219 protein-coding genes, 3 tRNA genes, 1 other RNA gene, 3 pseudogenes and 1 riboswitch (1 of these 227 only partly in view) are annotated in these 228,168 nt (G+C 60.4%); of the genes and pseudogenes, 100 read left to right on the forward strand and 126 right to left on the reverse strand.

Annotated elements, in window-relative coordinates; all coding sequences use genetic code 11:
• Positions 1-38 precede the first annotated feature (38 nt).
• From KW062_RS23810 to cmoB, 4 genes are all read left to right on the forward strand, one after another.
• The gene (locus tag KW062_RS23810; RefSeq protein WP_105756111.1) at positions 39-431 is read left to right on the forward strand and encodes a protease inhibitor I42 family protein; all 393 of its coding nucleotides are present in this window, start codon (positions 39-41) and stop codon (positions 429-431) included.
• Positions 431-1,084: a lysoplasmalogenase gene (locus tag KW062_RS23815; RefSeq protein WP_027619683.1), complete on the forward strand. Its 654-nt coding sequence runs from the start codon at positions 431-433 to the stop codon at positions 1,082-1,084. The genes KW062_RS23810 and KW062_RS23815 overlap by 1 nt, the downstream gene beginning before the upstream one ends.
• A 92-nt stretch (positions 1,085-1,176) precedes the next feature.
• Positions 1,177-1,920, forward strand: a complete 744-nt coding sequence (gene cmoA, locus KW062_RS23820) for a carboxy-S-adenosyl-L-methionine synthase CmoA (protein WP_027619682.1) — start codon at positions 1,177-1,179, stop codon at positions 1,918-1,920.
• Positions 1,917-2,873 (forward strand): tRNA 5-methoxyuridine(34)/uridine 5-oxyacetic acid(34) synthase CmoB, encoded by a 957-nt coding sequence (gene cmoB, locus KW062_RS23825; RefSeq protein WP_105756110.1) that lies wholly within the window; start codon positions 1,917-1,919, stop codon positions 2,871-2,873. Before cmoA ends, cmoB begins: the two co-directional genes overlap by 4 nt.
• A gap of 122 nt (positions 2,874-2,995) precedes the next feature.
• Here cmoB and tadA read toward each other — a convergent pair whose 3' ends face one another.
• The 7 genes from tadA to KW062_RS23860 all read right to left on the reverse strand — a co-directional run bounded on the left by tadA (position 2,996) and on the right by KW062_RS23860 (position 10,511).
• On the reverse strand, positions 2,996-3,493 hold the full coding sequence (tadA, locus tag KW062_RS23830) for a tRNA adenosine(34) deaminase TadA (RefSeq protein WP_027619680.1): 498 nt from the start codon (positions 3,491-3,493) through the stop codon (positions 2,996-2,998).
• Positions 3,493-4,869 carry a multicopper oxidase family protein gene (locus KW062_RS23835; RefSeq protein WP_105755905.1) on the reverse strand — a complete coding sequence of 459 codons (1,377 nt, stop codon included), beginning with the start codon at positions 4,867-4,869 and terminating at the stop codon, positions 3,493-3,495. Before KW062_RS23835 ends, tadA begins: the two co-directional genes overlap by 1 nt.
• Before the next feature lie 151 nt (positions 4,870-5,020).
• Positions 5,021-5,578: a hypothetical protein gene (locus KW062_RS23840; protein ID WP_027619678.1), complete on the reverse strand. Its 558-nt coding sequence runs from the start codon at positions 5,576-5,578 to the stop codon at positions 5,021-5,023.
• A gap of 188 nt (positions 5,579-5,766) precedes the next feature.
• Positions 5,767-7,344, reverse strand: coding sequence for a glutamine-hydrolyzing GMP synthase (guaA, locus tag KW062_RS23845; protein WP_027619677.1), 1,578 nt, complete (start codon positions 7,342-7,344; stop codon positions 5,767-5,769).
• A 97-nt stretch (positions 7,345-7,441) separates the two neighbouring features.
• A complete protein-coding gene (gene guaB / locus KW062_RS23850) occupies positions 7,442-8,911 on the reverse strand; it encodes an IMP dehydrogenase (RefSeq protein ID WP_027619676.1) in 1,470 nt (489 codons plus the stop codon).
• A 230-nt stretch (positions 8,912-9,141) separates the two neighbouring features.
• A complete protein-coding gene (locus KW062_RS23855) occupies positions 9,142-9,690 on the reverse strand; it encodes a hypothetical protein (protein ID WP_027619675.1) in 549 nt (182 codons plus the stop codon).
• A 53-nt stretch (positions 9,691-9,743) separates the two neighbouring features.
• The gene (locus KW062_RS23860; protein ID WP_027619674.1) at positions 9,744-10,511 is read right to left on the reverse strand and encodes a sulfite exporter TauE/SafE family protein; all 768 of its coding nucleotides are present in this window, start codon (positions 10,509-10,511) and stop codon (positions 9,744-9,746) included.
• Between the two features lie 100 nt (positions 10,512-10,611).
• Here KW062_RS23860 and KW062_RS23865 point away from each other — a divergent pair, with 100 nt between their 5' ends.
• The 4 genes from KW062_RS23865 (at position 10,612) to leuA (ending at position 15,777) form a co-directional block, all read left to right on the forward strand.
• Positions 10,612-11,505, forward strand: a complete 894-nt coding sequence (locus KW062_RS23865; protein ID WP_105755906.1) for a LysR family transcriptional regulator — start codon at positions 10,612-10,614, stop codon at positions 11,503-11,505.
• Positions 11,506-11,558: 53 nt separating this feature from the next.
• Positions 11,559-12,938 carry an exodeoxyribonuclease VII large subunit gene (gene xseA / locus KW062_RS23870; protein WP_027619672.1) on the forward strand — a complete coding sequence of 460 codons (1,380 nt, stop codon included), beginning with the start codon at positions 11,559-11,561 and terminating at the stop codon, positions 12,936-12,938.
• A 3-nt stretch (positions 12,939-12,941) separates the two neighbouring features.
• The gene (locus KW062_RS23875) at positions 12,942-13,763 is read left to right on the forward strand and encodes a peptidoglycan DD-metalloendopeptidase family protein (protein ID WP_027619671.1); all 822 of its coding nucleotides are present in this window, start codon (positions 12,942-12,944) and stop codon (positions 13,761-13,763) included.
• Positions 13,764-14,097: 334 nt separating this feature from the next.
• Positions 14,098-15,777, forward strand: a complete 1,680-nt coding sequence (leuA, locus tag KW062_RS23880) for a 2-isopropylmalate synthase (protein WP_027619670.1) — start codon at positions 14,098-14,100, stop codon at positions 15,775-15,777.
• 154 nt (positions 15,778-15,931) lie between these two features.
• Here the strand turns inward: leuA and KW062_RS23885 are convergent, their stop codons facing one another.
• The 21 genes from KW062_RS23885 to trmJ all read right to left on the reverse strand — a co-directional run bounded on the left by KW062_RS23885 (position 15,932) and on the right by trmJ (position 34,787).
• On the reverse strand, positions 15,932-16,723 hold the full coding sequence (locus tag KW062_RS23885; protein WP_105755907.1) for an amidohydrolase: 792 nt from the start codon (positions 16,721-16,723) through the stop codon (positions 15,932-15,934).
• The gene (locus KW062_RS23890; RefSeq protein WP_027619668.1) at positions 16,711-17,859 is read right to left on the reverse strand and encodes a pyridoxal phosphate-dependent aminotransferase; all 1,149 of its coding nucleotides are present in this window, start codon (positions 17,857-17,859) and stop codon (positions 16,711-16,713) included. The genes KW062_RS23885 and KW062_RS23890 overlap by 13 nt, the downstream gene beginning before the upstream one ends.
• A gap of 122 nt (positions 17,860-17,981) precedes the next feature.
• The gene (der, locus tag KW062_RS23895) at positions 17,982-19,445 is read right to left on the reverse strand and encodes a ribosome biogenesis GTPase Der (protein ID WP_027619667.1); all 1,464 of its coding nucleotides are present in this window, start codon (positions 19,443-19,445) and stop codon (positions 17,982-17,984) included.
• 241 nt (positions 19,446-19,686) lie between these two features.
• The gene (gene bamB, locus KW062_RS23900; protein ID WP_105755908.1) at positions 19,687-20,838 is read right to left on the reverse strand and encodes an outer membrane protein assembly factor BamB; all 1,152 of its coding nucleotides are present in this window, start codon (positions 20,836-20,838) and stop codon (positions 19,687-19,689) included.
• Positions 20,831-21,472 carry a YfgM family protein gene (locus KW062_RS23905; RefSeq protein WP_027619665.1) on the reverse strand — a complete coding sequence of 214 codons (642 nt, stop codon included), beginning with the start codon at positions 21,470-21,472 and terminating at the stop codon, positions 20,831-20,833. Before KW062_RS23905 ends, bamB begins: the two co-directional genes overlap by 8 nt.
• 40 nt (positions 21,473-21,512) lie before the next feature.
• Positions 21,513-22,802 (reverse strand): histidine--tRNA ligase, encoded by a 1,290-nt coding sequence (gene hisS / locus KW062_RS23910; RefSeq protein WP_027619664.1) that lies wholly within the window; start codon positions 22,800-22,802, stop codon positions 21,513-21,515.
• Between the two features lie 22 nt (positions 22,803-22,824).
• Complete coding sequence (gene ispG, locus KW062_RS23915) at positions 22,825-23,934, reverse strand: flavodoxin-dependent (E)-4-hydroxy-3-methylbut-2-enyl-diphosphate synthase (protein ID WP_027619663.1); 1,110 nt, start codon at positions 23,932-23,934, stop codon at positions 22,825-22,827.
• 3 nt (positions 23,935-23,937) lie between these two features.
• Positions 23,938-24,942 carry a RodZ domain-containing protein gene (locus KW062_RS23920; RefSeq protein WP_027619662.1) on the reverse strand — a complete coding sequence of 335 codons (1,005 nt, stop codon included), beginning with the start codon at positions 24,940-24,942 and terminating at the stop codon, positions 23,938-23,940.
• Positions 24,942-25,700: a type IV pilus biogenesis/stability protein PilW gene (gene pilW, locus KW062_RS23925; protein WP_027619661.1), complete on the reverse strand. Its 759-nt coding sequence runs from the start codon at positions 25,698-25,700 to the stop codon at positions 24,942-24,944. The genes KW062_RS23920 and pilW overlap by 1 nt, the downstream gene beginning before the upstream one ends.
• Positions 25,701-25,712: 12 nt before the next feature.
• A complete protein-coding gene (gene rlmN, locus KW062_RS23930; RefSeq protein WP_027619660.1) occupies positions 25,713-26,861 on the reverse strand; it encodes a 23S rRNA (adenine(2503)-C(2))-methyltransferase RlmN in 1,149 nt (382 codons plus the stop codon).
• Between the two features lie 28 nt (positions 26,862-26,889).
• On the reverse strand, positions 26,890-27,315 hold the full coding sequence (gene ndk / locus KW062_RS23935; protein WP_003227894.1) for a nucleoside-diphosphate kinase: 426 nt from the start codon (positions 27,313-27,315) through the stop codon (positions 26,890-26,892).
• An 88-nt stretch (positions 27,316-27,403) separates the two neighbouring features.
• Positions 27,404-27,604: a Fe-S cluster assembly protein IscX gene (gene iscX, locus KW062_RS23940; RefSeq protein ID WP_027619659.1), complete on the reverse strand. Its 201-nt coding sequence runs from the start codon at positions 27,602-27,604 to the stop codon at positions 27,404-27,406.
• A 14-nt stretch (positions 27,605-27,618) separates the two neighbouring features.
• Complete coding sequence (fdx, locus tag KW062_RS23945) at positions 27,619-27,960, reverse strand: ISC system 2Fe-2S type ferredoxin (RefSeq protein ID WP_027619658.1); 342 nt, start codon at positions 27,958-27,960, stop codon at positions 27,619-27,621.
• 2 nt (positions 27,961-27,962) lie between these two features.
• A complete protein-coding gene (gene hscA / locus KW062_RS23950; protein WP_027619657.1) occupies positions 27,963-29,825 on the reverse strand; it encodes a Fe-S protein assembly chaperone HscA in 1,863 nt (620 codons plus the stop codon).
• A 51-nt stretch (positions 29,826-29,876) separates the two neighbouring features.
• The gene (gene hscB, locus KW062_RS23955) at positions 29,877-30,398 is read right to left on the reverse strand and encodes a co-chaperone HscB (protein ID WP_105755909.1); all 522 of its coding nucleotides are present in this window, start codon (positions 30,396-30,398) and stop codon (positions 29,877-29,879) included.
• An 8-nt stretch (positions 30,399-30,406) separates the two neighbouring features.
• On the reverse strand, positions 30,407-30,730 hold the full coding sequence (gene iscA, locus KW062_RS23960; RefSeq protein ID WP_003227904.1) for an iron-sulfur cluster assembly protein IscA: 324 nt from the start codon (positions 30,728-30,730) through the stop codon (positions 30,407-30,409).
• 34 nt (positions 30,731-30,764) lie between these two features.
• Entirely contained in the window at positions 30,765-31,151 is a 387-nt protein-coding gene (iscU, locus tag KW062_RS23965) for a Fe-S cluster assembly scaffold IscU (protein ID WP_027619655.1), read from the reverse strand.
• A gap of 89 nt (positions 31,152-31,240) precedes the next feature.
• Positions 31,241-32,455: an IscS subfamily cysteine desulfurase gene (locus tag KW062_RS23970; RefSeq protein WP_027619654.1), complete on the reverse strand. Its 1,215-nt coding sequence runs from the start codon at positions 32,453-32,455 to the stop codon at positions 31,241-31,243.
• A gap of 50 nt (positions 32,456-32,505) precedes the next feature.
• Complete coding sequence (gene iscR / locus KW062_RS23975; RefSeq protein WP_027619653.1) at positions 32,506-32,997, reverse strand: Fe-S cluster assembly transcriptional regulator IscR; 492 nt, start codon at positions 32,995-32,997, stop codon at positions 32,506-32,508.
• Positions 32,998-33,237: 240 nt separating this feature from the next.
• A complete protein-coding gene (gene cysE / locus KW062_RS23980; RefSeq protein ID WP_027619652.1) occupies positions 33,238-34,014 on the reverse strand; it encodes a serine O-acetyltransferase in 777 nt (258 codons plus the stop codon).
• A gap of 2 nt (positions 34,015-34,016) precedes the next feature.
• Positions 34,017-34,787, reverse strand: coding sequence for a tRNA (cytosine(32)/uridine(32)-2'-O)-methyltransferase TrmJ (gene trmJ / locus KW062_RS23985; protein ID WP_027619651.1), 771 nt, complete (start codon positions 34,785-34,787; stop codon positions 34,017-34,019).
• A 146-nt stretch (positions 34,788-34,933) separates the two neighbouring features.
• Here trmJ and suhB point away from each other — a divergent pair, with 146 nt between their 5' ends.
• A complete protein-coding gene (gene suhB, locus KW062_RS23990) occupies positions 34,934-35,752 on the forward strand; it encodes a type III secretion system regulator SuhB (RefSeq protein WP_003185165.1) in 819 nt (272 codons plus the stop codon).
• A 140-nt stretch (positions 35,753-35,892) separates the two neighbouring features.
• Here the strand turns inward: suhB and KW062_RS23995 are convergent, their stop codons facing one another.
• From KW062_RS23995 to queA, 6 genes are all read right to left on the reverse strand, one after another.
• Positions 35,893-36,441 carry a glycine zipper 2TM domain-containing protein gene (locus KW062_RS23995; protein WP_027619649.1) on the reverse strand — a complete coding sequence of 183 codons (549 nt, stop codon included), beginning with the start codon at positions 36,439-36,441 and terminating at the stop codon, positions 35,893-35,895.
• A gap of 118 nt (positions 36,442-36,559) precedes the next feature.
• Complete coding sequence (gene secF / locus KW062_RS24000; protein WP_027619648.1) at positions 36,560-37,474, reverse strand: protein translocase subunit SecF; 915 nt, start codon at positions 37,472-37,474, stop codon at positions 36,560-36,562.
• 9 nt (positions 37,475-37,483) lie between these two features.
• On the reverse strand, positions 37,484-39,352 hold the full coding sequence (secD, locus tag KW062_RS24005; RefSeq protein ID WP_105755910.1) for a protein translocase subunit SecD: 1,869 nt from the start codon (positions 39,350-39,352) through the stop codon (positions 37,484-37,486).
• 62 nt (positions 39,353-39,414) lie between these two features.
• The gene (gene yajC / locus KW062_RS24010) at positions 39,415-39,750 is read right to left on the reverse strand and encodes a preprotein translocase subunit YajC (protein WP_027619646.1); all 336 of its coding nucleotides are present in this window, start codon (positions 39,748-39,750) and stop codon (positions 39,415-39,417) included.
• A 43-nt stretch (positions 39,751-39,793) separates the two neighbouring features.
• Positions 39,794-40,909, reverse strand: coding sequence for a tRNA guanosine(34) transglycosylase Tgt (gene tgt, locus KW062_RS24015; protein ID WP_175645524.1), 1,116 nt, complete (start codon positions 40,907-40,909; stop codon positions 39,794-39,796).
• Positions 40,910-40,923: 14 nt separating this feature from the next.
• Positions 40,924-41,988, reverse strand: a complete 1,065-nt coding sequence (gene queA / locus KW062_RS24020) for a tRNA preQ1(34) S-adenosylmethionine ribosyltransferase-isomerase QueA (RefSeq protein WP_105755911.1) — start codon at positions 41,986-41,988, stop codon at positions 40,924-40,926.
• A gap of 106 nt (positions 41,989-42,094) precedes the next feature.
• On the opposite strand from queA, the gene KW062_RS24025 reads away from it, so the two are divergent.
• The 6 genes and pseudogenes from KW062_RS24025 to KW062_RS24050 all read left to right on the forward strand — a co-directional run bounded on the left by KW062_RS24025 (position 42,095) and on the right by KW062_RS24050 (position 48,414).
• A tRNA-Leu gene (locus KW062_RS24025) sits at positions 42,095-42,179 on the forward strand.
• 157 nt (positions 42,180-42,336) lie between these two features.
• A pseudogene (locus tag KW062_RS24030) lies at positions 42,337-42,664 on the forward strand (hypothetical protein).
• Between the two features lie 454 nt (positions 42,665-43,118).
• Positions 43,119-44,555 carry an ABC-three component system protein gene (locus KW062_RS24035; protein WP_105756112.1) on the forward strand — a complete coding sequence of 479 codons (1,437 nt, stop codon included), beginning with the start codon at positions 43,119-43,121 and terminating at the stop codon, positions 44,553-44,555.
• Complete coding sequence (locus tag KW062_RS24040; RefSeq protein ID WP_105756113.1) at positions 44,545-45,237, forward strand: ABC-three component system middle component 1; 693 nt, start codon at positions 44,545-44,547, stop codon at positions 45,235-45,237. Before KW062_RS24035 ends, KW062_RS24040 begins: the two co-directional genes overlap by 11 nt.
• On the forward strand, positions 45,237-47,597 hold the full coding sequence (locus tag KW062_RS24045; protein ID WP_105756114.1) for an AAA family ATPase: 2,361 nt from the start codon (positions 45,237-45,239) through the stop codon (positions 47,595-47,597). The genes KW062_RS24040 and KW062_RS24045 overlap by 1 nt, the downstream gene beginning before the upstream one ends.
• A gap of 547 nt (positions 47,598-48,144) precedes the next feature.
• Complete coding sequence (locus KW062_RS24050; protein ID WP_105756115.1) at positions 48,145-48,414, forward strand: DUF3077 domain-containing protein; 270 nt, start codon at positions 48,145-48,147, stop codon at positions 48,412-48,414.
• Between the two features lie 266 nt (positions 48,415-48,680).
• Here the strand turns inward: KW062_RS24050 and KW062_RS24055 are convergent, their stop codons facing one another.
• Positions 48,681-49,940: an IS256 family transposase gene (locus tag KW062_RS24055; protein ID WP_105756142.1), complete on the reverse strand. Its 1,260-nt coding sequence runs from the start codon at positions 49,938-49,940 to the stop codon at positions 48,681-48,683.
• A gap of 426 nt (positions 49,941-50,366) precedes the next feature.
• Here KW062_RS24055 and KW062_RS24060 point away from each other — a divergent pair, with 426 nt between their 5' ends.
• From KW062_RS24060 to KW062_RS24075, 4 genes are read left to right on the forward strand one after another with little or no spacing between them, the layout of a single operon-like run.
• Positions 50,367-50,843: a formate dehydrogenase subunit gamma gene (locus KW062_RS24060; RefSeq protein WP_027619627.1), complete on the forward strand. Its 477-nt coding sequence runs from the start codon at positions 50,367-50,369 to the stop codon at positions 50,841-50,843.
• The gene (locus tag KW062_RS24065) at positions 50,843-52,402 is read left to right on the forward strand and encodes a formate dehydrogenase beta subunit (RefSeq protein WP_105754769.1); all 1,560 of its coding nucleotides are present in this window, start codon (positions 50,843-50,845) and stop codon (positions 52,400-52,402) included. Before KW062_RS24060 ends, KW062_RS24065 begins: the two co-directional genes overlap by 1 nt.
• Positions 52,399-55,281 carry a formate dehydrogenase subunit alpha gene (gene fdhF, locus KW062_RS24070; protein WP_105754770.1) on the forward strand — a complete coding sequence of 961 codons (2,883 nt, stop codon included), beginning with the start codon at positions 52,399-52,401 and terminating at the stop codon, positions 55,279-55,281. The genes KW062_RS24065 and fdhF overlap by 4 nt, the downstream gene beginning before the upstream one ends.
• Positions 55,278-55,499, forward strand: a complete 222-nt coding sequence (locus tag KW062_RS24075) for a formate dehydrogenase subunit delta (protein ID WP_027619624.1) — start codon at positions 55,278-55,280, stop codon at positions 55,497-55,499. Before fdhF ends, KW062_RS24075 begins: the two co-directional genes overlap by 4 nt.
• A gap of 141 nt (positions 55,500-55,640) precedes the next feature.
• Here KW062_RS24075 and KW062_RS24080 read toward each other — a convergent pair whose 3' ends face one another.
• Positions 55,641-55,982, reverse strand: coding sequence for a potassium channel family protein (locus tag KW062_RS24080; RefSeq protein ID WP_027619623.1), 342 nt, complete (start codon positions 55,980-55,982; stop codon positions 55,641-55,643).
• 159 nt (positions 55,983-56,141) lie between these two features.
• Here KW062_RS24080 and KW062_RS24085 point away from each other — a divergent pair, with 159 nt between their 5' ends.
• Complete coding sequence (locus tag KW062_RS24085; protein WP_027619622.1) at positions 56,142-56,471, forward strand: hypothetical protein; 330 nt, start codon at positions 56,142-56,144, stop codon at positions 56,469-56,471.
• Here the strand turns inward: KW062_RS24085 and KW062_RS24090 are convergent.
• Positions 56,465-57,355, reverse strand: a complete 891-nt coding sequence (locus KW062_RS24090; protein ID WP_105754771.1) for an EamA family transporter — start codon at positions 57,353-57,355, stop codon at positions 56,465-56,467. The genes KW062_RS24085 and KW062_RS24090 overlap by 7 nt on opposite strands.
• 93 nt (positions 57,356-57,448) lie before the next feature.
• Between KW062_RS24090 and KW062_RS24095 the strand changes: the two genes are divergently transcribed.
• The 5 genes from KW062_RS24095 (at position 57,449) to KW062_RS24115 (ending at position 63,224) form a co-directional block, all read left to right on the forward strand.
• Complete coding sequence (locus KW062_RS24095) at positions 57,449-58,237, forward strand: AraC family transcriptional regulator (RefSeq protein WP_027619620.1); 789 nt, start codon at positions 57,449-57,451, stop codon at positions 58,235-58,237.
• Between the two features lie 11 nt (positions 58,238-58,248).
• Complete coding sequence (locus KW062_RS24100) at positions 58,249-59,115, forward strand: serine hydrolase domain-containing protein (protein ID WP_105754821.1); 867 nt, start codon at positions 58,249-58,251, stop codon at positions 59,113-59,115.
• Between the two features lie 82 nt (positions 59,116-59,197).
• Positions 59,198-59,731 (forward strand): RNA polymerase sigma factor, encoded by a 534-nt coding sequence (locus tag KW062_RS24105; protein WP_027619618.1) that lies wholly within the window; start codon positions 59,198-59,200, stop codon positions 59,729-59,731.
• Positions 59,724-60,689 (forward strand): FecR family protein, encoded by a 966-nt coding sequence (locus KW062_RS24110; RefSeq protein ID WP_027619617.1) that lies wholly within the window; start codon positions 59,724-59,726, stop codon positions 60,687-60,689. The genes KW062_RS24105 and KW062_RS24110 overlap by 8 nt, the downstream gene beginning before the upstream one ends.
• 93 nt (positions 60,690-60,782) lie before the next feature.
• Positions 60,783-63,224 (forward strand): TonB-dependent siderophore receptor, encoded by a 2,442-nt coding sequence (locus tag KW062_RS24115; RefSeq protein WP_177433263.1) that lies wholly within the window; start codon positions 60,783-60,785, stop codon positions 63,222-63,224.
• Positions 63,225-63,275: 51 nt separating this feature from the next.
• Here the strand turns inward: KW062_RS24115 and KW062_RS24120 are convergent, their stop codons facing one another.
• Together KW062_RS24120 and KW062_RS24125 are read right to left on the reverse strand one after the other, a co-directional pair.
• Entirely contained in the window at positions 63,276-64,613 is a 1,338-nt protein-coding gene (locus tag KW062_RS24120; protein WP_027619615.1) for an ATP-binding protein, read from the reverse strand.
• Positions 64,610-65,320, reverse strand: a complete 711-nt coding sequence (locus tag KW062_RS24125) for a response regulator (RefSeq protein WP_027619614.1) — start codon at positions 65,318-65,320, stop codon at positions 64,610-64,612. The genes KW062_RS24120 and KW062_RS24125 overlap by 4 nt, the downstream gene beginning before the upstream one ends.
• Before the next feature lie 167 nt (positions 65,321-65,487).
• Here KW062_RS24125 and KW062_RS24130 point away from each other — a divergent pair, with 167 nt between their 5' ends.
• The 5 genes from KW062_RS24130 to fnr all read left to right on the forward strand — a co-directional run bounded on the left by KW062_RS24130 (position 65,488) and on the right by fnr (position 69,572).
• Entirely contained in the window at positions 65,488-65,919 is a 432-nt protein-coding gene (locus KW062_RS24130; protein ID WP_051550557.1) for an MlaA family lipoprotein, read from the forward strand.
• Complete coding sequence (locus KW062_RS24135) at positions 65,909-66,187, forward strand: hypothetical protein (RefSeq protein WP_027619613.1); 279 nt, start codon at positions 65,909-65,911, stop codon at positions 66,185-66,187. The genes KW062_RS24130 and KW062_RS24135 overlap by 11 nt, the downstream gene beginning before the upstream one ends.
• A gap of 124 nt (positions 66,188-66,311) precedes the next feature.
• The gene (locus tag KW062_RS24140) at positions 66,312-68,225 is read left to right on the forward strand and encodes an alkaline phosphatase D family protein (protein WP_105754773.1); all 1,914 of its coding nucleotides are present in this window, start codon (positions 66,312-66,314) and stop codon (positions 68,223-68,225) included.
• 23 nt (positions 68,226-68,248) lie between these two features.
• Complete coding sequence (locus KW062_RS24145) at positions 68,249-68,674, forward strand: bleomycin resistance protein (protein WP_105754774.1); 426 nt, start codon at positions 68,249-68,251, stop codon at positions 68,672-68,674.
• A gap of 175 nt (positions 68,675-68,849) precedes the next feature.
• Positions 68,850-69,572 (forward strand): fumarate/nitrate reduction transcriptional regulator Fnr, encoded by a 723-nt coding sequence (fnr, locus tag KW062_RS24150; protein ID WP_105754775.1) that lies wholly within the window; start codon positions 68,850-68,852, stop codon positions 69,570-69,572.
• A 117-nt stretch (positions 69,573-69,689) separates the two neighbouring features.
• Here fnr and KW062_RS24155 read toward each other — a convergent pair whose 3' ends face one another.
• Entirely contained in the window at positions 69,690-70,865 is a 1,176-nt protein-coding gene (locus KW062_RS24155; RefSeq protein ID WP_105754776.1) for an aspartate aminotransferase family protein, read from the reverse strand.
• Between the two features lie 144 nt (positions 70,866-71,009).
• Between KW062_RS24155 and KW062_RS24160 the strand changes: the two genes are divergently transcribed.
• A complete protein-coding gene (locus KW062_RS24160) occupies positions 71,010-71,978 on the forward strand; it encodes a LysR family transcriptional regulator (RefSeq protein WP_081786383.1) in 969 nt (322 codons plus the stop codon).
• On the opposite strand, the gene msrA is transcribed toward KW062_RS24160, so the two are convergent.
• Positions 71,917-72,624, reverse strand: a complete 708-nt coding sequence (msrA, locus tag KW062_RS24165; RefSeq protein ID WP_027619608.1) for a peptide-methionine (S)-S-oxide reductase MsrA — start codon at positions 72,622-72,624, stop codon at positions 71,917-71,919. The two genes, KW062_RS24160 and msrA, sit on opposite strands and share 62 nt — an antisense overlap.
• Before the next feature lie 33 nt (positions 72,625-72,657).
• The gene (gene msrB / locus KW062_RS24170) at positions 72,658-73,167 is read right to left on the reverse strand and encodes a peptide-methionine (R)-S-oxide reductase MsrB (RefSeq protein ID WP_027619607.1); all 510 of its coding nucleotides are present in this window, start codon (positions 73,165-73,167) and stop codon (positions 72,658-72,660) included.
• A gap of 153 nt (positions 73,168-73,320) precedes the next feature.
• Here msrB and KW062_RS24175 point away from each other — a divergent pair, with 153 nt between their 5' ends.
• Both KW062_RS24175 and KW062_RS24180 read left to right on the forward strand, forming a co-directional pair.
• On the forward strand, positions 73,321-74,037 hold the full coding sequence (locus KW062_RS24175) for a response regulator transcription factor (RefSeq protein WP_105754777.1): 717 nt from the start codon (positions 73,321-73,323) through the stop codon (positions 74,035-74,037).
• Positions 74,034-75,554 (forward strand): sensor histidine kinase, encoded by a 1,521-nt coding sequence (locus KW062_RS24180; RefSeq protein WP_105754778.1) that lies wholly within the window; start codon positions 74,034-74,036, stop codon positions 75,552-75,554. The genes KW062_RS24175 and KW062_RS24180 overlap by 4 nt, the downstream gene beginning before the upstream one ends.
• A 134-nt stretch (positions 75,555-75,688) precedes the next feature.
• Here the strand turns inward: KW062_RS24180 and KW062_RS24185 are convergent, their stop codons facing one another.
• From KW062_RS24185 to KW062_RS24195, 3 genes are read right to left on the reverse strand one after another with little or no spacing between them, the layout of a single operon-like run.
• Positions 75,689-76,444 carry a class II aldolase/adducin family protein gene (locus tag KW062_RS24185; protein ID WP_051550556.1) on the reverse strand — a complete coding sequence of 252 codons (756 nt, stop codon included), beginning with the start codon at positions 76,442-76,444 and terminating at the stop codon, positions 75,689-75,691.
• Positions 76,441-77,379, reverse strand: coding sequence for a CobW family GTP-binding protein (locus KW062_RS24190; protein ID WP_105754779.1), 939 nt, complete (start codon positions 77,377-77,379; stop codon positions 76,441-76,443). The genes KW062_RS24185 and KW062_RS24190 overlap by 4 nt, the downstream gene beginning before the upstream one ends.
• The gene (locus KW062_RS24195; RefSeq protein WP_027619602.1) at positions 77,376-79,124 is read right to left on the reverse strand and encodes an amidohydrolase; all 1,749 of its coding nucleotides are present in this window, start codon (positions 79,122-79,124) and stop codon (positions 77,376-77,378) included. Before KW062_RS24195 ends, KW062_RS24190 begins: the two co-directional genes overlap by 4 nt.
• A gap of 223 nt (positions 79,125-79,347) precedes the next feature.
• Between KW062_RS24195 and KW062_RS24200 the strand changes: the two genes are divergently transcribed.
• The 7 genes and pseudogenes from KW062_RS24200 to KW062_RS24225 all read left to right on the forward strand — a co-directional run bounded on the left by KW062_RS24200 (position 79,348) and on the right by KW062_RS24225 (position 85,461).
• A complete protein-coding gene (locus KW062_RS24200; protein WP_105754780.1) occupies positions 79,348-80,253 on the forward strand; it encodes a LysR substrate-binding domain-containing protein in 906 nt (301 codons plus the stop codon).
• 161 nt (positions 80,254-80,414) lie between these two features.
• On the forward strand, positions 80,415-81,506 hold the full coding sequence (locus KW062_RS24205) for an ABC transporter ATP-binding protein (protein ID WP_027619600.1): 1,092 nt from the start codon (positions 80,415-80,417) through the stop codon (positions 81,504-81,506).
• Positions 81,507-81,581: 75 nt separating this feature from the next.
• The gene (locus tag KW062_RS24210) at positions 81,582-82,694 is read left to right on the forward strand and encodes an ABC transporter substrate-binding protein (protein WP_027619599.1); all 1,113 of its coding nucleotides are present in this window, start codon (positions 81,582-81,584) and stop codon (positions 82,692-82,694) included.
• 10 nt (positions 82,695-82,704) lie between these two features.
• Positions 82,705-83,571, forward strand: a complete 867-nt coding sequence (locus KW062_RS24215) for an ABC transporter permease (RefSeq protein ID WP_081786382.1) — start codon at positions 82,705-82,707, stop codon at positions 83,569-83,571.
• Between the two features lie 8 nt (positions 83,572-83,579).
• A complete protein-coding gene (locus KW062_RS24220; protein WP_027619597.1) occupies positions 83,580-84,407 on the forward strand; it encodes an ABC transporter permease in 828 nt (275 codons plus the stop codon).
• A gap of 97 nt (positions 84,408-84,504) precedes the next feature.
• Positions 84,505-84,582 (forward strand): annotated as a pseudogene (locus tag KW062_RS29070) (outer membrane lipoprotein carrier protein LolA); the annotation flags it as partial.
• A 174-nt stretch (positions 84,583-84,756) separates the two neighbouring features.
• On the forward strand, positions 84,757-85,461 hold the full coding sequence (locus KW062_RS24225) for a hypothetical protein (protein ID WP_105754781.1): 705 nt from the start codon (positions 84,757-84,759) through the stop codon (positions 85,459-85,461).
• A 200-nt stretch (positions 85,462-85,661) separates the two neighbouring features.
• Here KW062_RS24225 and cyoE read toward each other — a convergent pair whose 3' ends face one another.
• The 7 genes from cyoE to hmpA form a co-directional block, all read right to left on the reverse strand.
• Entirely contained in the window at positions 85,662-86,549 is an 888-nt protein-coding gene (gene cyoE, locus KW062_RS24230; protein WP_027619593.1) for a heme o synthase, read from the reverse strand.
• 11 nt (positions 86,550-86,560) lie between these two features.
• Positions 86,561-86,893, reverse strand: a complete 333-nt coding sequence (gene cyoD, locus KW062_RS24235; protein ID WP_027619592.1) for a cytochrome o ubiquinol oxidase subunit IV — start codon at positions 86,891-86,893, stop codon at positions 86,561-86,563.
• Positions 86,894-87,520: a cytochrome o ubiquinol oxidase subunit III gene (locus tag KW062_RS24240; RefSeq protein WP_027619591.1), complete on the reverse strand. Its 627-nt coding sequence runs from the start codon at positions 87,518-87,520 to the stop codon at positions 86,894-86,896.
• A 3-nt stretch (positions 87,521-87,523) separates the two neighbouring features.
• A complete protein-coding gene (gene cyoB / locus KW062_RS24245; protein ID WP_027619590.1) occupies positions 87,524-89,554 on the reverse strand; it encodes a cytochrome o ubiquinol oxidase subunit I in 2,031 nt (676 codons plus the stop codon).
• Positions 89,555-89,557: 3 nt separating this feature from the next.
• Positions 89,558-90,493: a ubiquinol oxidase subunit II gene (cyoA, locus tag KW062_RS24250; RefSeq protein ID WP_027619589.1), complete on the reverse strand. Its 936-nt coding sequence runs from the start codon at positions 90,491-90,493 to the stop codon at positions 89,558-89,560.
• 806 nt (positions 90,494-91,299) lie between these two features.
• Positions 91,300-91,818, reverse strand: coding sequence for a disulfide bond formation protein B (locus KW062_RS24255; RefSeq protein WP_027619588.1), 519 nt, complete (start codon positions 91,816-91,818; stop codon positions 91,300-91,302).
• A gap of 407 nt (positions 91,819-92,225) precedes the next feature.
• Entirely contained in the window at positions 92,226-93,407 is a 1,182-nt protein-coding gene (gene hmpA / locus KW062_RS24260; protein WP_105754783.1) for an NO-inducible flavohemoprotein, read from the reverse strand.
• A 156-nt stretch (positions 93,408-93,563) separates the two neighbouring features.
• Here hmpA and norR point away from each other — a divergent pair, with 156 nt between their 5' ends.
• The 4 genes from norR (at position 93,564) to KW062_RS24280 (ending at position 97,224) form a co-directional block, all read left to right on the forward strand.
• A complete protein-coding gene (norR, locus tag KW062_RS24265) occupies positions 93,564-95,114 on the forward strand; it encodes a nitric oxide reductase transcriptional regulator NorR (protein WP_105754784.1) in 1,551 nt (516 codons plus the stop codon).
• Between the two features lie 200 nt (positions 95,115-95,314).
• The gene (locus KW062_RS24270) at positions 95,315-96,217 is read left to right on the forward strand and encodes a chemotaxis protein CheV (RefSeq protein ID WP_027619585.1); all 903 of its coding nucleotides are present in this window, start codon (positions 95,315-95,317) and stop codon (positions 96,215-96,217) included.
• A gap of 3 nt (positions 96,218-96,220) precedes the next feature.
• Positions 96,221-96,703, forward strand: coding sequence for a GNAT family N-acetyltransferase (locus tag KW062_RS24275; RefSeq protein WP_027619584.1), 483 nt, complete (start codon positions 96,221-96,223; stop codon positions 96,701-96,703).
• 194 nt (positions 96,704-96,897) lie between these two features.
• The gene (locus KW062_RS24280; protein ID WP_105754823.1) at positions 96,898-97,224 is read left to right on the forward strand and encodes a hypothetical protein; all 327 of its coding nucleotides are present in this window, start codon (positions 96,898-96,900) and stop codon (positions 97,222-97,224) included.
• 72 nt (positions 97,225-97,296) lie between these two features.
• On the opposite strand, the gene KW062_RS24285 is transcribed toward KW062_RS24280, so the two are convergent.
• Positions 97,297-97,992 carry an ArsR/SmtB family transcription factor gene (locus KW062_RS24285; protein WP_105754785.1) on the reverse strand — a complete coding sequence of 232 codons (696 nt, stop codon included), beginning with the start codon at positions 97,990-97,992 and terminating at the stop codon, positions 97,297-97,299.
• 70 nt (positions 97,993-98,062) lie between these two features.
• Here KW062_RS24285 and KW062_RS24290 point away from each other — a divergent pair, with 70 nt between their 5' ends.
• Positions 98,063-99,313 carry an MFS transporter gene (locus KW062_RS24290; RefSeq protein ID WP_105754786.1) on the forward strand — a complete coding sequence of 417 codons (1,251 nt, stop codon included), beginning with the start codon at positions 98,063-98,065 and terminating at the stop codon, positions 99,311-99,313.
• A 96-nt stretch (positions 99,314-99,409) separates the two neighbouring features.
• Complete coding sequence (locus tag KW062_RS24295; RefSeq protein ID WP_027619580.1) at positions 99,410-100,159, forward strand: YkgJ family cysteine cluster protein; 750 nt, start codon at positions 99,410-99,412, stop codon at positions 100,157-100,159.
• Between the two features lie 86 nt (positions 100,160-100,245).
• Here the strand turns inward: KW062_RS24295 and KW062_RS24300 are convergent, their stop codons facing one another.
• Positions 100,246-100,491: a hypothetical protein gene (locus tag KW062_RS24300; protein WP_027619579.1), complete on the reverse strand. Its 246-nt coding sequence runs from the start codon at positions 100,489-100,491 to the stop codon at positions 100,246-100,248.
• A 222-nt stretch (positions 100,492-100,713) separates the two neighbouring features.
• Here KW062_RS24300 and KW062_RS24305 point away from each other — a divergent pair, with 222 nt between their 5' ends.
• The 6 genes from KW062_RS24305 to KW062_RS24330 all read left to right on the forward strand — a co-directional run bounded on the left by KW062_RS24305 (position 100,714) and on the right by KW062_RS24330 (position 109,257).
• The gene (locus KW062_RS24305; RefSeq protein WP_105754787.1) at positions 100,714-101,883 is read left to right on the forward strand and encodes an efflux RND transporter periplasmic adaptor subunit; all 1,170 of its coding nucleotides are present in this window, start codon (positions 100,714-100,716) and stop codon (positions 101,881-101,883) included.
• A complete protein-coding gene (locus KW062_RS24310; RefSeq protein WP_105754788.1) occupies positions 101,880-104,975 on the forward strand; it encodes a multidrug efflux RND transporter permease subunit in 3,096 nt (1,031 codons plus the stop codon). The genes KW062_RS24305 and KW062_RS24310 overlap by 4 nt, the downstream gene beginning before the upstream one ends.
• Before the next feature lie 8 nt (positions 104,976-104,983).
• Positions 104,984-105,661 (forward strand): heavy metal response regulator transcription factor, encoded by a 678-nt coding sequence (locus KW062_RS24315; protein WP_027619576.1) that lies wholly within the window; start codon positions 104,984-104,986, stop codon positions 105,659-105,661.
• Complete coding sequence (locus KW062_RS24320; protein WP_105754789.1) at positions 105,651-107,015, forward strand: heavy metal sensor histidine kinase; 1,365 nt, start codon at positions 105,651-105,653, stop codon at positions 107,013-107,015. The genes KW062_RS24315 and KW062_RS24320 overlap by 11 nt, the downstream gene beginning before the upstream one ends.
• Before the next feature lie 112 nt (positions 107,016-107,127).
• Positions 107,128-107,352, forward strand: coding sequence for a hypothetical protein (locus tag KW062_RS24325; RefSeq protein WP_027619574.1), 225 nt, complete (start codon positions 107,128-107,130; stop codon positions 107,350-107,352).
• A 411-nt stretch (positions 107,353-107,763) separates the two neighbouring features.
• A complete protein-coding gene (locus KW062_RS24330; RefSeq protein WP_256350841.1) occupies positions 107,764-109,257 on the forward strand; it encodes a sensor domain-containing diguanylate cyclase in 1,494 nt (497 codons plus the stop codon).
• Positions 109,258-109,390: 133 nt separating this feature from the next.
• On the opposite strand, the gene lpxC is transcribed toward KW062_RS24330, so the two are convergent.
• From lpxC to rsmI, 18 genes are all read right to left on the reverse strand, one after another.
• Positions 109,391-110,302, reverse strand: a complete 912-nt coding sequence (lpxC, locus tag KW062_RS24335) for a UDP-3-O-acyl-N-acetylglucosamine deacetylase (protein WP_027619572.1) — start codon at positions 110,300-110,302, stop codon at positions 109,391-109,393.
• A 112-nt stretch (positions 110,303-110,414) separates the two neighbouring features.
• Positions 110,415-111,611 carry a cell division protein FtsZ gene (gene ftsZ / locus KW062_RS24340; protein WP_027619571.1) on the reverse strand — a complete coding sequence of 399 codons (1,197 nt, stop codon included), beginning with the start codon at positions 111,609-111,611 and terminating at the stop codon, positions 110,415-110,417.
• 97 nt (positions 111,612-111,708) lie between these two features.
• A complete protein-coding gene (ftsA, locus tag KW062_RS24345; protein WP_027619570.1) occupies positions 111,709-112,971 on the reverse strand; it encodes a cell division protein FtsA in 1,263 nt (420 codons plus the stop codon).
• 14 nt (positions 112,972-112,985) lie between these two features.
• Positions 112,986-113,852, reverse strand: a complete 867-nt coding sequence (locus tag KW062_RS24350; protein WP_027619569.1) for a cell division protein FtsQ/DivIB — start codon at positions 113,850-113,852, stop codon at positions 112,986-112,988.
• A gap of 4 nt (positions 113,853-113,856) precedes the next feature.
• The gene (locus KW062_RS24355) at positions 113,857-114,813 is read right to left on the reverse strand and encodes a D-alanine--D-alanine ligase (protein ID WP_027619568.1); all 957 of its coding nucleotides are present in this window, start codon (positions 114,811-114,813) and stop codon (positions 113,857-113,859) included.
• A complete protein-coding gene (murC, locus tag KW062_RS24360; RefSeq protein WP_027619567.1) occupies positions 114,810-116,270 on the reverse strand; it encodes a UDP-N-acetylmuramate--L-alanine ligase in 1,461 nt (486 codons plus the stop codon). The genes KW062_RS24355 and murC overlap by 4 nt, the downstream gene beginning before the upstream one ends.
• Complete coding sequence (gene murG / locus KW062_RS24365) at positions 116,263-117,333, reverse strand: undecaprenyldiphospho-muramoylpentapeptide beta-N-acetylglucosaminyltransferase (protein ID WP_105754791.1); 1,071 nt, start codon at positions 117,331-117,333, stop codon at positions 116,263-116,265. The genes murC and murG overlap by 8 nt, the downstream gene beginning before the upstream one ends.
• The gene (gene ftsW / locus KW062_RS24370; protein WP_027619565.1) at positions 117,323-118,540 is read right to left on the reverse strand and encodes a putative lipid II flippase FtsW; all 1,218 of its coding nucleotides are present in this window, start codon (positions 118,538-118,540) and stop codon (positions 117,323-117,325) included. Before ftsW ends, murG begins: the two co-directional genes overlap by 11 nt.
• Positions 118,537-119,883 carry a UDP-N-acetylmuramoyl-L-alanine--D-glutamate ligase gene (gene murD / locus KW062_RS24375; protein WP_105754792.1) on the reverse strand — a complete coding sequence of 449 codons (1,347 nt, stop codon included), beginning with the start codon at positions 119,881-119,883 and terminating at the stop codon, positions 118,537-118,539. Before murD ends, ftsW begins: the two co-directional genes overlap by 4 nt.
• A 5-nt stretch (positions 119,884-119,888) precedes the next feature.
• Entirely contained in the window at positions 119,889-120,971 is a 1,083-nt protein-coding gene (mraY, locus tag KW062_RS24380) for a phospho-N-acetylmuramoyl-pentapeptide-transferase (RefSeq protein ID WP_027619563.1), read from the reverse strand.
• Positions 120,971-122,338, reverse strand: a complete 1,368-nt coding sequence (locus KW062_RS24385) for a UDP-N-acetylmuramoyl-tripeptide--D-alanyl-D-alanine ligase (RefSeq protein ID WP_105754793.1) — start codon at positions 122,336-122,338, stop codon at positions 120,971-120,973. Before KW062_RS24385 ends, mraY begins: the two co-directional genes overlap by 1 nt.
• Positions 122,331-123,794 carry a UDP-N-acetylmuramoyl-L-alanyl-D-glutamate--2,6-diaminopimelate ligase gene (locus KW062_RS24390; protein ID WP_027619561.1) on the reverse strand — a complete coding sequence of 488 codons (1,464 nt, stop codon included), beginning with the start codon at positions 123,792-123,794 and terminating at the stop codon, positions 122,331-122,333. Before KW062_RS24390 ends, KW062_RS24385 begins: the two co-directional genes overlap by 8 nt.
• Positions 123,794-125,533, reverse strand: a complete 1,740-nt coding sequence (locus tag KW062_RS24395; protein WP_177327268.1) for a peptidoglycan D,D-transpeptidase FtsI family protein — start codon at positions 125,531-125,533, stop codon at positions 123,794-123,796. The genes KW062_RS24390 and KW062_RS24395 overlap by 1 nt, the downstream gene beginning before the upstream one ends.
• Positions 125,533-125,826 carry a cell division protein FtsL gene (gene ftsL, locus KW062_RS24400; protein WP_027619559.1) on the reverse strand — a complete coding sequence of 98 codons (294 nt, stop codon included), beginning with the start codon at positions 125,824-125,826 and terminating at the stop codon, positions 125,533-125,535. The genes KW062_RS24395 and ftsL overlap by 1 nt, the downstream gene beginning before the upstream one ends.
• On the reverse strand, positions 125,823-126,770 hold the full coding sequence (gene rsmH / locus KW062_RS24405; RefSeq protein WP_027619558.1) for a 16S rRNA (cytosine(1402)-N(4))-methyltransferase RsmH: 948 nt from the start codon (positions 126,768-126,770) through the stop codon (positions 125,823-125,825). The genes ftsL and rsmH overlap by 4 nt, the downstream gene beginning before the upstream one ends.
• Positions 126,767-127,222: a division/cell wall cluster transcriptional repressor MraZ gene (mraZ, locus tag KW062_RS24410; protein ID WP_027619557.1), complete on the reverse strand. Its 456-nt coding sequence runs from the start codon at positions 127,220-127,222 to the stop codon at positions 126,767-126,769. The genes rsmH and mraZ overlap by 4 nt, the downstream gene beginning before the upstream one ends.
• Positions 127,223-127,678: 456 nt before the next feature.
• An RNA gene (rnpB, locus tag KW062_RS24415) (RNase P RNA component class A) lies at positions 127,679-128,032 on the reverse strand.
• Between the two features lie 75 nt (positions 128,033-128,107).
• The gene (gene rsmI / locus KW062_RS24420; RefSeq protein ID WP_027619556.1) at positions 128,108-128,980 is read right to left on the reverse strand and encodes a 16S rRNA (cytidine(1402)-2'-O)-methyltransferase; all 873 of its coding nucleotides are present in this window, start codon (positions 128,978-128,980) and stop codon (positions 128,108-128,110) included.
• Positions 128,981-129,189: 209 nt separating this feature from the next.
• On the opposite strand from rsmI, the gene KW062_RS24425 reads away from it, so the two are divergent.
• From KW062_RS24425 to KW062_RS24440, 4 genes are all read left to right on the forward strand, one after another.
• Positions 129,190-131,001: a penicillin-binding protein activator gene (locus KW062_RS24425; protein WP_105754794.1), complete on the forward strand. Its 1,812-nt coding sequence runs from the start codon at positions 129,190-129,192 to the stop codon at positions 130,999-131,001.
• Positions 131,001-131,363, forward strand: a complete 363-nt coding sequence (locus KW062_RS24430) for a YraN family protein (protein WP_081786380.1) — start codon at positions 131,001-131,003, stop codon at positions 131,361-131,363. Before KW062_RS24425 ends, KW062_RS24430 begins: the two co-directional genes overlap by 1 nt.
• 101 nt (positions 131,364-131,464) lie before the next feature.
• Positions 131,465-132,058 (forward strand): phosphoheptose isomerase, encoded by a 594-nt coding sequence (locus tag KW062_RS24435; RefSeq protein WP_027619553.1) that lies wholly within the window; start codon positions 131,465-131,467, stop codon positions 132,056-132,058.
• Positions 132,055-132,633, forward strand: coding sequence for a BON domain-containing protein (locus KW062_RS24440; RefSeq protein ID WP_027619552.1), 579 nt, complete (start codon positions 132,055-132,057; stop codon positions 132,631-132,633). Before KW062_RS24435 ends, KW062_RS24440 begins: the two co-directional genes overlap by 4 nt.
• Before the next feature lie 54 nt (positions 132,634-132,687).
• Here the strand turns inward: KW062_RS24440 and KW062_RS24445 are convergent, their stop codons facing one another.
• The 7 genes from KW062_RS24445 to rplM all read right to left on the reverse strand — a co-directional run bounded on the left by KW062_RS24445 (position 132,688) and on the right by rplM (position 137,558).
• Positions 132,688-133,098 carry a ClpXP protease specificity-enhancing factor gene (locus KW062_RS24445; protein ID WP_105754795.1) on the reverse strand — a complete coding sequence of 137 codons (411 nt, stop codon included), beginning with the start codon at positions 133,096-133,098 and terminating at the stop codon, positions 132,688-132,690.
• A gap of 16 nt (positions 133,099-133,114) precedes the next feature.
• Positions 133,115-133,732: a glutathione S-transferase N-terminal domain-containing protein gene (locus KW062_RS24450; RefSeq protein WP_027619550.1), complete on the reverse strand. Its 618-nt coding sequence runs from the start codon at positions 133,730-133,732 to the stop codon at positions 133,115-133,117.
• A gap of 150 nt (positions 133,733-133,882) precedes the next feature.
• Positions 133,883-134,665, reverse strand: coding sequence for a cytochrome c1 (locus tag KW062_RS24455; protein ID WP_027619549.1), 783 nt, complete (start codon positions 134,663-134,665; stop codon positions 133,883-133,885).
• Entirely contained in the window at positions 134,665-135,876 is a 1,212-nt protein-coding gene (locus tag KW062_RS24460; RefSeq protein ID WP_027619548.1) for a cytochrome b, read from the reverse strand. Before KW062_RS24460 ends, KW062_RS24455 begins: the two co-directional genes overlap by 1 nt.
• Complete coding sequence (gene petA / locus KW062_RS24465; protein WP_027619547.1) at positions 135,876-136,469, reverse strand: ubiquinol-cytochrome c reductase iron-sulfur subunit; 594 nt, start codon at positions 136,467-136,469, stop codon at positions 135,876-135,878. Before petA ends, KW062_RS24460 begins: the two co-directional genes overlap by 1 nt.
• A 253-nt stretch (positions 136,470-136,722) precedes the next feature.
• Positions 136,723-137,115: a 30S ribosomal protein S9 gene (rpsI, locus tag KW062_RS24470; protein WP_003228056.1), complete on the reverse strand. Its 393-nt coding sequence runs from the start codon at positions 137,113-137,115 to the stop codon at positions 136,723-136,725.
• Positions 137,116-137,129: 14 nt separating this feature from the next.
• Positions 137,130-137,558 (reverse strand): 50S ribosomal protein L13, encoded by a 429-nt coding sequence (gene rplM / locus KW062_RS24475; RefSeq protein ID WP_027619546.1) that lies wholly within the window; start codon positions 137,556-137,558, stop codon positions 137,130-137,132.
• Positions 137,559-137,803: 245 nt separating this feature from the next.
• Between rplM and KW062_RS24480 the strand changes: the two genes are divergently transcribed.
• The gene (locus tag KW062_RS24480; protein ID WP_105754796.1) at positions 137,804-138,844 is read left to right on the forward strand and encodes an NADP(H)-dependent aldo-keto reductase; all 1,041 of its coding nucleotides are present in this window, start codon (positions 137,804-137,806) and stop codon (positions 138,842-138,844) included.
• An 81-nt stretch (positions 138,845-138,925) separates the two neighbouring features.
• Here the strand turns inward: KW062_RS24480 and KW062_RS24485 are convergent, their stop codons facing one another.
• Positions 138,926-140,062, reverse strand: coding sequence for an acyl-CoA dehydrogenase family protein (locus tag KW062_RS24485; protein WP_027619544.1), 1,137 nt, complete (start codon positions 140,060-140,062; stop codon positions 138,926-138,928).
• A gap of 243 nt (positions 140,063-140,305) precedes the next feature.
• On the opposite strand from KW062_RS24485, the gene KW062_RS24490 reads away from it, so the two are divergent.
• Positions 140,306-141,202: a GlxA family transcriptional regulator gene (locus tag KW062_RS24490; protein ID WP_177433264.1), complete on the forward strand. Its 897-nt coding sequence runs from the start codon at positions 140,306-140,308 to the stop codon at positions 141,200-141,202.
• A 63-nt stretch (positions 141,203-141,265) separates the two neighbouring features.
• Here the strand turns inward: KW062_RS24490 and zapE are convergent, their stop codons facing one another.
• The 3 genes from zapE to KW062_RS24505 all read right to left on the reverse strand — a co-directional run bounded on the left by zapE (position 141,266) and on the right by KW062_RS24505 (position 144,460).
• The gene (gene zapE / locus KW062_RS24495) at positions 141,266-142,360 is read right to left on the reverse strand and encodes a cell division protein ZapE (protein WP_027619542.1); all 1,095 of its coding nucleotides are present in this window, start codon (positions 142,358-142,360) and stop codon (positions 141,266-141,268) included.
• A 90-nt stretch (positions 142,361-142,450) separates the two neighbouring features.
• Positions 142,451-143,806: a tryptophan--tRNA ligase gene (locus KW062_RS24500; RefSeq protein WP_027619541.1), complete on the reverse strand. Its 1,356-nt coding sequence runs from the start codon at positions 143,804-143,806 to the stop codon at positions 142,451-142,453.
• A gap of 24 nt (positions 143,807-143,830) precedes the next feature.
• A complete protein-coding gene (locus KW062_RS24505; RefSeq protein WP_105754798.1) occupies positions 143,831-144,460 on the reverse strand; it encodes an alpha/beta hydrolase in 630 nt (209 codons plus the stop codon).
• A gap of 146 nt (positions 144,461-144,606) precedes the next feature.
• Here KW062_RS24505 and KW062_RS24510 point away from each other — a divergent pair, with 146 nt between their 5' ends.
• On the forward strand, positions 144,607-145,041 hold the full coding sequence (locus tag KW062_RS24510) for a YhcB family protein (protein ID WP_027619539.1): 435 nt from the start codon (positions 144,607-144,609) through the stop codon (positions 145,039-145,041).
• Between the two features lie 86 nt (positions 145,042-145,127).
• Here the strand turns inward: KW062_RS24510 and KW062_RS24515 are convergent, their stop codons facing one another.
• Both KW062_RS24515 and KW062_RS24520 read right to left on the reverse strand, forming a co-directional pair.
• Positions 145,128-145,832, reverse strand: coding sequence for an OmpA family lipoprotein (locus KW062_RS24515; RefSeq protein ID WP_027619538.1), 705 nt, complete (start codon positions 145,830-145,832; stop codon positions 145,128-145,130).
• A gap of 115 nt (positions 145,833-145,947) precedes the next feature.
• Entirely contained in the window at positions 145,948-146,592 is a 645-nt protein-coding gene (locus tag KW062_RS24520; protein WP_027619537.1) for an MBL fold metallo-hydrolase, read from the reverse strand.
• Positions 146,593-146,690: 98 nt separating this feature from the next.
• Between KW062_RS24520 and KW062_RS24525 the strand changes: the two genes are divergently transcribed.
• A complete protein-coding gene (locus tag KW062_RS24525) occupies positions 146,691-146,906 on the forward strand; it encodes a DUF6434 domain-containing protein (protein ID WP_027619536.1) in 216 nt (71 codons plus the stop codon).
• On the opposite strand, the gene KW062_RS24530 is transcribed toward KW062_RS24525, so the two are convergent.
• From KW062_RS24530 to KW062_RS24555, 6 genes are all read right to left on the reverse strand, one after another.
• Positions 146,907-147,407: a methylated-DNA--[protein]-cysteine S-methyltransferase gene (locus KW062_RS24530; RefSeq protein ID WP_027619535.1), complete on the reverse strand. Its 501-nt coding sequence runs from the start codon at positions 147,405-147,407 to the stop codon at positions 146,907-146,909.
• A 90-nt stretch (positions 147,408-147,497) separates the two neighbouring features.
• Complete coding sequence (locus tag KW062_RS24535; RefSeq protein ID WP_027619534.1) at positions 147,498-148,334, reverse strand: ABC transporter ATP-binding protein; 837 nt, start codon at positions 148,332-148,334, stop codon at positions 147,498-147,500.
• Positions 148,322-149,125 carry an ABC transporter permease gene (locus KW062_RS24540; RefSeq protein WP_027619533.1) on the reverse strand — a complete coding sequence of 268 codons (804 nt, stop codon included), beginning with the start codon at positions 149,123-149,125 and terminating at the stop codon, positions 148,322-148,324. The genes KW062_RS24535 and KW062_RS24540 overlap by 13 nt, the downstream gene beginning before the upstream one ends.
• A 9-nt stretch (positions 149,126-149,134) precedes the next feature.
• On the reverse strand, positions 149,135-150,121 hold the full coding sequence (locus KW062_RS24545) for an ABC transporter substrate-binding protein (protein WP_105754799.1): 987 nt from the start codon (positions 150,119-150,121) through the stop codon (positions 149,135-149,137).
• A 429-nt stretch (positions 150,122-150,550) separates the two neighbouring features.
• Positions 150,551-151,921 (reverse strand): aspartate aminotransferase family protein, encoded by a 1,371-nt coding sequence (locus tag KW062_RS24550; protein WP_027619531.1) that lies wholly within the window; start codon positions 151,919-151,921, stop codon positions 150,551-150,553.
• A gap of 22 nt (positions 151,922-151,943) precedes the next feature.
• On the reverse strand, positions 151,944-153,434 hold the full coding sequence (locus KW062_RS24555; protein ID WP_105754825.1) for an aldehyde dehydrogenase: 1,491 nt from the start codon (positions 153,432-153,434) through the stop codon (positions 151,944-151,946).
• Between the two features lie 240 nt (positions 153,435-153,674).
• Here KW062_RS24555 and KW062_RS24560 point away from each other — a divergent pair, with 240 nt between their 5' ends.
• Positions 153,675-154,604 (forward strand): LysR family transcriptional regulator, encoded by a 930-nt coding sequence (locus KW062_RS24560; RefSeq protein ID WP_027619529.1) that lies wholly within the window; start codon positions 153,675-153,677, stop codon positions 154,602-154,604.
• On the opposite strand, the gene KW062_RS24565 is transcribed toward KW062_RS24560, so the two are convergent.
• The 5 genes from KW062_RS24565 to KW062_RS24585 all read right to left on the reverse strand — a co-directional run bounded on the left by KW062_RS24565 (position 154,601) and on the right by KW062_RS24585 (position 164,218).
• Positions 154,601-157,336: a LuxR C-terminal-related transcriptional regulator gene (locus KW062_RS24565; RefSeq protein WP_027619528.1), complete on the reverse strand. Its 2,736-nt coding sequence runs from the start codon at positions 157,334-157,336 to the stop codon at positions 154,601-154,603. The genes KW062_RS24560 and KW062_RS24565 overlap by 4 nt on opposite strands.
• A gap of 262 nt (positions 157,337-157,598) precedes the next feature.
• The gene (locus KW062_RS24570; protein ID WP_027619527.1) at positions 157,599-158,963 is read right to left on the reverse strand and encodes a DUF1329 domain-containing protein; all 1,365 of its coding nucleotides are present in this window, start codon (positions 158,961-158,963) and stop codon (positions 157,599-157,601) included.
• A gap of 27 nt (positions 158,964-158,990) precedes the next feature.
• Positions 158,991-160,865 carry a DUF1302 domain-containing protein gene (locus tag KW062_RS24575; RefSeq protein WP_027619526.1) on the reverse strand — a complete coding sequence of 625 codons (1,875 nt, stop codon included), beginning with the start codon at positions 160,863-160,865 and terminating at the stop codon, positions 158,991-158,993.
• Positions 160,866-161,202: 337 nt separating this feature from the next.
• Entirely contained in the window at positions 161,203-162,885 is a 1,683-nt protein-coding gene (locus KW062_RS24580; RefSeq protein WP_027619525.1) for a fatty acid--CoA ligase, read from the reverse strand.
• A gap of 148 nt (positions 162,886-163,033) precedes the next feature.
• A complete protein-coding gene (locus KW062_RS24585) occupies positions 163,034-164,218 on the reverse strand; it encodes an MFS transporter (RefSeq protein ID WP_105754800.1) in 1,185 nt (394 codons plus the stop codon).
• A gap of 85 nt (positions 164,219-164,303) precedes the next feature.
• Here KW062_RS24585 and KW062_RS24590 point away from each other — a divergent pair, with 85 nt between their 5' ends.
• Positions 164,304-165,077, forward strand: a complete 774-nt coding sequence (locus KW062_RS24590; protein ID WP_105754801.1) for an AraC family transcriptional regulator — start codon at positions 164,304-164,306, stop codon at positions 165,075-165,077.
• On the opposite strand, the gene KW062_RS24595 is transcribed toward KW062_RS24590, so the two are convergent.
• Positions 165,061-165,690, reverse strand: a complete 630-nt coding sequence (locus KW062_RS24595) for a LysE family translocator (protein ID WP_027619522.1) — start codon at positions 165,688-165,690, stop codon at positions 165,061-165,063. The two genes, KW062_RS24590 and KW062_RS24595, sit on opposite strands and share 17 nt — an antisense overlap.
• 91 nt (positions 165,691-165,781) lie before the next feature.
• Here KW062_RS24595 and KW062_RS24600 point away from each other — a divergent pair, with 91 nt between their 5' ends.
• The 3 genes from KW062_RS24600 to KW062_RS24610 all read left to right on the forward strand — a co-directional run bounded on the left by KW062_RS24600 (position 165,782) and on the right by KW062_RS24610 (position 168,628).
• Positions 165,782-166,747 carry a 2-hydroxyacid dehydrogenase gene (locus tag KW062_RS24600; RefSeq protein ID WP_105754802.1) on the forward strand — a complete coding sequence of 322 codons (966 nt, stop codon included), beginning with the start codon at positions 165,782-165,784 and terminating at the stop codon, positions 166,745-166,747.
• Positions 166,748-166,780: 33 nt separating this feature from the next.
• The gene (locus KW062_RS24605) at positions 166,781-167,779 is read left to right on the forward strand and encodes a class I SAM-dependent methyltransferase (protein WP_027619520.1); all 999 of its coding nucleotides are present in this window, start codon (positions 166,781-166,783) and stop codon (positions 167,777-167,779) included.
• Between the two features lie 51 nt (positions 167,780-167,830).
• A riboswitch (yybP-ykoY riboswitch) is annotated at positions 167,831-167,954 on the forward strand.
• A gap of 92 nt (positions 167,955-168,046) precedes the next feature.
• On the forward strand, positions 168,047-168,628 hold the full coding sequence (locus KW062_RS24610) for a TMEM165/GDT1 family protein (protein ID WP_177327266.1): 582 nt from the start codon (positions 168,047-168,049) through the stop codon (positions 168,626-168,628).
• 58 nt (positions 168,629-168,686) lie between these two features.
• Here KW062_RS24610 and KW062_RS24615 read toward each other — a convergent pair whose 3' ends face one another.
• The 4 genes from KW062_RS24615 to KW062_RS24630 form a co-directional block, all read right to left on the reverse strand.
• Entirely contained in the window at positions 168,687-169,502 is an 816-nt protein-coding gene (locus KW062_RS24615; protein ID WP_027619518.1) for a M48 family metallopeptidase, read from the reverse strand.
• Positions 169,503-169,611: 109 nt separating this feature from the next.
• Positions 169,612-170,232 (reverse strand): SOS response-associated peptidase, encoded by a 621-nt coding sequence (locus KW062_RS24620; RefSeq protein ID WP_027619517.1) that lies wholly within the window; start codon positions 170,230-170,232, stop codon positions 169,612-169,614.
• Positions 170,233-170,267: 35 nt separating this feature from the next.
• Positions 170,268-170,528: a putative signal transducing protein gene (locus KW062_RS24625; RefSeq protein WP_027619516.1), complete on the reverse strand. Its 261-nt coding sequence runs from the start codon at positions 170,526-170,528 to the stop codon at positions 170,268-170,270.
• A gap of 9 nt (positions 170,529-170,537) precedes the next feature.
• Positions 170,538-170,720 (reverse strand): CPXCG motif-containing cysteine-rich protein, encoded by a 183-nt coding sequence (locus KW062_RS24630; RefSeq protein ID WP_027619515.1) that lies wholly within the window; start codon positions 170,718-170,720, stop codon positions 170,538-170,540.
• Positions 170,721-170,860: 140 nt separating this feature from the next.
• Between KW062_RS24630 and KW062_RS24635 the strand changes: the two genes are divergently transcribed.
• Complete coding sequence (locus KW062_RS24635; protein WP_033866276.1) at positions 170,861-172,027, forward strand: 1-acyl-sn-glycerol-3-phosphate acyltransferase; 1,167 nt, start codon at positions 170,861-170,863, stop codon at positions 172,025-172,027.
• A 57-nt stretch (positions 172,028-172,084) separates the two neighbouring features.
• On the opposite strand, the gene KW062_RS24640 is transcribed toward KW062_RS24635, so the two are convergent.
• Entirely contained in the window at positions 172,085-172,369 is a 285-nt protein-coding gene (locus KW062_RS24640) for a hypothetical protein (protein ID WP_027619513.1), read from the reverse strand.
• 177 nt (positions 172,370-172,546) lie between these two features.
• Here KW062_RS24640 and KW062_RS24645 point away from each other — a divergent pair, with 177 nt between their 5' ends.
• Complete coding sequence (locus KW062_RS24645; protein ID WP_027619512.1) at positions 172,547-172,753, forward strand: hypothetical protein; 207 nt, start codon at positions 172,547-172,549, stop codon at positions 172,751-172,753.
• Positions 172,754-172,838: 85 nt separating this feature from the next.
• Here the strand turns inward: KW062_RS24645 and KW062_RS24650 are convergent, their stop codons facing one another.
• Positions 172,839-173,423, reverse strand: a complete 585-nt coding sequence (locus KW062_RS24650) for a YajG family lipoprotein (RefSeq protein ID WP_027619511.1) — start codon at positions 173,421-173,423, stop codon at positions 172,839-172,841.
• A gap of 182 nt (positions 173,424-173,605) precedes the next feature.
• On the opposite strand from KW062_RS24650, the gene KW062_RS24655 reads away from it, so the two are divergent.
• Together KW062_RS24655 and mqo are read left to right on the forward strand one after the other, a co-directional pair.
• Complete coding sequence (locus KW062_RS24655) at positions 173,606-173,839, forward strand: hypothetical protein (protein ID WP_027619510.1); 234 nt, start codon at positions 173,606-173,608, stop codon at positions 173,837-173,839.
• Between the two features lie 683 nt (positions 173,840-174,522).
• A complete protein-coding gene (mqo, locus tag KW062_RS24660) occupies positions 174,523-176,031 on the forward strand; it encodes a malate dehydrogenase (quinone) (protein ID WP_027619509.1) in 1,509 nt (502 codons plus the stop codon).
• A gap of 68 nt (positions 176,032-176,099) precedes the next feature.
• Here the strand turns inward: mqo and KW062_RS24665 are convergent, their stop codons facing one another.
• The 4 genes from KW062_RS24665 to KW062_RS24680 form a co-directional block, all read right to left on the reverse strand.
• Positions 176,100-176,387: a PA4642 family protein gene (locus KW062_RS24665; protein ID WP_027619508.1), complete on the reverse strand. Its 288-nt coding sequence runs from the start codon at positions 176,385-176,387 to the stop codon at positions 176,100-176,102.
• 76 nt (positions 176,388-176,463) lie between these two features.
• On the reverse strand, positions 176,464-176,949 hold the full coding sequence (locus tag KW062_RS24670) for a hypothetical protein (RefSeq protein WP_027619507.1): 486 nt from the start codon (positions 176,947-176,949) through the stop codon (positions 176,464-176,466).
• Positions 176,950-176,998: 49 nt separating this feature from the next.
• On the reverse strand, positions 176,999-177,472 hold the full coding sequence (locus KW062_RS24675) for a WbuC family cupin fold metalloprotein (protein ID WP_027619506.1): 474 nt from the start codon (positions 177,470-177,472) through the stop codon (positions 176,999-177,001).
• Between the two features lie 2 nt (positions 177,473-177,474).
• A complete protein-coding gene (locus KW062_RS24680) occupies positions 177,475-178,032 on the reverse strand; it encodes a hypoxanthine-guanine phosphoribosyltransferase (protein ID WP_027619505.1) in 558 nt (185 codons plus the stop codon).
• A 165-nt stretch (positions 178,033-178,197) separates the two neighbouring features.
• Here KW062_RS24680 and upp point away from each other — a divergent pair, with 165 nt between their 5' ends.
• Both upp and KW062_RS24690 read left to right on the forward strand, forming a co-directional pair.
• Complete coding sequence (gene upp, locus KW062_RS24685) at positions 178,198-178,836, forward strand: uracil phosphoribosyltransferase (RefSeq protein ID WP_027619504.1); 639 nt, start codon at positions 178,198-178,200, stop codon at positions 178,834-178,836.
• 2 nt (positions 178,837-178,838) lie between these two features.
• Positions 178,839-180,113 carry a uracil-xanthine permease family protein gene (locus KW062_RS24690; protein ID WP_027619503.1) on the forward strand — a complete coding sequence of 425 codons (1,275 nt, stop codon included), beginning with the start codon at positions 178,839-178,841 and terminating at the stop codon, positions 180,111-180,113.
• A gap of 113 nt (positions 180,114-180,226) precedes the next feature.
• Here the strand turns inward: KW062_RS24690 and hemH are convergent, their stop codons facing one another.
• Entirely contained in the window at positions 180,227-181,255 is a 1,029-nt protein-coding gene (gene hemH, locus KW062_RS24695; protein WP_027619502.1) for a ferrochelatase, read from the reverse strand.
• 13 nt (positions 181,256-181,268) lie between these two features.
• The gene (locus KW062_RS24700; protein WP_105754803.1) at positions 181,269-182,171 is read right to left on the reverse strand and encodes a TIGR01777 family oxidoreductase; all 903 of its coding nucleotides are present in this window, start codon (positions 182,169-182,171) and stop codon (positions 181,269-181,271) included.
• Positions 182,172-182,367: 196 nt separating this feature from the next.
• Between KW062_RS24700 and KW062_RS24705 the strand changes: the two genes are divergently transcribed.
• From KW062_RS24705 to KW062_RS24730, 6 genes are all read left to right on the forward strand, one after another.
• Positions 182,368-183,354, forward strand: a complete 987-nt coding sequence (locus tag KW062_RS24705) for an NAD(P)/FAD-dependent oxidoreductase (RefSeq protein ID WP_027619500.1) — start codon at positions 182,368-182,370, stop codon at positions 183,352-183,354.
• A gap of 147 nt (positions 183,355-183,501) precedes the next feature.
• Positions 183,502-184,464, forward strand: coding sequence for a YbgA family protein (locus KW062_RS24710; protein WP_105754804.1), 963 nt, complete (start codon positions 183,502-183,504; stop codon positions 184,462-184,464).
• The gene (locus KW062_RS24715) at positions 184,465-185,409 is read left to right on the forward strand and encodes a MerR family transcriptional regulator (RefSeq protein ID WP_105754805.1); all 945 of its coding nucleotides are present in this window, start codon (positions 184,465-184,467) and stop codon (positions 185,407-185,409) included.
• Between the two features lie 20 nt (positions 185,410-185,429).
• Complete coding sequence (gene phrB / locus KW062_RS24720) at positions 185,430-186,875, forward strand: deoxyribodipyrimidine photo-lyase (protein ID WP_027619497.1); 1,446 nt, start codon at positions 185,430-185,432, stop codon at positions 186,873-186,875.
• Between the two features lie 63 nt (positions 186,876-186,938).
• A complete protein-coding gene (locus KW062_RS24725; RefSeq protein WP_105754806.1) occupies positions 186,939-187,721 on the forward strand; it encodes an SDR family NAD(P)-dependent oxidoreductase in 783 nt (260 codons plus the stop codon).
• A gap of 95 nt (positions 187,722-187,816) precedes the next feature.
• Positions 187,817-188,122 carry a YkgJ family cysteine cluster protein gene (locus KW062_RS24730; protein WP_027619495.1) on the forward strand — a complete coding sequence of 102 codons (306 nt, stop codon included), beginning with the start codon at positions 187,817-187,819 and terminating at the stop codon, positions 188,120-188,122.
• A gap of 6 nt (positions 188,123-188,128) precedes the next feature.
• Here the strand turns inward: KW062_RS24730 and KW062_RS24735 are convergent, their stop codons facing one another.
• The 6 genes from KW062_RS24735 to hemA form a co-directional block, all read right to left on the reverse strand.
• Entirely contained in the window at positions 188,129-188,647 is a 519-nt protein-coding gene (locus KW062_RS24735) for an acyloxyacyl hydrolase (RefSeq protein WP_027619494.1), read from the reverse strand.
• A gap of 114 nt (positions 188,648-188,761) precedes the next feature.
• Positions 188,762-189,553, reverse strand: coding sequence for a glutamate racemase (gene murI, locus KW062_RS24740; protein ID WP_105754807.1), 792 nt, complete (start codon positions 189,551-189,553; stop codon positions 188,762-188,764).
• A complete protein-coding gene (locus KW062_RS24745) occupies positions 189,546-190,301 on the reverse strand; it encodes a molybdopterin-synthase adenylyltransferase MoeB (protein ID WP_105754808.1) in 756 nt (251 codons plus the stop codon). The genes murI and KW062_RS24745 overlap by 8 nt, the downstream gene beginning before the upstream one ends.
• Complete coding sequence (gene prmC / locus KW062_RS24750; RefSeq protein WP_027619491.1) at positions 190,295-191,125, reverse strand: peptide chain release factor N(5)-glutamine methyltransferase; 831 nt, start codon at positions 191,123-191,125, stop codon at positions 190,295-190,297. The genes KW062_RS24745 and prmC overlap by 7 nt, the downstream gene beginning before the upstream one ends.
• Positions 191,126-192,208 carry a peptide chain release factor 1 gene (prfA, locus tag KW062_RS24755; protein WP_105754809.1) on the reverse strand — a complete coding sequence of 361 codons (1,083 nt, stop codon included), beginning with the start codon at positions 192,206-192,208 and terminating at the stop codon, positions 191,126-191,128.
• On the reverse strand, positions 192,205-193,494 hold the full coding sequence (hemA, locus tag KW062_RS24760) for a glutamyl-tRNA reductase (protein ID WP_027619489.1): 1,290 nt from the start codon (positions 193,492-193,494) through the stop codon (positions 192,205-192,207). The genes prfA and hemA overlap by 4 nt, the downstream gene beginning before the upstream one ends.
• 191 nt (positions 193,495-193,685) lie before the next feature.
• On the opposite strand from hemA, the gene KW062_RS24765 reads away from it, so the two are divergent.
• The 9 genes from KW062_RS24765 (at position 193,686) to KW062_RS24805 (ending at position 201,134) form a co-directional block, all read left to right on the forward strand.
• Positions 193,686-195,410, forward strand: a complete 1,725-nt coding sequence (locus tag KW062_RS24765) for a tetratricopeptide repeat protein (protein WP_105754810.1) — start codon at positions 193,686-193,688, stop codon at positions 195,408-195,410.
• Between the two features lie 4 nt (positions 195,411-195,414).
• Positions 195,415-196,032 carry a lipoprotein insertase outer membrane protein LolB gene (gene lolB, locus KW062_RS24770; RefSeq protein ID WP_027619487.1) on the forward strand — a complete coding sequence of 206 codons (618 nt, stop codon included), beginning with the start codon at positions 195,415-195,417 and terminating at the stop codon, positions 196,030-196,032.
• A 1-nt stretch (position 196,033) separates the two neighbouring features.
• Positions 196,034-196,885 carry a 4-(cytidine 5'-diphospho)-2-C-methyl-D-erythritol kinase gene (gene ispE, locus KW062_RS24775; protein ID WP_105754811.1) on the forward strand — a complete coding sequence of 284 codons (852 nt, stop codon included), beginning with the start codon at positions 196,034-196,036 and terminating at the stop codon, positions 196,883-196,885.
• A 36-nt stretch (positions 196,886-196,921) separates the two neighbouring features.
• Positions 196,922-196,996, forward strand: a tRNA-Gln gene (locus tag KW062_RS24780).
• A gap of 46 nt (positions 196,997-197,042) precedes the next feature.
• Complete coding sequence (locus KW062_RS24785) at positions 197,043-197,984, forward strand: ribose-phosphate pyrophosphokinase (protein ID WP_003171603.1); 942 nt, start codon at positions 197,043-197,045, stop codon at positions 197,982-197,984.
• Between the two features lie 139 nt (positions 197,985-198,123).
• Positions 198,124-198,717 carry a 50S ribosomal protein L25/general stress protein Ctc gene (locus KW062_RS24790; RefSeq protein ID WP_027619485.1) on the forward strand — a complete coding sequence of 198 codons (594 nt, stop codon included), beginning with the start codon at positions 198,124-198,126 and terminating at the stop codon, positions 198,715-198,717.
• 169 nt (positions 198,718-198,886) lie between these two features.
• A complete protein-coding gene (gene pth, locus KW062_RS24795; RefSeq protein WP_027619484.1) occupies positions 198,887-199,471 on the forward strand; it encodes an aminoacyl-tRNA hydrolase in 585 nt (194 codons plus the stop codon).
• A gap of 22 nt (positions 199,472-199,493) precedes the next feature.
• Positions 199,494-200,594 carry a redox-regulated ATPase YchF gene (gene ychF / locus KW062_RS24800; RefSeq protein ID WP_027619483.1) on the forward strand — a complete coding sequence of 367 codons (1,101 nt, stop codon included), beginning with the start codon at positions 199,494-199,496 and terminating at the stop codon, positions 200,592-200,594.
• Between the two features lie 351 nt (positions 200,595-200,945).
• Entirely contained in the window at positions 200,946-201,134 is a 189-nt protein-coding gene (locus tag KW062_RS24805; protein ID WP_027619482.1) for a YhfL family protein, read from the forward strand.
• A 108-nt stretch (positions 201,135-201,242) separates the two neighbouring features.
• Here KW062_RS24805 and KW062_RS24810 read toward each other — a convergent pair whose 3' ends face one another.
• Positions 201,243-202,460 (reverse strand): MFS transporter, encoded by a 1,218-nt coding sequence (locus tag KW062_RS24810; protein ID WP_027619481.1) that lies wholly within the window; start codon positions 202,458-202,460, stop codon positions 201,243-201,245.
• A gap of 247 nt (positions 202,461-202,707) precedes the next feature.
• On the opposite strand from KW062_RS24810, the gene KW062_RS24815 reads away from it, so the two are divergent.
• The 4 genes from KW062_RS24815 (at position 202,708) to KW062_RS24830 (ending at position 207,036) form a co-directional block, all read left to right on the forward strand.
• Positions 202,708-202,784: transfer RNA gene (locus KW062_RS24815), tRNA-Met, on the forward strand.
• A 208-nt stretch (positions 202,785-202,992) separates the two neighbouring features.
• Positions 202,993-203,505, forward strand: a complete 513-nt coding sequence (locus tag KW062_RS24820; RefSeq protein ID WP_051550555.1) for a sigma-70 family RNA polymerase sigma factor — start codon at positions 202,993-202,995, stop codon at positions 203,503-203,505.
• Entirely contained in the window at positions 203,481-204,449 is a 969-nt protein-coding gene (locus KW062_RS24825; RefSeq protein ID WP_051550554.1) for a FecR domain-containing protein, read from the forward strand. The genes KW062_RS24820 and KW062_RS24825 overlap by 25 nt, the downstream gene beginning before the upstream one ends.
• 118 nt (positions 204,450-204,567) lie before the next feature.
• Positions 204,568-207,036: a TonB-dependent siderophore receptor gene (locus KW062_RS24830; RefSeq protein ID WP_105754812.1), complete on the forward strand. Its 2,469-nt coding sequence runs from the start codon at positions 204,568-204,570 to the stop codon at positions 207,034-207,036.
• Positions 207,037-207,130: 94 nt separating this feature from the next.
• On the opposite strand, the gene KW062_RS24835 is transcribed toward KW062_RS24830, so the two are convergent.
• On the reverse strand, positions 207,131-208,237 hold the full coding sequence (locus KW062_RS24835) for a DUF2817 domain-containing protein (RefSeq protein ID WP_027619477.1): 1,107 nt from the start codon (positions 208,235-208,237) through the stop codon (positions 207,131-207,133).
• Between the two features lie 177 nt (positions 208,238-208,414).
• On the opposite strand from KW062_RS24835, the gene KW062_RS24840 reads away from it, so the two are divergent.
• The gene (locus KW062_RS24840; protein WP_105754813.1) at positions 208,415-210,259 is read left to right on the forward strand and encodes a gamma-glutamyltransferase family protein; all 1,845 of its coding nucleotides are present in this window, start codon (positions 208,415-208,417) and stop codon (positions 210,257-210,259) included.
• Between the two features lie 6 nt (positions 210,260-210,265).
• Here KW062_RS24840 and KW062_RS24845 read toward each other — a convergent pair whose 3' ends face one another.
• A complete protein-coding gene (locus KW062_RS24845; RefSeq protein ID WP_027619475.1) occupies positions 210,266-210,742 on the reverse strand; it encodes a GNAT family N-acetyltransferase in 477 nt (158 codons plus the stop codon).
• A gap of 156 nt (positions 210,743-210,898) precedes the next feature.
• On the opposite strand from KW062_RS24845, the gene KW062_RS24850 reads away from it, so the two are divergent.
• Both KW062_RS24850 and KW062_RS24855 read left to right on the forward strand, forming a co-directional pair.
• Positions 210,899-211,708 (forward strand): AraC family transcriptional regulator, encoded by an 810-nt coding sequence (locus KW062_RS24850; RefSeq protein WP_027619474.1) that lies wholly within the window; start codon positions 210,899-210,901, stop codon positions 211,706-211,708.
• A gap of 77 nt (positions 211,709-211,785) precedes the next feature.
• Positions 211,786-212,154 (forward strand): cupin domain-containing protein, encoded by a 369-nt coding sequence (locus tag KW062_RS24855; RefSeq protein ID WP_105754814.1) that lies wholly within the window; start codon positions 211,786-211,788, stop codon positions 212,152-212,154.
• A 21-nt stretch (positions 212,155-212,175) separates the two neighbouring features.
• On the opposite strand, the gene KW062_RS24860 is transcribed toward KW062_RS24855, so the two are convergent.
• The 3 genes and pseudogenes from KW062_RS24860 to KW062_RS29355 form a co-directional block, all read right to left on the reverse strand.
• Complete coding sequence (locus tag KW062_RS24860; protein ID WP_027619472.1) at positions 212,176-212,760, reverse strand: flavin reductase family protein; 585 nt, start codon at positions 212,758-212,760, stop codon at positions 212,176-212,178.
• Positions 212,761-212,845: 85 nt separating this feature from the next.
• Positions 212,846-213,277, reverse strand: coding sequence for a methyl-accepting chemotaxis protein (locus KW062_RS29350; RefSeq protein WP_371321460.1), 432 nt, complete (start codon positions 213,275-213,277; stop codon positions 212,846-212,848).
• A gap of 156 nt (positions 213,278-213,433) precedes the next feature.
• Positions 213,434-214,162, reverse strand: a pseudogene (locus tag KW062_RS29355) (PAS domain-containing protein); the annotation flags it as partial.
• Positions 214,163-214,318: 156 nt separating this feature from the next.
• On the opposite strand from KW062_RS29355, the gene KW062_RS24870 reads away from it, so the two are divergent.
• Positions 214,319-214,804 (forward strand): RidA family protein, encoded by a 486-nt coding sequence (locus tag KW062_RS24870; RefSeq protein ID WP_105754816.1) that lies wholly within the window; start codon positions 214,319-214,321, stop codon positions 214,802-214,804.
• A 6-nt stretch (positions 214,805-214,810) separates the two neighbouring features.
• Here the strand turns inward: KW062_RS24870 and KW062_RS24875 are convergent, their stop codons facing one another.
• Positions 214,811-216,127 carry an MFS transporter gene (locus KW062_RS24875; RefSeq protein ID WP_105754826.1) on the reverse strand — a complete coding sequence of 439 codons (1,317 nt, stop codon included), beginning with the start codon at positions 216,125-216,127 and terminating at the stop codon, positions 214,811-214,813.
• A 200-nt stretch (positions 216,128-216,327) separates the two neighbouring features.
• On the opposite strand from KW062_RS24875, the gene KW062_RS24880 reads away from it, so the two are divergent.
• Together KW062_RS24880 and KW062_RS24885 are read left to right on the forward strand one after the other, a co-directional pair.
• On the forward strand, positions 216,328-217,746 hold the full coding sequence (locus KW062_RS24880) for a short-chain fatty acid transporter (protein WP_027619468.1): 1,419 nt from the start codon (positions 216,328-216,330) through the stop codon (positions 217,744-217,746).
• Between the two features lie 318 nt (positions 217,747-218,064).
• On the forward strand, positions 218,065-218,487 hold the full coding sequence (locus KW062_RS24885; RefSeq protein WP_327192014.1) for a hypothetical protein: 423 nt from the start codon (positions 218,065-218,067) through the stop codon (positions 218,485-218,487).
• On the opposite strand, the gene can is transcribed toward KW062_RS24885, so the two are convergent.
• Positions 218,429-219,073, reverse strand: coding sequence for a carbonate dehydratase (gene can, locus KW062_RS24890; protein ID WP_027619466.1), 645 nt, complete (start codon positions 219,071-219,073; stop codon positions 218,429-218,431). The two genes, KW062_RS24885 and can, sit on opposite strands and share 59 nt — an antisense overlap.
• A 150-nt stretch (positions 219,074-219,223) precedes the next feature.
• Between can and KW062_RS24895 the strand changes: the two genes are divergently transcribed.
• Positions 219,224-219,622 (forward strand): serine kinase/phosphatase, encoded by a 399-nt coding sequence (locus KW062_RS24895; protein ID WP_105754817.1) that lies wholly within the window; start codon positions 219,224-219,226, stop codon positions 219,620-219,622.
• 43 nt (positions 219,623-219,665) lie between these two features.
• Here the strand turns inward: KW062_RS24895 and rimI are convergent, their stop codons facing one another.
• Together rimI and KW062_RS24905 are read right to left on the reverse strand one after the other, a co-directional pair.
• Complete coding sequence (rimI, locus tag KW062_RS24900) at positions 219,666-220,118, reverse strand: ribosomal protein S18-alanine N-acetyltransferase (protein ID WP_105754818.1); 453 nt, start codon at positions 220,116-220,118, stop codon at positions 219,666-219,668.
• Positions 220,111-220,896 (reverse strand): energy transducer TonB, encoded by a 786-nt coding sequence (locus KW062_RS24905; protein WP_105754819.1) that lies wholly within the window; start codon positions 220,894-220,896, stop codon positions 220,111-220,113. The genes rimI and KW062_RS24905 overlap by 8 nt, the downstream gene beginning before the upstream one ends.
• Positions 220,897-221,074: 178 nt before the next feature.
• On the opposite strand from KW062_RS24905, the gene mksB reads away from it, so the two are divergent.
• The 3 genes from mksB to mksF are packed head-to-tail and all read left to right on the forward strand — an operon-like array spanning position 221,075 to position 225,880.
• Positions 221,075-222,352 carry an Mks condensin complex protein MksB gene (gene mksB, locus KW062_RS24910; RefSeq protein WP_033866329.1) on the forward strand — a complete coding sequence of 426 codons (1,278 nt, stop codon included), beginning with the start codon at positions 221,075-221,077 and terminating at the stop codon, positions 222,350-222,352.
• The gene (gene mksE / locus KW062_RS24915; protein ID WP_027619461.1) at positions 222,342-223,043 is read left to right on the forward strand and encodes an Mks condensin complex protein MksE; all 702 of its coding nucleotides are present in this window, start codon (positions 222,342-222,344) and stop codon (positions 223,041-223,043) included. The genes mksB and mksE overlap by 11 nt, the downstream gene beginning before the upstream one ends.
• The gene (gene mksF / locus KW062_RS24920; protein ID WP_105754820.1) at positions 223,040-225,880 is read left to right on the forward strand and encodes an Mks condensin complex protein MksF; all 2,841 of its coding nucleotides are present in this window, start codon (positions 223,040-223,042) and stop codon (positions 225,878-225,880) included. Before mksE ends, mksF begins: the two co-directional genes overlap by 4 nt.
• A 72-nt stretch (positions 225,881-225,952) precedes the next feature.
• Here mksF and KW062_RS24925 read toward each other — a convergent pair whose 3' ends face one another.
• A protein-coding gene (locus KW062_RS24925) for a PqiB family protein (protein ID WP_027619459.1) crosses the window boundary here: on the reverse strand, positions 225,953-228,168 show its 3' portion. The gene runs 88 nt beyond the window's last position; 2,216 of the gene's 2,304 nt are visible here — the last part of the coding sequence; its start codon lies beyond the right edge, outside the window — the gene reads right to left on this strand; the stop codon is at positions 225,953-225,955.

Below are 228,168 nucleotides of genomic sequence, written 5' to 3' on the forward strand. Positions count from 1 at the left end.
TCGCCGTTCGTCGCGAAATTCCGGAGCGCCTGATTTTGATGTCCCCCACCCGCCTGTTATTGCCCCTGAGCCTTGCCCTGCTGGCAGCCTGTGCCTCGCAACCCAAGCAAAACCTGACGGTTGAGAAGCAGAGCCAGTGCCCGGTGCAACTGCACACCGGGCAAAACCTGATCCTGACCCTGCCGAGCAACCCGACCACGGGCTATCGCTGGGCAATTCAGGATTCAGCCGGTGGCGTGCTGCGGGCGATCAGCCCCGAGGTGTATACCAACCCGGAGAACAGCGGCCTGGTGGGCAGCGCCGGTGTTTCTACCTGGCGCTTTCAGGCGTTCAGCAGCGGTAACGGCCGCCTGCGCCTGACCTCGCAGCAGCCTTGGGCGCCGGAAGTGGATCCGGTCGAGACCTTCGACTGCGCGATCACGGTGAACTGATGGGCTGGTTGATTCTGGCGCTGATGGGGGCGGTCACCTTCCTCTACGGGGTAAGCGTGCACGCCGAGTTGCTGTGCCTGCTGGTCAAGCCGCTGCCGGTCCTGGCATTGCTTGGCTGGCTGCACGATGCACCGCCGAGCGAATACCGTCGCTGGATCAGCCTGGGACTGATCTTTTCCCTGCTCGGCGACGTGCTGCTGGCCTGGCCGGGCGATCTGTTCGTGTTCGGCCTCGGGGCGTTCCTGGTGGCGCACCTGGCGTATCTGAAAGCCTATTTGAGCGATTGCCGGCGTCCGGCGCTGCCAGCGCTGATCATTGCTCTGGTAGTCGGTGCCGTGCTGCTGGGTATCCTGATTGCCCACGGCCTCGGCCCGCTGCTAATCCCCGTGATTGTCTACGGCACCGCCATCAGCGCCATGCTCTGGCGCGCCCTGGCCCGCCTCGGCAGCGATGTGCCCAAGCGCTCCGCCTTGTTGGCTGCCGCGGGTGCCCTGGCCTTTGTGTTTTCCGACAGCGTGATCGGTATCGACCGCTTTGCCGTGCCGTTTTCGGCCGCGCCTTATGTGATCATCATCAGTTACTGGCTGGGGCAATGGGGCATCGCGGCGTCAGCCTTTTCCCAAAGCCATCGCCCGGAACGCGAGCAGCCATAGCACGGCCCGGCGCGGTTTATCAGACAAGCCGCGCATCCCCTCGCCAACTTGGCTAAAATGCCGGCCTTTTCCATATCACCGCTGGAACCGCCGTGAGCAAAGAACCCGATCGCCTTTTCGCCCAGCCTTTGGCCCAGGTGCCTGACTTCGCCTTTAACGAGGATGTGGTGCGGGTGTTCCCGGACATGATCAAGCGCTCGGTGCCGGGTTATCCGACCATTGTCGAGAACCTCGGCGTGCTCGCCGCGCAGTTTGCCCAGCCCAACAGCGTGCTGTACGACCTCGGTTCGTCCCTCGGCGCGGTGACCCAGGCCCTGCGCCGTCACGTGCGCACCGACGGCTGCCGGGTAATCGCGGTGGATAACTCGGCGGCCATGGTCGAGCGCTGCCGCGAGTACCTGAATGGTCAGGATTCGATGTTCCAGGAGTTGTTGCCAGTAGAGGTGATCGAAGGCGACATCCTCGCCCTGGACTTCCAGCCGGCCTCGGTGGTGGCGCTGAACTTCACCCTGCAATTCATCGCGCCGTCGCAGCGCACTGAATTGCTCGCGCGGATCCGCCAGTCGCTACTGCCCGGCGGCGCCCTGATCCTTTCGGAAAAACTGCGCTTTGAAGACCTGCAGGAGCACGAGTTGCTCACCGATCTGCACATCGCCTTCAAGCGCGCCAACGGTTACAGCGAACTGGAAATTGCCCAGAAGCGCAGCGCCATCGAAAACGTCATGAAGCCCGACAGCCTCGAAGAACACCGCGAACGCCTGCTGGCCGCCGGATTCTCGAAAGTCGTGCCGTGGTTCCAGTGTCTTAACTTTGCCTCGTTGATTGCCTTGCCATGATTGATCTGTCCCCCCTCGCCCGCCGTCTGGCCGGTACACCGCTGGCTGAATGGGCCAAGACCCTGCAAGCGCAACTCGACGTCAAGATGGAGAAAGGCCACGGCGACCTTGAGCGCTGGCAAAGCGCGCTGGATGCCCTGCCAAAGATCCAGCCCACTGAAGTCGATCTACTCAATGGCCTGAAGCTCGACACCGATTGCGACGCCGAAACCCGGGCACAGATGCGCACCGCACTGATGGGCCTGTCACCATGGCGCAAGGGCCCGTTCGACCTGTTCGGCGTGCATGTCGACACCGAATGGCGTTCGGACTGGAAATGGTCGCGGGTTGCGCCTCACCTGGATCTCAAAGGAAAGCGCATCCTCGACGTCGGCTGCGGCAACGGCTATTACATGTGGCGCATGCTCGGAGCCGGGGCCGACAGCGTGATCGGCGTCGACCCGAACTGGCTGTTTTTCTGCCAGTTCCAGGCGGTTCAGCGCTACCTGTCCGAACCCAACGCCTGGCACCTGCCCTTCCCCTTCGAAGACCTGCCGCCTAACCTGGAAGGCTTCGACACCGTATTCTCCATGGGTGTGTTCTATCACCGCCGCTCGCCGATCGAGCATCTGCTGGCGCTCAAGGACTGCCTGGTCAAGGGTGGCGAACTGGTGCTGGAAACTCTGGTAATCGAAGGCGACGAGCAACAGGTACTGGTGCCGGAAGATCGTTATGCGCAGATGCGTAACGTCTGGTTCCTGCCGTCGGTGCCGGCGCTGATGCTATGGCTGCGCCGTGCCGGGTTCAGCGATGTGCGCTGTGTGGATGTGAGTACTACGACGGTCGAGGAACAGCGTGGCACCGAGTGGATGAAGTATCAGTCGCTGAGGGATTTTCTCGACCCCGAGGACCACAGCAAGACCATCGAAGGCCTGCCGGCGCCGATGCGGGCGGTGATTGTCGCCAGAAAATAATGCAGAAACCTGTAGGAGCGAGCCTGCTCGCGATGGACTTGAAAGCGCCGCATTCATTCAGAAAGCCCGCGTTATCGTTGTCCACCATCGCGAGCAGGCTCGCTCCTACAGGGGGTCGGTGTTTAGTCTGATGGTTTGGCGCGCCGAGCCTTGAAGAACTCGCTCAACACCGTCCCGCACTCCTCGGCCAGCACCCCACCCTCATACAGCACCCGGTGATTCAAGAAACCCTGGCTGAAGAACTGTCCCTGGCTCTGCACAATCCCCGCCTTGGGCTCCAGCGCGCCGTACACCACCCGGGCAATCCGCGAATGGACGATCAGCCCGGCGCACATGCTGCAGGGTTCCAGCGTCACATACAGCGTGCTGCCGGGCAGACGATAGTTATTCAGAGCCTGGGCGGCGGCGCGAATCGCGACCATCTCGGCGTGGGCACTGGGGTCGCTGCCGCTGATCGGGCAATTAAAGCCGCGACCGATGATTTCGCCGTTCTGCACCAGCACCGCGCCCACTGGCACCTCACCGAGGGCCGCACCTTGCGCGGCCAGGGCGAGCGCCTCGCGCATGAAATGCTGGTCGCGGCTGCGGTCGATAATGGCCGCTGGACGAATCTGGCGCATCACTTCACCTCGATCGCGGCCATCAGGCCGGTTTCCATGTGGTCGATCACATGGCAGTGGAACATCCACACCCCCGGGTTATCGGCCACCAGCGCCACTTGCGCGCGCTCGTTCTTGCCCAGCAGGTAAGTGTCGGTGAAGTACGGAATCACCTTGTGCCGGTTCGAGGCGAACACCTTGAAACTCATGCCGTGCAGGTGAATCGGGTGTTGGTACTGGGTCATGTTCTTCAATTCGAAAATATAGCTCTGCCCCAGCTTGAGGCTGGCAATCGGCCGGTCGGCGCAGGTCTTGTCGGTGATGTCCCAGGCCTGGCCGTTGATCTGCCACAGGCTCGGCGGCTTGCCGTTCTCGACATTCACCGAGACCGAACCGACCCATTCGAAATTGAAGTTGAGTTTCTCGGCGTTGGCCATGTCCGGTTCGGCAATCGGATTGGCCGGTAGTGCTGGCGGCCACTCGGTCGGCGCGTCGCTGTTGGCCACCGAGCGCAAGGTGCCCAAGCGCACCGGGCCGTTACGCAGAGACAATTCCTCACCCGCCGCCGGCGCCTTGATCGCCAGGCAAATGCGCATGCCCGGACCCAGCCAGTAATCCTTGCCCAACGGCCGCGGCTCGACCGGGTTGCCGTCCAGCGCATAAATCTGCGCTTCGACGCCCGGGATGTTGATGCGATAGGTCAGGGTATTGTCGAGATTAAGCAGACGCACGCGAGTAATCTGCCCGGCAGGCAAGTCGATGACGGGCAATGGCACGCCGTTGATGGTCGACAGGCGCCCCGCCGTACCGCCGCGCGCCGCTTCCCGGGGGATGCTGAATTCGACGAAATTGCCCACGTCATCGATATGCCAGTTCTTCAGGCTCAGGGTCTTTTCGTACTTGAACCCAGTGGGCTCGCGCTCCTCGACAATCAACGGCCCGACCAGGCCGCGACCCAGCTCTTCGCTGCTGCTGACATGGGGGTGGTACCAGTAGCTGCCGGCATCCGGCACACGGAACTTGTAGTCAAAGTACTCACCCGGCAGCACCGGCAGTTGCGAGACATAAGGCACGCCGTCCATCTCCAGCGGCAAGCGGATGCCGTGCCAGTGAATGGTGGTCGCCACTGGCAGATGGTTGATGAAACGCACCCGCAGCCACTCCCCCTGACGCACCCGCAACTCGGTCCCAGGCGCCGAAGGGCCAAACGCCCAGGCCTCGGTCTTGTGCCCGGGCACCAGCTCGACGTCCAGCGGCGCGGCAATCAGCTCATAGTCATGGCCGGCATTGGCCTCGGCCACTTTGCCCAGCCAGTAACGCGACGCACCACCCGCCCCTACACCCACCACTGCCAGGCCAGCCAGGCCACCGAGAATTTGCCGACGGGTAAAGGACATGGACTCAACTACCTCACGTATCTACCGCAGGCCCAGGGCCCGCAAAAGGCGAATACGATACACCCGCAATTGTGAAAGAAACAGCAAAGCGCACGTGACTACGGGACGCAGGGTGGCCAGGTTGGCGGCTACCCATGAGCTCCCTGCGCGGTCAGTTTGCGGCGCTATCGACTTTTCGAACGCCAATGGTTTTGCGTTCACCGGTTGCGCTGACTTCGTACACGTTCATGACCCACGTGTCGGCGATCACGGTTTCAACCAGGTAATTCTTCTTAGCTTGCGGCGTGAATTGCTGCGCAGCAGGCTGCTCCTTGTCGAACGGCGTAGGCATGGGAATACCGTTCAAGGTAAACGATTTGGCCTTGACCTTCCCTTCCACGTAGACGGTTTTGTCAGCCTCGACCAGCTGACTGATGCTGTCCGTACCACCGGCCATTTTCTTCAGATAAGCCGGTATGCGCTTGAAGTAAGCGGAGTCATAAACCCGATCACCCGCGCTCTCAAATCCCGCATTGTCATAGCCGTACGTGTAACTGACAGGATGATCACCCTCGCCGCCTATGGTTCGGAAAGTCATGCTGGCTTGATGGTCATTCATGGCCAGTGGAACTACCGGCTCTGAAGTAAGATCACCCGCCTGGCGGCTGCTGCAGCCGGTCATGACAAGCGCGAAAGTGATTGCTAATGGAAAAGCCAAAGAGGTTTTCATTCGATCCCTGAACAAGCTAGAAGTAGGCCTGTGTAGAGCCACTTGCACAGCTAAAGTTCCTGGAAGTGCCCTTTCTGCCGATGCGCATAGCTGCCAGATTCTGCCACCCCCAAAAAGCCAAAAGCCCGCATTTACGCGGGCTTCAGGGTGTTTCTTGCTAGTGGGTGCCGGTCAGTACCGGACGTCCATCATTCCCACTCAATCGTCGCTGGCGGCTTGCTCGACACGTCGTAAGTAACGCGGGAGATACCTTCGATTTCATTGATGATGCGGCCGCTGACGGTTTCCAGCAGTTCGTAAGGCAGGTGTGCCCAACGTGCGGTCATGAAGTCGATGGTTTCCACGGCACGCAAGGCCACGACCCAGGCGTAACGACGGCCATCGCCAACCACGCCTACCGATTTCACCGGTTGGAACACCACGAACGCCTGGCTGACCTTGTGGTACCAGTCGGCCTTGCGCAGTTCTTCGATGAAGATGTGGTCGGCGCGACGCAGCAGGTCGGCGTATTCCTTCTTCACTTCACCGAGGATCCGCACGCCCAGGCCCGGGCCCGGGAACGGATGACGGTAGACCATGTCGTACGGCAGGCCCAGTTCCAGGCCCAGACGACGGACTTCGTCCTTGAACAGTTCGCGCAGTGGCTCGACCAGTTTCAGGTTCATTTCTTCCGGCAAGCCGCCCACGTTGTGGTGCGACTTGATCACGTGGGCCTTGCCGCTTTTCGCGCCAGCCGACTCGATCACGTCCGGGTAGATGGTGCCCTGGGCCAGGTACTTGATGTTGTCCAGCTTGCAGGATTCGGCATCGAACACGTCGATGAACGTGCGACCGATGATCTTGCGCTTCTTCTCCGGGTCGGCTTCGCCGGCCAGGTTACCGAGGAACTGCTCTTCGGCGTTGGCACGGATCACCTTGACGCCCATGTTCTCGGCGAACATGGCCATCACTTGCTCGCCTTCATGCAAGCGCAGCAGACCGTTGTCGACGAAGACGCAGGTCAGTTGGTCGCCAATCGCCTTGTGCAGCAGCGCGGCGACTACCGAGGAGTCGACGCCACCGGACAAGCCCAGCAGGACGTTGTCGGTGCCGACCTGGGCACGGATGTTGGCGATCGCGTCTTCGGCGATCTTCGACGGCGTCCACAGCGCTTCGCAGCCGCAGATGTCGAGGATGAAGCGCGACAGGATGCGCCCGCCCTGCTTGGTGTGGGTCACTTCCGGGTGGAACTGCACGCCGTAGTAGCCGCGCTCGTCGTTGAACATGCCGGCGATCGGGCAGCTCGGGGTGCTGGCCAGGATGTGGAAGTCTTCCGGCATCTTGGTGACCTTGTCACCGTGGCTCATCCATACGTCGAGGCCGAACAGGCCGTCGGCGTCGATGTGGTCTTCGATGCCGTCGAGCAGGCGGCTCTTGCCGACCACGTCTACGCGGGCATAACCGAACTCACGCAGCTCGGAACCTTCGACCTTGCCGCCCAGTTGCTCGGCCATGGTCTGCATGCCGTAGCAGATACCGAAGACCGGCACGCCCAGGTCAAACACCGCTTGCGGGCAGCGTGGGCTGTCGGCGACGTGCACAGACTCGGGGCCGCCGGCGAGGATGACGCCTTTGGGAGCGAACTCGCGAATCGCTGCATCGTCCATGTCGAACGGGTGCAGTTCGCAGTACACGCCGATCTCACGCACGCGGCGGGCGATCAGTTGGGTGTACTGGGAACCGAAGTCGAGGATCAGGATTCGGTGAGCGTGAATGTCGAGGGCCATGATTCAGTCTCGTCTAGATAATTCAGAAACAGTCGTGATTCAGAAACAACTCGGGGCTGAATCAAACAGCCCCGGTCGTTAACTTTTTACTGAAGGCTCAACCTACGCGGTAGTTTGGCGCTTCTTTGGTGATCTGCACGTCGTGGACATGAGACTCGGCCATGCCGGCGCCGGTGATGCGCACGAACTCAGGCCGGGTGCGCATTTCCTCGATGTTGGCGCTACCGGTGTAGCCCATGGAGGAACGCAGGCCACCCATCAGTTGATGGATGATGGCGCTCAGAGTGCCCTTGTACGGAACACGCCCTTCGATGCCTTCCGGGACCAGCTTCTCGGCGCCTGCCGAGGAGTCCTGGAAGTAACGGTCGGAGGAACCCTGGGCCTGGGACATGGCGCCCAGCGAACCCATGCCACGGTAAGCCTTGTACGAACGGCCCTGGAACAGTTCGATCTCGCCCGGCGCTTCTTCGGTACCGGCGAACATCGAGCCCATCATCACGCAGGAAGCACCCGCTACGATGGCCTTGGACAGGTCACCGGAGAAACGGATACCGCCGTCGGCGATCAACGGCACGCCAGTGCCTTCGAGGGCAGCGGCAACGTTGGCGATGGCGCTGATTTGCGGCACGCCAACACCGGCAACGATACGGGTGGTGCAGATCGAGCCAGGGCCGATACCGACCTTGACCGCATCCGCGCCCGCTTCGGCCAGGGCCTTGGCAGCAGCGCCGGTGGCAATGTTGCCGCCGATCACTTGCACTTCAGGGAAATTCTCTTTGACCCAACGCACGCGGTCGATCACGCCTTTGGAGTGACCGTGGGCGGTGTCGACCACCACCACGTCAACGCCGGCAGCCACCAGGGCAGCAACGCGGTCGCCGGTGTCTTTACCGGTACCGACGGCAGCACCCACGCGCAAACGGCCCTGGTCGTCCTTGCTGGCCAGCGGGTAGGCCTTGGCTTTTTCGATGTCGTTGACGGTCATCATGCCCTTGAGGGCGAATTTGTCGTCGACGATCAGCACGCGTTCGATGCGGTGCTTGTGCAGCAGCTCACGCACGTCGTTCTTGTCGGCGCCTTCCTTGACCGTGACCAGACGCTCTTTAGGCGTCATCACTTCACGGACAGTGGCTTCCATACGGTTTTCGAAACGCACGTCACGGGAGGTGACGATGCCGACCAGGTCGCCGTTGTGCAGCACCGGCACACCGGAGATGTTGTGCATGCGGGTCAGTTCGAACAGTTCACGCACGGTAGCGTCAGCCACGATGGTGATCGGGTCCTTGACCACGCCGGCTTCATAACGCTTGACCTTGCGCACTTCGGCAGCTTGCTGCTCGATAGTCATGTTCTTGTGGATGATGCCGATGCCACCTTCCTGAGCCATGGCAATGGCCAGACGGGCTTCGGTAACGGTGTCCATGGCGGCAGAAACCAGTGGAATATTCAGCTCGATGCCACGGGTAAGACGGGTTTTGAGACTGACTTCGTTAGGAAGCACCTCGGAATAACCGGGCACTAAAAGAATGTCGTCGAAGGTCAGAGCTTCTTGGCTGATACGCAGCATCGCGGGGGCTCCCGAGCGGGAAAATGGAAGCGCGCCATTATACTCAGACACCCCCGCCGGCTCAATGTAAAAGTCTGTCTATTATTGATGCGGTGATCGACGGGGTATCTAGCGCCAAATAATCTGTAGGAGCGAGCCTGCTCGCGATGGACTCAAGAACACCGTGGGGAACCAGGCTCCCCGCGTAATCGTTCACGTCCATCGCGAGCAGGCTCGCTCCTACAAGGTCATCAGAGTTCGACTTTCACCCAGCTCACCGGCAAATCCAGCCAGTCGGCGAACTCATCGATAAAGCTCTGCTTGAACCCGGCCTCGGCCCAGTTGTTGAAAATGAAGCCCAGATTGGAAAACCCGCACTCCTGAAGGAACAGGAAGCCATTGATGTCATCTTCATGGCCGCACTCGGGGCAGGTGAAGTTATCGGTGCGCCCCGGCATCCAGTCTTCCAGGCTCTCGAACAGCGCTTCACCGACTTCCTGGCGGCATTCGGCACAGCCGGCTTCTTCGAGAAAGCCCTTGGCCGGGGTATAGATGCAGCGCTTGGTGATGATTTCCAGGCCATTGATCGGCTCGCCGAACGGCAACGCCTTCGGATGCAGCACCACCTCGCGGGCGCCGGGGGCGATGGCGTGGGCCATGCGGTTGCCGGTCCGGCCACAGGTGCTCAACGGCTCTTCAATGATGTTCTTGCGCACCAGCCAACGCACAATCGCCCGCGCCCTGGGCTCGTGCACCGGCAGGGTGGATATTTTCGGGACGAGGATACTTTGTGAGTTCATGCTGGGGGTCCTGCTGTATGAAGGCCGGCAGCTTAATCCCTGACAAAATCAGGTCAAGTACTCAAATAGCGACCAATCAACGCCAGCCCACTGGCCAGCACCAACCAGGTCACCAATCGCACAAACGCCTCGCGGGACAACTTCATGGCCAGGCGCCGGCCGATCCACAGCCCCAGGCCCATGGCCGGCAACAGGCACGCCGCCAGCATCAACAAGGGTAGCTCGGCATAGACCCCGGCGACCAGGAACAGGCTCAGGCGCACCAGGGTGCTGCAACTGATCAACGCGCTTTGGGTGGCGCGGGCCGCCTCCTTGGGCAGGCGACTGTTGAGATAGATCGCATATAAAAAGCCGCCGCTGCCAAACAGCGCGCCGAACAAACCGCCGATCGTGCCCATGGGAATTGCCCAGCCGGCGGATAATTGCGCGGGACGCACCTTCACCCACAGGCTGTAGACCGCATAGAGACTGATAAACAACCCCATTAATAGCAGCAACAGATCGGACTTCAGGTTCAGCAGGAAGATCACCCCCAGGGTGCAGCCAACCGCCATGCACGGCAGCAAGCGCAACAGTTCGGACTTGGCCACATCTCGCCGCGAGGGCAGCAGGTTGCCGAACGCAGCGACAAAATCCAGCAGCACCAGTAATGGCACGATTTTCGACAGGGGCATGAACAGGATCAGGATCGGCCCAGCCACCAGCGCCGTACCGAAGCCGGCAATGCCAAACACGATGTAGGCGAGACTGATGCCCAGCCCGACCAACAACCAATCCGTGGCCCCCAGCGGCCATTGCTGCAACAACTCGAGCACATTCATCGACAGGCGTTCCTTGAGTAATGTTGATGACTTTAGCCAGCACGGAGCATTGCGACTAATATCGTCTACGCCGCCAACCTATCTCTAAAAGGCATGACTTGTGCTATCGACCCGCCAATTGCGCTATTTCGTCGAAATCGCCGAATGCGGCAGTTTCAGCGCCGCTGCCGAACGCCTGTTCGTCGCTCAATCCGCCTTGAGCCGGCAGATCAAGGACATGGAGAACCGCCTGCAGACCCCGCTGTTCGAGCGCACCGCCCGCCAGCCGCGCCTGACCGCCGCTGGCGAGGCCTTCTTGCCGCGTGCCCGCAGTCTGCTCAATGAACTGGTCAAGGCCAGTGACATGGCCACCCAGGTCGGCAACGGCCAACTGGGCACCCTGCGCCTGAGCCACTCCAGCACGGTGCCCTTGTGCGGGCGGGTACTGACGGATATCAGCGCCTTTATCGAGCGCGAGCCCGGCGTGTCGCTGGACATCGGCAAACTGTCCTCCGAAGCGCAGCTTGAGGAATTGAGTGAGGGCCGTCTCGACCTTGGCCTGCTACGTCTGCCGGTGTTGCGCCAGCGTGAAGGCATCCAGATTGTGCCACTGTTCAGCGAGCGCTTGCTGCTGGCAGTGCCCACGGACCATCGACTGGCCGCCTCCAGCACGGTCGAGTTGGCGCAATTAAAGGACGAGGCGTTCATTTCCGTCCCCCATCCGCAACGCGGCGGCCTGAGCTATTTATGCGCCGAGTTGTGCATGGGCCAGGGATTTTTTCCTACAGCTGCACGGGTGGTGTCGCGCAAGACCACCCAATTGCAGTTGATCCAGGCCGGATTCGGCATCGCCTTGCTCCCCCAGTCCATGCAGGACATCGCCCCGTCCGGCGTGCGCTTTTTGACCTTGGCTGATGAGCATTGCCAAAGCACGGTCGCCCTCGCCTACCGACAGGACCCACCGCCGCTGATCCAGCACTTGATCCGAACCCTGACCCGTGACGAAGATCGCTGAGGCCCGGACATGGTCATGGAGATTCCCAAGCGAATGCCTTTAAACTGCGCCCCATGATTAAAGATCCCTTTGCAAGACTCGGCCTCGACCGGGAAGTCCTGACCGTCAGCCAGCTCAACGGCCGTGCGCGGGTGTTGCTCGAAGACGTGTTCAGCAACATCTGGGTCGAAGGCGAAATCTCCAACCTCGCCCGCCCGGCGTCCGGTCATGTCTATTTCACCCTCAAGGACAGCGGCGCCCAGGTGCGTTGCGCGCTGTTCCGGCAGAACGCGGCACGGGTGCGCCAGGCCTTGAAAGATGGTCTGGCAGTCAAGGTGCGCGGCAAAGTCTCGCTGTTCGAAGGCCGTGGCGACTATCAGCTGATCCTCGATACCGTCGAGCCTGCCGGCGACGGCGCTTTGCGCTTGGCGTTCGATGCGCTGAAGGAAAAGCTCAGCGCCGAGGGCCTGTTCAGCGCCGAGCGCAAAGTGCCGCTGCCGGCCCACCCGCAACGCATCGGCATCATCAGCTCGCCAACCGGCGCGGTGATTCGCGACATCATCAGCGTATTCCGCCGCCGCGCGCCGCAGGTGCAACTGACCCTGATCCCCACCGCTGTGCAGGGCCGCGAAGCCACGGCGCAGATCGTCCGCGCCCTCAAGCTGGCCGACTCCCGGGGCTTCGACGCCTTGATCCTGGCCCGTGGTGGCGGTTCGCTGGAAGACCTCTGGTGCTTTAACGAGGAGGCGGTGGCGCGTGCAGTGGATGCCTGCGTCACGCCGATTGTCAGCGCGGTCGGGCATGAGACCGACGTGTCGATCAGCGATTTCGTCGCCGACGTCCGCGCCCCTACCCCATCGGCCGCTGCCGAGCTGCTGGCGCCAGACTCCAGCGACCTGGTGCGCCGCATCGAAAGCCTGCACCGGCGACTGCTGATGCGCATGCGCGACCGTTTGCTGCGCGATCGCCTGCGCCTGGAAGGCATTTCCCGCCGCCTGCGTCATCCGGGCGAGCGTCTGCGCCAGCAGGCTCAGCGTCTGGATGACCTGGACATGCGAATGCGCCGCGCGTTCGAACGTCAGCTCAACAGTCGACGCGAGCTGTTGCTGCGCCTGGAAACCCGCCTTGCCGGCCAGCATCCCGGACGCCAACTGGCCCTGCTGCGCCAACGCCTCGACAGCCTCGGCGAACGCTTGCCGCGGGCCATGCGCGAAGGGCTCAAGGCTCGACGAATGCAACTGCAAAGCCAGGTGCAGACCCTGCAAGTGGTCAGCCCGCTGGCGACCCTGGCCCGTGGCTACAGCATCCTGCTGGATGAACGCGGCAACGCGATCCGCAGCGCCGCCCAGACCCACAACGGCCAACGCCTGAAAGCCCGGCTGGGCGAGGGCGAGCTGCAGGTACGTGTCGAGGACAACCACCTGACGCCTGTCACCCTTTCTCTACTGGATTGATCAATGCCGCGCTTTCTCGCTCCCCTGCTGTTGCTTTGCCTGACCTTCAATGCCCACGCCGACAGCTACATCACCCGCCTGCTGAACAAACCGGTGCCCGGCGGCGTTGCCGTGATCAGTCTCGGCGCCTCCCCTCAGGCGCCCAAGGCCAGCTACCAGGGCAAACCGGTGCTGGTGGTGAAAGAACAGGACAATTGGCTGGCGATTGTCGGCGTGCCCTTGACCGTCAAACCCGGCCAACAACAAATCAGCAGCGCCGGGCGCAACCTGAGTTTCACCGTGAGCATCAAGAAGTACCCGGAGCAGCGCATCACCCTGAAAAACACCCAGCAGGTCAATCCGAACCCGGCCAACCTCAAGCGCATCGAGACCGAACTGGCGGAACAGATCAAGGCCTACCGCACGTTCAGTCCGAATACCCCGAGCAATCTGCTGCTGGACAAGCCGGTCAATGGCCCGTTGTCGAGCAAGTTCGGGGTACGCCGCTTCTTTAACGGCGAAGAGCGCAACCCCCACTCCGGCCTGGATTTCGCAGTGCCGGCGGGAACGCCAATCAAGACCCCAGCCGCTGGCAAGGTGATCCTGATCGGTAACTACTTTTTCAATGGCAACACGGTGTTCGTCGATCATGGGCAGGGCTTTATCAGCATGTTCTGCCACATGTCGAAGATCGACGTGAAGGTCGGCCAAGCGCTGGCCCGAGGCGCGGTTGTCGGTAAAGTGGGCGCCACCGGGCGTGCAACCGGGCCACACATGCACTGGAACGTCAGCCTGAATGATGCCCGGGTCGACCCGGCGATCTTCATTGGTGCGTTCCAGCCGTAACCCCTGCCCTATGGATTGCGCACGACCAAAAGTCTGCGCAATTACCAGCAACAATTTCACCAATCTCGAAAATAAAATCTCGAGATTAGCGACATTACAGGTATTCCTCTCAAAGATTTTCGACTGCTTGCCATCCTTTCCCGGCGCGGTTAGGGTTGAGGGCATGAAAACCTCTCACACCCTCATTCAGCTTCGCCAGCACCGCAGCCTGTGCCTCGTCAGCGCACGACTGCCGGGCTGAATCGCAGCGCCTCGCCCCCTGCTTTATCCCACAAGAATTGATCCACCGGCAGGCCGCCTCTTTTCGGCCGATCACAGAACAAGGACTACCCAGATGAGCATGCTCAAAGACCCGTCTTCGAAATACCGCGCGTTCCCGACCATCGACATCCCTGACCGCACCTGGCCATCGAAGACCATCGATGTCGCGCCGATCTGGTGCAGCTCCGACTTGCGCGACGGCAACCAGTCGCTGATCGAACCGATGGACGCGGTGAAGAAGCTGCGCTTCTGGAAAACCCTGGTCTCGGTGGGCGTCAAGGAAATCGAAGCGTCGTTCCCGGCCGCTTCGCAAACCGACTTCGACTTCGTACGTACCCTGATCGAAGACGGCCACATCCCGGACGACACCACCATCCAGGTGTTGACCCAAGGCCGTGAAGACCTGATCGCGCGCACGTTCGAATCCCTGCGCGGGGCGAAAAAAGCCATCGTTCACCTGTACAACGCCACCTCGCCTTCGTTCCGACGCATCGTCTTCAACCAGGACAAGGACGGGATCAAGGAAATCGCGGTCAGCGCCGCCAAGCTGTTCGTCAAATACGCCGCCCAGCAGCCAGAGACCGAGTGGACCTTCGAGTACTCGCCAGAAACCTTCAGCGCCACTGAGCTGGAGTTCGCCAAGGAAGTCTGTGATGCGGTGATCGAGGTCTGGAACCCGAGCCCTGAACACAAGATGATCCTCAACCTGCCAGCGACCGTCGAGTGCGCTACGCCGAACATCTACGCCGACCAGATCGAGTGGTTTGGCCGTCACATCAACCGTCGTGACAGCGTGATCATCAGCCTGCACACCCACAACGACCGTGGCACTGGCGTGGCCGCCACCGAACTGGGCCTGATGGCCGGCGCCGATCGCGTCGAAGGCTGCCTGTTCGGCAACGGCGAGCGTACCGGTAACGTCGACCTGGTGACCGTGGCCTTGAACCTCTACACCCAAGGCGTCAACCCGGAACTGGACTTCTCCGACATCGACGGCGTGCGCAAAGTCGTCGAAGAGTGCAACCAGATCGCCGTACACCCGCGTCACCCGTACGTCGGCGACCTGGTCCACACCGCATTCTCCGGCTCGCACCAGGACGCCATCCGCAAGGGCTTCGCCCAGCAGCAACCGGATGCCTTGTGGGAAGTGCCGTATTTGCCGATCGACCCGGCCGATATCGGTCGCAGCTACGAGGCGGTGATTCGCGTCAACAGCCAGTCCGGCAAAGGCGGTATCGCTTACCTGCTGGAGCAGGAATACGGCATCAACTTGCCGCGCCGCATGCAGATCGAGTTCAGCCAGGTGGTGCAACGCGAAACCGACCGCTTGGGTCTGGAAATGACTGCACAGCAGATCCACGCTTTGCTGCACAGCGAGTACTTGCAGGCCAACACCCCGTACGCGCTGGTCAGCCACCGCCTGCAGGAAGAAAACGGTCATAGCGCGGTCGAAGTTGAAGTGTCGAGCAAGGGTCAGGGCGAAACTAACCTGAACTGGCGCGGCAAGGGCAACGGCGCCCTCGAAGCCCTGGTGGCCGGCTTGCCAATCCCGGTTGAAATCATGGACTACAACGAACACGCGATTGGCGCAGGCACCAATGCCAAGGCGGCGGCCTACATCGAACTGCGGGTCAACGGTGAACGTGCGGTACACGGTGTGGGTATCGATGAAAACATCACCACCGCCAGCTTCAAGGCCCTGTTCAGCGCGCTGAACCGCTCGCTGAGCCAGCCACAGGCCAAAGCGGCGTAATGCAATAGCTGCAATGCAAAAGGCCCCGAATTTCGGGGCCTTTTTTTTGTGACCTTAAAGGCCCCATCGCGAGCAGGCTCGCTCCTACAGTGAGAAACGCATTACCTGTAGGAGCGAGCCTGCTCGCGAAGCGATCTGTCAGGCAACAAAGAACTCAAGTGAACTCAAAGGTATCGGCATCCAGATTCGCCGGGAACCGCGCCCGGTAAGCCGCCAACTCGGCAGCATCGAGCACGACCTTGAACACCCCATCCGCCTCGCTGGCACTGAGCAAAGTCTCGCCCTGGAAGTCCAGGACCTGACTGTCGCCGGTATAAGCGAAGCCCTTGCCATCGGTGCCGACCCGGTTCACTGCAGCGACATAACAAAGGTTTTCAATGGCCCGCGCTGGCAGCAAGCGATTCCAGTGCAGGCGGCGCGCGCCGGGCCAGTTGGCGGTGTACAGCAACAGATCAGTGTCGTGTGGGTCACGGCTCCACACCGGAAAGCGCAGGTCGTAGCAAATCAGCGGTCGCACCCGCCACCCCTTCAGCTCGAACTGCACCTGACGCTCGCCGGGGGTGTAATGGTTGTGCTCACCGGCCATGCGGAACAGGTGGCGCTTGTCGTAATGCCACACCTCGCCATCGGGTCGCGCCCACAGCAAGCGATTGCGATGACTGCCATCCGCCGCCTGGACGATCACGCTGCCGGTGATTACCGCATCCAGCTTGGCCGCCTGAGTCCGCAACCATTTACTGGTCGGACCGTTTTCCGCCTCGGCAAGGGTTTGCGACTCCATGGAAAAGCCAGTAGTAAACATCTCGGGCAAGATCACCAGGTCAGCACCACGGGCCTGTTCCAGCAGCAGTTCGAAATGCTCGAGGTTGGCCTGACGGTCGTGCCAGGCCAACGTGGTCTGGATCAACGCCACGGTGAGATTCGGCAAGCTGCTCAGATCGCGCATAGTTTCACCGCTGCTTCACGCAGGGTCTCCTCTCGCTTGGCAAAGCACAGGCGCACCAAGCGCTGGCCTTGCGGTGGCGTCTGGTAGAACACGGAAATCGGAATACTCGCCACGCCATGCTCGCGGGTCATCCACAGGGCCATTTCGACATCATTGAGGTCGGGACGGATCTGCGAGTAATCGACGAGCTGGAAGTAAGTGCCAGTTGACCGGGTGAAACTGAAGCGCGATGGCGCCAGCAGGTCGCAGAACAGATCGCGCTTGGCCTGGTAGAAACCGGGCAGTTCTTCAATGTGTTCAGGATGCTCAGCCATGAAATCGGCCAGGGCGTATTGCAGCGGCGTCACCCCGCAAAAGTTCACGTACTGGTGCACCTTGCGCAATTCCGCCGTGAGGGCCGGCGGCGCGACCACATACCCGGTTTTCCAGCCGGTAACGTGGTAGGTCTTGCCGAACGAGCTGACCACGAATGCACGCTGGTACAGCTCTTCATGGGCCAGGACGCTGGCATGGGGCACGTTGTCATACACCAGGTGTTCGTAGACTTCGTCGCTGATCAGGTAGATATCGCGATCCCGGATCAACGCCGCCAACTGGTCGAGCTCGACACGGCTGATCAAGGCACCACTGGGGTTGTGCGGGCTGTTGAGGATGATCATCCGCGTGCGTGGGCTCAGTGCCCGGGCCAACTTTTCGAAGTCGATACGGAAATCGTCCAGGCCCAATTGCACATGCACACAACGACCGCCGGCCAGCTCTACCGAGGGCTCGTAGCTGTCGTACGCAGGGTCAAACACGATGACTTCGTCACCGCTGTGGATAACCGCCTGAATGGCACAGAAAATCGCCTCCGTGGCGCCGGGAGTCACGGTCACTTCCGCGTCCACATCGACTTGCACACCGTAACGGCGGGCGACCTTCGCGGCAATTTGCTCACGCAACACCGGCAGCCCGGTCATTGGCGAATACTGGTTATGGCCGTTGGCGATATGCCGGCCGACCGCATCGCACAGTGCCTGGGGGGCCGCGAAATCGGGGAATCCCTGGGACAGATTGAGCGCGCCGGTCTGCGCCGCGAGCTGAGACATTTGCGTGAAGATGGTGATGCCGACATTCGGCAGCTTGCTGGTGATCATCGGTGGTTCCCTGCTCTACACCCGACTCGAAAGCCCGAGGATAGCCCATCCGCCGCCGATAAAAAAAGGGCGCATAAGCGCCCTCTTTCGGCTCGGATCCAGGGATCAGAGCAGGCCAGCCATCAACGCTTGTCGCGGCGCTTCTTGTCGGCCTTCTTGTGGTGCGACATCAAACGACGCTTCTTATTGACCTGGCGGTCGGTCAGCGAGTTCTTGTTGGCTTCGTATGGGTTCTCGCCGCCCTTGAACTCGATGCGGATCGGCGTACCGACCAGCTTCAGCACACGACGGTAAGTGTTCTCCAGGTAACGAACATAGGAGTTCGGGACCTTCTCGATCTGGTTACCGTGGATCACGATCAGCGGCGGGTTGGCACCACCCAAGTGCGCATAACGCAGCTTGATCCGGCGGTTGTTGACCATCGGTGGCGCGTGCTCGCTGACCGCGTCTTCGAGAATCTGGGTCAGGCGGTTGGTTGGCCAGCGAGTGATCGCCGACTTGAAGGAGTTCTGTACCGACTGATACAGGTTACCCACACCAGTGCCGTGCAGCGCCGAAATGAAGTGGATGTCGGCGAAGTCGACGAAGAACAACCGGCGCTCCAGCTCGACCTTCACGTAATCACGCTCGGATGGCGTCATGCCGTCCCACTTGTTCAGCGCGATAACGATGGCGCGACCGGCTTCCAGGGCAAAGCCCAGCAGGTTCAGGTCGTGGTCTACCACGCCTTCGCGGGCATCCATCACAAAAATCACCACGTTGGCGTCTTTGATCGCCTGCAGGGTTTTGACCACCGAGAACTTTTCAACTTCCTCGTTGATCTTGCCGCGCTTGCGCACACCGGCGGTGTCGATCAGCGTGTACTTCTCGTCGTTACGCTCGAACGGGATGTAGATACTGTCGCGGGTGGTGCCTGGCTGATCGTAGACGATGACCCGGTCTTCACCGAGCATGCGGTTGACCAGGGTCGACTTGCCGACGTTCGGACGACCGATGATGGCGATCTTGATGCCATCTTTTTCGCTCGGACCGGGAATCCGCACCGCTTCTTCGCCTTCGGCGACGTTGGCGTTCAGATCCTCTTCTTCGGTGTCACGCGGGAATTCGCCCAGGGCGGCTTCCAGCAACGTATTGACACCGCGACCTTGCGCACCGGCAACACCGATGGCGTGGCCCATGCCCAGCGGGGCGAATTCGGCGCGGGCCATTTCAGGATCGATGTTGTCGATCTTGTTGGCCACCAGCAGGGAGCGTTTGTTGCGCTTGCGCAAGTGCTCGGCAATCATCTGGTCGGCGGCGGTGAAGCCCGCCTTGGCGTCTACCAGGAACAGAACGACATCGGCTTCTTCGATGGCCAGCAGCGACTGCTCGGCCATCTTTTCGTCCATGCCGTGTTCGTCACCGGAAATACCACCGGTGTCGACCAGGATATAGGAGCGCCCTTGCCACTTTGCCTCACCGTATTGGCGATCACGGGTCAGACCGGAAAGGTCGCCGACAATAGCGTCGCGGCTTTTGGTCAGGCGGTTGAACATGGTGGACTTGCCGACGTTCGGTCGGCCCACCAGGGCGATTACGGGAACCATGCGGCTCTCCACTTCGATAATTCAGAAAATACAAAAGCCGCTGCAAGGCAGCGGCTGGTGCTCGAGGGCTTCCCTGGACGCATCTCTGTAGGAGCGAGCCTGCTCGCGAAAAACGCCCAGACACCGCATTTATTCAGGACGCCAACGTCATCGTTGACGTCCATCGCGAGCAGGCTCGCTCCTACAGTTCAGTATTGCCGACAGGTATAGCCGCCTGGGGTATTACCCCCAAGCATAGTCCTTACTTGATGGTCAGGGCTTCCAGTTTGCCGCTGTTGCCATACACATAAATCGTGTCACCCACCACCAGCGGACGGGCGCGCAGGCCATCGCTGTCGATGCGTTCACGGCCGACGAAACGGCCATCCACCTGACTCAACAGGTGCAGGTAACCTTCCAGGTCACCGACTGCAACGTAGCTGGAGAACACTTCCGGAGCCGACAGTTGACGACGGGCCAGCGAATCGTTGCTCCACAATGCCGTGGTGGAACGCTCGTCGACGCCTTCAACAGTGCCCGAAGACAGGCTCACGTAGACGTTGCCGAAACCCTGGGCGACACCGGCGTAGCTGGACGCATCACGCTGCCACAGCTGACGACCGCTCTCCAGGTCCAGCGCCGCAACGCGACCCTGATAGCTGGCGACGTACAGGGTGCCGCCCGACAGCAGCAGGCCGCCGTCGATATCGACCACGCGGTCCAACTCGGAACGACCCTGAGGGATCGCAACACGAGTTTCCCACACTGGCACACCGTTGTTGATGTCCAGCGCCACGACCTTGCCAGTCGACAGACCGGCCAGCGCCAGGCGGTTGGTCACGATCGGTGCACTGGTACCGCGCAGGGTCAGAACGGCAGGCGTGCTGTCGTAGATCCAGCGCTGATTGCCGGTGGACGCATCCAGGCCGATCAGGCGATCGTCCTGGGTCTGAACCACCACCACGTCACCATTGTTCGCCGGCGGAGCCAGTACTTCACTGGTCACACGGGCGCGCCAGCGCTCGTCACCGGAGTTGGCATCCAGGGCAACCACTTCGCCGCGCAGGGTACCGACCATGACCAGCCCGTAACCCACGCCTACGGCGCCGGAGACTGGCAGTTCAAGGTCTTTCTTCCATTTGACGTCGCCGTTACCGCGATTCATGGCCACGACAATGCCGTTTACGTCGCCGGCATAGATGGTATCGCCATCGATCGCCGGGACCAGCATGTTATAGGTCTCGCCCTGACCGTCACCGATCGAACGACTCCACTGCTTCTGCAGGACCACTTCTTCTTTGAAGTCGACCAGTTCGGCCGGTGGCAATTCTTTTTTGCTGTTGCTGCTGCAACCCGCGGCCAGAACGGCCAGAGCCAGCAATGCTGCATGTTTCCAACGAATCACGTCACGCATCCCCTTTGGCCAGGTCATCCAGCTTGATTTGCAGGCCGCCGACTGCCGCTTCATCCGACAGTGCCGCCTTGGCTTTTTCGTACGCCGCGTGAGCCTCGTCGGTACGACCCAACTGCACCAGCAGGTCACCCTTGAGTTCTTCGCGAGTGGCCAAGAACGCCTTGTCGGCATCGCCGTCCAGCAGTTTCAGGGCATCTTCAGCTTTGTTCTGTGCAGCCAGGACCTGCGCCAGACGCTGACGCGCGATCTCGCCCAGGGCCGGATTGGCCGGCTTGTCGGCAACTGCTTTCAGCTCGGTGGCTGCGTCGTCGAGCTTGCCGCTGTCGACCGCGACCTTGGCCACGAACAGGCTGCCGTATTGGGCGTAGGCGGTGCCGCCGAACTCGCTGTTGAGCTTGTTCGCCAGGTCCGCTACACGGGCTGCGTCAGGCTTGCCGTCCGGGGTCAGGGTGGTTTCCAGCAATTGCTGATAGAGCATCGAGGCGCCTTGCGACTGATTGCTCTGATACTTCTGGAACGCCTGCCAGCCGAACACGATGACCAGCGCCAACAGGCCGCCAGTGACCAGGGGTTTACCGTTGCGCGTCCACCAGTCCTTCAAATCCGCCAGCTGTTCATCTTCGGTACTCGACACCCCAATACTCCTTATTCGCTAAATCGGCTGTTTGACAGCTTCAACCCTGCACGACGCAGGTGGCCAGGTGAGCGGCGAGCGCATCCCAGGCAATGCTTTGTTGTTCGCCCTGGCCACGCAGGGGTTTGAAACCTACCACTTGCTGGGCCATTTCGTCGTCACCCAGGATCAGTGCGTAGAGTGCACCGCTCTTGTCGGCTTTCTTGAACTGGCTCTTGAAGCTGCCACCGCCGGCATTCACTTGCAGGCGCAGGTTGGGCAACTGGTCGCGCACCCGCTCGCTCAACGCCAGCCCGGCCAGCTCGGCGGCTTCGCCGAACGCGCACAGGTAGACATCGACCTGACGGGAGATTTCTTCCGGGATCTGCTCCAGGGTTTCCAGCAGCAGCACCAGACGCTCGATCCCCATGGCGAAACCGACGCCAGTGGTCGGCTTGCCGCCCATCTGCTCGACCAGGCCGTCGTAACGACCGCCCGCGCACACGGTGCCCTGGGCACCGAGCTTGTCGGTGACCCATTCGAAAACGGTCTTGCTGTAGTAATCCAGCCCGCGCACCAGCTTCGGGTTGATCACATAAGGAATGCCCGCGGCATCCAGGCGCGCCTTGAGGCCTTCGAAGTGCGCGCGCGACTCGTCGTCCAGGTAGTCGGCCATCTTCGGCGCATCCACCAGGATCGCCTGGGTATCGGCGTTCTTGGTGTCGAGCACACGCAGCGGGTTGGTCTTCAGGCGGCGCTGGCTGTCTTCGTCGAGCTTGTCGAGGTGTTGCGAGAGGAACGCCACCAGCGCTTCACGGTAACGACCACGGGACTCACTGGTGCCCAGGCTGTTGAGCTCGAGCTTGACCGCATCGCGGATACCCAGCTCGCCCCACAGGCGCCAGGTCAGCACGATCAGCTCGGCATCGATGTCCGGACCGTCGAGGTTGAACACTTCGACGCCGATCTGGTGGAACTGGCGATAACGGCCTTTCTGCGGACGCTCGTGGCGGAACATCGGGCCGATGTACCAGAGCTTCTGCACCTGGCCACCACCGGTGATGCCGTGCTCCAGCACTGCACGTACGCAAGCGGCAGTGCCTTCCGGACGCAGGGTCAGGGAGTCGCCGTTGCGGTCATCGAAGGTGTACATCTCTTTTTCGACGATGTCGGTCACTTCACCAATCGAACGCTTGAACAGCTCGGTGAACTCGACGATCGGCATGCGGATCTGCTTGTAACCGTAGTTATCCAGCAGACGCGAAACGGTGCCTTCGAAGTGACGCCACAGCGGGGTCTGATCGGGCAGGATGTCGTTCATGCCACGAATGGCTTGCAGAGACTTGCTCACAAAAATTCCTTAATTCGTTTGATCAGCCGCGGGCGATCAGCGCTGCGTCAGCTTCGACCTTTTCGGCCGCTTTCTGGCGAATCAGCCGTTCCAGCTCATCCACCAGATTGTCATTCGTCAATTTCTGCGACGGCTTGCCGTCGATGTAAATCAGGTTCGGTGTGCCGCCCGTCAGGCCAATGTGCGCCTCTTTGGCTTCACCAGGACCGTTGACCACGCAACCGATTACCGCCACATCCAGCGGCACCAGCAGGTCTTCAAGGCGCCCTTCCAGCTCGTTCATGGTCTTGACCACATCGAAGTTCTGCCGCGAGCAGCTCGGGCAGGCGATGAAGTTGATGCCACGGGAACGCAGGTGCAGGGACTTGAGGATGTCGTAGCCGACTTTCACTTCCTCGACCGGGTCGGCCGCCAAAGAAATGCGAATAGTATCGCCAATCCCTTCGGCGAGCAGCATACCGAGGCCCACGGCGGATTTCACTGTGCCTGAGCGCAAACCGCCGGCTTCAGTGATCCCCAAATGCAGTGGCTGGACGATTTCCTTGGCCAGCAAGCGGTAGGCTTCGACCGCCATGAACACGTCAGAGGCCTTCACGCTGACCTTGAAGTCCTGGAAATTCAGGCGCTCAAGGTGCTCGACGTGACGCAAGGCCGACTCGACCAGCGCTGCCGGCGTCGGCTCGCCGTATTTCTTCTGCAGGTCTTTTTCCAGGGAACCGGCGTTCACGCCGATGCGGATCGGGATCCCGCGGTCACGTGCCGCATCGACCACAGCGCGAACCCGGTCTTCACGACCGATGTTGCCCGGGTTGATACGCAGGCAATCGACGCCCAGTTCGGCCACGCGCAGGGCGATGCGGTAGTCGAAGTGGATGTCGGCGACCAGCGGCACCTTGACCAGTTGCTTGATCTTGCCGAAGGCTTCGGCCGCGTCCATGTCTGGAACGGAAACCCGCACGATGTCGACGCCAGCCGCTTCCAGGCGGTTGATCTGGGCCACGGTGGCCGCGACATCGTTGGTATCGCTGTTGGTCATGCTCTGCACGGCGATGGGCGCATCACCGCCCACCGGTACCGAACCGACCCAGATCTTGCGGGATTCGCGACGTTTAATTGGAGATTCGCCGTGCATGACTTATTGACCCAACTTAAGGCGAGCAGTGGCGCCATTGGTGAACGGAGCGATATTGACCGCCTGCCCGTTGTAGGAAACTTCTGCGCCACGGGCAAAGCCCAGGAGGACAGCGAACGGCGGCTTGCCGCTGACATCAACAGTGTCGCCTTTACGTTTCAGACCGGCAAACAGCACTTTTCCGTTGCCGTCTGTCACTTGGGTCCAGCAATCGGCAACAAATTGAATGCGTACCTGGCCGGAACCGGCGACCGGAGTGGCCGGTGCGACGACTGTGGCGACCGGAGCTGCTGGCGTTGCTGGAGCGGCAACAGCAGGGGTCGGTGCAACTGGCGCTACCGGAGCAGCAGGCACGGCCGGTGCAGTCACCACCGGAGCCGCGGTAGCGACCGCAGCAGGATCGGCAGCAGTCGTTTCCGCTGCCGGCGCCGTGCTGGTGCCCTCTGGCAGAGCCAACGGCGTCGCCGCCTCGGTTTGCGCCTCGACCACGGCCTGATCTTCCGGCTCGTCGAGCGGGTGGATCTGCGTGGTGCCGTCGGCGCCCTCGACTTCAACGTGTTCCGGATTCAGACCGATCAGATCTTTGGTACGCAGCGAGGTTTGGTCCTGCCACCAGACAAAACCGCCACCCACGACGGCAATCAGCAGCAGCAGGCTGACGATGCGCAAAATGGTGTGGGAAATACGGCTTGGTTCTTCGATGCGGCCCAGGCTGTGCACGTTGCTGCCCTGGGCATCGGTGCCGGTGTGCTGGTCGAACTGCTGAACCAGAACGGCCTGGTCCATGCCGAGCAATTTGGCATAGGCACGGATATAGCCGCGGGCAAAGGTATGCCCTGGCAGCTTGTCGAACGCGCCAGCTTCCAGGTTACCCAAGGAAATCGTGGTGAGGTTGAGCTTTACTGCCACTTCCGCCAACGACCAGCCATTGCTTTCGCGGCCCTGACGCAAGGTCTCTCCGGGGTTTACGCGAGTCGCTGCTACAACTTCGGGATGCGCCGCTTTCATCATTGCTCCGACAGGTATTGCTGATATTCCGGGGTACCGGGATAGAGTCGTGTTAATTGCAGGCCCAGACTGGCGGCCTTGTCGCGATCTTCGAACACACTGGCCAACCGCACGCCGAGCCATAGACTACGTGCATTTTGCTCGGCGAGCTGGCTAAAACGGTCGTAATAGTCGCGCGCGGGCACATAATGCCTGTCTTCGAACGACAACTCAGCCATTTCCAGCAACGCCCGTGGCTGCTGGCGATTCAGGCGCAGGGCTTTTTCCAGGTATTCTCTGGCCAGATCACGCTCGCCGAGCTTCATGGCGGTCATGCCCAGGCTTTCGAAAACCCGTGAACGTTCAGGGTAGAGACTGTCGGCAGCCGCTTGTTCAAAGCGCTCGTAGGCGTCCTTGTAGCGCTGCTGCTGATAGAGAAAGCTGCCGTAGTTGTTCAGGATCCGCGCATCGCCGGGACGCACCGCCAGTGCCTTGCGAAAATGCTGGTCGGCCAGCGACGGCTCCATTTCCGCCTGGAACACCAAGCCCAGGGCAGCATTCGCATCGGCGTCCGCAGCATCGAGCTCCAGCGCTTTCTTGAGCGGCACCTTCGCTTGCTCGGTCATGCCCTTGTGCAGGTAGCCCATGCCCAATTGCACATAGGCGGCTCGCGCTTCGTCCCGCCCCTTGCCGGTCTGCAGCGGGTCGTTGCCGCCCGATGACACACAGCCAGCCGAAAGGCTGGCCAACAGCAGGAGCAGCGCCAAGCGCAGGGACATAGAGATCCTCTCTTAGTTACGGGTCGCAGCGTCTTGGGCCATATCGTTGTCGGCGCTCAATTCACGCACGGCGATATAACGTTCGCTGCGGCGGGTGCGATCCAGCACCTGCCCTACCAATTGACCACATGCGGCATCGATGTCTTCGCCGCGCGTGGTGCGCACGGTGACGTTGAAGCCAGCATGGTGCAGTTGATCCTGGAAACGGCGAATGGCGTTGTTGCTCGGCCGCTCGTAACCGGAATGCGGAAACGGGTTGAACGGGATCAGGTTGATCTTGCACGGTACGTTCTTGAGCAACTCGATCATTTCAACCGCGTGCTCAACTTTATCGTTGATGTCCTTGAGCAAGGTGTACTCGATGGTCAACACACGCTTCTCGCCCAGGGACGACATGTAGCGCTGACACGATTCGAGCAGCATCTTAAGCGGATACTTCTTGTTGATCGGCACCAATTGGTTACGCAATGCATCATTCGGTGCGTGCAGCGACAACGCCAGGGACACGTCGATGTGCTTGGACAGCTCATCGATCATCGGCACCACGCCGGAGGTCGACAGGGTCACGCGGCGCTTGGAGATGCCGTAGCCCAGGTCGTCCATCATCAGGTGCATGGCGGCAACGACGTTGTCGAAGTTCAGCAGCGGCTCGCCCATGCCCATCATCACCACGTTGGTGATGGCACGTTCGGCGGTAGCCGGAATGCTGCCAAACGATTTGTTGGCAATCCACACCTGTCCGATCACTTCGGCGGCGGTGAGGTTGCTATTGAATCCTTGCTTGCCGGTGGAGCAGAAGCTGCAGTCCAGGGCACAGCCTGCCTGGGACGAAACGCACAAAGTGCCGCGTTTGCCCTGGGGAATGTAGACGGTCTCGACGCAGCTGCCGGACGCCACGCGCACCACCCACTTACGGGTGCCGTCGCTGGAAATGTCCTCGCTGACCACTTCGGGGCCGCGAACTTCGGCAATGGCCTTGAGCTTGTCGCGCAGGGCCTTGCTGACGTTCGTCATGGCGTCGAAATCATCGACGCCAAGGTGGTGAATCCATTTCATTACCTGACCGGCACGGAAACGCTTCTCCCCGATTGAGTCGAAGAATTTTTCCATTTCCTGTTGAGTCAGACCCAGCAGGTTGGTTTTTACAGTCGATGTAGTCATGGATTCACCTTCACTCTTAAGCCAATGCTTAGCGAGTGGTTACTTCAGTAGCTGCGAAGAAGTACGAGATTTCGCGAGCAGCAGCGGCTTCGGAGTCCGAACCGTGTACAGCGTTGGCGTCGATCGATTCAGCGAAGTCAGCACGGATGGTGCCGGCAGCAGCTTCTTTAGGGTTGGTAGCGCCCATCAGCTCACGGTTGCGAGCGATAGCGTTTTCGCCTTCCAGAACCTGAACAACCACTGGACCGGAGATCATGAAAGCAACCAGGTCACCGAAGAAACCGCGCTCTTTGTGCTCAGCGTAGAAGCCTTCAGCTTCGGCTTTGGACAGCTGCTTCATTTTCGAAGCAACAACTTTCAGGCCTGCTTTTTCGAAACGAGTAACGATTTCACCAGCGGCGCCTTTGGCAACGGCGTCAGGCTTGATGATGGAGAAAGTGCGTTGAACAGCCATGATGTAACTCCAGAAACAGTAATGTGCGAAAAATTAAACCCGCGAATTATACGCGGGTTCTTGGGTATTGCCTAACCTGCGAGGACGATCAGTCGACTTCTTCAATCCAGAGCGCCTGGACCGCTTCCAACACCTTCTCGCCGACTCGGCCAGAAGTGTTGTCAAAGTCCGGCAGCTCCATGATCCATCGCTGCAGGTCGACGAAATTGACCGAAAGCGGATCTACATCCGGCTTGGCTTCAGCCAGTTCTTCTGCGATGCGTTGAACATCATTCCAACCGTAGCTCATGACAGTCTTACCAGTCAGTGCGGCGCTTCGGCCGCATGGTTAAGCGAATATTTCGGGATTTCGACGGTGATGTCTTCTTCACCGACGATGGCCTGGCAGGCCAGGCGCGACTGCGCTTCCAGACCCCAGGCACGATCGAGGAAATCTTCCTCCAGCTCGTCCGCTTCTTCCAGCGAATCAAAGCCTTCGCGAACGATGCAGTGACAGGTGGTGCAAGCACACACGCCGCCACAGGCACTTTCCATCTCGATGTGGTGCTCATGCGCCAGCTCGAGGATGGAGATGCCGGGGGCCGCGTCAACGACCAGGCCTTCCGGGCAGAACTTCTCGTGGGGCAGAAAAATGACCTGCGGCATCGTTATTCCTCAATCTCGTTCAGGTTGCGCCCCGCCAGCGCGGCTTTCACCGTCGAATCCAGTCGGCGGGCAGCAAAAGCGTCGGTCACTTGCGACAGACGCTTGGTCTGCTGCTCGATGGCGAAACCATCGGTGCCTTGCATCAATTCGGTCAGTTCCTGCACTTGCAACTCGATGACCATGCGCTCGTCGGCATCCAGCAAGCGCTCGCCGTCAGCTTCCAGTGCAGCCTGCACCGCTTCGATCAGGCGCTGGGCGTCGACTTGCTGCTCGCGCAACACGCGGGCCACCTTGTCATCGTTGGCGTGCTGGAACGAGTCCTTGAGCATGCGAGCGATTTCACCGTCGGTCAGGCCGTAGGACGGCTTGACCTGGATGCTCGCCTCGACACCCGAACCCAGTTCGCGGGCGGACACGCTGAGCAGGCCATCGGCGTCGACCTGGAAGGTCACGCGAATCTTCGCCGCACCTGCCACCATCGGCGGGATACCGCGCAATTCAAAGCGCGCCAGAGAGCGGCAATCGCTGATCAGCTCGCGCTCACCTTGGAGCACATGAATCATCATGGCCGACTGGCCATCTTTGTACGTGGTGAAATCCTGGGCGCGGGCAACCGGGATCGTGGTGTTGCGTGGAATCACCTTCTCCATCAGCCCGCCCATGGTTTCCAGGCCCAGGGACAACGGAATCACGTCGAGGAGAAGCAGTTCGCCACCATCGCGCTTGTTGCCGGCCAGGGTATCGGCCTGGATCGCAGCACCAATGGCGACCACTTGATCCGGATCGATTTCGGTCAGCGGCTGGCGACCGAAGGCTTCGGCGACCGCCTCGCGAACACGCGGAACACGGGTCGAACCGCCGACCATGACCACCGCATTGACTTCTTCCAGTTCGACACCGGAATCACGCACGGCACGCCGGCAAGCCTTGAGGCTGCGCGCGACCATCGGCTCAATCAGCGCATCAAAGGCTTCGCGAGTCAGCGCGGCCTTCCACTCGCCGTAGACCACTTCGACGCTGGCGGCGCTGGTCAACGCTTCCTTGGCCGCACAGGCGGTTTGCAACAGATGACGCTGCGCACCCGGATCGAGGTCAGCCGACAGGCCAGCGCTCTCGATGATCCAGCCGGCAATCGCATGATCGAAGTCATCGCCACCCAGGGCCGTATCGCCACCGGTGGCCAGCACCTCGAACACACCGCCAGTGAGGCGCAGGATCGAAATATCGAAGGTACCGCCGCCCAGGTCGTAGATCGCCACCAGCCCTTCAGCGTGCTGATCCAGGCCATAAGCCACCGCCGCAGCGGTCGGCTCATTGAGCAAGCGCAAAACGTTGAGACCGGCCAGCTTGGCCGCATCTTTGGTCGCCTGGCGCTGAGCGTCGTCGAAGTAGGCCGGAACGGTGATCACCGCGCCCACCAGTTCACCACCCAGAGTCGCTTCTGCGCGCTGGCGCAGGACCTTGAGGATATCAGCAGAGACTTCCACCGGGCTTTTCGGCCCCTGAATGGTGTCGATGAACGGCATGTGCGACTCGCCGTCGACGAAGCGATACGGCAGTTGCTCGCCCAATTGCTTGACGTCGGACAGACCACGACCCATCAAGCGCTTGACCGACAGCACGGTGTTCAGGGGATCGGCGGCCGCGGCCTGACGGGCGGACTCGCCGACCTCGACATGGTCGGCGTGGTAGCGCACTGCAGACGGCAGGATCACCTGCCCTGCAGCGTCGGCCAGCGGTTCGGAAAGACCACTGCGCAACGCAGCGACCAGCGAATTGGTAGTACCCAAGTCGATCCCCACAGCCAGGCGACGCTGGTGCGGTTGAGGACTTTGGCCGGGTTCGGCGATCTGCAGTAGGGCCATCGTTATCAGGACTTATCTGTATATCAGGCGTGCGACCGAGGCGGCACTGGGTTAATCGTCGAGGCGCTCTTCTAACTGGCGCACTTCGTAGGTGAGCTTGTCGAGGAACTGCATGCGCCGCATCAGGCGTTCGGCCTGTTCGCGTTGCACTGCATCGTTCCAGCAAGCTGCGAAGCTTTGGTTCAGCTCATCCTGGGCAGTTTTCAGGCGTCGCTTGAACACCGCGACACCGGCCAGATCGGCGCTGTCTTGCAGGTCTTCGAGCTCTTCACGCCATTGCATCTGCTGCAGGAGGAAGTCCGGATCGTGCACCGTGACTTCCAGCGGCAACTCGCCACCGCCGAGCGCGAGCAAGTATCGCGCACGCTTGGGCGGGCTCTTGAGCGTCTGATAAGCCTCGTTGAGGCTCGCCGACTGCTCCAGCGCCAAGCGCTGCTCACGCTCGGAAGCATCAGCAAAACGGTCCGGGTGAACGCCGCGCGCCAACTCACGGTAGCGCGTAGCCAGCTGATCGAGGTCCAGATTGAAGCTCGGTTGCAGCTCGAATAAAGCGAAATGACAAGGAGTTCCCACGAGCTGCCTCAGATGTTGAAGCTTTCGCCGCAGCCACATTCACCGCGTACGTTGGGATTGTTGAACTTGAAGCCTTCGTTCAACCCTTCCTTGACGAAATCGAGTTCGGTGCCGTCCAGGTAGGCCAGGCTTTTTGGGTCGATGATCACTTTCTCGCCGTGACTCTCGAACACCTGATCCTCTGCCACCACTTCGTCGACAAACTCCAGCACGTAGGCGAGACCGGAACAGCCTGTGGTGCGCACACCCAGACGAATCCCCTCACCTTTGCCGCGCCCGTCGAGGGAGCGTCGCACGTGCCGAGCGGCCGCTTCTGTCATGCTGATAGCCATCGTTGACTCCTTACTCGTCGCCAAAACCTGAAAGTCAGATCAAGCCTTTTTTCTGCTTGTAGTCGCGAACGGCGGCCTTGATGGCGTCTTCAGCGAGTACCGAGCAGTGGATTTTCACTGGCGGCAGGGCCAGTTCTTCAGCCAGCTGAGTGTTCTTGATGGTTTCGGCTTCATCCAGGGTCTTGCCCTTCATCCACTCGGTGGCGAGGGAGCTGGAGGCAATGGCGGAACCGCAACCGTAGGTCTTGAACTTGGCGTCTTCGATCACGCCCTGCTCGTTGACCTTGATTTGCAGGCGCATCACGTCGCCGCACGCCGGAGCGCCGACCATGCCGGTGCCGACGTCAGGATCTTCCGCGTCCATCTTGCCGACGTTGCGCGGGTTTTCGTAATGGTCGATGACCTTTTCGCTGTAAGCCATGATTCTCAATCCTCACTCATCAGAGAGTCGCTCTTTGGGTCCGGTGAAGCATTGATTCAAGGCCGGACCCGTGTGCGGCGACTTAAATATCAGTGTGCCGCCCACTCGATCTTCGAAATGTCGACGCCATCTTTGTACATATCCCACAGCGGCGACAGAGCGCGCAGCTTGGTAACGGCCTCGCAGACTTTCTGCGCGGCGTAATCGATTTCTTCTTCGGTGGTGAAGCGGCCGAAGGTGAAGCGGATCGAGCTGTGGGCCAGTTCGTCGTTGCGGCCCAGGGCGCGCAGCACGTACGAAGGCTCAAGCGAGGCCGAGGTGCAGGCCGAACCGGACGACACGGCCAGATCCTTGAGCGCCATGATCAGCGACTCGCCTTCAACGTAGTTGAAGCTCAGGTTCAGGTTGTGCGGAACGCGAGCGGTCAGGCTGCCGTTCACGTACAGCTCTTCGAGGTTTTCCACTTGTTTGTAGAAACGGTCGCTCAGGGCCTTGATGCGCACGTTCTCGGCCGCCATGTCTTCCTTGGCCACGCGGAACGCTTCACCCATGCCGACGATCTGGTGGGTCGCCAGGGTACCGGAACGCATGCCGCGCTCGTGACCGCCGCCGTGCATGGTCGCTTCGATGCGCACACGCGGCTTGCGGCTCACGTACAGTGCGCCGATGCCTTTAGGGCCGTAAGTTTTGTGAGCGGAGAACGACATCATGTCGACCTTCAGCTTCTGCAGGTCGATCTCGACCTTGCCAGTGGACTGAGCGGCGTCGACGTGGAACAGGATGCCCTTGGCGCGCAGCAACTCGCCGATAGCGGCGATGTCGTTGATGGTGCCGATTTCGTTGTTCACGTGCATGACCGAAACCAGAATGGTGTCGTCACGCAGTGCAGCCTCGATCATCTCAGGGGTAACCAGGCCATCTTCGCGCGGTTCGAGGTAGGTTACTTCGAAACCTTCACGCTCCAGTTGGCGCATGGTGTCCAGGACAGCCTTGTGCTCGATCTTGGTGGTGATCAGGTGCTTGCCCTTGGTGGCATAGAAATGTGCCGCACCCTTGATTGCCAGGTTGTCGGACTCGGTGGCACCGGAGGTCCAGACGATTTCACGCGGATCGGCGTTGACCAGGTCGGCGACCTGACGACGAGCGTTTTCCACCGACTCTTCGGCTTTCCAGCCGAACACGTGGGAACGGGACGCCGGGTTACCGAAGTTTCCGTCAACCAGCAGGCATTCACTCATCTTTTGCGCGACACGCGGATCAACAGGGGTGGTCGCAGAGTAATCAAGGTAAATCGGCAATTTCATGGACTATCTCCTAAATCAGGCTGGCTGGCGTGCCGCTAGCTCTTTGGCTGTCATTCGACGGCGGACGCTTCAATCTTGTCCAGACGCGGCGCCTTGCTGTTGCAACGACGCTGGTCCTGACGCTGGGCTACTTCTTGCACCTCACGGCGGGTGACAAGATCAGCCAAGCTGATACCGCTGAGAAATTCGTGGATTTGCAGGCTCAGATCACACCACAGGTGGTGGGTCAGGCAGGTATCGCCGCCATGGCAATCGCCTAGACCCTGGCACTTGGTAGCGTCAACCGATTCGTTAACCGCGTCGATCACCTGGGCGACCTGAATCCCCTGCATGTCACGCGACAGCTGGTAGCCGCCGCCAGGACCACGAACGCTGGACACCAGGTTGCTGCGGCGCAATTTGGCGAAGAGTTGTTCGAGGTAGGACAGGGAAATGCCTTGGCGCTCGGAGATGTCAGCCAGGGACACAGGGCCATGCTGCGCATGCAACGCCAGGTCAAGCATGGCGGTGACAGCGTATCGGCCTTTAGTAGTGAGTCGCATGGACAATTACCGCGGAGTTTCGAGATGGGGACGAGTATGCGATTCCCGAGTATTTAAGTCAACTATAAGACCTAGTACTTTAGTCAGGATTACCCGTAAAACAGCGCGCGAATTGTAGCAAAGACTGGTTGCAATCGGCCAGCGGTACCGCGTGATCGTTCTTCGCGAGCAGGCTCGCTCCCACAGAAGATTACATTTCAACTGTGGGAGCGAGCCCGCTCGCGATGCGGCCAACCCGATTTAACTGGCCTGACTCTGATCCTTGTCCTTCACACACGCAAAGTCTTCTTCACGCAGCTGCGGCAGGTCTTTGGCACAGTAATTACTGCCCAGATCCTTCAGCGCACCGCACATCCCCTCCAGGCGCCCATCCACTGCCTGCAGGTGATCGAGCAACTGACCGATGGCGCGCGCCACCGGGTCTGGCATGTCTTCGCTGACGCCGTAGGCATCGAAGCCGATCTTCTCGGCCATCGCCTTGCGCCGGGCGTCCAGCTCATGATCGGGCTTGATAATGATCCGCCCTGGGATACCGACGACGGTCGCACCCGGCGGAACTTCCTTGGTCACCACCGCGTTGGAGCCGACCTTGGCCCCGGCACCGACAGTGAACGGACCGAGCACTTTCGCACCGGCGCCAACCACCACGCCATCGCCGAGGGTCGGATGCCGCTTGCCCTTGTTCCAGCTGGTGCCGCCGAGGGTCACACCCTGGTAAAGGGTGACGTCGTCGCCGATCTCGGCGGTTTCACCAATGACGATGCCCATGCCGTGGTCAATGAAGAAGCGCCGGCCAACCTTGGCGCCCGGATGGATTTCGATCCCGGTCAGCCAGCGACCGAAGTTCGACACCAGCCGCGCCAGCCACTTCCAGTTCCGCCCCCACAGCGCCGCCGACAGGCGATGAATCCAGATCGCGTGCATGCCCGGGTAGCAGGTCAGCACCTCGAACGCATTACGTGCCGCCGGATCACGGTGGAAAACGCTCTGGATATCTTCACGCAAACGCTCGAACATCATTATTCCTTCCGTTTAGGGAGCTCGCCACGGGCCGCTTTCTGGGTTTCCGTGAGGATGCCACGCAAAATGTTCATTTCCGCCCGGCTGACCGAGCTTCGACCGTACAAGCGACGCAGGCGCGCCATCAAGTGCCGGGGCTGTTCCGGATTGAGGAACTCGATCGCCACCAGGGTCTGCTCGAGGTGCTCATAAAAGCGCTCCAGCTCATCCATGGTCGCCAGCTCGGCACTCTTGGTGGACGCCACCTCTTCCTTCTCGACCTTGCTCGGCTGGCCTTGTGCCGCCAACCAGGCCATGCGCACTTCATAGGCCAGCACCTGCACCGCGGCACCCAGGTTCAGCGAACTGAACTCAGGGTCCGAGGGAATGTGCACGTGATAATGACATCGCTGCAGCTCTTCATTGGTCAGGCCGGAATCTTCACGACCGAACACCAGGGCGATCTGCGCGTCCTGCGCGGCTTCTTCCACCACCTTGGTCCCGCATTCGCGCGGATCCAGCAGCGGCCAGGGGATGCGCCGGTCACGGGCGCTGGTGCCGAGCACCAGGTTGCAGCCCACCAGCGCATCTTCGAGGGTGGCCACCACTTGCGCGTTTTCGAGGATATCGCCCGCGCCCGAAGCCCGTGCGTCGGCTTCGTGATGAGGGAAAACCCGTGGTTCGACCAGCACCAGCCGCGACAGCCCCATGTTCTTCATGGCACGCGCAGCCCCACCGATATTGCCCGGATGACTGGTATTGACCAGGACGACACGAATGTTCTGCAGCAAGGGAGGCGCTCTCTGACAGGGAATTTAGGCGGCAAATCTTACAGTTCATCCTAAAGTTAAGCTACGAAAGCGAACGTCGTCGTTCATCTGTAGAAACTTTCTGCTAGAATGCTCGGCTTTCTTTAACAACCTTAGGTGACACATCCATGCAGCCCATGCTGAATATCGCGCTGCGCGCCGCCCGCAGCGCCAGTGAATTGATTTTCCGCTCCATCGAGCGCCTGGATACCATCAAGGTCGATGAAAAAGACGCCAAGGACTACGTGTCCGAAGTGGATCGTGCCGCCGAACAGAAAATCGTCGACGCCCTGCGTAAGGCTTACCCGAACCACTCGATCCTGGGTGAAGAGACTGGTATGCACGCTGGCACCGGCATCGAAGGCGAAGAGTACCTGTGGATCATCGACCCACTGGACGGTACCACCAACTTCCTGCGCGGCATCCCGCACTTTGCCGTCAGCATCGCCTGCAAATACCGTGGTCGCCTGGAACACGCCGTGGTCCTCGATCCGGTTCGCCAGGAAGAATTCACCGCCAGCCGTGGTCGCGGCGCCCAACTGAACGGCCGTCGCCTGCGCGTCAGCGGTCGCACCAGCCTGGACGGCGCCCTGCTGGGTACCGGCTTCCCGTTCCGTGACGACCAGATGGACAACCTCGACAACTACCTGGGCATGTTCCGCGCCCTGGTTGGCCAGACCGCCGGCATCCGCCGCGCCGGCGCCGCGAGCCTGGACCTGGCCTACGTCGCCGCCGGCCGTTTCGACGCCTTCTGGGAATCGGGTCTGTCCGAGTGGGACATGGCTGCTGGCGCCCTGCTAATTCAGGAAGCAGGCGGCCTGGTGAGCGACTTCACCGGCGGCCATGACTTCCTCGAAAAAGGCCACATCGTTGCCGGCAACACCAAATGCTTCAAGGCAGTCCTGACGGCCATCCAGCCGCACCTGCCAGCCTCGCTGAAGCGCTAAGCTTCCAACGACAGAGAAAGCACCCTGCGGGGTGCTTTTTTTATGCCCGTCATTCCCATCACTTGTGGGTCTTGCGGTGTTCTTGCGAACATAAAAAAGCACCCCGAAAGGTGCTTTTTTGACCATCGACGATCAGCGCATCACTGACGCTGCTGATTCTCCGACAGGATCAACCGACCCTCTTTATCCACCGGAATCTGGTTGCCCGGATCACGATCCATGCGCACCTTGCCTTCCTTGCCATCAAGCGAATAACGCACGTCGTAGCCTACGACCTTGTCGCTGATGTCATTGACCGTGTTGCAACGGGTCTGAGTGGTGGTGTAGGTGTCACGCTCCTGCATGCCTTCCTGCACCTTGTTACCGGCGTAACCGCCGCCTACCGCACCGGCCACGGTGGCAATTTTCTTGCCGGTGCCGCCGCCGATCTGGTTACCCAGCAGGCCACCCGCCAGTGCACCAACCACCGTACCGGCAATCTGATGCTGATCCTTGACCGGCGCCTGGCGGGTCACGGTCACGTCCTTGCACACCTCACGTGGCGTTTTGATCTGTGTCTTGACCGGCTCGACCGCCAGCACTTGCGCATACTCAGGGCCGCTTTTCACCAGGCTGTAGGTGGCAACAGCACCCCCGGCAGTCACACCGACAGCACCCAATACCGCACCAACCAGCAACGACTTGTTCACATGAACCTCCTGACCATCACATGCGGGCATGCCCGCGCTTCTCCCAGCCTTGGAGCATAAAAAAAGGCGCGAGTTCAATACTCGCGCCTTTTTGGGTACTACCAGGTGGGAAAACGTCTTAAGGACGGTCGTCCACTTCCTTCTCGGTATTGGCAGGAGGGATCAGGTCCTCGCTGCTCAGGTTCAGCCAGATCAGCACCACGTTGGCGATGTAGATCGACGAGTAAGTACCCGCCAATACACCCACCAGCAGCGCCACCGAGAAGCCCCACAGGTTGTCGCCACCGAAGATCAGCAGCGCAGCAATCGCCAGCAAGGTCGAAACCGAGGTCGCGATGGTCCGCAGCAGGGTCTGGGTGGTCGAGATATTGAGGTTCTCGATCAGCGTCGCCTTGCGCAACACGCGGAAGTTCTCACGCACCCGGTCGAATACCACGATTGTGTCGTTCAGCGAGTAACCGATGATCGCCAGTACCGCCGCCAACACCGTCAGGTCGAAGGTGATCTGGAAGAACGACAGGATACCGACGGTCACGATCACGTCGTGGACCAGCGACACAATGGCGCCGACCGCGAATTTCCACTGAAAGCGAAACGCCAGGTAGATCAGGATGCCCCCCAGCGCCATCAGCATGCCGAGGCCGCCCTGGTCGCGCAGCTCTTCACCGACCTGCGGACCAACGAACTCGACGCGCTTGACCACGGCCGGGTTGTCGCCGCCGACTTTCTGCAGCGCCTCTGCCACCTGGTGGCCCAGTTGCGGGTCTTCACCCGGCATCCGCACCAGCAGGTCGGTGGTCGCGCCGAAGCTCTGCACCACGGCTTCGTGATAACCCGAGCTCACCAGCTGCTCGCGCACCTTGGTCACATCGGCCGGACGCTCATAAGTCAGCTCGATCAGCGTACCGCCGGTGAAGTCCAGGCCGTAGTTCATGCCTTTGGTGGCAACGCTGAACATCGCCAGCAGGGTCAGCAGCAGTGTGATGCCGAACGCAACGTTGCGAACGCCCATGAAGTTGATTGTACGTAACATGGCAGCCCCTTAAATCCACAACTTCTTGAAGTCACGACCGCCGAAGATCAAGTTGACCATCGCGCGGGTAACCATGATGGCCGTGAACATCGAGGTCAGCACCCCGAGGGACATGGTCACGGCGAAGCCCTTGACCGGACCTGTACCCATGGCAAACAGAATCCCGCCCACCAGCAAGGTGGTCAGGTTGGCGTCGAGAATCGCAGTGAATGCGCGCCCGAAACCTTCGTTGATTGCCCGTTGTACGGTCATGCCGGCGGCGATTTCCTCACGAATCCGCGAGAAGATCAGCACGTTGGCGTCGACCGCCATACCCATGGTCAAGACGATACCGGCGATACCCGGCAGGGTCAGGGTAGCCCCCAGCAGCGACATCAGGGCCAGCAGCAGCACCATGTTCACGCCCAGCGCCACGGTGGCGATCAAGCCGAAGAAGCGGTAGATGGCGATGATGAACAGCGAGACGAACAGCATGCCCCACAGCGACGCATCGATACCCTTGGTGATGTTGTCAGCACCCAGGCTTGGACCAATGGTGCGCTCTTCAGCGAAGTACATCGGCGCCGCCAGACCACCGGCACGCAGCAGCAGGGCCAGTTCCGAGGACTCGCCTTGGCCGTTCAGGCCGGTGATGCGGAACTGCGCACCGAGCGGCGACTGAATGGTCGCCAGGCTGATGATTTTCTTCTCTTCCTTGAAGGTCTGCACCGCCACGTCTTTCTCGACACCGTCGACTACCTGCTTGACGTAGGTGGTCACCGGACGCTGCTCGATGAAGATTACCGCCATGCTGCGACCCACGTTGGAACGGGTCGCACGGTTCATCAGCTCGCCGCCATGACCGTCCAGGCGAATGTTCACCTCCGGCGTGCCGTGCTCACCGAAACCAGCCTTGGCGTCAGTCACCTGGTCGCCAGTGATGATCAGGCCACGCTCGATTTGCGCAGGAGGACGCTTGCCCTCGCGGAACTCGAACATCTCGGAAGTGGCTTTGGATGCGCCCGGCTCAGCGGCCAGACGGAACTCAAGGTTGGCCGTCTTGCCGAGGATACGCTTGGCTTCGGCAGTGTCCTGCACGCCTGGCAGCTCAACCACGATGCGGTTGGCACCCTGACGCTGAACGATAGGCTCGGCAACACCCAGCTCGTTGACGCGGTTACGGACCGTGGTCAAGTTCTGCTTGATGGAGTATTCACGGATTTCCGCCAGCTTGGCCGGGGTCATCGCCAGACGCAGTACCGGCTGACCATTGAGGTCGGCGGGAACAATGTCGAAATCGTTGAAGCTCTTGCGGATCAGGCTACGGGCTTGTTCGCGGGCCGCTTCATCAGTGAAGCCCAGCTGAATGGCACCGTTGAGTTGCGGCAGGCTGCGATAGCGCAGACGCTCTTTGCGCAACAGGCTCTTGACGTCGCCTTCGTAGACTTTCATGCGCGCGTCGATGGCTTTGTCCATGTCGACTTCGAGCAGGAAGTGCACGCCACCGGACAAGTCCAGACCCAGCTTCATCGGGTGCGCGCCGAGGCTGCGCAGCCATTGCGGAGTGGTTTGTGCCAGGTTCAGTGCAACGACATAGTCATCACCCAGAGCCTTGCGCACGACGTCCTTGGCCGGAAGTTGGTCTTCCTGCTTGGTCAGACGAATCAGGCCGCCCTTGCCGTTGGCTGCCAGGGTGGCCGCCTTGACGTTGATCCCGGCATCGTTGAGCGCTTTGCTCACACGATCCAGATCCGCCTGATTGACCTGCAGCGCAGTGCTTGCACCGCTGACCTGAATGGCCGGGTCATCAGGGTAAAGATTGGGAGCGGAATAAATCAGACCGATCGCCAGCACCGCCAGGATCAGTACGTATTTCCACAGAGGGTATTTGTTCAGCATCACGCCGCCCGCTTATGACGCGGGGCGCCTTGCGCGCCCCGTCGATTGGTAGAAGATGAAACTTAGATCGCTTTCAGCGTGCCTTTTGGCAGCGTGGCAGCGATGGCGCCTTTCTGGAACTTCAGCTCTACCGAGTCAGAAACTTCGAGAACCACGAAATCATCCGCTACTTTGGTGATCTTGCCGGCGATGCCGCCAGTAGTTACCACTTCGTCACCCTTCTGCAAGCTGCCCAGCAGATTCTTCTGCTCTTTGGCGCGCTTGGCCTGTGGACGCCAGATCATCAGATAGAAGATGACCAGGAAGCCAACCAGGAAAATCCACTCAAAACCAGTGCCAGCAGGGCCGGCAGCAGGTGCAGCGGCATCTGCCATCGCGTTCGAGATAAAAAAGCTCATTTAGCACTCCAGTTGCTGAATTAGGGTCTTAAACGTTTGAAACTCAGTCCAAGGGCGGAACAGGCAAGCCGCGCTTGGCATAGAAGGCATCGACAAAGGCGGCCAATGTACCCTGTTGAATAGCCTCGCGCAAACCAGCCATAAGCACTTGATAATGGCGCAAGTTATGGATGGTATTGAGCATGCTCCCCAGCATTTCGCCGCACTTGTCCAGGTGATGCAGATAAGCGCGGGAGAAGTTCTGGCAGGTATAGCAATCGCAGGTCGGATCGAGCGGCGAATCATCATGGCGATGGAACGCGTTACGGATCTTCAGCACACCAGTATCAATGAACAGGTGCCCATTGCGGGCATTACGGGTTGGCATCACGCAATCGAACATGTCCACCCCGCGGCGCACACCCTCAACCAAGTCTTCCGGCTTGCCAACACCCATAAGGTAACGAGGTTTGTCAGCCGGCATCTGGCCCGGCAGGTAATCCAGCACCTTGATCATCTCGTGCTTGGGCTCGCCCACCGACAAACCGCCAATGGCCAGGCCATCGAAGCCGATCTTGTCGAGGCCTTCCAGGGAGCGCATGCGCAGGTCCTGGTGCATGCCGCCCTGAACGATGCCGAACAGCGCCGCCGTGTTGTCGCCATGGGCGTTTTTCGAGCGCTGGGCCCAACGCAGGGACAACTCCATGGAAATCCGCGCGACGTCTTCATCCGCCGGGTACGGCGTGCATTCGTCGAAAATCATCACAATGTCGGAGCCGAGGTCGCGCTGCACCTGCATCGACTCTTCCGGGCCCATGAACACTTTCGCGCCATCGACTGGCGAGGCGAAGGTCACGCCCTCCTCCTTGATCTTGCGCATGGCGCCCAGGCTGAACACCTGGAAACCGCCGGAGTCGGTCAGGATCGGGCCTTTCCACTGCATGAAATCGTGCAGGTCGCCATGCTTCTTGATCACTTCCGTGCCCGGGCGCAGCCACAGGTGGAAGGTGTTGCCCAGAATGATCTCGGCGCCAGTGGCCTCGATATCCCGTGGCAGCATGCCCTTGACCGTGCCGTAGGTGCCCACCGGCATGAAGGCCGGGGTCTCGACGGTGCCACGGGGGAACGTCAGGCGACCGCGACGGGCCTTGCCGTCGGTGGCCAGCAATTCAAACGACATACGACATTCGCGACTCATACTGTTTCCTCTGGGCCCGCTTCTTTAGGGGCAGTCGGCGCAGGATTACGGGTAATGAACATCGCATCACCGTAGCTGAAAAAACGGTATCCGTTGTCGACCGCGGCTTTGTAGGCCGCCATGGTCTGCGGATAACCGGCAAACGCCGAAACCAGCATCAACAGCGTGGATTCGGGCAAATGGAAGTTGGTGACCAGGGCATCGACCACATGGAACGGCCGGCCCGGGTAGATAAAGATATCGGTGTCGCCACTGAACGGCTTGAGCACGCCATCGCGCGCGGCGCTTTCCAGGGAACGCACGCTGGTGGTGCCTACTGCGACCACACGACCGCCGCGCGCACGGCAGGCGGCAACCGCATCCACCACGTCCTGGCCGACTTCCAGCCATTCGCTGTGCATGTGGTGATCTTCGATCTTCTCCACGCGCACCGGCTGGAAGGTGCCCGCGCCGACGTGCAGGGTCACGAACGCGGTCTCGACGCCCTTGGCGGCAATCGCCTCGAGCAACGGCTGGTCGAAATGCAGCCCCGCCGTCGGCGCCGCCACCGCGCCCAGGCGCTCGGCATACACCGTCTGATAACGCTCGCGGTCCGAACCTTCGTCCGGGCGGTCTATATAAGGAGGCAGCGGCATGTGCCCAACGCGGTCGAGCAGCGGCAGCACTTCCTCGGCAAAGCCCAGTTCGAACAGCGCATCATGGCGCGCCAGCATCTCGGCCTCACCACCGCCATCGATGAGGATCTTCGACCCCGGCTTCGGCGACTTGCTGGAGCGCACATGGGCCAGCACGCGGTGACTGTCGAGCACCCGCTCCACCAGGATTTCCAGCTTGCCGCCGGAAGCCTTCTGGCCAAACAGCCGCGCCGGAATCACCCGGGTATTGTTGAACACCATCAAATCGCCCGGGCGCAAATGCTCGAGCAAATCAGTGAATTGACGGTGAGCCAGGGCGCCGCTGACTCCATCGAGAGTCAACAGGCGACTGCCGCGCCGCTCGGCCAACGGGTGGCGAGCGATCAGCGAATCAGGAAGGTCGAAAGTAAAGTCAGCAACGCGCATGATGGGGTGTCGTCTAGCAGGGCCGGGAAGTCTAGCGGAAATATCAAAAATTCTCTATGTACCTGATTGACCGACGGTAATCACCTCTCTATACTCCGCGGCCATTGCCCTGATGGCGGAATTGGTAGACGCGGCGGATTCAAAATCCGTTTTCGAAAGGAGTGGGAGTTCGAGTCTCCCTCGGGGCACCAAAATTGAAAAAGGTCTTGCGAAAGCAAGGCCTTTTTTTTCGCCCACAGAAAAGCCCCCCCCCCCTGTGGGAGCTGGCTTGCCAGCGATGCTCTTGATCTGCCCTTCAATGCCTCAACGCCACCCGCACCGCCGGAACGTTTCACAAGGATTCCCCCCATGGAATTGCACCTGGAAACCGCCGCCCTCTTCTCCCTCAAGCTGGCTTATGAGTCGGAAGGTTCAAGCCCGATTTTGCGGGATGACTTGGTGATGGGGGATTACCAGCGGGATGTGTTTGAGTTGCTGGTTCGGCGGGGGGATGTTGAGGGGATTCAGGTGAAGGTGGGTGAGTGGGGTTGGCGTTGGAGGCTGTTGGGGGGGGTGTGGGAAGCCGTTGGGGCGGGAGTTGGGGAGGTTGGCGGGGCATTTTGCCGGGATTCGGGCGATGGAACAGCTTCATGCCCCGCTCATCGCGCTCAAGGATTATCTGAAAGACATTCAATGAATAAGGCGGGTGGCTTAAAAAGCTGGTGCGTCTGATAGTGGAACGCCGCCGGCGCTACTGTCCATTTTTTCCAATATCAAATCCTGCCCCCTTTTCCGTTTTTCCGTCCCCTTTCGCCATAAATTTGTCCCCCTTTCCAGTCATGCAGGAAGCATTGATGTACTGCTACCCCGCGTCGTCGCTGAGGTGCGGCGTGATTGTTGACCCAACGGCAGCCCTGCCTACAAATTAGTATCAGTGATCAATATCGGTTATGGATAAGCCGGCGGTAGGCTATAAATGAGATATGAGGTGTTGGAGGATGCAGATTTCCAGCAGTCAGCCTCGCCAAAATATCTGCATGATGGCATTGTGCAACTCACCGCTCAGCCGCACGAACTTCTGGGCGTTTAGACAGAAAGAAATATTCACTGAAGAAAGCTGGACGCGGAATTCTTAAAAAGGAACTGCAAGCATGATCCACGACGCGACCCCCTCTTGGAGTGGATACAACTACCAAGGCAAGCTTGCGCTTCATCATGTACTTTGTCACATAAGTGAAAAGCTTAGAGCAGATGCTGCACACACATTCCACGGAGACTCAATTGTCTTGGAGAACAACGAGGACTTTGAATTATTTGTAAATGGTGAACTGGTGTCCTTTCACCAAGTTAAAGCCTACGAAAAACAAAGTTTTAGTTCATATGACGAGGCGCTCTTTGGGCTTGCACTAAACTTATACAATCAACCAGGCCCGCTAGGCTATATACACACCTGGAAGTCGATAAATCTTCCGACGGGTAAGAACCTGCAACAAGCCATCGAAGATTTTATCAGGGAACTGATAACTGAACATGACACTACTCCGGCGTCGAGCACGATTTTCAAAGCGGTTAACGTTGCGCCAGATAGAAATAAAACGGCGAAAATAATTAAGCAGGCATTTGATAGACTAACAGCGGAAAAAGTTTATGAGGCGCTACAAGCTATCGTGACTAATCCGTCTTTAGCATTATCCAGAATACAAAGCTATATGTATAACGGAAGAGCATACTGCAGCATTGATGATATAAACAACCTAATCAAGTCGAAACTTCAAGAAATTCTTACCATAAGAGGAGGAGTGAATACTACAAAGCAGATCGATAGCGGCTTTCACAACCTACTTGAAATGATAGATGTATACGTGACGAAACGACACCTGCAAAAGCAAGCATCTGAGCTTTTACATATCGACTTACCAGACATTGTCACGATTTTGGATTCAGACTATGCAGATGTAAGCAGTCAATATTTGGCTATCAAATTCAAAGAACGTTTTTTCCGCCTCTTTGATGAGTTTGTGAACAATCCCGACTACTACTCAACCCCCGAAGATTTAGAAGGGTTTGTGTGCAACCTCTCCCAGATCCGATATACGTTATTGAATGCCGATCCTGATAGCCTCTTCAGTTATTACAAAAACTTCTCGCCATCCGTTAAATTTGATTCACTAACAAATATCGAACAAGCTCTTGCGGTCAATGAAACCGGCGTAACAGACGTACTGCTAAGGATTTTTAATGCCATAGATTGTACGTACTGTGAAAATGATGCAGCCCGCAATAAGCTAGTGTATCGATCACTCACTAACCTTGCGAATTATTATCTGCCAACAACTATAAATGATCGGTCGCCTACCAACATTGCCAAGAAGCTCAGGGCCAACACTCGGATAGTCGAGGATCTATATGAAGTTAACCATATGATCTATGGCGGGCCCCAGAGGATGTCACTGTATGAACAAGCAGCCACGCATACCACGGCACCACCGTCGGCCAACATGGAAGAGGAAGAGCCACGCGACGATTATTTTAGTAATCTACGGCTAATACCAATTGAGCAAGCCATGGACGAACTTAATGCTGATTAATATTATCGATAAAGTTTTTTTGAATAACGGGTATGAGGCTGTACATTTCGAGCACAGCTATGGCGAATTGATAACAAAGCTTTTCAAGCCTAAAGAAGCCGAGAACAAGGCCGAATACTATCTGATTGTAGAACACCCGAATGCCATGAACCGTCATGCCGACGAATTGCTTTCCGAGTGGGCGGATGGCTTACATCTTAAAGTTCGAGAAAATCCGAAGGTAGACAGGGTGTTCTCTAAAAATTGTACAATGATAATCTGCTGGCCTGAGCTTGCCATCACCAACAAGCAAGTATTTCAGCTGGAAGAGGATCGATACAATTTCAAAAAAAATGTAATTTCCTATAGCTCGAAAGAACTCTCTGATCTACAGGCAAAAAACAGCGACTTTACACTTGCACAGTTAAATGAATTGGTCAGCCAAGGCGACGGGGCATATTTTCAAAGATTTAAAGAAAAATCCGCCGAACTTGAGAATTACTACTCACTTTTACTTAAGATATTTATAAAGATACCTTTTGTAACATATCTGCATGATCCAAAGCGACTATTTGACCTGGACTCGTCTTTAACTGCCAATCTGTCTGCAAGCGAATTGGATTTGTATGAGTTTTCGCTAAGGATTGATGAGAATCTTGATGATGAGGAATTAATGTCAGAATTCCTGAAGAGGACAACCTAATGATAAGGCTGTCGAGCATAGAATTTACCAACTTCAAAGTATTTGGCAGTGACATTTATCGGATCAACTTCAATGATAGTGATCTGATGCTTCTAGACGGACCCAATGGATATGGAAAAACGTCGGTTTTCGATGCCATTGAATTGGCTCTCTCCGGAACAATTAAACGTTTCATCAGTACGGATGGTCGTCAGACCCCTGATGATGTTGTTGTTGCTTTTGACCCTAGATCAGATGTCCTAATTGATGTAGTGCTTTCACGCTCACCAGAAGATCTATTATCGTTCAGGCGCAAACTTAAATCCCCAATACCTACAGGCGCACAAAAGATATCTCGCTTCCCCGAGCTTTGGGATGTATTTATCAGAGACGGAGCTGATTGGAGGCCTGCAAAGCAAACTGACGTAGACAGAATCCTTAAAAACAATAACTTCACCAGAGACTTTCATCTATTCCATTATGTTCAGCAAGAGGAAGCGGCTTCATTTTTGAAGTCAAATAGTGAAACTGCACGAGCTACTGAAATATCTCAGCTTTTTGGTGATACCGCCGCCGCAGAAGCTAAATACACACGCCTGAAAAATACTGAAAAGCGGCTTGCCTCCCAGCGTACAATACAGCTTCAAAAAGCCGAGCTATTAAAAAAGAGCCACAACATTGACAGCGCTAGGCATACAACCAAATTTGGTGAAGTCGAGCACCGGTACCTGTTACCTTGGTTGCTAGAGAGTTCTAAATCTCCAGAATGGGATTTGCCGGAATTTGAAGCATTCAATCAGTCAAAATTTTCATCTTTTTCCAGCGAGCTTGATGTGATGCTGGAATTTGTTAAGAATCGAGATTTTTATATTGGCTCTCTTCCCTACTTAAGAGCCTACCGATCACCTGACCTCACGTCAGACTATATTTGCTTTTACAACTCTCTAGATCACATCCAGAATCTTGAAGAAAAAAGATCGACAGATAAGGTGCTTGAAAGATGCCATGCCGCCTTGGTTGGTGGCGACATTCCGGATAACCTACTCCATATTTTCGATCTATTAGGGCGACAGGACTTTGAACAGTTTCAAAAAGATCAAGATACAATAAATGACCTTCACAGGACTAGCTCTGGACTCAAAGCAATTTACCGAAAAATCGTTGCACAGCATAAAGAACTGAGTAACTCCCTAGCCTCATTACCTGAAGAGTCTAGATGCCTGTTTTGTGGCAAGCCTCACCAAAACCACGATGAACTCGAGGCTGCAGCTTTAGTTCGTATCAGTGACTTTTCAAAGCTTTTATCTGATCAGGATGTGTCAATTCTGACACTGGCAAATAACATAAAAACTCGTTTTATTGACCCAGTAATTTCCCAGATTGTAGAGTTTCGCGTTAAGAATCCAGTTCTTCCAGATGACGTGATGGCTTCTTTGAAAAAAGCCGACCTCACCAGAGAACGTTTAAATAAATTTTATGCCTGGTTAAGCACTTGCGCCTTCAGGGTCGACGACATAATGCTTCCGCCATTGTCTCATCAGGTGGATGCTGAAAGGCTTGCCTCAAGTCTTGAGGAAATGATGCGTCGAATACATGAGAATACTCCGCTCGCTTCACTTGAGTACCAAGTCGCAAACGAAGGCGATGCCTTTGATCGGATGTTCAGAGAGTATTTTGTCAATCGCAACGACAACCTATTCTCAATAAATGAAGAAAGCGTTGAGCAAAAGAGGAAATATCTAGAGTCTTGCTTTCATTCTTCATTCCAGCTTGTACTAAAAGATATCGCAACTCATACCGATAACGCTAAAAGGCTGGAGGATGTAGAACAAAAACTAGCCGAAATTACTGTGAAATTGCTTAAAAAAATTCGTCAATACAAAAAGAAGCTGATTGGCGACATCGAAATTCCGTTTTATATCTACTCAGGGAAAATATTACAGTCACACCAATCCGGAATTGGGCAGGGCGTTTTCCTTAAAGACCCCACCGGCGGAGATGAACTTAAAAACGTCCGATTAGTGTCGAATTACCAGCGTGATCATGACGTACTGAACACCATGAGCTCAGGGCAAATATCGGCAGTAGTTATTTCATTAACTCTTGCCTTAAACAAGATCTACGCTAAAGAATTCTCTCCAATTCTGATCGACGATCCGGTGCAAACCATGGATGATATCAACATGTCGTCATTAGTCGAACTATTGCGCAATGAATTTCCCGATCGACAAATAGTGCTTTCCACACACGAAGACAAGGTGGCTAAATATTTTATTTATAAATATCTAAAATATGGTCGGAGGGTGCGTCAGCTCAATCTTATGACAGGAGACGAGTACGATTCATTAGATAATTACATATATGCCCCAGTGGTCGGCTAGGGCATAGTCAACAAATTACAATCTAGCTAATAGGCCAGGTCTCCCAAAACGGATTGGGAGCCAATGGCTGTATTAGTCTTCTACTTTTCAGTTGCGGAAGTTCGAAATGTGACCATCACTTCGCGCCCTAGGGCATTTTGGACATTTCACAATTTGGTCGAGTTTGTATCGGAGGTTGCGGGACAGAGATCCACACGATACTCTCCCCACCGTCGCTGCCAATTCAGCGACCGGGCGTGGAAACCCGTGTAATTCAAGGCGCAACAGCGCCCCCATCACGTCTGCCGGCGCTTTTTTTATGCCTGCGGCGTGAGTTATGGCGGCTGTGCGTGGGACGTCTTCGGACGTGCCGGTTTCCTTGATTCCCGGTTTTCCACCCTGCGCACAGCTGTCACCCATTCGTGTGGAAACGAACGTGGCAGCTCCTCATATCAAGGAGTTGGATAATGAGTAGCATCAGTTCGTCTGAAGTTTGGTTTTCGTCTCTACGAAGCACCCAATCGCACAACCCCCTCCCCCATTGCCTCTCCCTCCTCGGAGATGGCCAATGACTGAACACTCTGAACTCAAAACCATCGGCCTGACCCCGGCCCTCCACTATGCAGACCAAGCACTATTTCATGTCGCTCGCGACGTGCCGTTGAGCGATGCGTTATCCATGGCGTCGGATTTTCTGCATTTGGCGAAGTTGCTTTCGGAGGATGCGTCGTATGCCCGGGATTCGGATCGGCATGCCTGGGCGGCGCATTATTTGATGGGGATGGGGAAGGCGTTGGTGGATGATGCGGTGAAGGTGTTGGGGCAGGATCGGGGTTAAAGGCTGAGGGCTGTGGGGGTGGATGAGCTGGCGTCATCGCGGGCAAGCCCGCTCCCACAGTGAAGTGAACGACGGTGAGCTGTCGGGCATTTTTTGGCCCCGGCGGCATTCGCGACATTTGGGGTGGCTGGACCGGCCCATCGCCAGCAGGCTGGCTCCCACAAGGGAGCGTATGCAACCCGGGATCGGCGGATCTGATCCGTAGGGACTGTCAGATTTTTTGTGTGCGGGCCGGTAATGGCCTGCCGTCAGGCAGGCCCTGATTTTCACCAGGTCGGCCTGATGAACCGATCTCCGTAAAGAATCGCAAATTGATTCATCGCACTTTTCCAGTCATGGGCCGCTGAGCCCCAGTTTGCCGTGATGTTTCGTAGCCCCAACCAGATCAGTTTGGTCGCTGCATCGTCGTTCGGGAAGTGGCCACGGGTCTTTATGATCTTACGTAGCTGAGCATTGATGCTCTCAATCGCGTTGGTGGTATAGATCACCTTCCGGATGGCGGGCGGGAAAACAAAGAATGGAATCACTCGATCCCAAGCGCGTCTCCAGGCGGCCACGACCGTTGGATACTGTTTGCCCCAAGGCCCGTTTTCAAACTCATCCAAGGCCTGCTCAGCCGCTTCTGCGTTGATGGCCTGATAAATCGGCTTCAGCGCCTTGGCCAGTGCTCGACGCTTGTCCCAAGCCGCGTAGTCCAGGCTGTTGCGAATCAGATGCACAATGCATGTCTGCAGTGTTGTTTCTGGAAACACTGCGCTGAGGGCCTCTGGCATGCCCTTGAGGCCATCGGTCACGGCAATCAGCACGTCCTCGACGCCTCGCGTTTTGAGGTCGTTGAACACCTTCATCCAGAACTTCGCACCCTCGGTGTTCTCGATCCAGATGCCCAGGATATCGCGCGTCCCGTCGGGTAAAACACCCAACGCCAGGTAAATGGCCTTGTTGCGTACCAAGCCTTCTTCGCGGATCTTCACCCGTAGCGCATCAAAGAAAATGACCGGGTACATCGGCTCCAGCGGGCGCTGTTGCCACGCGCCAATCTCTTCCATGACCTCGTCGGTCACAGAGCTGATGAAATCGGGCGAGACGTCCGTGCTGTACTGCTCAGAAAGAAACGCACGAATCTCTCTGACCGTCATTCCACGGGCGTACATGGCGATGATCTTGTCATCGAAACCGGTATAACGGCGCTCATGCTTGGGGATCAGAATCGGCGAGAAACTGCCGTTGCGGTCGCGCGGAATATCCAGGCGTATCGGGCCATCGCCGGTGAGCACCGTCTTGCCGCTCTTGCCGTTGCGCTGGTTGGTTTCGTCCTCCGGGCGCTGCGCGCCCGATGGATAACCCAAATGGTGGCCAAGCTCGGCATTTAGGGCGCGTTCAATCAGCGCTTTCTTGAAGGCCGCAGAAGCCTCTTCGATCGCCTCAGCGGTCATCAGTGTTTGAGGGAGTTGATCCAGCAGTTCCTTTGGAAGCTTCGGCAGCTCCCGCACCGGTTGGCGCTCAGATTTCTTTTTGGTTGGCATACATGCACCTCTTACTCATGTTATGCCCGAACACAAAATTTCTGACACCCCCGGGATCGGCGGATCTGATCCGTAAAATTGCCCACTGTTCTGATGCTTCTTCTCACCCGTCAGGCTTGCTATATAGCCATCTGACCAATGCCTGACCACCCCTCCCACCACTCATCTAGACTTACCCCATAGTCGCAAGCAGAACCAAACACGTCGCTTTCATGCCGATGAATTAAAAGCCCCGTGGCAAGCTGCTTTTTATGCCCAACAGAGGCGCGGCGAAGACCGCGCCGGGCACAACAAGATGCCCGCTCAGGGTGCCCTGGCCAACGGCCTGAATTTGCCACGATGCCGTGACGTGGCGTGAGTGCCGCAGCCGACACTTTCGGACAACCGACGACCTTCTGGTGTGTCCGTGACCGTGAGGATTGCGCAATGCCTGATGAGAGTTTGCACCTGCCCGTGGTTAACAGTCTGCTGGAGCGCCATGCGGGCACTCCGGGGGCATTGTTGCCGCTGCTTCATGACATTCAAGAACGCATTGGCTATATCCCCGATGCCGCTGTCCCCGAGATTGCCCATGCGCTGAACCAGAGTCAGGCCGAGGTGCGCGGGGTGATCAGTTTTTACCATGACTTCCGTACCGCGCCGCCGGCCCGGCATATTCTGCGTTTGTGCCGCGCCGAGTCGTGCAAGAGCCGTGGCGCCGAGCAGTTGGCGGCGCAGTTGCGCGAGCGTCTGCAACTGGATGACCACGGCAGCAGTGCCGATGGCAGCATCAGTTTGCGCCCGGTGTATTGCCTGGGTGCCTGTGCCTGTTCGCCGGCGTTGGAGCTGGATGGCCGGGTACATGCGCGGTTGAGTGCCGAGCGCCTGGATGCCCTGCTTGATGCTTGCCGGGAGGACGCGTGATGCCGACTCTGTATTTGCCGACTGATTCCCTGGCCCGTGCCGTGGGTGCCGATGAGGTGGCTGTGGCGCTGATCACTCAGGCCAGAGCACGCAATCTGCCGCTGGAGCTGCAGCGCACCAGTTCCCGTGGTCTGTATTGGCTGGAGCCCTTGTTGGAGGTGGAAAGCCCGCAAGGTCGAATCGGCTTTGGCCCGCTGACCGCTGCCGATGTGCCGTCAGTGCTCGATGCGCTGCAAGATCCGTCTTCCCAGCATCCACTCGCCCTCGGCCTAGTAGAAGCATTGCCCTATCTGAAGACTCAACAACGCCTGCTGTTCGCCCGCGCCGGTATCACCCGGCCGCTGTCGCTGGACGATTACCGGGCCCACGGCGGTTTCGAAGGTTTAACCAGGGCCGTCAACCTCGGTGGTGAACAGACCGCCACCGAGGTGTTCGACTCCGGCCTGCGTGGCCGTGGCGGCGCGGCTTTCCCCGCCGGGATCAAATGGCGCACGGTGCGCGCTGCCCAGGCCGAACAGAAGTACATCGTTTGCAACGCCGACGAGGGCGACTCCGGCACCTTCGCCGACCGCATGTTGATGGAAGGCGACCCCTTCCTGCTGATCGAAGGCATGGCCATTGCCGGTCTCTGCACCGGCGCCACCTTCGGCTATATCTATGTGCGTTCGGAATACCCGGATGCCGTGGCCACGTTGCGTCAGGCGCTGAACCTGGCGCGTGAGGCCGGTTATCTGGGCGCGAATGTCGGCGGCAGCGGCCAGGCCTTCGATCTGGAAGTACGGGTCGGGGCCGGTGCCTATATTTGCGGCGAAGAAACCGCGCTGCTGGATTCGCTGGAGGGCAAGCGCGGCTATGTGCGCGCCAAGCCGCCGATTCCGGCACTCAAGGGCCTGTTCGGCCAGCCGACGCTGGTGCACAACGTGCTGACCCTGGCTTCGGTGCCGCTGATTCTGGCCAAGGGCGCGCCGTTTTATCGCGACTACGGAATGGGCCGTTCCCTGGGCACCATGCCGTTCCAGTTGGCGGGCAATGTGCGCCAAGGTGGTCTGGTGGAGCGCGCGTTTGGCCTGACCCTGCGCGAACTGGTGGAAGACTATGGCGGCGGCACCGCCAGTGGTCGGCCGCTGAAGGCCGCGCAAGTGGGCGGCCCGTTGGGTGCCTGGGTGCCGCCGTCGCAGTTCGACACGCCGCTGGATTACGAAGCCTTCGCCGCCATCGGCGCGATGCTCGGCCACGGCGGTGTGGTGGTGGCGGACGATAGCCTCGACATGGCGCAAATGGCGCGCTTTGCCATGCAGTTCTGCGCCGAGGAATCCTGCGGCAAATGCACCCCGTGCCGGATCGGCTCGACTCGTGGCGTCGAGGTCATCGACCGGCTGCTGGCCGCGCCTGAACAAAGCGCTCGCGATCAGCAGGTGGTCATCCTCAAGGACCTCTGCGACACCCTGCAATACGGTTCGCTCTGTGCCCTGGGCGGCATGGTGTCCTTCCCCGTCGCCAGCGCCCTCAAGCACTTCCCCGCCGACTTCGGTGTGCACGCCTCGGAGGCCGAGCAATGATCACTGTATTCGATCCGAAAACCGACATGGATCTAGGCACGCCGGCTCGCGACAGCCAGGTGCAGATCACCCTGAACATCGATGGCCGCAGCATCAGCGTGCCCGAAGGCACCTCGGTGATGCGCGCTGCGGCGCTGATGGGCACCACCATTCCCAAGCTCTGCGCCACCGACAGCCTGGAAGCCTTCGGCTCGTGCCGCATGTGCCTGGTGGAGATCGAGGGAATGCGCGGCTACCCGGCGTCCTGCACGACGCCGGTCACCGAAGGCATGACCGTACACACGCAGACGCCGAAGCTGGCGACCCTGCGCCGCAACGTGATGGAGTTGTACATCTCCGATCACCCGCTGGACTGCCTGACCTGCTCGGCCAACGGCAACTGCGAGCTGCAAACCGTGGCCGGCCAGGTCGGCCTGCGCGAGGTGCGTTACGGCTACGAAGGCGACAATCACCTGGCCGACGTCAAGGACACCTCCAACCCTTATTTCGATTACGACCCGAGCAAGTGCATCGTCTGCAACCGCTGCGTACGCGCTTGCGAAGAAACCCAGGGCACCTTCGCCCTGACCGTTACCGGGCGCGGTTTTGAATCGCGGATTTCGGCGGCCGGTGGCGAGGATTTCCTCGACTCCGAGTGCGTGTCCTGCGGCGCCTGCGTACAGGCCTGCCCGACCGCGACCCTGATGGAAAAAAGCGTGGTCGAACTCGGTCAGCCCGAGCGTTCGGTGATCACCACCTGCGCCTACTGCGGTGTCGGCTGCTCGTTCCGCGCCGAGATGAAGGGCGATCAACTGGTGCGCATGGTCCCGGACAAGAACGGCCAGGCCAACCACGGCCACTCTTGCGTCAAAGGACGCTTTGCCTGGGGCTACGCCACCCACCCGGATCGCATCACCAAACCGATGATTCGCAAGCACATCAGCGACCCGTGGCAGGAAGTCAGCTGGGACGAAGCGGTGACCTATGCCGCCAGCGAAATGCGCCGTTTGCAGCAGAAATACGGTCGCGACTCGATCGGCGGGATCACCTCCAGCCGCTGCACCAACGAAGAAACCTACCTGGTGCAAAAACTGGTGCGCGCCGCCTTCGGCAATAACAACGTCGACACCTGTGCGCGGGTCTGCCATTCACCCACCGGCTATGGCCTGAAACAGACCCTCGGCGAATCCGCCGGCACCCAGAGCTTCGACTCGGTGATGCAGGCCGACGTGGTGCTGGTGATGGGCGCCAACCCCAGCGACGCGCACCCGGTGTTCGCCTCGCAACTCAAACGCCGCCTGCGTGAAGGCGCGCGTCTGATCGTCATCGACCCACGGCGCATCGATCTGGTCGACGGCGTGCACGCCCGCGCCGAACTACACCTGGCCCTGCGTCCCGGGACCAACGTCGCCATGCTCAACGCCCTGGCCCACACCATCATCACCGAAGGCTTGCAGGACCAGGCCTTTATCGACGCCCGTTGCGAAGGCGATGACTTTGCGCGCTGGAGCGAATTTGTCAGCCGTGCGGAAAATTCCCCGGAAGTGATCGGCCCGATCTGCGGTGTGCCTGCGCCAGACATCCGCGCCGCTGCCCGGCTGTATGCCACCGGCGGCAACGCGGCGATCTACTACGGCCTGGGCGTCACCGAACACAGCCAGGGCAGCACCTCAGTGATGGGCATCGCCAACCTCGCCATGGCCACAGGCAACATCGGTCGCGAAGGTGTGGGCGTCAACCCGTTGCGTGGGCAAAACAACGTGCAGGGCTCGTGCGACATGGGCTCATTCCCGCACGAATTGCCCGGCTACCGGCACATCTCCAACGTCGCCGTGCGCACCGAGTTCGAACAGGCGTGGAACGTCACCCTGCAACCCGAGCCCGGCCTGCGCATCCCCAACATGTTCGAGTCGGCACTGGCTGGCAGCTTCAAAGGCCTGTACTGCCAGGGCGAGGACATCGCCCAGAGCGACCCGAATACCCAGCACGTCACCGCCGCCCTGTCGGCCATGGAATGCGTGGTGGTGCAGGATATTTTCCTCAACGAAACCGCGAAGTTCGCCCACGTGTTCCTGCCGGGCAGCTCATTCCTGGAAAAAGACGGCACCTTTACCAACGCCGAACGGCGTATCTCGCGGGTGCGCAAGGTGATGGAGCCGCTGGGCGGCAAAGCCGACTGGGAAGGCACCGTGGCCCTGGCCAACGCCCTGGGCTATCGGATGGATTACCAACATCCATCGGAAATCATGGATGAAATCGCCCGCCTGACGCCGACTTTCACCAACGTGAGTTACGCCGAACTGGAGCGTCACGGCAGCCTGCAATGGCCGTGCAACGCCGAGGCACCGGACGGCACGCCGACCATGCACATCGAGGAGTTCGTGCGTGGCAAGGGGCGCTTTATGCTCACCGGTTACGTGCCGACCGAAGAGAAGGTCAACGCCCGTTATCCACTGCTGCTGACCACCGGACGGATCCTCAGCCAGTACAACGTCGGCGCCCAAACCCGGCGCACCGACAACGTCGCCTGGCATAATGAGGACCGCCTGGAAATCCACCCGACCGACGCCGAGAGCCGTGGCATCAACGAGGGGGATTGGGTCGGCATAGGCAGCCGCGCCGGGCAGACCGTACTACGCGCGCGAGTCACCGAACGGGTGGCACCGGGGGTGGTGTACACCACCTTCCACTTCCCGGAATCGGGGGCCAACGTGATCACCACCGACAACTCCGACTGGGCCACCAACTGCCCGGAATACAAGGTCACGGCCGTGGAAGTCAGCCGCGTCTATCACCCTTCCGAGTGGCAAAAACGCTACCAGGCCTTCAGCGACGAACAGGATCGCCTGCTCAAGGACCGCCGACAGGCACGGGGCGATAAAGCGGAGGTACGCCGATGAGCACAGCCAATTTGATCAAGATGGCCAACCAGATCGCCCAGTACTTCGCCAGCCAACCGGACCAGGAACAGGCGGTGCTCAGTGTGCGCAATCATCTGCAGTTGTTCTGGGCACCGAGTATGCGCAGGGAATTGTTGGAGTGGCAGACCGAGCATAAGGGTGCGGAGTTGCATCCGCTGGTGCAGGCGGCGGTGATTGGGGCCGGGTGGGGGGCATGAAAACCTAAAACCAAAACACCACCCCTGTAGGAGCGAGCCTGCTCGCGATAGCGGTCTGACAGTCGACAAATAAGTTGAATGTAAGGCCGCCATCGCGAGCAGGCTCGCTCCTACAAAGGGAATCGGTATGGGTGTGGATTATCAGTTATCCCCACCCACCTTGCGCACCGCCTCTTCAATCGCCCGCACACTGATCGCTGCAAAAATCGCCGTCAACAACACCCCGTTAAACCCCAGCAAAATCGCCAACACCCGCGACAGCGGCTGTTTCGGCACCAGTTCGCCGTAGCCGATGGTCAGCCCTGTCACGAAGCCGAAGTAGATACCGTCGAACGGCTGCCAGCCTTCCACATAGGCAATGATCAGGCCGACCGTGACGATCACCACCAGCATGGTTGAGAAGATCGGCCAAGCCAATTTCAGGTAATAACCGACAGCTTTGTAGAACTCGCGGCGGATGTTCGACACGGGAGCGTTGTTCATGGCGGGGCTTTCCTGGGAGTGGTCGGGGCACTGCATCAGCTTGGCACAACCTGGGAAATTTGAACGGCAACCCGTCCCCGACCACAAGCACAGGTCTTTTTTTTCCTCGGCGAAACCGCGATCATCCTCGACCGCCAAGCCCATCTCAGGATTCACACCATGCAACTGCCGCTGGAATCGGTCGCCCTTTTCGCGCTCAAGCTCGTTCACGAAACGGATGGCGCGAGCCCGGTGTTGCGCGATGATCCGGTGATGGACGAGTACACACGGGAAGTCTTCGAGTTGCTGCTGCGCCGCGAGGATCTCGCGGCGATCCAACTCAAGATCGCCGCCTGCGTGGAGTTGGCTCTGGCGGCTGTCGGCGGTGTTGATAAACCGCTGGGGCGCGAGTTGCAGCGCCTGGCCGGCGATGTGGCCACGGCGCCGACCCTTGAGCAGTTGCAGGCGCCGCTGCTGGCGCTGCGGGATTATCTGAAAGACATTCAGTGACCCGATGAGGACCTGACTGATACCGGCATCGCCCGACGCTTGATCAGCCCCACCAGCAGCGCCGCCAGAATCAGCACGATCGACAGCCCTTCGCGGCCATCCACCCGATGGCCGAGGATCAGCATCGAGCCGCCTATGCCGAACAGCGGAATCAGCAACGACAGCGGCGCCACCCGCGAGACCGGGTACTCGCGCAGCAACAGGTTCCAGCCCCAGTAGCAGAAGTGCGTCGCCGCGTAGACCTGGAACAGCAACGAGAACAACGCCAGCCAGTGAAAGTCCGTGACCAGCCCGGTAAACGGCGCCGAACCGTGGGCGAGCCAGGTCAGCAACAGCAAGGGGATCGGCGGGAACAGGCTGGCCCACACCACAAAGGCGAACATCTCACGCACGTTCGATTGCTTGATGATCACGTTGCCGACGCTCCAACTGAAAGCGCTCACCAGTAACAGGGCATAGCCCAGCGTGGTGGCCTGACCGGGACTGCTGGCGATGATATTCACCAGTCCCACAGCCGCCAGGCCAATACCCACTACCTGCCCGAAACGCAGGCGTTCGCGAAACAGCAGCACGCCCCAGCCGAGGGTGAAAAAGGCGCTGAACTGAATCAACAACGCAGCGGTTCCGGCAGGGACGCCCATCTCGATACCGAGGTTGATCAGCGCCCACATCGCCACCCCGAAAATCAGCCCGTAAGCGGCCAGCCAGCCGAAGGCAATCGGTGGTCGGCGGATAAAAAACACCCAGGGCAACGCGGCCAGGGTGAAGCGCAGGGCGGTCAACAGCAGCGGATCAATGCTCGCCAGGCCCAATTGGGTGACCGGGAAATTCAGCCCCCAGACGGCCGTAACCAATACGGCGAGGATCAAGTGTTTGCTGTGCATGGTGCGCGGTTCCTCAGGACAGGACCCGCACTATGGGCAATACGGGTATCGGCCCGCTTGCGCTATCGGGTCTTTGATCAGTAAATTTGGGCCATGCCCAAAACCCAGATCGATCCCTACGAAACTATTCCCCGCGATGCCGTGGTCACCGCCAGCGACTATCACGACGGCCTGCACTTTGCGCGGCACAGCCATCAGCGCGGACAATTCGCCTACGCCGCCTGCGGGGTGATCACCGTGTTCAGCGACCAAGGCGACTGGGTCGTACCGCCGCAGCGGGCCATTTGGGTCCCGGCCGGCGTGCCCCACGCCATGTCCATGAATGGGCCGGTGACCATGCTCAACACCTACATCCGCCCCCTCGCCGCCACCCGCCTCGGCCTGCCGGCGCACTGCCAGGTGTTCGGCGTTTCGCCTTTGCTCCAGCAATTGCTGATGGGCGCCATCGACGTCGCACCGCTGTACGCCGAAGATCAGCGCGAAGGTCACTTGATGAGCCTGCTGCTGCACGAAATCGCCGCCATGCCGCCGCTCTCACTCAATGCCCCGCTGCCCCGTGAGCCGAGGCTGGCACTGGCCTGTCGCAAGTTGTTGGAGCAGCCGTCGCTGGAGGTGGGGATCGATACGATGTGCCGGCAGGTGAGCATGAGTCGGCGGACCTTTACCCGTCTGTTTCGCCAGGAAACCGGGATCAGCTTTGTCGAGTGGCGCCAGCAGGCGTGCCTGTTGAGTGCCGTGGTGAGGCTGGGCAATGGCGAGGCGGTGACGCGGGTGGCGATGGATCTGGGCTACAGCAGCCCAAGCGCATTCAGCAGCAGTTTCCGCCGTTTGTTGGGGGAAGTACCGAGTCGCTATTTTGCACAACAGGGAGTGAAGGAATGAGTGGAACCTTGATGATGTCTTGCACGGTCACTAACGGTCAGCTGCCAAGCACCGAAGCATCGTCGATCGACGTGCCCTGGTGGAGTTTCGGCAAAACCGTGATGGCGGCCACCGCCCTGACCCTGGTGTGCGATGGTCTGGTCGACCTCGACCAACCGCTGCCGGAAGGCCCCTTCACTTTGCGCCAATTGCTCCAGCATCAAGCCGGTTTGGCGGACTATGGCGAGTTGCCGGAGTACCACGCGGCAGTGGCCCGGCACGAGTCGGCGTGGTCGGTGGATGAACTGCTGCAGCGGCTCGACGCAACCCGGTTGCGCTATGCACCGGGTACGGGTTGGCGTTATTCGAATGTGGGCTATCTGTACGTCGCACGGCTGATCGAGCGCATCAGCGGTTTGTCCTTGGAGCAGGCTTTGCAACAACGCGCTTTGCTCCCATTAGGCATTTCTCACGTGCGCCTGGCCCGCAAGCGCAGCGATCTGCCAGGCACGGCCGCCAGCTACGATCCGAACTGGGTCTATCACGGCCTGTTGATCGGGCCGCTGCCACAGGCCGCGATTTTCCTCGATCGACTGCTGGCCGGGGACTTGCTGCCAGCCAACCTGCTCGAGGCCATGCAGAGCGTCTATCACCTCGGCGGTCCGATTCCCGGTCGGCCGTGGCAGTCACCCGGCTACGGCCTGGGCGTGATGCAAGGTCCGACGGCGGATGGCTTGCTGCTGTGCGGTCATACCGGTGGCGGTCCGGGCAGCGTGGTCGCGGTGTATCAAGCGAGCCGGGGCGACGACTCGGCCACCGCTGCGGTGTTCGTCGAAGGCGGCAGCGAAGGACAGGTCGAGAAGGCGGTCATCGAGGCGCTGTTATCTGCCCTGAATTGAAATAGCTTGGTAATGACACTTATTCTCATTAAAGTACGCCGATTCGCGTGGAGCCGCTTTTGGCGTGGCAGGGACGGTGGGCATGGACTCGGGAGACAACCAGCACAAACTCAGCGCGCTGTTCATCGGCCAGCGCGGGGCCTTGATCCGCATGCTCTCGCGGGTGGTCGGCTGCGCCAGCCTGGCTGAGGACCTGGCCCAGGAAACCTACGTCAAGGTCGCCAATGCCCTGAAGACCCGGCCCATCGAGCACTTGCACCCCTTCCTCTACCAGACCGCCCAGTACCTGGCCTTCGATCACCTGCGCAGCCAGCGCAGCAAACGCCGCTTCGAATGCCAGTGGGTCGACGACAGCGTGGTGGTGGAAGTGCCGACCAGCGTCCCCGGTCCGGACATTCAGGTGCAGGGCCAGCAACAGTTGCAGCAATTCCAGAAAGTCCTCGGCAGCCTACCCAAGCGCCAGCAACAAATCCTGGTTTTGCATAAACTGCAGGGCTTATCCCAGGGCGAGATTGCCCAGCGCCTGCAGGTGTCCTTGAGTACGGTGGAAAAAGATCTGCGAAATGCCCTCAATGCCTGCCTCAAAGCCACCGACTTGCAGGACCGCCATGACTGACCAGCCCACCCGACTGCCGCCTGGCGCAACCGCTCGGGAACAGGCAAGCGACTGGTTCGCCCAGCGTCAGGCCATCGCCGACAACCCACTGCTGCGCCAGCGTTTCGAGCAGTGGCGCGCGGCCGATTCGCACCATGCCGACGCCTACGCCGAGCTGGAGAACCTCTGGCAATCCCAGGCATTCGAACAGGCCCTGCAAGCGCTGGCGGTTGATCTCGGATTGCCGCCCGCCCCGCTCGAAAAGCCCCCGGTCCACCGCCGCTGGCTGGCCACCGCCGCGGCCCTGCTGCTGATGCTCGGCGTCGGCTGGATCGGCGATGTGCCGATGCGCCTGCAAGCCGACCACCTGACGGCGACCGCCGAGGTCCAGCGCCTGCAACTACCCGACGGTTCAAAGATCGTGCTCGGCAGTCACAGCGCCATCCGCACCGAGTTCGACGGCACTCAACGGCGCATTCGCCTGTTGCGTGGCGAGCTTTACGTCGAGGCCTTCCATGACAGCGCGCGGCCGATGGTGATCGACACCGGCGAGGCGCAGGTCACAGTGGTCGGCACCCGCTTCAGCGTCAGTAAAAACGCCAATGGGGTGACGGTGGCGGTACGCGAAGGCCGAGTGCGCCTGGCCAATCGCGAGGGTGCGGACAGCCTGTTGCAAGCCGGCAACTGGCAGCAACTCAAGCTGGGCCATTTGCAAGCCCTGCACACGGAAGGCAGTGAACGGCAACTGGCCTGGCTGAATGGCCGCTTGTCGTTCCAGGACCGGCCACTGGCGCAGGTGCTGGATGAGTTACAGCGTTATTACCCGGCGCCGATTGTGCTGCTCAACGAGCGTGCCGCGCAGCAGAACGTCAGTGGCAGCTACCAGTTGGATGATCCGCAAGCCGTGGTCCAGGCGCTGGCCAAGGTGACGGCCAGCCAACTGACCCGACTGCCCGGCGGCGCCCTTCTGATTCGCTGAATCACGACCTCGAAAAAAATTTTACGGCTTTTGCGCAGCCAACCCGTCAAGGAATTGCTTTTGCAAATAATTCCTATTCAGTACGGGACTCGCATGCTCTTTCCTACGCTCAATCCGACCCCCGCCCGCAGCCTGCTGGCACTCGCCATCTGCCTGGCCTGCAGCCACGCCGCCGCCGTCGAGCCCGTCGCCGAGACGACCGGCCACGAAATGCAAAGCACCCATCGCTTTGCCATTGCTCGCCAGCCACTGGCTAACGCGCTGGATCAATTGAGCGTGCAGAGCGGTCTGCAGATCGCCTACACCTCGGAGATGGCCCAGGGCATCGAGTCTCCCGGCGTCAACGGCCAGATGAGCATCCAGCAGGCCTTGAACCAACTGCTGGCCGGTAGCTCGTTGGACTTCCAGCAAAACGGTCCCAACGCGATCATCCTTGTGCAGCGCGCCAGCGCCGGTGACGCACTGGAGTTGGGCGCCACCAGCATCATCAGCAACCAGTTGGGCACCGTCACCGAAGGCAGCGACTCCTACACCCCCGGCACCATCGCCACCGCCACGCGACTGGTGCTGACGCCACGGGAAACCCCGCAGTCGATCACCGTGATCACCCGCCAGCACATGGACGACTTCGGCCTGAACAACGTCGACGACGTGATGCGCCACACCCCAGGCATCACCGTCTCGGCCTTCGACAGCGACCGCACCAACTACTACGCCCGCGGTTTTTCCATCAACAACTTCCAGTACGACGGCGTGCCCTCCACCGTGCGCAACGTCGCCTACTCGGCGGGCAACACCCTCAGCGACATGGCCATCTACGACCGCGTCGAAGTGCTCAAGGGCGCCACCGGCCTGCTGACCGGCGCCGGTTCGCTGGGCGCCACCATCAACCTGGTGCGCAAGAAACCCACCGCCGACTTCCAGGGCCACGCCAGCCTCGGCGTCGGTTCCTGGGACAACTACCGCAGCGAACTGGACGTCAGCGGCCCGCTGACCGAAACCGGTAACGTCCGTGGCCGCGCCGTGGCGGCCTACCAGGACAAGCATTCGTTCATGGACCACTACTCGCGCGACAGCTCGGTGTACTACGGCATCGTCGAATTCGACCTGACCCCGGACACCCTGCTGACCCTCGGCGGCGACTATCAGGACAACAATCCCAAGGGTTCCAGCTGGTCCGGCAGCTTCCCGCTGATCAACTCCGAAGGCGGGCATAACAGCGTTTCGCGCTCGTTCAACAACGGCACCGACTGGAGCGGCTGGGAGCAGTACACCCGCACCGTGTTCGCCACCCTTGAGCATGAACTGGGCAACGGCTGGGTGACCAAGCTGCAACTGGACCACAAGATCAACGGCTACCACGCCCCGCTCGGCTCGATTCAGTTCGACCAGCCGCAGCCCGACGGCACGGCGAAAATCAACACGCAGAAGTACACCGGCGAAACCACCAGCGACTCGGCAGACTTCTACCTCAGCGGGCCATTTACCTTCATGGGCCGTGAGCATGAACTGGTGATCGGCGGCTCGGCGGGCAACTCGCACTGGACCGGCAAGGGTTACTGGGACGTGACCCAGAACGCGCCAAACGTGGTCGACTTCAACAACTGGAACGGCAACTTCCCTGAGCCAAACTGGGGCCCGGTGTCGCAACGCACCGATGACACCGTGCGGCAGACCGGCACCTACATGACCACCCGCCTGAATGTCGCCGACGACCTGAAGGTGTTTCTCGGCGGCCGCGTGGTCAACTATCACCTGACCGGCCTGACCCCGTCTTACCGCGAGACCGGGCGCTTCGTACCCTACGTCGGCGCGGTCTACGACCTCGACGAGCAATACTCGGTGTACGCCAGCTACACCGACATCTTCATGCCCCAGGACAGTTGGAACAAAGACCGCAACAGCACCATCCTCGAACCGGACGAAGGCCAGAACTATGAGCTGGGTCTCAAGGGCGAGTTCTTCGACGGCCGCCTGAACAGCAGCCTGGCCTACTTCGAGGTGCACGAAAACAACCGCTCGATGCCGGACGACGACTACAACAACCAGCAACCGACGCCACCGAACTACGCGTTCAAGGGCACCAAGGCCACCACCAAGGGTTATGAACTGGAAATCTCCGGCGAACTGGCCCCCGGCTGGCAGGTGCAGGCCGGCTACACACACAAGATCGTGCGCGACGAAAACGACCAGAAGATCTCCACCTTCGAACCTGAAGACCAGGTCAGCCTGTACACCCGCTACAAATTGCGCGGTGACCTCGACAAGCTGACCGTCGGTGGCGGCCTGCGCTGGCAGAGTGTCGGCTGGCAATCGATCTACAACGCGCCGCTGGGTCACTACGAGGATATCGCCCAGGATGCCTATTGGCTGGTGGACCTGATGACCCGCTACCAGATCACCCAGAACCTTTCGACGACCCTCAACGTCAACAACATTTTCGACAAGTCGTATTACACCAACATCGGCTTCTATAACTCGGCGGCCTACGGCGAACCGCGTAACTTCATGCTCAACACGCGCTGGGATTTCTGAGTTGGCAGCTGCCTGTGCAGGGGGGGTTGCATAACCCTGCGCAGGCGGCCCCTACAACACCGGCAACACCACCCGCGCTTCCAGCCCGCCAATGCTGCGGTTTCTCACCGTCAGTTCGCCACCGTGTTCCAGCACGATGGCCCGCGCCGCCGACAACCCCAGGCCGACACCGCCGGTGCTTTTATTGCGCGAGCCTTCCAGGCGATGGAACGGCACGAACACCTGTTCATAACTGTCACTGGGGATTCCCGGCCCGCGATCCAGCACGCGAATAGTCACGTGTTCGGCATCGCTGCGCAGCTCGATGGCCGGTTCACTGGCATATTTGAGGGCGTTTTCCAGCAGGTTGGTGATCACCCGTTTCAGCCCCAGCGGACGACCGACATACGCCAGGCGCTGGGGGCCGCTGAAAGGGATTTCGATGGACTGGTCGCGGTAGTCGTCTATCAGGGTTTGCAGGAGTTCGGCGAGGTCGAACGGGGTGGCTTGTTCAAGGCGTGCGTTGTCGCGGAAGAACTCCAGGCTGGAATTGATCATGGCGTGCATTTCGTCGACGTCGCTGAAGAGCTTTTTCTGCAACTGCGGATCGTCGATGAATTCACCGCGCAAACGCATGCGCGTCAGCGGCGCGCGCAGGTCGTGGGAGATGGCGGCGAGCATTTGCGTGCGGTCCTTGATGAAGTGCTGCAACTGCGCCTGCATGGCATTGAACGCGAGGATCGCCTGGCGGATTTCGTGGGGGCCGACCGGCTTGATCGGCGGCGCACGGAAATCCACGCCAAAGCGTCGGGCGCCCTCGGCGAAAGTTTGCAGGGGGCGGGCCAGGCGGCGGGTGGCGATCAGCGCGACCAAGCCGGTGGAGAGCAATATCAGCACCACCACGATCAAATTGCGCGCCCAGTGCTCCAGGCCCCAGCTGCGTGACGGCATGCTGAACATCAGCCAGGAACCGTCCGCCAGTTGCATGGCCATGGCGTATTGGCCATTGTGCTGCGGCCAGTCCGAGGGTTGGTAGGCTTCCAGGCGCTCACTGTTGAACAGTTTGCGGGCGTTTGGTTTGTCGGCACGGCTGGCGGCGTCAGGTGCGGCGGGCAGCTCCAGCGCTTCGTGGCTGGCGCTCCAGCGGATCGTCAGGCTGCTGTCGCTTGCAGCGTCGGCCAGGCGTTGTCGTTGCGCCGGTTCGGAGGCGGCGATCACCCGACTGAGGGACGAAAGTTTTTCCAGCAGCCCGGTCTCGGTCAACGGCGGATAGGCCCAGACGCCTGCGACCTGGGTGAACAGCGCGTAGAAGCCCAGGGAGGTCAGCATCGCGAGGATGGTGGTCAGGGCGATCCAGCGCGACACGGTATCGCGTTTGCGCAGGCACCAGGCCGCCCGCCAACCTTTCACTGCCGGGTCACGCTGGGGGTGAACAGGTAACCGCCGTTACGCACGGTGCGAATCATTTCCGGGCGTTTGCTGTCGATTTCCAGCTTGCGCCGCAAACGGCTGACCTGCACGTCGATGCTGCGATCGAAGGCTTCGTGGGTGCGTCCGCGCGCCAGATCCAGCAGCAGTTCGCGGGTGAGGATGCGTTGCGGGTGCTCGACGAACACCAGCAGCAGGTCGAATTCACCGGCTGACAGTGGGATCATCACCTGATCCGGCGAGCGCAGTTCGCGGCGCGTCAGGTCCAGTTGCCAGTCGCAGAACTTGATCAGCGGATGGGGCACTTGGCCGGTCAGCGGACGCACTTCGCCGACCCGGCGCAACACCGCACGTACCCGTGCCAACAGCTCGCGAGCATCGAACGGCTTGCTGACGTAATCGTCGGCGCCCATTTCCAGGCCCACCACGCGGTCGCTCAGTTCGCCCATAGCGGTGAGCATGATCACCGGCATGCTGTGTTGCTGGCGCAGGCGCTGGCACAGCGTCAGGCCGTTTTCGCCGGGCATCATCAAGTCGAGGATGATCAGGTCGGGCATTTGTCGCTCAAGGGCGGCCCACAGCGCCACGCCGTCGGTGGCCACGTCGACGACATAACCTTGCTGGACAAAGAATTTACGCAGCAGATCGAGGACCTCAAGGTCGTCGTCCACGATCAACAGATGGCTCACCGGCGGGCACACTCAGCGATGGATAGTGCGGATATCTAAAACCATTCGGTGAGGTTCGTCATATATTTCAACTCGGTCACAAAGCATCAATCCGGTAAAAAAGCAGACATTTTTAAGCAAGGCACGGATGTCAGGATCCAGTTCCCTTATCCCGAAGACTGTTTGCCATGCCTTTGTTCAAGCGTTCCCATGCACTGTTCCGCAATGCTGCATTGCTGCTGACCTTGACCTACCTGTACGGCTGCGCCAGTCGTACTTCGGCCGACAGCGCCCAGGCCGGCTACCCGTTGCATGACCCGGCGGAACAGGTCAACCGCGGCAATTTCGCCTTCAACCAGGTGATCGACGAAGACGCCATCGAGCCGGTTGCCCGGGGTTATGGCTACACGCCGGAATTCTTCCAGTTGGGTCAGCACAACTTCACCACCCACTTCAACCAACCCACGGTGTTCCTCGACAGCCTGCCCCATGTCAACGGCAAACCCTCCTTTGAGCGCTCCGACACGCCGGGCATCGCCCTTCGTCGCTCCGCCTTCGGTCAGACCTTCGGTATCTGGGGCGTTATCAGCGGGCCGCTCGTGGCAACCGATGCCACGTAACAGCCCGCCGCTGGTGCTCGAACAGCGCCTGAACCGACGCGCCAACAGCGGCCTGCACTGCAGCGAAACCAGCCTGCGCCTGACCGACGACGAGCGCGAACTGGTGCTCAGCCGCTACATCGAACTGTACCGCCCCGAAGGCGTGGAATGGGTCGAGCGCAGCCACCGCATCTCGGTCAACGCCCTGCTGCGCTGGATCATCGCCAACGGCGAGGCGCAGGCGGTGGAGCAAGGCAGCGACCTGCCAGGGCGGGGGTCGATGAATTGATCCGCCTCCCCTGAATACCCTGCTCCCACAGAAGAGCCGCTCGGTGTTGCACTGCAGGGAATGTCCCGGCCCATCACCTGCGTTATCATCGCCGGCCTGTTTTTACCTGGAGCCCACCCCTCGGATGTCCACGCCTGCGCCGCACCTCGCTGATCAATCGCCCTTGCCCGCCGTGCTGGTCGGCCCGCTGTTGCGGCGTCTGGAACCGACGCGCCTGGTGCTATGGCTGGTGGGATCGCGGGAACTGGCGCTGACCCTGCGCCTGGCCGGCGTCGGCGACATCGCGCTGAAGCCCCAGGTCATCGCGGTCGGCCGCCAGGCCTTTGTCCACCTGATCGACGTTCAACTCGACCAGGCCCTGCCCCAGGACGTGAGCATCGACTACGACTTGCTGGTCAACGGCGACGATGGCCAGCAGTCGGGCATCGCCGACTGGGCGCCGCACCTGCTGTACGGCACGGCGCAATCGGCGAACTTTGTCCTGCGCAGCCGCATCGACCAACTGCTCCATGGCTCCTGCCGCAAGCCGCATTTTCCAGCCCGCGATGGCCTGCTCTGTGTCGATCAGTTGCTGGCGGACAACCCCGCCCCCGAACAACGCCCGGCGCTGTTGATGATGAGCGGCGATCAGGTCTACGCCGACGATGTCGCCGGCCCGATGCTGCGGGCGATCCACGCGCTGATCGAGCGCCTGGGCCTGTTCGGCGAGCACCTCGACGGCGCGGTGGTCGAGGACAGCGCCGCGCTCTACCAGCACCCGGCCAGTTACTACCATCGCGCCGACCTGCTGCCGGCGCTGGAGAGCAACGAGACCCTGCGCGAACGCTTCTTCGGCGGTGCGCGCAAACCGATTTTCACCAGCAGCAGCGCCGACAATCACTTGGTGACTTTCGCCGAAGTCATGGCCATGTATCTGCTGGTCTGGTCGCCCACCGCCTGGACCCTGATCGACCCGCAGCCGCCGGCGCTGACGCCAGAACGCCGCGAGCGTTATGCCCTCGAACAGACCCGCATCGACGCCTTCAAGCTCGGCCTCGATCAGGTGGCACGAGTGCTCGCCCATTTGCCGTGCCTGATGATTTTCGATGACCACGACATCACCGACGACTGGAACCTCAGCGCCCAATGGGAACAGACCGCCTACGGCCATCCGTTCTCCAAGCGCATCATCGGCAACGCGCTGATCGCCTACCTGCTGTGCCAAGGCTGGGGCAACAACCCGGATGCGTTCACCGGCCTTGTGGATAAAACCCGGGCCCTCGACCCGCAGCACGGCTACCTCGACAGCAGCGCCCAGGATGAGCTTATCGACGACCTGCTGAAGTTCCAGCACTGGCATTACGTGCTGCCGACCACTCCGGCGCTGGTGGTGCTCGACACCCGCACCCGGCGCTGGCGCAGCGAGTCCAATCTCAAGCAACCCTCGGGCTTGCTGGATTGGGAAGCCCTGTGCGAGTTGCAACAGGAACTGCTTGATCATCCGTCAGCGATCATCGTTTCGCCGGCGCCGGTGTTTGGCGTCAAGCTGATCGAGACCGTGCAGAAAGTCTTCAGCTGGTGTGGCTACCCGCTGCTGGTGGACGCGGAAAACTGGATGGCCCATCGCGGTGCGGCACAGGTGATCCTCAACATCTTTCGTCACTCGCGCACGCCGGGCAATTACGTGATCCTCTCCGGTGACGTGCATTACTCGTTCGTCTACGAAGTGCTGATCCGCCACCGCAGCGCCGGGCCGCGCATCTGGCAGATCACCAGCAGCGGCATCAAAAATGAATTCCCGCCCACCCTGCTGGAGTGGTTCGATCGCCTCAATCGCTGGCTATACTCGCCACGCTCGCCGCTGAACTGGCTGACCAAACGCCGGCGCATGCAGGTCGTGCCCCACGTACCGGAGCACGCGGAAGCCGGCGAGCGGTTGTGGAATTCGGCGGGGATTGGCCAGGTGTTTTTCAATCAACAGGGCCAGCCCCAGGCAATCTACCAGCACAACTCGAACGGCGCGGCGAAAACCCGGATGGTGCCACCCGCCACCGATTGATCTCTGAGAAACGAAGGATATGTATGCTCAAGCGCAACAAGATGGTGCCCGAACTGACGGTCAGCGACATCGCCAAAAGCCTGGACTTCTGGACTCGCTTGATCGGTTTCCAGGTCGCTTACGACCGTCCCGAGGAGGGCTTCGCCTACCTCGACTTCGACGGCGTGCAGGTGATGCTCGAACAGTATTTTCCCGACGACGGCCAGTGGCACACCGGGCCATTGCAGGCGCCCTTTGGTCGCGGGATCAATTTCCAGATGGAAGTGCAGCAGGTCGAACCGATCCTGGCTCGGCTGACGGCCGCCCAATGGCCGCTGTTTCGTCCCGTTGGCGAAGCCTGGTATCGCTCCGGCGAGATGGAAGTCGGCCAGCTTGAACTGATCGTCCAGGACCCTGACGGTTACTTGTTGCGCCTGGCACAGGCACTCGGTGAGCGGCCGATTCTCTGACCCCGGCCGCGCCAGCGCTCTATCACGCCCCCCCCCAAAAAACGCTGGCTCGTGCACTTATCAATAATGTTTATTTCCTCGCCGTGCGGTTTGACGCCCGCCCTGCCGCCCGGCGCTAATGACCTTCCATCGTCGCCGCTCGATGACGCCCCGACGATTTGCCCAAGGTCATGACATGCACACCCCAGCGTCCCTCAAGCACTCTGAATCGCCCCATTGCAAAAACTGCAAGCTGGCCTCGTTATGCCTGCCACTGGCGCTGGGCAGTGACGATGTCAGTGCCCTCAATGCCATCGTCAAACGCGAACGCCCGCTGCGCAAAGGCGACAGCCTGTTTCGCCAGGGCGATGCCTTTACGTCGATTTACGTGATCCGCTCCGGCGCCTTGAAGACCTCCAGCGTCAACCTCAATGGCGAGGAGCACATCATCGGGTTTCATCTGCCCGGCGAGCTGATCGGGTTGTCGGGGATGGATATCAACACCTACGCCTGCACCGCCCAGGCCCAGGAAACCACCACTGTCTGCGAAATCCCCTTCGATCAACTCGAAGCCCTGCTGGAGAAAATCCCCCAGCTACGGCGGCAACTGATCAACCTGATGAGCCGGGAAATTCGCGACGATCACAAAATGATGCGCATGCTCGCGCAGAAAAATGCCCATGAGCGCCTGGCGATGTTCCTGGTCGACCTGTCCGGGCGTTTCCACGCCAATGGCTATTCAGCCCGGCAATTTCGCCTGAACATGACCCGCGACGAAATCGCCAACTACCTGGGCATCGCCACCGAAACCACCTGCCGCAGCTTTACCTTGCTGCAACAGCAGGGCCTGATCGTGGCCCAGGGCAAATCGATCCAGATTCTGGATTCACCGTCGTTGTCGCAGCTTTCGGAGCGTTAGCCTGCCAATCCCTTGTAGGAGCGAGCCTGCTCGCGATGACGGTGTATCAGTCGATATTTGAGTCGGCTGACAGGGCGCTATCGCGAGCAGGCTCGCTCCTACATTAGTGGAGGGTGGTCATTCAGTTTTCAGAACGCCGTACACCCCCCGCACAATCATCTCCACCTCCCGCTCGTCCAATGTCAGGGGCGGCAGCAGGCGGATGATGTTGCCCCGGGTGACGTTGATCAGCAGCCCGTGATCGCGGGCGGCGGTCAGGCTCAGGTTGCGTATCGACTGTTTCAACTCGATGCCAATCATCAGGCCCAGGCCACGGATCGCCGCCACATTCGGCAGGCCCTCGAGTTCGGCGCGCAGCCGGCTCAACAGGCGTTCGCCCTGGCGCCGGGCGTTTTCCAGCAGGCCCTGCTCCTTGATGATTTCCAGCACCGTGCAACCGACCCGGCACGCCAGCGGATTACCGCCGAAGGTGCTGCCATGGCTGCCGGGGGTGAACAGTTCGGCAGCCTTGCCCCGGGCCAGGCAGGCGCCGATCGGCACGCCGTTGCCCAGGCCCTTGGCCAGGGTCATGACGTCGGGAACGACGCCTTCGTGTTGAAAGGCAAACCACTGCCCGGTGCGGCCGATGCCGGTCTGAATTTCATCGAGCATCAACAACCAGTTGTGCCGGTTGCACAGCCCACGCAACGCCCGCAAAAAGCCAACAGGCGCCGGCTGTACACCACTTTCACCCTGCACCGGCTCCATCAGCACCGCGACGATGCGCTGGCCATAGGTGGCCTGCGCCTGCTCCAGTGCGGCGAGGTCGCCAAACGGCACCTTGAGAAAATCCCCCGGCAATTGCGCAAAACCCAGGCGCACCGCCGGGCCGTCACTGGCCGACAGGGTGCCGAGGGTACGGCCGTGAAAGGCATTTTCCATGACCACCACCAGCGGCTGCTCGATCCCTTTTTGCCAACCGTACAGCCGCGCCAGTTTCAACGCCGTCTCATTGGCCTCGGCGCCGGAGTTGCTGAAAAACGCCCGATCCATTCCCGACAATTGCGTCAGCTTCTGCGCCAGCCGCTGTTGCCAATCGATGCTGTACAGGTTGGAGGTGTGCAGCAACAGCCCGGCTTGTTCGGTGATGGCGCTGACCACACGCGGGTGCGAGTGACCGACATTGGTCACCGCCACGCCCGCCACCGCGTCCAAGTATTCACGCCCGGCCTGATCCCACAGGCGAGTGCCCAGGCCCCGGGTAAAACTCAGGGCCAGGGGTTGGTAAGTGCTCATCAGGTGGGTGGCGGTCATGGGGGTCAGGCTCCTTGAGGTGGGATGAGGACACTCCTACAGGGGTTGCGTACAGTTAGCAGGACAGTGTTTTCGCAGTATCGTTAACCACCAGAGCTGGATAAACGCCTTAAAACTTCAATCATCTTAAAGCTGAGCTTGATAATGGATCTGTTCCTGGCAATGTCGGTGTACGTCAAAGTGGTCGAGACCGGCAGCATGACCGCCGCTGCTCGCCACTGCAGTCTGTCGACCACTATGGTCGGTAATCACCTGCGAGCGCTGGAGCAACGCCTGGGGGTCAGCCTGATCAACCGCACCACGCGGCGCCAGCGCCTGACCGAATTCGGCAGCGCCTACTACGAGCGCTGCCTGGAAGTGCTGGGGCTGGTCAACGAATCCGAGCGGCTCGCCGAGACGGTCCAGGGCGAGCCCAAGGGCACCCTGTGCATCACCGCGCCGCCGAGCTTTGGCTCCGAATGCCTGGCCCCGGCCATGCACCTGTTTACCCAGCAGTACCCGGACATCCGCGTCGATATTCTGCTCAACAACCAGGTGATGGACCTGATCGACAACAGCGTCCACGTTGCCTTTCGCCTCGGCAACCCCGAGCCGTCAGGCCTGATTGCCCGGCCTTTGGTCGACTACACCCTGAGCATCTGCGCCGCCCCGTCCTATCTGGAGCGACACGGGGTGCCGACCACCCCCAGCGAACTGAGCCAGCATGCCTGCCTGACGTATGCCTATCCGGCCGGTGACGAGTGGAGTTCAGTAGGCAAGCAATGGCCGCTGAGCGGGCCGGAGGGCGAAGTGCTGGTGCCGGTCAGCGGGCCGATGGTGATCAACAGCGTACCCGGCCTGCTACAGGCCGCGCGCGTCGGCATGGGCGTGGTGATGTTGCCTGACGTGCTGGTGCAACAGGATTTGCGCGAAGGCAAGCTGGTAGCCCTGCTGCAGGACTACCAACTGCCGCGCCGGGCGATGAATCTGGTCTACGCCCCTGACCGCTATCGCCTGCCGAAACTGCGCTGCTTTGTCGAATTCGCCCTGCAGATGTGGGGCAAGCCGGGGTTTACTGGCCAGCCCTCACCAACACCGGTTTATCCGCATAGCGCTGGGGATAAAGCTGTTTGAGTTGCGCCACTTTCGGCAGGTCGTTGATCACGATGTAAGGATGGCTCGGGTGCTCGGTGAGGAAGTTCTGATGATAGTCCTCGGCCGGGTAGAAGCCGTTGTAGGTTTCCAGCGTGGTCACGATCGGTTTGCTGAAGACCTGGGCGGCGTCCAGTTGTTTGATATAGGCCTGGGCGACGCGCTGTTGCTCAGGATTTTCGACGAATAGCGCCGAGCGATATTGGGGGCCACGGTCCGGTCCCTGACGGTTCAGTTCGGTGGGGTTATGGGCCACTGAAAAGTAGATTTGCAGCAAGCTGCCATAGCTGACCTGGGCCGGGTCGTAGGTCACTTGCACCGCTTCGGCGTGACCCGTATCGCCCTCGCCGACCCGCTCATATTGCGCCGTCTCGGCACGGCCACCGGCATAGCCGGACACCGCGTTCTTCACCCCTTTGACGTGCTGGAACACGCCCTGCACGCCCCAGAAGCAGCCGCCGGCGAACACTGCGGTTTCACTGCCCGTCTTGGGCGTTTCATCGAGCACCGGCGGGGCCAGCAGGACGGCCTCCTCGGCGCCTGCGACCGACATGGCCAGGCATTGTCCGACAACGCCGGCCAGCGCCAGACCAAGCAGGCTTCGACGCCAGGTCCATTGCATTTTCATCATCATTTTCCTCAGTCATGCACAGGTAAAGGCTCAGGCCGCTTGCGCGGTGAAGGTCATCGCCAGGCCGTTCATGCAGTAGCGCAGGCCGGTGGGTTGTGGACCGTCATCGAAGACATGGCCCAGGTGCCCGCCGCAACGACGGCAGTGCACGGATTCACGGAGCATGCCGAAGGAGCGGTCCTGGCGCGTGCCGACCGCATTCGCCAGCGGTGCCCAGAAGCTCGGCCAGCCGGTGTGGCTGTCGAACTTGCTGCTGGAAGAAAACAGCGCCAGCTCGCAGCCGGCGCAGGCGAAAGTGCCGGGCCGGTGTTCATTGTTCAGAGGGCTGCTGTAGGCGCGCTCGGTGCCTTCTTCACGCAGGATGTGGAACTGCTCGGCGCTCAATCGCTGGCGCCACTGTTCATCGCTGTAATTGACCTCGAAAGTCTCGGCGGCCTGCGCGGATTCGATCAACGTCACCCTCCGTGGCCAGGCACTCGCCACCAACGCCGCGATGCCCAGCCCGCCGCCTGCCAGAAGAACTTGTCGACGTGAGTACATGGCTGTCTCCGAAAAATCACTGTGAGGGGTATGCAACACAGCCTAGGCTTGTGCTGATCGCCAAATCCTCACGGGCAGTTAAACAATTCGTGATAACTCGGCGCCGGGAAAACCCGCACAATGGGTGTCATTACGTAACGAGATCGAAGCCCTATGGATCAGCCCAAACGCGTCCTGGTGGTCGAGGACGACACGCACATCGCCGACCTGATCTGTCTGCACCTGCGGGACGAGCATTTCGAGGTGGTGCACAGCGCCGACGGCAACCAGGGCCTGCGCCTGCTCGAACAAGGCAACTGGGACGCGCTGGTCCTCGACCTGATGCTGCCCGGGGTCGACGGCCTGGAAATCTGCCGCCGCGCGCGGGCCATGGCGCGCTACACGCCGATCATCATCACCAGCGCGCGCTCCAGCGAAATGCACCGCATCCTTGGCCTCGAACTGGGCGCCGACGATTACCTGGCCAAACCGTTCTCGATGCTCGAGCTGGTGGCGCGGGTCAAGGCCCTGCTGCGCCGGGTCGACGCCATGGCGCGCAACCTGAAGATGGATGCCGGCAGCCTGAATAGCGACGGCCTGTTCATCGATCCGATCACCCGCGAAGTGGCGCTGCGCGACAAGCGCCTCGACCTGACCCCGCGCGAGTTCGACCTGCTGTATTTCTTCGCCCGCCAGCCGGGCAAGGTGTTCTCGCGCATGGACCTGCTCAACGCCGTCTGGGGCTACAGCCACGAAGGCTACGAGCACACGGTCAATACCCACATCAATCGCCTGCGGGCGAAGATCGAAAGCGACCCGGCGCAACCGGTGCGCATCCTCACTGTCTGGGGTCGCGGCTATAAGTTCGCCTCGGCGCAGGAGTCGGCATGAGACTGACCCTGTCGCAACGCCTGTCCCTGGTGTTCGCCCTGTTGCTGCTGGTGTGCAGCGGCACCTCGGTGTGGATGCAGGTGCGCGCGAACAAGATGCACGAGCTGGAAGTGGTGCAAGGTCTGTCCCGCGACCTGGCCCAGCACATCGCCCGCGACACCCAGTTGATGGACGCCAACGGCCTGAAACCCGAAGCCCTGCGCGGCCTGTTCAGCCAGTTGATGCTGGTGAATCCGAGCGTCGAGGTGTACCTGCTCGACAACCAGGGCCGGATCATCGGCGACGCCGCGCCGGAAGGTCACCTGCGCCGTGAGCAAATCGACCTGGCGCCTGTACAGCGTCTGCTCAACGACGAAAGCCTGCCGATCCTCGGCGACGACCCGCGCAGTGTCGACGGCCGCAAGGTGTTCAGTGCCGCTCCGCTCAAGGTCGCCGGCAAGCAGGCGGGGTATCTGTATGTGGTGCTGCTCAGCGAAGAGCGTGACCGCCTCGCCGAGCGCGATGCCAACAGCGTTGCCCTCAATACCGCGCTGTGGTCGATTGGGTTGGTGGCGTTGCTGTGCCTGATCGCTGGTCTCACCGCTTTTACCCTGATCACCCGGCCGCTGCGGCGCCTGACCGACAGCGTGGCGCACTTCGATATCGATGGTGTGCCTGCGGCAGCGCCCGTTGCACCTGCGCCCGAGCCATCGGCCAGCCAGGACGAAATTGCCATACTCGATGCAGCCTTTCGGCAGATGCAAAACCGTCTCGGCGAACAATGGCGCTCCCTGACCCGCCAGGACCAGGAGCGCCGTGAGTTGGTGGCGAACATTTCCCATGACCTGCGCACGCCGCTGGCGTCGCTGCATGGTTACCTGGAAACCCTGTCGCTCAAGGACGCCAGCCTGACCCCGGAGGAGCGCCGGCGCTACCTGGGCATCGCCCTCGATCAGAGCCGCAAGGTTGGAGGGCTGGCGCAGTCGCTGCTGGAGCTGGTGCGCCTGGAACACGGATTCGTCCAGCCGGTGCTGGAGCGGTTTTCGGTGACGGATCTGGTGCAGGATATTTTCCAGAAATTCGAGCTGACCGCTGAAGCCCGGCAGGTGCAACTCAACGCCAGCTTTGCGCCGACGGTAGCGGCAGTATGCGCTGACCTGGGGCTGATCGAGCGGGTGCTGACCAATCTGTTCGACAACGCGTTGCGCTATACACCGGTCGGTGGCTCGATCGATATCCGCTTGGTGCCTCAGGGTAAATTCGTCGAAATCACCGTCAGCGACAGCGGCCCGGGGATCGCGGCCGAACTGCGCGAGGGCTTGTTCTTGCGTCCCTTCAACATCGGCGGCGCCCGCCGCGACGGCGGCCTTGGCTTGCGCATCGTGCAGCGGATCCTGCAACTGCATGGGCGGCAGATTCGCTTGCTGGATGTGCCGGGGCAGGGTGCGACTTTCAGCTTTTCCCTGCCGGTGGATGAAGAGACAGCCAGCGGGTTGGCGGTGCGCTCGATGAATCTGAATACGCCGGGGACTCATTGAGGCGCAGACGCCTGTCGGGCCGCCGCGATTGCTTTGGGTCAGGCATGCAGATGCAACTGATCCACCGCCATCGCGAGCAGGCTCGCTCCTACAGGGATCGGGGGCGGTCACAGGTGTGTCTGTGAATTCGCAGGTTAATCGCGGTAGTCAGGCGCCACCCGACCCAACAACCGCAACAACGCCTTCCACGCCAGGTCCAGTGCATCCGGGTCGTTCAATTCGCCCTCGGCCAATGGCCGGTCAGGCTGGTTGAACTGGCGCTCGGTGTGGGCGCAGACCTCGGGGGTGGGCAGCACCAGTTCGCCGCAGGCCTGAGCCGCGAGCTGGATGTCGCAGGCTTTTTCCAGGTAGTACATGCGCAGGAAGGCTTGGGCCACGCTGGCGCCGACGGTCAGCAGGCCGTGGTTGCGCAGCATCAGCACGCTCTTGTCGCCCATGTCCGCCACCAGCCGCTTCTGCTCTGCCAGATCGAGGGCGATGCCTTCGTAGTCGTGGTAGGCGACCCGTCCGTAGAACTCCATGGAAATCTGATTCACCGGCAGCAAGCCGCAGGCCAGCGCCGCCACCGCACAGCCGGCACGGGTGTGGGTATGCAGCACGCACTGAGCGTCTGCGCGGGCTGCATGCAAAGCGCTGTGGATAACAAAACCGGCCGGGTTGACCAGATGCGGACTGTCCTCCACCGCACGACCATCCAGGCCGATCTTGACCAGGCTCGACGCCGTGATTTCATCGAACATCAGCCCGTAAGGGTTGATCAGGAAATGATGCTCTGGCCCTGGCAAACGCACCGAGATGTGGGTGAAGATCAGGTCGGTCATGCGAAAGTGCGCGATCAGCCGGTAACAGGCGGCCAGCTCTTCGCGCAACCGCTGTTCGGTCGGATTCATGGACGCACCTGGCACTGCTCCAGGCCGTCGATCAAGGCCTGCCAATTGTCGAAGCCACGGCGCCCGATAAACACCAGGCGCGTACCGCTGGCGGTTGCTTCATCGATGGCCGGGAGGAACTGACTGCGGCTGCCGACGTGTTGCAACCAGTGCGCCTTGGCGCCCTGATCCAATACCACCAGACCTTTGACCCGGAACACATCATTGGGCAACGCCTGTAACCAGGCGCGCAGCCGTTCGACGTTGAGCGGCGCGGTGCCCTGCCACAGATGACTGCTGAACATCTCGCTGTGGTCTTCGCTGGCCACCCGCACCAGTGGCTTGAGTGCGCGCGGTTCCAGGTCCAGATCGGAATCTAGCCACAGCGCATCAGGCAACTGCGCCTGCACGCTTTCGTGAATCCGCGTACGCAACCCCAAGGCCTGACGCAGCGCCTGCAACTGTGTTTCGTCGACCAGATCGGTCTTGTTCAACAGCAGCAAGTCAGCCGCCCCGACCTGGGCCCGCGCCAGCCGCGCATACTCGCCTTCGAGCTGCAAATGGCGGGTGGCGTCGACCACGGTGATCACCATGTCCAGTTGCATCTGGCTGCGCAGTTGCGGATAGGCCAGGGTCTGCACGATGCGCTGCGGGTCGGAGACGCCGCTGCACTCGATGACGATGCGTTCCAGGCGCGGCTGCAATTGCGCCAGGCTGGTCAGTTGCGCCAGCAGGTCTTCCTGCACGGTGCAGCAGATGCAGCCATTCTGCAGGCTGTACACCGCATCGGTGACCTCGGAAACGATCGCCGCATCGATGTTCAGCTCACCAAAATCGTTGACGATGACCGCCAGCCGGCTGCCCTCGGCACGGCGCACCATGCGGTTGAGCAAGGTGGTTTTACCGGCGCCGAGAAACCCCGAGACGACGGTCACGGCGATGCGTGGGGAAGTCATTCTGCCTTGCCCTCCAGCACCGGTGGTTCACCCTGCCACACGGCCTTGAGGCCGATATCGCCGAGGGCGCCATGACGGTCGTAGACCAATTGCCCTTCGACGAAGGTCAGCAGCACCTGGGTCTGGTGGATGTAGTTGCGCGCCGGCTGGGCGAACAGGTCGCGGTCGATGACGATCAGGTCCGCCGATTTGCCGACTTCCAGGCTGCCGGTCGAATGCTCCAGGCCCATGGCCACGGCACCGTTGATGGTGATCACGTTGAGGGCTTGCTCGAGGCTGATCGGATCGCCGAAGCAGGACGGGTCGTCGTTCCACGGGTTCTGCCGGGTGACCATGGTTTCCAGCGCCAGCCACGGGTCGATCGACGCCACCGGCCAGTCGGTACCCATCACTGCCGTGCCGCCGGCTTCGAGCACGCCTTTGAAATCGTAGATACGCTTCAGGCGTTCCTGGCCATAGCCCGAGCGCGCACCGCTGGCGAACGGCGTCGGGTACCAGGCGGCCGGGGAAAACTCGGCGATCACGTTGAGTTCCTTGAAGCGCGGCAGGTTGCCCGGATGCAGCAGGGTGCTGTGGGCGCACTGGTGACGTACGCCGCTGAAACCGTTGCGGCGACGGGCTTCGGCCACGGCATCGAGGAACACGTCAGAGGCGCCGTCGCCGGTGCAGTGAGCAATCACGCGGATGCCCTTGCGGTCCATGTCCACCACCATATCGGTGATGTGTTCTGGGGTCAGGTTGAGCTTGCCGCGCCAGTTTGCCTCTTCCGGCCATGGGGTCAGCAGGTAGGAGGATTTCGGCTCGACCGTGCCGTCGAAGTGGAATTTCACCGCGTTGGCGCTCAAGCGCGAGCTGCGGTAGTAGTGACGCTCACCGGCCAGCAATTCCCAACGCCGACGCACCGGGAAAATATCGTCCTGCCAACTGATCGCCGCTTCGATGCGCACGGTCAGTTCGCCGCTGTCGTCCAGCTCCTTGAGCGCCTGCAGGCGTTGCTCGCAGACATGAACGTATTTACTCGCGGTGACGCCACGGGAGCTCTGGAAATGCACACCGTCACGGTAGGCACGGCGCAGCACGCTGACCGGAGTCGGCGGCATGGCCGCGTGGATCATCGCGTAGGCGCCGTCGATCATCAGGCCGTTGGGCTCGCCGGTCAGTTCGTCGCGCTCGAAATAGCCGTTGCGCGGGTCCGAGGTGTGGCGGTCGATGCCGGCCAGTTCCAGTGCCTTGGAGTTGACCATCATGGTCCCCCACATGCGGTCGAGCAGTGCCACCGGGCGGTCCGGCATGACGCTGTCGAGCCAGGCGCGACCCGGAGTCAGGCCGGCTTCGCGGAAGGTGTAGCGCACCCAGTACTGACCGTAGATCCAGCCGTCGCCGGGGTGGCTGTCGGCGTAGGCAAGGATGCTTTGGCGCAGTTGCTCGGGAGTCGGGTCTTCGATGCCGACATCCAGGTCATCGCTGTAGCGCGGTGCCAGGGCGAGGTCGGGGTGGGTGTGCATGTCGTGCAGGCCGGGCATGCAGAACGCGCCGTCGAGATCATGCATGCGGGTGTTCGGGCCCTTGAACTGTTGCAGCTCGTCGAGGCTGGCGACACCGATCAACTTGCCGTCGCGAATGGCCACGGCTTCGGCCCATGGCCGCGACGGGTCTTGGGTGTAGATACGGCCGTTCCCGAGGATCAGGTCGGCGTAAACGCCCCGCGCGGAATGGGTAGAAGAAAAGTTGTCGGACTCAGCCATGCAAGCCACCTATGGGTTCAATGCCAGTGAAAGGTCTACCGCGCTCAAAAAGGCTGCGTGGACCCAGACGAATGGCGCTAGTATTGTTGAATCAACCAATACAACAATCGATTTTTTTTGGCCTGATCGTTCAATTTAAGTCACCATAACTGGCGCTTTGCTCGCGGCTCGGAATCAGCAAAATACGCCGCCACCCTCACCCTCAACCCTGGCAGGACTTTCTATGCGCTTTCCTTCGATGACAGCCCTTCGGGCTCTGGACGCGGTCGCCCGATTGGGCAGCGTGTCGGTGGCCGCCCGCGAACTGAACCTGACGCGCAGCGCCATCAGCCATCAGATCAGCAAGCTCGAGGAGTGCGTGGGCTTTGCCCTGACCGAGCGCATTGGTCGCGGAATCGGCCTGACCTATCAGGGCGAGCGCTATGCCCGTGAGGTCCACGGCATCCTCCTGAACCTGCTGGACGCCGGGCAACCGGTGAACGACCAGGAAGTCTCCGGGCGCCTGTGCGTCAGTTGCGCCCCGGGCTTCGCCACCTACTGGCTGTGCCACCACATCGGCGCGTTCCTGCGCCAGTACCCGCAGGTGCAGTTGCAGTTGATTTCGCCGAAGTCGCCGGACGACACCCACAACAGCAACGTCGATCTGTTCATTGCCTACGGCATTGGCGACTGGCCGGAAATGGAGGTTGAGGAAATCGTCGCATTGCGCTTTTTCCCGGTGTGCAGCCCACGCCTGATCAACGCACTCGGCGGCCTGAAAAGTCCGCAAGAGCTGAGCGACTACCCGCTGCTGCACATGACCGATTATTCGGACTGGCGGATCTGGCTGACCGCCGCCGGGGCCACGGGGGTCAATGCCATGAGCGGCATTCTGTTCTCCGATGCGCACTGCGCGCAGTCGGCGTGCATAGCGGGGCAAGGGATCGCCATTGGCGACAACCTGATCAGCGGCGACGCATTGTCCAAGGGCCTGCTGGTGCGCCCTTTCGATATCACCATTGATCTGCACCGCGGCTACTACCTCGCCACCGACCCGCAAAAGGCTGAACGCCGCGTGGTGCGGGCCTTCAGCAGTTGGGTCAAGACGCAATTGCAGTCGTCCCATCAGACCTGGCAGGACACGCTGTAAGAAGGTCTGAAGCCACTGGGCAATTGAGTAATTTTTTTGACCAATACCCGCAAAATAATTCCATTGATGTAGCAATGCTTTTAACAATAATGAGGTCAAGCCCCTGTCGGATTAATCCCCGCCTCGCCTGTCGCAGTGGCAATAAAAAGAGGAATTCCATCGTGTCCAGCGGTTCAGCCATCCAGCTCAGCGCACAAGGTATCAGCCAGTATTACGGTCGTTTCGCCGCGCTGGATAATGTCGATCTCGACGTCCGCCAGGGCGAGTTCCTGACCCTGCTCGGCCCGTCCGGTTCGGGCAAGACCACCTTGCTGATGATCCTCGCCGGCTTCCTCAGCCCGACCTCCGGCAAGTTGATGGAACAGGGCGTCGACATCATCAAGCGCTCCGCCGAGAAGCGTAACTACGGCATGGTGTTCCAGGGCTATGCGCTGTTCCCGCACATGACCGTGGCGGAGAACGTCGCCTACCCGCTGCGCATCCGCAAAGTCGGCGCCGAGGAGCGCCAGCGTCGGGTCAAGCACATCCTGGAGGTGGTCGGCCTCGGTGCGCAGATGCACAAGAAGCCGGCCGAGATGTCCGGCGGCCAACAGCAACGGGTGGCGATTGCCCGGGCGCTGGTGTTCGAGCCGGAACTGTTGCTGCTCGACGAGCCGCTGTCGGCGCTGGACAAGAATTTGCGCGAACAGCTGCAAACTGAATTGCAGCGTATTCATCGTCAGGTCGGCACCAGCTTCGTGTTCGTCACCCACGACCAGAACGAAGCCCTGGCCTTGTCGTCGCGCATCGCGATTTTCAATCACGGCAAGCTGACTCAGGTCGACACCCCGGAGAACATCTACAACCGCCCGGAGAGCCGCTTCGTCGCCGAATTCCTCGGCAAAATGAACCTGTTCCCGCTGCACGACACCACGCGCAACGGCCCGACCGCCAGCGGACGCTGCGGCGACAGCGTGCTGCACGCCCAGGCGCCTTCGCCCCTGAGCAAGCAACCGATCGTGCTGGCGGTGCGCCCGGAACACATGGACCTGCACAGCGAGCGGCCGAACCGCGAAGGCTACAACGTGATCCCCGCGCAGCTCACCGACAAGGTCTACCAGGGTTCCAGCACCCATCTGGCGCTCAAGGTCGGCGGCGACAATCTGCCGATCAATCTCTCGGTCCCCGGCAATCACCCTGGCGCACAGATGCCCAGCGGCGCCCCGGTGTGGCTGAGCTGGCCGGTGCAGCAGAGTTTCCTGCTGCAAGCCTGATCGCCCGAACAATGCGTCACGAAGCTCTCTTTTAACCAATAACAACAGCGGACCACCGCCCACCGAGGACTTGCCATGCGCCAGGATCATCAACGCGACTGTATTGAAGTGCTTATCGAAAAGGCCCGTGGCGGCGAGATCAACCGACGCACCTTCATTCAGGCCATGGGCCTGTTGGCGGCGGTGCCGTTGGCGTTGCGCAGCGGCATCAGTTGGTCGGCGGACAAGCCGCTGGTGGTGGTCAACTGGGGTGGCGACGCCCTGACTGCCTTCCGTTCGGCCTGGACCGACACCTTCACCAAGAACACCGGGATCCAGGTGCGCATCGACGGCGCCGGACCAACCGAGGGCGCCATTCGCTCGCAGCTGGCCAGCGGTCAGCCGAGCTGGGACGTGGTCGACGTCGAGAGCTACAGCGCCATCGTCCTCGGCAAGGAAAAGATCCTGCAGCCGCTGGACTACAGCGTGATCAAGCGCGATCAGGTGGCCCCGGCACTGGCCTCGGACCACGGCATCGCCAGCTACCAGTTCAGCTACGTGATGGCCTGGGACAGCGAGAAGTTTGGCGACAACGGTCCGAAAACCTGGGCAGATTTCTGGGACGTGAAGAAATTCCCCGGCAAACGCACCCTGTACAAGTGGATGAACGGCATGCTCGAAGCAGCCTTGCTGGCTGACGGTGTTCCCGCTGATCAGCTGTATCCGCTGGACGTGGCACGCGCCTTGAACAAGATCGACGAGATCAAGCCACACGTGCTGTCGTTCTGGAGTTCGGGCGCCGAGAGCCAGCAGTTGATGGTCGACGGCGAAGTCTCGGTCGGTGCGATCTGGCACACCCGCGCCAAGCTGCTCAGTGAAGACACCGAAGGTCGGGTGCGCTGGAGCTTCGACAACGGCTTCATCAACTCCAGCAGTTGGGCGGTGTTGAACGGCAATCCGGCCGGCACGCCAGCGGCGATGCAGTTTATCCAGCACGCGCTGCAGCCGGAAGGTCAGCTGAAGTTGTTCGAACTGCTGGGCAATGGGCCGTCCAACAGCGCCACCGAGAAACTGATGTCGGCCGAGCAACTGGAGGCCAACTGCGCGTCCGAAGCGAACCTGAAAAAACAGATCGCGCTCAATGCCCAGTGGTACGCCGACAACTATTCAGCCGCCCTGGAACAGTACCTGACGCGACTGTCCAAGTGAGCCCTCGATCATGACCATGACCTTAACCCTGAGCAAACCCAAGCCCCGGTTCAGTTCGCCGGCGCTGGAGCGCAGCCTGCTGCTGTTGCCGCTGCCGGTGTTGCTGCTGATCTTCTACGTGCTGCCGTTTCTTGGCGTGGTCGGCTGGAGCTTTTCGTTGCCGACGCCGGGCATCGAGCAATATGAGCGGATTGCCACGGACCCGGCGATCCACGAAATGCTCTGGCGCACCTTGCGCCTGTGCCTGACGGTCAGTTGCCTGGCGCTGTTGATCGGCTACCTGCTGGCCTACTGCTGGGTGTTCAGCCCGCCGTTCTGGCAGCGCGTGGTGGAAATCTGCATCTTCATTCCGTTCTGGATCTCGGTACTGGTGCGGGCCTTCGGCTGGTTGATCGCGCTGCGCAGCAACGGCGTGCTGAACAATGGGCTGATGGGCATGGGCCTGATCGATCAACCGCTGCAGCTGAGTCGCAACGAAATCGGCGTGGTGATCGGCATGCTCCACGTGATGATTCCGTATGCGGTGTTCCCGCTGCTGTCGAGCATGCGCCAGTTGGACCAACGCATCCTGATGGCCTCCCGTGGTTTGGGTGCCGGGGCGTTGCGCACCTTCTGGCAAGTGTTGCTGCCACAGACCCTGCCGGGGGTGCTGGGTGCGTTCATCATGGTCTTCGTGTTCTGCCTGGGCTTCTTCATCACCCCGGTACTGCTGGGTGGCGGACAGACCGTCATGATCGCCGAATACGTGTTCCTGCAAATGTTCCAGACCAGTAACTGGGGCCTGGGTGCAGCGCTCAGCGTGGTGTTGCTGGCCCTGGTCAGCGCGCTGATCTGGGTCCTGCTGAAAATGACCCGCGTGAACCGCCTGGTAGGCTGAGGTTACTTATGAACACCCATCGCACAAGCCTGAGTACCCGGCTGCTGGCCGTAATTGCTATGGCCTTCATGCTGTTCCCGCTGCTGACGGTCATTCCGGTGTCCTTCACCAGCAAACGCTTCCTGTCGATGCCCGAGGGCAATTGGTCGATGCGGCACTACGAGGCACTGGTGAGCAATCCGGACTGGTTCCATGCCATCAGCCAGAGCCTGACCATCGCCCTCGCCACCAGTGTCATCGCGACCCTGCTGGCCGCCAGCTTCAGCCTCGGCATCTGGTACTCGCGCTCGAAACTGGCCACCGCGCTGATCGGTCTGGTACTGCTGCCGATGGCTATTCCGCCGGTGATCTCGGCGCTGGTGCTGTATTTCATGGAAACCAAACTCGGGCGTTTCGCCCCGGGCATGGGCTATGACACCTTGCCCGGTGTTGTGATTGCCCACGTGATCATGGTCGTGCCCTACGGTGTGGTGACCATGCTGGTTGCCCTCAGCCAGATCGACCGACGCATCGAACTGGCCTCGCGCAACCTCGGCGCCAGCTTGATGCAGACCACCTTTATGGTGATCCTGCCGAACCTGAAACTGGGCCTGGCCTCCACCGCGCTGCTGGGGTTTGCCCTGTCGTGGGAGGAAGTGGCGGTGACGCTGTTCATCACCAGCGTCAACGTCGACACCCTGCCCAAGCGGATCTGGAGCGGCTTGCGCGACAACGTAGACCCGAGCGTGGCGGCGATTTCGGTGTTGTTGATTTCGCTGACCCTGCTGGTGTTGATTGGCCGCCTGGTGGTCCAACACCTGGCCGACAAGCGTGCGCAGAAACTTCTGCATCCGTAACGCGCTTACCCCCCGAGAGAGCCCCGCGTTTGCCTGGCATGCGCGGGGCTTTTTTCGTTTACCCCCCGCCGCCCCTGTAGGAGCGAGCCTGCTCGCGATGGTCGTCAACGATGACGCGAACATCCTGAATGCACGCGGCGCCCTCAGGTTTTTCGCTAGCAGGCTCGCTCCCACAAGGAGTTTGCGGTGGACGCTGATCTCGTGATCAGCCACAAACATTGCAGGAACGAAAACATGACCAGTCACCCGTTCATCCGTGACAACGCCGCCCCGCTCCCATAAATTAGGCGGCCCGAAAAGCCCCCGGGCTTTCTCGCCCCGATCCAGTTAGAGAAGTAGTGAAATTTCAATGCCAGATTCCAACACCGCTGAATCCGTAGTCACCCTGTCGTCCAAAGCGGAATACGAAAACTCCATCAATCTTTCACAACACGTGCCCCAGGCCAAAACCATCAGCGAGATGGTGCTGGACGCCTTTCACAGCAACAAGGAAAGCGAGCAGATTCGCGAACTGCGCGCGGCCATCCGCGAGGCCCATGACCGTTTCGACGATGACCAGGCCTACGAACTGATGGGCCAGCTCAAGCAACTCAAGGACGCCGAGGCCGCCGACAGCGCCGCCCTCGAAGACCTCAGCAGCAAGTTTCCGATCAGCCGCATCCTGTCGAGCTTCAAGGATGACCCGAGCTTCCAGGAACTGGTCTACGGCCTGGCCCTGAAAGTGTTGAACCAGACCCATCAGGCCATCAGCAATCCGAGCGGCGGTAAAGGCAAAAGCGCCCGCGTGAAGAAAGAAGCCGAGGTGTTCAGCATCAGCAAGGACGGCGTCAGCGTCACCCTGCCCCTGCGCACCCCACGCTCGAAACCGAGCGTCGACCGCGAAGCCTTCGAATTCCTCGGCTTCAGCTTTGTCGGCGAAGGCGATGAGCAGGAACTGACCAGCGAGACCTTCCTCGACCACCAGGGCAACGAACAACCCGCCACGCGCAAAGCCATCATCACCGCCCTGCAACAGCAGACGGCGTTTGAGGGGTACAGCATTACTGCGCAGTAAATAGATGCCTGACACACCGCCTTCGCGAGCAGGCTCGCTCCTACAAGGTTTTGAACTGCGCCAAACGACACAACACCTGTAGGAGCGAGCCTGCTCGCGATGAGGCCATAAGCTACACCACTTGCACTTCATCGCTGGCTCGCTCCAACAAAAAGCCCCGCTCTTCTCTCGAAGGCGGGGCTTTTGTATTGCGGCAAAGCTTATGGCGCGTAGGTCAGCAACAGCTCGGTCGGTACCTTGAAGTCCAGCGACATCATCACGCTCAGGGCGGTGATGGTAAAGATCGAGAACACGAACAGCTTGCGTGCCCAGACCGTGTCATCCACTGCCTTGTAGCCGGTCCAGGCCATGTACAACCAGTACATGCCCATGGCCGCGGCGACGGCCAGGTAGCTCATGCCTGCGTAACCACTGAAGGTCAGCATCAAGGTCGCTACCAGGAACGCCAGGATGTAGAACAGGATGTGCTTCTTGGCCACCTGGATTCCGCGCTTGACCGGCAGCACCGGGATCGATGCGGCCAGGTAGTCGTTGAAGCGGAAGATCGCGATGGCGTAGGAATGCGGCATCTGCCACAGGCTGAACATCACCAGCAGGGTCAGCGCAGCCATGTCGAAGCTGTTGCTCACTGCCACGTAACCGATCACCGGCGGCATCGCACCCGACAGACTGCCCACCAACGTGCCGTGAACCGACTTGCGCTTGAGGTACAGGCTGTAGAAGCCGACATAGATGATGAAACCGATTACCGCGAACAGTGCGGCCAGCGGGTTGGCGACCTTGTACAGCAAGGCAACCCCGGCAACGCCCAGGACGGTCGCGTAGACCAGTGCCAGTTTCAGGGAAATCAGGCCCTGCACCAGCACGCGGTTCTTGGTGCGCTCCATCTTCAGGTCGATGTCACGGTCGATGCAGTTGTTGAACACGCAACCCGAGGCCACGACCAGGGACGTGCCGATCATCGCGGCCAGGAAAATGGCCAGATCGACATGCCCCTTCGAGGCCAGGAAAAATCCGCCTGCCACAGAAAGCACGTTACCGAAAATGATCCCCGGTTTGGTGATTTGGATAAAGTGCTTAAAGGACATCCGGACTTACCTCACTTCGCCATCATGAACGTGTGGATGCTGAACATGATCCACAGCGACAGGCCAACCAGCAGGACAATCACGATCGCAGCGAAAACAAACGCAATGACGTTGTTACGCTGGGCGGCCGAGCGGTCCATGTGCAGGAAGTACACCAGGTGCACCAGCACCTGGATGATCGCGAACGCCAGGACGATCCACAGGGTGATCGACTTCGGCAGCGATGGGTACATCACCAGGCCGAACGGGATCACGGTGAGGATCACCGACAGGATGAAGCCGATGGCGTACGACTTGACGCTGCCGTGACCGGCTTCGTCGTGGGAGTGTGATGCGTTAGCCATTTACAGAGTCCCCATCAGGTAAACAACGGTGAATACGCAGATCCACACAACGTCCAGGAAGTGCCAGAACAGGCTCAGGCAGCTTAGACGCGTCTTGTTGGTCGCCGTCAGGCCGTGTTTGTTGACCTGATACATCATGATCGCCATCCAGATCAGACCGCTGGTCACGTGCAGACCGTGGGTACCAACCAGGGTGAAGAAGCCGGACAGGAAGCCGGAACGGCTAGGGCCGTAGCCCTCGGAGATCAGAACGTGGAACTCGTTGATCTCCATGCCGATGAAGCCGGCACCGAACAGGAAGGTCATGGCCAACCAGCCCAGGACCTGCTTCTTGTTGCCCTTGAAGAAGGCCAGCATGGCGAAGCCGTAGGTGATCGAACTGAACAGCAGCAGAGCGGTTTCGCCCAGTACGTACGGCAGTTCGAAGATGTCGTGGCCCGACGGGCCACCCGCTACGTTGTTTACCAGTACCGCGTACACCGCGAAGATCGACGCAAACAGGATGCAGTCGGTCATCAGGTAGAGCCAGAAACCGTATACGGTCATCTCGCCCGAGTCGTGGTGGTGGTCATCGTGCCCATGTCCATCGACATGGGTGTGTCCAGCATTGGTCACTAAGTTCGACATGGTTTAAGCCTGTTCCAACGAGGTTTCAACACGGGTGGCAGTAGCAGGGACTTTCCCGGCGGCAACCAGACGCTTGTGCTGCTCGGCTTCGATGCGCTCGATCACGTCGACCGGCACCATATAGCCTTGATCATCACGGGCCGCGTGGATCGCGAAGTAGATCACGGTGCCCGCAAGGCTCGCGATTGCCAGCCACCAGATGTGCCAGATCATCGCGAAACCGAACACGGTCAACAGCGCGCCCATCACCACACCGGTCGCGGTGTTGTTCGGCATGTGGATCGGCTGGTACTTGGCCGGAGCCTGGTACGCAGTGCCGTTTTCCTTGGCTTCGGTGAACGGGTCGATGCAGTCTGCTTTTGGCAGCACGGCGAAGTTGTAGAACGGAGGTGGCGACGAGGTCGACCATTCCAGGGTATGGGCATTCCACGGGTCACCGTGTTCGCACATGTTTTCTGGCAGCTTGCGGTCACGCACGCTGACGTACAGCTGGATCAGCTGGCAGGCGATGCCGACAGCGATCATCACCGCACCGAACATGGCCACGTACAGGTACGGGACCCACTCAGGGTTGGTGGTGGCGTTCAGACGACGGGTCATGCCCATGAAGCCCAGTACATAGAGCGGCATGAACGCGACGAAGAAGCCGGTGATCCAGAACCAGAATGCAGCCTTGCCCCAACCTTCGTGCAGCTTGAAGCCGAACGCTTTAGGGAAGTAGAACGCGAAACCTGCGATGTAGCCGAATACCGCGCCGCCGATGATCACGTTGTGGAAGTGCGCGATCACGAACAGGCTGTTGTGCAGGACGAAGTCCGCACCCGGGATGGCCAGCAGTACGCCGGTCATGCCGCCGATGGCGAAGGTCACCATGAAGCCCAGGGTCCACAGAACCTGGCTGGTGAAACGCAAACGGCCCTGGTAGATGGTGAACAGCCAGTTGAATAGCTTCACACCCGTCGGGATCGAAATCAGCATCGTCGCCAGGCCGAAGAAGGCGTTGACGCTGGCACCCGAACCCATGGTGAAGAAGTGGTGCAGCCAAACCATGAAGCCCAGTACCGAGATCGCGCCCGAGGCGTAGATCATCGAGTGGTGGCCGAACAGTTTCTTGCCGGTGAACGCCGAGATCACTTCCGAGAAAATGCCGAATGCCGGCAGGATCAGGATGTATACCTCAGGGTGGCCCCACGCCCAGAACAGGTTGACGTACATCATTGGATTGCCACCAAGTTCATTGGTGAAAATGTGGAAATCCATGTAACGGTCAAGCGTCAGCAGTGCCAGGGTAGCGGTCAGGATCGGGAACGAAGCGACGATCAGGACGTTGGCCCAGGTGCAGGTCCAGGTGAAGATCGGCATGTCCATCAGTTTCATGCCAGGGGTACGCATTTTCAGTACGGTCGCGAGGAAGTTGACCCCCGTTAGCGTCGTACCTAACCCGGATAGCTGTAGCGCCCAGATGTAGTAATCCATCCCCACGCCCGGGCTGAATTGCAGGCCCGACAGCGGCGGATAGGCAACCCAACCGGTCTTGGCGAATTCGCCGACGCCCAGGGACAGGTTGATCAGTACCACGCCGGAAACCAGCAGCCAGAAGCTCAGGGAGTTCAGGAACGGGAAGGCAACGTCACGCGCGCCGATCTGCAGCGGCACTGCAAGGTTCATCAGGCCAGTGAAGAATGGCATCGCCATGAAGATGATCATGATCACACCGTGAGCGGTGAAGATCTGGTCATAGTGTTCAGGCGGCAGGTAGCCAGGCGAACCTTCGGTGGCCATGGCCAACTGGGTACGCATCATGATGGCGTCGGCAAAGCCGCGCAGCAGCATGACCATGGCGACGATGATGTACATCACGCCAATTTTCTTGTGGTCAACCGAAGTCAGCCACTCGGTCCAGAGATAGGTCCACTTCTTGAAGTAAGTGATACCCGCGAACAGTGCCAGACCACCCAGCGCGATCATGGCGATGGTCACCATCACGATCGGCTCGTGGAACGGGACCGCTTCCCAACTTAATTTACCAAACATCTTTTACTCCTCTGCCCCGGCAGCTGAATGCGAGTCCATGTCCGTAGCGGCCACTTCTTTTTCTTTCTTCTCGTGCTTGACCTTCGGACCCGGTTTCATGCCTTCGTACTTGTCGACGATGGTCTGGAACAGGTTCGGCGTCACCGACGAATAGAGTTCAACCGGGTTGTTCTGGCTTTGCTTGGCAAGAGCCGCGTATTCAGCTTGTTCAAGCTGTTTAGGTGACTTTTTGACTTCACTTACCCAGGCGTCGAATTCTTCCTGAGTGGTGGAAATAGCCTTGAATTTCATGCCGGTGAAGCCAGCGCCGCTGTAGTTGGCGGAGATACCGTCCATTTCAGCGTTGCGATCAGCGATCAGGTGCAATTTGGTCTGCATACCCGCCATCGCGTAGATCTGGCCGCCCAGGCCCGGGATGAAGAACGAGTTCATCACGGCGTCGGAGGTGATGCGGAAGTTGATCGGCGTGTGGGCCGGGAACACGATCTTGTTGACCGTGGCAATGCCTTGTTCCGGATAGATGAACAGCCACTTCCAGTCCAGCGCGACCACTTCGATGGTCACCGGCTTCACGTCGGATTCGATCGGACGGTACGGGTCCAGTTCGTGAGTCGACTTGTAGGTGATGTAACCCAGGGCAATGATGATCAGCACCGGAACAGTCCACACCGCGATTTCAATCTTGGTGGAGTGGTTCCATTTAGGCGTGTAGGTCGCCTTGGTGTTGGAGGCGCGGTATTTCCAGGCGAACAGGAACGTCATGACGATCACCGGAATAACCACCAACAGCATCAGCAGCGTGGCGGTGATGATCAGGTTTCGCTGTTCCAGGCCAACCTGGCCCGTGGGATTGAGCAAGGTCATGTTGCAACCTCCCAGCAACAACGTGCCGAGCAGCGGCACTAAGCCTAGTAGTCTGGGGTACCTGTTTTTACTCATCTCACGACCTCTAAAGCAGCTTGCGCAATGCAGTTGGGTTTTGATCGCCAACACTTCACCCTGCCAAGGGTTGGCATTTTTCTTGGATTGAATAAGGGCTTGCCCGTCATGCGTTAAACGCGCAGTGACATCACCTCGGCGAGCGCTGGTTTCTTATTCGAATTCGTGGTCAAAGGCCTTGTCACAGACCAATTCCATTTGGTGCGGAAAATTGGAAGGCACCGACACCTGGGGTCGCATGGAGCACTCAAACCGCCCCTCGACCACCCTTCGCTGCTCAGGGATGAGCAGTGCCGGAATTTCAGTGCGGGCGATTGTAGATATGTAGCGTTTTATAAACCATGTCTCATCCCGAAATAATTTTTATCGGATACAGCAACAATCATTAAATAAATTCGTAATGACCGCCTATCTTATCGCGATTAATTCTCAACAAGAACCCCAAAAAATGTAAGTCTACTGGGCGCATTTCAGACAGCTTCGTCTTTCAGCAGTCGCCGCCGCCCTCGCCAAAGCCCCCTTTTCACAAGGCCTCTGGCCATTTGCTGGCCGCTGTTAAAATTGCCTGGCTCCCGCGACGAATAGGTCCTGGCCCAATACGCTTCAGGCTCGATTTTCTGTATCAATCCATAACCAAAAGTGGAATTTGAAATGCACTGCGACACTTTCTCTGTGACAACATGTCGCACATGTGTCGCACCCGAACTTGCGTCACGTCATGGTCTTCCCATGCAGTGGCCAAAACGCAAAACGCCCCGGCCTCTGTCGAGGGCCGGGGCGTTGTTTTCAGCTGGGGAGGCCTGAGGTCAGCGACCCTGCTTCAGCTGTTTGCGGTTACGCGAAACCAGCAGCGGCACCAGCACCACGATCAGCACAAAGGCCACCAAGGCCCACTGCGCCAGCGACAGGCCGAGGATCGGCGGGTAAGGCGTGGAGCAGAAACCGTCGACCTGGAAACCCAGCGGGAAAATCTTCGCCAATGGCAGGTCATCGACAATTGGCTGGAGCACGTCGATGCCGCAGCTGACCGCAGGATAGAACTGGGTATAGACGTGGTGCCCGGCCGTCGCGGCTCCCGCCAGGGCGAAGATCACCACCAGCACTTCAAAGAAACTGATGCTGCGTCGGGTACTCATGGCCGCCCCGGCAAAGGCACTGATGGCAATCAGCAACAGCGCGTAACGTTGCAGGATGCACAACGGGCAAGGTGCCTCACCCAGAACGATCTGCATGTACAACGCCCCGCCGATCAACGCCAGGCAGATCAGCCCCAGCAACACCAGATAGCGCCGCTCACGGCCCAGGCGCATGGTTTCCTCGTTCATTCCGGTTTCCTTAGTCATCAATGCAGGTAGTGGCCTGGTGCAGATCCCTTGTGGAACTTAGATCTTTTGATTGATGCCGCCCCCTGTAGGAGCGAGCCTGCTCGCGATGGACTCAAAGACAGCGCATTTACTCAGGTATGACGCGTAATCGTTGACGACCATCGCGAGCAGGCTCGCTCCTACAAGGGATCTGCGTTCCAACATCAGGGAAAGGTTTTCCAGCGACAGGCAATGCCCGCCAGTGTACACGCCGCACGCAGGCATGCAGCACGCGCCGTGGTGTCGGACGTTTCGCCAGCGGCTCAACAGAAGGGAATTAACGGCAGGGGTATTAACAGCGGATTAAAGATAAGGGGCTGTGGCGCCAAGTACGCGCCAACAGCCCCTTGCGCATGTAGCAGCGCTGATTATTCCAGCGCAGCCGCCGGACCGAAGAACTCGTAGCGGCTCTGGCTTTCCGGTACGCCCAGCGCCTTGAGGTGACGCTTGACCGCCGCCATGAAGCCTTTAGGCCCGAGGAAGTAGGCATCCAGGTCGCGTTGCTCCGGCAGCCAGTGGGCCAGTTGTTCCTGACTCAGCAGCCCGACCTTGTGCGCCGCCGGGCTGACACCGTCGTCCTCGGCATAGCAGTAGAAGCGCGTGAGTTGCGGGTGACGCTCGGCCAGTGCGTCGATCCAGTCGCGGAAGGCATGCACGCCGCCGTTGCGCGCGCAGTGGATGAAATGCACCGGGCGCTCAGTGGCCAGCGCCGCTTCGAGCATCGCCAGGGTCGGGGTGATGCCGACACCACCACTGATCAGCACCAGCGGCTTGTCGCTGGCCGTCAGGGTGAAATCCCCGGCGGGCGGGAACAGTTGAATGCTGGCGCCGACATGGAACTGGTCGTGCAGGTAATTTGAGGCACGGCCGCCGGCTTCGCGCTTGACGCTGATGCGGTACTGGCCGTCAGTGCCCAGGGACGATAGCGAGTAGTTGCGACGGATCTCTTCACCGTCGAGGAACAGCTTCATGCCGATGTACTGCCCGGGCTCCGCCGCCAGGATCGGCCCCTTATCTGCCGGTTCGAAGTAGAACGAGGTAATTTCGCTGCTCTCTTCCACCCGTTTGGCCAGCTTGAACTCCCGCGCCCCGCGCCAGCCGCCGACGGCCTCGGCTTTCTGGTCATAGATTGCCGCCTCGGCACCGATCAGGATATCCGCCAGTTGGCCGTAGGCCGCGGCCCATGCGCTCATCACTTCTGGCGTGGCAATCTCGTCGCCGAGCACTTCGCTGATGGCGCGCAACAGGCAACTGCCGACAATCGGGTAGTGTTCCGGGAGGATTTGCAGGGCAACGTGCTTGTTGATGATCTTCGCCACCAGGTCACCGAGCCGGTCAAGCTGGTCGATGTGCCGGGCATACATCAGTACGCCATTGGCCAGGGCACGGGGCTGGTCGCCGCTGGCCTGATGGGCCTGGTTGAACAGCGGGCGCACTTCGGGGTACTCGGAGAGCATCATGCGGTAGAAATGGGTGATCAGGGCTTCTCCACCGCTTTCCAGCAAGGGCACGGTGGATTTGACGATGGCACGGTCTTGGGCACTAAGCATTAGGGTGACTCCTGCACGACGGCTTTTCTAATGAGTTGCCCTTCTCTAATCAGCTTTCGTGCCACCTTTAAAATCTTTATAAATCAATAGCTTAATTTTCAAGTAGTCATATCGACACGCCAGCATTTATAGTCATACAGACTACACGGAGTCATTATGACTGCAAAAGCCTTGCTCACTACCCTGCTGCCCCTGGTCTCCGACCTGTCCCGCGAATTGCCCGAAAGCGAGCGCTATCGACGCCTGCTCGAAGCGATGCGCGCCCTGCTGCCCTGCGACGCTGCCGCTCTGTTGCGCCTGGACGGTGAGTGGCTGGTACCACTGGCCGTCGACGGCCTGAGCACCGACACCCTGGGCCGCCGCTTCAAGGTCAGCGAACACCCACGCTTAGAGGCCCTGCTGAGCAGTCCCGGGCCCACCCGCTTTGCCGCCGACAGCGACCTTCCGGACCCCTACGACGGTCTGGTGGATGGCCTGCACGAGCATCTGGAAGTCCACGACTGCATGGGTTGCCCGCTGTTTATCGATGAGCGCCCCTGGGGCCTGCTGACTCTCGATGCGCTGGACCCGGAACGCTTCGAGTCGATCGAGCTGGACGCCCTGCACGCCTTTGCCAGCCTCGCCGCCGCCACGGTCAACGCCGCCGAGCGCATCGAACGCCTGGCCAACCGGGTCGAGGACGAGCATCAGCGCGCCGAGGTCTATCGCCAGGCCAGCGGCCAGTTGCAGCGCGAAATGATCGGCCAGAGCAAAGCCCACAAACGCCTGGTGGAAGAGATCGACCTGGTCGGTGGCAGCGACCTGACGGTGTTGATTACCGGCGAAACCGGGGTCGGCAAGGAGTTGGTCGCCCAGGCTATTCATGCCGCCTCAAAGCGTGCCGACAAGCCGATCATCAGCCTCAACTGCGCGGCGCTGCCCGATACCCTGGTCGAAAGCGAGCTGTTCGGCCATGTCCGTGGCGCCTTCACCGGCGCCACCAGCGAGCGGCGCGGCAAATTCGAACTGGCCAATGGCGGCACGCTGTTTCTGGATGAGGTCGGCGAGCTGTCGCTGACGGTCCAGGCCAAGTTGCTGCGGGTGCTGCAGAGCGGCCAATTGCAACGCCTGGGTTCGGACCGCGAGCATCAGGTCGACGTGCGCCTGATCGCCGCCACCAACCGCGACCTGGCCGAAGAAGTGCGCAGTGGCCGTTACCGCGCCGACTTCTACCACCGTCTCAGCGTCTACCCGTTGCGAGTGCCGGCGCTGCGTGATCGAGGGCGCGACGTGCTGCTGCTCAGCGGCTACTTTCTCGAGCAGAACCGCTCGCGCATGGGCCTCAACAGCCTGCGGCTGACCAGCGATGCCCAGGCGGCGCTGCTGGCCTATGGCTGGCCGGGCAATGTCCGCGAGCTGGAACACCTGATCGGCCGCAGCGCGCTGAAAGCCTTGGGCAATGCTCGCGAACGGCCAAAGATTCTCAGCCTCAGTACCGCTGACCTGGATCTGCCCCATGACACATTGCCGGCGTCGCCGTTGTCCGAAGCGCCCGCTCCGGTGAATAAGGTCACCGGCGATTTACGCCAGGCCACCGAGCATTATCAACGGCAATTGATCAGCGCCTGCCTGGAGCGCCACCAGCACAACTGGGCCAGCGCCGCCCGAGAACTGGGCCTGGACCGGGCGAACCTGGGGCGCATGGCCAAGCGGTTGGGGTTGAAATGATTTTCCGACCTGTAGGAGCCAGCTCCCGCTTGCGGCTGGCCGGCGAAGGCGACGGACCTGCCACACCGTGGTGACTGGTTCGCGGCGTTGCGGCGTGCCGAAAAGCCAGCGCCTACAGGGGATGGATGTGCCGAGTTATTGGCTAAAGCCAGCCCCTCACAGGTCGATAACCTGATACCAGCGTTCCACAGAAGGTTTTTATGTCCACAACCAAAGCCCGCGCAGATTCCCTATCGCTTCTGCTGTTTACCTTGCGCAGCGGCAAGCTAATGGCGATCAACCTGCTGAAAGTCAGTGAAATCATCCCCTGCCCGCCCCTCACCCGGTTGCCGGATTCCCACCCGCACGTCAAAGGCATCGCCACCTTGCGCGGCAACTCGCTGTCGGTGATTGATCTGAGCCGGGCGATTGGCGAGCGTCCGTTGGTGGACCCCGACGGCGGCTGCCTGATCGTCACCGAAGTCAGCCGCTCCAGGCAGGGCCTGCATGTGCAGGCGGTGAGCAAGATCGTGCACTGCCTGACGTCGGACATTCGCCCGCCGCCCTACGGCTCCGGCGGCGTGCGTTCGTACATCACTGGCGTGACCTCGGTCGACGGTACCCTGGTGCAAGTCCTCGATATCGAAAAAGTCATCCATGGCATCGCTCCGGCGCCGCTGGAAAACGCGCCTACCGAATTGAGCATGGAAGAGGCCGAATTGCTCGGTAACGCGCGGATTCTGGTGGTCGATGACAGCCAGGTGGCGCTGCAACAATCGGTGCACACCCTGCGCAACCTCGGCCTGGAGTGCCATACCGCGCGCAGCGCCCGGGAAGCCATCGACTGCCTGCTGGACCTGCAGGGCACTGCGCAGCAAATCAACCTGATTGTCTCGGACATCGAGATGTCCGAGATGGACGGCTACGCCTTCACCCGCACCCTGCGCGAAACCCCGGATTTCGCCCATCTCTACGTGTTGCTGCACACCTCACTGGACAGCGCGATGAACAGTGAGAAGGCTCGCTTGTCCGGCGCCAACGCACTGCTGACCAAATTCTCCTCGCCTGAACTCACTCAGTGCCTGATCACCGCCGCCAAAGCGGTGGCACAGCAGGGCGCTTGAGCCATGGGCGAGGCCTGGTGCCTGCTGCTGCGACGTGATTTGCGCAATGTTCTGCCGAACGCTGAGTGGCCGGTGGGCATCAACCTGAGCACTTATCAACCGGCCCAGGCGGCGGCTGTCCATCAGTTACTGAAAGCCGGCTACCAAAATGGCGGCGGCAGCGTGCCGGCCCTGGACGACTGGCGCGAGCGCTTCGAGCGTGACGCCGAATACGATCCGCAGTTGTGCTTTATCGCGGCGGACAGTCAGGGCATCGTCGGGGCGATCCAGTGCTGGACCAGCGCCTTCATCCACCACCTAGTGGTGCATCCACGCGCCCAGGGCCGGGGCCTGGGGTGGGCATTGCTGCTACACGGGTTCGATGTATTTCAACAAAGGCGCGAAGGTTATGTCGACCTGAAGGTCATGGAAGACAACCATCGGGCACGGCGGTTGTACGAAAAGGCTGGCATGTATGTAGTCCACCGAGAATTGCTGGTGGATTGAAGGTGTTCGGTAAAACCGTCGCGAAGTATCCGGCATACTCCGGTACCTCTTTTTGTAGGAGCGAGCCTGCTCGCGAAAAGCCAAAGGGCGCCGCGTACATTCAGGATTTTCGCGTGATCGTTGGCGTTTTTCGCGAGCAGTCGAGCCTCGACCGGCTGCTCCTACCAGAACAAACACAACTGCGGAGCCACACCATGAAAAACCCCGCCCTGCTCTTCCTCACCCTGACCAGCCTCGCCACCCAGGCCCACGCCTCCAGCCCCGATGCCTGGGCCGCCTTCGACAAAGCCGTGCTCGCCAGTTGCACCAAGGCCAGCCAACTGAGCCACGTCAAACCGGTAGGCAACGCCGCGCAGTTCGATGATCGAGTCGGCTATACCGCGATGCTGCTGCAAGGCCAGTACCCGCAGAAACACATGAAGGGCCAGACCGGAACCGAGCTGTGCCTGTATCACAAGAAAAGCAAAACCGCCTACGTGACTGAGTGGGACTCGGTGCGGGCGACCGGCAAAGGTCAGTGACTGACGCGTTTTTCGATAGGCCGGGTCAGGTGAGCCTTGCCACGTCTTGAGCAGGCTCTCCAGTCGGCCTCGTCAGACCTCCAACTGGATATCGAACGCACTCGCCAGACGCTTGCGTCCTTTGGCTGTGACGGTCAATGCACGAGAGTCCAGGGCGCGCACAACCCATTTTTCCCGCACCATATGGCCCAGCAGCGCCGCGCCTAACGTGCCGCCGACATGGGCGCAGCGCTGGCTCCAATCCAGACAGGGATAAGCAAACCGGCGCCGCGTCGGGGTATCGGCAGAAAGGTCCATCCCCATTCGGGTCAGGCGCTCGATGCCCTTGGGGGTCAGGCCATAGTCACCTTGCTCCTGGTACATCCACTCGCCCGCCAACAAGGCATCATGCAACAGGACCCCGACCTCCCCGGCCAAATGGTCATAACAGGTACGGGCGTGGCGCAGATGACACGGCGTGGAGGGTTTGAATACTGGCGACTCGAACGAAGTGAGCGACAGCAGTCCTTCCAACGCCTTGGCAACATCGGCGCTCGCCAGTTGGAAGTACCGATGTTTTCCCTGGGAAACCAGCGTCACCAGCCCTTGCTCCAACAACTTCTGAAAATGACTGGATGCCGTGGAAGGACTCTTCTGCGCGACTACTGCCAGTTCGGTGGCCGTACGGGCCCGACCATCCAGCAAGCAGCACAACATTCGCGCCCTGGCCGGATCGGCAATCGCCGCCGCGACGTTGGCCAGACGCAACTCGGATTGCTCGACATCCATTATTCGATACTCCTCGAAGTGAGACGTTATCCGCCAGCATAACCTATGGCTCAACATGGAGGAGATGGCGATGAAGAACTCGGCTTTTTTTGGACAAACCGTACTGAGGTGTACGTTCATCCTGGCATTGGTCGGCTGGGGCGTGGGGTTTTACGGGCCGCCTATTTACATGCAGGCCGTGATGGACCGTACAGGCTGGCCAATCACACTGGTATCGACTGCCGTCACCCTGCACTTTCTCAGCGGCACAGTGGTCATCGCCAACCTGCCGCGGATGTATGCCCGTTTCGGAGTGCCTGTCGTTACGTTGCTGGGCAGTATCACTCTGGGCGTCGGGGTGAATCTCTGGGCTCAGGCCAACCAACCGTGGGTGCTGAATGCCGGCGCACTCTATTCGGGCATTGGCTGGGTGACACTGGGAGCCACCGCCGTTAATACCTTGATCGCCCCGTGGTACATCAAGGAGCGTCCCAAGGCCTTGGGCAAGGCGTACAACGGTGCCAGCCTGGGCGGGGTGATTTTCTCGCCCTTGTGGGTGTTCCTGATTGAACGCTTCGGCTTTGGCATGGCGGCGTTGGTGATCAGCCTGATGGCAGTGGTGCTGATGGGCACCCTCGCCTTTCTGGTCTTCAACAAAACCCCGCAAAGCCTGGGGCAACATCCCGACAACGCAGTATCACTGGAACCCAGCGCAACCACCGCCAACGCCGCGCCCTGGACTGCCGCACAGACGCTCAAGTCAGCGAAGTTTCGCTCCCTGGCGGCCGGTATGTCGCTGGGCCTGTTCGCGCAGATAGGCTTGATCGCTCACCTGTATTCGATCCTGGCGGGACGCATGGGTGCCCAGGACGCCTCCTTCGCCATGGGTCTTGCCACCGCCAGCGCAATGGGCGGTCGATTCATTGCTGCTCGCCTGATGAGCCGGGGCGTCGACCGTCGTCAATTGGCCTGCCTCGGCTACGCGATCCAGATGAGCGGAACGCTGATGCTGCTTGGCCTGGACAGTCACCCGGCGGTAGCCTGGGTGGCGGTGCTGCTGATTGGCTCAGGCATCGGCAACGCCACCTCCCTGCCACCGCTGATCGCACAGACCGAGTTCAGCCGCGAACAAACCGCCAAGGTGATCGCGCTAATGGTGGCAATCAGTCAAGCCACTTACGCCTTCGCCCCGGCGTCCTTCGGACTCATACGTGCAAGCCTCTCCAACCCCGGCGAGGCAATCGTCGCCCTCGTTATGGCCGCCGTAATAGTCCAAACACTGGCCATCCTGTCGTTCTATCTCGGTTCGACCACGCGCCCACTGGGCAAAGCGCTCTATTAACCTATCGGCAGCCTGCTGGAAAATGGCGCACTCCTTGCTTCGTGGCCGTCCCCTGCGATGGTTTTCCGTCATCGCTGATACGTGGCCGGCTTTTCCATGAACACGAAGTTTTCCTGTGTAGGTTGCGGTAAGTGCTGCAGTGACCACCATGTACCCCTGACCCTCGCCGAAGCGCGGATGTGGGCCGCAGACGGCGGTGCCGTGATCGTGCTGGTGGAGGGTTTTCTGAGTAATGGCCTGGGCTTGCCAACCGAACAGCGCGAGCATGCGCAACGGCGCTCGGTGGCGGTGCCCAGTGGCGCAGCCAAGGCCTACGTGACGATCACCTTTGCCGCGTTCAACCCTGGACGCTGCCGGAATCTTGACGAGGAAAACCTTTGTCGGATTTATGAGCGGCGACCGCTGGTGTGTCGGATCTATCCGATGGAAATCAATCCGCATATTCCGCTGAACCCCGGCGCCAAGGACTGTCCACCGGAGTCGTGGGAGCGGGGTCCTGAATTGATTGTCGGTGGTCAATTGGCTGATCTGGAGTTGGCGAGCCTAATCGAACAGTCGCGCCAGGCCGACCGTGATGACATTCGAATCAAGGAAGCACTCTGCCGGCGATTGGGGATTCGCACCAGTGCGCTCAAAGGCGACGGTTTTACCGCGTACTTACCGGACATGACGGCATTTGCCCAGGCGCTGGAACAGGCTCAGGCAGATGCGTCAGTGGATGCGGTCGAGGAGTGGCAGTTTCATGTCTCGGGCGACAGTGTCGCCGAACAGATGCAGGCCGCCGGGGCGTGGTGGACCGTGGAACAACCGCAGACTTACGCGTTTATTTCATTGCGTGCGGCGTGATCCTTATGGCCGCCTACGGCGGATCGTCGGAACGCCGCCCGGAGTGAGCCTGCTCCCACAGGGCGTCAGCGGAGTTTCAGCAGGACTCAGCGTTTGCCCATCGAACGGCGGGTGCCCGGGGGCGCGGCGCCTGGCACTTTGGTATGGCCATTTTTCGCGCCATTCTTGTACCACGGCTGATTGCCCTGCTTGGCCGCGGCCAGTTCGCCCGGCTTGAACGGAAACTTGAAGGCCGGGATCGCGGCTTTGCTGTCGCTGTCGGCGCTGGAGTCGACGCTGTCTGGCAGGTCAGCCTGGTCGTCAGCCGCAGGCGTTTGTGTCGGGGAAGTCATGAATGCTCCGGTGTTGCATTGAGTCGGACCCGGAGGGTGGGCCACGAAAGACCGGCAGTATAGCGGGAAGCGCAGCGGCAAGCTTCTGGCTTGAGACGACAAGTCCTACCGCTCGAAACTGTCACGTCTGTCAGTCAGCGGTCACGCTACTGACCGGATCTACGGCCTATAACAGAGGCATACTGCTACCTATCCTACCCACTGGCCCTGGCGATTGACCTGATGCCCATACGCAAACGACCCCTGCTGCTTGTCGGCGCCCTGATTGTGCTGGTCGCCGCTGGCGCCTGGATGCTGCTGCGTCCGACCTCGAGCAAACTGACGGCGCCGACGGCGATTCCCGTGCGGGTGGTCAGCGTCGCCGAACGCGATGTGCCGCGTTACGTCAGCGGGATCGGCTCGGTGCTGTCACTGCACAGCGTGGTGATTCGTCCGCAGATCGACGGCATCCTTACCAAGCTGCTGGTCAAGGAAGGCCAATTGGTCAAGGCCGGAGATCTGCTGGCCAGTATCGACGACCGTTCGATTCGCGCCAGTCTCGATCAGGCCAAAGCGCAATTAGGCGAAAGCCAGGCGCAACTTCAGGTGGCACAGGTCAATCTCAAACGCTACAAGCTGCTCAGCGTCGACGACGGCGTGTCCAAGCAGACCTACGATCAACAGCAAGCGCTGGTCAAGCAGTTGCAAGCCACCCTGCTGGGTAATCAAGCCGCCATCGATGCCGCGCAGGTACAGCTTTCCTACACGCAGATCCGTTCACCGGTCAGCGGTCGGGTCGGCATTCGCACCGTGGACGAAGGCAACTTCCTGCGCATGAGCGACACCCAGGGCTTGTTCTCAGTGACCCAGATCGACCCCATTGCCGTCGAGTTCTCCCTGCCTCAGCAAATGCTGCCAACCTTGCAGGGGTTGATCGACGCTACGCCGGCAGCGGCGGTCAACGCTTATCTGGGGGCCGACACAGACGGCCAGACTGGTGACCTGCTAGGTGAAGGCCATCTGACTCTGATCGACAACCAGATCAACGCCAACACCGGGACCATCCGCGCCAAGGCCGAATTCGACAACGCCAGGCAAAAGCTCTGGCCCGGGCAACTGGTGACCATCAAGATCCAGACTGCGCTGAACAAGGACGCGTTGGTGGTGCCGCCGACCGTGGTCCAGCGCGGCCTCGACCAGCATTTCGTGTACCGGGTCAAGGACGGCAAGGTCGAATCGGTGCCGGTGCAAATGGTCTACCAGAACAGCGAGCTGAACATCATCAAGGGCGTGCAGGCCGGTGACGTGCTGGTCAGCGACGGCCAATCGCGACTCAAGCCGGGGGCCAGCGTGCAGGTTCTCGACGAACCACCGGAGCTGACCCAAGCCACCGCCCCGCAGGCCCAGCCATGAAGGCCCGTGGCGGAATCAGCGCCTGGTGCATCGATCATCCGGTGGCTACGGTACTGTTGACCTTTGCCTTGGTGCTGCTCGGCCTGATCGCCTTCCCCAAGCTGCCTATCGCACCGCTGCCGGAAGCCGAATTCCCGACCATCCAGGTCAACGCCCTGCTGCCCGGCGCCAGCCCGGACACCATGGCCTCGTCGGTGGCGACGCCACTGGAAGTGCAGTTCAGCGCGATTCCCGGCGTGACCCAGATGACCTCCAGCAGTGCTCTGGGCTCGACCAATCTGACCCTGCAATTCACCCTCGACAAAAGCATCGACACCGCCGCCCAGGAAGTCCAGGCGGCGATCAACACCGCCGCCGGCAAGCTGCCCAAGGACATGCCGACCCTGCCGACCTGGCGCAAGGTCAACCCGGCCGACAGCCCGGTACTGATCCTCAGCGTCAGCTCGCTGCAAATGCCCGGCACCCAACTGAGCGACTACGCCGAAACCCTGCTCGGCCGCCAGTTGAGCCAGGTCGACGGTGTCGGCCAGGTCAATATCACCGGGCAGCAACGCCCGGCGATTCGCGTCCAGGCCTCGGCCGACAAACTCGCCGCCATCGGCCTGACCCTGGCCGACATTCGCCTGGCGATCCAGCAGACCAGCCTCAACCTGGCCAAGGGCGCGCTGTATGGCGAGTCGAGCATCTCGACGCTTTCGACCAACGATCAGTTATTCCACCCTGAGGAATACGGCCAGCTGATCGTTTCCTACAAGGACGGTGCGCCCGTACATCTGCGCGATGTGGCCAAGGTGGTCAACGGTGCGGAAGATGCCTACGTGCAGGCTTGGTCCGGCACGCAACCCGGAGTCAACCTGGTGATTTTCCGCCAGCCGGGCGCCAATATCGTCGAGACCGTCGACCGCATTCAGGCCGCCTTGCCGAGCCTGCAGGCGATGCTGCCGGCGTCGGTCGAGGTCAAGGTGCTGATTGACCGCACCCAGACCATCCGCGCCTCGTTGCATGAAGTGGAGCTGACCCTGCTGATCGCGGTGCTGCTGGTGGTTGCGGTGATGGCGCTGTTCCTGCGCCAGCTGTCGGCGACCTTGATTGTCTCCAGCGTGCTGGCGGTGTCGTTGATCGCCAGTTTCGCCCTGATGTACGTGATGGGCTTCAGCCTGAACAACCTGACCCTGGTGGCGATCGTGATTTCCGTCGGCTTCGTGGTCGACGATGCGATTGTCGTGGTGGAGAACATCCACCGCCACCTGGAAGCCGGCGATGGCATGCGCGAAGCTGCAATCAAGGGCGCCGGCGAGATCGGCTTCACGGTGGTGTCGATCAGCTTCTCGCTGGTGGCGGCGTTCATTCCGCTGCTGTTCATGGGCGGTGTGGTCGGGCGGCTGTTCAAGGAATTCGCCCTGACCGCCACCTCGACCATCATGATTTCGGTGGTGGTATCCCTGACCCTGGCCCCAACCCTGGCCGCGCTGTTCATGCGTGCGCCGAAACACCACGCCCAGTCCAGGCCGGGCTTTGGCGAGCGGCTGCTGGCCTGGTACGAGCATGGCCTGCGCCGCGCCCTGGCTCACCAGAAGCTGATGCTCGGGGTGTTCCTGGTGACACTGGGGATGGCGGTGGCCGGTTACGTATATATCCCCAAAGGCTTCTTCCCGGTGCAGGACACCGGTTTCGTCCTCGGCACCACCGAAGCCGCTGCCGATATTTCCTACGGCGACATGGTGAAAAAACACCTGGCGATGGCGAAAATCGTCGCTGCCGATCCCGCCGTTCAGGCGTTCTCCCACTCGGTCGGCGTCTCGGGCAGCAACCAGACCATCGCCAACGGCCGGTTCTGGATCGCCCTGAAAAAACGTGGCGATCGCGATGTCTCGGCGAGTGAGTTCATCGACCGGATCCGCCCGCAATTGATGAAGGTCCCGGGCATCGTCCTCTACCTGCGCGCCGGCCAGGACATCAACCTCAGTTCCGGCCCGAGCCGCGCCCAGTACCAGTACGTGCTCAAGAGCAATGACGGCCCGACCCTCAACCTGTGGACCCAGCGCCTGACCGAAAAACTGCGCACTATCCCGGCCTTCCGCGACCTGTCCAACGACCTGCAACTGGGCGGCAGCATCACCCACATCAGCATCGATCGGGCCGCCGCCGCGCGTTTCGGGCTGACCGCCAGTGACGTCGACGAGGCACTCTACGACGCCTTCGGCCAGCGTCAGGTCAATGAGTTTCAGACCCAGATCAACCAGTACAACGTGATCCTCGAACTCGACACCCGCCAGCGCGGCAAGGCCGAAAGCCTGGCCTACTTCTACCTGCGTTCGCCCTTGAGCGGCGAGATGGTGCCGTTGTCAGCGCTCGCGCGTTTTGAAGCGCCGACGGTCGGCCCGCTGTCCATCGCCCACGACGGCATGTTCCCGGCCGCCAACCTGTCCTTCAACCTGGCCCCCGGCGTGGCCTTGGGCGATGCGGTGATCCTGCTCAATCAGGCGAAAGCCGAGATCGGCATGCCGACTTCAGTCAACGGTAACTTCCAGGGCGCCGCCCAGGCGTTCCAGAGCTCGTTGGCCAGTCAGCCGTGGCTGATCCTCGCCGCGCTGGTGGCGGTGTACATCATCCTCGGCGTGCTCTACGAGAGTTTCGTACATCCGCTGACGATCATTTCCACACTGCCGTCGGCCGGCCTGGGCGCGCTGATCATGCTCTGGCTGCTGGGCCAGGACTTTTCGATCATGGCCCTGATCGGGCTGGTGCTGCTGATCGGCATCGTCAAGAAGAACGGCATCCTGATGATCGACTTCGCCCTCGATGCCCAGCGCAATGGCGGCCTGTCGCCCGAGGAGGCGATCTATAAAGCCTGTATCACCCGTTTCCGGCCGATCATCATGACCACCCTCGCCGCCCTGCTCGGCGCCCTGCCGTTGATGCTCGGCCACGGCACCGGCGCCGAGTTGCGCCAGCCGCTGGGCATCGCCGTGGTCGGCGGGTTGCTGGTCAGCCAGGCGCTGACGCTGTTCACCACGCCGGTCATATACTTGTGGCTTGAGCGGCTATTCCATCGGCCCACGTCAGCGCCCGCGCTGGCGACCACACACTGAGGCGGGTCATGCGCGTCCTGATTGTCGAAGACGAAGAAAAAACCGCGGACTACTTGTATCGCGGCCTGACCGAACAAGGCTACACCGTGGACGTGGCGCCGGACGGTATCGAAGGCCTGCACCTGGCCCTGGAAGGCGACTACGCGGTGATCGTCCTCGACGTCATGTTGCCCGGCCTCGACGGTTTTGGTGTGCTGCGGGCCCTGCGCGCGCGCAAGCAGACGCCGGTGATCATGCTCACTGCCCGGGAACGAGTCGAAGACCGTATCCGCGGCTTGCGCGACGGCGCCGACGACTACCTCGGCAAGCCGTTCTCGTTCCTCGAATTGGTCGCTCGCCTGCAAGCCCTGACCCGGCGCAGCGGCGGCCACGAACCGGTGCAGGTCAGCGTCGCCGACTTGTGGATCGACCTGATCAGCCGCAAGGCTACCCGCGCCGGCACGCGCCTGGACCTGACCGCCAAGGAATTCTCGCTGCTCAGCGTATTAGCCCGCCGCCAGGGGGAAATCCTCTCGAAAACCTCGATTGCGGAGATGGTCTGGGACATCAATTTCGATAGCGATGCCAACGTCGTCGAGGTCGCAATCAAGCGCCTGCGGGCGAAGATCGACGGCCCATTCGAAGAGAAACTGCTGCACACCATCCGTGGCATGGGCTACGTGCTGGAGAGCCGTCGTGCCCCGTAACTCCATCGCCCTGCGCCTGAGCGCGATGTTCAGCCTGGTGGCGGCGCTGGTGTTCCTGCTGATCGGCTGGGCCTTGTATCAACAGGTCGACAAGGGCCTGGGCCTGCTGCCGGAAGCCGAGCTGGACGCGCGCTACAGCGTGCTCGAATCCACGGTCGGGCGCTTCGGTACACCGGAGCATTGGGTGAAGATCAACAACAAGCTCAAGCTGCTGGGTGAAGAAGACAAACGCATCAGCTTCTGGATCATCAGCGGCGACCGCCAATACGAGTACGGCACCATCACCCCGCAGATTCGTGCCTTTGCCGAAGGCCCGCTGGGCATGCGCGACATGCAGTTGCCGCAGCAACCCTACCCGCTCAAGGTGCTGGTCAGCCAGTTCCCGGCCAAGGATCAGCGCCCGCCCCTGCGCTTCATGATCGGCATCGACACCCAGACGGTTTATGAAACCCAGCACCACTTGCTGATCGCCTTGATCGGCCTGGCGATCATCGGTGTGCTGCTGTCGTGCGCCTTGAGTTATTGGGTCGCGCGCATTGGTCTCAAACCGCTGATCAAGTTGTCCCACGAGGCGCAACGCCTAGCGCCGCCGCTGTTGTCGGCACGCCTGCAACTGTCACCCCTACCGCCGGAACTCGATCAGTTCGTCACCTCATTCAACTCGACCCTGGAACGGGTCGAGCAAGCCTATACGCGCCTCGAGTCGTTCAACGCCGACGTCGCCCATGAACTGCGTTCGCCGCTGACCAACCTGATCGGCCAGACCCAGGTGGCCCTCACCCGCGGGCGATCGGCGGAGCATTACTTCGAGGTGCTGCAATCGAACCTCGAGGAGCTGGAACGCCTGCGCTCGATCATCAACGACATGCTGTTTCTCGCCAGCGCCGACCAGGGCAGCAAGGCCACCAAACTCACCACAACCTCGCTGGCTGATGAAGTGGCGACCACCCTTGACTACCTGGACTTCATCCTCGAAGACGCCCAGGTCCGCGTGCACGTCAGCGGCGATGCCAAGGTGCAGATCGAGATCGCCCACCTGCGCCGGGCATTGATCAACCTGCTGAACAACGCCGTGCAGCACACCGCCCCCGGCCAGGTGATCGAGGTGCATATCGCCACCGAAGAACACCAGGTGCGCCTTGGCGTGGCCAACCCGGGCGAGCCCATCGCCGGTGAGCACCTGGGCCGGCTGTTCGAGCGCTTCTATCGGGTCGACGCCTCGCGCAGCAACAGCGGCGCCAACCATGGCCTGGGCCTGGCCATCGTCAAGGCGATTGCGTTGATGCACGGCGGCGACGTGTTTGTGCGCAGCGATGATGGGGTCAATACCTTCGGCATCTGTTTGCCGGTATGACTGTTGCCTCTGGCGCAATAGTCCTTTCTGTAAATCGCACTGTTTCCTTTTGCCCAAGCGCCTTATCTTTGCCCGCACCAAACAGCACTTGCCAAGCAAGAAGGTTTTAAAGATGTCCAACAGTATGGGTATTGCCAGCGCTTTCGTTTTGTCGTCCCTGTTCCTTTCGCCTTTGGCCATGGCCGAAGAGTCGCCAGCCTTTGTCGCGCAGAATGCTGCACGCGCTGCCGCCTTCGACCAGGCCCAGGCCGAACTGACCGCCAAGACCCAAAACCCTGAGCACGCCCCGCAAGCATCGACTATCAAGGCTCAACCACAGGTTGAAAAAGATAGCTGATTCGCACTATGTAACTGTTTCCCTCGACACTTTTCCGGGCTCTTTCCCAGGTTGAGTTGTCTTAAAAGCCGCTGCTATCAGCGGCTTTTTTTTGTTGTGCTTTTAAACTTGCACGCCTCTTCATTTCCGCTCGCAAAGATTGGATTTTCAAACAATAACCCTGTTGGCTATAGGTCCAAGAAGATGTATTCCCGTGAGCATCACCGTTAGACGCAAAACCCTGTTCGTTGCAGTCGCTGCAACGATCGCCGCACGCTGGATCTGAGCAACGTCGATCCGGACGGTTATCCGCTGATTGTTTTCCAGCCAAGCAGTAGCCGCTTGGTGCAGTTTACTCAGGCAAATGAAATACTTTGTCGGAGCGAGCAAGCTCGCTCCTACAGTTTATTTATTTGTCAGAGCATGAGCCGTATGCACCTTCACTTGACGGGCAACACCCGGCGCCCGGAATTCATGCTGATTCTGGGCAGCTCGCTGACAGTCATTGCGATTATCGCCATCGTCACCTTCCTGCTCATCCGCGAGCACGCTAACGCTTTGCAGGCCGCGACCCGCAGTGCGACCAACATCGTGCAGTTGATCGACGCCGATGTGCTGCGTAATGTCGAACTCTATGACCTGTCGCTGCAGGGCCTGATCGCCGCCTCCCAGCGCAAGGACCTGCAACAGGTGTCACCGCAGGTGCGCCATCTGGTGCTGTTCGACCGTTCCAGCGCCGCACGCTTCAAAGGCGATCTGCTGTTGTTGGACAAGTACGGCAACGTCACCGCGGACTCCTCGCTGATCGAACCCAAGCCGGGCAATTTCGCCGACCGCGACTACTTCCTCGCCCATGCCTTCAATCACGACACCGAGATGTTTATCAGCCGCCCGTTCAAGGCTCGCTGTGACTGTGCCGACAGCGGCCAGTGGCAGATCAGCTTCAGCCGCCGCATCTCCTCCACCAGTGGCGAGTTCCTTGGCGTCGCCGTGGCGTCGATGCGCCTCGAGTACTTCGACGAACTGTTCAAGGGTCTGGACATCGGCAACGACAGCACCCTCAACGTGCTCGACAATGACGGTATCCTGCTCGCGCAAAAACCCATGCTGCTCAATAACAGCATCGGCCAGAGCTTCGGCGCCCGTCCCAACGTAGTGCGCATCATGCGCGAGGGCAACGGCAGCTTTACCAGCGTGTCGAGCATTGACCATCGCGACCGGTTGTACACCTTCTCCCGCGTCGGCAACCTGCCGCTGACAGTGAGCGTGGCGCTATCGGTGGATGAAATTTTCGCGACCTGGCGGCGCACCGCCTACGTCATCAGCGGCGCCACCGGGGTGCTGTGCACTGGCCTGCTGTGGCTGACCCTGCTGCTGTGCCGCGAGCTGCGCCTGCGGCATCACGCCGAGCGGGAGCTGGCGCAGCAGGCGGCCATCGATGCGTTGACCGGCGTCGCTAACCGACGCACCCTGGATGCGGTATTGAGCCGCGAGTGGTCGCGAGCCCAGCGTACGGGCACGCCGCTGTCGATGCTGATGATCGACGCCGATCACTTCAAGGCCTTCAATGATCGCCATGGCCATCAGGGCGGTGACGATGCCCTGCGCGAACTGGCCCGGGTCATCACCGAAAACATCCGACGCCCCGGTGACCTGGCGGCCCGTTATGGCGGCGAAGAATTTGCCGTGGTGCTGCCAGAGACAGACAACGCCGGAGCCCTGCGGATTGCCGAGAACATTCGCGCAGCGGTCGAGCAGATGCCGCTGTTGGCCGGTGACCAAGCGCCGATGACTGTGAGCGTCGGGCTTGCTACTTCCAGTGGACTGCCGAGCGAGAGCCTGGAGAATCTGATGTTCAGGGCGGACAAGGCGCTGTATCAGGCCAAGGGCGAGGGGCGGAATCGGGTGGTGAGCGCGTTGGGGTAGGTTTGAGGTGTGCGTTGTCGTTCTTCGCGAGCAGGCTCGCCCCCACAAAAGAAGGACAGTGAGCGGGAGTAAAATCCGGGATAAAAAAAGGCCACCCGAAGGCAGCCTTTAAAAAACTAGAGAGGTTTTTTACTTACACTGCCGCAACCGGGCGCATGTAAGAGATCGGAGCAGTGCTGGCGTCTTCAAAGGTCACGACTTCCCAAGCGTCTGTCTGCTCAATCAACTTGCGCAGCAGCTGGTTGTTCAGTGCATGGCCGGACTTGAAGCCCTTGAACTCACCGATCAGGCTATTGCCCAGCAGGTAGAGATCGCCAATTGCATCGAGAATCTTGTGCTTCACGAATTCGTCTTCATAGCGAAGGCCGTCTTCGTTCAGTACACCATCGGCGTCGACCACAATGGCGTTTTCGACGCTGCCGCCGAGTGCGAGGTTGTGCTTGCGCAGGTACTCGATATCACTCATGAAACCAAAGGTCCGGGCGCGGCTGACTTCTTTTACGAACGAAGTGCTGGAAAAATCCACGCTGGCGCTTTGTGTGCGGTCGCGAAACACCGGGTGATCGAAATCGATCTCGAAGCTCACCTTGAAACCTTCGAAAGGCACGAAAGTGGCGCGCTTGTCGCCGTCTTCCACTGTCACTTCACGCAGGATGCGGATGAACTTCTTGGCAGCGTCCTGTTCTTCCAGGCCTGCCGATTGAATCAGGAATACGAAAGGTCCAGCGCTACCATCCATGATTGGCACTTCGGACGCGGAGAGCTCGACGTAGGCGTTATCGATGCCCAGGCCAGCCATGGCCGAGAGCAAATGCTCAACCGTGTCCACTTTCACGTCGCCATTGACCAGCGTCGTCGACATGGTTGTCTCGCCGACATTGGCCGCACGCGCCGGGATCTCGACCACAGGATCGAGGTCGGCACGGCGAAAGACGATTCCGGTGTCGATCGGTGCAGGCTTGAGGGTCAGGTATACCTTCTCCCCGGAGTGCAGACCTACACCTGTGGCACGGATAATATTTTTCAGTGTGCGTTGTTTAATCATGGCTTGGGCCGCTTCAGCGCAAATTGCGAACTGGTATCAACAAAGGCTGGCGATGATAGCAGACCACGCCTTTGCTGAACACCAATCACCTTCATAGCCCTAATACATTCCATCAATCGGCCTGACGACGCAGAAATGCCGGGATGTCCAGGTAGTCCAGATCATCTTGCGGATTCAGCTTCGCCGCCGCTGCTGCGCCGGCCTGGGCCTGGTTGCGCATCACGGTTGGACGATCGAGGTCGCGGTAGTTCACCGACGGCAGTTCCTGACGTGCGGCAGCGGCAACAGGAGCCGGGGCGCTGGTCATGGAGGTGTGAACGGTATTGTCGATAACCTTGACCGGCTTCTCGATTTTCGCGCCCAGACCGGTAGCAACCACGGTCACGTGCAGCTCGTCGCGCATGTCCGGATCGATAACGGTACCGACCTTGACCATGGCGTGCTCGGAAGCGAAGGCTTCGATGATACTACCCACGTCGGAGTACTCACCCAGAGACAGGTCAGGACCGGCGGTGATGTTCACCAGGATGCCACGCGCACCTTGCAGGTTGACGTCTTCGAGCAGCGGGTTGCGGATGGCCGCTTCAGTCGCTTCACGCGCACGGTTCGGACCGCTGGCGCAGCCAGTGCCCATCATCGCCATGCCCATTTCGCTCATCACGGTACGTACGTCGGCGAAGTCGACGTTGATCATGCCCGGACGCTTGATGATGTCGGAGATACCGCGAACGGCACCGGCCAGCACGTCGTCGGCCTTGGCGAAAGCCGACAGCAGGCTGGCGTCTTTGCCGAGGATGGTCAGCAGCTTCTCGTTAGGGATGGTGATCAACGAGTCGACGCTTTCCGACAGCAGGCGGATGCCTTCGTCGGCCAGTTGCATGCGCTTGCGACCTTCGAACGGGAACGGACGGGTCACCACAGCAACGGTGAGGATCCCCATTTCCTTGGCCACTTCGGCAATGATCGGCGCTGCACCGGTACCGGTACCGCCGCCCATGCCGGTGGTGATGAATACCATGTTGGTGCCGGCCAGCACTTCAGCGATGCGCTCGCGGTCTTCCAGGGCCGCCTGACGGCCAACCTCAGGATTCGCGCCGGCACCCAGGCCTTTGGTCACGCCGGTACCCAGTTGCAGGATGGTCCGCGCGCTGATGCTTTTCAGCGCCTGGGCATCAGTGTTGGCGCAGATGAACTCAACGCCTTCAATGTTGCTCTTGACCATGTGGTTGACGGCGTTGCCGCCGCCTCCGCCAACACCGATGACTTTAATGACCGGGCTTGCGGGGATGTTGTCTACGAGTTCGAACATTTTCCCTCTCCTTCAATTCTCTAGTTTTTTTCGCCTACTGCGCCTACAGCGTTTGCACTGCCTTTGCTGCTTGAAGCTTGTTGCTTGCATCTACTGCTTAAAAATTGCCCTGGACCCAGCTCTTGATGCGATCGATCAACGGGCTCTTGGCTTCCTCGTTGCTGTAGCTATCGCGGTTGCTGCTGATCCCCGAGAAGGAAATGCCATCGGACTGCTTCTGCAGGCCGTACATCAGCAAACCCACGCCGGTGGAATAAATCGGGTTGCGTACGACATCGTCCAGACCCTTGACGCCATGGGGCACGCCCAGGCGAACCGGCATGTGGAAAATCTCTTCGGCCAGTTCGGTCGCGCCTTCCATCTTCGCCGTACCGCCGGTCAACACGATGCCGGCCGGGATCAGGTCTTCGTAGCCGCTGCGACGCAGTTCGGCCTGGATCAGGGTGAACAGCTCGTCGTAGCGCGGCTCGACCACTTCGGCCAAGGCCTGGCGCGACAGTTCGCGCGGCGGACGGTCGCCGACACTTGGCACCTTGATGGTTTCACCGGCACCGGCCAGCTTGGCCAAGGCGCAGGCATAACGAATCTTGATTTCTTCGGCGTACTGGGTCGGAGTGCGCAACGCCATGGCGATGTCGTTGGTCACCTGGTCGCCGGCAATCGGGATCACCGCGGTGTGACGGATCGCACCTTCGGTGAAGATCGCGATGTCGGTGGTGCCGCCGCCGATGTCCACCAGGCACACGCCCAGTTCTTTTTCGTCGTCGGTCAACACCGAGTAGGCCGAGGCCAGTTGCTCGAGGATGATGTCGTCGATTTCCAGGCCGCAGCGACGCACGCACTTCTCGATGTTTTGTGCGGCATTGACTGCACAGGTGACCACGTGGACCTTGGCTTCCAGACGCACACCGGACATGCCCAGTGGTTCACGCACGCCTTCCTGGTTATCAATCACGTAGTCCTGCGGCAGGGTGTGCAGGACGCGCTGATCAGCCGGGATCGCCACTGCCTGCGCAGCATCGAGAACGCGCTCGAGGTCGGCGGAGCTGACTTCGCGATCACGAATCGCCACGATGCCGTGGGAGTTCAGGCTGCGAATGTGGTTGCCGGCGACGCCGACGAATGCCGAGTGAATCCGGCAACCAGCCATCAGTTGCGCTTCTTCGATGGCGCGCTGGATCGACTGCACGGTGGATTCAATGTTGACCACCACGCCCTTCTTCAGGCCTCGGGAAGGATGGGTACCGATCCCGACGATTTCCAGCTGGCCATCGGCCGCGACCTCGCCTACCAGTGCCACCACCTTGGAGGTACCGATATCCAGACCGACGATCATTTTGCCGCTTTGCACGTTTGCCATGGTCCTGCCTCTTCTCAATTCTTCGCGACGGCGGGTTGGGCCGTCGTGGGCGCTACAGGTTCCCGCCAGCCTACGGCGAGGCCGTTGGCGTAACGCAGGTCGATGCGCGCAATGTTCGTAATCTGTTCTTTAAGCGTCTTGTCGTAGATGGCAAAGAAGCGGCGCATCTTTTCCACCAGGTTGCCGCGGCCCAACAACAACTCGATCCCCGGCCCCGCACTGCCGGCGCCAGTGGTCAGGAACCAACTGCCGCGTTCACGCAACTCCAGCCGGGCGATGGAGAAGCCCATTGGCCGAAGCATCTGGCTCAACACCTGATACTGCTGCATCACTTGCTGCTGGGCCCGCTGCGGACCGAACAACTGTGGCAAATGTTCGTAGTTGGCCAGCTCTCGCGGGGTAAACGCCTGGCCCTGGTTGTTCAGCAATGCCTCGTCGCCCCAACGGGCCACCGGCAGTTGTTCTTCCAGGCGAATCACCACCTGGTCCGGCCAGACCCGACGCACTTCGGCATGGGCGATCCAGGGCATGGTTTCCAGCTCGGTGCGCATGCTCGCCAGGTCGATGGTGAAGAAGCTCGCCGCGACGAAAGGCGCGATCCGCTGCTGCACTGCTTGCTGGCTGATGTAGCTGAGGTCGCCCTGCACGTTGATCTTGGTGATCGGGCGGTCGGCGTACGGCATCAGGCGCTGCGCACCTTCATAGGTACCGAAACCCAGCGCCACCAGCAGCACTGGCCAGAACAAAGCCTTTAGAAAGCCGAAATTGGCTTTGGGCAGGCGCACCGACATCGGCTCTTTAGCCACCATTCGACTGGCACCCCGTGGCACCGGCTTACGGCCGGGTGCAGGGGACTGATGACGAAGCTGGGCGCCTTGCATGGACTTAACCTCGCGACTCAATACTGGCCGCCAGGATCGCCAACACCAACTGTTGGAAATCCAGGCCTGCCGCCCGTGCCGCCATCGGCACCAGGCTGTGATCGGTCATGCCCGGTGCGGTGTTGACTTCGAGAAACCAGAACTGCCCTTCGGCGTCCTGCATCACGTCAGCCCGTCCCCAACCGGCAATACCCAGCGTCTCACAGGCCTTGGCCGTGAGATCCATGAGCTCTTGTTCCTTGGCACTGTCGAGGCCACACGGAATCCGATACTGGGTATCGGACGCGATGTACTTGGCGTCGTAGTCGTAGAAAGTGTGTGGCGTACCCAGGGCGATCGGCGGCAATACCTGGCCACGCAGCATGGCGATGGTGAACTCCGGACCCTGGATCCATTGCTCAACCAAAACTTGCGAATCGTAGGTGCTGGCCGCTTTCCAGGCGTCGGTCAATTCAGACGCAGATGTCACTTTGGCCATACCGATACTTGAACCTTCATGCGCCGGTTTGACGATCAAAGGGAAGCCCAGTTCCGTCGCCGCCAAAATACAATCGGCTTCGCTGCTCAATACCGCGTGACGGGGCGTCGGAATACCCACGGTGTGCCAGACCTGCTTGGTGCGCAGTTTGTCCATGGCCAGGGCCGAGGCAAGGATGCCGCTGCCGGTGTAGGGAATGCCAGCGACTTCCAGCAGCCCCTGCATGCTGCCGTCTTCACCGCCGCGACCGTGGAGAATGATGAACGCACGGTCGATTTTTTCGCTGAGCAGGCGCTGCAGCAAGTCGTCACCGACGTCGATGCCGAAGGCGTCCACGCCGGCACTTTGCAGGGCGTCGAGCACGGCGTTGCCGGATTTCAGCGACACTTCGCGTTCGGCGCTCTTGCCACCGAACAGCACGGCGACGCGGCCGAAATCTTTCGGGGCAATGGTCGAGGACAGGTTGGCGTAGTCAGCAGTCATTTCAGCTTCCCTTCACTGGGCGCGACAACGGCGCCCGCAAACAACGGACTTTTCAAGAGTTTCGGCGCGAGGCCGCCGATATCACCGGCGCCCTGGCATAGCAGAATGTCACCGGCACGCAGCAGCGGCTTGACCAGCGGCGCGAGGTCGACACCGCGCTCGATGTAGATCGGGTCAAGCTGGCCACGCTGGCGAATGCTGTTGCACAGCTTGCGGCTGTCGGCACCCGGGATCGGCTCTTCGCCGGCCGGATAGACTTCCATCAGCAGCAGCACGTTGGCATCGGCCAGGACATTGACGAAATCGTCGTACAGGTCGCGCGTACGGCTGTAGCGGTGCGGCTGGTAGACCATCACCAAGCGGCGCTCCGGCCAGCCACCGCGTACGGCTTTGATCACTGCCGCGACTTCGGTCGGGTGGTGACCGTAGTCATCCACCAACATCACGTGGCCGTTTTCGACCGGCAGTTCGCCGTAGACCTGGAAGCGTCGGCCCACGCCCTGGAAGCCCGACAGGCCCTGGACAATGGCCTCGTCGCTGACACCTTCGTCGGTGGCGATGCAGATGGTCGCCAGCGAGTTGAGCACGTTGTGGTTGCCCGGCATGTTCACCGACACGTCAAGCGGCTCGCGGTCAGGGCGCAGCACGGTAAAGAAGGTCTGCATGCCGGTCTGGCGCACGTTGATTGCACGTACGTCGGCGTCTTCGCTGAAACCGTAGGTGACGGTCGGACGCTTGACCTGCGGGAGGATTTCGCGAACCACCGGATCGTCCAGGCACACCACGGCCAGACCGTAGAACGGCAGGTTGTGGAGGAACTCAACGAAGGTTTTCTTCAGTTTGTTGAAGTCACCGTCGTAGGTCGCCATGTGGTCGGCGTCAATGTTGGTGACCACGGCCACCAAGGGCTGCAGATGCAGGAAGCTGGCGTCGCTCTCATCGGCTTCGGCGATCAGGTAGCGGCTGGTGCCCAACTGCGCGTTGGTGCCGGCTGCATTCAGGCGGCCACCGATGACGAACGTCGGGTCCAGGCCGCCGGCAGCGAACACCGAAGCAATCAGGCTGGTGGTGGTGGTTTTGCCGTGGGTACCGGCGACGGCAATGCCGTGGCGGTAGCGCATCAGCTCGGCCAGCATCTCGGCGCGCGGGACTACCGGAATGCGGCGCTCCAGGGCAGTTGCCACTTCCGGGTTGGAGGTGTTGACCGCACTCGAGACCACCAGCACATCGGCGGTCGCGGCGTTCTCGGCGCGATGGCCGAGGAAAATCTGCGCACCAAAGGATTCCAGGCGCTCGGTCACCGGGGAAGCCTTGAGGTCGGAGCCCGACACTTCATAACCCAGGTTGAGCAACACTTCGGCAATCCCACACATGCCCACGCCGCCGATGCCGACGAAGTGGATACGACGGATGCGGCGCATTTCCGGCTGTGGCATGGCTTTCTGATTCTCAACCATGAACCACCTCCAGGCAGATATCGACCACGTTGCGGGTGGCATCAGGTTTGGCCAGGCGACGAGCAGCGCCAGCCATGTCGTTGAGTCGTTGTGGTTGCATCAGCACCTCTGTCAGGCGCGCGGCAAGATCCGCGGCGCCAGTCGTTCTTTGCGGCATCAGGAAGGCAGCGCCTTCACGGGCCAAATAATCGGCGTTGCGGGTCTGGTGATCGTCGATCGCGTGGGGCAAAGGCACCAGCATCGAGGGCAGACCGGCGGCAGCCAGCTCACTGACAGTCAGCGCACCCGCGCGGCAGACCACCAGGTCGGCCCAGCCATAGGCTTGGGCCATGTCTTTGATGAACGGCTGCACTTGCGCCTCGACGCCGGCAGCGCGATAGCGCTCGGCAGTCACTTCATCGTGGTTCTTGCCAGCCTGGTGAAACACCTCCGGACGCAGTTCCACAGGCACCTGCGACAGGGCTTCCGGTAGCAACTTGTTCAAGGGCTCCGCCCCCAGGCTGCCGCCGAGAATCAGCAGCCGTGCCTTGCGTCCGGCCAGCGCCGGGCGCGGTGTTTCGAGGAACAGTTCAGTACGCACCGGGTTACCGGTGGTCCGCCGACTGTCGCGGGCAGCAAAGGTATCCGGGAAAGCTTCGCAGACTCGGGCGGCCAGCGGCACCAGCAACCGATTGGCGGTACCGGCCACGGCATTTTGTTCGTGGACGATCACCGGTACGCCAGCAAGTCGGGCCGCAACACCGCCAGGGCCGGTGACATAGCCGCCAAAGCCGAGAACGCAGACCGGTTTGAGTTGGCCAATGATTTTGCGCGCCTGCAGTACCGCCTTGAGCAGGACAAACGGCGCCTTGAGCAGCGCCAGCTTGCTCTTGCCACGCAGTCCGCTGACGTTGATCAGGTGCAAAGGCAGTCCGGCATTCGGTACCAGCTCGTTTTCGATGCCACGGGGCGTGCCAAGCCAGTGCACGGTGTAGCCGCGTGCCTGGAACTCGCGTGCGCAGGCCAGCGCCGGGAACACGTGGCCACCGGTGCCGCCCGCCATGATCAGCACGTTAGCGCCCATGGGTTGGCTCCTCGGCAAAATCACTCTCCTTGAATTCCATTTCCTCGCTGCCCAAGTGGGTCCGACTCTCCCACTCGATGCGCAGCAACAGACCCAGGCAGGCACAGCAGATCACCAGCGAGCTGCCGCCGTAGCTGAGGAACGGCAGGGTCAGGCCTTTGGTCGGCAGCAGACCGACGTTCACGCCGATATTGATCAGGAATTGACCAATCCACAGGAAGGACAGGCCGTAGGCGATATAGGCTGCAAAATACTGCTTGGCGCGCTCGGCCCAGAAACCAATGTACATGCCGCGAATACAAACGAAGGTGAACAGCGCCACGGTGCAAAGCGATCCGATCGCACCCAGCTCTTCGGCCAATACCGAGAACACGAAGTCGGTGTGGGCTTCCGGCAGGTAGAACTGCTTCTGCACGCTGTTACCCAGGCCAACGCCAAACCATTCGCCACGACCAAAGGCGATCAACGCCTGGGACAGCTGGTAACCGGCGCCGAACTGGTCAGCCCATGGGTCGGCAAAGTTGGTCAAACGCGCCATTCGGTACGGCTGCACCTGGATCAGCAACACCACAGCCGCCACCGCCAACACCACCATCAGCGAGAAGCGAAACAGCCCAACCCCACCGAGGAACAGCATGGCCGCCGCCGCGCCCATCATGACTACCGTGGCCCCGAAGTCAGGCTCCATCAGCAGCAGGCCGGCCATTGGCAGCAGCACAATGAACGGCTTGAAGAAACCCATCCAGCTCTCGCGCACTTCTTTCTGACGCCGCACCAGATAACCGGCGAGGTAGATCACCACGAACACCTTGGCGATTTCGGAGGGCTGGACGTTGAAGAAGCTGAAGCCGATCCAGCGCATCGAACCGTTCACTTCACGGCCGATCCCCGGAATGATCACCATCACCAGCAAGCCGAACGCACCAATCAGCATCAGCCAGCCGAGACGCTGCCAGGTGGCAATCGGGATCATCATGGTGACGATGCAGGCACCCAGGCCCAGCACCACATAGATCAGGTGGCGAATCATGTAGTACAGGGCGCTGCCCGACTGCACGGCTGCCACTTCAGTGGATGCCGAGGCGATCATCACCAACCCCAGGCCGATCAGTGCCAGGCAACCGGCGAGCATCGGGAAGTCGAGGTCGATTCCGCGTCCGGTAATGATCGGCGAAGGATAAGGCTTGATGATGTCGCGCAGACTCATGCCAAGCCCTCCACAGCCCGGGCGAACAAGTGCCCACGCTCTTCGTAGTGCTTGAACATGTCGAAACTGGCGCAGGCCGGGGACAACAGCACCGCATCACCCGGCTGGGCCAGGGCACGGCATTGCGCGACCGCTTCGTCCAGCGAGTTGACGCGAATCAGAGGTACGCCGTCGCCGATGGCCTCGCCGATCAGCTCGCGGTCGCGGCCCATCAGCACCACGGCGCGGCAGTGGGCCAGGACCGGGTCACGCAGGTCCTTGAACTCGGCGCCCTTGCCATCGCCACCGGCGATCAGCACCAGTTTGCCGGCGATGTCTGCGCCCAGGCCTTCGATGGCCGCCAGAGCGGCGCCGACGTTGGTCGCCTTGGAGTCGTTGTAGTAGCTGACGCCATCGAGATCACGCACCCACTGGCAGCGATGCTCGAGACCGGCGAAGCTGCGCAGGGCCGTCAACATCGCATCGAACGGCAGACCGACTGCATGGCCGAGCGCCAGGGCCGCCAGGGCGTTGGACTGGTTGTGCGCGCCACGGATTTTCAGCTCACGCACCGGCATCAGGTTCTGGAATTCGAACGCCAGGTACTTCTCGCCGTCCTCTTCGCGGATCCCGAACGCCTTGAAATCCGGTTTGCTCAGACCGAAGGTCCAGCATGGCTGGCCCTCACCCATGAGCGGCCGGCTCAGCGCGTCCTGACGGTTGACCACGAACTGCTTCGCACCACGGAAAATCCGGTGCTTGGCCAGGTGGTAGGCCGGCAGACCGCTGTAGCGGTCCATATGGTCTTCGCTGATGTTCAGAACGGTGGCCACTTCGGCGTTGAGCTGGTCAGTGGTTTCCAACTGGAAGCTCGACAGCTCCATCACGTACAGCTCGACGTCGTCGCTCAGCAGATCCAGCGCCGGGGTGCCGAGGTTGCCGCCCACGGCCACGCGCTTGCCGGCCGCAGCCGCCATGTCGCCAACCAGGGTGGTCACGGTGCTTTTCGCGTTGGAGCCGCTGATGGCGACGATCGGCGCCTTCGCGTTACGCGCGAACAGCTCGATGTCACCGGACAGTTTCACCCCACGGGCAGCGGCCGCCTGCAAAGCCGGAGTCGCCAGCGCCAGGCCGGGGCTCACGTAGAGCTCATCGGCACGGCAGAGGAATTCGACATCCAGCTCGCCACAACGCACCTCCACGTGCGGATAGTCACGGCGCAGCGTGACCAGCTCCGGTGGATTCTCCCGCGTATCGGCCACGGCAAACGCCACGCCCCGGTTCGCCAGGAAGCGAACCAGGGACATGCCGCTCTTGCCGAGGCCGACAACGATGCGGAAGTGGTCAGAAGCGATCAGGGACACTCGTTCTACCTCAGTTTCAGGGTGGCAAGGCCAAACAGCACGAGAATCACGGTGATGATCCAGAAACGAACGATCACACGTGGCTCGGGCCAGCCCTTGAGTTCAAAGTGGTGGTGAATCGGCGCCATGCGGAACACCCGGCGACCGGTCAGTTTGAAAGAGGCAACCTGGATGACCACCGACAGGGTTTCCATCACGAACACGCCGCCCATGATGAACAGAACGATTTCCTGGCGCACGATCACCGCGATGGTGCCCAGCGCAGCGCCGAGTGCCAGCGCGCCGACGTCGCCCATGAACACTTGGGCCGGATAGGTGTTGAACCACAGGAAGCCCAAACCCGCGCCGATCAGTGCGCCGCAGAACACGATCAACTCACCGGCGCCCGGTACATAAGGAATCAGCAGGTATTCGGCGAACTTCACGTTACCCGACAGGTAGCAGAAGATCCCCAGTGCGCCGCCAACCATCACTGTTGGCATGATCGCCAGGCCGTCGAGACCATCGGTCAGGTTGACCGCGTTGCTCGAACCGACGATCACGAAGTAGGTGAGGACGATAAAGCCGGCACCCAGCGCAATGCTGTAGTCCTTGAGCATCGGCAGGATCAGCGTGGTTTCCACCGGGGTCGCTGCGGTCATATAAAGGAAGATCGCCGCGCCGAGACCGAACACCGATTGCCAGAAATACTTCCAGCGGCTCGGCAGGCCACGGGAGTTCTTCTCGATGACTTTGCGGTAGTCGTCGACCCAGCCAATGGCACCGAACAGCAGGGTCACCAGCAGTACCACCCAGACATAGCGGTTGGTCAGGTCAGCCCAGAGCAAGGTGCTGACACCGATGGCAGACAGAATCAGCGCGCCACCCATGGTTGGGGTGCCGGATTTCGACAGGTGCGATTGCGGGCCATCGTTACGTACGGCCTGGCCAATCTGACGGTTCTGCAGGGTACGGATCATCCACGGGCCAAAGCACAGCGACAATGACAACGCGGTCAGTACACCGAGAATCCCGCGCAGGGTCAGGTACTGGAAGACCGCGAAGCCCTTGTAGAACTGTTGCAGATACTCCGCTAGCAGCAGCAGCATTAATGTTTCTCCCCGCTCGAACCGCACAACGCCGCCACGATGTTTTCCATCGCCGCGCTGCGCGAGCCCTTGATCAAAATGGTGGTGTTTGAATCGTGTTCGGCGCCGAGCGCCGCAATCAGCTCGGCCTGATTGGCAAAATGACGGGCCTGCTCACCGAAAGCCGCGACGGCATGCGCCATCATCGGTCCCACGGCGTACAACGCAGACACCTTGCCGCGGGCATAAGCGCCCACATCACGGTGCCCCTGCTCCGCCCACTCGCCCAACTCGCCGATATCCCCGAGCACCAGAACGGTGCGTCCGGAAAAGCCGGCGAGTATATCAACGGCGGCGCACATCGAGGTGGGGTTTGCGTTGTAAGAATCATCAATCACGCGCATGCCGTTGCTAGCCAATTGCGCGACCGCACGGCCCTTGACCGGTTGCACCGCATTCAGCCCGGTGGCGATGCCAAACAGCGACACCCCGAGGGCATGGGCAGCGGCCGCAGCGGCCAGGGCGTTGGCCACGTTGTGAGTGCCCAGCAAGTTCAACTGGACGGGTTCGACACCCATCGGGCTGTACAATGTGAAGGACGGGCAACCCCGGGCATCACGGCCCAGGTCACTGGCGTAGAAGTCGGCCTGGCTGTTTTCCAAGGCAAAGGTCAGCACCTGGCGACCGGCAGCACGGGCCTTCCAGATGGCGAAAGCCTTGTCGTCCAGATTCAGCACCGCAATGCCGTCGGCATCGAGGCCTTCGATAATTTCGCCCTTGGCCTCTACGATCTTGTCCGGCCCGCCAAATTCGCCGACGTGAGCGGTCCCGGCATTGTTGAGCACGGCGACATGGGGCTTGGTCATGGCCACGGTGTAGGCAATTTCACCGATACGCGAGGCGCCGAGTTCGATGACCGCTGCGCTGTGCTCCGGGGCCAGTTCGAGCAGGGTCAGGGGCACGCCCAGGTCGTTATTCAGGTTGCCACGGGTCGCCAACACCGGACCGCGGGTGCGCAGGATGCTCGCGAGCATCTCCTTGACCGTGGTCTTGCCGCTGGAACCGGTGATCGCCGCGACCGGGTTGCTGTAAGCCGCGCGATTCAGGGCGCCGAGTTGCCCCAGAGCCTGACGAGTGTCTTTTACCAGCAGTTGCGGCAGCGTCGAGTTCGACACTTCACGCTCGACCAGCGCGGCAACCGCGCCTTTGGCTGCGACTTCGTTGAGGTAATCGTGGCCGTCGAAACGCGGGCCGGTCAAGGCCACAAACAACTGGCCCGGCTGGATCGCCCGGCTGTCGATGCTGACGCCCTCGAAACGGCTGTCGCTACCGATGACTTGGCCGGCCAATGGCGCAGCCACTTCACTCAAGGTCAGAGGCTTAAGCATGGGCCACCTCCCAAGCGGTCAGGGCGTGATCGGCCTCGACCAGATCAGAGAACGCATGGCGCTGGCCATTGATTTCCTGGTAGTCCTCGTGCCCTTTGCCGGCCAGGACAATCACGTCATCAGCGCTGGCGCTGGCAATGATTTCGGCAATCGCCGGGCCACGGCCCGGGACAAAACGCACCTTATCCACAGCGGCAAAACCAGCGCGGATATCGTCGAAAATCTGTGCCGGGTCTTCTGTGCGTGGATTGTCATCGGTGACCAGCACGCCATCGGCCAGGCGCTCGACCACTTCGGCCATCAGCGGGCGCTTGCCGCGATCGCGATCACCACCGCAACCGAACAGGCACAGCAACTGGCCCTTGGCATGCGGGCGCAAAGCGGTCAGGACTTTTTCCAGGGCATCCGGGGTATGGGCGTAATCGACTACCACCAGAGGCTGGCTGCCACCACCAAGGCGCTGCATGCGACCGACCGGACCCTCGAGCTTTGGCAGCACGCGCAGGATCTCGTCCAGTGCGTAATCCAGCCCCAGCAAAGCGCCGACCGCTGCCAGCACGTTGCTCAAATTGAAACGACCGAGCAAGGTGCTGCGCAAATGGTGCTCACCCTGCGGCGTCACCAACGTGGCACGCACACCTTCGTCGTCGAACTGGGCTTCGCGGCAGTACAGGTAGGCGCTGGAATCTTCCAGGCTGTAGCTCATCAGCCTCGACTCACGTTTTTCTGCGGCCAACTGCCGGCCGAATTCATCGTCAAGGTTGACCACCCGGCATTTCAGGTCATTCCAGGCAAACAGCTTGGCCTTGGCCTCGCTGTAGGCCTGCATGGTGCCGTGGTAATCCAGGTGATCGCGGGACAGGTTGGTCATCACTGCCACGTCGAACGCCAGCGCACTGACACGCCCCTGATCCAGGCCATGGGAAGACACTTCCATGGCCACGGCCTTGGCCCCGGCCTTCTTCAGGTCGGTCAGGGTCGCCTGCATGGCAATCGGGTTCGGCGTGGTGTGCAGGCCGCTTTGCAGCGCGCCATAAAAGCCGCTGCCCAGAGTGCCGACGATGCCGCAATGCTGGCCCAATAGGTCGAGAGCCTGCGCCACCAGTTGGGTCACGCTGGTCTTGCCATTGGTCCCGGTCACGCCGACCAGATTGAGGTGGTGGCTCGGCTCGCCGTAAAAGCGCCCGGCGATGTCCGACAACTGCGCTGCCAGGCCCTTGACCGGAATCAGCGGAACATCGGTAATCGGCAGGACGGTAGCCCCTTCCACTTCATAGGCCACGGCGGCCGCACCGCGTTGCAGAGCATCAGCGATGTGCGCGCGGCCATCGAACTTGCCACCCGGCACGGCCAGGAACAGGTCGCCAGCGCGCACATTGCGGCTGTCCAGGGTCAGTTCGCGAATCAGCAGATCGTGGCCAGCGTGGGCGAAAATCTTGTTCAGGCTCAGAGACATCAGCCGCGCCCTCCATTGGCTTTAAGCGGGACTACCGGGGTGGCGTTGGCCTGTTGGGTCGGCGGCAGATTGTCCGGGGAAATATTCATCAGGCGCAGGGTGCCCGACATGACTTTGGAGAACACCGGCGCCGATACCAGGCCACCGAAGTAACCGGCCTTGCTCGGCTCATCGATCACCACCACGATGGCAAAACGCGGATCGCTCATCGGGCCGAAGCCGGCGAACAGCGAACGGTAAGAGTTCTCGGCGTAGCCCTTGGTGCCGACCGACGTCTTGCGCGCGGTACCGGACTTGCCTGCCACGTGATACGCCGGCACTTGCGCCCGGAATACCCCGCGCGGAGCCTCGATCACCTGCTGCAGCATGCCTTGCATGGTTTTCGCGACCTTCTCCGGAATCACCTGAGTGGTCTGTGGCGGCTTATCGGTCTTGATCAGGGTCAACGGCGCGATACGACCATTGTTGGCCAGCGCCGAGAAGGCGTGGACCAACTGGATGGCGGTCACCGAGATGCCATAGCCATAGGACAGCGTGGCCGTCTCGGCCTTGCGCCACTCGCGATAGTTGGGCAGGTTGCCGACCCGTTCGCCCGGGAAGCCGAGGCCGGTGTCCTGGCCCAGGCCGATGCGCTGGGCCAGACGGAAAATCGCTTCGCCACCGATATCGAAGGCGATCTTGCTCATGCCAACGTTACTGGAGTTGATCAGGATGCCGGTCAGGTCGAGCACCGGGCCTTCGCTCTTGGAAACGTCCTTGATGGTGTATTTGCCGATCTGCAGGGAGCCCGGGTACACCTCGACGGTGTCGCTCGGCTTCCAGCGCCCGGTTTCCAGGGCGGCGCTCATGGAGATGGCTTTCATGGTCGAACCCGGTTCGAACACGTCGATCATCGCGCGGTTACGCATCATCGCCGGCTGCAGGTTGCGACGGTTGTTCGGGTTGTAGGTCGGCTGGTTGACCATGGCCAGGATCTCGCCGGACTTCACGTCCATGATCACCAGGCTGCCGGCCTTGGCGCCATTCTCGATGATCGCGTTACGCAGTTCGCGGTTGGCCAGGTATTGCAGGCGCAGGTCAATCGACAACGCCAAGGGCTTGCCGGCCTTGGCGTTTTTGGTGACCTGGACGTCTTTGATCAGTCTGCCGCGCCGGTCCTTGATGACCTGACGCTTGCCCGGTACGCCGGCCAGCCACTCGTCGTAGGCCAGTTCGACCCCCTCACGACCATGGTCATCAATGTCGGTAAATCCGACCATGTGCGCGGTGACTTCACCGGCCGGATAGAAGCGCCGGAACTCTTCGATGCCATAGACGCCAGGCACCTTGAGGTCGAGCACGACCTGGCCCTGCTCAGGGGTCAGGCCGCGCACCAGATAGATGAATTCTTTATTGGCCTGCGCTTCGAGGCGCTCAGCCAGGGCTTTCGGGTTCTGCCCCAGGGCAGCCGCGAGCGCCGGCCACTTGTCCTTGGCCGTTTGCATTTCCTTGGCGTTGGCCCACAGGGTGGTCACCGGCGTGCTCACTGCCAGCGGTTCGCCGTTGCGATCGGTGATCAGGCCACGGTGCGCTGGAATAGGGATGTGACGAACACTCCGGGCATCGCCCTGGCCCTTGAGGAAGTCACGGTCGACTACCTGCAGGTCGATGATGCGCCAGGCGATCGCAGCCACCATGATCCCGAGCAACCCCAGGACCAGGCGAAAGCGCCAGGGGAACAGGCCGCCTTCGAGCTTCATCATGGCGCCACCATCTGCACTTCCGCGGCGCCAGGAATGCGCATCTTCAGTTGCTCGGTGGCCAGTACTTCGATCCGGCTGTGAGCGGTCCAGGTACTCTGCTCGAGAATCAGCCGACCCCACTCAGCCTGCGCCTTGTCGCGCACACTCAGTTCGTTGTACAGCGAATTGAGCAATTGCCGATTCCAGTGGGCGCTGTAGGACACCGCGATCGCCGAAACGAGCACGCTGACAAACAGCAGGAACATGAAAAAGCTTCCGCCGGGAAGTGGCTTGGCGAAAAGCTTGCTCACCGAAGTTTCTCCGCTACGCGCATGACTGCGCTGCGGGAACGAGGGTTGGCCTTGAGTTCAGCTTCTCCGGCGAACTGCGCTTTGCCATGGACCTTGATTTTCGGTGAGAAGGCTTCAAAACGCACCGGCAAGTTGCGCGGCAGGTTATCGCTTTCGCCCTTGACCAGTTTGCGCATGAACAGTTTGACGATGCGGTCTTCCAGCGAGTGAAAGCTGATGACGACCAGACGGCCACCGATTTCCAGCGCTTCGAGCGCAGCATCGAGGCCGGCTTCGAGGTCGCCCAGTTCGTTGTTGACGTGAATACGCAGGCCCTGGAAGGCGCGAGTCGCCGGGTTCTTGCCCTTTTCCCACGCCGGATTGGCGACTTTCAGGACTTCGGCCAGGTCGCCAGTGCGCTCGAATGGCTTGATGTCACGCCGCTCCACAACTGCACGCGCCATGCGGCCGGAGAAACGTTCTTCGCCGTACTCTTTGAATACGCGGGCAATTTCTTCGACAGGTGCGGTATTGACGAATTCGGCGGCGCTGATTCCGCGAGACGGATCCATGCGCATGTCCAGCGGGCCATCATTGAGGAAACTGAAGCCACGCTCGGGGTCGTCGAGTTGCGGCGAGGACACGCCCAGGTCGAGCAGTACACCGCTGACTTTGCCAGCCAGGCCTCGCTCGGCCACTTCCGAGCCCAGCTCGGCAAAGCTGCGCTGCACAACGACAAAGCGGCCGTCTTCGGCCGCTAGCGTTTGCCCGGTGGCAATCGCCTGTGGATCCTTGTCGAATCCCAGGAGCCGGCCATCGGGACCGAGCTGGCTGAGAATAAGGCGGCTATGGCCGCCACGCCCGAACGTGCCATCGAGATAGCAGCCATCAGGGCGTACAGCGAGAGCCTCGACGGCTTCGTCAAGCAGTACGGTGATGTGGTTAAAGCCGCTATTAATAGTCACAGAATCAAATCACGCAGTTCATCAGGCATGGCGCCCGGTTGTTGAATAGCAGCCAGGTCAGCAGCAGACACTGCATCCCAGGCATCCTCGTCCCACAATTGGAACTTGTTCAGTTGGCCGACCAACATTGCGCGCTTATCCAACTTGGCATATTCACGCAACCGCGGCGGTACCAGAAAACGACCACTGCCATCGAGCTCGAGGTCGACGGCATTACCAATCAGCAAACGTTGCAGGCGACGGTTCTCTTCGCGAAGCGAAGGCAGTGCGCGCAGTTTGGTTTCAATCAGCTCCCACTCATCGAGGGGGTAAACACATAAACAGGGATCAACGGCATCGATCGTCACAATCAATTGCCCGGAACTTCGCGAAATCAGCTCGTCACGGTACCGGCTCGGCATGGCGAGACGGCCCTTTGCATCGAGACTGATAGCGTTGGCTCCGCGAAACACGTCAGCGTTTCTCCAAATTTTAGCGTTTTGCGCTCAAAAAACCCACTTCATGCCACTTTTCGCCACTTGCGCACACTATAGGAATGCGCCCACCGCACCGTCAAGGCGCGCAGTAAAGGAAAATCCTTACAAATCGGCGATTTAACTGGGTAAAAGAAGGGGTTACGGATATTTGGAGAATGAGTACGCCCAGCAACTTCAAGCAGCACAGGCGGCTACGTTGAGAAGTTAAAGTAATTTATTAAGAGTAAGATTTTTTCGGTATTACAAAAGCGCTTCTGCTAGTGATTCAGCAGGGGTGGGTAATTGCTACTACACGCGCGCCTCTACAAGGGGGGTCAAGCGGGGAATGATGTCATAGCAACATCAACTTGCACTGCCAGTCACTGTTACTGACATGACGCTGATAATACCAAGCTTTCGTGCCCGTTATTCAAGCACAAGAGCGTAAAAAAGGTGGAGAGTCGATCTGTAAGCCGGGTTCTGTCTTGAACAGTCATTCGTCTACGATGGCCATCACTGGACACCTTTAGCAACCTACCCGGTCCCAGCGCGGGCCACGCCTTGGGACCCTATTTGGTCTTGCTCCAAGTGGGGTTTACCTAGCCACGAACTGTTGCCAGTCGTGCGGTGCGCTCTTACCGCACCTTTTCACCCTTACCGGCGCCGAAGCGCTTAGGCGGTTGTTTTCTGTGGCACTTTCCGTAGGCTCACGCCTCCCAGGCATTACCTGGCACTTCGCCCTATGGAGCCCGGACTTTCCTCCCCCCCCTAATTTTCATAGAGGGCAGCGACTGTCCGATCGACTCTCCGGCGCGAATGCTAACGGCACATGGCCCGAAGAACAAGTAATAAAAGCCTTTTCCTGCTCTGCAGGCCCCGCTGTTACTCGCCCTTCTGTTTTTCCAGGGCAATCTGGTAAAGCACGTTCTTGCGCTCCCCGGTAATTTGCGCCGCCAATGCCGCTGCACGCTTGAGCGGCATTTCCTCCAGCAACAGATTCAGCACCCGCATCGCCTCACTGCTGACTGCATCCTCACTCTCCGGCGCCGTCCAGCCAGCGACCAGCACCACGCACTCGCCGCGCTGCTGATTGCTGTCGCTCTCGACAAACTGACGAAGCTCGGCCAGCGGGAGCCCCTTGAGGGTTTCGAAGGTCTTGGTCAACTCGCGCGCCAACAACGCCGGCCGCTCGGGACCGAATACCAGCTCCATGTCCTGCAGGCATTCGAGAATTCGGTGCGGCGCCTCATAAAAAATCAGCGTACGCGGCTCTTCCTTTATAGACTCCAGACGCGCGCGACGACCCACGGCCTTGGCCGGCAGGAAACCTTCAAAGATAAACCGGTCGGAAGGCAGACCCGCTGCCGACAAGGCGGCGATCAGCGCGCAAGCACCAGGAACCGGCACCACCTTAATACCCGCTGCCCGCGCCTGGCGCACCAGGTGATAGCCTGGATCCGATATCAGTGGGGTGCCGGCATCGGAAATCAGCGCGACATTGTCGCCGGCCAGCAGACGGGTTATGAAGCGACTGCCTTCATCGCGCTCATTGTGCTCATGGCAGGCGGCCAGCGGCGTGGCGATACCGAAATGCTGGAGCAAACGCAGGGAATGACGCGTGTCTTCAGCAGCAATCAATGCCACTTCACGCAAGATTTTCAGGGCCCGCGCACTGATGTCATCCAGGTTGCCGATGGGCGTCGCCACCACAAAAAGCGAGCCAGCAGCGGAATTCAAAGCACCTGGAGCAGTCAAAGCGCACACCTCATGATCGATAAAGCTGCCATTGTAGCGCGTCGAAGGGTGACAGATGCGCCCCACTGTCATGCTCGCGCACTACCCTTTAGTGACCTCGGCAACATTTACACGACCTAAATCGAACGTTTCACGCCAGTAACATCGCGCCCCGGCCAGTGCTTGGGTACAATTCCACGCTAATTTGATCGAGTATCAGGAACACTTACATGATCGCTTGCCTGCGGCTGTTCACTGCCCTCTGCCTCGCTGCCCTGTTGGCGGCTTGCGCCAGCTCGCCCTCGTCCAGCCTTGGCGACCTTCCACGGACGGCCGATGCCAGTATCGAGCAACTGCTCGAACAGGCTGCCACCAGCACCAATCCGGAGAAGGCTGCCCTGCTGCGCCTGAGCGCAGCCGACCTGGCTTATCGCCAGGGCAATGCCGGACAATCCGCGCAAATCCTGCAACAGGTCCCGGTGGACCAACTCAAGCCGGGCCAGCAGGTATTTGCCAGCACCCTGGCCGCTGAACTGGCAATGACCCGGAACCAGCCCAAGGCTGCGCTGACCGCCCTGAGCCACCCGAGCCTGCAACGCCTCAGCGAGCTGCCGGACGAGCAACAGGTACGTACCGGTATTGTCCGCGCACGCGCCCTTGAAGCCGATGGCCAGACCCTCGCCGCAGCACGCGAGCGGATCGCCATCGCCCCACTGATGAAGGGCGACGCCGCCGGCAAGAACCACGAAGCCATCTGGACCCTGATCGCTTCGCTGCCCACCGACCAACTGCAACCCATCACCGACGACGTGCTGGGTGGCTGGATGAGCCTGGCGGTCGCGGTGAAAACGGCCGGCACCCTGGAGTCGCAGCAGACCGCCATCGACACCTGGAAAGCCCAGCACCCGAAACACCCGGCCGCGCTGCAACTGCCGCTGCCACTGACCCAACTCAAGCAACTGGCCAGCCAGCCATTGGCCAAGATTGGCCTGCTGCTGCCCCAGGAAGGCCCGCTCGCGTCCGTCGCCAAAGCGCTGCGAGAGGGCTTCATGGCCGCGCACTACCAGGCACAGCAGGCCGGACAGAATCCGCCCGCCATCGAGTTTTACGACAGCTCGCGCCTGACGTCGCTGGATGACTTCTATCGCAAGGCGCAAGCCGATGGCGTGCAACTGGTGGTCGGCCCTCTGGAAAAACCCCTGGTCAAACAACTCAGCGCCCGCCCACAACTGCCCATCACCACCCTGGCGCTGAACTACAGCGAGGGTGAACAAGGTCCGGCGCAACTGTTCCAATTTGGCCTGGCCGCTGAAGACGAAGCACGCGAAGTATCGCGCCGCGCTCGCGCCGACGGCCTGCATCGCGCCGCAGTGCTGGTGCCGAAAGGCGAATGGGGCGATCGCGTATTGAAGGCTTTCAGCCAGGATTGGCAGGCCAACGGCGGCAGCATTATCGGTATCGAGCGTGTCGACCAACCCGTGCAACTGGCCCAGCAGATCGCCGATCTGTTTCAACTGCGCCAGAGCGAAGGTCGCGCCAAGAGCCTGCAAAGCACGGTAGGCACTGCGGTCGCTGCACAACCTTCGCGCCGCCAGGACATCGAGTTCATCTTCCTCGCCTCGACGCCGCAACAGGCTCAGCAGATCAAGCCAACGCTGAACTTCCAGTACGCAGGCGATGTACCGGTCTATGCCACTTCCCACGTCTATAGCGCCAGTGGTGACCAGAACCAGTACAACGACATGAACGGCATTCGCTTCTGCGAAACCCCATGGCTGCTCAGCACCAGCGACCCACTGCGCCAGCAAGTGGCCGCACAATGGCCGCAAGCCAACAGCAGCCTGGGCCGCCTGTACGCCATGGGCGTCGACGCCTATCGCTTGGCACCCCGCCTGGGTCAGCTCAAGGCCCTGCCGAACAGCACCATCGAAGGCCAGTCGGGCAACCTGAGCATGAGCCCGACCCAGCGCGTGCAGCGCCAGTTGCCGTGGGCACAATTCGTCAGCGGCCAGGTTCAGCGCCTGCCTGACACGCCGCGCTGATGCCCGACAGGTCACGCCAACAAAGCGGTCGAGATGCCGAGCGCCAGGCGCTCGAGCATCTCCAGCAACAGGGTCTGCGCCTGCTGGCGCAGAACTGGTTGTGTAAACGCGGCGAGCTTGATCTGGTCATGCTTGACGGCGATACAGTAGTATTCGTCGAAGTCCGCTACAGACAACACACCCAATGGGGTGGCGCGCTCGATAGTATCGATGCGCGAAAGCGCGAAAAACTGATTCTCGCCGCGCAGTATTTTCTGCAGAGCGAGGCACGCTGGGCCGAATCTCCCTGCCGTTTTGATGTAGTTGCCATAGACAGCACTGCAGCGCACCTGAACTGGCTAAGGAATGCCTTTGACAGCTGAACGCTCTCGGGCTCGGCCGTTTTTTACCCACTATTCTTGCTCTTTGCTTTGCGGGCCGCACATTGCGGTGCCACCAGGCCGCGCCACTTAAGGTCACACAGATGGACATGCAATCCCGAATTCGCCAGCTTTTTCAGGCCAGCATCGACACCAAGCAACAGGCGATGGACGTACTTGCACCACACATCGAGCAAGCCAGCCAAGTGATGGTCAACGCCCTGCTCAACGACGGCAAAATGCTTTCTTGCGGCAATGGCGGCTCAGCAGGTGATGCCCAGCACTTTTCCTCCGAGCTACTCAATCGCTTCGAGCGTGAGCGCCCGAGCCTGCCAGCCATCGCGCTGACCACCGACAGCTCGACCATCACCTCGATCGCCAACGACTACAGCTACAACGAAATCTTCTCCAAGCAGATTCGCGCTCTGGGCCAACCCGGCGACGTACTGCTGGCGATTTCCACCAGCGGCAACTCGGCCAACATAATTCAAGCGATCCAGGCCGCACATGATCGCGAAATGATTGTCGTAGCAATGACCGGACGCGATGGCGGCGGCATGGCCTCGCTGCTGTTGCCGGAAGACGTCGAGATTCGCGTACCGGCCAATGTCACCGCACGCATCCAGGAAGTCCACTTGCTGGCGATCCACTGCCTCTGCGACTTGATCGATAGCCAACTGTTCGGGAGTGAAGAATGACCCCTAATCGCCTAGGCCTTCTGGCCCTGACCCTATGCCTCGGCATCAGCGGTTGCACCTCGGTGGTTAATGCCAGCCGTGAAAGCCCCATTCAAGATGACCGTGGCACCCGCACCTTCGGCAGCAAGATCGACGACTCCCTGATCGAAACCAAGGTCGGCGTCAACGTTGCCAAGGCCAACCCGGATCTGGACAACAAATCCCACATCGTCGTCTCCAGCTTCAACGGCGTGGTTCTGCTGGCCGGGCAAACGCCCCGCGCCGACCTCAAGGCCCAGGCCGAACAGGCAGCGGCAGCCGTACAACGCGTCAAGACGGTACACAACGAACTGCAGGTGATGCAGCCATCGTCGCTGCTGGCGCGCAATAACGACGCCTGGTTGACCACCAAGATCAAGACCCAGATGCTGGCCGATGCCAACATTCCCGGTTCGCGCATCAAAGTCATCACCGAAAACGGCATCGTCTATCTGCTGGGCCTGCTGACCAAACAGGAAGCCGCCCAGGCCACCAATCTGGTTCAGGGCGTTTCCGGGGTGCAGAAAATCGTCAAACTGTTCGAGTACATCGACTGATGTAATCCGAACGGCAGGCACAAAAAAGGCGATCCATCCGGATCGCCTTTTTTATTACTTCACCACTTTCAGACTTGGCCGCCCGCTTGGGCGCGGCGGCTCGTCGTCCGGTGGCAAATCGTCTTCCGGCTCGAGCTCATCCTCGTCACCTACCGGCGACTCCAGATCGAACACCATGCCCTGCCCATTCTCCCGGGCGTAAATCCCCAGGATCGCCGCGACAGGCACGTACAGAGTGTGCGGCACACCGCCGAAGCGACCCTCGAAACTCACCGCATCGTTGTCCATGTGCAGATGGTGTACAGCTGCAGGCGATACGTTGAGGACAATCTGTCCGTCACTGGCAAATCCCTGCGGCACCTGCACCGACGGAAACTCGGAGTTGACCAGCATGTGCGGGGTGCAATCGTTATCCACAATCCACTCATAGAGCGCACGGACCAGATAAGGTCGACTGGAGTTCATAGCGGCTCCTTAAGCCTTAGCGCATATCGCGTTCGACAGCAGACAGGCTCGCCTGGAATGTCTCACGCGCAAACTGGCGCTCCATATAATCAAGCAGCGGCTTGGCCGGCCGCGGCAGTTCAATACCCAGAATCGGCAAACGCCAGAGTATGGGCAATAGGCAGCAATCCACCAGACTTTGTTCCTCACTGAGGAAAAACGGTTTGTCGGCGAACAGCGGCGAAACGCCCGTGAGGCTTTCACGCAGCTCTTTGCGCGCCTGCGCACGCGCGGGCTCTTTGGTGCGCGAATCCAGGATCAGATCCACCAAGCCACACCAGTCGCGCTGGATGCGGTGCATCAGCAGCCGGCTATTGGCCCGCGCCACAGGATAAACCGGCAATAGCGGCGGATGCGGGTAACGCTCATCCAGATATTCCATCACCACCGTCGACTCCCACAACGCCAGGTCGCGATCGACCAGGGTGGGCAAGCTGCCGTACGGGTTCACTTCGATCAGTTTAGGCGGCTGACGCCCCGCCTCAACGCTGATGATCTCGGCGCTGACACCCTTCTCTGCCAGTACGATGCGCACTCGGTGGGAATAGTGGTCGGCGGGGTCGGAGTAACAGGCCAACCGATTGGTCACGCCCATGGCGGTCCTCCTCGCTTGTTGAAATATTCGTAAGCGGAAAAACGCGCGCGCCCAGAGGGCGCCTCCCGTAACACCTGTTTGACCAGGCCTGTTACGTTTTCAGAGACACCCTTGGGCGCGCGCGGTTAACAGCAATTGCTTGAAGCTTTATCAGTGAACATCTTTCCAGTATTCGCGCTTGAGCAAGTAGGCGAATACGAAGAAGAACGCCAGGTACAGCAATACATAGGTACCAATGCGTTGATGCTCTAGCTTAACCGGGTTAGCCGAGTAAGCGAGGAAGGTTACCAGATTCTTGACCTTCTCATCGAACTGCTCTTCGGTGAGAGCACCGGACTTCGGCACGATGGTCAACTGATCGCACGCTTCATGAGTCAGCGGCGTACCGGTCAGCGGATCATATTGCTTCTTGCCGTCTTCGACGATCTGCACCTGTTTGCAGCCTACGACCTGGCGACCTTGCAGGCCGACCAGCACGTTGGGCATGCCGACGTTCGGGAAGACCTTGTTGTTCACACCCCAAGGGCGTGCAGGATCTTCGTAGAACGATTTCAGGTAACCGTACAGCCAGTCAGTACCACGCACACGGGCGACCAGGGTCAGGTCAGGCGGCGCAGCGCCAAACCATGCCTTGGCGTCCGCCGGCTGCATGCCGATGCTCATGTGGTCGCCGATTTTGGCGCCGGTGAACACCAGGTTCTTGAGCATCAGATCGTGAGGAATACCCAGATCGTCGGCAACGCGCTCGTAGCGCTGGAACTTGGCACTGTGGCAGCCCATGCAGTAGTTGGCGAACGTGCGTGCGCCATCCTGCATAGCCGCTTTATCGGAGACGTCGATATCGACTTTCTCAAGCTCGGGGCCACCGTGTTCAGCCGCAAAGGAGAAGACAGGCAGAGCAGCAAGAATCAGTACAGCAAATAGCTTTTTCATCAGCCAGTCACCCTTTCCGGAACCGGTTTTGTCTTCTCGAGCCGGGTGTAGAACGGCATCAGAATGAAGTAGGCGAAGTACAGGAAGGTGCATACCTGCGACAGCAGCGTACGACCCGGCGTTGGCGCCAGAACCCCCAGTACACCCAGGATCACGAACGAAATGCAGAATACCCACAGCCAGATCTTGCTCATCCAGCCCTTGTAGCGCATGGATTTGACCGGACTGCGGTCAAGCCATGGCAGGACGAACAGCACGGCAATCGCGGCACCCATGGCGATAACGCCCAGGAGTTTGTCCGGCACCGCACGCAAGATCGCGTAGAACGGGGTGAAGTACCAGACCGGAGCGATGTGCTCTGGGGTCTTGAAGGCGTTTGCCACTTCAAAGTTCGGTTTCTCCAGGAAGTAACCGCCCATTTCCGGGAAGAAGAACACGATCGAGCAGAAGATGAACAGGAACACCACCACGCCGACGATATCTTTCACGGTGTAGTACGGGTGGAAAGCAATGCCATCCAGCGGTACGCCGTTCTCGTCTTTGTATTTCTTGATGTCCACGCCATCCGGGTTGTTCGAGCCGACTTCGTGCAGTGCCAGGACGTGCAGTACCACCAGGCCAAGGATAACGATTGGCAAGGCGACCACGTGCAAGGCAAAGAAGCGGTTCAGGGTGATGCCCGAGATCAGGTAGTCACCACGGATCCACTGGGTCAGGTCGTCACCGATAACCGGGATCGCACCGAACAGCGAGATGATCACCTGGGCACCCCAGTAGGACATCTGGCCCCACGGCAGCAGGTAGCCCATGAAGGCTTCCGCCATCAGTGCCAGGTAGATCAGCATACCGAACACCCAGACCAGCTCACGCGGCTTCTGGTACGAACCGTAGAGCAGGCCACGGAACATGTGCAGGTAGACCACGATGAAGAACGCCGAGGCGCCGGTGGAGTGCAGCAAGCGCAGGATCGAGCCGTACTCGACGTCGCGCATGATGTATTCGACGGAGGCAAAGGCCTCTTCCGCCGACGGGGTGTAGCTCATGGTCAGCCAGACACCGGTAACGATCTGGTTAACCAGAACCAGCAGTGCCAGGGAGCCAAAGAAGTAGAAGAAGTTGAAGTTCTTCGGGGCGTAATACTTGCTGAGATGGTCTTCCCACATCTTGGTCGCGGGGAAGCGCGCATCAACCCAATCCATGAACTTGCTCATCACGCTTTCTCCGTGTCGACGCCGACGACGATGATCTCGTCCGACTCATAGGAATGCGGGGGAACTGGCAGGTTCAAAGGCGCAGGCTGCGACTTGTAGACACGGCCAGCCAGGTCGTAGTGGGAGCCGTGGCAAGGACAGAAATAGCCACCTACCCACTTCGGCCCGAGATCGGCGGGCGCCACTTCTGGACGGAAGGTCGGCGAGCAGCCCAGGTGCGTGCAGATACCGATCAGCAGCAGGACCTCTGGCTTGATCGAACGCGTCTTGGGGTCAACGTAGGCCGGCTGTACCGAAGCCTTGGACTCCGGATCGGAGAGGTCACCCTCGATCTTCGTGAGATTGCCGAGAATTTCCGGGGTACGGCGGACAATGAATACCGGCTGGCCGCGCCATTCAGCAATCAATTGCTGGCCTGGCTCGATCTTGCTGACATTCACTTTCACCGGTGCACCTGCGGCTTTCGCCTTGGCACTGGGAAACCATGAACCCACGAACGGGACCGCAGCCCCCACCGCTCCTGCAGCACCCACCACGGATGTGGCTGCTACCAAGAAGCGACGCCGGCCTGTATTCACGCCGTCATTGCTCATCCAGTCCTCTCCCATCAGCTTTGTGGCCTGTTAAATCAGGCATCTACTAAGTAAAAATCTGTACTTATAAAAATTTTGCAGAATGGTAATGAAAAGCCCCAATTCTGACAAGGTAATTACCACCCGTCAGAACCCCAGAGCCTTGTAGTATAGGGGCTCTGTGGCTGTGGCAAGTTGTCACACCAAAAAAACATCGCCCAAAAAAAACGCCCAGCTCCGTGAGGAGACTGGGCGCTTTGAACGCGAAAGCGAATTAACGCTTCGAGTACTGCGGACGCTTACGCGCTTTACGCAGACCAACTTTCTTACGTTCAACTTCACGCGCGTCACGGGTTACGAAGCCCGCTTTACGCAGAGCGCTGCGCAGAGTTTCGTCGTAGTCCATCAGGGCACGAGTGATACCGTGGCGGATTGCGCCAGCTTGACCACTTACACCACCGCCGATAACGGTGACGTAGATGTCGAACTTCTCGACGGTCTCGGTCAGTTCCAGCGGCTGACGAACTACCATGCGGGCAGTTTCGCGACCGAAGAAGTTATCCAGGGAGCGGTTGTTGATGGAGATGTTACCAGTGCCCGGACGCAGGAAAACGCGTGCGGTTGCGGTCTTGCGACGGCCAGTGCCGTAATTTTGAGTCGCCGACATAATGAACTATTCCGTTAAATCTTCAGTTCTTGGGGCTGCTGAGCAGTATGAGGGTGTACAGCGCCCGCATAGACTTTCAGCTTACGGTACATGTCACGACCCAGCGGGTTCTTAGGCAGCATGCCTTTAACCGCGGTCTCGATCACGCGCTCAGGGGCCTTGGCGATCAGCTTTTCAAAGTTGATCGACTTGATGCCGCCCGGGAAACCGGAGTGGGAGTAGTACATTTTATCAGTGGTTTTAGCACCGGTAACACGGATCTGCTCAGCGTTGATTACGACGATGTAGTCGCCGGTATCTACGTGAGGAGTGTACTCAGGCTTGTGCTTGCCACGCAGACGGCTCGCGATTTCGGTGGCCAGACGACCCAGGGTCTGACCAGCAGCGTCGACGACGAACCAGTCGCGCTGTACTGTTTCCGGTTTAGCAGTAAAAGTTTTCATTCTTTATAGCCTCAGGGGCCGCCTGTAAATTTAGACGGCGGATCTTACTGAATAGTGCGTACTTTGACAAGTCAAAGGCAGCCGGATACAGACGCTTTCGGGGGCTCGGGTCGGCGCGTCCGTTCAACGGCAAGATTCTTCGGCGGCGGCGCATCACTTCCACTGCAGAAAGAGGTGCGCAATTATGCAGATTGCGAAAAATATTTCAACCTGCTTTTATGATTGTTTTGCCAAGGGAGCACCCGATGGACTATCGCCAGCTAGGCCGCACCGATCTCAAAGTGAGTGCCATCTGCCTCGGAACCATGACCTGGGGTGAGCAGAACAGCGAGGCCGAGGCCTTCGCCCAGATCGAAAGAGCCAAGGGCGCCGGGATCAATTTCCTCGATACGGCCGAGATGTATCCGGTGCCACCAAAAGCCGAGACCTACGCCAGCACCGAGCGTTATATCGGCAACTATTTCAAGAGCCGTGGCGATCGCGCCGACTGGATCCTCGCCAGCAAGATCGCCGGTCCGGGCAACACCATCGACTACATCCGTGACGGCCACCTCAAGCACAACCGCGAACACATCGTCCAGGCTCTGGATGCCAGCCTCAAGCGCCTGCAGACCGACTGGATCGACCTCTACCAGTTGCACTGGCCGGAGCGCAGCACTAACTTTTTCGGCCAACTGGGCTACAAGCACAAGAGCGAGGTCAACCTGACGCCGCTCGAAGACACCCTTGAAGCGCTGGATGAACAGGTCAAGGCCGGGAAGATCCGCCACATTGGCCTGTCCAACGAAACCCCGTGGGGCACCATGCGCTTCCTCGCCCTGGCCGAGGCCCGTGGCTGGCCACGCGCGGTAACGATCCAGAACCCCTACAACCTGCTCAACCGCAGCTTCGAAGTCGGCCTGGCAGAAATTGCCATCCGCGAACAATGCGGCCTGCTCGCCTATTCGCCCCTGGCGTTCGGTTTCCTGTCGGGCAAATACGAAGGTGGCGCACGTCCGCCAAAAGGCCGCCTGAGCCTCTACAGCCGCTTCAGTCGCTATTTCAACCCACAGTCGGAAGCGGCGTGCAGCCGTTATGTCGCACTGGCCCGCGAACACGGCATGGACCCGGCGCAAATGGCCCTGGCCTTCGTCACCCAGCAGCCGTTCGTCACCAGCAACATCATCGGCGCGACCACCCTTGAGCAACTGGACAGCAACATTGCCAGTTTTGATTTGACGTTGTCGGATGAGGTGCTGGAGGGGATTGAGGCGATTCACCGGGATCACCCGAATCCGGCGCCTTGATCGACCGCTAAAAGCTTCGCGGGCAAGCCCGTTCCTACAGGAGCGAGCCTGCTCGCGAAACGATCTGTCGTCAGCCGCAGATCAAAGCGCCCGCGCAATAATCTCCTTCATGATTTCATTGGTCCCGGCATAGATCCGCTGCACCCGCGCATCCGCCCAGGCCCGGGCGATCGGGTATTCCCACATGAAGCCGTAGCCGCCATGCAGTTGCACGCACTCGTCGAGCACCTGGCATTGCAGGTCGGTCCCCCAATACTTCGCCATCGCGGCCGTCGGCACGTCGAGTTTGCCTTGCAGGTGCAGTTCCAGGCAGCGATCGACAAATACCCGGCCAATCTGAATCTGTGTGGCCATTTCCGCCAGCTTGAAGCGGGTGTTCTGGAAATCCGCGATCGACTTGCCGAACGCCTTGCGCTCACGGGTGTATTCCAAGGTCCACTGCAACGCCGCTTCCGCCGAGGCCAGACCACCGATCGCCACCGTCAACCGCTCCTGGGGCAACTCCTGCATCAAGTAGGCAAAACCCATCCCGGCCTGCCCCAGCAAGTTCTCCTTGGGCACCCGCACGTCCTGGAAGAACAGTTCGGAAGTGTCCTGGGCCTTCATCCCCACCTTCTCCAGACGCTTGCCCTTATCGAAACCCGGCGTGCTTGCCTCCACCAGGAACAGGCTGGTGCCCTTGGCGCCCGCCTTTGGATCGGTCTTGGCCACCACGATCACCAGGTCCGCCAGAAAGCCGTTGGTGATAAAGGTTTTTGAGCCATTGATCACGTACTCGTCGCCATCCAGCACCGCGGTGGTCTTCACCCCTTGCAGATCGGAACCGGCGCCAGGCTCGGTCATGGCGATGGCGGTGACCATTTCCCCGGAGACCAACTTGGGCAGGTATTTGTGTTTCAGGGCTTCACTGCCGTAATGCAGGATGTACGGCGCGACGATATCCGAATGCAGGGAAAACCCAATCCCGGTCAAACCGAGGCGCCCTACCTCCTCGATCACCACCGCGCTGTAAAGGAAGTCCGCCCCCAGACCGCCGTATTGCTCCGGCAAATGAGAGCACAGCATCCCCGCCTCCCCCGCCTTGTTCCACAGCGTACGATCGATGAAACCCTGTTTTTCCCACTGCGCATGGAACGGCACCGCCTCTTTTTCGAGGAAAGTTCGGACGCTGTCACGGAACAGTTCGTGCTCGGAGCTAAACAGGGTTCTAGGGATCATCGGGGCACCTGTAATTATTGTTGGCCGAAAATGAATCCAGAGACTAAGCCGACCACCTGCAACAGGACACTGGACACATCCGCCAAAAAATAAGACGATCCAGCCGCTTGGTGACCACTTTCCCCTATAAGAATAAATTGAATTATGTCTACCCAATCCTCTGCGCCATTGCGGCGCGTCAGCATCCTGGCGATCGACCGGGTTTTTGCCTATACCCTCATGCAGGCCAAGGATTTCTTCCATCTGGCCAGCCTGCGCTACGGTAAACAACAGGGCCAGGGCCTCACTCCCGGCTTTGAAACCCGCGTTGTCAGTCCCGACGGCAACCCCGTCAACAGTTTCAGTGATGTGCTCATGCCGGTGGACGGCGGCCTGGAAAATACCGACGTGATCATCCTCCCGGCCTTCTGGGACGATTTCGAGACCATTTGCCAGCGTTATCCACAGGTGTTGCCGTGGCTGCGTGAACAGCATGCACGAGGCGCGGTGCTCTGCGGTGAAGCGACCGGCGTGTTCTGGCTCGCCGAAGCCGGCCTGCTCGATGGCAAGGAAGCGACCACCTACTGGCGTTTCTTCAATGCCTTTGAGGAGCGCTTTCCCAACGTCCAACTGAATAAAGACAAGCACCTCACGGATGCCGACAACCTGTTCTGCGCCGGCGGCACCACGTCGGCCTGCGATCTTTACATCTACCTGATCGAGCGTTTCTGTGGCGCCAACGTCGCCCAGGCCGTTGCCCGCGACATCCTCTACGAAGTGCAGCGCAACTACTCTCCCGGACGCATCGGTTTTGGCGGGCAGAAGCTGCACCAGGATGTAATCATCCTGCAGATCCAGCACTGGCTCGAAGAGCATTTCGCCGACAAGTTCCGTTTCGAGGATGTCGCCCGCGAACACGGCATGAGCATCCGCAATTTCATGCGCCGCTTCCAGACGGCCACCGGCGACAAGCCGCTGCACTACCTGCAAAGGCTGCGCATCGAAACCGCCAAAGGCCTGCTGTCAGGCAGTCGCAAAAGTATCAAGACCATCAGCTACGAAGTCGGCTACGACGATGCGAGCTTCTTCGCACGGCTGTTCCGCCAACACACCGAACTGTCGCCGAACCAGTATCGCCAGCAGTTCCAGCAAGCCGCCTGATTACAGGTGCAGCACACAAAAAAAGGGCCTGCATTGCAGGCCCTTTTTTGCATCCGTGTCCGCTTAAGGCTTGTGCGCCCGCGACAGGAATTCGTGGGATTGCATCTCCAGCAGACGGCTCAGGGTGCGCTGGAACTCGAAGTTCAGGCGACCGCCGGTGTATAGATCCTTGAGCTCGACTTCAGCAGAAATGATCAGCTTGACGTTACGATCATAGAACTCGTCGACCATGTTGATGAAGCGACGGGCGATGTCGTCGGTGGTCACGCTCATCTGCTCCACGCCACTGAGTAACACGGCGTGGAAGATCTTGCCGAGTTCGATGTAGTCGTTCTGGCTCCGTGGGCCGTCGCACAGTTCGCGGAAGTCGAACCAGGCCACGTCGTCGCAGGTGCGCAGGGCACGGATCTCGCGGTTCTCGATGATCAATACGTCATTTTCAACGGCTGCCGTGCATTCCGGAGTGAGTGCGCGGAAGCTTTTGCGCAGGCTCTCGTGGGACGCTTCGTCGAGCGGGAAGTGAAACAACTCCGCTTGCTCAAGATGGCGAAGACGGTAATCGACGCCGCTGTCGACGTTGACGATGTCGGTGTTCTGCTTGATCAACGCAATCGCGGGCAGGAAGCGCGCACGTTGCAGACCGTCCTTGTACAGGCCATCCGGCACGATGTTCGAGGTCGCGACCAGGGTCACGCCGTTCTTGAACAACTCTTCCATCAGAGTGCCGAGAATCATCGCGTCGGTGATGTCGGACACGAAGAATTCATCGAAGCAGATCACCCGCGCTTCGGCGGCAAAGCGCTTGGCGATGATGGTCAGCGGGTTCTTCTCGCCGCCCAGGGTTTTCATCTCTTCGTGCACGCGCTTCATGAAGCGGTGGAAGTGCGTCCGGGATTTCTCCTTGAACGGCAACGCTTCGAAGAAGGTATCGACCAGGTAGGTCTTGCCGCGACCCACGCCGCCCCAGAAATACAGGCCCTTGACTGGCGCCTGGTCCTTCTTGCCGAACAGTTTGCCGAGCAGGCCCGGCTTGTTTTGCGAGGCCGCGATCAGGTCGTCGTACAGGCGCTGCAAATGACGCACAGCAGTTTCCTGGGCGGCGTCATGGAAGAATTCCGGACGTTTGAGATCAGCTTGATATCGTTCTAGGGGCGTCATAATTCGTTAGCAAGGCAACAAAAACGGGCCGACACTGTAGCGACGGCCCTGAAGAATGGCAATCGGCCCTTGGTCGGGCCGGGCCGTTGTTTATTCCTGAACGGGGGTCAGCGCGACGCGCAAGGCCTCGATGGCCAGGTCCCGCGCTGCGCCGTCGGCGAACGCCGGGCTGTCGCCGACGCACTCGCCTTCCAGCCAGACACTGAAGCTCGACCCTTCGCTGCGTACGTCCAGCGCCTGGCCGGATTGCAGTTGTTTGGTCACCTGACCGGCGGTCTTGCCGTCGGCGAAATTGCGCGACAACAGCAATTGCTCGCCATCCGCCGCCAGCAGACGGAAACGGAAACTGCCGTCGTCTTCACGGAAACTGACGAAACGCGCAGCTTTGGCCGCCTTCTTCTTGGTGCTGGCAGCGACCTGGGTCTGAGTGACGAACGAACGCAGGCCGACCGCTTCACGCAACTGCTGCAGGAATGGTGTCGCCACCGCACGGGCTTTTTTCGCGCCCATTTGCAGGATGTCTTCCAGGTCCGCCGGACGAGCGATCAACTGGTGATAACGCTCGCGGGACTCACCCAGCTCGGCATCGAGCAACTGGAACAGACGGTTCTTCGCCTCACCCCAGCCCAGGCCCTGCACCAGCTCACCGTGGAACTCGGCGGCTTGCGCCGGTGTGGCGAAGGCCTGGTACAAGGTGAACAGGTGCGAGTTGTCCGGGTCCTTGGCTTCGCCCGGGGCGCGCGAGTCGGTGACGATGCGCGAGATCGCGTCCTTCATCTCCTTGGCGCTGCTGAACAACGGAATGGTGTTGTCGTAGCTCTTGGACATCTTGCGACCGTCGAGGCCTGGCAAGGTGGCGACGCTTTCCTCGATCAGCGCTTCGGGCAGGGTGAAGAACTCCTGGCCCTGACCAAACAGGTGGTTGAAGCGTTGGCCGATGTCGCGGGCCATTTCCACGTGCTGGATCTGATCTCGACCGACCGGCACTTTGTGCGCGTTGAACATCAGGATGTCCGCCGCCATCAGCACCGGGTAGCTGTACAGGCCCATAGTGATGCCGGCATCCGGGTCTTCACCGGTCTCCAGATTTTTATCCACCGAGGCCTTGTAAGCGTGGGCACGGTTGAGCAGGCCCTTGGCCGCAACGCACGTCAGCAACCAGGTCAACTCGGGGATTTCCGGGATGTCGGACTGGCGATAAAAGGTTGCTCGCTCGACATCGAGGCCACCGGCCAGCCAGGTCGCGGCGATTTCCAGACGCGAGCGCTGGATGCGCAGCGGGTCATCGCATTTGATCAGCGCGTGGTAATCCGCCAGGAAGTAGAAGGAATCGGCATTGCTGTCACGGCTGGCGACGATCGCCGGGCGAATCGCGCCCGCGTAGTTGCCCAGGTGCGGGGTGCCAGTGGTGGTGATGCCGGTAAGGATGCGCGTACGAGTCGTCATGGGTAATCGCTTGTCTGACTGCATTCAATTCGAAAGGCGCGGCAGGAGCAGATCCTTGAGATCGGTCAGCTTGCCGTGAAAAAAGTGTCCGCATTCTGCCACTTTCAGCAGCTCATGGGGGCGATCAAGGTTTTCGGACCAGTCGTAAACCAGCTGTGGGTCGATGACTTCGTCGGTTTCCGGCTGGATCAGGGTCAAGGTGCAGTGCTGTGGCAACTGATCCTGGCTGCCCAAGCGCATCACCGCTGGCGCCACCATGAACAATCGGGTGAGACTTTCGCCCTCGGCCTCCAGGCGTCCGCCGAGGCTGGCAGCAACGAAACCGCCGAAGGAAAAACCCATAAGGGTCATCGGCAACTCGGGGTGCTTTGCGCGCAACCAACGGGCGGCAGCCTGGGCGTCATCGACTTCTCCGGTGCCCATGTCATGGCTGCCGGCACTCGCGCCGACGCCACGGTAGTTGAAGCGCAAGGTGATAAACCCGGCGTCACGGGCGGTGCGCTGCAAGGTCGAAACGACTTTATTGAGCATGGTGCCGCCTTGCACCGGATTGGGGTGACAAATCAGCGCCAGGCCCCGTGGTTCGGGGGAATCCAGGTACAAGGCTTCCATTTGACCCACCGGGCCATCAATCACTACAGGGGTTTCACGCATAAGCAAGGAAGGAACTCCGTGACCTCTCGAAGGGTCGACTCGTCTAGCTAAAAGTCTGTGCCTGGCATAATTGCGATCTCATCGCGGTATACAGCGCAGGTCCGAGCCGTTAACGTAAAGCAAAGCCGTTTATAGAGGAAGGACTCGTGGAACACTCGCTCTTAGTTTGGTTGTTGCCGACTCTTGCCCTGGTTGCCGGTGTCGCCATTGGATTCCTGGTTGCTCGCCTGCTGCCCAATGCCGTGCCCAACAGCACGCAACGTCAGCTGGATGACATTCAGGAACGTTTTGACAGCTATCAGAATGAAGTGGTTACCCACTTCAACAGCACCGCAACGCTGGTGAAGAAACTCACTCAGAGCTACCAGGAAGTGCAGGATCACCTGGCCGAGGGCGCCAATCGTCTGGCCCTGGACGAGCAGACTCGCCAACGCCTGCTGGCTGCCCTGCATGCCGACGCCGGGCATGCACCACGGGAACGCCTGACGCCACCGCGCGACCAGGAACCGCCTCGCGACTACGCGCCAAAGACGCCTAACGCTCCGGGCATGCTCGACGAGCACTACGGCCTGAAAAAGTAATACGCCTTCAGCGCCAATAAAAAGCCCTCGGCCAATGACTTGACCGAGGGCTTTTTCATGCCCGCCGATTACTCAGGCATTCAGCATTACTGCTGACCACCATACTGCTGACCAGGGATCGCCTTGAGGTTGACCTCGACACGGCGGTTCTGAGCACGGCCGTTGACGTCGCTGTTGCTCGCGATCGGATTGTCCGGACCGGCGCCACGGGCGCTCAGGTTGGCACCGCTCACGCCTTGCGAAGTCAGGTAGGTCGCTACGCTCTGCGCCCGACGCTGGGACAGGTCCATGTTGTGCTGGCGGCTGCCGGTGCTGTCGGTGTAGCCGACGATTTCGATCTGGTTCTGGCTGAACTCTTTCAGCGAACCGGCCAGGTTGTTCAGCGGCTGGTAGAAGCTCGGAGCGATGTTCGCCGAATCGGTGGCGAAAGTGATGTTGCCCGGCATGATCAGCTTGATCTGATCGCCCTGACGCTGCACTTCAACCCCGGTATTGGCCATACTGGCGCGCAGTTTCTTTTCCTGCTGGTCGGCGTAGTAGCCATAGCCGGCGGCGGAAGCACCGACCACCGCAGCGCCAATCAGCGCGCCCTTGCCACGGTTATCGTGGTTGATCGCGGCACCGGCGAGGGCACCGGCCAGCGCACCCAGGCCACCGTACTTGGCAGTTTTGCTCATGCCCGTGGAGCCGCCGTCGGCCTGACCCTGGTTGTCATACGGGTTGGGCGATGCACAGCCAGACAACAAGGCCACGGCGGTAGCGACAATAATCAAACGACGCGAGGTGAACATGGAGAGCTCCTACTTTTTCATTCTGTGGTGCAACGGACGTTAGCAAAAGACCCCTGCGGGCGTTGGAACACGGCAACCGGCAAAAATTCCGTGAGCGGCCCCGACGTCGGGAAAATCAGGCCCGTACGAACGGGTTTTCACGCATTTCATCGCCAAGACGGGTATCTGGACCATGTCCGGCGACCACGGTGGCCTCTTCATCAAGGGTATACAGGCGCTGCTTGATCGAGCGCACGATGGTGGCCTGATCGCCGCCCCACAGGTCGGTCCGCCCTACCCCGCGCCGAAACAAGGTGTCACCGGCAATCAGCAGCTTAGCCTCTGCAAACCAGAAGCTCATGGAACCCGGCGTATGCCCGGGCGTGTGCAACGCCACCCCGCAACCGCAGGCCAACTCTTCATCGTCCTCCAGCCAGCGGTCCGGCGACGGCACCGGGACGTAAGGCACGCGAAACATCTGGCATTGCATCTCCAGATTGTCCCAGAGGAACTGGTCTTCCTTGTGCAGGTGCAGGGTGGCGCCGGTTTTTTCCTTCAATTGGCCCGAGGCGAGGAAGTGATCCAGATGCGCGTGGGTATGAATGATGCTCACCAGCTTCAGGCCCAGGGCCTCGAGACGCGCCAGAATCAACTCATGATTGCCACCCGGGTCGACGACGATGGCCTTTTTGGTGATCGGATCGCCAATGATCGTGCAGTTGCACTGCAACGGGCCGACGGGGAAGGTTTCGCGGATCAGCGCGGGTTTGGCAGCGTCCATGAGTGTTCCTGGAGAGAGTTAATCGACTATTCTGGCACAGCCGCTGGGCGTCGCCGATGGCGCGAGCGTTACAAAATCATCGCAAGGAAGCCGCATTCATGACATTCAACTGGCACAGCGACACGCTGACCGTCACCACCCCCATCGACCTAACCTACAAGAACACCCAGAACGTGCGCCGCTTCATGCACGAGCACTGCGGCGCCGAGTTCAAGTTTGACCGCGACTTCATGGCTTGGATCCGCAGCGGAATCCCGGCCACCCTGGGCGATGTGGTCGATGAATACCGTCGGCGACAGACGGCAAAGTGCTGATCAGAACCCCAGTGGCAGGGTCTCCCGGCCTTCCAGCCCCAACAGATACTGCTTGGCTTCCAGCCCGCCGGCGAACCCGGTCAGGCTGCCCGATGCACCAATCACCCGGTGGCAGGGTGCGACGATCGACAGCGGGTTCTTGCCGTTGGCCGCGCCCACCGCGCGAACCGCCTTGGGGCTGCCGATTTGCTGGGCAATCTGGCTGTAGCTGCGGGTTTCGCCGAAGGGGATGGTGAGCAAGGCCTGCCAGACTTTTTGCTGGAACTCGGTGCCGGCAAAGTCCAGTGGCAGCTCGAAGCGGTCGCGCTCACCGACGAAATACTGCTTGAGCTGGCGCTCGGTTTCCTGCAGCAGCGGGTTGTGGATATCTTCCTGCAGCGGGCCGATGCGCACCCGATTGAGTTTTTCGTTTTCCCAGAGGATGGCGCACAGTTTGTCGCCCCGGGCGATCAGGGTCAGGGTGCCAACGGGCGAAGGCAGCCGCTTGAATACGTAGGACATGGGAGGCTCCTGGGTCAGAGAACGTATTCAGGGTAATTCGGGATTCAAACGCAAGAACTACGTTTCTTGCGTTTGAATTTGCCCCATCGATCAGTGCGCCTCCTCCAGCTCATCATGCAGCAGGCCGAAGATCTCGCGTTTCATCTCGATGAACGAGCGCTCCATGACCATATCCAGCGTGCGCGGGCGCTCGATGGGCACGTCGAGGATCTGCTTGATCCGCCCCGGGCGAGCGCCCATGACGTAGACCCGGTCGCCGAGCAGGATGGCTTCATCGATATCGTGGGTGACGAACAGCACGGTTTTTTTGCTGTTGCCCCAGACCCGCAACAGCAGTTGCTGCATTTGCAGGCGTGTCTGGCTGTCGAGGGCGCCGAAAGGTTCGTCCATCAACAGGATCTGCGGGTCGTTGGCCAGGGCGCGGGCGATGGCCACGCGCTGCATCATGCCGCCGGAGAGCTGCTTGGCGTAGTTGTCGGCGAAAGCGCTCAAGCCGACTTCGTTGACGTAGTAATCAACAATTTCCTTGCGCTTGGCGGCCGGCATCCCGCGCCGCTTGAGACCAAATTCAACGTTCTGCCGCACAGTCAGCCACGGAAACAGGGTGTAGCTCTGAAACACCATGCCGCGATCGGCACCGGGGCCCTCGACTTGCTGGCCGCCGACGTAGATCTCGCCTTCGGTGGGCTCCGCCAGGCCAGCGGTCAGGTACAGCAAGCTGGATTTGCCGCAGCCTGAAGGGCCGACCAATACCGCAAACTGCTGGTCCGGCACCTCGAACGAGACCTTTTCCAGCGCGCTGAAAACGCCGCCATCAGGTTTCTGATAACGCAGGCTGACCTTGTCGACCTGCAGGCGCGGGGCGGCGCTGATGGCAGCCGCTCGGGGAGTATCAAAACGGTGAGTGGCAGCGCTTACTGAGCCCATGCGGCGATCCTCAGGCGAAGGAAACGGAACAGTTGGTCGGTGATCAGGCCCAGCAGGCCGATGATCGCGATGGCGAGGAAAATCACGTCAACCTGGAAGCCACGCATGGCCTTGAGGCTCAGGTAACCCAGGCCGCTGGAGGCGGCCACCAGTTCGGCGACCACCAGGTAGGTCCAGGCCCAGCCCATGGTCACGCGTAAGGTGTCGAGTACGCCGGGCAAGGACGCCGGGGCGATCACATGCAGCACCGCATCACGCCGGCTGGAACCGAGGGTGTAGGACGCGTTGATCAGATCCTTGGAAATGCCCTTGGAGACGTCGGCAATCATCACCAGTTGCTGAAAGAACACGCCGAAGATAATCACCGACACCCGTTGCTCCAGACCGATGCCGATCCACAGGATGAACAACGGCACGAACGAGGTGACCGGCAGGTAGCGGATGAAGTTGACCATCGGCTCGAGGAACGCCTGAACGATACGGAAGCTGCCCATCAGCAGGCCCAGCGGCACTGCCACCAGCGACGACACGATGAAACCCACCATCACCACTTCCAGGCTCGCCCACACATGCTGGCCGAGGGTGCCATCGCGGCTCAGTCGCGCAGCCGCTTCCACCACCGCACCCGGGGTCGGCAGGAACATCCCCGGCACCACGCCGCCGTACGACAACCCCGCCCACAGGCCCACCAACAGCACCCAGGCCAGGCCACTGGCGCTCCAGATGACCTTGACCGGCAAAGCCGTCTTGGGCGTGACACAGCGGCTCAACCATGAATTGCGCTTGAACATGACAGTCTCCTAGAGCGGGCTGACGAAGCGGTTGTCGACCAGTTCGTCGTGGCTGACGTTGTAGGGTTTGCCTTGCAGTTCGCTGGCGGTTTCGTTGGCCAGCTTGATCAGCGCGGCGCTGTCGCCCGGTTTGCCCGGGGAGCCGAGGAGTTTTTCGCTCATGGCCTGGTCGTAGAAGCGCACGCCTTTGGCCGCGGCCGCCAGTTCCTTCGGATCGGAGAGATAGCCACCGACACCCTTGGCCATGATCTCGTAGGCTTTTTCCGGATGATCCTGGGTGTACTTCACGGCCTTGTACAAGCCCGAGACCAGCGCCTTGACGTCGTCCGGTTGTTTCTCGATGACGTCGCAGTTAAGCGCCACCACGTCGACGATCACCCCCGGCGTGGTGCTGCTGTCGATCAGCACTTTGCCTTGCTGCTTGTCACGGACCATCGACAGGTGCGGCTCCCAGGTCACCGCGGCCGGCACGCGCCCGGCGATGAAGGCGGTGGCGGCATCGTCGGCGGTCATGTTCTGCACGGTGATGTCACTCATGCTCATGCCGTTCTTTTTCAGCAGGTAGGACAACCAGAACTGCGAGGTCGACCCCTCGTTCACCGCCACGGCCTTGCCCTTGAGTTCCTGCAGGCTCTTGACCTCCTTGCCGACCAGCACACCGTCGCCACCGTGGCTGTCATCCAGGGCCGCCACGGCCTTGAAGCAGAACTGCGGACGGTATTTCAGCACTTCGTCGATGGTCGACGCCGAACCGGACAGTTGACCCGATGCCTGGGCGGCCATGTACATCGCCGCTTCTTCCACCACCGGCAGTTCGACCGTCAGGCCGTTTTCCTTGAAGTAACCCAGGTCCTGGGCCAGATACAAGGTGCCGTAGCCGACCCAAGTGGTATGGCCGATGGACAGTGTCCCGGCCTGGGCGCTGCTGGCGGCTGTGGCGGCGATAGCGGTGACCGCCAGCGGATGGGCAAAACGCGTTAGCAAGGACTTGATCATGGAGCACTCCCACAGCTGTTGATTTGATTGTGTGTTGCGGGGCAGTACGGCCAGCGGCCTCGAACAGGTGGTGCAGGCGGTCTCTGACTGGACCTTGAAGGGTCAGCGTTGGGCTGACTGGCCAGACGAATGTTGGCCCATGGGCGCGGTGAGGAAAATGAGGAAATATGTGGATGCGAATGAGCAAAAAACTCGCTAGAGCGCCCTGAAAATGGGCGCACTGGGCAGGGTTGCCCGGGCTGGGTGCACGGCCCGGAAAATGACTGGAACTGGCAAAAAGCAATCGCGGCGGTGCGACAACTCGACAAGCCCGCTCCCACAGGTCAGGTGTCGAGCCCAAAACTTGCAGCCGACACCGATTCAACTGTGGAAGCGGGCTTGTCGAAACGTCGTACCGCCGCGATTAGCCTTCAAGACCTTGCTAAAAAATCAAAGCCGACCAAATTCCCGCGCCGTGCGATCCACCGCCTTCAAGGTCTTGCCTATCAGCTCATCAACTTCCTCACGACTGGCAATCAACGCCGGCGCCATGATCATCCGGCCCAGCGTCGAGCGAATAATCACCCCCTCCTCAAAGCCGATCGTGCGGCAGCGCCAGGCGATGTCGTTTTCATTGGCAAAGCGCTTGCGCGTGTCCCGATCCTCGGCCAGTTGCAGTGCCGCGACCATGCCCGTGCCCTGGATATCGCCCACCAGCGGGTGCTGGCCGAACACCTCGCGCAGGCATTGCTGCAGGTAAGGCCCGATATCGTCCTTGACCCGACTGACCACCCCTTCGTCGCGCAGCGCCTTGAGGTTGGCAATGGCCACGGCGGCCGCCACCGGATGCCCGGAGTACGTCAGGCCGTGGGCAAAGACACCGCCCTGCTCCACCAGCACCTGAGCCATTTTTTTCGACAGCACCAAGCCGCCCATGGGGATATAGCCAGAGGTCAAGCCCTTGGCGATGGACAGGGTGTCCGGCTCGAAACCGAAGTACTCGTGGGCAAACCATTCACCGGTACGCCCGAAGCCGCCAATCACTTCATCGGCGCACAACAGCACGTCGTATTGGCGGCAGATACGCTGAATCTCCGGCCAATAACTCGCCGGCGGGAAGATCATGCCTCCCGCGCCCTGGAAGGGTTCGGCGATAAAGCCGGCGACTTTGTCCGCACCCAGCTCGATGATTTTTTCCTCCAGTTGTCGCGCCGCCCGCAGACCGAATTCCTCTGGCGTGAGGTCGCCTTCGTGGGCGAAGAAATAAGGTTCGTCGATGTGCGCGATGTCCGGGATCATCCCGCCCATTTCGTGCATGAACTTCATGCCGCCCAGCGCCGTGGCGGCCAGGGTCGAGCCGTGATAACCGTTCCAGCGCCCGATCATCACCTTCTTCTCGGGCTTGCCCAGCACTTGCCAGTAACGGCGCACGGTGCGGATCAGCACTTCGTTGGCCTCGGAGCCGGAGTTGGTGTAGATCGCGTGGCTGTAGTGCCCCGGCAGCAGACTGAACAGCAGTTCAGACAGCTCGATCACTTGCGGGTGGGTGGTGTGGAAAAACATGTTGTAGTAGGGCAACTGCTCCAGTTGCTGGCTGGCGGCAGCGGCCAGGTCCTTGCGCCCGTAGCCAAGGTTGGTGCACCACAGCCCCGACATGCCGTCCAGGTAGCGCCGACCATCGTTGTCCCACAGGTACAGGCGTTCGCCACGGACCATCACGCGCGGCCCTTCGTCGTTGAGGGCTTTCTGATCGACAAAGGCGTGGATGTGGTGTGCAGCATCGGCGGCCTGGTAGTCGCGGGTTTCACGTGGGGTGGTCATCGCCAGTTCTCCGTTGTGGTGATCAGCGCAGTTGAAACCAAGTGGTTTTCAACTGGGTGTATTTATCGAATGAGTGCAGCGACAGGTCGCGACCGAAGCCGGATTGCTTGCCGCCGCCGAACGGCACGGTCACATCGAGGGCATCGACGCTGTTGACCGAAACGGTGCCGGCACGCAATTGCCGCGCCACGCGGTGCGCGCGGTTGAGGTCGTCAGTCCACAGCGATGCGGCAAGGCCGTAGACGCTGTCGTTGGCCAATCGCAGGGCGTGGGCTTCGTCGTCGAACGCCGTGACCGCCAGCACCGGACCAAAGACTTCATCGCGAAACAGCGGCATGTCAGGACTGACGCCGGTGAAAATCGTCGGCTGGATAAAGTTGTCGCAACCCTTGAAACTGACCTGCTCACCGCCAAACACACGTCGGGCGCCCTGGCGTTGAGCCTGATCGATAAAGCCCAGGATGCGCCGGGTTTGCCGACTGTCGACGATGGCTCCAGCCGGACTGCATGGGTCGAGTGGATCGCCGGGCTGCCAGCGCGCAGCCTGCACTTTCAGGCGTTCGACGAATTCATCGTGGATCGAGCGCTGCACCAGCAAGCGTGAGTTGGCCGAGCAGACTTCGCCCTGATTGAAGAAGATCCCGAACGCGGCTTTCTGCGCGGCCAGGTCCAGGTCCTGGCAATCGGCGAACACCAGGTTCGCGCTCTTGCCGCCACACTCCAGCCACACCTGCTTGAGGTTGGACTGCGCCGAGTACTGCATAAAGTACTTGCCGACTTCGGTGGAGCCGGTGAACACCAGGCAATCGATATCCGGATGCAGGCCCAGCGCCTTGCCAGCCTGTTCGCCAAGGCCCGGCAGCACGTTGAGCACGCCCGGTGGTATGCCTGCCTCCAGCGCCAGCTCACCCAGGCGCAGGGCGGAAAACGGCGACTGCTCGGCGGGCTTGAGGATCACCGAGTTGCCCGCAGCCAGGGCCGGTGCCAGTTTCCAGGCCGCCATGTCCAACGGAAAATTCCACGGCACCACGGCAGCGACCACGCCCAGGGCTTCGCGGGTGATGGTTGCCAGCACGTTATTGGCGCTGGGGGCTACCTGGTCATACAGCTTGTCGAGACTTTCCGCGTACCAGCGAAACACCCCGGCGGCGCCTGGTACGTCGATGTTGTAGGCGTCCATCACCGGCTTGCCCATGTTCAGCGAGTCGAGCAGCGCCAGCGCTTCGCGATGGGCCATAAGCAGATCGGCCAGGCGCAGCAAGACTTGCTTGCGCTCGCCAGGAGAACGCTGCGCCCAGACACCCGCATCAAATGCCTGACGGGCACTGCGCACGGCCGCATCGACGTCCTCACTGCCGCAGGCCGAAACCTCGGCCAGCACACCGCCGGTGGCCGGATTGATCGCGGTAAAGGTCTGCCCGGACAGCGCCGGACGCCATTGCCCGCCGATCAAAGCCTGGGTAGGAAACTGCAACTCAGCCGCCTGGCCTTGCCAATATTCAAGCTCGAACACGTTCGGATGCTCCATGGGCTTCTTGTGTAGTGGATAGTGACCCAGGCGGCTGCGGCGCAAAAATAGTAAAAATGTCTTCGCAGGCGATGAAAAAACTGTGCAGCCATTCTCCCCACCCGAGCGCGAGGTGGTTATTGTTCAGGCACGACAAAAGCACCGCCACGCGGATCGGGGCGGTGCGCAAATTGCTTGGTTTCAGGGATCGAGAGTTACGCTGAGTCCATCATCCCGAGGTCTGCTGTGGCTGCCTACAATCTGCGTCAACTGAAGTACTTCATCACCACCGTCGAATGCGGCAGCGTCGCCGAGGCGTCGCGCAAGTTGTATATCGCCCAGCCGTCGATCTCCACCGCGATCAAAGGCCTGGAGGACAGTTTCGGCGTGCAATTGCTGATCCGCCACCACGCTCAGGGCGTGTCCCTGACACCCAGCGGCGCGCGCTTTTTTCGCAAGGCCCAGGAACTGCTGCGCATGGCCCGGGAGTTCGAACAGAACGCCCTGGCCGACAACGACGTGGTGTCCGGACAGATCGACATTGGCTGCTTTGAAACGGTCGCGCCGTTGTACTTGCCGCAACTGATGGCCGGATTCTCGGCCTTGTATCCGGGCGTGGAAATTCGCATCCGCGATGGCGAGCAACAGGAGTTGGTGCAGGGGCTGACGTCGGGAGCGTTTGACTTGGCGATCCTCTATGAACACGACCTTGATGGCACCATCCAGACCGAACCGCTGATGCCGGCGCAGCGACCCTATGCGTTGCTGCCTGCCGATCACCGCTTTGCCCAACAAGCGCAGGTCTCGCTGCGCGACCTGTGCCTGGAACCGATGATTCTGTTGGACGTGCAACCGAGCCGCACCTACTTCGTCAGCCTGTTCGACGAGCTGGGACTGACCCCGAATATCGCCTTCAGCTCACCCTCGATCGAGATGGTACGGGGCATGGTCGGCCAAGGTTTCGGCTTTTCGATTTTGGTCACCCGCCCCCACTCCGAATGCACCTACGACGGGCAAAAAGTGGTGTGCGTGGACATCGTTGAAGAGGTGACCGGTTCCGGCCTAGTGGCGGCTTGGCTGAAGCGCGGACAGTTGACTAAACCGGCGCAACTGTTCGCCGACTACTGCCGCGAGCATCTGACCGCCAAGGCCAGGCGGCCAGTACCGGCTGACTAAACCAACAAGCCCAGCTCCTTGGCCCGGGCCACTGCCTGGGTGCGACGCTCAACGCCCAGCTTGCTGTTGATATGGCTGGCGTGGGTTTTTACTGTGTGTAGCGAAATGAACAGCTGGTCGCTGATTTCCTGGTTGGAACAGCCACGCGCGATCAGTTGCAGTACCGCCCGCTCCCGTGCGCTGAGGGTTTCGTTGCCCGCTGCCGATTCGATGGCACGACTCGCGCCCGCCGGCAGACGCTCCAGCAGACTCTGCCGCAGTGCAGCATTGGGGCAGTGCGCCAACTGCTCGCGCAGCCAGTCCGGGCGCTCGCGCAGCAACCATTCGAATGGCTGTAACACGCCGCCATTGGCTGCCTCGAAGGCTTGGGCCAAAGCTTGGCGCGCCTCGGCTTCGCGAGCCGTGCCGAGCAGCAGCGAGACCTTCTGATTCAAGGCCATGACGCTGAGCATCTGCCGCCCGCTGTTCTGCCCCAGCTCGTGCAAGACATTGAGGCGCCCCTCCGCGAGCATCGGCTGGCCCTGGATGACATCCAGCAAGGCTTGCTGCAATTCAATGTGCAGGGCCATCTGAGGATGAAATTCCGGCGGTGAAGCCGGCTGCTCACCGTTGTAAGTCTGTCCGAGCCGGGACAACCAGGCACCCGCCAGGTCGGTGCGCCCCTGGGCCAGCCACAGCTCGCATTTGATCAGCGTAATCATCGCCAGGTAGTAGATCGGCGGGACATCCCAGATATGCATCAGGCGCTCGGCTTCCGCCAGTTCGGCAAAGGCCCTGGCGAACTCGCCCTTGCTGCCTTCGTAGCGGGCGATCACGCTGTGGCCGATCAACACGCTGATGTCGCGGCAGGCCCGAGCTTCCAGCAGGCCAGCCTGCAGGCGTACCAGCCCGAGTTCCGGTTGCAGGCGCAGGACCAGCAGGAAACCCTCGTACAGGGTCAGACGGGCACGCACCGCATACAGCCGCTGTGGCGACAAGCCCTGCAAGCGCTGCTGGCCCTGGCGTACTTCATCGAGGGCGCGAAGAATTTCCCCACGCGCCTGTAGCACCCGGGCCCGATCGTAATGGGCCAGCGCTTCGAACAGCGGGTTGCCGACGCGCTGGGCGAGTTCCAGGGATTCACGGTTCAAGCCTCGCGCGCGCCACAGGTCGGCATCGGCAATGGCCAGGTTGGACAAGGTCGACAGGCACATCAGGCGCTGGCCATAACGTTTGTGCGGCAGGCTTTCGAGAGCTTCGCTGCAGTACCGCAGGGTCTGCTCACGCTGGCCGCGCCCGCGGGCGATGATCCCACTCAACGCCAGCCACTGCGCGAGCATGGATTTCTGCGCCGTGGCCGAAGGCGCCGGCAGGAAGCGGCTCAAATGGCTGGCCAGTTCTTCGGCGGCGTCCAGCTGGCAAGCTAGCCCCAAGGCCCAGCTGTACAGCACGATCAGGCGCGGCGTGCTGACCAGCAGGCTGTCGGGCAAGTCCATTTTCCAGCGCAGCAGCATGCCGACGTTCTGCTCGGCCAGCAGTTGCTCTTCCGACAGGTTCTGTACCAGGTTCGCCGCCACATCCAGGTGGCCGGCACGCAGCGCTTGCTCCACCGCCTCGTCGAGCAGGCCCTGGGCATTGAACCAGCGACAAGCACGCAAATGCAGGGTCGCGGCCGGCACTATGGCATTGGCCGGTGGCCGGCTGCGCAGCAGATCGGAAAACAAATGGTGATAACGGTACCAATGCCCCTGTTCGTCGAGGGGCACCAGAAACACCTGGTGGGACAACAGGAAGCGCAGGATTTCGCCACTGTCATGGGCTTCACGCACGGCGTCGCACAGCTCGCTGCAAAAACGTTCCTGGGGGGCGGTGTCGTAGAGAAAGGCCTGCACCTCGGCGGGCAGGCAATCGATGACTTCCTCCAGCAGGTAGTCGCGGATCAGCCCTTCGCCGCCATGCAGCGGTGGTGGCAACAGTGCACTGCTGCCCGCCTCGGAGGCGGCCAGCAGCCAGAACCGCAGGCCTGCGACCCAACCCTCGCTACGCTGAATCAGATTCTCCAGCGCCTCGCCACGCAATGAGCTGCTGTGCCGGTCAAGCAAGGCCAGGGATTCGTCATGGGTCAACCGCAGGTCCTGCTCATGCAGTTCGAGCAATTGCCGTGACAGGCGCAAGCGTGCCAGATGCCAGTCCGGACGCTGGCGACTGGTCACCAGCACCAGCAAGCCGTCCGGCAAATGATTGAGGAAAAACTGCAGGCAACGGTCCAACACCGGCCCCTGAGCCAGATGGTAATCATCCAGTACCAGCAGTAACGGCTCGCTGGGAGACAGATGCACGGCCAACTCGTCGAGCAGCCCGTCGAGCCATTCTTCAAAGGCGAAAGGTTGGTGCCGCTGGCGCATCTTCAGCAGGCCAAGGGCCTGGCTGCCAAGGTCGGGAAAATAGTGTTGCAGGCCTTCGAGCAGCCGTTCGAGAAACCGCCCGGGATCGCTATCCCGTGAGCTGAGCCCCAGCCACAGGCTTTGCCAATGGGGCGCCAGGCTCTGGCAAAACTCCACTGCCAACGAGCTTTTACCGAATCCGGCCGGCGCACTGACCAGCAGTAATCGTCCCTGCAAGCCAGCACTCAGCCGCTCGCACAGGCGCGGCCGCACGACATGGCCATCGGGCAATGGCGGACGATAAAAACGTCCCTCCAACACTGGCACCGCAGCGTTAGGAGAGTTCTGGATTCGGAACAGGTCAGTCATAGCCAACTCTTTTTGGAGTGCTGTTGTCGGCATTGCAGATGTCCGCAGACTAGCGGTAAAGCGGAAGGGTTTGAAGGCAATTGCTACAAATGGCTACAAAAAGTACACAGGAATACCGCACAAGAGGCATCTCGCTGTCATATGGCCCGCTGAATGTAACGCTTGGGTAATGCAGGAAAATGGCGACGGTTTCCCAAGCACAAAAAAAACGCCCCGAATCAGTCGGGGCGTTTTTCGAGGATGCGGCCTCTGTTACAGCGGGTTAGCGAATACCATCCTGGCGTAGCGCAGCCGGGGTGAAATCGCTGGTGGTGGCGGTGAAGCCGAAGTCATAGGCCTGCTTCTCTTCGTTCTTCATGCCCAGCGCCAGGTAGCGGCCGGACTGCAGGTCGTAGAGGGTTTCCAGGGCGTACCACGGCACTTGCTTGTCGTAGTAGTTTTCGGCGTGCGCTTCAGCCACGCGCCACAGTTGACCACGACCGTCGTAGTGATCGATCACTGCCGCTTGCCAGGTGTCTTCGTCGATGTAGAAGTCACGCTTGGCGTAGATGTGGCGCTGGCCTTCCTTCAAGGTCGCGACCACATGCCACACGCGGCGCAGCTCGTAGCGAGCCAGGTCTTGGTTGATGTGGCCGGCCTTGATGATGTCGGCGTATTTGAGCTTCGGATCGTCGAGCTTGTAGGCGTCGGAGGCGATGTACATCTCTTTCTTGCCTTCAAGCTTCCAGTCATAGCGATCCGGCGCACCGTTGTACATGTCAAGGTTGTCGGAAGTCCGCAGGCCGTCCGCGGCAGTACCTGGGCCGTCATAGGACACTTGTGGTGCACGTCGCACACGACGCTGACCGGCGTTGTAGACCCACGCCAGACGCGGCTCCTTGACCTGATCGAGCGTCTCGTGCACCAGCAGCACACCACCGGCCAGACGCGCTGGCGCGGTGACTTTCTGCTTGAAGTAGAAGAGGATGTTGCCCGGATTTTTCGGGTCGTAATCCTTCATCTTGTCACGGAACACGAACTGGTCCTGGAAGTACACCAGGCTGTACGAGCCGTTGGCCTGCGGCGTGGCCTGGGTTACCAGGCGGGTCACGCTGCCACCACGGTAGCGGGTAATGTGGTTCCAGATGACTTCGACACCGCTTTTCGGAATCGGGAACGGCACGGCCGTTTCGAAGTTTTCCAGGCCGTTGCCGCCGGAGACCAGATTGGTGTTGGTGGCGTTTCTCTTGATTGCCGCGAACACATCATCCGGCACGGTGGCACCACGATGAGAGGTGTACACCGGCATTTTGAAGGTATCGGGGTATCGCTTGAACATCGCGTACTGACCCGGCGCCAACTTGTCCTTGTACTTGTCGACGTTCTGCGCGGTGATGGTGAACAGCGGTTGCTCGCTGGCATAAGGGTTGGACAGGAAACCACGGCTGTCCACGCTGCCGGCATTCTTCGGCAGCGGCTTCCAGCTCGGGATCGAGCCGTCGGCATTGCCGGCCATTTCCGCCCCCATGGGTGTCAGGCTCTTGCCCAGCTTGTCGGCTTCGGCAGCCGGTACGGCGGCGATCACGCTGGTCGCCAGCAATGACAGCCCCAGGCCCGCGACGTACATCAGATTCTTGGCTATTTTCATTTCGTGTTCGTCCTGAAGAAGCAGTGCTTAGAAGTTCACGCCGACGCTGAGCGCGACGAAGTCACGGTCATCCACGGTGGTGTACTTGCCGTCGAAGAAGTTGGTGTAGGCCAGGCTGGCGGTGTAGGTGTTCTGGTATTCGGCATCCAGGCCCAGGCTGATGGCTTTACGGCCTTCCTCGAAGTTGCCGCCAGGACCCGGCGAGTAGCCGCTGACGTCGTGGGACCAGGCCACGTTCGGCTTGAGGTTGACCCCGGCGAACACGTCGTTGTAGTCCCAGATCGCACGGCCACGGTAGCCCCAGGAAGTCGGGGTGGTGAAACCTTCGTCGTCGCAATTGCGTGTGGCGTTGTTGGTCGCAGCACCCGGACCTGCACCGGCGATGGTTCGGCCGTTGAGGAATTCGCAGCTACCGCCAGGCAACTCGCCCGGACCGTAGACCGGATCGCGGCCATAACGCACGTCCGATGTACTTTCCAGCCCGCCTACGTGGGTCACGCCGACTTCACCCACCAGGGTCAGGCGGCTGGCGCCCATGACCTGATCGAAGAAGTGCGTCAGGGTGGTCTGGAACTGGGTCACTTCCTTGCGGCGATAGCCGTGCAAGTCGGTACCCGGCGCCGCCGACAGCAAGGAAGCGTTGGCCAGGGCACCGCCCAGAGGCCGCACGCCGGCGAACAGGATGTCGGTGGAGTTCAGTTGCACCGGCGCGTTCGGACGGTAGCTGATCTCACCCTGCCACGCCGTGCCGGTAGGCAGGGTGGTGGAGAAGCTCAGGCCATACAGGCGGATGTCTTCCGGGTATTCGACGAAGTATTGCGAGTTACCCGCCACCAACAGCGGCGCGAGTGCCGCGAATGGCCCCGGCAAGGCACCTGCGGTGTTGTAGATCGATTGCGAGGCACCGGTGGCGCTGAAGATGGGTGCCCGGCTGTGGTAGTTCATGAAGTAAGCACCGAACTCGGTGTCCAGCGGGTCGAACATGTACTTGAAGGAGGCGCCCCACTGGCCACTGTCCCGTGCATCGCGGTCCGGACCGCGACGTACGAGCACGCCTTCCTCGTTGACGTCGACACCCAGTGCAGCTGCCGGGCCCAGGGCTGCAGCCGGCAAGGTCGAGCGCTTGTTCAATACGCGCAGGTTGTTGTCGCAACCGTCGGCAATAATGTCTGGCTGGGAGAAAAAGGTGCCGCAGTTGTCGACGACCGTCTGGTCCCACTCAAGTTGGTAGAAGGCTTCGGCCGACAGGTTTTCGGTCAGGCTCTGGGACACGTAGAACATGTTGACCGGGATCAGGCCTTCCTTGATCTCGGCGCCTGGACGACGAAACGCTGACACGTCGATCGGGTTGATCGAGTTGATGCCACCGCCGATGAAGGTACTTTCACCCCAGCTGACGACTTGTTTACCCAGGCGCACGGAGCCTGGCTGATCGGCAATCGCGTAGTTGTGGTAAATAAAGGCGTCGAGAATTTGCCCACCGGAGGACTTGGCGCCTTCCTTGCGGTTGTCGTTGCTGACGTTCTTGAACTCCAGGTCTTCGTTTTGCAGCGCGAAGTCGTACCAGTATTTGCCCCGGACGAATACGCCGGTGTCACCGTATTTCAGTTCGAGGTCATGGATGCCTTTGAAGATCTTCGAGAACGCTTGTCCGCTCTTGAAGTTCAGGTGGCCGTCGTCAGAGGTCTGGGACAGACCGTGCCCACCGTTGTTGACGCCGATGAGGTTCTTGTTCGGTGACTGGGTCGACACACTCATGCCCAACGAGAGGGATGAGTCGAACTGACCTTCGATTTCACCAACGTTGAAACTGACGCCGAATGCAGGCCCGGCGAGCGTAGAGGCGAGACTGACCGCCAGGGGCAATTTCGCCCGGCGCCAGAACTGGTTTACTGATGTCATCGACGCTACTCCATGTGCTTTTATTGTTATGGCAGTGAGCACTTTTAAAAACGCTCTGGAAGACGGAGAGCCATGCGCTCGCGAAGTCATCCAAAGTTGCATCGCCCCTGTTCGTGCGTGCGCCACGTTCCTAAAAATCCTTGAACGGACTATATCCAGCAGGTTGTACTGCTTGATCCCTCTAAAGTGTGATTTGCAGTCCTCGACCACTCTGGAACGGTCCTTTCGCCAGTCCGGCAGATGCCGGCTCGGCAAGGATGGCTGAAAATTCCGATTTGACAAGCCAAGCGCTTGCTTGGTGGGCGTGCCGTGCCCTTTTGGACACGGCAAGGGAGAGTTAAAGCGTCGAAAGGAAGGTGCTGTTGTTGGCCTGCCATTCGCTGATGTCGAGGCGAATGCGCTTCTTGTCGAGCTTGCCGACACTGGTCTTGGGAATTTCAGTAACAAGCGCGATCTGACTCGGGATCGCCCATTTGCTCAGGTGGCCCAGTTCGACAAATGGCTTGAGGTGTTCCTTGAGTTCCTTGGCCCCAATCTCATGGCCTTCGCGGATCACCAGCAAGGCAAACGGGCGTTCTCCCCATTGCGGATCGGGGATGCCCACCACTGCTACTTCACGTACCGCAAGGTGACGACTGATCAGGTCTTCGAGGTCCAGCGAGGAGACCCATTCGCCACCGGTCTTGATCACATCCTTGATCCGGTCACGGATGTCGATCACGCCCATGCTGTCGAGCGTCGCCACATCGCCGGTATGCAGCCAGCCGCCGGCCCACAGCTCGGCGCCCTTCTGCGGTTCGTTGAAATAACCTTCGGTAAGCCACGGCGCGCGGAGTACCAGTTCACCCTGAGATTCGCCATCGGCGGGCAGGAAGTTACCTTCGGCGTCAACGATCGCCGCTTCCACCAATGGCCCCGGAACCCCGGCCTTGATCCGGTACGTTGTGCGTTCATCCTCGGTGCCGGCCATCAGCTCATCGTTGAGGTGAGCGCAGGACACCAGCGGCCCGGTTTCCGACATGCCATAGGCGGCGGTCAACTGGATGCCCTTGGCCTTCGCCGCTTCGTACAGCGCACGGTTCAGCGCGCTGCCGCCAATGACGATTTTCCAGCCGGCGAAATCGGTGCCCTGCGCACCTTTGGCGTTGAGCAGCATTTGCAGGATGGTCGGCACGCAGTGGGAGAAGCTGACCTTTTCCTTGCGCCACAACTCCACCAGGAATTCCGGATCGTAGCGCCCCGGGTAGACCTGCTTGAGCCCGAGCATGGTCGCCACGTACGGTAAGCCCCAGGCATGGACGTGAAACATCGGAGTGATCGGCATGTAGACGTCGTTGGTGCCGAGCAGACGCACACTGTCGATGCTGCCCATGATCGTCGACACGCCCATGGTGTGCAGCACCAGTTGCCGGTGAGTGAAGTACACACCCTTGGGATTGCCGGTGGTGCCGGTGGTGTAGAACGTGGTCGCCACCGAGTTTTCGTCGAAGTCTTCGAACTGATAGTGCGGACTCGCGGCCGCCAGCAGTTGCTCGTACTCGCCCACCAGGTTCGGCAGGTCAGCGGTTTTTTCCGGCAGGTCAGTCAGCAGCAGGGTTTTCTCGACGGTGGTCAGGTGCCCGGCAATCGCCTGGTACAAGCCGACGAACTCACTGTTGACCAGCACAAAGCGGTCTTCAGCGTGGTTCATGGTGTAGAGAATCTGCTCGGGCGACAGACGTACGTTGATGGTGTGGATCACCGCGCCAATCATCGGGATCGCGAACATGCATTCCAGGTAGCGATGGCTGTCCCAGTCCATCACCGCCACGGTATCCCCGGCCTTGACCCCTGCCGCCGTCAGCACGTTGGCCAGCCGCGCGACTCGCTCGATCAGCGTTGGATAGCTGTAGCGCAACTGGTCACGGTAGACAATCTCGCGGGTTTTCTCGTAGCGGCTGCCGGACATGAGCAGGCGCTTGATCAACAGCGGGTATTGATACGCACCTTCAGCGGGTGGAATAACGCGAGTCTGCAACATAATGATCCCTTTAATCTGACTGCACGGTCGTGGCATAAAGACTGCACTTTAGTCAGCCTTGGCGGGCACCAAATCAGCCAAAGGAATGATTTGCAGAGCCAGGCAAATACTGGCTCCGAGCCAGCATTTGCCGGAAAAACTACAGCTATCAGGCTACTTGTCCTACAGCCGCTTCAGACGGAGTGCGTGGGAATACCAGCGCAGCGACGAAGGTCAGTGCCGCAAACCCGGCAAGGATCAGGTAAAGGCCGACAAAACCCTGTCGCGGTTCGACATACGCAATCAGAGGAATCGCCGTAGCACTGGCACCGAACGACAGGCAATAGCGCAAGGCGAAGACCCGCGATTGCCACTGTGGCGAAACGAAATTGGCAACCATCGCATCGTTTACCGTCACCTGCCCGAATACCACGAACATGAACGTGGCCCCCAGTGCGATCACTCCCCAGCCGTCGACGTAAGCGAGGCCCAACAGCAATGGCGCCTGGCACAGGGTCAGCAGGATAAATGGCCATTTCAGGCTGAAGCGATGCAGCACCCGACCGATACTCAACTGCGCCACGGCGCCGAAGGCATACGCCAGGCTCACCACCACACCGAGGGTTTGCGGCGAGGCGAACAGCGCGTGCAGGCGCTCCTCGAACAATTTGGGATAGGTCATGGTCGTGGCATTGAACACCACGCCACCGGTGGCCGTGGCCAGCGCCAGCACACTGAACACCATGAGCATGGAAATCCGCTGGCCCGAAGCGCCCTTGAGTGGAGCATGTGCGCGCACCGGGATCGGTTCCTCGCGGACCTGCAAGGCAAAACCGATGCCCAGCACGATGGAAACGACACCTGGCAGGATGAACGCCGAACGCCAGCCGAACTGCGCCACCAACAAACCGGTCACCAGCGCCGAGAATGCCACGCCGAGGTTACCCCACATGCCATTGATGCCGATCTCGCGGCCACGGTTTTGCGCGTACGCCACCAGCATCGCGGTGCCGACCGGGTGGTAAATCGCCGCAAATACCCCGGTCAGTGTCAAGCCCAGCACCAGCATCGCCGGCGTACTGCTCAAGCCGGTGAAGATTGCCGAGGCACCGATGCCGAAGAAAAACAGCAGCATCATCTGCCGTCGGCTCCAGCGGTCGCCGAGCCAGCCCGCCGGTAGCGAGCAAGCGCCAAAGGCGATAAAGCCGCCCAGGGACAGGCCAATCATCGCCGCGTAGTCCAGGGCAAACACCTGAGTCATGCCGAGCACGGCAGCGGGGAAAATCAGCATGAACATGTGATCGATCACATGAGCAGCATTGATGTAGCGGATGACATTTCGCGATTGATTCATGACGACACGCTATTCGTTGTGGTTGTGCCGTTATGCTAAGTTGGCAATAAATCGCATTCTTGCCATATAACTCATCGATTCAGACATGTTAGTCAGCCACTTCCTCCACGGACCGGTCAGCGCCTACCCACGCAACTATCAGGATGGCGCGCACCAGGTCCTGCACCAGCATCGTGAGGCGCAGTTTCTGTATGCGGTGTGCGGCACCATGCGCGTGGTCACCCGGCAAGGCGCCTGGGTGATTCCGCCGACCCGCGCGGTGTGGATTCCGCCCTGGGTCGAGCACGAGATTTTCATGTCAGGCGAGGTGCACATGCGCTCGCTGTTCATCGCTCCCGAACTGTGCCCGGCCAACCTCGGGCAATGCTGCGTACTGGCGGTCACGCCGCTGCTGCGCGAACTGATTGTGCGCGCAGTACAGGGCCGCGCTCAGGCGGAAAACCCGTTGATTCAACAGTTGATGCTGGAAGAAATTGCCAACCTGGAAAACCTGCCGCTGCACATCCCGATGCCCGAAGACCGGCGCTTGCGCAGCATCTGCCTGGCGTTACTGGAAGCGCCAAACCATGCCCATACTCTGGAAGACTGGGCGCAACAGGTCGGCGCCAGCTCACGCACCCTGGCCCGACTGTTTCAGCAGCAATTGCAGATGAATTTCAACGCCTGGCGCCAACAACTGCGCCTGATGGAAGCCCTGCCCCGCCTACTCGCCGGGGAAAGCGTGCAGCAGGTGGCGCATGAGCTGGGATATGGCAGTGGCCGGGCGTTCAGCGCGATGTTCCGGCGATTGCTCGGCGACAATCCTCGGGAGTACCTCAACGCGCTGAATCAGCTCGGCAGTCTCAATGCATCTCGGTAAAGGCCAGTTTCACCCCGATCGCCACCAGCACCACGCCCATAGTGCGGTCGAACCAGTGGCCCATGCGCGCAAAGCCGGCGCGCACCCGCTGCTGGCTGAACAGCATCGCCACCAGGCAGAACCAGAACGCCGTGGCTGCGGCCAGGTAGACGCCATAGCCGGCCTGGATCGCCAATGGCGTATGCGGATTGATCACCACGGTAAACAGCGAGAGGAAAAACAGTGTCGCCTTGGGGTTCAGGCCGTTGGTCACGAAGCCCGAGGTAAAGGCGCCACGGGCAGTGCGCTCGCCAGCTTCCTTGTGCAGGTCATCGGTCGCCGGTTTTGCCGGTTGCGCACGCAGCGCCTTGAAGCCGATGTACAGCAAGTAGGCCGCCGCCAGCCACTTGAGGGCGTTGAACAGCACGATCGATTGCGAAACGATCAGACCGATCCCCAGCAGCGAATAACCGACATGCAGGAAGATCGCGCAACCTACCCCCAGGGCGGTCCAGGTGCCGGCGCGGCGACCGTGGGTCACCGCTTCGCGCACCACTACGGCAAAGTCCGGACCAGGACTGGCGACGGCCAGCAGGTGGATCAGGGCGACGGTCAAGAATTCTGTCCAGTACATGTAGGCTCCTTCAGGCCAAGCGTAACTATTTATTTCATCTGTTAGGCTCGGCAGATTACGCCTTCAGACCCATGCGCAAAAGGTACAGTTAATGACAAACAATCGCCGCGCGGTATTCCTCGACCATAACTCGCTGGACCTCGGTGACCTCGACCTCAGCGCTTTGCAGCAGTGCTTCAGCGAACTGCAACTGCGCTCCGTGACCACCGCGCAGAACATCATCGAACGACTGCAGGGCGCCGAAGTGGCGATCAGCAACAAGGTGCTGCTCAATGCCGAAACACTCAAGGCTTGCCCGGACCTGAAGCTGATCCTGATCGCCGCCACCGGCACCAACAACGTCGACCTCGCCGCTGCCCGCGCCCTGGGCATTACCGTGAGCAACTGCCAGGGGTACGGCACGCCGTCCGTGGCGCAACACACTCTGATGCTGCTGCTCAACCTGGCCACACGACTGAGCGACTATCAGAAAGCCGTTGGCGAAGGACGCTGGCAACAGGCCCAGCAGTTCTGCCTGCTCGACTACCCGATCATCGAATTGCAAGGCAAAACCCTCGGTCTGCTGGGTCATGGCGAGTTGGGCGGAGCCGTGGCGCGGCTGGCCGAAGCCTTTGGCATGCGGGTTATTTCGGGGCAGGTCCCCGGCCGCCCGGCACGCACTGAACGCATGCCGCTGGACGAACTGCTGCCGCAAGTCGACGCCCTGACCCTGCACTGTCCGCTCAACGAACATACCCGGCACTTTATCGGCGCACGGGAGCTGGCCTTGCTCAAGCCCGGCGCGCTGGTGGTCAACACCGCACGCGGCGGCTTGATCGATGAACAGGCCCTGGCCGACGCCTTGCGCAGCGGTCAGCTCGGTGGCGCGGCGACCGATGTGCTGAGCGTCGAACCACCGACTGCCGGCAATCCGTTGCTGGCGAATGACATCCCGCGCTTGATCGTCACTCCGCACAACGCCTGGGGCAGCCGCGAAGCACGGCAGCGAATCGTCGGCCAGTTGACGGAAAACGCCCTTGGATTTTTCAGCGGTACAGCACTGCGGGTCGTCAATTGATAAACTGCCGCACTTTTTTTCAAGGAGCAGAGTATGGATCCGCGCAGTGAAGTACTGCTTCGCCAGGCCGAATTGTTTCAAGGCAACGTGCTGCTGGCCGGTTTGCCCGCCGACGACCTGTTTGGCAAATTGCCCGAGGCCCACGGCTGGTGCTGGCATGCCGGTGATCAGGCGGCGCTGGATACACGCTTCGCCGAACGCAGCCACTTCGGGGTCGAGGCACCAGCGCGCGGGTTCGACGCTGCGGTGTTGTTCCTGCCCAAGTCCAAGGACCTGACTGATTACATCCTCAACGCCCTCGCCTCGCGCCTGGCCGGTCGAGAACTGTTCCTGGTGGGAGAAAAGCGCAGCGGCATCGAAGGCGCCGCCAAGCAACTCAATCCCTTTGGCAAACCGCGCAAACTCGACAGCGCCCGGCACTGCCAATTGTGGCAAGTCACCGTGGCCAACGCGCCGGCGGCCAAAACCCTGGAAAGCCTGGCCCAGGAATACGAGTTGCCGTTGGCTGAGGGTCCGCTGAAAGTCATCAGTCTGCCCGGGGTATTCAGCCACGGTCGCCTGGATCGCGGCAGCGCCCTGCTGCTTGAACACCTGGATAAATTGCCCAGTGGTCACTTGCTGGACTTCGGCTGCGGCGCCGGCGTGCTGGGTGCAGCAGTCAAACGCCGCTACCCCCACAATACGGTGACCCTGCTTGATGTCGACGCATTTGCCGCTGCCAGCAGCCGCCTGACATTGGCCGCCAACGGCCTGGAAGCCGAGGTCCTGACGGGCGATGGCATCGACGCCGCGCCCATGGGATTGAACGCGATCCTGAGCAATCCACCGTTCCACGTCGGGGTGCATACCGACTACTTCGCCACTGAGAACTTGCTGCGAAAAGCGGCAAAACATCTGAAAAACGGCGGCGAACTGCGCTTGGTTGCCAACAGCTTCCTGAAGTATCAGCCACTGATCGAAGAGCACCTGGGGCCCTGCTCGATCAAGGCCGAGGGCCAGGGTTTTCGTATCTACCGGGCCAAGCGTGGTTGACACCCGGAATGGAAAAGAACGCTTGCCGAAAGGATTTTGTCTAGGCAGAATCCGCTCCGTCCTAGGGGAGTAGTCTCCCACGAGCGCCACGCTCGTCCGGCATGCGTCAACATACTTGGTCAGAAGACCATGGCGCATGCGACCCAAGAGTCCGCATAGACGGACCGCAGGGTTTGACAAGACCTATGACACGCACACCTTACCCGGGGCGGGAAGGCTGTACGTGTCATAGCCGTGTCGACCCGCCCCTTGGGAAAAAACCTGATGTTGGACTCATTACTCGTTCCTACCGCAATCGTTGCCTTGGCCGAAATCGGCGACAAGACGCAACTCCTCGCGCTCATTCTCGCCGCTCGCTTCCGCAAACCCTGGCCAATCATCGCCGGTATCGTTGCCGCGACCCTGGCCAACCACGCTGCGGCCGGTGCGGTCGGCGCCTGGTTCAGTACGTTCTTCTCCGATTCGGTGCTGCACTGGATTCTCGCCGCCAGCTTCGCCGCCACGGCGCTGTGGACCCTGGTGCCGGACAAGATGGATGACGACGAGAGCAGCAGCGCGCGCAAGTACGGACCGTTCCTGACGACGCTGATCGCCTTCTTCCTCGCCGAGATGGGGGACAAGACCCAGGTCGCCACGGTCATGCTCGCAGCGCAGTACCCGGAACTGTGGCTGGTGATCATCGGCACCACCCTCGGCATGCTGATTGCCAACGTGCCGGTGGTATTGGCGGGCAACTTCGCCGCCGACAAACTGCCGCTGACCCTGATCCGTCGCCTGGCAGCGTCGGCGTTCCTGGTCCTGGCGTTGATTGCGGTTTACAAGGCAATGCAAACCAGTGGGTGGATTTGAAAGCAACTGCTAGCGGCAAGCTGCAAGTGTCACCCACTTGCAGCTTGTAGCTTGCGGCTTACTTTTTAGCGCTGTTGTAGAGCGGCATAACCTTCGGAATGGCCGCCTGCAGCGACGCGATACGGCTGCTGGAGGCCGGGTGGGTGCTCATGAACTCCGGTGGAGCACCTTCGGAAACCTTGCTCATCTTGTTCCACAAGGTGATCGCTGCGTTCGGGTCATACCCGGCGCGGGCCGACAGTTCGAGGCCGATCAGGTCGGCTTCGTTCTCGTTGGCACGGCTATTGGGCAGGGTCATGCCGTAGTTGGCCACGGTATCGGCCAGCGCCAGGGTGTCCTGACCAAGGCCGAGCAAGGCGCCTGCACCCTGCTTGGCCATTTCGATGCCATAGGCCTTGGACATCGCTTCTCGCCCGTGCTCGCGCAGGGCGTGGGCGATTTCATGGCCCATGATCGCGGCGATTTCGTCGTCGGTGAGTTTCAGCTTGTCGATCAGTCCGGTGTAAAAAATGATCTTGCCGCCAGGCCCGCAGTTGGCATTGAGCTCGTCACTCTTGATCAAATTGACTTCCCAATTCCATTGCGCCGCATCCGGGCGGAACACCGGTGCCTGGGCAATCAACCGCGTGGCAATCGCCTGGACGCGTTTGGCATCGCTGCTGGTCTTGTCCAGCACACCTTTGCTGCCCGCCTCGCCGACGGTCTTCTGGTACGACTGGGCGTACATCTGGTTGACCTCATCGGTCGAAAGCATGCTGAACATCCACTGCGAGCGCTCCACGCCCACCGCACCGCTCTTGGTGGTATTGACCGACTGGCAACCACTCAGCAACAGGCTGGCGCCCAGTGCACCCACAAGCCAAATCTTGTTCATTGAATTACTCCCTGAAAACATGGCGGTATCCTAGGCGGTGGCGAATCCGCGCGCCAGATGTAACAGACGCATAACGCGGCATTTCGCCGGAGAAAACCGCTGTTCGCGCTCAACCCGGGGTCAGGCACTCAGGGGCATTGAGTTTGGGATCATTAACCAGATTGGCCAGCACCCGCTCACGCAGGACGGCAGGCTCACTGGCGAGCAGTGCCTGAAGGGTGTGCAGCGGGGTGTCGGGATTAAGCCAGGCCTCCTGGCCTGCCGCATCGAGAATCAACGGTCGACGCTGACTGGCCGCCGGCTGGGTGATCACTGCCACACTCAGCCACACCTGCTCCTGCACCGGATAGGCTTCCCAGATCGCCGCAAAAAACAGCGACGAACCTTCGCCCGGCGTCAGCCAATAAGGTCGCTTGCGCGTGGTTCCACGCCACTCGTAGAAGCCGTTGGCTGGCAACAGGCAACGACGCTGGCGAAACGCCTCGCGGAACATCGGTTGCTCGGCGACGGTTTCCGCTCGGGCGTGAGCCGGCGTCTTCGACATATCCGTCAGCCACGGCGGGGTCAGCCCCCAACGCGCACGAGCCAAGGTGCGCTGGCCGGCCTCGGCGCGCAGGATGAGTACCGAATCATTGGGCGAAATATTCCACTGCGCCCGCTGATCAGCCGGAAATCCGGGCAAGGCCGCAAACGCGGGATTCCAGCGAAACAGGGCAAAACGTCCACACATGGGTTAACACGACTCTTGATCAAACGAGCGTCAGCCTAACAGACCAGCACACCCGGGAAGCTATCCGGTTCGTCGCCGGGCAGCGGCAAGGCGGCATTGTAGGCGGCGATCAGCTCGCGGGCGTACTGCGCCTGGTCATTTTCCACCGCCAGGCCCAATAGCCCGTATATCGGCAGCTCACCTGTCGCGCCGAGCAAATCACGCCCCACCAGATGCGCCTCAACGCCTTCGCTGGCGAGCATCCCCTGAAGCAACTCACCTTCCATCAGGTTTTCCGGCTCGTAAATGCGCTGCATGGCGCCCCCTCACTCGTTTTCGCTGTGAACTTCGAGCATCCACTCCACACCATCAGTCTGCAGAACGAAGGTAATCGGCCGGCAACAGACCGGACAGTCCTCAATATAGGTCTGATCACCTGCGGACAAATCCAGCGTGGCGTCGACGTCTTCACCACAATAAGGACATTCGTAGCGCTCGGTTTCCAGCATCGCGGTCTCCCAAGTGACTTGTGCGTATAATCGCCGGTCTATTTGCAGGGCTATTTTTGTTTGAGCTGATTTTTCAGACCGTACCCTGTGTGGATTTGATCCAATCCATTACTTACCCTAGCCGTTTCCAACAAGAGAGCATGATGGGCGAATTCGATGCCATCCGACCTTACGACGACAGCGAAGTCCCAGCCGTGCTGGCACGGCTGCTGAGCGACAAGGCATTTCTAGATATCCTCACGCACTTTCGCTTCCCGCGTTTTGCCGGGGCCCTGGGCTGGATGCTCAAACCTCTTATAGCTCATCGGCTGCGCCGTGAGTTTGCCGGTGTCACGTCGGTAGCCACACTGCAGGACAAGGTCGAGCACTATGTCGACCACACCATCGAGCGCGCGACCGATGGCGTGACTTACACCGGCGTCGAGCAGTTCAAATCCGGCAGTGCCTACCTGTTCCTGGCCAACCACCGCGACATCGTCATGGATCCAGCGTTCGTCAACTATGCGGTGTACCACGCCGGCCTGCCGACGCCGCGCATCGCGATTGGCGATAACTTGCTGCAAAAGCCTTTCGTCAGCGACCTGATGCGCCTGAACAAGAGCTTTATCGTGCACCGCTCGATCACCGGGCGACGCGAGAAGATGGCGGCCTATCAGTTGCTCTCGGCCTACATCAATCACTCGATCCGCAACGATTGCCAGTCGATCTGGATTGCCCAGGCCGAAGGCCGTGCCAAGGACGGTGACGACCGTACCGAATCGGCGATCCTCAAGATGTTCCACATGAGCCGCAAGGACGAGCCGTTCGCCGACGTCATCCAGTCGCTAAACCTGACGCCGGTCTCGATCAGCTACGAGTACGACCCGTGCGACCAGGACAAGGCACGCGAACTGTTCATCCGCGCCACGACCGGCAGCTACACCAAGGCGCCCGGTGAGGACGACGTGAGCATCGCCAAGGGCATTACCGGCTACAAGGGCCGGGTCCACGTGAACTTTGCTGCGCCGATCAGCGAGCGCTTTGAGGACACCAAGCAACTGGCAACCGAAATGGATCGGCAGATCCTCGGCGGCTATCGGCTGTTCCCGGTCCATTACCTGGCGTATGCCCAGTGGACAGACGCCGATCCGCAACTGCAGGTGCCACGCGCGGCCGAGTTGTTCCCGGCCGAAGAGCTGGTCAAGGCCCAGCAAGAATGGCAGGGCCGCCTGGACGCCTGCCCCGCGGAACACCGTCCGTTCCTGGTGCTGCAGTACGCCACACCCGTGCGCAATCAGTATCGGGTCAAGGCGGGGTTGCCGCTGTGAGGCAAGGTTCGCGATAAAAAAACGGCGCTGAATAAGCGCCGTTTTTTTTCGCCTGGATCATAGCCGGGTGCTGAGCCACGACACCATCAATGCAACGCCGAGACAGGAAAAGCCAAAGGCATAGAAAAAACGGTTCATGCGCAGGGTGGCGATGCTCGACAGGTGCAGTCGCGTATCACCTTCTTCGCGTCCGGCCTGAGCGGCGAGCGTGGCGCGCGCCTGCTGCTCCCGGCGGCGCGTCACATGCAGCAACCAGCTGCCAGGGCAGGCAAACAGCAGGGCGAGCAGGTTGATCAGCTTGGCGGGATGAGCGGAAAACAGTGACCAGAGATGCAGTGACATCGGGAACCTCAAATGAAACAGGACAAGCGCGGCGCGAATTCTACCCAAACCCGCACGTCCTGCCCGGGCTTTCCGACAAAAAACGAAACATTCGCCGGACTAATGTCCTGCGTCACAGCTTCGTCATCTAATTAGGTCAGTCTGTCGCCCCTCGAAACCGCTGACATGGAGCCTGTCATGCTGCACGCTGAAAACCAGGATCGCCTCTACCTCATCACGCCGTCCGACGAACAGCAAATCCTTGTCGGCAGCCTGGCCTTCAACGTTCAGGATCGCCATTGGCTGGTCTATTGCGCCCTTGGCGGCCACCAGCACGCCGACCTGCCGGAAACCGACCTGCTGACCGGCGTCAGCGTTCTGGACTTTTACTCCCAAGCGGCGTGAACGCCTTAAGCGCATCCAAATCACCTGTGCATGAAAAAGCCCGGTGCCATTTCTGGCCACCGGGCTTTTTCATGACTGACCGCGATTATTCGGCGAGGATCTGACCGATGGTCGGGTCCTTGAACAGGCGCGTCAGTGCATCGCTCAACACATCGCTGACCAACTTGGTGTTGGTTTCCTGGTTCGGGGCCATGCCGAAACGTTGATCCAGCGAGGCACCGTAGCGACCGCTGTAGCGGCGGTTGGCGTTCTGCACATCGGAGCGGAAGGTCGCGCCGATGGTCGCTTCAGTCACATACAGGCCTTCTTTGGGCGACTGATACTTCAGTTCCGCCAGGGTCACGGTCAACTGCGGTGCATTCATTGCGCTGGAAGTCGGGGTGAAGCCCAGCAGGCGAACGGCCGCTTCGGCCTGGGCCTGCAACTTCGGCAGGATCTGCGCGCCCTGCACGGTGATAGCGCTGGTTTCCGGGTACATGCCACCACGGGTACCCAGGGTCGGCGACGGACGCCCGTCCACTACCCGTACTACTACAGGCTGACCGTGGCCGACAGGCGCCAATTGGGTCGTCAGCTTCGGCTCGGGAGCCAGTTGCTGCGGACTATGGGCGCAGCCAACCAGGGTCAAGCTGGTCACAGTGATCAAACCGAACAACAGGCGTTGCAACATGCGCTTCTCTCCAGAATCAGGCACAAACAGAGCGCCAGTATAGCGGTGCGCGCGCACTGCAAACCAGCAACCCTGAACAGCCGCTGAAGACTTGTGCAATGTCAGATTTGTCCGACATTGGTAAAGAGAGTGTCATGCCACACTGATAACTTCTGCACCGTCACCCGTTCGAGGGCATCGCCATGCACTTTCTCTTGTCACTGTTCGCTCCACGTCGCAAATATCGCTACTTCGCTCGGCTCGACAGCAATGATTGCTGCGTGTCGTTCAAGCACTGCCATGTACCGCCAATGGGCGAGGGTTGGGTGGAAATCGAAGAAATTCGCCTCAACTGGTTGCACCAGCCACTGCCAGCAAGCGCCCGCCTGAGCCCGCGCGTTGCACGTGCGCGGTTGCACCCGGCACTGGTGAGTTGACCGAAGGCCTAATAAAACTCATTAAACACGACCATTTCCCTGCATTTCTTCGCTACAATCTCCCCCCGATTATAAGGACGTCTCCTGATCGGGCCTCGCAGCACCGTTGATACCTGCGTATCGACACCCCCGCACCGCCCACAGAGAGCCGCCCACACAGATCGAGTGAAGCTGGCGAGCTTGCTGTTTTTCCTGCAAATCACCACTTTTCGCGAATCTGCCAGAGCTGTCATGACGCTCGGCCACTGAGCTGCGGCGCAGATAGCCCTTTTTTGAGGTTCACGTCTTCAAAAGAGCGTGAAAAAACGGGTTTTCACAACTTCACAAGAGTGTGGCGAGCAAATGAATAGTTTTGCGTCTGAATATGCACCATTAGCGTCTACAACAGCCCAACGAAACAGGACCGAGCACGCCTCGAATTCCGGAGCCTGAAGCCTGTCCGCTACGGATTTGGTTGCACAAACGGACGTATCGACCATAAGTCGAATTGTCTCCCGCGCCTTGAAGTGAGTTCATAGGAACCCTGGGGCCGGAAGCTGACGTCTGTCGAAGTTGCAAAAAATTGCGAAGATTCGGACATGGCGATTCTGGCCATGGGTGACCTGGGGCGCTATAGAGCATGCCCCGTAACTCCTGGCAGCCATGCCGACAATTTGGTGCTGCAGATTTTGGAGACGCGTTAAATGGCGCATAACGAAGCAGTCGACGTAGTACTGGTTGGGGCCGGCATCATGAGTGCCACCCTGGCCGTACTGCTCAAAGAGCTCGACCCCGCGATCAAGCTGGAAGTCGTCGAGCTGATGGATTCCGGAGCCGCGGAGAGTTCCAACCCGTGGAACAACGCCGGTACCGGTCACGCGGGCCTGTGCGAGCTGAACTACACGCCGCAGGCCGCGGACGGCAGCGTCGACATCAAGAAAGCCGTGCACATCAACACCCAGTTCGAGGTGTCGAAGCAGTTCTGGTCGTACCTGACCCGCAAAGGCACGTTCGGCTCGTCGAAGACTTTCATCAGCCCGGTTCCGCATCTGAGCTTCGTGCAGGGTGACGCAGGCGTGTCGTTCCTCAAGGAGCGCTTCAACGTCCTGAAGCAGCACCACGCCTTCGCTGATATGGAATACACCGAAGACAAGTCCAAGATGGCAGAGTGGATGCCATTGATGATGCCTGGTCGCGACGCCGGCGAAACCCTCGCCGCCACCCGCGTAATCAATGGCACTGACGTCAACTTCGGCAACCTGACCAATCAACTGCTCAAGCACCTGACCAGCGCACCCGATGCCCAGGTCAAGTACTGCAAGCGCGTGACCGGTCTCAAGCGCAACGCCAATGGCTGGACCGTCAGCATCAAGGACGTCAACAGCGGCAATAGCCGCGAAGTCGACGCCAAGTTCGTCTTCCTCGGCGCCGGTGGCGCGGCCCTGCCGCTGCTGCAAGCTTCGGGTATCGAAGAGAGCAAAGGCTTTGGCGGCTTCCCGATCAGCGGCCAATGGCTGCGCTGCGACAACCCGGAAGTGGTCAAGCATCACCAGGCCAAGGTCTACAGCCAGGCCGCGGTAGGCTCGCCGCCGATGTCGGTGCCGCACCTCGACACCCGCGTAGTCGACGGCAAGAAGTCCCTGCTGTTCGGACCTTACGCCGGCTTCACCACCAAGTTCCTCAAGCACGGCTCCTTCATGGACCTGCCGATGTCGGTTCGCGCCGGCAACATCGGGCCGATGCTGGCCGTGGCGAAGAACAACATGGACCTGACCAAGTACCTGGTCAGCGAAGTGATGCAATCGATGGAGCAACGCCTGGAATCCCTGCGTCGCTTCTACCCCGAGGCGAAAGCCGAAGACTGGCGCCTGGAAGTGGCCGGCCAACGGGTGCAGATCATCAAGAAAGACCCGAAAAAAGGCGGCATCCTGCAATTCGGTACCGAACTGGTCGCCGCCAAGGACGGTTCCCTGGCCGCCCTGCTCGGCGCCTCGCCAGGCGCTTCGGTGACCGTTTCGATCATGCTTGAGCTGATCGAGAAGTGCTTCCCGAGCAAGGCCAAAGGTGAGTGGGCAGCCAAGCTGGCGGAGATCTTCCCGGCGCGGGAAAAGGTCCTGGAAACCGACGCGGCGCTGTATCGCAAGATCAATGCGCAGAACAACGTCGCCCTGGAACTGGTTGAAGCCAGCAGCGAGACCCCAAGCTTCGCTTGATCCTCGCCGATAAAAAACGCCCCGTTTTTTTGTAGAAAACGGGGCGTTTTTTTATGGTTCGGAAAAACTTAACCGCGGGCTTTTTCGATCAGCTCGATGTAGTCCGGCGCGTTGCGCTGATCCTTGATCAGGGCAACGAAATCATTGCCATGCTCGTCCAGGCCATTTACGTCGTAGCCGGCTTCGACGAAGAACGTCAGGAAGCGCTCGAAGTCGTCGATACGCAGGCCACGATAGGCCTTGATCAGTTTGTGCAGGGACGGTGAAGTCGCATCGACCGGTTCGAAATCAAGGAACAATTTGATCTGCCCATCGCCGATCTCGTCACCAATCACTTGTTTTTTGTCTTTACGCATTGCCGACTCCAGCTCGCAGATATTTCACGGGGCGGGCAGTTTACCCCTGCGCCGGCCCAAGCCTCAACGACAGGCTTCAGCGGGCACGTACAGTGCCCGTGTGCAGGTCGGCCCAGATGTGGCCGTTGGCATAGCTGAGGAATTGGCAGTACAGCGTGTCGTTGCGCAGCAAGTCCATTAACACCCGGTACTGGGCCATCGGGTAATACAGGCTGAGGGTCCGGGTCGCGGCGTCGTAGGCCGGCTTTTTCAGGCTTTTGCTTTCGCCGTCGAAGTTCACCAGCACCTGGCTGATGCTCGCGCCCTTGTTCAGGGACTTACCCTTGAGGCGAATCAGCACCGGCGAGGTCACTGGAATCGGTTGCTGATTGGATTGGCGCTGGCTGCCTACCACCACCGAATAATCGGTGATCTGCAGCAATTGTTGCTGCTCGGGTGGGGTATCGCGCAGGCTCAGGTCGTCCGGCGGTAAAAATTGCCCGTGCATTACCGCTGGCGCGGCGGCCAGGGGCAGGCTGAAGCTCAGCAACAGGACGGCGCAACTGCGAATCAAAGGGCTCATGACGGGCTCCGGAACGGGGCCCAGCACTGTAACAGTGTGCCGCTTGGCGTCAATCGAACTGCGCGCGCATCCAGGCGTGATACTCGGCAACACCCGACTCGCCTTCGCGCGGAGCCCAGTGCGCATGTTCACCCTCGCCCACCGGCCGATAGGGCCCGGACTTGCACTCGAACATCACGCTGTCCGCCTCCAGCACCACCAGGCCGTGATAGACCCGGGCCGGCAGGTCGACGCCCAAGGTATCGGCGCCCATCTCCAGGACACGTTTGGCCACTACCTGGCCGGCCTCGTCGAAAATCAGCACGCCGAGGCGACCCTTGAGCACCAGCAGGGTTTCGGCCTTGTCGTCACTGAGATGGCGGTGCGGAGGGATGTAGGTCGACGGCTGCAAACCCACGGCCATGCGGTGGCAAGGCTCTTCCATCTGATGGAAGTTGTGATGCTGGCGACCGCGGGGACTGGCCGCAGCCTTCTCGGCCAGTTGCGCGAACAGGGCTTGATCAAGAAAGCTGGGCGTCGTCATGCTTACATTCCTTTAACGGCAAAAATCCCGTTGGCGTTGCGCCAGTAGCCTTTGTAATCCATGCCATAACCGAAGATGTAGCGGTCCACGCAGGGCAAGCCAACGAAGTCGGCCTTGAGGTCCGGACGCGCCTTGCGCTGGTGGTCTTTGTCGATCAGCACGGCGGTATGCACCTGACGGGCACCGGCGTGCTTGCAGAAGTCGATGATCGCGCCCAAGGTGTGGCCTTCGTCGAGGATGTCATCGATGATCAGCACGTCACGGTCGATGAAAGAGACTTCCGGCTTGGCTTTCCAGAACAGGTCGCCGCCGCTGGTTTCGTTGCGATAGCGGGTCGCGTGCAAGTAGGACGCTTCCAGCGGGAACTGCAAATGAGTCAGCAGTTTGCCGGCAAAAATCAGTCCGCCGTTCATCACGCAGAACACCACCGGATTGCTCTCGGCCAGTTGCTCGTTGATGTGTGCACCGACGCGGGCAATGGCGGCCTCGACTTCAGCTTCGGTGTACAGGCAGTCAGCCTCTCGCATGATTTGACGGATATGCTCGAGATCAGCGGACATGGTGCTCTCCAAGGGGGTGGCGGATTCGGAAAAGCGAGCAAAGGTACGCATCCCGCTGCGTCGAATCAAGCGTTTCTGGACTAACGTACTGATTGTCTATAGGACAACAACCTCGGATAGATTAATCTAGGCCGGTTTTTTTGCCCGCCGCCGGAGCCTTTCCCTATGCCCATCCGTGAGATCCGCCATCCGCTGATCCGACACAAACTTGGCCTTATGCGCCGTGCAGACATTAGCACGAAGAATTTCCGCGAGCTTGCTCAGGAAGTCGGTGCCCTGCTGACCTACGAGGCCACCAAAGACCTGCCCCTTGAAACCTACGACATTGATGGCTGGTGCGGCACCGTATCGGTCGAAAAAATCGCCGGCAAGAAAATTACCGTAGTGCCGATCCTGCGCGCCGGCATCGGCATGCTCGAAGGCGTGCTCAGCCTGATCCCGGGCGCGAAGGTCAGCGCCGTGGGCGTGGCTCGCAACGAGGAAACCCTCGAAGCGCACACCTATCTGGAGAAACTGGTACCGGAAATCGACGAGCGGTTGGCCATGATCATCGACCCGATGCTGGCCACCGGCGGTTCAATGGTTGCGACCATTGACCTGCTGAAAAAGGCCGGTTGCAAGGAGATCTGCGCCATGGTCCTGGTCGCCGCTCCCGAAGGCATCGCCGTGGTCGAGAAAGCTCACCCGGATGTGACCATCTATACCGCCTCGATCGACGAAAAACTCAACGAGCACGGCTACATCATTCCTGGCCTGGGCGATGCTGGCGACAAGATCTTCGGCACCAAGCAGAAGGACGCGTAACCATGCAGGATGAGTTCAACGACCCGCTCTGGCGCCAGGTCTTGTCTGGCGCGCAGATGCTGTTCGTGGCATTTGGCGCGCTGGTGTTGATGCCACTGATTACCGGCCTCGACCCCAACGTCGCGCTGTTCACGGCGGGTCTGGGGACTCTGCTGTTCCAGCTCGTGACCGGCCGCCAGGTACCCGTGTTTCTGGCCTCGAGCTTTGCCTTCATCACCCCGATCATTCTCGCCAAGGGCCAGTTCGGCCTCGCGGCGACCATGGGTGGCGTGATGGCCGCCGGCTTCGTCTACACCTTCCTCGGCCTGGCCGTGAAGATCAAAGGCACCGGCTTTATTGACCGCCTGCTGCCACCGGTGGTGATTGGCCCGGTGATCATCTCGATCGGCCTGGCGATGGCGCCGATTGCCGCCAACATGGCCATGGGCAAGGCCGGTGACGGTAGCGAGCTGATTCATTACCAGACGGCAATGATGATCTCGATGCCAGCACTGCTGACCACCTTGATCGTGGCGGTGTTCGGCAAAGGCATCTTCCGTCTGGTGCCGATCATCTCCGGCGTGCTGGTGGGCTTTGCCATGGCGTTTTTCTTCGGCGTGGTCGACACCGCGAAAATCGCTGCGGCGCCCTGGTTCGCCCTGCCGCACTTCACCGCGCCCGAATTCAACTGGCAGGCGATCCTGTTCATTGTTCCAGTGGCGCTGGCACCGGCCATTGAGCACATCGGCGGGGTTATCGCGGTCGGCAGCGTGACTGGTCGCGACTACCTGAAAAAACCCGGCCTGCATCGCACGCTGTTCGGTGACGGCATCGCCACCACTGCCGCCGGCATGCTTGGCGGCCCGCCCAACACCACCTACGCCGAAGTGACTGGCGCGGTGATGTTGACCAAAAACTACAACCCGAAAATCATGACCTGGGCGGCAATCTTCGCCATCAGCCTGGCATTTATCGGTAAGTTCGGCGCGCTGCTGCAGAGCATTCCGGTGCCGGTGATGGGCGGCATTCTTTGCCTGCTGTTCGGTTCGATTGCTGCGGTGGGCATGAACACCATGATCCGCCACAAGATCGACCTCGGCGAAGCACGTAACCTGGTGATCGTCTCGGTGACCCTGGTGTTCGGGATTGGCGGTGTGCTGATTGGAACCGGTACCGGTCCGGACGACTTCGGCCTGAAGGGCATCGCGCTGTGCGCCATTGTGGCAATTGCACTGAACCTGATCCTGCCCGGCAACGATGGCTGGAAGAACAAGCAGCCGGATGAGCCGTTTCTTTAAGCCGTTGGATAATCCGCTGCCCCAGGGTTTTCAGCAACCCTGGAGCAGCGGGCTCAGCCTTTTCGCGGACAAGTCGAATCGTCGCACCGCCGCGCCCACAAGAACTCCGCTGTTCAGTTTGATAGTGCCAATGGCGCCCGCTCGCACAAGCTGTTCAACGCCTTCGCCCACTGCGGGTTGTCGTTGAGACAGGGCACCAGCACCAACTCCTCGCCTCCGGCCTCGCGGAACTGTTCCAGGCCACGATCACCAATTTCCTCCAGAGTCTCGATGCAATCGGCGACGAACGCCGGGCACATCACGAGGATCTTCTTCGCGCCGCTTTTGCCCAGCTCATCAAGACGCGCCTCGGTGTAAGGCTCGATCCACTTTGCCCGGCCCAGTCGCGATTGGAATGCCACCGACCATTTGCCGTCCGGCAAGCCCAGACGTTTGGCAAAAGCGGCCGCGGTGCGCAGGCATTGCGCGCGATAACAGGTGGCAACCACTTCGGCAGGCGCCCGGGCGCAACAATTGCCATCCGCCTCGAAGCAATGACCTGGATTAAGCTTTTTCAGGTGCCGCTCTGGCAGGCCATGGAAGCTCAGCAACAGGTGATCGTAGTCCTGTTCCAGGTAAGGCTGGGCGCTGGCCGCGAGCGCCTCGATGTATTCGGCCTGATCGTAGAACGGCTGGAGAATCGAGAATTGCACGGCGAGCTTTTTCTCGCGCACCACCCGCTTCGCCTCCTCTATCACCGTGGTCACGGTGCTGTCGGCGAACTGTGGATACAGCGGCGCCAGAGTGATCTTGCGAATGCCCTGCGCAGCCAAGCGGGTGAGCACCGTTTCGATCGACGGCTCGCCGTAGCGCATGGCCAACTCCACCGGGCCATGAGTCCACTGCGTCGTCATTGCCTGCTGCAGGCGCTTGCTGAGTACCACCAGTGGCGAGCCCTCGTCCCACCAGATCGAAGCATAGGCATGGGCCGATTGCTCGGGACGCTTGATCAGGATCAGCGACACCAGCAACCGCCGCACCGGCCACGGCAGGTCAATCACGTAAGGGTCCATAAGGAATTGATTGAGGTAGCTGCGCACGTCCGCCACCTGAGTGGAAGCGGGCGAACCCAGATTGACCAGGAGCAACGCGTGATCGGTCATGCAACGTCCTATTTCAAAGGCGGCTGGACAGGTCATCCAGAGCCGCGCGCAAATCAGTGAAACGAAAAATGTACCCCGCCGCCAGCAACCGCGCCGGCGTCGCGCGCTGGCCACCCAGCAGCAACAGGGACAACTCGCCAAGGCCAAACTTCAGTGCGAAAGCTGGCATGGGCATAAACGCCGGCCGGTGCAGAACAGCGGCCAGGGTCTTGGCAAACTCGCGATTGCGTACCGGTTTTGGCGCGCAGGCATTATAGGGACCGCTGGTCGAATTCTGATGCAGAAGAAAATCAATCAGGCCGATTTGATCATCGATATGAATCCACGGCATCCACTGCCGACCATTGCCGATAGGCCCGCCCAGCCCGGCTTTGAAGGGCAGTAACAGGCGCGACAAAAAGCCGCCCTGCGCCGACAGCACCAAACCGGTTCGTATCAATACCACGCGCATGCCCAAGGCTTCGGCACGCTGTGCGGTTTCCTCCCAGGCGATGCACAACTGACTGGCGAAGTCTTCGCTGACCGGAGGCGAATCCTCGGTCAGTTCACGCTCGCCACCGTCGCCGTACCAACCGACGGCCGAACCGGAAATCAGCACCTGCGGTTTTTGCCCTCGACTCTCCAGCCAGGCCAGCAAGGTTTCCGTCAGGCTGATCCGACTGCTCCATAGCAGCGTCTTGCGCCGGTGGGTCCAGAGTCGATCGGCGATCGGCGCTCCCGCCAGATTGATCACTGCATCCACCGGCACCTCGCCCAAATCTTCCAGACGGGCAATGCCGCGCACCTGAGCGCCACACAAATTCGGCACTTGTTCCGGCTTGCGACTCCACACCGTCAAGCTGTGGCCCTGGCTCGACCAGTGCCGGCAAAGCTCGCGTCCGATCAAACCAGTACCGCCGGTCAGCAATATGTGCATGACTTGTTCCTCGCGTGGCGTTTTACCTCGATCACTAGTCTATTTTTGTAAGCAGGGACGTTTCTGATCGAGCAGGTTCTATGATTAACCATAGGCCAAGTGGTCAGAACCAGAACGCTGGAAGTTATACCAAAAAATATAATTGTACAGGTTTAATCCCCGGCGTAGCCTGTAGAGAAAGGTAAACGAGGCCCTTATGACTCTACCCATTGCAATCATCGGCACCGGCATCGCCGGGCTCTCCGCCGCCCAGGCTTTGCAGAAGACCGGGTATACCGTGCAGTTGTTCGACAAAAGCCGTGGGAGTGGCGGCCGGATGTCGAGCAAACGCAGCGACGCCGGTTCACTGGACATGGGCGCGCAATATTTCACCGCACGCGATCGTCGTTTTGTTACCGAAGTCCAGCGTTGGCAAAGTCAGGGGTGGGCTGCCGAGTGGACGCCGCAACTGTACAATTTTCAAGGCGGCCAACTGAGCCCTTCGCCTGACGAGCAGACTCGCTGGGTTGGCACTCCGCGCATGAGCGCTATTACCCGTGGCCTTATCGGTGACCAGGAAGTGCATTTCGCCTGCCGAATCACCGAAGTCTTTCGCGGTGAAGAACATTGGCATCTGCAAGACGCCGAAGGCTTTACCCATGGTCCCTTCAGCCATGTGATCATCGCCACGCCTGCACCTCAGGCGACGGCCCTGCTGGCGGCCGCACCGAAACTCGCCGGAGTGGCGGCCGGGGTTAAAATGGACCCGACCTGGGCGGTTGCACTGGCGTTCGACACACCGCTCGACACCGATATGCAAGGCTGCTTCGTCCAGGACAGCCCCCTCGACTGGCTGGCGTGCAATCGCAGCAAACCTGGCCGCGACAGCAGCCATGACACCTGGATCCTCCACGCCACCAGCAACTGGAGTCGGCAACATATCGACCTGTCCAAGGAAGCGGTGATTGAACAACTGCACGGTGCTTTCGCCGAACTGCTGCACAGTGCGATGCCCGCCCCGACTTTCAGCCTGGCCCATCGCTGGCTGTACGCCCGCCCCGCCAGCAGCCATGAATGGGGGGTGCTCGCCGACGCCGACCTGGGCTTGTATGCCTGTGGTGACTGGTGCCTTTCGGGTCGCGTAGAAGGTGCCTGGCTAAGCGGTCAGGAAGCCGCACGCCGGTTGCACGAACACCTGCAATAAAGTCGTATTTCCTCGCCAGCTGCTGACGCCCGGACAGCAGCCTCGCGAAAACCTATACAAAAAAATTGACTTGTAGACCCTTGGTTCTATGATTAAGCCATGTTGTACAGAAATATAAATCTGTACAGGTTTAATGAGAAGCCATCGATGTCCAGCGAACGCCCCAACAAACCGAAGATAGCCATCAGTGCCTGCCTGCTGGGTGCCGAGGTGCGCTACAACGCCGGGCATAAAAACTCCCGGCTGTGCAGTGAAGTCCTCCGTGACTATTTCGATTTCGTCCCGGTATGCCCTGAAGTTGCAATCGGACTGGGAATCCCTCGCGAGCCGATTCGCCTCGTCGGCGACGCACACCAACCTCGCGCCATCGGTACCGTGGACGCCCAACTGGATGTCACCCAACCGCTGGCCGACTACGGTCACCGCATGGCGAACGAGTTGGCAGATATCTGCGGCTATATCTTCATGCAGAAGTCCCCCTCCTGCGGGCTGGAGCGAGTCAAGCTCTACCATCCCAGGGGCCACGTGCAAGACGGCGGCACCCGTGGCATTTATGCCAGGGCGTTCTGCGATCGGCACCCAGACCTGCCGGTGGAAGAAGACGGACGACTCAACGACCCGGTACTGCGTGAAAACTTTCTGACCCGGGTCTTTGCCTACTCCGCCTGGCAGGAGCTGCTGCGAAACGGCTTGAGCCGCCGCAGCCTGACCGACTTCCATGCACGCTACAAATACCAGCTCATGGCCCATAACCCGGTGCAATACAAAGCCTTGGGCAAACTACTGGGCGACATGGGCACGACCGACGCCAGAGAACTCGGCCCACGTTATTTCAGCGCATTGATGACCGCACTTAAGCAGTGCGCGACCCGCGGCACCCACAGCAACGTGCTGCAGCACCTGAGTGGCTACTTCAAACAAAGCATCAGCCGCGAAGACAAACAGGAAATCCAGCACGTCATTGGCCAATACCGCCTGGGCATCGTGCCGCTGGTGGTGCCCTTGACTCTGCTCAAGCACCACCTGCGCCATCACCCCGATCCCTACATCGCACAACAGGTTTACCTGCAGCCTCATCCGGAAAATCTCAGCCTGAGAAATGCGATCTGAATGGACAGCTCATCCGCAACGCCACCGCTAACCGACAACCCCGGCGCCGACTACCAAAAGGCGCTGGACGAAGGCTGGCTGCCAATACGCGAGGTGGCTCGACTGACCGGCGTCAACGCCGTCACGTTGCGAGCCTGGGAGCGACGCTACGGCCTGGTCGTACCGCTGCGTACACCCAAGGGACACCGGCTGTTTTCCAGCGAGCATGTCCAACGCATTCAGGACGTCCTGACTTGGCTCAACCGCGGCGTAGCGGTCAGTCAGGTCAAGGCACTGCTCGACAACAACCATGCACTCGTCCCGCCGGTGGAAAACGACTGGCAACAGTTGCGCCAGAACCTGGTGCAGGCTATCGGCAAGCTGGCTGAGCGTCAGGTCGACGATCTGTTCAATCAGGCCATGGCCCTCTATCCGCCACGCACCCTGTGCGAACAACTGTTGCTGCCGTTGCTGGCTGAACTCGAACAGCGCTGGCAAGGACTGTTTGGCGCACAGATGGAGCGCACCTTTTTCCATGGCTGGTTGCGCAGCAAATTTGGCGCGCGGATCTACCACAACAATCGCCAGGTTCGCGGATCTCCGGTACTACTGGTCAATCAATCCGAAGTGCCGTTCGAACCCCATCTATGGCTTGCTGCGTGGCTCATCAGCAGTGCCGATTGTCCGGTGGAAGTGTTTGACGGCCCATTACCGGCCGCAGAGCTTGCGCTGGCAACGGACCACCTTCAAGCCCGTGTCGCCCTGCTGTATTCGAGCAGGACGAGCAACCTTAAAAACCTGGTGAAACTTCTGAACGCTTCCAGATGCCCAACGCTAATCGCCGGATCCACTGTGACTATCCACAGCAATGAGTTGTCGGCGATTACCCACGAAATGGTCAATGTGTACCTGGCTGAAGATCCCTTGTCGGCCCATCAGGTATTGATCCAGCGAGGGCTGATTTAATGTCTCGGGGAGTTTCAAGCTTGCAACTGATCTGGCTGCGCAGCGACCTGCGCGTGCATGACAACACCGCCTTGAGTGCCGCGGCGGTCCGTGGTCCTTGTGTCGCGGTCTATTTGTTAAGCCCTGCACAATGGCTGGCCCACGACGATGCACCGTGCAAGGTGGATTTCTGGCTGCGCAATCTGCGCGATCTGAGCCAGACCCTGGCCAGATTGAATATCCCGCTGCTGATCCGCGAGGCCTCGCACTGGGACGACGCTCCCCGGGTTCTGGCCGGTTTGTGTGATGAGCTTGGGGTCGAGGCGGTGCATGCCAATGATGAGTACGGCGTGCACGAAACCCGTCGCGACGCCGCCGTGCGCCAGGCACTGGAGACCGCCGGCATCGCCTGGCACAACTATCTCGATCAACTGTTGTTCCAGCCGGGTAGTGTGCTGACCCGGACCGGGACCTATTTCCAGGTATTCAGCCAGTTCCGCAAAGTCTGCTATTCGCGCCTGCATGGCAGCCTGCCGCAGTTGGTCGCACCGCCAAAAACCCAGGCCCCAACAGGCATCGACTCCGACTCGATTCCTGAACAACTCGATGACTTCCCAACGCCGAGCGCGCACTTGCGCGCCTTGTGGCCGGCAGGCGAAGCAGAAGCACAGCGCCGCCTGAACGAATTCACTGACGCTCAGATCGATTACTACAAGGACGAGCGCGACTTGCCGGCCAAGCCCGGCACCAGCCAGCTGTCGACCTACCTGGCTGCCGGCATCCTCTCACCCCGTCAATGTTTGCACGCCGCTCTGCAAAGCAATCAGGGTGAGTTCGAGAGCGGGAGCGTCGGCGTCGTGACTTGGATAAATGAACTGCTCTGGCGAGAGTTCTATAAACATATCCTGGTCGGTTACCCACGCGTCTCCCGACATCGCGCATTTCGCCCGGAAACCGAAGCCCTGGCCTGGCGTCACGCCCCTGAAGATCTGGCTGCCTGGAAAGAAGCGCGCACCGGTTTGCCGATCATCGACGCGGCGATGCGCCAACTGCTGGAAACCGGCTGGATGCATAACCGGTTGCGGATGGTGGTGGCCATGTTCCTGACCAAGAACCTGCTGATCGATTGGCGCGAAGGTGAGCGTTTCTTCATGCGTCACCTGATCGATGGCGACCTGGCCGCCAACAACGGCGGCTGGCAATGGAGTTCCTCAACCGGCACCGACTCGGCGCCCTACTTCCGCATTTTCAACCCGCTGAGCCAATCGGAAAAATTCGACAGCGAAGGCCTGTTCATCAAGCACTGGTTACCAGAGCTGGCGGGCTTGAACAAAAAAGATATCCACAACCCGGCCAATATGGGCGGGTTGTTTGGCGTGGCGGATTATCCCTTGCCGATCGTCAACCTCGGACAATCACGCGAGCGCGCCCTGGCCGCATTCAAAAACCTGCCAACCCGAATGGATGCCGCAGGTGTGTATGACTAACCTCGCGCAGCACATTACCCCTGACGTTTCAGGATGGACAATCAGCCAGACCAGGAGTGCAGTATGAGTCTGACCAGACCCCGTCGGTATTGGCTAACAGGCGCCGGCAATGGCTTGGGCGCAGCCTTGGCCGAGCAGTTACTCAAAGCTGGCGTGCATCTAGCCCTCAGCGCACGCACCGCGACGCCACTCAAAGCCCTCGCCCAGAACTACCCGGGCCAGGTGCTGGTGCTGCCCGGCGACCTGACCAACAGTCAGACCGTGCGCGAGATCGCTGAACAGATCATGGACGATTGGGGCTCGCTGGACACGGTCATACTGAATGCGGGCACTTGCGAGTACGTCGAAGCCAAGCAGTTCGATCCATCGTTCAGTGAACATGTGGTACGCACCAATCTACTCGCCAGCAGTTTCTGCATTGACGCCGCCCTGCCGCTACTGCGAGCCGGTACCGCACCGCATCTGGTCGGTATCGCCAGCCCATTGACGCAGATGCCACTGCCACGCTCCGATGCCAAAGGCAGTGCAATAGCCGGCCTGCGCCATCTGTTCGAATCCGTACGAATTGACCTGGCTCCCGAAGGCATTGAAGTGACCCTCGCCAGCCCCGGCACCGCCGACAGCCTGGTAGCCGACAACCGGGCCGACCCAGTGCCACTGAGCCTATCTGCAGAGGCGACAGCCTGTCACATCGTCGAAGAGCTCAAACAGCGCCCACTGCAGATCACTCTGCCGCCCCTATCCATGCCTGCACTCTGGCCATTGTCGGGAGGCCGCGAAGGCGTAGAGCTGGTCATCAGCAAACCCGGGGACTCCCACTTGCCGCCCATAGACGAGCAGCCGTGAACATCAGCCACAGGCAGTCTTGCCAGCCTGCCTGACGATCGAGCGTCCGTCAGGGCGTTCACACGGTGCGCGCCCACTGCCGTAGACTGGCGCCCATGAACACCATTCCCCTTACCGAAGTCGTCGACCCCGCCGTCACCTGCTCGACCTGTGCGGCCTGCTGCTGCCAGCTTGAAGTGATGCTGATTACCGACACCGGTGTGCCTGAACGTTATATCGATACCGACGATTGGGGCGGCGAAGTCATGCTGCGTCTGGATGACGGCTGGTGCGCGGCGCTGGATCGCGACACCATGCTGTGCACGATCTACGAACAGCGTCCGCTGATTTGCCGCGAGTTCGAGATGGGCGCACCTGAGTGCCTGGAAGAACGCCGGGGCATCGCCACGGCGTATAAATAGTCAGGCCTACAGCGGCATCGTGTAATGCAGGGCGTAGCTCTCGACACCGTCGTTCGGATTGCTGATCCCCGCGTTGGAGTAATGCGTGGCGCGTATCCCGACTTCGTGCCCCCCGGCAAAGCGCAGGCCGAACCCGAAGCGGTCCTCGAACTGGAAGGCCGAGCCGAGTTTGTTGTCCTCGACTTGAGTATGCGCGAAGAGCGCAACGCCGATCCCGGCTTCGACGTAAGGTTTGACGCTATCGCCGGCGAATTCGTAGACCAGCACCGGCGAGAATGACAGGCTGTGGTTGCTCGCCTCTTTGTCACCATCCCAGAACGTGTACGCCCCGCTCCAGTAGCCAGTCAGGCGCCCGACATCGGTTTGCCACCAGCTCTTGTCCCAATCGGATTGCATCCCCAGGCGATAGGTCATGGTCGAATCACTCGTCTGACCTACCCCGAACTCCACGCCCGCTGCCTGGACGCTGAAACTATTCCCCAACAACGCGGCCGCAAGCGCAGCCAGACAGAACACTTGCCTCATAGGAAACATCCTTTTTTGCGAACGACTTTTAGAGTTTTTGTTCAACAGACGCAGCAATAGAATCTCGCCCCCGCGCGAAAGTTCAGCCGAATTTCCCTGCTTGTTGAGTTCGTCCTACAGGCTGAAGCTTTGCACAACGCCGGGGTTATTCCAGAGTAACGGCAAGATATTTATGAAGTGTTGCTGGTTGCCACTGGTCCAGAATCGAGTGGCAGCTGCCGGCCCATCCGCCAGTAACTCACGCTCGGCGAGCAGGCGTTGCAGTTGCCGGGCAACGGCGGCACCGGTGTCGATCAGGCTGATTTCGGCGGGGAGCATCTGCAGCAGCAGGTGCTTGAGGAAAGGATAGTGGGTACAGCCAAGGATGATCGTGTCACAACCGGCCGCCAGTAACGGCTCCAGGTAATGCCCCAGTAATTGGCGCAAGGCCGGACTGTGCAGGTCGCCGGCCTCGATCATCTCCACCAGGCCCGGGCACGGCTGGGTGACCACCCGCACATCGGTGGCAAAACGATCGAGCAAGGCGGCGAACTTGGCGCTTTGCAGGGTCCCGGTGGTGGCAAGCACTCCGACCACACCGCTGCGGGTGGCCGCAGCAGCGGGTTTGACCGCCGGCTCCATACCAACGATGGGCCACTCTGGATAGTCACGCCGCACATCCGCGACGCCGGCCACAGTCGCTGTGTTACAGGCCACCACCAGGGCCTTGGCGCCCTGTTCGCGGAAGAATTTCGCCATCACGCTGCAGCGCTGGCGAATAAACTCCGGGGTTTTCTCGCCATAGGGAATGTGCCCGCAATCGCCGAGATACAGCAGCGACTCATTCGGCAGCAGGCGCTGGATCTCCGCCAGCACCGAGAGCCCGCCGACACCGGAGTCGAATACTCCAACCGGCGCCTCACGCATGGGGCGTACCGCAGACACTGCAACCCGGATCACGCTTGACCCGCAACTCACGAAAGCGCGTGCCCAGCGCGTCGATCAACAACAAGCGGCCCACCAGCGGCTCGCCGAAACCGGCCAGCAACTTCAGCGCTTCCAACGCCTGCAGACTGCCGACCAAACCCACCAGCGGGCCGACCACGCCGGCTTCACTGCAGGTCAGTTCGGCTTCGCTGCCGTGTCCGTACAGGCAGTGATAACACGGGCTCTCGGCGCGGCGCGGGTCGAACACCGACAATTGCCCTTCAAGGCGAATCGCCGCACCGCTGACCAATGGCTTGCGCGCCGCGACACAGGCTGCGTTCACCGCTTCACGGGTAGAGAAATTATCGGAACAGTCGAGCACCAAGTCGACGGCCGCCACTGCGGCCGCCAGCGAGTCCTCATCCAGCGCGGTGCGGTGGGCGAACAGTTCGATCTCGGGATTGATCGCGCTCAGGCGGCGGATCGCCGAGTCGACCTTGCTCATACCGACGCTGTCGGTGTCGTGGATGATCTGTCGTTGCAGGTTGGTCAGGTCGACCGTGTCGAAGTCCGCCAGGTGCAACTGGCCGACTCCGGCCGCCGCCAGGTACAACGCCACCGGTGCGCCAAGGCCACCGAGACCGATGATCAGCGCGCGGCTTTGTTTGAGTCGCAACTGGCCGTCGATGTCGACGTGCTGCAACAGGATCTGCCGGCTGTAGCGCAACAGCTCCTGATCGTTCAGCACGGCAGGCGCCCCAGGCTGATTCGCTGATGACCGCCGAGGTCCTTGCGGCTATGTACCTCGTCAAAACCTTGGCTCAGCAGCAAACCGCGCACTGCCTCGGCCTGATCGTAACCGTGTTCGAGCATCAACCAGCCCCCCGATTCCAGGTGTTGCGGTGCCTGGGCAATGATCAGGCGCAGATCGTCCAGGCCATCGACGCCGGCCACCAGTGCGCTGGCCGGTTCAAACCGTACGTCACCGGCGACCAGATGTGGATCGGCGGCGGCAATGTATGGCGGATTACTGATGATCAGGCTGTAGCGATGGTCCTTCAGCGAGTCGAACCAGTGACTGCTGAGCACCGTGACGTTGAGCAGATGCAGGCGCTGGCGATTGCGCTCGGCCAAGGCCACGGCCTCCAACACACGATCCACTGCCGTCACCTGCCACGCCGGACGCTCGCTGGCCAAGGCCAAAGCAATGGCCCCGCTGCCAGTACCCAGATCAAGCACCCGGGCGGGCGTGGCCGGCAACAGTTCCAGTGCGGTTTCCACCAGCAACTCGGTGTCCGGACGCGGAATCAAGGTGTGCGGGGCAACTTCCAGGTCGAGCTTCCAGAAACCCTGCTGGCCGAGGATATAGGCGACCGGCTCGCCGCTGCGACGGCGCTGCAGGTAGTCGGCAAAGGTCAGCGCGGCTTCGCTGGGTACAATGCGTTCCGGCCAGGTGTGCAGGAAGCTGCGGGATTTGCCCAGGGCGGCGGCCAGCAGCAACTCGGCATCAAGGCGTGCCGTCGGCGAGTCAGGCAGGTCGGCGGCGCGCAACAAACTGGCAATGATGGTCATTTACTCACCTATCGCCGCCAGTTGGTCGGCCTGATACTCGGCCAGCAACGGCTCGATCACGGCCTCGACGCCGCCGGCGAGAATCTCGTCGAGGGAATACAGCGTCAGGTTGACCCGGTGGTCGGTGACCCGACCCTGGGCATAGTTATAGGTGCGGATCCGCTCGGAGCGATCACCCGAACCCACCAGCAATTTGCGCTCGCTGGCGATGGCATTCGCCGCCGCTGCGGTTTGCTGATCGTTGAGTTTGGCCACCAGCCAGGCCATCGCCCGTGCTCGGTTCTTGTGCTGGGAGCGTTCTTCCTGGCACTCGACGACGGTGCCGGTCGGCAAGTGCGTGATGCGGATCGCCGAGTCGGTTGTGTTGACGTGCTGACCACCCGCCCCAGAGGAGCGGTAAGTGTCGACGCGCAAATCCGCCGGGTTGATCTCGATCGCTTCTCGCTCATCCGGCTCAGGCAGCACCGCCACGGTGCAGGCCGAAGTGTGAATGCGGCCCTGGGACTCCGTCGCGGGTACACGCTGTACGCGGTGCGCGCCAGATTCAAATTTCAGCTTGCCGTAAACGTTGTCGCCCTCAATGCGGGCGATGACCTCTTTATAGCCACCGTGTTCGCCTTCGTTTTCCGAAAGAATTTCCACACGCCAGCCACGCCGTTCGGCGTAACGCGAGTACATGCGGAACAGGTCGCCGGAGAAAATCGCCGCCTCGTCGCCACCGGTGCCGGCACGGATTTCGAGGAAGACGTTGCGGCTATCGTTGGGATCCTTGGGCAGCAGCATGCGTTGCAGATCGGCTTCCAGGGTCACCAGCAATTCTTTGGCATCGCGGACTTCTTCCACAGCCATTTCACGCATGTCCGGGTCGTTGTCCTTGAGCAGCGCTTGCGCGCCTTCAAGATCGCTTTGTACGCCGAGCAGCTTCTTATAAGCGTGTACGACCGGCTCAAGTTCGGCGTATTCCTTGGAATAAGCGCGAAATTTGGTCTGATCGGAAATGACTTCGCCATCGCCGAGCAAGGCGGTCAGTTCCTCGAAACGATCCTGGAGGACATCCAGTTTATTGAGCAGTGACGCTTTCATTGCGGTTTTTTATCCGAAGAGCTATCCGACGCCCCCTCACCGAGGGCAAAGAGTTCCTGTGCCATGGCCAGCGCATCGAGGCGGCCTTCGGCGGTAAGCTTTTTCAGTTGCACACTGGGGGCGTGCAGCAGTTTGTTGGTCAGGCCCCTGGCCAGTTGCACCAGCACTTCTTCGGCGCTGCCGCCATTGGCGAGCAGGCGCTGGGCCTTCTGTAATTCTTCATCGCGCAAGCGTTCGCTTTGCTGACGATAGGCCTTGAGCACGTCGACCGCTGCCAGTTCACGCAGGCGCACCATGAAATCATCAGCGCCGACCGACACCATTTCCTCCGCCGCCTGGGCAGCTCCCTGGCGACTCTTGAGGTTTTCCGCGACCACTTCGTGGAGATCGTCGACGCTATAAAGGTAGACGTCATCCAATTCGCCGACTTCCGGCTCGATATCCCGTGGCACGGCGATGTCGACCATGAAGATCGGCTTGTGCTTGCGCAGTTTCAAGGCGCTTTCCACCGCGCCCTTGCCCAGGATCGGCAACTGGCTGGCGGTGGAGCTGATCACGATGTCACTGCGCACAAGCTCTGCCGGGATATCCGAGAGCAACACGGCATGGGCGCCGAACTGTTCAGCCAGCAGGCTGGCGCGCTCCAGGGTACGGTTGGCGACGACGATGCGCTTGACCCCCAGTTCGTGCAGATGCCGGGCAACCAGGGTGATGGTTTCACCGGCACCGATCAACAACGCCTGGCTGCGCTGCAAATCGCTGAAGATCTGCTTGGCCAGGCTTACAGCGGCAAATGCCACGGACACCGGGTTCTCACCAATGGCGGTGTCGGTGCGCACCTGCTTGGCGGCATTAAAGGTTGCCTGGAACAAGCGCCCGAGCAACGGCCCCACGGTGCCGGCCTCGCGCGCCACAGCATAGGCCGATTTCATCTGACCGAGAATCTGCGGTTCGCCCAACACCAGCGAGTCGAGCCCGGAGGCGACGCGCATCATGTGACGAACTGCCGCATCATCTTCATGCACATAAGCACTCGCGCGCAGCTCATCGAGGCTTAAATGATGATAATCGGCCAACCAGCGCAGCACGGTATCGGCACTCAGCTGATCCTGTTCTATATAGAGTTCGCTGCGATTGCAGGTGGAGAGGATCGCAGCTTCGCGGCTGTCGGTGAGTCGGCAGAGCTGCTGCAAGGCCTCAACCAGCTGTTCCGGAGTAAAGGCCACGCGTTCGCGGACGTCTACGGAAGCAGTCTTGTGGTTAATACCGAGTGCAAGGAAGGCCATTCAAGATCGCTGATGATGTCGAGAAGCCGACAATTGTCCTACTTCGCCAGACTCAGAACAACCACCGTTGTCTATTGTCCCTATAGACAGCCCGTGAAAAGGCCGTAAAGAGATAAAGAGTGCCCCGGTTATGTTTGACCGAAGGCTTGTGTCATGATGATCCGACCGCAGGTAAGTCGTCCTCTTCCCCTATGAATAGATCTTTCGCGTTGTTCCTCGCTGTTGTCTTCCTCAGCGGCTGCCAGGCCATGGCACCCGACTCGACGGACGGTACCCCGCCGGTCGCCGGCAGCACGCCAGCCCCTGAAAAACCCAAGGTCTACAGCTCTTTCAGCGAAGACACGGTGTTCAGCCTGCTGAGTGCGGAGCTGGCCGGCCAGCGCAACCGCTACGACATTGCGCTGGACAACTATGTGACCCAGGCCATCAATACCCAGGACCCGGGCATTTCCGAGCGGGCGTTTCGCATCGCCGAATACCTGGGCGCCGACCAGGCGGCACTCGATAGCGCATTGATCTGGGCCAGAAACGCCCCCGACGACCTTGAAGCGCAACGTGCCGCCGCTATCCAGTTGGCGCGCAGCGGGCGCTACGACGATTCCATGGTCTATATGGAAAAAGTCCTGCAAGGCAAGGGCGACACCCATTTCGACTTCCTCGCCCTGTCCGCCGCCGACACCGACCAGGACACCCGCAACGGTTTGATGAAGAGCTTTGATCGCCTGTTGCAGCGTCATCCGAACAACGGTCAGCTGATTTTCGGCAAGGCCTTGCTGTTGCAACAGGACGGTGACTCCCAGGGCGCCTTGACCCTGCTGGAGAAAAACCCGCCGGAAGACGGTGAGGTGGCGCCGATCCTGCTGCGCGCACGCCTGCTGCAGAGTCTCAATCGCGGCGACGAATCGCTGCCGCTGCTGCAGAAAAGCATCCGCAAATATCCGGATGACAAGCGCCTGCGCCTGACCTATGCCCGCCTGTTGGTCGAGCAGGACCGCATGGACGACGCCAAGGCCGAGTTCTCCAGCCTGTTGCAGCAGTATCCGGAAGACGATGAACTGCGCTATTCCCTGGCGCTGGTCTGCCTGGAAGCCAAGGCCTGGGACGAGGCCAAGGGCTATCTGGAAGATCTGGTCGCCCGCGACAGCCACGTCGACTCCGCTCACCTGAACCTGGGCCGTATCGCCGAAGAGCGCAACGATCCACAAGGGGCGCTGATCGAATATGCCCAGGTCACGCCAGGCACCGACTACTTGCCGGCGCAACTGCGCCAGGCCGATATCCTCATGCAGAATGGCCGCACCGCCGAAGCCCAGAGCCGCCTGGCCAAGGAACGTGACGAACAACCGGACTACGCGATCCAGCTATACCTGATCGAAGCCGAAACCCTGGCCGCCAACAAACAGCCCGATCGCGCCTGGTCCGTCCTCGACAAAGCCTTGAAGCAGTACCCCGACGACCTGAACCTGCTGTACACCCGCGCGATGCAGGCGGAAAAACGCAACGATCTGGCGCAAATGGAGACCGACCTGCGGCAAATCATCAAGCGCGACCCGGACAACGCCATGGCCCTCAATGCCCTGGGCTACACCCTGTCCGACCGCACCACGCGCTACGCCGAAGCCAAAACCCTGATCGAGCAGGCGCACCAGTTGAGCCCGGAAGACCCAGCCGTACTCGACAGCCTCGGTTGGGTCAATTTTCGCCTGGGCAACCTCGATGACGCCGAGCGCTACCTGCGCCAGGCCCTCGAGCGCTTCCCTGACCAGGAAATCGCCGCGCACCTGGGCGAAGTCCTGTGGGCCAAGGGCAAACAGCGCGAAGCCAGGCAAATCTGGGCCAAGTTCCTCAAGGACCAACCCGACAGCCCTACCCTGCGCAGCACCATTAAGCGCCTGACCGGATCCGAGACTCTTTAAAATCATGTTTTTGCGCCACTTCATTGCTTTCATCTTCATCGCCCTCCTCGCCGGCTGTGCGGGCCTTGGCCCCCGCGAATCGGTCGAGGGCCACGGCAACGCCGCGCAATGGCGCGAACACAAAGAGCAACTGACCGGCCTCGATGGCTGGCAGATTGACGGCAAGATCGGCATCCGCGCGCCAAAAGACTCAGGCAGCGGCACGCTGTTCTGGCTGCAGCGCCAGGACTACTACGACATCCGCTTGTCCGGCCCGCTGGGTCGCGGCGCGGCACGCCTGACCGGCCGCCCTGGCGATGTGACCCTTGAAGTGGCCAACCAGGGCCGTTACAACGCGCCGAGCCCGGAACTCCTGCTTGAGGAACAATTGGGTTGGAAACTGCCGGTCTCCAATCTCGCCTGGTGGGTGCGCGGACTGCCATCGCCTGCCAGCAAAAGCCGCCTGTCCCTGGACGGTAACAGTCGCCTGGCAAGCCTCGAACAGGACGGTTGGCAAGTCGAATACACGGCCTACACCGAGCAAAATGGCTACTGGCTGCCCGAACGGATCAAGCTGCACGGCAGTGATCTCGACGTCACGCTGGTGATCAAGACCTGGCAACCGCGCAAGCTGGGGCAATGACATGAGCGCTGACCGCCTGACACTGCCCTCTCCGGCCAAGCTCAACCTGATGCTCCACATTCTCGGCCGTCGTGCCGACGGTTATCACGAGTTGCAGACACTGTTTCAATTCCTCGACTACGGCGACGAAATCACCTTCGCCCTGCGCGATGACGGCGTGATTGCCCTGCACACCGAATTCGAAGGCGTCCCCCACGACAGCAACCTGATCGTCAAGGCAGCGAAAAAACTTCAGGAACAAGCCGCCTGTGGTCTGGGGGTCGACATCTGGATCGACAAAGTCTTGCCCATGGGCGGCGGCATCGGCGGCGGCAGTTCGAACGCGGCGACCACACTGCTGGGTCTCAATCATCTGTGGCAACTGGGCTGGGACGAAGATCGCCTGGCGACGCTGGGTTTGACCCTGGGCGCTGACGTCCCGGTTTTCGTTCGCGGCCATGCGGCGTTCGCCGAAGGCGTGGGCGAGAAACTGACCCCGGTGGACCCCGAAGAACCGTGGTACGTCGTGCTTGTGCCGCAAGTCTCTGTTAGTACGGCAGAAATTTTTTCCGATCCGTTGTTGACACGTAACACGCCGCCCATTAAAGTGCGCCCCGTTCCCAAGGGAAACAGTCGAAATGACTGCTTACCGGTGGTAACAAGGCGTTACCCAGCTGTAGCCAACGCCTTGAATTTGCTAGGTAAATTTACCGAAGCAAAGCTCACCGGAACTGGAAGTTGTGTGTTTGGGGGCTTCCCAAGCAAAGCTGAAGCTGATAAAGTCTCGGCCCTTCTTACAGAGACCCTTACAGGGTTTGTAGCAAAAGGAAGCAACGTTTCGATGTTGCATCGCAAGCTGCAAAGTCTGCTCTAAAGGAACCGATTACTGGGTAATCGTTGCAACAAATACAGGGGCGTCGCCAAGCGGTAAGGCAGCAGGTTTTGATCCTGCCATGCGTTGGTTCGAATCCAGCCGCCCCTGCCATTTTCCTATACTCATCCAGGTTACCCTCAGCCTTCAGGTACTGCGCGTGTCCAAGATGATGGTCTTTACGGGGAACGCTAACCCCGATCTGGCTCGGCGTGTCGTACGTCAGCTGCATATCCCTCTCGGTGACATCTCTGTCGGTAAGTTCTCCGACGGCGAAATTACTGCCGAGATCAATGAAAACGTTCGCGGTAAAGACGTCTTCATTATTCAGCCGACTTGCGCTCCGACCAACGATAACCTGATGGAACTCGTCGTGATGGCTGATGCCTTCCGCCGTTCCTCAGCGACTCGAATCACTGCGGTGATCCCTTACTTTGGTTATGCCCGTCAGGATCGCCGTCCGCGTTCCGCACGTGTGGCTATCAGCGCGAAAGTCGTTGCTGACATGCTTACCGTAGTCGGCATCGACCGTGTCCTCACGGTTGATTTGCATGCTGACCAGATCCAGGGCTTCTTCGATATTCCGGTAGATAACATCTACGGCTCCCCAGTACTGGTGGATGACATCGAAGACCAACGCTTCGAAAACCTGATGATCGTGTCCCCGGACATTGGTGGCGTCGTGCGTGCACGGGCCGTTGCCAAATCCCTGGGCGTGGATCTCGGGATCATCGACAAGCGCCGTGAGAAAGCCAATCACTCTGAAGTGATGCATATCATCGGTGATGTCGAAGGGCGTACCTGCATTCTGGTTGACGACATGGTCGACACCGCCGGCACCCTGTGTCACGCGGCGAAAGCCTTGAAAGAGCATGGCGCTGCCAAAGTCTTTGCCTACTGCACACACCCTGTGCTGTCGGGTCGGGCGATCGAGAACATTGAAAATTCCGTGCTGGACGAGCTGGTGGTGACCAACACCATCCCGCTGTCCGCTGCAGCACAAGCCTGTGCGCGTATCCGCCAACTGGATATCGCACCGGTAGTTGCTGAGGCGGTTCGCCGCATCAGTAATGAAGAATCGATCAGCGCGATGTTCCGCTAAGGGCCCTGCCCTTCTCGAACCTCTCGTTGATGAAAGCGCCCCGCCCCGGCATTCCTGTCGGGGCGGGGCTTTTTTGCCCATACCGTGTTTGGCGCTGGTCGCAAACGCCTTCCGGTAATGGCTATTTTGGAGATACAAAATGACTGACTTTACTCTGAACGCTCAAGCGCGTACTGACCTGGGGAAAGGTGCGAGCCGCCGCCTGCGTCACGCACTGAACATCCCTGCCGTTGTATACGGTGGCGACAAGCCTGCTGAATCCGTGACCATCCTGGCCAAGGAAATCGCCAAACTGTTCGAAAACGAAGCTGCCTACAGCCACGTTATCGAACTGAACGTTGACGGCGCCAAGCAGAACGTCATCGTTAAAGCGATGCAGCGTCACCCAGCCAAGCAATTCATCATGCACGCTGACTTCGTGCGCGTTGTTGCTGGCCAGAAACTGACTGCCAAGGTACCGGTTCACTTCATCAACGAAGAAGCTCCGATCAAGAAAGGCGGCGAGATCTCCCACGTTGTGAACGAGATCGAAGTTTCCTGCGAAGCCAAGGACCTGCCTGAGTTCATCGAAGTTGACCTGGCTAACGCCGAAGTCGGCGCGATCATTCACCTGTCCGACCTCAAGGCTCCTAAAGGCGTTGAGTTTGTTGCTCTGGCACACGGCGATGACAAGGCAGTTGCCAACGTCCACGCTCCACGTGTTGCTCCAGAAGCAGAAGGCGCTGCAGAGTAATTTTACTCTGTACGCCGGAGTGACCCAGTAACATCGCGGACTGGAACGTAGCGAGAAAGCGGGCGGAACGCGGAGTTTACATCATGGTAAATGAGCACTTTTCGTCCACTTTCGCCGCAACCTCCACTTGCCGCGATCTTACTCACCACTCCAAGGAAGGGCCCCTGACGTGACTGCCATCAAACTGATCGTTGGCCTGGGAAATCCAGGCACCGAATACGAACAGACCCGGCATAACGCAGGGGCCCTTTTTGTTGAGCGCATCGCGCAAGCGCAGGGTGTCAACCTTGTGCCCGATCGCAAATATTTCGGCCTGACCGGACGCTTCTCGCATCAGGGTCAGGATGTTCGCCTGCTGATTCCCACCACCTACATGAACCGCAGCGGCCAAGCCGTGGCGGCACTGGCAGGATTTTTCCGGATCAAGCCGGAAGAAATACTGGTGGCGCATGACGAACTCGACTTGCCTCCCGGCGTTGCCAAGCTCAAACAGGGCGGCGGGCATGGCGGTCACAACGGGTTGCGCGACATCATCGCGCAACTGGGCAATCAGAATACGTTCTACCGCTTGCGGCTTGGCATTGGCCACCCGGGCGTTGCCAGTATGGTTTCTAACTTTGTCCTGGGTCGTGCGCCACGCGCCGAACAGGAAAAACTCGATGCCAGCATCGACTTTGCCCTCGGCGTGCTGCCGGATATCTTCGCCGGTGAATGGAACCGCGCGATGAAAAACCTGCACAGCCAGAAGGCCTGACTCTTATCCAAGGGGAAACACCATGGGATTCAATTGCGGCATCGTCGGCCTGCCTAACGTCGGCAAGTCCACCCTGTTCAACGCCCTGACCAAATCCGGTATTGCGGCGGAGAACTTCCCCTTCTGCACCATCGAGCCGAACAGCGGTATCGTGCCGATGCCGGACCCACGCCTGGAAGCCCTGGCTGCCATCGTCAATCCCAAGCGCATCCTGCCGACCACCATGGAATTCGTCGACATCGCCGGCCTGGTGGCCGGCGCCTCGAAAGGTGAAGGCCTGGGTAACAAGTTCCTGGCCAACATCCGTGAAACCGATGCCATCGCCCACGTGGTCCGCTGCTTCGAAGACGAGAACGTGATTCACGTCTCCAACAGCGTCGACCCGAAACGCGACATCGAAATCATCGACCTGGAACTGATCTTCGCCGACCTCGACAGCTGCGAGAAGCAACTGCAGAAAGTCGCGCGCAACGCCAAGGGCGGCGACAAGGACGCAGTGGTCCAGAAAGGCCTGCTGGAGCAACTGATCGCGCACTTCACCGAAGGCAAGCCAGCGCGCAGCCTGATGAAGAACATGGGCGCCGACGAGAAAGCGGTGATCAAGGGCTTCCACCTGCTGACCACCAAGCCAGTCATGTACATCGCCAACGTCGCTGAAGACGGCTTCGAGAACAACCCGCACCTGGACGTGGTCCGGGCCATCGCCGAAGAAGAAGGCGCCATGGTCGTTCCGGTCTGCAACAAGATCGAAGCGGAAATCGCCGAGCTCGATGACGGCGAAGAGAAAGACATGTTCCTCGAGGCCCTGGGCCTGGAAGAGCCTGGCCTGAACCGCGTGATCCGCGCCGGCTACGAAATGCTGCACCTGCAGACCTACTTCACCGCCGGTGTCGAAGAAGTCCGCGCCTGGACCGTCCGCGTCGGCGCCACCGCGCCACAAGCCGCGGGCGTGATCCACACCGACTTCGAAAAAGGCTTCATCCGCGCCGAAGTGATCGCCTACAACGACTTCATCCAGTTCAAGGGTGAAGCCGGTGCCAAGGAAGCCGGCAAATGGCGCCTGGAAGGTAAGGACTACATCGTCAAGGACGGTGACGTGATGCACTTCCGCTTCAACGTCTAACGGCATCCGTGGGATACCACGGCGCTAAATGGACTTCAAAACCCCCGTAATCACTCAGTGATACGGGGGTTTTTCGTATAGCAACAAACACCCTCCCCAGCATTTTTCAAATGCATCCTCTGATGCCCCACAAGCCCACCAGACGGGTGCCGCATAAAAAAACTTCGCCAAGCCAAACTTTGGGAAACGGACTACATACACGAAGCCCCTCCGCCCACCAGAATTCGCGCGTTTCACCCAGCCCATCCGGGCTGGACAGGGAGCGTCGCACGAGCGGAAAAGACTCAGCCCTCCCGTGAAATACAATCGCCACCATGAGGGTGGCGAAATAAAAACCCATGGGACTCAAGCATGAAACGCATTATCAAAGCATCGATCGCACTCACTCTTGCTACTGGTGTTGCAGTGCTTTCCGGCTGTACTGGCCAGATGTACAACCAGCAAAAAAACTGCTCCTACGATTATCTGCTCCACCCGGCGGTTTCCATTTCGAAAATCATCGGAGGCTGCGGCCCAACAGACAAGCTGCCGCAACAGTGAGTTCGACAGTCGATTGAGCGACTAACTTTCGACTGAGATAGAAACCCTTCGTCCAACATCGACGAAGGGTTTTCAAGATAAAGAACCAGCCACGCCAGAGGTGCTGGCTCAGGCCTTTTTCGAGCGTGGCAGAAAGATTGCCAGCACCCCGAGCAATGGCAGGAACGAGCAGAGGAAGTACACGTATTCGATGCCGTGAATGTCCGCCAGATAGCCCAGCAACGCCGCACCAATCCCGCCAAAACCGAACATCAGGCCGAAGAACACCCCGGCGATCATTCCCACATTGCCCGGCACCAACTCTTGCGCGTAGACCACAATGGCCGAGAACGCCGACGCGAGGATGAAGCCGATCACCACACTGAGAATGGTGGTCCAGAACAGGTCGACATGGGGCAGCAGCAAGGTGAACGGCGCGACGCCGAGGATCGAGAACCAGATCACCGCCTTGCGCCCGATCTTGTCGCCGATCGGCCCACCGAAAAAGGTCCCCGCTGCCACCGCACCCAGGAACAGGAACAGGTGCAACTGGGAGCTGGCCACCGACAGGTCGAACTTCTCGATCAGGTAGAAGGTGAAGTAGCTGGTCAGGCTGGCCATGTAGAAATACTTGGAGAACACCAGCAGGCCAAGGACCACCAACGCACTGATCACCCGGCCCTTCGACAGCCCGTGCGTCGCCGCCTGGCCTTGCTTGAGCTTGAACAGATTGAGGTGATTGGCGTACCAGCGACTGATGCGGTACAGCACCAGCAAAGCGAACACCGCGAACAGCCCGAACCAGGCCACATTGCCCTGACCAAACGGAATGATGATCGCTGCCGCCAGCAACGGCCCAAAGGCCGAACCGGCGTTACCCCCCACCTGGAAGGTCGACTGGGCGAGGCCAAAACGCCCACCCGAGGCCAACCGCGCCACGCGCGAAGCTTCCGGGTGGAAGGTCGAGGAACCGATGCCGATCAACCCCGCCGCCAGCAGAATCAAGGGAAAGCTGCCGACCTGAGACATCATCAGAATACCGACCAAGGTGCAGACCATGCCCATTGGCAACAGATAGGGTTTGGGATGACGATCGGTGTAATAGCCCACCCAGGGTTGCAGCAGCGAGGCGGTCAACTGGAAGGTCAAGGTGATCAGGCCGACTTGGGTGAAGGTCAGGCCGTAGCTGTCCTTGAGCATCGGGTAGATAGACGGCAGTACCGACTGAATCAGGTCATTGATCAGATGCGCCAGGGCCACGGCACCGATAATACGCATGACCAGAGGGCTACTTTGCGGAGTCGCGGGCGCCGCTGACGCGGCAGTTTGAGAGGTGCTGATTGCCATGAGGGTTTCCAGACAGCGGATGGGCGCAATTGCAGGTGCGACAATGTGCCATTTTTCCCTAGGCAAAGACCATCCCCTTAGCCTGCTAACGACTTTATCGGATCATTCCAAACAGGGCATTGGTCGGCTGCGGGGGCCAAAAATTGGTTTTTATCGAGGTTTGTGGGTAAGCAGTTGAAAGTGTAGAGAAATATTTTAGATTCATGCTTGACACATCATCGTCTCATGCCGATAATGCGCACCACTTGGCTACATAGCTCAGTTGGTTAGAGCATAGCATTCATAATGCTGGGGTCCGGGGTTCAAGTCCCTGTGTAGCCACCAAGTACCGATTCATAGATGCCAGCATCTATGAATCACCTCAAGAAGCCCGCCTAGTGCGGGCTTTCTTGTTTCTGGGGTTTGACACTTCCTCCTCTACAGTCAAAAGACAGCCCAGCCGTCACGCGCAGCAACCCGGTTCGTTTGCCCGATTGTCATCAAGCACTGCATGGATAATAATGAGAGATATTATCATTTGCAGCGATCAATCATGGATGCCGGGATCAAGTCGTCACCACCTCTGGATATCGAATACCTGTATGGCGAGCACCATGGCTGGCTGAAAGGATGGCTGCGGACTCGGACCGGCAACTCTGCTGATGCAGCGGACCTGGCCCAGGATACTTTCGTGCGCATGCTGACCTTGCGCCAACTACCCGTACTGCGCGAACCCCGCCATTACCTGGCAACCATTGCCCGCGGCTTGCTGATTGATAAAGCCCGTCGTCAAACCCTTGAACGGGCTTACCTGGAAGTACTGGCTGCACGTCCGGAGCCGCTTGAGGTCTCACCGGAAACTTACCATCTGATCATCGAATCGCTGCTGGCCATCGACACCTTGCTCGACGGACTGGGCGCGCGAACGCGACAGATCTTCCTCATGGTGCAGCTCGAGGGCCTCAGCTACGTTCAGGTCGGCAGGCAGTTGGGCCTTTCGGTGACGACCGTTAAAAATCATCTCGGCAAGGCGCTCCTGCAATGCATTCTGCTAATGGAAGATTGACTGGCTCGCGTCCCCGACTGCCCGCCAAGGCGCACTTGCAAACGGCAGTGCAATGGTACTTGACGCTCAATGACTCGAATGTCAGCCCTGAACAGCTCCTGGCCTGGCAATCCTGGCTTGCCGCTGATCCCGGACATGCCAGCGCATGGGCCCGAATCGAGAAACTCCAGGATCAACTACGCGGAGTTCCACAGGATGTGGCGCTGCCCGTGCTGTCCCAATTGGGTGTGCAAAGGCGCCAAGGCCTCAAACTGCTGGTGTTGTTGAGCGCAGGGGCGGCCACTTTCGCCGGCTATCGGAGCTCTCCCTACAGCGCGGATCTGGCCACACGCACAGGGCAGCGACGCCTGGTGACGCTGTCCGATGGCAGCCGTCTTGAGCTGAACACCGACACTCGCGTCGATATCGCATACGGTCCCCAGGAGCGCCTGATCATTCTGAACCAGGGCGAGATTCTTCTCACCACGGCTGCAGACCGCCCCTCCAGTCGCCCACTGTCAGTCGAAACACCCCATGGGCGGATACTCGCGCTCGGCACCCGCTTCGACGTACGCCTGCATTCGGGCTTCAGTACCGTCGACGTACTTAGCCATAGCGTTGAGGTGCGCCCCAAAGACGCACCACAGCACGCGCGGCGCGTCGAGGAAGGTCAGGCCCTGACCTTCGGCGCCTCGCAAGTAGGCAGCCTGCGTCCGGCACCTCCTGGAGGCAGTAGTTGGACGCAAGGTCTGTTGGTTGCCAACGACTGGCGCCTGGTCGATTTTGCCCGCGAACTGGCTCGCTATCGTGCCGGCCATCTCGGATGTGCCGATAACGTAGGAGACCTGAGAATCTCCGGCGCGTTTCGCCTGGATGATATCGACGGTGTCCTGGATAACCTGCAGATTTCTTTACCGGTCAAGGTACGTCGTTTCTCAAAGTATTGGGTGCGGATAGAGGGGTAGTCGACCCGTCCTTCGATCAACAAACGCATAACTGGCCTTGCCGATTACTTATTTCGTACGGCTCATCAGTAGAGCGGTCAATCAGCCGCCTTTACTGCCACGGGATAGGAAGTATTGCATGAGCCACCCACGTCACCTGCACCAACCGGCCTTGCGGCTGAAGCTCGGTTCCACGCTACTGAGCATTGGCCTGAGCGCAGCGCTGGGCGCCACCACCCTCGCCCCACTCGCCTGGGCGCAACCCGCCACAGAACAGCTCGAATACAACATCGCGGCCGGACCACTGGGTACCGCCCTTAGCCAGTTCGCCGCGACCAGTGCCGTGACCTTGTCGTTCGCCTCGACGCAAACCCAGGGCTTACTTAGCCCGGGTATCCAGGGCCGATATTCCTTCGACGAAGGCATTGCCCATCTGCTGGCCAATAGCGGGTTGCAGGTACGCCAGGAGGGGGTGGACCGTTACAGCCTGATCGAGACGCAGGGTGGTTCGACGCTGGAGTTGGGCGCAACCCATATCAAGAGTGCCGTTCTGGGTGCCACGACCGAGGGCAGCGAATCCTACACCACAGGCCCCATGCAGACCGCGACCAAGCTGGCCCTGACCGCGCGCGAAACACCGCAATCGGTCTCGGTAGTCACTCGCCAGCGTATGGACGACCGCGGCATGCAGGACTTGCACGACGTCATCAAGGACGTCCCCGGAGTCACGGTGGAAAAGGACGGACCGGAGCGCCCGACTTACTACGCCCGCGGTTTTCAGGTCGACAACATCATGTACGACGGCTTGCCGACCACGGTGTCCAGTTACACCGCCCGGGACACCATCGCTGCGGCGGACACCGCCATGCTCGATCGGGTCGAAGTGGTGCGCGGCGCCACCGGCCTGATGAGCGGCTCGGGCAGCCCGTCAGCCGCGATCAATCTGGTGCGCAAACGTCCAGGCCACGAGCCCCAGGCCAGCATGACCGCCAGTGCCGGTACCTGGGACAACTACCGCGCCGAGGTGGACGCCTCCAGCCCCCTGAACGACAACGGCAGCCTGCGTGGCCGCACGGTCGCCAGCTATCAGATCAAAGACAGCTTTCAGGACGTCGTGAACAAAGAACACGCCCTGTTCTACGGTATTGGTGAAGCCGACCTCAGTGACAGCACCACCCTGACCCTGGGCGCCTCTAACCAGAACCTCAACAACAACACCGCCTGGGGCGGCGTGCCCACTGCCAGCGATGGTGGCGACCTGGGCCTGCCGCGCTCCACCTACCTGGGCAACGACTGGGGACGCTGGGATCAGGACAATAACAGCGTCTTCGGTGAGTTGGAGCACCACTTCGACAATGGCTGGAAAATGCGCATGGCGGCCACCAAGATGTGGTCAAAGCTGGATCTCCTGGCATCCTATGTCAGTGCCGGCGCCGTTGACGGCACATACAACCAGATGACGGGCAAGTTCAAATACACCAACGACCAAACCAGTTACGACATGTTTGCCAACGGGCCTTTCCAGCTGTTTGGTCGAGAACATGAACTGGTGGTGGGCGCCAGTCGCCGAAAGGAAAACTTCAGCGGTAACGGGACCACGGTGCTGTCGGCGTCGAATGTCGACATTTACAACTGGAACCCTCACATCACACCCATTCCCACCTTCAACATGGGAGCCTGGCAACAGCAGAGTGAAACCGAACAGACCGGAACCTATATCACCGGCCGTTTCAGCCTTGCCGATCCGCTGCACCTGATCCTTGGCGGACGCCTTGACTGGTATGACTACGAGATCCAGAACTCCAGCAACATCGTCGGCGTCAACCCGACATCCAGCCAGTACGATGTCACCCGCAACCTGACCAAGTACGCCGGTCTGATCTACGACCTCAATGACACCTACTCGGTGTATGTCAGCTACACCGATATCTTCACCCCGCAAGGTGTAGTGGATGCCGATAACAAAGCGATCAAACCGATCGTTGGCAAGAACTACGAGGCCGGCATCAAGGCCGAGTACTTCAACGGGGCGTTGAACGCCAGCGCAGCGATCTTTCGTATTGACCAGGAAAACCGTGCTTCGGTGATCAACACCCCGGGGGTCTGTCAGGCACCGGCCGGTGTCTCTTGCTACCAGGCATCAGGTGAAGTGCGCAGCGAGGGTTTGGAACTGGAGGTCAGCGGTGCACTGACTGAGAGCTGGCAAATGGCGGCTGGCTATACCTACAACTCCGCCAAATACCGCAAGGATGCCAATCCGGATAATGAAGGCCGACTGTTTGCCAGTGACCTGCCCCGCCACCTGTTCAAGGCCAACACCACGTACACCCTGCCGGGAGCGCTCGAGCGCTGGCGTATTGGCGGCGGCCTCACCGCGCAAAACACCATCTACAACAAAGGCACCGGCTACCGCATCGAACAGAAGGCCTACAGCATCGTTGACCTGATGGCCGGCTTCAAAGTCTCGGAAAACATTGACCTGCGCTTGAACGTGAACAACCTGTTCGACAAGAAGTACTACCAGAGCATCAACAGCAACACCTGGAATGCTTTCAACGTTTATGGCGATCCACGCAACGCCATGATGACGGTGCGCTGGTCGCTGTAAGGACGCCTCGACCTGGTGGACATAAGCCGGCTTACCGAAAGGTAGCCGGCGCTTGTGACACGTTATCGGCAAAGCGCCAGCCACGCCTGGCGCATCAAAGGTTCGGCAAAGCCGCCAGCGCCTTGTCCCAGATCTGCCGGGTACGCACCCAGGTCAATTCCTGCCAGTCAGGATCCGCCGGATAGAACTGCTCCAGCAGCCCAAGCTTGATCTCGCGCCCCACCTCGTCCAACGGATCGCCGTGCAGGTGCAACCAGTGATCGTCGCGCAGATGCTCATGCACCGCTTGCGTGGGATAGGTCCCGCACTCAATGACAAACGGCATCAGACGTGTCTGTGGCAGCGCGTCGAGCAGCGCTTGTGAGGTGTAGCCGGTGGCTGAGGCGGCGATTCCGGTTTCGCTGTGTTCTGCAGTACCGGTCTGCACGGTGTACAACCATGGACCGTAAAGCGCCTGGGCCTGGGCCAAAGCCGGATACACCGCCTGGCTCACGGTCAACAGCATCGGGTGGCCGTATTCACCGGCCCCGGTATGCAGGTCGAAGCACATCGCGACTTCCGCGTGCGCCAGATGGGTGTCGATGATCTGGTGCAAGGTGCGGTTCGACCAGCTCGCCTCGAGACCGCCGTAAAAAAAACCGTCGGGATGACTGTGCTGACCGCCTTCGACAATCGACATCACCGCCGGCCAGCCCTGCGCCTGTAACTGTTCGGCGAGCAGATCATCGGCACGTTGGCGCTGGGGTCCACGCAACTCGGTAAAGTCGTAGATGCCGTGCAGTGCGGCGTAGGCCTGATTGTCCGGGAGTGCTGCGGAAAAATTCAGCTGATTGCGGTTTAGGTCGATGTTGTCTTCGTTGACTCGACGCAGCCATGCCGTGCCCCACGGGTTAATCAGATGAATCACCACGACCGCCACATCCTCAGGCAGCGCTGAACACCCAGCCAGCCCACTGAGCCATTTGGCCTGGCACTGCGAGCCGTAGTAGCCCTCAACGCCGTGAGTGCCGCTCAGGAGCACCAGCAGGCGTTTGGCGGCGGGATCGCCGAGCACCGCCACATCAGTGCCCAAGTCCTCGCCAAACGGCCCCTTGAGCGGATGGGGATAGTGGGTCAGGCGGGCACCGACGGCAGCGACCGTACTGAGGAATTGCGCACGCTGGTCGGCGAAATTGAGATGGTCTGGAAACACGCTGGGCATATCGACCTCTTGTTGTTTTGGGTGTGGTTCAACTCCCTGTGACACTACAGAGAATTCCCCGGTGTATGAAGGACTCAAACCTCTTATCCGTAGGCCAACCGCATAAGGCCAGCGTTGCGGCGCACTCCTCACGCCGATACAGTCGCCAAATCTTTTATCCCATGGACGGAGTGCCACGTGTTCCCTGCTTCTCTCTTGCACACTTATCGCCTTGGCGCCCTGTCGTTGATCGCCGGTACACTGGCGCTCGTCGCCTGTAACGCCCCGCCCGCCTCGACCACCGTCAGTGCCCTGCCCACGGCTCCGGAAGTCGGCTCGGGCTATCGCAGCGACCTGCATACCCAAAATGCCACCAGGCACATGGCCGCCGCCGCCAACCCGTTGGCTGCCGCTGCCGGCCGCGAAATGCTGCGCCAGGGCGGTTCGGCCATTGATGCGGCAATCGCCATGCAGGCTGTATTGACCCTGGTCGAGCCGCAATCTTCGGGCATCGGCGGCGGTGCGATGATCGTGCTCTGGGACGGCAAGGCCGTGCGCACCTACGATGGCCGTGAAACCGCACCGGCGGGCGCCAGCGAGACGCTGTTCCTGCAAGCCGATGGCAAACCCATGCCGTTCCCTCAGGCACAGATCGGCGGCCGCTCGGTGGGCACGCCCGGCGTCTTGCGCGCCTTAAAAATGGCCCATCGCCAACATGGCCGCCTGCCCTGGGCAACGCTGTTTGAGCCTGCCATCGCCCTGGCGGAAAAGGGCTTCGCGATTTCGCCGCGTTTGCACACCATGATCGCCTCCGATCCGGCGCTGCCAGCGTCGCCGGAAATGGCCGCGTACTTCCTCAATGCCGATGGCAGCCCAAAAGCGATCGGCACCCTGCTGCAGAATCCGCCGCTGGCCAAGGTCCTCAAGCGCATTGCGACAGAGGGGCCGGACGCGCTCTATCAAGGCCCGATCGCCGAAGAAATCGTCGCCAGAGTTCAGGGCAGCAACAACCCGGGCAGCCTGTCCCTCAGTGACCTCAAGGGCTACCAGGCAAAGGAACGCGCACCGCTGTGCACGGACTACAAACGCTGGCAGGTGTGTGGCATGCCGCCACCCTCCTCAGGCGGAATTGCCGTGGCGCAGATTCTCGGCACTCTCCAGGCGCTGGAGGCACGCGACAACCGCTTGGCCCTGACCTCCATGAAACCGCTGAAGACGGACAAGCCGGCCGGCATCGAGCCGCCGGCCGAAGCAGTCCACCTGATCGCCGAAGCCGAGCGCCTGGCCTACGCCGACCGCGCGCTGTACGTTGCCGACAGCGATTTCGTTCCGGTGCCGGTGGCCGGTCTGGTGGCACCCACCTACCTGGCCAGCCGCGCCGCGCTGATCGGCGAACGCAGCATGGGCAGCGCCCAACCCGGCACACCGCCGGGGATTGAAGTGGCCTATGCCACGGATCGCTCGCCGTTGCGTATCTCAACGTCCCAGGTAGTCGCAGTGGATGACTTGGGCGGCGCCGTGTCGATGACCACCACCGTGGAAGCCGCCTTCGGTTCGCACCTAATGGTCCAGGGTTTCATGCTCAATAATCAGCTGACCGACTTTTCCTTCATCGCCCGCGAGAATGGCCTGCCGGTGGCCAACCGGGTCGAGCCCGGCAAACGCCCGCGTAGCTCCATGGCGCCCACGCTGATCTTCGATCGGCAAAGCGGCGAACTGGTGGCCACTCTCGGCTCGCCCGGCGGCTCACAGATCATCGAGTACGTCGCCAAGTCGGCAATCGGACTGCTCGACTGGCAACTCGACCCTCAGGCAGCGATCAGCCTGCCCAACTTCGGCAGCCGCAACGGGCCGACCGAACTGGAACACGGCCAATTCAGCCCGGCACTGATTCAGGCACTCAAGGACAAGGGGCACGTGGTCAACGAGATCGACATGACCAGCGGTACCCAGGCCATCGTTCGCGTGCGTGATGCCCAGGGCAAGGCGTCCTGGGCCGGTGGGGCCGATCCGCGGCGTGAAGGTGAAGCCCTCGGCGATTGATCGCGATCAGGTCGCCAGGCGCAGATGAATCAGGGCCAGACGTCGGCCCTGTTTGTCCTGGCGCTCTTCAATCGCATAGGGAACGAAGCCCAGTTTCGGATAGAGCAACAGCCCCGCCACATTGCTGTTGAAGCACGACAACGTCACTTCACTGGCCTGATGGCGAGTCCGCGCGATGTCGATCATCTGCTCGATCAGTAGCGCGCCAATGCCCTTGCCCCTGATCGCGGGATCGACAATCACATTGCCGATGGTGCAGGTACCCGCCTGCTCCCATTTGTAGAAGTTGGCGAAGCCCACCACCACGCCGTCGAGCTCAATGACCGTCGAATCCGATCGCTTGTCGACCGAGGCCTGCAATTGCTCCTCGGTCAACGGCCAGGTAGCGGCGGGGAAGAAGAAAAACTGCTCTTCCTCGGTGCGGGCAAAACTGCAGATGCGCGCAATATCCTGCGCCTGTACGGTTCTGAAGGTGACGCTCATGGTTGGCTCTCCCTATCCTTTTTGCGGCTCGACACTATGCAGCCTCACGTTCTACCCGAGCTTGCGTAGATCAATCAAGCCGTTGGCCGGCTGACAGCCGGCCTGTCGCTGCGCTACCGTGTAGACCATGACCCACGGCGTCAACGAAGACTTTCCATGAACAAGCTCCCTGCCCTCACCGACTGGCTGCATCGCGCCCCTGAAACCGCAGGACTGGAGCGTATCGAAGCGTTTTTTGCCGGGCACGGCTATGAACTGCACCGCCACGACACCTACGCCATCGGCCACACCCTGGCCGGCGTGCAAAGCTTTCAGTACCGCGGCAGTTGGCGCCACAGCCAGCCGGGCAGCACCATGGTGTTGCACCCGGACGAGGCCCATGACGGCGAGGCCGGCACCGAGGAGGGTTTCAAATACCGGATGCTCTACGTCGAACCGGCACTGATTCAGCAGATGCTCGGCGGCCAGCCGCTACCCTATATCAAGACCGGGATTTCCAGCGATCCGCGCCTGTTCGCTGCTGCCGGTGCACTGCTGCACAGCATCGACCGCCCGCTCGATCCGCTGGAGCAGCAGGACGCGCTGTTCGACCTGGCCCAGGCGATGAGCCAGGTGTCGGGCAACCTGACGCGGCACAAGCGCTTCGACTATCTGGCGGCAGAGCGCGCCCGCGAATTGATTCACGGCGCCCTCGATCAAAACGTGACGCTCGACCAATTGGCCGAACACAGCGGGCGCGACCGTTGGAGCCTGTCCCGCGACTTTCGCCTGCTGTTCGGTACCAGCCCCTATCGCTACCTGACCATGCGCCGTCTGGACTTGGTGCGTGCGCTGCTGATGCAGGGCGAGTCGCTGACGAACGCTGCGCTGATTGCCGGGTTCAGTGACCAGAGCCACATGACCCGGCAATTCGGTAAGACCTACGGCCTGTCGCCAGCGCGCTGGCTGAAAATGCACCGCGCCTGAGCCACGCACAATCGTGCAAGAAATGCCCAGACGCCGCGACTAATCTGGGCTCGCCATCCAACCGAGCGAGCCTTGCCATGACTGCCTATCAAAGCCTGAATTTCAGCGACAAGCTGCATTTGCTCAACGAGCACTGGTCGCCGCGAGTCATCGCCGAAATGAACGACTACCAGTTCAAGGTGGTGAAACTGCTGGGGGAGTTCATCTGGCACGATCACCAGGATACCGATGAGACCTTCATCGTCCTCGAAGGCCAGTTGCGTATCGATTTTCGTGACGGCCAGGTACTGGTGAATGCGGGTGAGATGTACGTGGTGCCCAAGGGCGTGGAGCACAAACCCTTTGCCGAACAGGAAGTCAGCCTGATGCTGATCGAACCCCGGGGCGTGCTCAACACCGGTGCTGAAGGTGGCGCACGCACGGCGCAGAATGATCAATGGATCTGACCCTGCACGCCACTTGCTGACTCACTCAGCGTCGAGGTGCCTGCCGGTCACGGGCTCACCGATGGTGAGGAAATGCCCGCCCGCCACATGATGCAACGTGCGCAACTCGTCGCGCCCTTCGAAGTGCCAGCGGCCATCGCTGAAAACCCGCTCGTCGGCTTGCGCGGCGATCACTTCGGCGAGAAACAGGTCGTATTGCTGATGATTGTGCGGTTCCGGCAGCAGCCTGCATTCCAACCAGGCAACACAGCCCTCAAGCATTGGCGCCGCGAGTTGCTCGCCGGCGAAGGTTTGCAGGTCATAGGCCTGAAACTTGTCCTGCTGCGCGCCGCTGGTCGAGCCGACAGTCTGCACGATATCGGCCTGGGCGGCACAGGGCACGTTGAGAACAAAGGTACCGGACGCTTCCAGCAATTGGCGGGTCCAGGTGGACTTGTCGAGTACCACGGCGATCTTCGGTGGCTCGAAGTCCAGCGGCATCGCCCAAGCGGCAGCCATGATATTGCGCGTGCCCTCGTGGGCAGCACTGACCAGCACCGTCGGCCCGTGATTGAGCAGGCGATAGGCCTTGGACAGTGGAACCGTACGGCGATGGGAACTGCTCATGGGACGTGCATCTCGCAATCAGACAAATTGTAACGCTATCTCAAAGACCTGCCCCTGACCACCCGGCGGCGCGTCCGGATGCGCCTCAGCTCGACAGCTGGCTGGTGAACTGGCCAATCGCATCCACCACCTTTTGCGCGCCATCCTGGATCTCGACGATCACCGTGCCCGCCTCGGCCGCCAGCGCCAGCCCGTGTTCGGCCTGCTGCTTGCCGTCGCTCATGAGCACCACCGCGTCACGCGCCATGTCCTGGTTTTGGCGCACCACGCCGACGATTTCATCGGTGGCCTTGCTGGTGCGCGATGCCAACTGTCGAACCTCGTCCGCCACCACCGCAAAGCCGCGCCCCTGTTCACCGGCCCGGGCCGCTTCGATAGCCGCGTTGAGCGCCAGCAGGTTGGTCTGCTCGGCAATAGCGCTGATGGTCTTGACGATGCTGCCAATCACCAGCGATTGCTCGTTCAGCGCCTCGATGCCCTCGCCGGCCTGCTGCATGTGCCGGGCCAGTTCGCGCATCACGTCGACGGCCTGGGTCACGACCGTCGTGCCACGCTGCGCACAACTATCAGTCTGCAACGAAGTGCTGTAGGCAATGTTCGCGGCCTCGGCAACCGCCTGCTCCTGCAGAACCTGTTCGGTAATCACGGTGGCGAACTTGACCACCTTGTACAGCTTGCCGTTGGCGTCGTGCACCGGGTTATAGGACGCCTCGAGCCACACCACGCGGCCCTGGCTGTCGACCCGCTTGAAGCGATCGGCGACATATTCACCATTGTTCAAGCGCCGCCAGAACTCCTGGTAAGCGGCGCTGCCGGCCTCCTCGGCGTCGCAGAACTGGCGGTGATGCTTGCCCTTGATCTGCGCCAGGCCATAACCCATGCCGTTGAGGAAGCGTTCGTTGGCAGTCAGCACATGGCCGCCAAGGTCGAATTCAATCACGGCCGTGGAACGGAGCAACGCGCCAATCAGGTTCTCGTGCTCACGCGAGGACTCAATCGTGCGGGTCAAGTCACTGGAGTAAATCGAGATGTGCCTGATTTTCCCCTCTGCGTCCCGTATCGGTTGCGCGATCGAGCGCAGCCACGCTTCCTTGCCATTGCCGCGCAGCAGGCGCACTGCACCGGCGAAGTGCTCGCCACGGGTCAGGGCATGGCGAAAGCGCAGATGAAACTCATCGTTCTTGACCTGCGCCGGAACGATTTCCTCGATGTGCCGCCCCAGCAGTTCGCTGTCCTTGTAAATCATCTCTTGGGCAAAGTTGGGATTGATCGAGCGCACCCTGCCATCCGGGTCCAGGGTCAGCACCAGCATCTCGCTGTCGAGACTTTCCTTCACTTGCTTGAGGCTGGAAAGTTCCTCGCGAAGAGCCGACAGCTCCTGCTTCAAACGTTTATTGAACATGGGGGATATACCGATGGGCAGGATTGAGTGCGGCGTTCTACATTGCCATCGGCCTTGTACAACTTTTCTGAAGGACTTTGTCAGCCTATACAAGAAAAATAGTTTGCCGTGGCGCTATAGTCAGCGCTGCCCCCACACCCTCAGGAGAAACGCCGTATGGATCAATCACGCAAAACACTGTTTGAAGGTTTCGCTCAGGAGCTGGGGCATCGCTTCGACGGTGAGATGCGCATTGGTGGCAACTACGTGCCAACCGTACGTAACGGTAACGAGATCTACATCAGTGGGCAGATTCCACGTATCGATAATACGGTGATGGTGGTGGGTCGCGTCGGTGCCGAAGTGTCCCTCGAGCAGGGGCGATTGGCGGCGAAAATTTGCACGATGCGCGCCCTGGCCGTCCTCAGCCAACAGCTGGGCGACCTCGAGGGCATTGAGAGGATCTTGCGGATCAACGTCTACGTGCGCAGCGCCGAGGACTTCACCCAGCAAAGTGAAGTGGCCGACGCCGCCTCGGAAGTGCTCTACGGGGTGTTCGCCGAGGCCGGCGTGCACACGCGGACCTCGGTGGGGGTGTATCAACTGCCCAAGGGGGCGGCGGTCGAGGTCGACATGATTGTCGCGCTCAAACCGGCAGGCTGATATCCCTCAGGAACAGCAGGTCGCGCCTGTCGGCTGGCTGACCAGCGGCAGGCGCGCGCCGAAATACAGCGCAGCGCCCATGCCCACGGCGCCCATCACCGCGCAGAAGATCACGCAGATCCATGGGCTCCACGGCATCAGTCCGATCAGCAACAGCGGCGTGATGCTGGCCCAGATCGCGTAGGCAATGTTGTAAGTGAAGGAGATCCCTGACACGCGAATCCGCGCCGGGAACAGGTTCACCATCACCGACGGCACCGCCCCCACCACCCCGCAACACAAACCGGCGATCACGTACGCCAGCGCCACCCACTGCCCCCCACCGATCAGGCTGGCGTAGAGCACGCCGATCCCCAACGGCAGCAGCAGGCTGTAGAGCATGACGGTGCGCCAGGCGCCGAGGCGATCGACGATGAGGCCGGCGATCACGCAACCGATATTCAGAAACACAATGCCCAGACTGCTGAGGGCGAAGGTGTGGCTGGCGGTCATGCCAAAGGTTTTCTGCATCATGGTCGGGGTGATGACGACGAAGGTCACCACTGCCGAAGTCAGGACGCAGGTGAGGATGGCCGCGGGCAGCATCGCCAGGCGGTGTTCACGCAACACCGTGCGCAACGGCAGCTCGACGTGCGTCTCGCGACTGGCCTGCAGGGCCATGAATACCGGGGTTTCATTGAGCCAGCGGCGCAACCAGACACCCATCACGCCAAACACCCCACCCAGCAGGAACGGGTAGCGCCAGGCGTAATCGAGAATTTCCGCCGGGGTGAACATCTGCGCCAGCAAAGTCGCGGTCAGCGCGCCGATCAGGTAGCCGAAGGTCAACCCGGCCTGCAGGAAACCCAGGGCGTAACCACGGTGCCCGGCAGGCGCGTGCTCCGCGACGAAGGCCCAGGCGCTGGGTACTTCACCGCCGACGGCGGCGCCCTGGAATACCCGCAGCAACAGCAACAGCAAAGGCGCGAAATAGCCGATTTGGGCGTAGGTCGGCATGATCCCGATGAGCAGGCACGGCAGCGCCATCATCAGGATACTCAAGCTGAAGACCTTCTTGCGCCCCAGGCGGTCGGCAAAGTGCGCCATCAGGATCCCGCCCAGCGGTCGGGCCAGGTAGCCGGTGACGAAGATCCCGAAACTCTGCAGCAGGCGCAGCCACTCGGGCATTTCCGGCGGAAAGAACAGCTGGCTGAGGGTCAGGGCGAAAAACACGAAAATGATGAAGTCGTAGATTTCCAGGGCCCCGCCCAATGCCGCCAGGCTCAAGGTCTTGTAATCAGACCGGGAGAATGGCTTGGGTCGAGTATCGGCAATGGCAGTCATAAGCAGGCTCGAGAACTGGAGAAAAAACACGGCGCCCATGGTCTACGTAAAAGGGCTCCCGGACAAGCCGTTAGACCATAGTCCCAATTTCACGATGCACAACCGCAAACGCCTGTGGATTGATTTATGGTTGAAGTCTGACCGAACCGGCCCGAACCGCCTGATCGGCACCACAATAAACATAAAAATGAGGTACTTACGTGTCCCTGGAAATTGCAGATAGTCGTTCCGCGCGCTTTGCCCTGCGCTGCTCGAACTTTGCCGAGCGCTGGTTTCCCGACTCCTGGGTATTTGCCGCGCTTGCCGTGATCATCGTTGCACTCGCCACCCTGGCGATGGGCGCCAAGCCCACGGATGCCGCCATGGCCTTCGGCGACGGTTTCTGGAGCCTGATCCCGTTCACCATGCAAATGGCCTTTGTGGTCATCGGTGGTTACGTGGTCGCCAGCTCGCCTCCGGCCGTCAAGTTGATCGACCGCCTGGCACGCATCCCGAAGAACGGCCGCTCGGCCGTGGCCTGGGTGGCATTGATCTCGATGGTCGCCTCGCTGCTCAACTGGGGCCTGTCGCTGGTCTTCGGCGGGCTGCTGGTGCGGGCGCTGGCCCGGCGTACCGATTTGCACATGGACTACCGCGCTGCCGGAGCCGCGGCCTACCTGGGTCTTGGCGCGGTCTGGGCCTTGGGCCTGTCGTCTTCAGCGGCCCAACTGCAAGCCAACCCGGGCAGCCTCCCACCCTCGATTCTGGCGATTACCGGGGTGATCCCGTTCACCGAAACGATTTTTCTCTGGCAATCCGGCGTCCTCCTGCTGGCGTTGATCGTGGTCTCGTTGATTGTCGCCTACGCCACCGCTCCAGGCCCAAGTTCAGCGCGCGACGCCAAAGCCTGTGGTGTCGACCCCAGCTTTAGCATGCCAGCGCTGGCGCCGCGCACCCGACCTGGCGAGTGGCTTGAGTACAGTCCGCTGCTGACTATCCTGCTGGTGCTGCTGGCGGCGGGTTGGCTGTTCCATGAGTTCTCGACCAAGCCGGCGATCAGCGCGATCTCGGGCCTGAACACCTACAACTTCCTGTTCCTGATGCTCGGCGCCCTGCTGCACTGGCGCCCGCGCAGCTTCCTCGACGCCGTGGCCCGCGCGGTGCCGACCACCACCGGGGTGATGATCCAGTTCCCGCTATACGGTTCGATTGCCGCACTGATGACGGTGGTCAAGGGCGCCGAAGGCCAGACCCTGGCCCACCATATTTCCACCTTCTTCGTCAGCTTCGCCTCACACGACACCTATGCCGTGCTGATGGGCGTTTACTCGGCCATCCTTGGCTTTTTCATCCCCTCGGGTGGCGGCAAGTGGATTATCGAGGCGCCTTACGTCATGCAGGTGGCTAACGACCTGGAGTACCACCTGGGTTGGGCAGTGCAAATCTATAACGCCGCCGAAGCCTTGCCGAACCTGATCAACCCGTTCTACATGCTGCCGTTGCTGGGGGTGCTCGGCTTGAAGGCGCGGGATTTGATCGGGTTTTCGTTCGTGCAGTTGCTGGTGCACACGCCACTGGTGCTGTTTTTGCTGTGGGCGCTGGGGACAACGCTGGCGTATGTAGCGCCGGTGATGCCGTAGCTTTTGTCGTATTGAATCAGCACCACCTGTCAGAACTGACAGTAGACCCTGCAGATCATTTGCGCGACGCTAGCGTCGTAGGTACATGGCTGCAGGGCTGACAGGATGGCCCGTCACGGTAATCGCCGCCATCAACAGACAGGGATGGTTATGAAACCGCAGGCGAAAGCACACACACTGCCGAGCACGTGCATTTATCCATTTGCAACGCTCAGCACAGAGCAGGGCTATCCGTCTCCTGACGATTTCGTTGTCAGTAGCAATGACCCCCGCAACATCAACGTCCGGGCTCAGCGCCACTACCAACGCATTACCCGCATGTGCCGCATTTCCGGTCAGTTGATGCACCACCGCCAACCGCACACGGTGCAGTTGGTGCCGGGCATCCACGTCTACGATCCGTACTTTTGCGGTCACTTGCCTCACGCCTGCGAGCCCAATGTCTTTCTCGACATGAGTGAGCTGTGGATGTGGGCCTTGCAGGACATTTCACCGGGCACCCTGCTGAGCATCGACTACGCCAACACTGAAGCCAGGCTGCTGCGCCAGTTCGCTTGCCAATGCGGCTCACCGCGCTGCCGGGGCTGGATCACCGGTTACGATGAGCCGCCCAGCAGCGAGGGCATGCTGTACCTGCAAGGCTGGCGCCGCACGGCCCCTGTCAAGCAGGGCCCGGGGCTTTCTAGGGCGCGTCGACCGGACGCAGGCGATATTGCGGCGGCAATTGCTCGGCGCCGCTGATGGTGGCGTTCAGGCTTTTCCAGCGACCGTCCTTGATGCCATAGATGCAACCGTGAACCGACAGCTTCTGTCCGCGGTGCCAGGCGTTCTGCACGATGCTGGTATGACCGACATTGGCGACTTGCTGGATCACGTTCAATTCACAGAGACGATCGACCCGCTCTTCTTCCGTTGGCAATTGCGCCAGGGCGTCACGGTGTTCGTAGTACAGATCGCGGATCGAACGCAGCCAGCCATCGATCAGGCCGAACTGACGGTCCTGCATCGAGGCGCGCACACCGCCACAGCCGTAGTGGCCAGTGACCAGGATGTGTTTGACCTTGAGCACATCGACCGCGTACTGAATCACCGACAGGCAGTTCAAGTCGGTATGCAGCACCACGTTGGCCACGTTACGGTGGACGAACAGATCACCCGGCAACATGCCGACAATCTCGTTGGCCGGCACCCGTGCATCGGAACAACCGATCCATAGATACTCCGGCGTCTGCTGACGGGCCAGTTTGGCGAAGAAGTCAGGATCTTCCTGCTTGATCGCATCGGCCCAGCGCTCGTTGTTATCAATCAGATCTTGTAATTCGTTCATATGCTGAAGCCTCAAGAATGATGCGCTGGTTTGACTGCCGACTGTGGGTCGAGGTCACGTTGCAATGTGCGATCAGTGCGCCGAAAAAGCCCGGGAATCTTCAAGGGCAACGCCTGTCCACCTTATAAGCCCCCATTATGAGGATTTGCCATGACTGATTCACGACGTCCGTACGGTGCGGAGCAGCCTGAGCCCATCGACGACAACGAAGACCGCATGGGTTCGATGCATGAGCTGGACTTCGATGAAGAACCGCAAAGTTCGATAATCGGTGATGAGCTGCCCGAGCACTTGCGCCAGCGCCCCGCCCCGCGCAAATCGGCGCGCAGCATGGATGTTGGCAAGGCGGATGATGAGGAGGCCAGCGACGACGAGCTGACCCCGGGCAACCTGATTCGAGAAGACGGCGCACGCGATGCCCATGACACCGGCGGCGACGAACCTGCCGACTGGGATTTAAGCATTGTCGGCGAGGGCGAGATCGGAGGGGGTGACGGTCTGGATGAAGCCGAACTGGCGCGACGCGATCCAGTCGGTCGCAAGCGCTGAAACACCGACGAGGGTGTCTTCGCCCTCGTCAGCGCGGTGCTGACTAGTCCACCAGGGTGCAGACCATCACCACCGCATCTTCGCGACCACCGACCGCCGGGTAGTAGTCCCGACGCCGGCCAATTTCGTTGAAGCCATAACGCTCGTACAGGCTGAACGCCGCGCGGTTGCTGTCGCGGACCTCGAGGAAGCATTCCCGGGCGTCCGCCTTGTAGGCAATCGACATCAAATGCTCGAGCAGCGCCAACCCAAGCCCACGGCCCTGGTTTTCCGGTTTGACCGTGATGTTCAGCAGATGCGCTTCATCGAGAATGATCTGCACCACGCCATGGCCAACCTGTTGTTCACCCTCGAACATCAACCAGATCTGGTATTTGCCCAAGCCATCGAGAAATATCCCGCGGGTCCACGGGTGACTGAACGCTGCGTATTCAATTTTCAGCACAGCATCAAGGTCCGCCTCGGTCATCGGGCGGAATGTTACAGCGTCACTCATTGGGTTCTTTCCAGCGCGCCATCAGCCGACGCATGGCTTGCCAGACATCAGCCTTACGCTGTGGCTCTTCCATTAATAGTTCCAGCCCAGGCAAGGCCCAGGTTGTTCCCAGGCCTTCGACCTGGAGTTCGCGATTGTAGGACTCGGCATCCGCCTCGCCGGCGAAACGTACCGCCGGCAGGCCGATCAACCACAGGCATGCACAGGGCGCGTCTTCCAGGCGGGCCGAGAGAAATCCCTGGACAAAATCCCGCGCGGCGTCGGGCCCCTGGTCGAGGGCGCCACGTACCAGCAGCGGCCAGCGCACCGGCTCGCCGATGATCTGCGGGCTGTCCGGCAGGCCAGCGGCGCGCAGCATGTCCTTGAGCAGCATGTAGGCCGGGTCGCGGCTCTGGAAGGCCTCCCCCGTGGGCAACTCCACCAGCACCAGGCAACGTCCGGCGCGCAGCAGTTGCAGGGCAAAGCGCGGCGGCGGAATCTGTGGCGCCTTGGCCACCACGGGCTCAGCCTCGGCGGTCTCGAGCGGTTTGCTGGACGGACGCGCCGCTGCGGGCGTCGGCCGTGGCACCTCGATTTTCACCCGCTCGGTCGGCCGGACCGGCGGTTCAGCCTGCCTGTCGCCAACCGGCACCGGCGTGATAGACGTCTCCACCACCGGCTCTGGCGCTTGCAGCAGCTCAGGCCGTGACGGTGCAGCAAAGGGCAATTCGGTACGCGGCAGCCAGTTGACCACCTGCATGGCGGTCAAATAGGCGCGGCGACGGGACTCGATTAGCAAGGGTCGGCCACTTGTGGATAACTGAGAGTGCGGGGATTCTACCGCCCTTCGCGCAAGATCGCCCGCAGTTGCGAGGAGAAAAACGACAGTCCGTCCCGTCGATCCGCCGAGAATGATTGCCACCGAGCGCGATGCAGTACAATCGCTGCTTTTAATCGCCAACCAGCCGGCCAATCCAATGATCGAACCCAAGCGCGTCTTGCGCGCCCTCGCCGAACACTGGGCACTTCTGGAGCCACTGTGTGAGCATTTCGACCAAGGCACCCTGAGCCTCAACGAACTGCGCTCGCAACTGGCCGCCCAGCAACTGGACAGCACGCCACAGGACATCACCAGCCTGCTGGACGTGTGGATCCGCCTCGACATTCTGGTTCCGGTGGCCAAGAGCCCGAACCGTTTTGAACTGAACGCGCAGATCCACGATTTCCTGGCTTACCTGCGGCGTGAGCACCGCTTGGGCTTGTGCCTGGAGATCGAAGCCTACCTGCGGCACCTGGAGCGGCTGGCCGGCTATATACAAGACGCTTTCGACATTCGCGATGGCAACGATCTGGCACGGCAACTGCGCTTGCTCGACATGCGCGTACGCGATGTGCTGAAGAAACTCGCCAACGATGAGCAGGCCCTGGTGGCGGTCGCCGAGCGCGCCAAGACCAGCGACCGGCAGATCCCCCTGCGCCAGCGCTACGCCGAAGTACTGGCGACCTGGGACGAATACGTCGAGCCGATGATTCAGTTGGTCAACGCCGACGGCGCCTTCGAGCAAGGGGTGCGCAAGGTCGAAAATGTCCTGCTGAAGATGCTCACTGAACAGCAGCGCCTCGGCCACCTGGTCGACGACGATATGTTGCTGCGCACCCACGCACGCATCCTCGAAATGCAGACCAGCGCCCAGTTGACCCTGCGCCATGCCCGCGAGCTGCTGCTGCCACTGCGTGAAGAGGCGCGCCGGCACAACGCCGTGACCCGTGGTGCGGCGCTGGCCCTGTCGATGATCCGCCGCAAGGGTCTGGATGCCGTGCCGCAGGCGGCAATGCCGATGTTCACCCGCCCGCAAAGCACCTTCCTCGGCAGTGCGAGCCAAGTCGAGGCCTATGTCTATGCCTTGGCGCGTTTCGAGCCGAAACCGGCGCGCTTCCCCAAGGCCCACAAGACCCAGGTCGGCGAGCCACCTCGCGCGCCGCGCACCGTGCGCGAAATGCTCGAGCGCTGCGAGAGCGCCCTGCCCATGCCGGACCTGATGACCTGGCTGCTGGAGCAGGAACCGGACGGCGCCACCGATGAACTGCTGTACTGGTTTTCGCGCCTGTCACGGGACAAACGCTTCACCCGCGAGCGCCTGGAACGTCGCGACTACCACACACACGAGCACCAGGTCAGCCTGCGCTCCTTCGCCCTGCTCTCGGCCGGCGGCGACGCCACCGAGAATTCTGCGAGCACCCCTCATGCATCTTGATCTTTCCGAACTGTCTCAGCTGGCACCGATCTTTCGCGAGCTGTTCAAGGGTTATCACGTCAGCCGTCGCGATCCCGAGCTGTACGCCCAGCTATCGAATTTCCAGGACCAGTACCGCACCTTGTTCCGCGCCCTGGGCTTCGAACTGGTGTGCGATACCCGCGGCTTCTATTACTTCGTCCCCGACCTCGCCGCCGCGACCGTGAACAAGACCGCCCAGCGCCTGGCGTTGTTCACCTTTATCCTCGTCGAGCATCTGGCCGACCAGGGCCGCGACCCAATCGCCGTGCTCGATGGCGGCAGCCTGGGTCGCGATGAGCTGCCTTCGTTGCTGGAGAAGTACCGCGACCTGTTCCTCCAGGCCGAAGTTCAGACTCAGGAAGAGCTGGAAGAAAAGATCATGCGCCGCATGACTCAACTCGGCTTTGCCGCTGAAGAAAACGGTGTGTACCGTTTCCTGCCGCCAATGCACCGTTTTCTCGACGTCTGCCTGTCGGTTCAGCAGGACCGTGACCTGGCCGCCAGCCTGCACAGCGTGCTACCGCTGCCAACGCCGGTGTTGATCGATGACGACAGCGACGAGAAACTGCTGCACACCGATGACCCGCTCGACTTGAGCGACTTTTCCGAAGAAAGCGAAGAAGACGCCCTGGCCCGTGCCATTGCCGAAGAACAGGAGCTCGACGCATGAGCAAGGAACGTTACGGCATTCGCCGCTTTGCCCTTCTGAATACCGCCGGCTACAGCCTTGGCCTGTTTCCGCTGGAAGAGCCGCTGTCGGTGTACGGCGCCAACAACCTGGGCAAGTCCGCCTCGATCAACGCCTTGCAGTTCCCGATTCTGGCACGCATGTCTGACATGAGCTTCGGCAAGTACAGCCTGGAACAATCGCGGCGCTTCTACTTTGCCTCCGACACCAGCTACATCCTGGTGGAGGTCTCACTGCCCCACGGTCCCCATGTGATCGGCGTGGTCGGGCGTGGCCCGGGCGGCGGTTTTGGCCACCAGTTTTTCGCCTACGCTGGCAAGCTGGACCTGGCCCATTACCAGAAGAACGACACCTGCCTGCGCCAGAAAGAACTGTTCACCAACCTCGAGCGCGAAGGCCTGAAAGCCTACGAACTCAAGCCGGATGAACTGCGCCGCTTGCTGGTGGGCGGTCACACCTCGATTCCCCTGGACCTGACGCTGATCCCGCTGCGCTCCACCAGTGAACAGAGCCTGAAGACCTTCCGCGCGCTGTTCATCAACCTGCTGCACATGCGCGAAATCACCGCCGCCAAGCTCAAACAGCTGTTCCTCGATGCGTTCGAACACAGCCTGCGCTCCGGGAGCGTCGATTACATCGCAGCGTGCGAAGAAGCCTTCCGCGACGTACGCCGGATGGAGCAGGACTACAACTCGCTGGTTACCGCCGGACCACTGGTTGAAGCCCTGTCGTCAGGCGTTAATCAGCGCAATATCCTGCGCGGCAAACTGCACCGTATTTCACCGCTGCTCGATTCCCTGCTGGGCACCTGGTCGGACTACGCCAGTGCGCGCAAGGAAGAGCTGACGATCCAGGCCGAGCATTACCGCAACGAGCAGGACGCGCTGCAAAACGATCAGCGTGGCGGTACCCAGGAACTGATGCGCCTGGAGCGAGAGATCACCGGCATTCAGCGCTGGCTTGGCGAGTTGTCGGTGCTCAAGCATCGCTTTGCCCTGATCGATGACGTCAAGGTCCTCGAGGCACAACTGCTGGCCGCCAAGGATGCTCACGATGAACTGGCTGGCGCCTTGGCCCAATCGCGGCAGTTCACTGCCGAAGACCTGGATGAGCGTCTGCGGGAGCTGGAAAAACGCCTGAAATCGGTCAAGCAGCAGCTCGATCACGCTGATAACAACAGCTACGCCCGTCTGCGCGAAGAGTTCTCGCAACAGGATGTCGAACGCCTGATGCGCCTGTTCAACAGCGCCCTGTTCAGCCTGCCGCTGGGCGAGCACGGCATCACCCTGGATGAGGACGGGCAGTGGGTCAAATCCCTGGAACTGATCCTCAATGGCTTCAAGGGCGAGCGTTTCGAAGTACCGGGGCTGGCAATCGATATTTCCCACATCGAGCCGCCGGCCTTGCAGGCCCTGGCTGACCGCGCCGCCCTGCGCGACCAGAAAGAGCGCCTGGAAAAAGAACTCAAGCAACTCAAGACCCAGCAGGCCGTTGCCGCCGACCGCGCGGCCAGCAAGACCCAGACCGAAGCGCTGTACCAGCAGGTGCTGGACGCGCAGAAAGCTCTGGAAGACTTCCGCCGCGCGCAGACCCTGAGCGCCGAAGAAGGCGACAAGCTGGAACAGCTGGCGCAGATGGAAGCCGCGCAGGACGAATTGAAACGCTCCAGCGACGCCTTCACCGAACGCGTCCAGCAGTTGTCGGCCAAGTTGCAGTTGGTGGGCCGGCAAATTGGCGACATGGAAGCCAAGCAACGCACCCTGGACGATGCACTGCGCCGTCGGCAGTTGCTGCCCGCTGACCTGCCTTTCGGCACGCCGTTCATGGACCCGATCGATGACTCCATGGAAAACCTGCTGCCCCTGCTCAACGACTATCAGGACAGTTGGCAGGGTCTGTTGCGCGCCGACGGCCAGATCGATGCGTTGTACGCCCAGGTGCGCCTCAAGGGCGTCGCCAAGTTCGACAGCGAAGACGATATGGAGCGTCGCCTGCAATTGCTGATCAACGCCTATGCACACCGTACCGACGAAGCCCTGACCCTGGGCAAGGCGCGGCGTGCGGCAGTGACTGATATCGCACGGACGCTGCGCAACATTCGCAGCGACTACGACAGCCTCGAGCATCAACTGGCGCTGTTCAACCGCGAAATCAACAAACGCCAGGTGTCTAACCTGCAAAGTTTCCGCATTGTCCTGGCGCCGAACAAAGAAGCGCTCAAGCATATCGACCAGATCATCCACAGCGCCGGTCAATATGAGGAAGGTGAAACCCTCTCAGTGTTCGATCTGAGCCAAAGTGCCGAACAGGACAACAAGAACGAGGAAGCCAAGGAATACCTGGCACGCCTGGTGGCGGCGAACCACAACCAGCTCGGTCTCAAGGATCTGTTCGAGCTGGCGTTCGAGATCACCAAGGTCAATGGCCAGCCGGTGATTCACACTGACATCGATGGCGCCGCATCCAACGGCACCACCATGACCATCAAGGCGCTGACCAACATGTATTTGTTGCTGCACTTGATGGACCGCGACCAGGCCGGGCGCGTGCGCTTGCCGTACTACCTCGACGAAGCGGCGGATATCGATGAGAAGAACCAGGCTGCACTGCTGGAAACCAGCCTGCAACTGGGCTTTGTGCCGATCCTCGCCAGTGTGAAACCACAGGTCTGTGCCAGCGTCGCCATCGACCTGGAAGGCGGCAGCGGACCGAACGGTATCTATATCGACGAGGCCGACTGGAAGTTTATCCGTCGGCATGACGAGGTGAAGCCGGCGGTTATTGTCGAGGCTGACGAGCCGGAGTTGGACGCAGTGTAATCCGCTCCTCAGCCGCAAATAAAAAGGCCGCGATCCAGGGATCGCGGCCTTTTTTATTGCCCGATGCCGCGGTTATTTACCGAGGGAAATTTTCGGTGCCCACTGCAGCCATTCGTCTTCGAACTTGTCGAACAACGGGAAGGTTTGCTGAGGGCGCGCCGGGTTACCCATACGTTCACCGTCCGGTGTGGCAAAGGCGATACCGCCCTGCATCAGGGTTTCCAGAGATTCGGTGCGCACAGTTGCACCCTTGAACAAGCTGTAATCCAGGCCAAAACCGCTGGTGTTCCAGAAGCGTGAGCCGCTGCGCACCAATGGCGCGTACTTCGGTTCGATCAGAATCCGAATCAGCACTCGATCCGCCGTCTGCCCGAGTTCGTAGCCAGTAACCTTGCCCACGGTGATTTCGCGATAGGTCACCGGTACGCCAGGCTTCAACGAACCACGTCGGGCAGCGCTCAACGTCAGGCTGAGCCCGGCCTCTTGCACCTCAGCTTCCGGCGGCTTGGCCAGGGCCACAAAGTTCTTTTGCGGGCCGAGGTTTTTCGGGGCCGGTTGCACCTCGATATATTGCCCGGTCACCAGGGTTTCCAGGTTCGATGTCTTGATCAGACCCAGCTCCGGCTTGACCACCCAGAACTGGCTCCCCGCCCGGGCAATGCGCTCCGGCACTTCGGTGATACGTGCGGTGAGCAGCACTGATTGCAGGTCGTCACTGAGATCGACGTCTTCAACCTTGCCCACGTCCAAGCCTTTGTAGCGAATCGGCGTGCCACTGTGCAGACCGTCGGCCCGATCGAGCTTGATGGTGACGATCGCGCCTTTTTGCGTGGCCTCGTCGTGGTTGGCAAACAGGCGGAAACGCGGGATGCGCTTTTGCAGCGGCGCCTTGGCCTCCGGCGTTTCAAAGGCAATACCGCCGGCCATCAGACTCTGCAGCGACTCGCTCTTGACCTGAATCCCACCGGTCAGTCCGCCGGTGAGAGTAATGCCGCTGGCGTTCCAGAAGCGCGTCGAGGCATTGACCAGCCCTTCGTATTCTTTCTCGATGTGCACGCCGATGACCAACTGCTTCTTGGTCCGAGAGAACTGATAGCTCTGCACCGACCCGACCTTGACCTGCTTGAACAGGATCGGGCTGCCGACCTCCAGTGAACCTAGGTTATCGGTGAACAGCACCAAGTGCAGGCCCGGCGCACGCAGATCCAGCGGCGGAGCCTTGGGCCGCGCCTCGAATTCACGCTTGGGCGCACTGCCCTTGTCGCCGGGACGCACTGCGATGTAGTTACCCTTGACCAGGGCTTCCAACCCGGTGATACCGGCCAGCGAAATCGACGGCTTGACCACCCAGAACTGCGTGCCTTCGACCAAGTAATCTTCCGCCAGGGGGTCAAGGGTCAATTCTGCGGTAGCGCTGGACAGGTCAGAGTCGACCTTCAACGCTTTCAGGTTACCGACCTGGATGCCCTTGTACATGACCGGTGTACGACCGGCCTGCAGGCCTTCGAAGTCGCTAAGCTTGACCTTGACCCGAATACCGGCCTGAGCCGCGTCGAAGTCTTCGTAGAGTCGAAATGGCAGGCTTGGATCGGTGGGCGGACTGTCCTTGCGGTTTTCCGGCGTCGCGAAGGCGATACCGCCGGCAACGATGCTGGCCAGCGACTCACTGCGCACTTTCACTCCGGACAGGTTGGCATCGATGCTGATCCCGCTGGCATTCCAGAAACGCGTGTGTTTGCGCACCAGGCTGGCGTAGGTCGGCTCAATAAAGACTTTGATCTCGACGGTGCTCTGGTCCTCGGACAGCAGGTAGCTTTTGACCTGGCCGACCTGAATCTGCTTGTAGAACACTGGACTGCCACGGTTCAGCGACCCCAGGCGATCAGCCTTGATCGTCAGGTGCAGGCCTGGCTTGGAGTCGGACAGCGGCGGTTCCTGGGCGAGCGCCTTGAATTTGCGCGTAGGTTCACCTTCACCCGGGCTGATGGCGACGTAGTTACCCGAGACCAGGGTTTCCAGACCGGTAATGCCGGCCAGGGTCACGCTGGGCTTGACCAGCCAGAAGCGGGTGCTGGTCTTGAGGTATTGCTCGACGTCCTTGTTCATCTCGATCGTGGCAATCACCCCACGGCTCTTGCCTTGGTCATCGAGGGTCAGGTTCTTGACCTTGCCGACCGACATGCCTTTGTAGACCACTTCAGTCTTGTTGGCCTGGATGCCTTCGCCGCTTTCAAAACGAACCTGCACCTGAATGCCGGTTTCGTTATAGGCACGCCAGCCGAGCCACC

Source organism: Pseudomonas fluorescens (assembly GCF_019212185.1).
In the GTDB taxonomy this organism is placed as follows: Bacteria; Pseudomonadota; Gammaproteobacteria; order Pseudomonadales; family Pseudomonadaceae; genus Aquipseudomonas.

Coding starts and splice junctions, on each gene's coding strand:
- KW062_RS23810 (WP_105756111.1), top strand. CDS start 39: ATGTCCCCCACCCGCCTGTTATTGCCCCTGAGCCTTGCCCTGCTGGCA.
- KW062_RS23815 (WP_027619683.1), top strand. CDS start 431: ATGGGCTGGTTGATTCTGGCGCTGATGGGGGCGGTCACCTTCCTCTAC.
- cmoB (WP_105756110.1), top strand. CDS start 1,917: ATGATTGATCTGTCCCCCCTCGCCCGCCGTCTGGCCGGTACACCGCTG.
- tadA (WP_027619680.1), bottom strand. CDS start 3,493: ATGCGCCAGATTCGTCCAGCGGCCATTATCGACCGCAGCCGCGACCAG.
- KW062_RS23835 (WP_105755905.1), bottom strand. CDS start 4,869: ATGTCCTTTACCCGTCGGCAAATTCTCGGTGGCCTGGCTGGCCTGGCA.
- KW062_RS23840 (WP_027619678.1), bottom strand. CDS start 5,578: ATGAAAACCTCTTTGGCTTTTCCATTAGCAATCACTTTCGCGCTTGTC.
- guaA (WP_027619677.1), bottom strand. CDS start 7,344: ATGGCCCTCGACATTCACGCTCACCGAATCCTGATCCTCGACTTCGGT.
- guaB (WP_027619676.1), bottom strand. CDS start 8,911: ATGCTGCGTATCAGCCAAGAAGCTCTGACCTTCGACGACATTCTTTTA.
- KW062_RS23855 (WP_027619675.1), bottom strand. CDS start 9,690: ATGAACTCACAAAGTATCCTCGTCCCGAAAATATCCACCCTGCCGGTG.
- KW062_RS23860 (WP_027619674.1), bottom strand. CDS start 10,511: ATGAATGTGCTCGAGTTGTTGCAGCAATGGCCGCTGGGGGCCACGGAT.
- xseA (WP_027619672.1), top strand. CDS start 11,559: ATGATTAAAGATCCCTTTGCAAGACTCGGCCTCGACCGGGAAGTCCTG.
- KW062_RS23875 (WP_027619671.1), top strand. CDS start 12,942: ATGCCGCGCTTTCTCGCTCCCCTGCTGTTGCTTTGCCTGACCTTCAAT.
- leuA (WP_027619670.1), top strand. CDS start 14,098: ATGAGCATGCTCAAAGACCCGTCTTCGAAATACCGCGCGTTCCCGACC.
- KW062_RS23885 (WP_105755907.1), bottom strand. CDS start 16,723: ATGCGCGATCTGAGCAGCTTGCCGAATCTCACCGTGGCGTTGATCCAG.
- KW062_RS23890 (WP_027619668.1), bottom strand. CDS start 17,859: ATGATCACCAGCAAGCTGCCGAATGTCGGCATCACCATCTTCACGCAA.
- der (WP_027619667.1), bottom strand. CDS start 19,445: ATGGTTCCCGTAATCGCCCTGGTGGGCCGACCGAACGTCGGCAAGTCC.
- bamB (WP_105755908.1), bottom strand. CDS start 20,838: ATGCGTGACGTGATTCGTTGGAAACATGCAGCATTGCTGGCTCTGGCC.
- ispG (WP_027619663.1), bottom strand. CDS start 23,934: ATGCACGGCGAATCTCCAATTAAACGTCGCGAATCCCGCAAGATCTGG.
- KW062_RS23920 (WP_027619662.1), bottom strand. CDS start 24,942: ATGAAAGCGGCGCATCCCGAAGTTGTAGCAGCGACTCGCGTAAACCCC.
- pilW (WP_027619661.1), bottom strand. CDS start 25,700: ATGTCCCTGCGCTTGGCGCTGCTCCTGCTGTTGGCCAGCCTTTCGGCT.
- rlmN (WP_027619660.1), bottom strand. CDS start 26,861: ATGACTACATCGACTGTAAAAACCAACCTGCTGGGTCTGACTCAACAG.
- ndk (WP_003227894.1), bottom strand. CDS start 27,315: ATGGCTGTTCAACGCACTTTCTCCATCATCAAGCCTGACGCCGTTGCC.
- iscX (WP_027619659.1), bottom strand. CDS start 27,604: ATGAGCTACGGTTGGAATGATGTTCAACGCATCGCAGAAGAACTGGCT.
- fdx (WP_027619658.1), bottom strand. CDS start 27,960: ATGCCGCAGGTCATTTTTCTGCCCCACGAGAAGTTCTGCCCGGAAGGC.
- hscA (WP_027619657.1), bottom strand. CDS start 29,825: ATGGCCCTACTGCAGATCGCCGAACCCGGCCAAAGTCCTCAACCGCAC.
- iscA (WP_003227904.1), bottom strand. CDS start 30,730: ATGGCTATCAGCATGACAGAAGCGGCCGCTCGGCACGTGCGACGCTCC.
- iscU (WP_027619655.1), bottom strand. CDS start 31,151: ATGGCTTACAGCGAAAAGGTCATCGACCATTACGAAAACCCGCGCAAC.
- KW062_RS23970 (WP_027619654.1), bottom strand. CDS start 32,455: ATGAAATTGCCGATTTACCTTGATTACTCTGCGACCACCCCTGTTGAT.
- iscR (WP_027619653.1), bottom strand. CDS start 32,997: ATGCGACTCACTACTAAAGGCCGATACGCTGTCACCGCCATGCTTGAC.
- cysE (WP_027619652.1), bottom strand. CDS start 34,014: ATGTTCGAGCGTTTGCGTGAAGATATCCAGAGCGTTTTCCACCGTGAT.
- suhB (WP_003185165.1), top strand. CDS start 34,934: ATGCAGCCCATGCTGAATATCGCGCTGCGCGCCGCCCGCAGCGCCAGT.
- secF (WP_027619648.1), bottom strand. CDS start 37,474: ATGTTACGTACAATCAACTTCATGGGCGTTCGCAACGTTGCGTTCGGC.
- secD (WP_105755910.1), bottom strand. CDS start 39,352: ATGCTGAACAAATACCCTCTGTGGAAATACGTACTGATCCTGGCGGTG.
- yajC (WP_027619646.1), bottom strand. CDS start 39,750: ATGAGCTTTTTTATCTCGAACGCGATGGCAGATGCCGCTGCACCTGCT.
- tgt (WP_175645524.1), bottom strand. CDS start 40,909: ATGTCGTTTGAATTGCTGGCCACCGACGGCAAGGCCCGTCGCGGTCGC.
- queA (WP_105755911.1), bottom strand. CDS start 41,988: ATGCGCGTTGCTGACTTTACTTTCGACCTTCCTGATTCGCTGATCGCT.
- KW062_RS24035 (WP_105756112.1), top strand. CDS start 43,119: ATGATCCACGACGCGACCCCCTCTTGGAGTGGATACAACTACCAAGGC.
- KW062_RS24040 (WP_105756113.1), top strand. CDS start 44,545: ATGCTGATTAATATTATCGATAAAGTTTTTTTGAATAACGGGTATGAG.
- KW062_RS24045 (WP_105756114.1), top strand. CDS start 45,237: ATGATAAGGCTGTCGAGCATAGAATTTACCAACTTCAAAGTATTTGGC.
- KW062_RS24050 (WP_105756115.1), top strand. CDS start 48,145: ATGACTGAACACTCTGAACTCAAAACCATCGGCCTGACCCCGGCCCTC.
- KW062_RS24055 (WP_105756142.1), bottom strand. CDS start 49,940: ATGCCAACCAAAAAGAAATCTGAGCGCCAACCGGTGCGGGAGCTGCCG.
- KW062_RS24060 (WP_027619627.1), top strand. CDS start 50,367: ATGCCTGATGAGAGTTTGCACCTGCCCGTGGTTAACAGTCTGCTGGAG.
- KW062_RS24065 (WP_105754769.1), top strand. CDS start 50,843: ATGCCGACTCTGTATTTGCCGACTGATTCCCTGGCCCGTGCCGTGGGT.
- fdhF (WP_105754770.1), top strand. CDS start 52,399: ATGATCACTGTATTCGATCCGAAAACCGACATGGATCTAGGCACGCCG.
- KW062_RS24075 (WP_027619624.1), top strand. CDS start 55,278: ATGAGCACAGCCAATTTGATCAAGATGGCCAACCAGATCGCCCAGTAC.
- KW062_RS24080 (WP_027619623.1), bottom strand. CDS start 55,982: ATGAACAACGCTCCCGTGTCGAACATCCGCCGCGAGTTCTACAAAGCT.
- KW062_RS24085 (WP_027619622.1), top strand. CDS start 56,142: ATGCAACTGCCGCTGGAATCGGTCGCCCTTTTCGCGCTCAAGCTCGTT.
- KW062_RS24090 (WP_105754771.1), bottom strand. CDS start 57,355: ATGCACAGCAAACACTTGATCCTCGCCGTATTGGTTACGGCCGTCTGG.
- KW062_RS24095 (WP_027619620.1), top strand. CDS start 57,449: ATGCCCAAAACCCAGATCGATCCCTACGAAACTATTCCCCGCGATGCC.
- KW062_RS24100 (WP_105754821.1), top strand. CDS start 58,249: ATGATGTCTTGCACGGTCACTAACGGTCAGCTGCCAAGCACCGAAGCA.
- KW062_RS24105 (WP_027619618.1), top strand. CDS start 59,198: ATGGACTCGGGAGACAACCAGCACAAACTCAGCGCGCTGTTCATCGGC.
- KW062_RS24110 (WP_027619617.1), top strand. CDS start 59,724: ATGACTGACCAGCCCACCCGACTGCCGCCTGGCGCAACCGCTCGGGAA.
- KW062_RS24115 (WP_177433263.1), top strand. CDS start 60,783: ATGCTCTTTCCTACGCTCAATCCGACCCCCGCCCGCAGCCTGCTGGCA.
- KW062_RS24130 (WP_051550557.1), top strand. CDS start 65,488: ATGCCTTTGTTCAAGCGTTCCCATGCACTGTTCCGCAATGCTGCATTG.
- KW062_RS24135 (WP_027619613.1), top strand. CDS start 65,909: ATGCCACGTAACAGCCCGCCGCTGGTGCTCGAACAGCGCCTGAACCGA.
- KW062_RS24140 (WP_105754773.1), top strand. CDS start 66,312: ATGTCCACGCCTGCGCCGCACCTCGCTGATCAATCGCCCTTGCCCGCC.
- KW062_RS24145 (WP_105754774.1), top strand. CDS start 68,249: ATGCTCAAGCGCAACAAGATGGTGCCCGAACTGACGGTCAGCGACATC.
- fnr (WP_105754775.1), top strand. CDS start 68,850: ATGCACACCCCAGCGTCCCTCAAGCACTCTGAATCGCCCCATTGCAAA.
- KW062_RS24155 (WP_105754776.1), bottom strand. CDS start 70,865: ATGACCGCCACCCACCTGATGAGCACTTACCAACCCCTGGCCCTGAGT.
- KW062_RS24160 (WP_081786383.1), top strand. CDS start 71,010: ATGGATCTGTTCCTGGCAATGTCGGTGTACGTCAAAGTGGTCGAGACC.
- msrA (WP_027619608.1), bottom strand. CDS start 72,624: ATGAAAATGCAATGGACCTGGCGTCGAAGCCTGCTTGGTCTGGCGCTG.
- msrB (WP_027619607.1), bottom strand. CDS start 73,167: ATGTACTCACGTCGACAAGTTCTTCTGGCAGGCGGCGGGCTGGGCATC.
- KW062_RS24175 (WP_105754777.1), top strand. CDS start 73,321: ATGGATCAGCCCAAACGCGTCCTGGTGGTCGAGGACGACACGCACATC.
- KW062_RS24180 (WP_105754778.1), top strand. CDS start 74,034: ATGAGACTGACCCTGTCGCAACGCCTGTCCCTGGTGTTCGCCCTGTTG.
- KW062_RS24185 (WP_051550556.1), bottom strand. CDS start 76,444: ATGAATCCGACCGAACAGCGGTTGCGCGAAGAGCTGGCCGCCTGTTAC.
- KW062_RS24190 (WP_105754779.1), bottom strand. CDS start 77,379: ATGACTTCCCCACGCATCGCCGTGACCGTCGTCTCGGGGTTTCTCGGC.
- KW062_RS24195 (WP_027619602.1), bottom strand. CDS start 79,124: ATGGCTGAGTCCGACAACTTTTCTTCTACCCATTCCGCGCGGGGCGTT.
- KW062_RS24200 (WP_105754780.1), top strand. CDS start 79,348: ATGCGCTTTCCTTCGATGACAGCCCTTCGGGCTCTGGACGCGGTCGCC.
- KW062_RS24210 (WP_027619599.1), top strand. CDS start 81,582: ATGCGCCAGGATCATCAACGCGACTGTATTGAAGTGCTTATCGAAAAG.
- KW062_RS24215 (WP_081786382.1), top strand. CDS start 82,705: ATGACCATGACCTTAACCCTGAGCAAACCCAAGCCCCGGTTCAGTTCG.
- KW062_RS24220 (WP_027619597.1), top strand. CDS start 83,580: ATGAACACCCATCGCACAAGCCTGAGTACCCGGCTGCTGGCCGTAATT.
- KW062_RS24225 (WP_105754781.1), top strand. CDS start 84,757: ATGCCAGATTCCAACACCGCTGAATCCGTAGTCACCCTGTCGTCCAAA.
- cyoE (WP_027619593.1), bottom strand. CDS start 86,549: ATGTCCTTTAAGCACTTTATCCAAATCACCAAACCGGGGATCATTTTC.
- cyoD (WP_027619592.1), bottom strand. CDS start 86,893: ATGGCTAACGCATCACACTCCCACGACGAAGCCGGTCACGGCAGCGTC.
- KW062_RS24240 (WP_027619591.1), bottom strand. CDS start 87,520: ATGTCGAACTTAGTGACCAATGCTGGACACACCCATGTCGATGGACAT.
- cyoB (WP_027619590.1), bottom strand. CDS start 89,554: ATGTTTGGTAAATTAAGTTGGGAAGCGGTCCCGTTCCACGAGCCGATC.
- cyoA (WP_027619589.1), bottom strand. CDS start 90,493: ATGAGTAAAAACAGGTACCCCAGACTACTAGGCTTAGTGCCGCTGCTC.
- KW062_RS24255 (WP_027619588.1), bottom strand. CDS start 91,818: ATGAACGAGGAAACCATGCGCCTGGGCCGTGAGCGGCGCTATCTGGTG.
- hmpA (WP_105754783.1), bottom strand. CDS start 93,407: ATGCTTAGTGCCCAAGACCGTGCCATCGTCAAATCCACCGTGCCCTTG.
- norR (WP_105754784.1), top strand. CDS start 93,564: ATGACTGCAAAAGCCTTGCTCACTACCCTGCTGCCCCTGGTCTCCGAC.
- KW062_RS24270 (WP_027619585.1), top strand. CDS start 95,315: ATGTCCACAACCAAAGCCCGCGCAGATTCCCTATCGCTTCTGCTGTTT.
- KW062_RS24275 (WP_027619584.1), top strand. CDS start 96,221: ATGGGCGAGGCCTGGTGCCTGCTGCTGCGACGTGATTTGCGCAATGTT.
- KW062_RS24280 (WP_105754823.1), top strand. CDS start 96,898: ATGAAAAACCCCGCCCTGCTCTTCCTCACCCTGACCAGCCTCGCCACC.
- KW062_RS24285 (WP_105754785.1), bottom strand. CDS start 97,992: ATGGATGTCGAGCAATCCGAGTTGCGTCTGGCCAACGTCGCGGCGGCG.
- KW062_RS24290 (WP_105754786.1), top strand. CDS start 98,063: ATGAAGAACTCGGCTTTTTTTGGACAAACCGTACTGAGGTGTACGTTC.
- KW062_RS24295 (WP_027619580.1), top strand. CDS start 99,410: ATGAACACGAAGTTTTCCTGTGTAGGTTGCGGTAAGTGCTGCAGTGAC.
- KW062_RS24300 (WP_027619579.1), bottom strand. CDS start 100,491: ATGACTTCCCCGACACAAACGCCTGCGGCTGACGACCAGGCTGACCTG.
- KW062_RS24305 (WP_105754787.1), top strand. CDS start 100,714: ATGCCCATACGCAAACGACCCCTGCTGCTTGTCGGCGCCCTGATTGTG.
- KW062_RS24310 (WP_105754788.1), top strand. CDS start 101,880: ATGAAGGCCCGTGGCGGAATCAGCGCCTGGTGCATCGATCATCCGGTG.
- KW062_RS24315 (WP_027619576.1), top strand. CDS start 104,984: ATGCGCGTCCTGATTGTCGAAGACGAAGAAAAAACCGCGGACTACTTG.
- KW062_RS24325 (WP_027619574.1), top strand. CDS start 107,128: ATGTCCAACAGTATGGGTATTGCCAGCGCTTTCGTTTTGTCGTCCCTG.
- KW062_RS24330 (WP_256350841.1), top strand. CDS start 107,764: ATGCACCTTCACTTGACGGGCAACACCCGGCGCCCGGAATTCATGCTG.
- lpxC (WP_027619572.1), bottom strand. CDS start 110,302: ATGATTAAACAACGCACACTGAAAAATATTATCCGTGCCACAGGTGTA.
- ftsZ (WP_027619571.1), bottom strand. CDS start 111,611: ATGTTCGAACTCGTAGACAACATCCCCGCAAGCCCGGTCATTAAAGTC.
- ftsA (WP_027619570.1), bottom strand. CDS start 112,971: ATGGCAAACGTGCAAAGCGGCAAAATGATCGTCGGTCTGGATATCGGT.
- KW062_RS24350 (WP_027619569.1), bottom strand. CDS start 113,852: ATGCAAGGCGCCCAGCTTCGTCATCAGTCCCCTGCACCCGGCCGTAAG.
- KW062_RS24355 (WP_027619568.1), bottom strand. CDS start 114,813: ATGACTGCTGACTACGCCAACCTGTCCTCGACCATTGCCCCGAAAGAT.
- murC (WP_027619567.1), bottom strand. CDS start 116,270: ATGGTTGAGAATCAGAAAGCCATGCCACAGCCGGAAATGCGCCGCATC.
- murG (WP_105754791.1), bottom strand. CDS start 117,333: ATGGGCGCTAACGTGCTGATCATGGCGGGCGGCACCGGTGGCCACGTG.
- ftsW (WP_027619565.1), bottom strand. CDS start 118,540: ATGAGTCTGCGCGACATCATCAAGCCTTATCCTTCGCCGATCATTACC.
- mraY (WP_027619563.1), bottom strand. CDS start 120,971: ATGCTGCTGCTGCTAGCGGAGTATCTGCAACAGTTCTACAAGGGCTTC.
- KW062_RS24385 (WP_105754793.1), bottom strand. CDS start 122,338: ATGCTTAAGCCTCTGACCTTGAGTGAAGTGGCTGCGCCATTGGCCGGC.
- KW062_RS24390 (WP_027619561.1), bottom strand. CDS start 123,794: ATGTCTCTGAGCCTGAACAAGATTTTCGCCCACGCTGGCCACGATCTG.
- KW062_RS24395 (WP_177327268.1), bottom strand. CDS start 125,533: ATGAAGCTCGAAGGCGGCCTGTTCCCCTGGCGCTTTCGCCTGGTCCTG.
- KW062_RS24425 (WP_105754794.1), top strand. CDS start 129,190: ATGATCGCTTGCCTGCGGCTGTTCACTGCCCTCTGCCTCGCTGCCCTG.
- KW062_RS24430 (WP_081786380.1), top strand. CDS start 131,001: ATGCCCGACAGGTCACGCCAACAAAGCGGTCGAGATGCCGAGCGCCAG.
- KW062_RS24435 (WP_027619553.1), top strand. CDS start 131,465: ATGGACATGCAATCCCGAATTCGCCAGCTTTTTCAGGCCAGCATCGAC.
- KW062_RS24440 (WP_027619552.1), top strand. CDS start 132,055: ATGACCCCTAATCGCCTAGGCCTTCTGGCCCTGACCCTATGCCTCGGC.
- KW062_RS24445 (WP_105754795.1), bottom strand. CDS start 133,098: ATGAACTCCAGTCGACCTTATCTGGTCCGTGCGCTCTATGAGTGGATT.
- KW062_RS24450 (WP_027619550.1), bottom strand. CDS start 133,732: ATGGGCGTGACCAATCGGTTGGCCTGTTACTCCGACCCCGCCGACCAC.
- KW062_RS24455 (WP_027619549.1), bottom strand. CDS start 134,665: ATGAAAAAGCTATTTGCTGTACTGATTCTTGCTGCTCTGCCTGTCTTC.
- KW062_RS24460 (WP_027619548.1), bottom strand. CDS start 135,876: ATGAGCAAGTTCATGGATTGGGTTGATGCGCGCTTCCCCGCGACCAAG.
- petA (WP_027619547.1), bottom strand. CDS start 136,469: ATGAGCAATGACGGCGTGAATACAGGCCGGCGTCGCTTCTTGGTAGCA.
- rpsI (WP_003228056.1), bottom strand. CDS start 137,115: ATGTCGGCGACTCAAAATTACGGCACTGGCCGTCGCAAGACCGCAACC.
- rplM (WP_027619546.1), bottom strand. CDS start 137,558: ATGAAAACTTTTACTGCTAAACCGGAAACAGTACAGCGCGACTGGTTC.
- KW062_RS24480 (WP_105754796.1), top strand. CDS start 137,804: ATGGACTATCGCCAGCTAGGCCGCACCGATCTCAAAGTGAGTGCCATC.
- KW062_RS24485 (WP_027619544.1), bottom strand. CDS start 140,062: ATGATCCCTAGAACCCTGTTTAGCTCCGAGCACGAACTGTTCCGTGAC.
- zapE (WP_027619542.1), bottom strand. CDS start 142,360: ATGACGCCCCTAGAACGATATCAAGCTGATCTCAAACGTCCGGAATTC.
- KW062_RS24500 (WP_027619541.1), bottom strand. CDS start 143,806: ATGACGACTCGTACGCGCATCCTTACCGGCATCACCACCACTGGCACC.
- KW062_RS24505 (WP_105754798.1), bottom strand. CDS start 144,460: ATGCGTGAAACCCCTGTAGTGATTGATGGCCCGGTGGGTCAAATGGAA.
- KW062_RS24515 (WP_027619538.1), bottom strand. CDS start 145,832: ATGTTCACCTCGCGTCGTTTGATTATTGTCGCTACCGCCGTGGCCTTG.
- KW062_RS24520 (WP_027619537.1), bottom strand. CDS start 146,592: ATGGACGCTGCCAAACCCGCGCTGATCCGCGAAACCTTCCCCGTCGGC.
- KW062_RS24525 (WP_027619536.1), top strand. CDS start 146,691: ATGACATTCAACTGGCACAGCGACACGCTGACCGTCACCACCCCCATC.
- KW062_RS24530 (WP_027619535.1), bottom strand. CDS start 147,407: ATGTCCTACGTATTCAAGCGGCTGCCTTCGCCCGTTGGCACCCTGACC.
- KW062_RS24535 (WP_027619534.1), bottom strand. CDS start 148,334: ATGGGCTCAGTAAGCGCTGCCACTCACCGTTTTGATACTCCCCGAGCG.
- KW062_RS24540 (WP_027619533.1), bottom strand. CDS start 149,125: ATGTTCAAGCGCAATTCATGGTTGAGCCGCTGTGTCACGCCCAAGACG.
- KW062_RS24545 (WP_105754799.1), bottom strand. CDS start 150,121: ATGATCAAGTCCTTGCTAACGCGTTTTGCCCATCCGCTGGCGGTCACC.
- KW062_RS24550 (WP_027619531.1), bottom strand. CDS start 151,921: ATGACCACCCCACGTGAAACCCGCGACTACCAGGCCGCCGATGCTGCA.
- KW062_RS24565 (WP_027619528.1), bottom strand. CDS start 157,336: ATGACTGACCTGTTCCGAATCCAGAACTCTCCTAACGCTGCGGTGCCA.
- KW062_RS24570 (WP_027619527.1), bottom strand. CDS start 158,963: ATGAAAATAGCCAAGAATCTGATGTACGTCGCGGGCCTGGGGCTGTCA.
- KW062_RS24575 (WP_027619526.1), bottom strand. CDS start 160,865: ATGACATCAGTAAACCAGTTCTGGCGCCGGGCGAAATTGCCCCTGGCG.
- KW062_RS24580 (WP_027619525.1), bottom strand. CDS start 162,885: ATGTTGCAGACTCGCGTTATTCCACCCGCTGAAGGTGCGTATCAATAC.
- KW062_RS24585 (WP_105754800.1), bottom strand. CDS start 164,218: ATGAATCAATCGCGAAATGTCATCCGCTACATCAATGCTGCTCATGTG.
- KW062_RS24590 (WP_105754801.1), top strand. CDS start 164,304: ATGTTAGTCAGCCACTTCCTCCACGGACCGGTCAGCGCCTACCCACGC.
- KW062_RS24595 (WP_027619522.1), bottom strand. CDS start 165,690: ATGTACTGGACAGAATTCTTGACCGTCGCCCTGATCCACCTGCTGGCC.
- KW062_RS24600 (WP_105754802.1), top strand. CDS start 165,782: ATGACAAACAATCGCCGCGCGGTATTCCTCGACCATAACTCGCTGGAC.
- KW062_RS24605 (WP_027619520.1), top strand. CDS start 166,781: ATGGATCCGCGCAGTGAAGTACTGCTTCGCCAGGCCGAATTGTTTCAA.
- KW062_RS24615 (WP_027619518.1), bottom strand. CDS start 169,502: ATGAACAAGATTTGGCTTGTGGGTGCACTGGGCGCCAGCCTGTTGCTG.
- KW062_RS24620 (WP_027619517.1), bottom strand. CDS start 170,232: ATGTGTGGACGTTTTGCCCTGTTTCGCTGGAATCCCGCGTTTGCGGCC.
- KW062_RS24625 (WP_027619516.1), bottom strand. CDS start 170,528: ATGCAGCGCATTTACGAGCCGGAAAACCTGATGGAAGGTGAGTTGCTT.
- KW062_RS24630 (WP_027619515.1), bottom strand. CDS start 170,720: ATGCTGGAAACCGAGCGCTACGAATGTCCTTATTGTGGTGAAGACGTC.
- KW062_RS24635 (WP_033866276.1), top strand. CDS start 170,861: ATGATGGGCGAATTCGATGCCATCCGACCTTACGACGACAGCGAAGTC.
- KW062_RS24640 (WP_027619513.1), bottom strand. CDS start 172,369: ATGTCACTGCATCTCTGGTCACTGTTTTCCGCTCATCCCGCCAAGCTG.
- KW062_RS24645 (WP_027619512.1), top strand. CDS start 172,547: ATGCTGCACGCTGAAAACCAGGATCGCCTCTACCTCATCACGCCGTCC.
- KW062_RS24650 (WP_027619511.1), bottom strand. CDS start 173,423: ATGTTGCAACGCCTGTTGTTCGGTTTGATCACTGTGACCAGCTTGACC.
- KW062_RS24655 (WP_027619510.1), top strand. CDS start 173,606: ATGCACTTTCTCTTGTCACTGTTCGCTCCACGTCGCAAATATCGCTAC.
- mqo (WP_027619509.1), top strand. CDS start 174,523: ATGGCGCATAACGAAGCAGTCGACGTAGTACTGGTTGGGGCCGGCATC.
- KW062_RS24665 (WP_027619508.1), bottom strand. CDS start 176,387: ATGCGTAAAGACAAAAAACAAGTGATTGGTGACGAGATCGGCGATGGG.
- KW062_RS24670 (WP_027619507.1), bottom strand. CDS start 176,949: ATGAGCCCTTTGATTCGCAGTTGCGCCGTCCTGTTGCTGAGCTTCAGC.
- KW062_RS24675 (WP_027619506.1), bottom strand. CDS start 177,472: ATGACGACGCCCAGCTTTCTTGATCAAGCCCTGTTCGCGCAACTGGCC.
- KW062_RS24680 (WP_027619505.1), bottom strand. CDS start 178,032: ATGTCCGCTGATCTCGAGCATATCCGTCAAATCATGCGAGAGGCTGAC.
- upp (WP_027619504.1), top strand. CDS start 178,198: ATGCCCATCCGTGAGATCCGCCATCCGCTGATCCGACACAAACTTGGC.
- KW062_RS24690 (WP_027619503.1), top strand. CDS start 178,839: ATGCAGGATGAGTTCAACGACCCGCTCTGGCGCCAGGTCTTGTCTGGC.
- hemH (WP_027619502.1), bottom strand. CDS start 181,255: ATGACCGATCACGCGTTGCTCCTGGTCAATCTGGGTTCGCCCGCTTCC.
- KW062_RS24700 (WP_105754803.1), bottom strand. CDS start 182,171: ATGCACATATTGCTGACCGGCGGTACTGGTTTGATCGGACGCGAGCTT.
- KW062_RS24705 (WP_027619500.1), top strand. CDS start 182,368: ATGACTCTACCCATTGCAATCATCGGCACCGGCATCGCCGGGCTCTCC.
- KW062_RS24710 (WP_105754804.1), top strand. CDS start 183,502: ATGTCCAGCGAACGCCCCAACAAACCGAAGATAGCCATCAGTGCCTGC.
- KW062_RS24715 (WP_105754805.1), top strand. CDS start 184,465: ATGGACAGCTCATCCGCAACGCCACCGCTAACCGACAACCCCGGCGCC.
- KW062_RS24725 (WP_105754806.1), top strand. CDS start 186,939: ATGAGTCTGACCAGACCCCGTCGGTATTGGCTAACAGGCGCCGGCAAT.
- KW062_RS24730 (WP_027619495.1), top strand. CDS start 187,817: ATGAACACCATTCCCCTTACCGAAGTCGTCGACCCCGCCGTCACCTGC.
- KW062_RS24735 (WP_027619494.1), bottom strand. CDS start 188,647: ATGAGGCAAGTGTTCTGTCTGGCTGCGCTTGCGGCCGCGTTGTTGGGG.
- murI (WP_105754807.1), bottom strand. CDS start 189,553: ATGCGTGAGGCGCCGGTTGGAGTATTCGACTCCGGTGTCGGCGGGCTC.
- prmC (WP_027619491.1), bottom strand. CDS start 191,125: ATGACCATCATTGCCAGTTTGTTGCGCGCCGCCGACCTGCCTGACTCG.
- prfA (WP_105754809.1), bottom strand. CDS start 192,208: ATGAAAGCGTCACTGCTCAATAAACTGGATGTCCTCCAGGATCGTTTC.
- hemA (WP_027619489.1), bottom strand. CDS start 193,494: ATGGCCTTCCTTGCACTCGGTATTAACCACAAGACTGCTTCCGTAGAC.
- KW062_RS24765 (WP_105754810.1), top strand. CDS start 193,686: ATGAATAGATCTTTCGCGTTGTTCCTCGCTGTTGTCTTCCTCAGCGGC.
- lolB (WP_027619487.1), top strand. CDS start 195,415: ATGTTTTTGCGCCACTTCATTGCTTTCATCTTCATCGCCCTCCTCGCC.
- ispE (WP_105754811.1), top strand. CDS start 196,034: ATGAGCGCTGACCGCCTGACACTGCCCTCTCCGGCCAAGCTCAACCTG.
- KW062_RS24790 (WP_027619485.1), top strand. CDS start 198,124: ATGACTGACTTTACTCTGAACGCTCAAGCGCGTACTGACCTGGGGAAA.
- ychF (WP_027619483.1), top strand. CDS start 199,494: ATGGGATTCAATTGCGGCATCGTCGGCCTGCCTAACGTCGGCAAGTCC.
- KW062_RS24805 (WP_027619482.1), top strand. CDS start 200,946: ATGAAACGCATTATCAAAGCATCGATCGCACTCACTCTTGCTACTGGT.
- KW062_RS24810 (WP_027619481.1), bottom strand. CDS start 202,460: ATGGCAATCAGCACCTCTCAAACTGCCGCGTCAGCGGCGCCCGCGACT.
- KW062_RS24820 (WP_051550555.1), top strand. CDS start 202,993: ATGGATGCCGGGATCAAGTCGTCACCACCTCTGGATATCGAATACCTG.
- KW062_RS24825 (WP_051550554.1), top strand. CDS start 203,481: ATGCATTCTGCTAATGGAAGATTGACTGGCTCGCGTCCCCGACTGCCC.
- KW062_RS24830 (WP_105754812.1), top strand. CDS start 204,568: ATGAGCCACCCACGTCACCTGCACCAACCGGCCTTGCGGCTGAAGCTC.
- KW062_RS24835 (WP_027619477.1), bottom strand. CDS start 208,237: ATGCCCAGCGTGTTTCCAGACCATCTCAATTTCGCCGACCAGCGTGCG.
- KW062_RS24845 (WP_027619475.1), bottom strand. CDS start 210,742: ATGAGCGTCACCTTCAGAACCGTACAGGCGCAGGATATTGCGCGCATC.
- KW062_RS24850 (WP_027619474.1), top strand. CDS start 210,899: ATGAACAAGCTCCCTGCCCTCACCGACTGGCTGCATCGCGCCCCTGAA.
- KW062_RS24855 (WP_105754814.1), top strand. CDS start 211,786: ATGACTGCCTATCAAAGCCTGAATTTCAGCGACAAGCTGCATTTGCTC.
- KW062_RS24860 (WP_027619472.1), bottom strand. CDS start 212,760: ATGAGCAGTTCCCATCGCCGTACGGTTCCACTGTCCAAGGCCTATCGC.
- KW062_RS29350 (WP_371321460.1), bottom strand. CDS start 213,277: ATGCGCGAACTGGCCCGGCACATGCAGCAGGCCGGCGAGGGCATCGAG.
- KW062_RS24870 (WP_105754816.1), top strand. CDS start 214,319: ATGGATCAATCACGCAAAACACTGTTTGAAGGTTTCGCTCAGGAGCTG.
- KW062_RS24875 (WP_105754826.1), bottom strand. CDS start 216,127: ATGACTGCCATTGCCGATACTCGACCCAAGCCATTCTCCCGGTCTGAT.
- KW062_RS24885 (WP_327192014.1), top strand. CDS start 218,065: ATGTGCCGCATTTCCGGTCAGTTGATGCACCACCGCCAACCGCACACG.
- can (WP_027619466.1), bottom strand. CDS start 219,073: ATGAACGAATTACAAGATCTGATTGATAACAACGAGCGCTGGGCCGAT.
- KW062_RS24895 (WP_105754817.1), top strand. CDS start 219,224: ATGACTGATTCACGACGTCCGTACGGTGCGGAGCAGCCTGAGCCCATC.
- rimI (WP_105754818.1), bottom strand. CDS start 220,118: ATGAGTGACGCTGTAACATTCCGCCCGATGACCGAGGCGGACCTTGAT.
- mksB (WP_033866329.1), top strand. CDS start 221,075: ATGATCGAACCCAAGCGCGTCTTGCGCGCCCTCGCCGAACACTGGGCA.
- mksE (WP_027619461.1), top strand. CDS start 222,342: ATGCATCTTGATCTTTCCGAACTGTCTCAGCTGGCACCGATCTTTCGC.
- mksF (WP_105754820.1), top strand. CDS start 223,040: ATGAGCAAGGAACGTTACGGCATTCGCCGCTTTGCCCTTCTGAATACC.